The following is a 228,687-nucleotide window of genomic DNA, read 5'->3' on the forward strand; positions in this document are numbered from 1 at the left end:
TCGTGGTCGACGGCGGGGCCGAGAAAGTGCGCGAGCCGCGCGAACCCGACGAGAACCCGCCACCGACGCGGGCGTCGGCGGACGAGATCGCAAGCGTCGTTGGCAGCGCGAGCGCCAAAACGATGGCAATCGTCTTCACGAGACTGCGGGACCATTGCGAGAAATTCATGTGCGTTTCCCAAATCCCCGGCATGGGGACGTGATCCTAAGATGGGCAGCCTTCTACAAAAGTGAAGCCGGTTCCGGAACCCCCTCCTGCGGCCCTCGGTCGCGGGGACGTGGCAAAACCCCATGTTTGCCGAGGGCCTGGTCAAATACTGGCGAAGCTGCGGTCGCGCGTTACCGGCGATCTTTCAGCGAGAAAGGGCCGGCGCGCCGTCCCGCCTTCATCCCTGCTTCGTCATCGTCTCCTTCACCGCCGCCACGAGCTGGCTCAGGGTGAACGGCTTGGGCAGGAAGTCGAACTGCTGGCCCTCGGGCAGGCTCTTCTCGAAGGCATCCTCGGCGTAGCCGGAGACGAAGATGAATCTGATGTCGGGGTTCCTCTCCCGCATTGCCTTGAGCAGCGTCGGGCCATCCATTTCAGGCATCACGACGTCGGAGACAACGAGATCGATCCCGCCGCTCTGCTCTTCGAGCACCTCCATCGCCTCGACGCCGTTCTCGGCCTCGACCACGGTGTAACCGCGCGAGCGCAGGCCGCGAGCGTTCAGCGCGCGAAGACCCTCTTCATCCTCGACCAAGAGGATCGTGCCCTGCCCCGTGAGGTCGGTGCGGGGCTTCGCATCCACCGTCGCAGGCGCGGCCTCTTTCGGGGCGCCATGCGTCGCGCTCGGCACCGCGGGAAGCTCGACCTGCACGTCAGGCTCGGCGTGGTGGCGCGGCAGGAAGATGTAGAAGGAGGTGCCCTGCCCCGGCTCGGAATCGACGTAGATGAAGCCGCCGGTCTGCTTGACGATGCCGTAGACGGTGGAGAGGCCCAATCCGGTGCCCTTGCCGACTTCCTTCGTGGAGAAGAACGGCTCAAAGATCTTGTCCCTGATATCGGCGGGGATGCCGGTGCCGGTGTCGGCGACCTCGATTCGCACATAATCCGCCGCCGGCATGCCCTTGTAGGCGAGCTTGCCGGCCTCGTCGGTGGCGACATTGGCGGTGCGGATGATCAGCTTGCCGCCGTCCGGCATGGCATCGCGCGCATTCACCGCCAGGTTGACGATGACCTGCTCGAACTGGGAGACGTCGACCTTGACCGGCCAGAGATCACGGCCGTGGATCAGGTCGAGCTTGACCTTCTCGCCGATCAGCCGGCGCAGCAGCATGGTGAGATCAGACAGCGCGTCGCCGAGATCGAGCACCTGCGGCCGCAGCGTCTGGCGCCGGGAGAACGCGAGCAACTGCCGCACCAGCGTCGCAGCACGCGTCGCGTTCTGCTTGATCTGCATGATGTCCTGGAACGACGGGTCGGTCGGCTTGTGCGCGTTCAGCAGGAAGTCGTTCGCCATCATGATGGCGGAAAGCACGTTGTTGAAGTCGTGAGCGATGCCGCCGGCGAGCTGGCCGACCGTCTCCATCTTCTGCGACTGGTTGATCTGGTTCTCCAGCGCGCGCCGCTCGGTGGTTTCGAGCATGTGCACGATCGCGGCTTCCGCGTCGTTCTCGGCCGCATCGACAGGCGTGACGAAGAACTGGCCCCAGCGCTCCTTGCTTCCTTCCAGCGCCACCTCGACCGGGGCGATGTCGGCCTTGCCCTCGGCGGCCTGGTTGATGGCGGCGATCACCAGATGGCGGTCGCGCGCATTGATGGCGCGGAAGATCGACTTGCTGGCGCTGTCCAACCCGAGACCCTGCGCGAGCTTGGCGTAGCGCGCATTCGCCCGCACGACGTTACCAGCGCGATCGACCGTGGCGATCGCCATCGGCGTATGGTCGAAGAAGCGCATGAACCGCACTTCGGCGGCGCGATCCGGGTCGCTCCGCTCATCGCGGGCCCGGCTGATGACGAGCGTGCGCGACGGTCCAGGCGCGCCGTCGGCGCCGAAGGCGAGCTTGTGATAGAGCCGCACCGGCATGGTCTTGCCGGTGCGCATGCGCAGATCGATGTCGAAGACTTCGGTCTTCACCTCGCCCGGCACCGCCACGATGGCACTCAGCAGCGAAGCGCCGTCGCCCGACACGATGTCGGCGAGCCTCAAGCCGCCCGAGCCGATCTCGGCGAGATCGTAGTCGAGCCAGTTCGCCAGCGTCGCGTTGACGTAAGCGAGCTCGCCGGCAGGATTGACCGAGAAGAAGCCGCACGGCGCATGATCGAGATATTCGATCGCGTGTTGGAGCTCCTGGAACACATCCTCCTGGCGCTCGCGGTCGCGAGTGATGTCTGCAATCGACCATACCGCATATTTGGCCTCGCGCTTTCCGGTGCCGAGCGGACGCACCCGCATGCGCAGCCAGCGGCCCTGGCTGCCGTCCTGGCCGGAAATGCGAACCTCTTCCTGCTGGCGCTTGCCTTCGCGCGCCGCCTTGAGCAGGCGGAACACCGCTTCGGAGACGTCGGGATTACCGATGAAGACGCGCTCGACCGGCCGGACGTCCTGAGGACCGGCCGCGCCCGTCAGCGTCAGGTAGGCCGCATTGGAATAGACCACATGGCCGCGCGGATCGGTCACCGCGAGGCCGTCGAAGGCGTAATCGGAGATGCGGCCGATGATGGGATCATCGAGATTGCGGTCGGCGAAGCGGATGATCCCGGCGGCAAAGGCAAACAAATTGAACAGGCCGATCATCGCCAGCACGGCGAGGATGCCGAGGATGTAGGGCTGCGCCTGCGCGCGCCCCAGCGTCATCAGCCCGACGGCGACCGCAACGAGGCCGGTGGCCACCAGAAGCACCAGCGCAATGCTGCCCGAGCGCGGCGACGGCTCATGCGCCGCAACGGGCTCGCGTGACAGGTCGTGGTCGGTCTCGGCGGTCATTTCACGCTAGTGCAGCCTATCGTCAGAGAATCAACGTGCCACGGGGCACGTGGGGTCCTCCCTGCCTGAATCGGACCCGCGGACGCAAGGGCGGCAGGAGCGAAACGTACCCTGATTCCCAGTTTACAGCCATTTCCGGTACTTTTCGGGGGTTTTATTGCCGCGCCGCGCTGAAACCGCGCTTCATCCGCATGACGTAGCCGATGACTTCGGCGACCGCATGGTAATGCTCCATTGGAATCTCCTGGTCGATCTCGACGGTGGCGTAAAGCGCGCGGGCCAGTGGCACGTTCTCGACGATCGGGATATCGTGCTCGCGCGCGATCTCCCGGATCTTGAAAGCCAGGTTGTCGACGCCCTTGGCGACGCAGATCGGCGCCGACATGCCGCGCTCGTAGGCCAGTGCCACCGAATAGTGGGTCGGGTTGGTGACGATCACCGAGGCCTTGGGAACCGCCGCCATCATGCGCTTCTTGGAGCGCTGCTGCCGCAATTGCCGAAGCTTGCCCTTGATGTGCGGGTCACCTTCCGACTGCTTGAACTCTTCCTTGATCTCCTGAAGCGACATCTTCTGTCGCTGGAACCAGCTGCGATACTGGAAGAAATAGTCGCCGATCGCGATGATCGCGAGGGCGGCGACCACGGCGCCGAGCAGATGGACGGTCATGCCGGTGGTGGCGCCCAGCATGGCCATCGGATCCAGCTTGACCATCGCCTCCGTGCGGTGCCGCTCTGGCCACAGGATCGTGGTCATGACGGTGCCGAGCACGACGATCTTGCCGATGCCCTTGAGAAAATTGACCCCGGCCTGCTTGCCGAAGATGCGCTTGAAGCCGGCCGCCGGCGAGAGTTTGCTGAGTTTGGGGGTGAGGGATTCGGCCGACCACACCAAGCGGTGCTGGAGCATGTTGCCGGCAATGGCCGCGATCACCAGCATCAACAGCGGCACGCCGACCGCAGCCAACACCGCGACCTCGATCTGCTGCATCAGCGCAAGCAGGTTTCCCGGATCAGTTTTGATCATCCAGGAATTGGCCAGCAGATTGCGCATCGGCGTCAGCAGCCCGCTGCCGACCGAGCCGGAGAAGGTCGAGACCACGAGCGTGCCGCCCGCGATCATGAACCAGGTGTTGATCTCCTGGCTTTTCGCAACGTCGCCGCGTTCGAGCGCCTGGTCGAGACGCTTTTGCGTCGGGTCTTCTGTTTGACTTTCCGGATCGTTGTCTTCTGCCATCGATCCCTCTTATTTCAACGGGAGCATCTGGTGCATGACACCGATGAAGTAGTCGAGATAGGTGCCCATCATCGCCGTGAGCACCACCGCCAGCACCATGAAGCCCGCGAAGATCGATAGCGGCACGCCGACGAAATAAACCTGCATCTGCGGCATCAGCCGCGCCAGAACGCCGAGACCGATATTGAAGACGAGGCCGAACACCAGAAACGGCCCGGAAAGCTGCAGGCCGAGCAGGAACGCTGCGGAAAAGGCCCGCGTGGCGAGCGCGGCGACGTCACCACTCGAGACGGTCTCGCCCGGCGCGAAGATGGCGTAGCTGTCGTTCAGCGCCGCGATCACCAGATGATGGCTGTCGGTGGCGAACAACAACGTCACGCCCAGCATGGTCAGGAAATTGCCGACCAGAACGCCCTGCTGTCCCTGAGTCGGATCGACCGAGGTGACGAAGCCGAGCCCCATCTGCTGCGCGATCACGGCGCCGGCGACCTGCAGCGCCGACAGTGTCACGCGCGCGGTCGCGCCAAGCACGATGCCGATTACGATCTCATGCAACATCAACACCAGCATAGACGCGAGCGAGCCCATGTCGACTTGATAGGCATTGCGATGCAGCGGCAGGATGATCAGCGTGAGTAGAAGCGCGATCGACAGCTTCACCCGCGTCGGGATGTTGGTCTCGCCCAGCCCCGGCAGCAGCATCACCATCGCACCGACCCGGGCGAAGGCGAGCATGAAGGCCGCGGCAAGCGCCGGCAACAGCGAGACGTCGATGCGCATGACCGGCGCATTGTGCCTCAGCCGCCGATGATTCGCGACGAGATCCGCAGCATGTGGGAATGAAGTGCGTCAGCCATGAACGGCAGCGCCAGCAGCATTGTGGCAAAAATGGCCAAGATCTTCGGCACGTAGACCAGCGTCTGTTCCTGGATCTGCGTCAGCGCCTGGAACAGCGACACGATCACGCCGACCACGAGCCCGACCACCATCAGCGGTGAGGATACGATCACGATCGTCCAGATCGCGTCGCGGGCGACGTCGAGGGTCTCAGGTCCGGTCATTTCAAATTTCCGCTGCTGGTTGTCTTGACGGCTTGAAAGAAGCGAATGGTGAGTAGCGAATGGCGAATGGGGGCCGCTCGCCATTCGCCACTCGCCCCCGAGATCAAATCGGCATCTTCATGATGTCTTCATACGCCGCGATCACACGGTCGCGGACCGAGACCAGCGTGGACACCGCAACATCGGTATCGGCAACCGCCGTCACCACGTCCATCACGTTGGCCTTGCCGTTGGCCATCGCCACCGTCTGCGCGTCCGATCTGCGGCCCGACTCCATGACGCTGCCGACGGCGTCTTTCAGCAGCGCAGCAAAGGATTGCCCGTTCGGTTCGCTGCCCTTGCCGGCGGCGGTGTTTTCCAGCACGCGCGCAAGGTTGGCATAGGCATTGGCCGCGATTGTCGGTGTTGCCATGGCTTAGAGGTCCTGTTCAGCTCTTGAGGATGTCGAGCGTGCGCTGGATCATCCGGCGCGTCGCACTGATGATGTTGACATTGGCCTCGTAGGACCGCTGCGCATCGCGCATGTCGGTCATCTCGACCACCGAATTCACGTTCGGGTATTTGACGTTGCCGGTGGCATCGGCCGCCGGATTGCTCGGCTCATACTTGACGCGGAAGGCGGACTGGTCGGGCCTGATCTTGCCGAGCGTGACGACCTGCGCGTCGAGCGTGCGGTCGAGCGCCGACGAGAACGTCGGTACCTTGCGCCGATAGGGATCGCCGCCTGAGGTCGCCGAGGTCGAGTCCGCGTTCGCGATGTTCTCGGAGATCACCCGCATCCGCCCGGCCTGCGCCCGCAACCCGGAGGTTGCGATCGCCATGGAACGGGCAAAGTCGCTGCTGTCATTCGCCATGATACGGCTCCTCTAGCTCTAGCCCTTGCCGATCGCGGTCTTCAGGAGATGCAGGCTCTTCGAATAGAGCGAGGTCACCGCCGCGTAATCCATCTGGTTGTTGGCGGACTTCATCATCTCCTCTTCGAGATTGACGGCATTGCCCGCAGGGCGGGTCTCGAAACCCGCATTCTTGTTCTGGTCGAAGCTGGAGACCGCACCGGACGGCGTCATATGGGAGGCGCTGGTGACCGTCATCGCCAGGGTCCCCATCGAACCCGTGGCGGCGCCGGTCTTGTCGAATTTCGGCTCGACCAGGTCGCGCGGCCGGAAATTGGGGGTGTCGGAGTTGGAGACGTTCTCGGACAGGACGCGCTGGCGTTCCTGGTGCCACTGCATCTTGGTGCGAAGCGCCGACAGCACCGGGAGATCGTTGATGGACATCGTTGCGGCTCCTTCCGCCCCTTGCAGCCCCGTGCTCCGGGGCTAGGCAGAATTTGCCGCGTGTATGGTTAACAGGTGGTTAAGGCATGGCCGGATCCGTGTCTCGGGCCGGGACATAGATCGCGTTCCCCCGTGATTCGGCCCATTCCAAAAACCGTATTAACCCAGCCGTTTGGCCGCCCCTCCGTAGAGGCCAAGAAGTCATTTTGGATCGAGCGATTCATAGGCTATTAAGAGTTGGGGACGGCAAAACTTGCCGTGGGACATTAAGAGATCGCAGTTTTGGGGCATCGCAAGCTGGTGGCCGGCACCGCCGACCATAGGCACGCGAGAAGCGCCATTTACCGGGGACAGGTATGAACGGTAGCCCTATCACCTTCATCGTCGCGTTCATCGTCGTGCTGGCGTTGATCGGCGTCGTCTTTTGGCTGCTCCGCCGATTCGCCTCGACCCGGCTCGGCGCCAACACCCAGCGCGGCAGGATGCCCCGGCTCGCCGTGATCGACGCCGCCGCGCTCGATGGCCGCCGGCGCCTGGTCCTGGTCCGCCGTGACAATGTCGAGCATCTCCTGATGATCGGTGGCCCGACCGACATCGTCGTTGAGCCGAACATCGTCCGTGCCGCAGCCGGCCGCGATCAGATTCCGCCGCGTTCCAGCGCCGCCGAGCCGCCGCGCCTCGCCCCGATCCCGGACGCCGGCGGTTGGGCCGACGAAGTGCCGCGGCCCGAAGTGCTCGACCATCCCGAGCCGCAAATGCCCGAGCCGCCGCCGCGGCCGGCACGCCCCTCGTTCGCCGACGAGCTCCGCCGCCCGGCCGCCCTGGCCGAGCGCCGCAGTGAGCCGCAGCTCGGCGGCTTCTCACCTGAACCGACGCCGCCGCGGACCGAGCGTGAGACCCGTCCCGAGCCGATGCCGCCGCGCATTGCGCGCAGCGAGGCGCCGTTGATGCCGCGTCCCCCGCGCCAGAATGAGCCGGCGAAGATATCACCGGTGCGCGCCGAGCGCGCCCCGGCGCCGCCGCCTCCGCCCATCCCGCAGGCCCCGCCAGGACCACAAGTTGCTCCGCCCGTTCCGCCTCCGGCCGCTGCTACGGCCGCGCCGTCCAGCGCCGAACAGAATCTCGCCGAGATGGCCCAGCGCCTCGAGGCGGCGCTCCGTCGTCCAGGCGGCGAGACCATCGCGCCGCCGGTCGCGCCGGACCCGCCCGTCCCACCTCGCGCAGCACGCGTCGAGCCGTCGTCCCCTCCGCCGCCGGCGAGACCAGCTGCGGAGAAGACCAGCTTTGAAAATCTCGAAGACGAGATGGCCTCGCTGCTCGGCCGTCCGAAGCCATCTTCGTGAGGCTGCCGTCCTTCCCGCGTAGAGTGTTCTTTGTTTCTGTCCTGATCGCCGCGGCCTTGCTCGCAAGCCATGCGCATGCGCAGGACATCAGCATCAATCTCGGCGGCGGCGGTGCTGGCGGCGGCGGCGTCACCGAGCGCGCGATCCAGCTGATCGCCCTGCTCACGGTGCTGTCGATCGCGCCGTCGATCCTGATCATGATGACCTCGTTCACGCGCATCGTGGTCGTGCTGTCGCTGCTGCGCACCGCAATGGGCACTGCGACTGCGCCGCCCAACTCGGTGATCCTGGCCCTGGCGATGTTCCTCACCTTCTTCGTGATGGGACCGGTGCTGCAAAAATCCTACGACGACGGCATCCGTCCGCTCGTCGCCAACCAGATCAGCGTCGAAGATGCGCTCCAGCGCGCCTCCGTTCCCTTGCGCGGCTTCATGCAGAAGAACGTGCGCGAGAAGGATCTGAAGCTGTTTCTGGACCTCTCCGGCGAGCCGCCGCCGGCTACCCCCGACGAACTCGCGCTGCGGATCCTCGTTCCCGCCTTCATGATCTCCGAGCTGAAACGCGCCTTCGAGATCGGCTTCCTGTTGTTCCTGCCCTTCCTGATCATCGACCTCGTCGTCGCCTCGGTGCTGATGTCGATGGGCATGATGATGCTGCCGCCCGCGACGATCTCGCTGCCGTTCAAGCTGATCTTCTTCGTGCTGGTCGATGGCTGGTCGCTGGTGGCGGGGAGTTTGGTGCAGAGTTACGGGGGGTAGTTGGGCCTCCGCCCTACCCCTCGACCTCATACTGCTTGCTGAGGTGATCACCGATCTGCACCAGCATGGCGACGCTCTCGGGGAAACCGGGCTTGTCCCGTGTCGCCTGGTCGGCGTCAGCGCGGAACTCCCAGCTGTCCCCGTCGCGGACGATCGAGATCGTCAAGCCCTCGGGTCCGTCGGCATGGGCCTTCAACTCGGCCCGCGCCATGGCGATGAGTTCGGCTTCGGTCTTGGCAGGCTTGGTCATGTCAACGCTCTCCCGGCATGAAGGCAGAGAGTGCCGCCTCGTCGGGCAACTGTCGAGAGGTCAGGAGTAGCAGGAGTCCTAAAGCACGAGGGCGCCTTGGGGTTTGCTTGAGCATGATCTTTTCGGCAAAAGCGCTACGCACTTTTCCGGATCATGCTCTACCGCGTCATCTTGATCTGCCGCACGACGGGAATCGTCGGCAGCGAGCCGGTGTGCTCGGTGTCGTCCTTGGCCTGCGGCGAGGCCGGGGCCCGGGCGGTGGCGTCGGGAAAGCGCTGCTTCATCTCGCGCAGGAAGCCGTCGAGGGTGTCGACGCTTGCCGCGAGCTTTGCAATCTCGTCGAATTCGGCACTGGAGGCGGCAGCCGGCTTGCTGGCGATATCGAAGGCGAGCCGGTCGGCGCTCTCGCTCATCAAGGGAGCGTATTTCTCGCGAAAGCGCGACAATCCGATCGAATCGTCGGCGAGCGCATAGCCGACCGCGGCGCGGATGATGTCGCTCTTCTCCACCGCGTTGAGCGGCTTGAAGTCGCGGAAGCGTTCGCCATAGTACAGCTCGATCTGCTCGGCGGACTCGCGCCAGCGCCGCGCCGCCCAGAAGATGTCGGACCGCAGCCGCAGCACCTCACGCCCCGAGACGTTGGAGACGATGTCGAGCGCGAGGTCATGGCGGCCGACGTCGCTCTGGGCCCGGGCCTCCAGCAGCAGGCGCTGCTGCCGCAACTCGCCGGCGAGATCGCTGATGCGGCTCGCGCGCAGCGCGGTGATCGCCATGTCCGGCTTACGGTTGGCGAGATAGATCATGGCGAGGCGCGCGGCGACCTGGGCACGCGCAGCGCCTTCAAGACGATGATCGACCTGGTATTGCAGGAGCTCGGCGGCCTGATCGAGCAGATCGATCGAGGCGAGACGATCGGCCAGACGGCGGATCAGCTCGTCACCGCGGCGGCCGATCGGCGTCAGTTCACGGAATTCATAGAACATCCCGAGTGCTTCGATCGGCGGCAGCTCGTCGCCCTTGGGACCCAAGAATATCTGCGTGAACAGATCCGACGCCAGGTCCTGCGCCTGACGCGAGGCTTCCGCGTTCGGCTGCAGCTTGGTCGCGGTGCGCGCGGCTGTCAACGCGTCGCGATAGCGCCCGGCATCGGCATACAACTGCGACAGCATCTGCAGCGTCTTGACCTCGATCGCGTCGCCGCGCCAGGTCATGGACAACGTCTCGAGCTCGCGCAGCGCATCTTCCTTGCGGATCTCGTTGCGCTTCTGCAGGAGCGCGACCTGGAGCTGCTTGGCTTCGGCCGCGGCCTGGCGATCGGTGGATTCGACAGCGACGTTGTAATCGTCGAGCGCGTCCTTGTCGTGGCCGAGCGCCTCAGCGAGCCTGCCGCGCAGCACGGCAAAGCCGGGCGCGGCCTCCGGCGACACACCGACCACCTCGATCTCGCCACGACGCTTCGAGGCGCCGGCGTAGTCCTTCACCTCGAGCGAGGCACGCATCGCATCCATCGTCACGATGCGCTGGATGTCGAGCGGCAGCGAGGCAATGGCAAATTCGACGTTCTTGAATTTCTCGCGCGCGTCCGCCCATTTGCCCTGCCGCGCATAGGCGAGCGCCTTCCAGAGCTGGGAATCGTGGCTGTTGCCGATCACGGGATTGGCGAGATCCTTCAGGCCCTGTGCCGGTCGCCCGATCAGGATGCTCGAGATCGCGTGCATGATCAGCGCCCCGCTCTCCTCCTTGTTGAGAGGATCGCTCAGCATCAACTCGGTCACGGAGTTGGCTTCGTGATACATCGCGCGCGACATGTAGAACTGCGCGAGATCGAGCCGCGGCAGCGAACGCTGCGCCGGATCGACGGCCGAGATCGCCGTGATCAGTTCGCTCTGGCGCGTCCAGAAATCTTCCGACTGGCCCTTGCGCCAGCCTTCGGGATTGAAGATCGGCCGCACCGCAGTCGGTGCCCGCTCGGCCGAGACGTCGACCGGCGACAGCGTCAGTCCGCCCTTCTTGCCGAGAATGACCTTGTCCAATCCGACCTCGACGCCGACCTCGTCGGAATTCGGCCGGATCGCGATGCCGTGCGCGGATTCCAGCAGCGAGAGATCCACGAGATCCTGCCGCTTGATGAAGCCACGGACCGGCCGCCGAGCGGTGACGACATAGAGCACGTCGCCGGCGTCAGGATCGGTGAGCTTGTGTAGCAGGCCGGGATTCGCAAAGGGAATGGCGATGTTGGCGAGCGCGGGATCGGTGATGTTGCGCGACATCATCAGCGGCAGCGGCGTCGCCTGGATCTTGTCGGCGAGCGTGAGCAGCCAATTGGTCTGCTTGCCGACCTCCTCGCTGGTCAGCGAATAGACCAGCGGACGGGTGAGACGGATGCGCACCGCTTGGCCCTTTTCGAGCGGCATGCGACTGACCTCGCCGATCATCGCACCACCTTTGCTGCGGATCGCGTCGACATCAACGGGCTTTTGCGAATCGAACACCAGCCACACCGTGTCGCCGCGGCGGAACGCGGCAGCTGGCGTCGCGACAGAAAGCGGGAACGTCACAAGCAGTCCGTCGCTGTCACGCCGCGCATCGACGCTGGCCGTCACGGGCGGCGGTGCAGCCTCTGCAGGCTTGGCTTCGGCTTTCACGGGCTCTTTGGGCGCATCCTTGATCGGCTCCTTGGCCGCTTCCTCCGGGACCATCGCCTTGGCGACTTCCTTGGGCGCCGCGGCAACCGCAGGCATCGCCGGCATCGCAACTTTCGGTGCTTCCTTGGATACCTCCTTCGGCCCTTCCGCGTGCGGAGCTTCGGTCACCGGTGCCGTCATCGCCGGTGCCGGCTTCGGCGCCTCAGCGGCCGGCATCGCGGCGGGTGCCTCCGACTTGAGCTCGGCCTTGATCTCAACCTTGGCTTCTCGCGCGATCGCCTCCGAGGTCGGTGGCGCGATCTCCTTCGGCTTTGCAGCCGCCGGCTTTTCCGCGGCCGGTCCATGACCGCTCGCTTCCACCTGCGCGATGGCGGCCTCGGGCGTCGCGGCCGTCTTGCCCTTGTCGGGCTGGAAGGCGATGTCGACCACGTAGTTCTTGTCGTCGCGGAAGGAGTGCACGTCGGAATCGCCGATCAGCGCGATTTCGACGCTGGTCTGGTCGATATCGCCCTTCTGCTTGATCGAGGCGACGTTCGGCGGCGCCGCGACGACAGCATCGGCGAGGTCGAAGTTGAGATTGGCGTTGAAGGCGAGCGTGAGCTTCTGCTCGTTCAGAACGGAGGAGACGCCGACGCCGTCCGGCATCTCGAACACGAAGCGCACGAAGGTCGGCTGGACCGATGCGCGCACGCGGATCGGTGGACGCTTCTTGCTCTCGGCCGCCGCGCGTTGGGCGCGCAGCGCGCGCTCTGCGACGCGGGCGCGCTCGGCGAGTTCCTTGACCACGTCCATCGGCAGGCTCGGCGGCGGCCCCTTCCAGCCTTCCGGCAGCAGGTCGATGAAGGTGCGCTCGCCCGCATTCATGGTGTTGACGGTGACGCGACGCGCCAGCGACAGACGGATCGCGCTGCCGTCAGGATCGCGACGGGCAGAGTTGACGTAATCGGGCGCGCCTTCCGGCACGCGCTCGACGGGCACGTCGACAGGGCGGTCGAAACGGATGATGAGAATCGACCCCGCGGTCGTGACCTCGGAGGGAACGTCCTCACCGAGCTTGATCACGAGGCGGGCAAAGCCGCCGCTCGCTGAAAAGCTCGCCTCGCCGCGGACCGCATCGCCGGCCCGGGCGGCGGGCGCGCCGAGGCCGATCAGGAGGCAGGCTGCCAGCGCCGGCGCGTTGCGGACATGGCGCGACAGCCCCAGCGCCAGAGCGCGGGCTCGCGACACAAATCCAGCGGCAGCCTCTCGCGCCATTGGCGGCATTTCTTCCGGTTCGACGGTCCACGCCGGCACTGGTGCCGGCCCATGCCTTCGAATGTAGGTTTTCGCAATTAAGGACTTCTTAAGTATGAGCCCTCAATTCGGCTTTTGCGTCGGCTTGCCGTCGATCTTCGGGAGATCGCCGGCGGAAGCAGCCTGATCCCCGCCCCCGTTGGCTCGGCGCGCCATCTCGACCGTCAGCCGCTCGGCGGCTTCCGACGACATCAGTCCCAGAATGTCGGACATCTTGCGCGGGGCGATCGCCGAGGCGATCTCGATCAGCACGCTCATCTCGAGCCGGTCGAACACCCGCGCGGCGTCCTTGGGCTTCATGCCCTCATACATGGTCACGAGGCCCTTCAGGCGCTGGGCCTCGGCGGCCCTCTGTTCGGCCTGGGTCGCCGTGATGCGGGACTCCACCGCCTTCATCTCCTCGACCTTGCCTTCGATGCGCTTCTCGGCCGATTTCAACAGGCTCTCGCGGATGTCGATCTCGCGCTGGCGGGCCTCAATCTCCTGACGGCGCGACTGCAAGCGTTCCAGGATCGCGCGCTCCGAGGCCGAAACCTGCGGCTGGGCCTCGTCCATCTTCACCGGGGTGCCCTCGGGCTTGGTCTCGGGCGCAGCCGGCTTCGGTGCTTCCTTCGGCGCGCCATGCGTCGAGCCGGTGATGTCGGGGTCGTCTCGCCCGGTCGGAAAGTTCAGGTTCTCCTGCGCCCAGGACTTCTTCATCGAGTTCGGCTGGTAGTCGAAGACATAGCCGCCATTGATCACGAGCCCCGCCACTTTCAGCACGGCGAGACCTGCGACCGCAACCAGGACGACCGGAATGACGCGGATGTTACGAAAGGACTTCATACCCTGACTTTATGCGGCGAGACCGTTGGACCTTCGGCGCTCGGAGAAGGCTTCGGCAGCAGCTGCAACCGCCTTGGCCGCAGACGGCTTGGTGGCGGGGGCGGCTGCGGCTTCGGGATTCGTCACGGGGCGCGCCGCGATCGCGATCTTGGAGAGCCGGCGCACCACGTTGTCGGCTTCGCCAAGCTGCTTGTAGAGCTGGTCGGACATGTGCGTGGCGGCGGCCAGCTGGCTGCCGAGATTCTCGTTGACGTCGCGCACCGCCAGCTTGAGCCCGCCGATCGCGCGCTCGGCGATCTCGGTCGCGGTGATTAGCTCGCCGATCACGGCCTTCAGCGAATGCTCGTCCGCCTTCAGCCGCGTCAGCCGCTTGTTGAGCAGCATGCAATAACCGATCGTGAGCATGAGCAGGATAGCCACCAGCGTCTCGATCGCCATTCCCAGGAAGTGGTTCATGGGGCCTCCATCAGCTTGTTCTGTTCGTCCACCTTCTCGAACATCGCAAGCGTCGTACTTGGCTTGCGCAAGGGTTTCGTCACGCGGATCGCGACCCGGTCGCCGACCCGACCCATCCGCCCCTCGGTCAGGGTGACGTCGCCGCAGCGCACGGTCACGTTGGCGTCGGCGCGCATGTCCAGCGGCAGCGTGTCTCCGACCTTGAGCCGCATCAGCTGCTTGAGCGGGATGTCGGCTTCGTAGAGCACGGCATCGACCGCGATCTCGGCCTGGTTGATCTCGGTTGCGAAATGGCCTTCCCAGATCGGGTCGCGGCCGAACTTCTCGCCCATGAACATCTGGAGCAGCACGCCCCGGATCGGTTCGATGGTCGCGTAGGGAAGCAGCAGCTCGATATTGCCACCGCGATCTTCCATGTCGATGCGCAGGCGCACAAGGATCGCGGCGTTAGCGGGACGGCTGATCGCTGCAAAGCGCGGATTGGTCTCGAGCCGGTCGATGGTAAAGGTCACTGGCGACAGCGGCCGGAACGCCTGCTCGGCATCGGCCAGCACCACTTCGACCAGGCGCTTGACCAACTCGGTCTCGATCGTGGTGTAGGGCCGGCCTTCGATGCGAAGCTGGCTCGAGCCGCGGCGACCACCGAGCAGCACGTCGATCATCGAGTAGATCAGGTTGGAATCGACCGTCGCCATGCCGAAGTTTTCCCACTCCTCGGCCTTGAACACCGAGAGCACGGCAGGCAGCGGGATCGAGTTCATGTAATCGCCGAAGCGCACCGAGGTGATGCGGTCGAGCGAGACTTCGACGTTGTCGGAGGTGAAATTGCGCAAGGACGTCGTCAACAACCGCACCAGGCGGTCGAAGACGATTTCGAGCATCGGCAGACGCTCATAGGAGACCATCGCCGAATCGATGATCGCGCGGATGCCGGAATGATCGTCGAGGGTGACGTCGCCGACGGTAAAGCCGAGAAGATTGTCGATCTCCTCCTGCGAGAGAACGCGCTCGCCGGAGTTCTTGCCGTTGCCGAGATCGCGGCTGCCGTCCTCGACCATGGCTGCCCATTGCAGGGCCATGGTCTCCGAAAGTTCGTTTTCAGCAGCAGCCTTCGCGGCCTCCGCGGGATCCTCGGAATCGAGCGACGCCTCCCATTGGGCGGCAATCGCATCCTGGTCCATCTGTTCGGTGCCGGCCATGACGCTAGCCCGTACCCTTCCGCAGCGTCGTCACTGGAGCACGACTTCCTTGAACAGCACCGCGCTGACCTGGATCGGCGCGACCGCGGCGTTGACCCGCTTGGTCAGCTCTTCCTTGAGACGGAAGACGCCGGCGGAGCCGTTGAGGTCGGAGGAACGAAGCTCGCGCACATAGGTCTGGAAGATGTCGGTGACCCGCGGCATCGACGGCTTGATCGCCTCGATCTGCTTCTCTTCCTTCAGCTCGAGCACGATCTTGAGCTTGAGATATTGCACGCGCTCGCCCGGCGCGCCGGCGAGGTTGACCATCATGTCGGGCACCTCGACGAAGGCCGGCGGCTTCGGCGGGGGCGCGGCCTCGGCATGATGCTCCTCGTCGCCGTGACGGAAGAACAGGAACCAGGTCGCAGCGCCGCCGCCGAGCAGGACCAGCGCGGCAACGACGATCAGGATCAGCTTGAACTTGCTCTTGGGGGCAGCGGCTTCCGCACCTTCGGCGGCTGCGCCGCCTTCCGCTTCACTCTCTGCCATGGTCGTCCGGGCTCGCTGATCTCATAGAGGGCGAGAGAGCAAAGCCTCCTGGCAGACAGTGACGCGATACGAATGTCCCGGCGCAAAGCGCTCCTCTTCGCTGCAAACGCTACGGTAATAATGGTTAACGGAACCTTTCGATTGGGCCCCTGCTAGGAAAAATCTGCCGGGCAAACATGGCTAACAGAACCTTTCTGCCCCATGCCGGGAGCCCCGAAAAAATCACCAACCCATTGTAATCACACATCATTTCAAATTGGCACGACTTTCGCTCAGAGAGGGCCGAGACCGAACGGTTTGGGAGAACCAGACGGGCTCTTTCACGGGATCGGCCAAGGCGCTTGGGAGAGCGAAATGGCCGGGCTCACTCGAGGGGAGATTGACCGATGCAGAACGCGCTTCTGATCGGCTTGTCACGGCAGATGACGTTGGAACGGCAGATGGATGTCATCGCCAACAACGTCGCCAACGTGAACACCAACGGCTTCAAGGCTGACCATTCGCTGTTCGAGGAGTTTCTCCGCTCGAACGCTCATGAGGACAATTTCGTCGGCTCCGACCGCCGGGTCTCCTATGTGCAGGACCGCGGCACCTATCGCGACGTCGGCCAGGGGACCGATGGAGGCCACCAACAACCCGCTCGACATGGCGATCAGCGGCAACGCCTTCTTCGCCGTGCAGGCCAACGGCGCCGAGCTCTACACCCGCGACGGCAAATTCGCGCTCAGCAGCACCGGCCAGCTCATGACCTCCGACGGCAATCTCGTGCTCGGCACCGCCGGCCCGATCGTTTTCCAGCCGACCGACCACGACATCAACGTCGCCCCGGACGGCACCGTGACGGTGCTGGAGGGCACCGCCAAGACGGACTCGATCCGCGGCAAGATCCGCATGGTGAGTTTCGACGATCCGGCCAAGCTCACCAAGCTCGGCGCCAATCTGTACGACGTCGGCTCCGCCAACCAGCAGCCCGACGCCAAGTCCACCCTGCAGCAGGGCTACATCGAGAAGTCGAACGTGAATTCGGTCGGCGAGATGAGCCGCATGGTCGAGGTGATGCGCAGCTACACGGCGATCGCCAACCTGCTCCAGCAGCAGAGCGACCTCCACAAATCGGCAATCGAAAAGCTCGCCGACGTTCCGGCCTGATTGAGGGAGAACTGACATGCAGGCGCTTCACACCGCAGCGACCGGAATGGCGGCACAGGAACTGAACGTTCAGGTGATCTCCAACAACATCGCCAACCTGCGCACCACCGGCTTCAAGAAGCAGACCGCGGCGTTCCAGGACCTGATCTACGAACACATCCGTCGCGTCGGCGCGCAGGCTTCGGACCAGGGCACCATCCTGCCCGTCGGCGTCGACATCGGCGGGGGCGTCAAGACCGTCGGCACGCCGCGCAGCATGACCCAGGGCACGCTGTCGCAAACCGGCAACGATCTCGACCTCGCGATCTCGGGCGAAGGCTTCTTCAAGATCCTGATGCCTGACGGCACCTTCCAGTACACACGCGACGGCACGTTCCAGATGGACAATCAGGGCCGGGTCGTCACCGCGGGAGGTAACCCGGTGCAGCCGACCATCACGATCCCGAACAACGCCTCGGGCATCACCGTCAACGAGCAGGGCCAGGTGACCGTGACGCTGCCGGGCTCGTCGACCAACACCATTCTCGGCCAGATCGGCGTGACCCGTTTCATCAACAAGGCGGGCCTGCAGCCGGTCGGCAGCAACCAGTTCGTCGAGACGACGTCGTCGGGCACGCCTCAGGACGGCACCGCGAACTCCGAAGGCTACGGCAAGATCACCCAGGGCAGCCTCGAACAGGCCAATGTCGACGTCGTCTCGGAGATGAGCGACCTGATCGCCGCGCAGCGCGCCTACGAGATGAACGCAAAGGTGATCAGCGCCGCCGACCAGATGATGCAATCGACCACGGCGCTGTTCCGCTGAGGTGATGAACATGATCCGCACCGCGCTTCTCACCCTCTCCGCGCTGTTCGTGCTGGCGCTGCCGGCGCAGGCTGCCGACGACGGCATCGCAACGCCGACGCTGCGCGCCAGCGTCACCGTGACGTCGGACGTGGTCCGGGTCGGCGATCTCATCGACAATGCCGGTTCGGCCGCGCAGATCCCCGTCTATCGCTCGCCCGATCTCGGCACCACCGGCGCGCTGCCCGTCGCCCAGGTCCTGAGCGTGCTGCGCGCCAAGCAGGTGATCGGCGTGATGACCGGCGACATCACGGAAGTCCAGGTCACCCGGCTCGCCCGCACCCTTGCCAGCAAGGATCTCGAAAACGCAGTCGCCTCCGCACTCGAGCGCCGTTTCGGCCTTGGCGACGCCGCCAACATCACGGTCACCTTCGACCGTGGCATGTCCGACATGCGGCTCGATGCCACCAACACCGGCGCGCTCCAGGCGGTTGCGACCCGCTACGATGCCCGCAGCGGCCGCTTCGACATCTCCTTCGAGGTCGGGAACGAGGGTACGGTCCCGACCAAGCTGCACTTCACCGGCACCGCGATCGAGACGGTTGAGGTTGCCGTTCTGACCCGCGACATCGACCGCAGCGAGATGCTGAAATCCTCCGACGTCGCGCAAGAGCGCCGGCCGAAGGCCGAAGTGACCGGCGAGCCCGCGCTGCGCGAACGCGCCGTCGGCATGCAGCTGCGCCGGCCGATGCGCGCCGGCATGCCGATCCGCGTTGCCGACCTCGCCAAGCCCGAATTCGTGTCGCGCGACCAGAGCGTCACCGTCATCTACCAGGTCCCCGGGATCTATCTCACCACGCGCGGCAAGGCGATGGAGGGCGGTGCCGAGGGCGACACCGTGAGTGTCCTCAATCCGCAGACCAAGCGGACGCTGACCGGCGTCGTCACCGGCCGCGGCCAGGTCACCGTGCAGGGCGCCAGCCAGTCCGCGCCGATGCCGGCCGCGGTCGAGCAGACCTCCTCGCTCAAGCGCGACGAAGCGCCCGCCCCGGTCGACACCGAGGCCCTCGTCCGCAACCTGGTCCAGGCGCCTTCGTCGCCGGGCCAGATTGCACAAGCCCAGATTCCGCAAGCTCGCGTCTCGCAAGCACAGGCAAAGTAAGAGTTAGTCATGTCCGCTTTCAGTTCGGCTTACCGCCTTCGTCGCATCGCGATCTCTGCCCTGCTGCTGACAGCCAGCGCGCTGGGCGGCTGCTCCTCGATCGACCGCTTGTCGCAGATCGGCGAGCAACCGAAATTGTCGGCGATCGACAATCCGACGACGCAGCCCGGCTACAAGCCGGTGCAGATGCCGATGCCGAAGCCGGAAGTCGCCTCCTACAACCCGAACTCGCTGTGGCGTAACGGCAGCCGCGCCTTCTTCAAGGATCAGCGCGCCACCCATGTCGGCGACCTCCTGACGGTGACCGTGAACATCACCGACAAGGCCAATATCGAGAACGAGACCCAGCGCAGCCGGTCCAACAAGGAAGATTCGGGCATCACCGATTTCATCGGCGCGAAAACGCTCGGCGCGCAGGCGCAGAAGGTGCTGCCCGGCCGTATCCTGACTGCCGACTCCACCGCCTCCAGCGATGGCAAGGGCTCGGTCAACCGCACGGAAGCGTTGCAGACCAACGTCGCGGCCGTCGTGACCCAGGTGCTGCCGAACGGCAATCTCGTGGTCGAAGGCAAGCAGGAGATCCGCGTCAACTACGAGATCCGCGAGCTCGTGGTCGCCGGCATCGTCCGCCCCGAAGACATCCAGAGCGACAACACCATCGATTCCAGCAAGATCGCCCAGGCCCGCATCGCCTACGGCGGCCGCGGCCAGATCACGGACGTGCAGCAGCCCCGCTACGGCCAGCAAGTCATGGACGTGCTGCTGCCCTTCTAGCCTTCTCTAGGAGCTCCCACATCGTGTTCGCGAACCTAGGCGCGAACGACGATGTACTACGCGGCCCTCGCTAGCTCCCCTGGCGAGGGCCGCATGTATTTGGCCTGACGTGTCGCTGTGGCTCCGAGGCAGCTCCGTGCAATCGTATCGACGCTGCCGCGAGTAAGACCACCGCGATCCAATCAGGCGCGCGCGCGCGCGAATTAGTGAACATCGACAGCAATGACGGTGGAGAGAGCGCTACGTAAACGCCGCCTCCGCCACGCCCAGGCCGTCCAGCTCCATCCGCACCTTGTCGCCGGCTTTCAGCCACAGCGTCTTCACCAGGCTGCCCGTCAGCACGAGCTGTCCCGCGTGCAAGCCCTTGCCTTCGGCGGCGAGGTGGTTGGCGAGCCAGGCGAGGGCGTTGTGGGGGTGGCCGAGCACGTCAGCGCCAGTGCCGTGGCTGACCTCCTCTCCGTTGACGATGGCGCGGCCCTTGACCGCTTTCAGGTCCGGTACCGACGAGCGCGGAACCGAGGCGCCCAGCACACAGCCGGCGGCGAAGAAATCATCCGCGATCAGCGTCGGCGCGCCCATCGTCTCCCACTTCACGTAGCGGTCGTCCACGATCTCGATGGCGGGATGGTAGCTTTCAACGGCTTCGCCGACCCATTCGGCGGTGAACGGCGCCTCGCCGGCGGCGAGGTTGCGCTTTAGCCGCACCGCGATCTCGCATTCGACACCGACACGGACATAGTCGGCGACCGCGAGCTCCACGCCGCTGTCGTGCACACCCTTCTGGAACACACCCCCGCCGCAGGGGTGCGGAATGCCGATATACTCCTGCATGACCTGGCTGGTGCAGCCGATCTTGTAGCCGACCAGCGGCCCGACATGAGGCAGCAGGAGATCATGCAGCGCACGCTGGACCTGATAGCCCGCGGCCTCATCAGCAGGCGGAACTTCGAGCGCCGCGAGCGGCGCATGGTTGCGGCGCGCCAGCGCGATCGCCTTTGCGGCTTCAAGAATTTTGTCCATCGGCGCCGCCTCCCACGCGACCACAAGCATGGCCGGCACTTCAGCATCCCCGCCGGAGCCTGACAAGCGCCGGAGGCATGCGCCCATGCGGGTGGATTGCGCGCTGACGGATGCGGCCGACGGCCTCTTATCCGCCTTAAGGAAATATTGAGCTGGTCCAGGCTTCATGGGGATGCGCGTTGCAGCCTCGCACGAGGCCGGATTGCAGCGAGGCTTGATGCAGCTTGATCAGAGTCTCAGCATGCGAGTCGATCTCCTTGATGCGACTCGCAAAACCTCCCGCACCTGAAGCGAAGGCTATGTCTCATGTGAATTCACGTGAGCTTGCAGCAATGGACTCTAGCCCATTGATCGCGATTCGCTTTTCGCCATCGCGTACCCGTCAAGCACGCCGCGGCAAGCGATAGGCACAGCGCAGATTACGGCGCGAAACGGCGCGCCTTGCGTCCAAAAACGAAGAGCCGCATCACTGCGGCCCGGACTCTATTCGTCGCGATAGACCTTCTCGCGTTTCTCGTGGCGCTCCTGCGCTTCCACCGAGAGCGTCGCGATGGGCCGGGCTTCGAGCCGCTTCAGAGAGATCGGCTCGCCGGTGTCCTCGCAATAGCCGTAGGTATTGTCCTCGATGCGCTGGAGCGCGGCGTCGATCTTGGCGATCAACTTGCGCTGGCGGTCGCGGGCGCGGAGTTCGATAGCACGGTCGGTTTCCGACGATGCCCGATCGGCAAGATCGGGGTGGTTCACGTTCTCCTCCTGCAGAGCCTGCAGGGTGAGCTTGGACTCTTTCAGGATCTCATCCTTCCAGGCGAGGAGCTTCAAACGGAAGTACTCCTTCTGCCGGTCGTTCATGAAAGGCTCTTTTTCGGTCGGTCGGTAGTTTTTCAACTTTTCCAAGGGCGGCCTATCTATTTAAGCAACGACTCGCAACGAAACGGGTCCGTTGAGCCGGGGCTTATATAGCTACCCCTTGTGACAGACAATATTTCCTTAATGGCGCAGTTACCGCCCCCAAGCCCTTGCACAGGAACGTTTATCCGCAAATACCCGGGGGGCGGCCAAAAGCCTAGTAGCCCACCGTGAAACGCTGCCGCAGATGCGCCGGCTTCTCGATCTCGTCGGCAAGCGCGATGGCGTAATCGGCGAAGCTGATCCAGCTCTTCCCGTTCGCATCTGCGAGAAGCTGGTCGGTGCCGAGCCGGAACTGGCCCGTGCGGGCCCCCTCGACGAACAATGCGGATGGCGAGATGAAGGTCCAGTTCAGATCGTTTTCCTGCCGCAACAGGTCGAGGAAGACGCCGCCAGCTTCCGCCTCGGCCTTGTACTGGGCCGGAAAACCCGGGGTTGTGACCAGTTTGACACCGGGAGCGACCTCCAGACTGCCAGCGCCGCCAACGACCAGATAGCGGCCAACTTTCGAATCCTTGGCCGCGCGGATCAGCTTGTGCGGGTCGCTCGCCAGGAAGTGGACGGAGCTCACCGCAACGTCATGCCCGGTCCAGAGTTTGGCGAGACCGACCTGGTCGAGCACGTCGCCCTTGGTCGGCGTGACGTTTGGCAGTGCCGCAATCTTCTCGGGGTTCCGGGCGATGGCGGTAACCGCATGGCCGCGGCGGGACAGTTCCTTGGTGATTTCCGAACCGGCCCGGCCCGAGGCGCCGGCAACTGCGATTTTCATGGAAGGCTCCTTTGCTTCTAATAGTAACCACTGGTGACTAGATATCGCAAAGAATGCTGGTGTTAAGAGAGCACTTTGTGCTTACCTGCTTACGCGGGAGTAACCGAAGCCGAGCCAGGCGAGCGCAAGGAACCGAGATGAAACCCAATGTCTATGCCGCCGAGTGCCCGACACGCCAAATCCTCGATCGCGTCGGCGACAAATGGGCCGTGCTGATCCTGTTGCTGCTGCGCGAGGAGCCGATGCGCTTCAATCGGTTGCGCCGCACGATCGAAGGTATCTCGCAGAAGATGCTGAGCCAGGTTCTCAAGTCGCTCGAACGCGACGGCCTGCTCAAGCGCCGCGCCATCGCGACCGTGCCGGTGACGGTTGAATATTCGATCACGCAACTCGGCGTGACACTCGCCGCCGCGGTAGATCCATTGCGCGACTGGGCCGAGGAGAATTTGAAAGACGTGCTCGCCGCCCAGCGCCGCTACGACGCGCAGCAGCAGGAGGAAGCGGCGTAAAAGGTGAGGCAGACCGCTAGAGGACCCGTCATCCTGAGAGGTGCGAGTGGCGCGATGCAAAGCATCGCGCCGGGAGCCTCGAAGGATGAACGGCCGAGATACAGCCGGGCCGTCGCCCTTCGAGGCTTGCCCTGCTTTGCAGGGCGCGCACCTCAGCGTGACGGATAACGACTACGCCTGCCCGGCCTTCGCCAGTTCGACCTCGACGCGCAGCTCGATCTCGGACAGCACGGAATCGAGACCGGGATCGCCGGAGGACGATTTCAGGTTTGCCGCCGCATCGCGCAGCCGCATCACCGTCGAGGCGTCGAGATTGCCGGACAACAGTCCCATCTTGAGATCGTCGAGCACGTCGAGCGCGGTCTTGCCGCGGGCGACCGAGCGCTTGCGGCGCTCGATGGGATCTTCCTCGATGCCTTGCAGCGCGAGCAGCCCGTCGATGTTGGCGGTGGCCTTCGGTGCGGCGGCGCTGCGTGCCTCCTGCGCCGACGAGGTATCGGGCAGCACGAAGGTGCCGGAGCTCGTTCGCCTGGCCTGGCTGGCCGGAGTCCCAAGCGTGGTGCCATTCGGTCCGTAGATGCGCATCGGAGCAATCCGGGTGATCGATGCGCCACATTCGCCGCTTTATGGTTAACGGGGCGTAAACGGCCCGGCAATATCTGCCGACAGGCGGCAGTTTCGCTCCTCAGGGCGAACGGCGGCTAGCCTCGATCTAAAGAGATTTATTCAACCTTTTCAATCGCCTAGTCCCTCTGCTCCGGGTTGGCACAGTGCTCGCAGGGAAAGCGCCGGACCAGCTCGTCATGGGAGTGTCTGGCAGGTCCGAGGTGTGAGGAGGCTCTTTGAGGAGCCTTGGGGAGCAGAGGATGCCAGGCGTTCGTTGGGTGAGGATTTTTGGGCTGGCCTGTGCCGCGCTGTCAGCGCTGGCCATTTCGGCCGCGTCCGCAAACGCGACCTCGCGCATCAAGGATCTCGCCAATATCGAAGGTGTGCGGCAGAACCAGCTCATCGGCTATGGCCTCGTAGTCGGCCTCAACGGCACCGGCGACACCCTCAACAACATCCCCTTCACCAAGCAGTCGCTGCAGGCGATGCTCGAGCGCATGGGCGTCAACATCCGCGGCGCCACCATCCGCACCGGCAACGTCGCCGCCGTGATGGTCACAGGCAACCTGCCGGCCTTCGCGACGCAAGGCACGCGCATGGACGTCACCGTATCAGCGCTCGGCGATGCCAAGGATTTGCGCGGCGGCACCCTGCTCGTCACCCCCCTGCTCGGCGCCGACGGCAACGTCTATTCGGTCGCGCAGGGCTCACTCGCGATCTCCGGTTTCAATGCCGAGGGCGAAGCGGCGAAGATCGTGCGCGGAGTTCCGACCGTGGGCCGCATCGCCAACGGCGCCATCATCGAGCGCGAGATCGAGTTTGCGCTGAACCGCCTGCCGAACGTGCGGCTCGCGCTGCGCAACGCGGACTTCACCACCGCCAAGCGCATTGCGGCTGCGATCAACGACTATCTCGGCGTCAAGAGCGCCGAGCCGATCGATCCCTCGACCGTGCAGCTGACGATCCCGCCGGAGTTCAAAGGCAACGTGGTCGCTTTCCTGACCGAGATCGAGCAGCTCCAGGTCGATCCTGACCTCGCCGCCAAGATCATCATCGACGAACGTTCGGGTATCATCGTGATGGGCCGCGACGTTCGCGTCGCCACAGTCGCGGTCGCGCAGGGCAATCTCACGGTCACGATCTCCGAGAGCCCGCAGGTGAGCCAGCCCAACCCGCTGTCACGGGGCCGCACCGTGGTCACGCCGCGCTCCAGCGTCGGCGTCACGGAGGACGGCAAGAAGTTCGCCGTGGTCAAGGACGGCGTCTCGCTTCAGCAACTCGTCGACGGCCTCAACGGCCTCGGCATCGGCCCGCGCGACCTCATCAGCATCCTCCAGGCGATCAAGGCCGCCGGTGCGATCGAAGCCGACATCGAGGTGATGTGATGCAGACGGGCATGCTCAACAGCACACGCGTCACCGCCGCCCTCTCCTCGAATCCGGCCTTCTCGGTCGAAAGCCGCAACGGCCGGCCCGACTTCGAACTCGCTGCCGCGCTTCAGAAGGTTTCGCCGCAGCAGCAAGCCAAGGCACAGAAGACCGCCACCGACTTCGAGGGCATGTTCCTCAACAGCATGTTCGCGCAGATGACTTCGGGCCTGAAGGGCGAAGGCCCGTTCGGGGATACGCCGGGCACCGGCGTGTGGCGCTCGATGCTGACCGAGCAATATTCCAAGAACTTCGCCAGCGCCGGGGGTGTCGGTATTTCCCGCGACGTGTACCGCACCCTGATCATGCAGCAGGCCAAAACCACTCTTCGCACGGCATAGGGTCAAACGAGATGAACCACTTCAACGCGTCACGTCAGCCGATGCCCGCACAGCGCCCGAACGACGCGCAGGGCAACGCCGAGGCGCGCAAGCTCGCCGAAGACCTGATGGATGCGATGAACGCCCTGCTCGGCTTGATCGAACGCGAGACCGAACTGGTCCGCGCCGGCAAGGTCCGCGAGGCGATGACGATGGAAGGCAAGAAGCAGGAGCTGTCGCGGCGCTACGTCGGGGCCGTCAGCCAGTTGAAGGCCAACCAGGACAGGCTGGCGAAATCCGCGCCCGAGCTGCTCTCGACACTGCACCGCCACCACGACGCTTTCCGTGCCATGCTTCAGGTCAACCTCACCGTGCTCGCGACCGCGCATGCGGTTTCCGAAAGCGTCGTGCGCGGCGTCAACGCCGAGATCCAGAAGCGCAACGTGCCGAATACCTATACTGCTGCGGGACGCCGCGCGACGCCCGGCCCGCGTCACATCACGCCGCTCGCGGTCAGTCGCACGCTCTGAGCGCGCACACGGAACTGTCTCCAATTTTACGAAAAACCGCACGCCCAAAGCGTTGCGCGGTTAGGTACGTTTCCTTACTGGATGTTCAATCCTGGTGTTCCATGGTTGCGTATTGAGAGGGGTTGGGATTTGACTCACATAAGGCAACCAGGAGGCTGCCATGAGTACAGATTTCAGCATCAGGCCGGTGGGGATACCGGCCCCCGTACAGATCGTAACGACGTCGAATTCGGCGGCGAACGATGCCGTACAAACCGATTTGCCGGTGAGCCAGACGGTCGCCGCAGGCGATACGACCGCGCCTGCGCGCAATGATCTTCAAAGCAGCAATGAGAACATTTCGCGGCAGGTCGTGTTCGACCAGGCGGCTGCATCCATGGTCTTCCAGGTCGTCAATGAAAAGACGGATGCGGTGGTGAACCAGTTCCCCGACGAGGCGATGCTGCGCCGGCGCGCCTATTTCCACGCAATTGATTTGAAATCGGAACCCAACCGTCCGCTCAATACGGACCTCAGCGCCTGACGATCAGGTACCGAGCGTGGCCTGCGCGGTGTCGAGATAGGTCGAGCCGGTCGCGGGATCGGTGACGACGTTCTTGATCTGCGCCTTTCCGACATTGGTCAGCGTGAACTTCGTGTTGCCGAATCGGAACGAGTTGTCCTTGATCAGCACCTGCTGATACTGCGACGTGCCGTTGCTCTGGTAGCGGATCTGCGCCCGAAATCCGTTGACCTGCGAGATGTTGAGCGAGAACTTCTTGCCGTCGGAATAGGTGCCGCTCCAGCTCCCCTGATAGAGCGTCGGGTCGACCGCCACATACCTTGTCTTGCTCGGCGCAGATACGCTTGCCGACTTGTACGCGCTCGACAGGATGCTCATGACGTCGGCCATGGCTGCGCTCCGCTCAGGGACGGCCGGACAGACCGGCAGCGATGTTGCGGTTGATCTCGATCAGCGGGCGGAAATGATCGAACTGCGGGCTCATCTGCAGCGCCGCGGTCTGGCTCAGCACGAACACGCTGATATTGGCGATCTTCTGCCGGACCTCGAGCGGCTGCGGATTGTTCTCGCGCATGGCTTCGCTGAGGAAGATGGTCCAGAGCTTGCGATTGAACATCAGCGCCTGTGTGGTCTGCTCGCTGAACGGATCGGCGGCGTTGATCGCGTCCTGGAGCTTGTTCGCGGCCTTCAACAAGGTCTGCGCCTCAACGTCGCGAGGAGATGCGGTGGTCGTTGCGACACGCGCGTAGGCCGAGGCAGCGGAATTCGACATCAATCACACCTTGGAATCTTCCTAGCCCGTTGAACGGACTTAAGGATTTCTTTCCCAACCCTATGCAGCGCCGCTTAAGATTTGCTTACATGTGCGCCTGGAAGCTCTCCGGATTATTACGGGTCACTTCCTGAGCGCGATGATAGAAGCGCAAGACGCAAGCTGTAAACCTGCACTGCATCATGCCCAGCGATCGCAGCTAATCCAGTCTTAGCGAACTCCCTCAAAACAACGGCGGGGCGTGGCCCCGCCGCGACTCATCGGCCGGCGATCTCGCGGCGAAATTACTTGAGCAGCTGCAGCACGCTCTGCTGCGACTGGTTCGCCAGCGACAGCGCGGAGACCGCGATCGACTGACGGGTCGACAACGCCTGGCTGTTGGCCGCTTCCTCGTTGGTGTCGGCCAGCGTCAGGTTGGACGAGCCGGTTTGCAGCACGTTGATCAGGTTCTTCGAGAAGTCCTGACGCACCTGCACGATCGACAGATTGGAGCCGAGCGCCGAGCCTTCCGAGCGCAGCGTGCTGGAGGCGGCGTTCAGGCTCGCGAGCACCTTGTTGGTCGCGCCATTGTCGATGAAGTCGACGCCGTTGACGAGGTTGCTGAGGCCGAGACCCGCCGCGTTGAACACCACGCCGTTGATGTTGAGCGTCGAGCTGCCGGTCTCGTTGAAGATGAGCTTCAGCGTATCGCCATTGAGCAGGTTGACGCCGTTGAAGGAGGAGTCCTGCGAGGTCGTATCGATCTGCGCCAGAATGTTGTTGAATTGGCCGACGAGACTTGAACGCGCCGTCTGCGCGACCGGATCCTGGATCGGCGGCTGTGCGGTCGTGAACGTGAGCGAGCTCGTGATGGTACCGCCGACCGCACCGCCGGCGATCGTGGAACCCAGCGTCGAGGACGCGTATTCGTTGACAGTGGAAACCGTAAGCACGCCATTGGCGTCGATGGTTGCCGTCAAGTGGTTCGCCTGAAGCTGCGCGTTGAGCTGGTCGAGCGTCTTGACCGTGCCGTTGGTGCCGTCACCGAACGTGACGTTGACCGGCGTTCCGCCGTTGAACGAGGTGAAGGTCAGGGTCTTGCCGCTGATGCCGCCAACGCCGCTCTGGCGGGCCGCGGTGAAAGCCGACGCGGTGCCGGTGTTGCCGGCCAGTCCGAGCGCGGCCAACGAATTCCCTGTGCCCGTGATCGATAGATCAGCATTGATGCCGGTCGACAGCTTGAGCTGGCCGGAGGTATTAATCGACGAAGCGCTCTGCCCCGACGCGGTCGCAAGCGTACCACCGCCACTGCCGTTCAGTGTGAAGGTCTGCACGCCGGTCGCGAAGTCGATCGCCTTCAGCACATCGGCGATCGTGCCGGTCTGTAGATAGACCGTCGAGTTGCCGTTGCCGTCGGTCTCGACGTGACCGCTGACGCCGAAGCCGCTCGGAACGGCCGGAGCATTCGTCGAACCCGGAACCGGTGCGTTCTTGAAGGTGATGACGTGCCCGTCGACATTGAGCGTCGAGCCGTCCTGGATCAGCGAACCGAGGGAGCCGGGAGCGGTCGCGCGCGCGATATTCAGCGTCGCGTTGCCGCCACCCGTTGCAGTGGTGAGGCCCAAGGCGTTGAGGAAGTCGGCCTTGCCCGTGATGGACACGTCGGCGCCCGTCGAGGTCTCGATCGTCGCGATACCGCTGGCAAGAGACGAAGGCGTCGCGCCGGAGGCTACGCCGATGGTCGCAACACCGCTGTTGTTGATCGAAGCGGTCTTCACGCCGCTGGCGAGGTCGATCGCACTCAGCAGGTCATTGACCTTCGCAACCGGTGCACCCGTCGTGCCGAGATAGACGGTCGAATTGCCGTTGCCGTCAGTGAGAATCGTGCCGCCGGCGTTGACGCCCGATCCGGCCGGAATGGCCGTGCCGGCCGGAGCGGAGCCGGCGCGGAAGGTAATCGTGTGGCCGTTGACGGTCATCGTATCGCCGTCCGAGGGAGACGAGGCGACGAGGTTTGAAGCACCGCCGACGCCGATCAGGGTCGCAGTGCCGGCCAGCAACGTCGAGTTGTCGGAAGCCTTCACCGCAGATGCGGCGGGGGTGACGTAGCTGCCCTGGGCGGCGCTGCCCAGCAAGGTCGTCGCCAGAGCAGCCGTCGTACCACCGGCCGTGCCGTCGAAGAGAACATTGCTGGACGCCGTTGCGCTGCCATAGCTCGTGGTGCCGCGCAGGTCCGCAGGCGTCGCGCCGGGGATCGTGGTCGAAATGTTCGACTTTGTCGAGTAGCCAACCGTGGTCTGGAGCGCTTGATTGGCGATCGATTTCGCGCTGTCGATCAGCTTCTGCAGCGAAGTGATGCCGGTGTTCGCCGCCTGGAGCACCTGCACACCGTTATTGATGCCGTCGAGCAGGTTGCTGATGTCGCTCGCCCGGTTGTCCAACCCCTGCGCCGTGAAGAAATTCGTCGGATTGTCCAGCGCCGAGTTGACCTTCTTGCCGGTCGAAAGGCGCGACTGGGTGGTGGCGAGGAGGTCGGCCGTTGATTGCAGCGACAACAGGTTCTGGCGAACTGACGCCGAGAGAACGATGTTGGACATTGGCGGTCTTCCTTTTGAACCGGATACGAATCGGGCTCGCCGATCTGAAAGCGGGCTTTGGTCGAGTTTTAGGGTCTGTCCTTTAAAGTATGGTTAACGGCGACTTAAGGGATAGGGTTAATGCCGGGTTAGCGCCCTGCCCGCCAATTGGAGGCAACAAAAAGCGGCGGGACCGAAGCCCCGCCGCTCTCTTTTATGTTGTAATTTCAGTTGCTTACTAGCGGAGCAGCTGGAGCACGCTCTGCTGCGAGGTGTTGGCCAGTGACAGCGCGGACACCGCGATCGACTGGCGGGTCGACAGCGCCTGGCTGTTGGCCGCCTCCTCGTTGGTGTCGGCCAGCGTCAGGTTGGATGAACCGGTCTGCAGCACGTTGATCAGGTTCTTGTTGAAGTCCTGGCGCACCTGCACCACGGAGAGGTTCGAACCGAGGGTCGACGCTTCCGACCGCAGTGTGCTCGATGCCGCGTTCAGGCTGGTGAGCACCTTGTTGGTCGCGGAGTTGTCGATGAAGTCGGTGCCCTGCACCAGGCCAGCCAAACCCAGACCCTTCGAGTTGAAGGTCACGCCGGTGATGTTCAGGCTCGACTTGCCGGTCTCGTCGAACACCAGCTTGAGCTGATCGCCATTGAGCAGGTTTACGCCGTTGAAGGACGAGTCGACCGAGGTCGTGTCGATCTGCGACATGATGTTGTTGTACTGCGCAACCAGGTTCGAACGAGTGGCCTGAGCAACCGGATCGACGGTCGGAGTGGTCGCATTGGTCCACGTCAGGGCTGTGGTAATCGTGCCGCCGATCGCACCACCGGCAACAGCCGAGCCGATTGTCGAAGACGCATAGTCGTTGGTCACGGACACCGTGAGCAGGCCGTTGGCGTCGATCGTGGCGGTCAGGTTGTTGGCTTGAAGCTGCGTGTTGAGCTGATCGAGCGTCTTGACCGTGCCGCCGGTGCCGTCGCCGAAGGTGACATTGACCGCCGTACCGCCGTTGAAGGAGGCGAAGGTCAAGGTTTTGCCGGAGATGCTGCCGGGTGCGGCGGCACGGCTCGCGGTGAACGCTGTGCCGGTGCCGGTCGAACCGGTGAGACCGAGCGAGGACAGTGCGTTGCCAGAACCGGTGATCGACAGATCCGAGTTCGCACCGGTCGAGATGTGCAGCGCGCCGGCGACGATCGAGGAGTTCGTCGCGCCCGCGGTGGTCTGCAAGGTCGCCGTGCCCGAGGTGGTGGACTTGATCGTCTGCACGCCGGTGGCGAGGTCGATCGCGGTCAGCACGTCGGACACCTTGCCCGCCTGCAGATACACCGTCGAGTTGCCGTTGCCGTCGGTGACCACGTTGCTGCCGGTGCCGGCAATGCTGGAGCCGGTCGGAACGTTGGCCGCCGCAGGCACCACCGCGTTCTTGAACGTGATGGTCTTGCCGTTGACGTTCAGCGTCGAACCATCCGAGATCAGCGAGCCGAGGCTGCCCGAGGCGGTCGTTCGGGTTGCGGTGACCGTGGCGTTGCCCGAGCCGGTCGCACTGGTCAATCCCAGGGCACCCAGCAGGTCAGCCTTGCCGACGACATTCAGATCGCCGCCCGTCGAGGTCTCGAGCGTGATCTTACCGCCGGTGATCGAGGACGCAGTGTTGCCCGTCGGGGTCGAGAGAGCGGCAGTACCGGCGGTCGTGTTCACCACAGCGTTCTGCACGCCGCTCGCGAGGTCGATGGCGTTCAGAACGTCGCCCACTGTCGCGGTGGAGTTGGACGCACCGGAGCCCAGATAGACGATCGAGTTGCCATTGCCGTCGGTGGCGATGTTGCCGGTTTGGCCGTAACCGGCCGGCAGGGTGTTGGTCGACCCCGTAACACTCGGAAGGTCGCCGGACTTGAAGGTGATCGAGTGACCGTTGACCGTGAAGCTCGTGCCGTCCGTAAACTGCGTGGCTCCGATCAGTGACAGACCCGCGTTGGCTGGCGTGCCGCCGCCGGTGCCGTACAGCAGGGTGCCGGTGGTGATGGCCGTTGCCGTGGTCTGGTTGTCCTTCACCTGGCTGCCGGTCGTCGCGCCGATGGTGCCGCCGAGCGTGGTGCTGCCCGCAGCCGCCGTCGTGCCACCGGCGGTGCCGGAGAACAGCACGTTCGAGAGCGCGGTCGCGCTGGAATAAGTGGTCGTGCCGCGCAGATCTGCCGCGGTTGCGCCCGCGATCGTGGTCGAGACGTTCGACTTGGACGAATAGCCGACCGTGGTCTGCAGCGCCTGATTGGCGATCGACTTTGCGCTGTCGAGCAGCTTCGACAGCGAGGTGATGCCGGTGTTGGCGGCCTGAAGCACCTGCACACCGTTGGCGATGCCATCGAGCAGGTTGTTGATGTCGCTGGCGCGGTTGTCGAGCGACTGGGCCGTGAAGAAGTTGGTGGGGTTGTCGAGCGCCGAGTTCACCTTCTTGCCGGTCGACAGACGGGACTGGGTGGTGGCGAGCAGGTCGGCGGTGGACTGGAGAGACAGCAGGTTCTGACGAACCGACGCAGAGAGAACGATACCGGACATAACTCTTACCCTTCTGGTTTACGCGTCTTCGTTCGATCGCTTCGGATCGAGTGACGCGCACAGCCTGCGCGGACATGGCTAACAAAGGGTGAAATCCAATCTCGAACCGTAAGCGCCGATTCACCATAAGGCGGCGGAAGTCCTTTTCACGCGATGATGATCCATTTGAAATCTCTCGGCTTTCTCTCGCGTTTGCTCCCCGTTAACCATAACCAGCGGTTACTTTTTGGCAGCTGCAAAAGCGCGTTTCGATTGCATGCGCACAAAGAAAACGGCGGGACCGAAGCCCCGCCGTCGATTTTCTTTCGTGATGTCAGCCGCTATTAGCGGAGCAGCTGGAGCACGCTCTGCTGCGACTGGTTGGCCAGCGACAGTGCGGAGACCGCAATCGACTGGCGGGTCGACAGCGCCTGGCTGTTGGCGGCTTCGACATTGGTGTCGGCCAGCGTCAGGTTGGACGAACCGGTCTGCAGCACGTTGATCAGGTTCTTGTTGAAGTCCTGACGCACCTGCACGACGGAGAGGTTCGAACCAAGGGTTGAAGCTTCAGAACGCAGCGTGCTCGACGCCGTGTTCAGGTTAGCCAGCACCTTGTTGGAGGCTGAGTTGTCGATGAAGTCGGTGCCCTGCACCAGCGAGGCCAGACCCAGACCCTTCGAGTTGAAGGTCACGCCGGTGATGTTCAGGCTCGACTTGCCGGTCTCGTCGAACACCAGCTTGAGCTGATCGCCATTGAGCAGGTTCACGCCGTTGAAGGACGCGTCCTGTGAAGTCGTGTCGATCTGCTGCAAGATGTTGTTGTACTGGGACACCAGGTTGGTACGGGTGGCCTGGGCAACCGCGTCAGCAACCGGCGCGGAGGCGTTCGACCAAGTCAGCGACGTCGTAACCGTACCGCCAATCGTACCACCGGCGGAGGCAGAGCCGATCGTCGAGGACGCATAGTCGTTGGTCGCGGACACCGTGAGCAGGCCGTTGGCGTCGATCGTGGCGGTCAGGTTGTTGGCCTGAAGCTGCGTGTTGAGCTGATCGAGCGTCTTGACCGTGCCGCCGGTGCCGTCGCCGAAGGTGACGTTGACCGCCGTACCGCCGTTGAAGGAGGTGAAGGTCAAGGTCTTGCCGGAGATACCGCCGGCTCCAGCGGTGCGGCTCGCGGTGAACGCTGTGCCGGTGCCGGTCGAACCGGTGAGACCGAGCGAGGACAGTGCGTTGCCCGCACCGGTGATCGACAGATCCGAGTTCGCACCGGTCGAGATGTGCAGCGCGCCGGCGACGATCGAGGAGTTCGTCGCGCCCGCGGTGGTCTGCAAGGTCGCCGTGCCCGAGGTGGTGGACTTGATCGTCTGCACGCCGGTGGCGAGGTCGATCGCGGTCAGCACGTCGGACACCTTGCCCGCCTGCAGATACACCGTCGAGTTGCCGTTGCCGTCAGTGACCACGTTGCTGCCGGTGCCGGCAATGCTGGAGCCGGTCGGAACGTTGGCCGCCGCAGGCACCACCGCGTTCTTGAACGTGATGGTCTTGCCGTTGACGTTCAGCGTCGAACCATCCGAGATCAGCGAGCCGAGGCTGCCCGAGGCGGTCGTTCGGGTCGCGGTGACCGTGGCGTTGCCCGAGCCGGTCGCACTGGTCAATCCGAGGGCACCCAGCAGGTCAGCCTTGCCGACGACATTCAGATCGCCGCCCGTCGAGGTCTCGAGCGTGATCTTACCGCCGGTGATCGAGGACGCAGTGTTGCCCGTCGGGGTCGAGAGAGCGGCAGTACCGGCGGTCGTGTTCACCACAGCGTTCTGCACGCCGCTCGCGAGGTCGATGGCGTTCAGAACGTCGCCCACTGTCGCGGTGGAGTTGGACGCACCGGAGCCCAGATAGACGATCGAGTTGCCATTGCCGTCGGTGGCGATGTTGCCGGTTTGGCCGTAACCGGCCGGCAGGGTGTTGGTCGACCCCGTAACACTCGGAAGGTCGCCGGACTTGAAGGTGATCGAGTGACCGTTGACCGTGAAGCTCGTGCCGTCCGTGAACTGCGTGGCTCCGATCAGTGACAGACCCGCGTTGGCTGGCGTGCCGCCGCCGGTGCCGTACAGCAGGGTGCCGGTGGTGATGGCCGTTGCCGTGGTCTGGTTGTCCTTCACCTGGCTGCCGGTCGTCGCGCCGATGGTGCCGCCGAGCGTGGTGCTGCCCGCAGCCGCCGTCGCGCCGCCGGCGGCGCCGGAGAACAGCACGTTGGTCAGCGCAGTCGCGCTGGTGTAGGTCGTCGTGCCGCGCAGGTCGGACGCGGTCGCACCCGCGATCGTGGTCGAGACGTTCGACTTGGTCGAATAGCCGACCGTGGTCTGCAGCGCCTGATTGGCGATCGACTTTGCGGAGTCGATCAGCTTCGACAGCGAGGTGATGCCGGTGTTGGCGGCCTGAAGCACCTGCACACCGTTGCCAATGCCATCGAGCAGGTTGTTGATGTCGCTGGCGCGGTTGTCGAGCGACTGGGCCGTGAAGAAGTTGGTGGGGTTATCGAGCGCCGAGTTCACCTTGTTGCCGGTGGCCAGATGGTTCTGGGTGGTGGCGAGCAGGTCAGCGGTGGACTGGAGGGAGAGCAGGTTCTGGCGAACCGAGGCGGAGAGAACGATACCGGACATACTGTTACCTTTCTGGTAGCTACGCGTCCTGTCTGACCGACATTGATCAAACGACCGGCGGACGGTGCCTTCGAGCCTCTAACAATCCGTGAAATGAAACCGGTGGTTTGTCCGAGTCGACCTGCCGAATGCTCGCAGAACGTGCGACGACGGCATCAAAGAGCAGTAGACACCATTGAAATATTTGATGTTTCTGCCGCCGCCCAAATCGTTCACGACCCGTTAACTATGTTGCGCAAGGATTGGCTCCAGATCAGAGCTGATCGCCCTCGCCATCCGAGCCGCCGATCGGTCGTTAAGAACGAGTTGATGGAGAACAGGCATGGCTCTCAAGGTCGAGCTCAAACCGCACGAACGCATCATCGTCGGTAACTGCGTGATAACCAACACCGACCAGCGCGCCCGCCTTCTGATCGACGGCGAGAACGTGCCGATCCTGCGCGAGCGCGACATCCTCACCCCGGAGACCGCCGATACGCCTGCCAAGCTCGTCTATCTGGCGGTCCAGTTGATGTACATCTCGCCGGATCCGCAGACCCAGCACGGTACCTATTTCAACCTGGTACGCGACATCGTCACCGCGGTGCCGAGCTCCTGGTCGATCATCGAGGGCATCAACAACAACATCATGAGCGGCGATCTCTACCGCGCGCTGAAAGAAGCCCGCAAGCTGATCGCCTACGAAGAGAAGCTGCGGGACCAATACAAGGCCACGCATCCCGAGGCTGACGTGAGCTCTGCCGCCTGATCGCAAACCGCCTCAACGACGACGGCCCCGGCTCATCTCCGGGGCCGTTGTCGTTTCAGCCCAGCGCTGTCATTGCGCGGCGAGCGGCGGCGCCTCGACCTCGATCAATCCGCCTGTTCGCTGCGCGCCGAACCTGATCACGGCCGCCACCAGCGCGTCGATATCGATCTCCGCGGTGCGATGATTGACGATCGCGGCGCGGATCGCGAACTTGCCATCCAGCGTCGTGCTCGACGGCGCCGCGATGCCGGACTCCTGGATATCGGCGACGATCTCGCGATTGACCGCGTCCTCGGCGCGGTAGCGGAAGCAGACGATGTTGAGATTGACGGGCGCGAGCAGCTCGAGCCGGGGCTCGGCGAGCACACGCGCTTCCAGATATTTCGCGAGCGCGCAGCTTCGCGCAATCACCGCGCCCAGCCTGTCTGTGCCGAACGTCTTCAGCGTGAACCAAGTCTTCAACGCGCGGAAGCCGCGCGACAGATCGGGACCGAGATCGCACGGCCATACCGCGCCGGCCGCAAGCCCCCTCGCCTCGCGACCGAGATAGGCCGCCGGTTGCGCAAAGGCCGCCCTGTGACTTTCGCCGTCGCGCACCAGCAGAAAGCCGGCGTCATAAGGCACCTGCCCCCATTTGTGGAAGTCGAGCGCAATCGAGTCCGCAAGCTCGATGCCCTCGAGCATCGGCGCGAGCTCGGGCGAGAGGATCGCGAGTGCGCCGAAGGCACCGTCGACGTGAAACCAGATCCCCTCCTCACGACACAGCTCTGCAACCGCCTTGAGATCGTCGATCGCACCGATGTCGACGGTGCCGGCAGATGCGGTGACCAGGAACGGCTTGAGGCCGACATTGCGATCGACGGCGATCTGCGCGCGCAGCGCGGCGATGTCGATGCGATGATCGGCGTCGACATCGATCTTGCGGAGTGCATCGGTGCCAAATCCTGCAATGTCCATCGCGCGGGAGATGCAGCCATGCGCAGCCTTCGACGCATAGGCCGTGAGCAGCGCGCCATCGTTGCCGATGCCGTGCTGCCGTGCCGGCGCGCCGAGCGCGCTCGTGCGCGCCACCAGCACGGCCATCAGATTGGCCATCGACGTACCCGTGACGAAGATACCGCTCGCACCTTGCGGAAAGCCGAACAGGCCGCGCATCCACGCGACGATCTGGCGCTCGACTTCGATCGGCATGTGATCGCGCCCGCCGAGATTGGCGTTGAGGCCGGCCGCAAGCATTTCCGCAACCATGCCGACGGCGGTGCCGCCACCATGCACCCAGCCCATGAAGCCGGGATGAACATTGCCGGTCGCGTAAGGCGCAACGTGCTCGGAGAATTCGCGATAGACCTCCGCGAGATCGCTTGCCTCGCGCGGCAGGTCGGTTCTCACAGCGGCGCGAACCGCGTCGGGGATGGGTTGCCAGACCGGACGCCCGCGGACATTGGCGATGCCGTCGATCGCTTCGTCCAGCATGCGATGCGCCAGCGCGCGAAACTCGCTCCAGTCCTGCGGATCGAGCGATCCGTTCGCGACGCCGGTCAGCGTGTTGCGGATGATCTCGTTCATGCTGCGCTCACGGCGCCGGCCTTGTCAGTCGGCTTGGCATGCCGCGACAGCATCGCGGTGAATGCGGTAAAGATCTTGCGCATCTGCGGCGGCTTGTAGGGAAACACAAGTGGCGAATCCATGTTGTGGACGACCGCGGTGTTGTCGGCTTCGAACACCAGAAGCTCGCCGCTCTGGTTCTCGGCGCAATCGACGATGAAATAATCGAGCCCGACGCGCCGGCTCATTTCGTCGAGCGCGCCTTTGTGGCGTACCGCGAAGGAGTTGTCGAAATCCTGCATGAAGATCGCTTCTTCGGCGCGCTTCTTTTCACTGAACGCCATGTAGGCGTTGAGATACCAGATGTCCCAGCGATCGGCGATCGCCATATGACAGGCATAGGGCTTGCCGTCGACCATGGCGAGCCGGATCTTGCGATAGAGGCCGTCGGGACCCGCATAGTCGACGAAACGTGCGACGAAAAAATCCTGCTCCTCCCGCGCGGCAAGATAGGCCGCGAGCGCCGCCGCATCGTCGAGCTTCGCAAGTCCGACGCCGGCATGGGTGCCGCGCGGCCGCGCGATCATCGGAAAGTGCAACTCGCCCGTGATCTCGTTGCAGGCGATCCGCCCCTCCGAGAGAGCAGTCAATTGCCCGCGGGTGGCGTGGGCGGTGACGGGAATGTCGAGACCCGGGATATCAGCCAACAGCCGAAACAGCTTGTCGCGATCGAGATTGCCGATCCGTTCCGGGCGATTGAGCAGCGGTCGCGGCCAGCGCGGCGCAGCCTTTTCGATCAGCGCAAGCGGTTCGCGGCATTCCTCGGAATCGGACGCAACCACGATGGCAACGTCATGATCGGGTAGCGTATCCGGCAGTCCGCTTGTCTTGGTCACATAGAGCGTCAACAGCTCGACATCGGAGCCTTCGAGCAGGAATTCGATCGGCGTGTTGCCGCCCATGTCGATGTCGGCCGCCAGCGCAAGCAGGCGCAGGCCCGGCTTCGGCGCGCTGGACGGCGTACGAAACAACTGATGGAAGGAGAGCACCTCGGACTGGATCAGGAGCCCGGCCTCCTTCTCGCCCTGAAGCTGGGCAATCAGCGACAGATCGAGCCCCTCGCCCGCCTGCGCCGTCCCCTCCGCGATCCGCGCCAGCAGATGCGCGCGCAAGGGGTGCAGATCGACGCCCTCGAAGGCCTGGCGCGTCAGATGCGCAAAGCCGATACGATCGGCATAATCAGGCGCGGCAAGCGGATGCAACATCTCACACCTCAACAAGGCTATGCCGGCACGGCGGCGGTACGGTCGAGCAGCAGCTCGATCTTCACCAGGGCATGGGCGATGCGATCGAGAATGTGCTGCACATTGCGTTGCGCCTGCGCGCCGTCGGGCGACCAGGCGTCGGTTAGGAGCCGCGCACCGACGCATAGCCGCAGAGCAGCCCGCGGAACGCCATCGGGTTGCTCCAACCGCACCGGCTGGCCGAGGAGATAGCGCTGCGCTGCCACCTGCCGGTCGGCCGCGCTGCCGCCGATGGCATCATTCATATCGCGCTCCAACGCACGGTGAACAGCGCTGGTGTCGGCGATGGATACCGGCTTGCCATCGCGCAACGGCGTGAACGGAAAGATCGAACGCTGCGCAAATTCTTCATCATCCGGATCGGCGGTGTCAGCGGGCGCCGGGATGGCGAGCAGCGACGGCGATAACGCGATCATCCTCTCGATGCCGGACGCAAGCGCGGCGAGCGTCCTGGTGCGGAACGCGCCGGGCACGGCATAGTGGCTGCCGATCTCGGCGAGCGCCGCTTCCCAGCGCAGCCATTGGCCGAAATTCGGACGACGCTCGAAGCGCGAGCGTAGCGCCCTCCAGGCGATCGGCCAGTCGCAACGGCCCGCATAGTCGAGGAAACCAGGCGCGATCGCTTCGATCCGGTCGAGCGCCCGGGACAGTCCCTTCGGCATCAGCAGCGCGCCGCTGAAGGCGGGGCCACCAAAGAATTTCGAGCCCGTGATCAGCACCATGTAACCGCGATCGAGACAGGACCGCAGCCGCCGACGGCCGAGCCGCGCCTGACAGGCATCGACGACCACCTGAACCTTGCGCGGCCAGCGCTGCGCGATCTCATCGAGACAGGCGGCGCTCGGCGCGCGCCAGCCGAGCTTTGACGAATCCATGATGTGCAACAGAACGCGCCGGCCTTGCTTCAGGCTGCTCTCGATGGCACGCATGACTTCCGCATCCGCGTCAATACGCATCGAACGGCCGGAGGCTGCATCGAGCAGCGGGATCGCGATGCTGTCGCCGGCGAGGCCCGCGATCGCAGCGTCCTTGCGCACGATGATGCCGCTCGCCGTCATCGTGCTGAAGTGGTGCCCGCGCGCGCTATGAACGGTGCCAGTGCCGGTCTGGTCGGCGCCAACCACGATCGTTACCGGCGCCGCACCGAGCACCGCGCGCGCGAGGAACAAGGCATGAAGCTGAGAGTCCGTGCCCGACGCCGAGAACACCACGTCAACGCTCGACTGCAGCTGAAAATGGCCGCGCAGCTCGTCGCGCATATCCTCGCAGCGCCGATCGAAGGCGACCTCGACTTCGTCGAACAACGATTTGTGCACCAGCTCCTCGCGTGCCAGCGCGGCGCGGTCATAGGCCGCCTGCGAGATCGGCGATGCCGTCGACGAGGCGAAATTCCAGATCGCGGGTTCGGGCGACGCCGCGCAGCCATAGGCATTGACGCGGTCATGGGGGTCGAGCGCCAGTCGCCGATCTCCGCCGGAGACGAGCAAGGTATCCAGCGGAGTGAAGAGGTCGCGCAGGCGATAGCGCGAGCCGCGCTCGGACGCGCGGTCGATATCGGGGGGGCGGGACGCGCCGATGCTCATCCCGACTGACTCACGCCGCGTCGGCCGCCGCCCCGGGGGCTGGCGCAAATTGCGAGGCGATATCGCCATGGAATACCGACGGCCCGACATGATCGAGCGAGCTCTGGATATCGGCCCAGATCACGCCGCCGATATCGGTCCAGCGCTTGCAGAACGCGAAGTCCTCGGAGAGATACGTGCCGGTCGCAGGATCGATCATGCACTCGAACAGCGCGAACCGGTTCTGGCTCGCGGCGAGCGAGTCATGGGAATGCTCGCGGAAGAATTGCAGATTGGCGTAATCGGGATGGCGGCACATCACCTCCAGCGCCTGGCGGCGGATCATCAGGAAACCCGTCCCGGCATAACGCACGCGGGTAAAGCCGTTGACCACCACGATGCGATCAGGATCCTCGATCTCGAGCACGTAGTCGAGCGAGGCCGCCGTCACGTCGGTGCGGCCGGCGTGGATCGCTCTCTTCGCCTTGTCCCAATTGACCCGCTTGATCGGATAGCAGCCGGCGACGACATCGGCGCCGGATTCGATCAGCCGGAACACCTGCTCGGGCCTGAAGCCGATGTCGGCATCGATGAACAGGAAATGCGTCGCATCGGGGTCGTCCAGGAACATCGCGACCAGATTGGCCCGTGCGCGCGTGATCAGCGCATCGCCGTCACGCAGCAGCACCTTGAGCCCGAGATTGGACATGCCGTGCACGGCGCGCTGGAGCGCGAAGATGGAGCTCGCGTAAATGCTCGACACCTGGCCGCCGAAGCAGGGCGTAGCCACCACCAATTGCATCTTGTCCGACATTGACGGCTCCGCGCCCCGCTTAAATCCTCTCCAAGAGGTAAACAGGCATGGTTAATGGCGCCTTAATGCGCCGCTACAGGTACTTGACCAGCGAGAGCTGCGCGAGATTGGCGGTAGTTTGGTAGGACGCCTGCAGCGCGTTCTGAAGCGACAGGATTTCGCTCGCGACCTGATCGGGCGATGCGGACTCCGCCTGGTCGACGATGGTCTGCAGCTGCGCTTTGGCCTGGGTCTGGCGCGTGGTCGCGTCCTTCATGGTGTTCTGGGCCATCGCGATGTCGGTCTGGATGTCCTCGATCTTCTGCTGGCCCTGCTGCGGCGTCAGCGCCTGCGTGGTGCGCAGGCTCAGGGCTGCGACCGCCCCACCCGAATATTGCCCGGTCGGCGAGGTCGAGAACGTGCCGTACACGGCGATCGCCTGCAATTGCTTGCGGATCGCGTCCTCGTCGGCCTGCGCGCCATATTGTACCGTGACCGAATCGTCGACCCGTGCCACCGCGGTCGAGCGCGCCGAGCCCGGCCCGTCATTGCCGGTGTACCATTTCACCGTTGTGGCCGAGCCGTTCACCAGCGTCGTCGCCGAGCTCGCCGGCGATGAGCCCACGCGCAACGGCGGTTGCGTCGCGGCGATCGGCGACGACGCGAAGCCCAGCGCGCCGAGCGCTGCGGTCGCGCCCGCCGTCGACCCGGAGATGCTCAAGGTCGCGGCATTGTCGGTGTTGATGGTGATCGAGCCGCCATGGATTGCCGATGGCTTCGAGGTGCCCGTGATCTGGTCGATCTTGCTCATCAGGGTCTGGATGCTGTCGGTGACGTTGAGCTGGTTGCCGGTCGCGCCTGAGGCAACGAAGCTCACCGTGGTGCCGTTGATGGTGATGCTGTCGCCGGCCGAGAAGCCCGGCGAGATCGAGTCGGAGGGCGCCGTGCCCGAGAGCGCGGTGGTGCCGCTGATCGGTGCCGCAGGGCTTGCCTGGTTGTTCTTGGCAGCGCCGATCGCCGAGCTGTCGGTGTTGAAGAAATTGTCGCCGGCGGTCACGGCCGATGCCGCCACCAGCGACGTGTTGGCGAGCTTCGTGATGGCGGTGTTCAGCGCGGTGTTGAAGTTGGTCGCCGTGGTGACCGGGTTGGGCGCAACCGGCGGAACGGCCGAGGGATTACCGGTGTCGACCGCAAAGCTGCCGACCGGCACCGGCGTTGCGGTGCTCGCGGTCAGGTCGACCTGCTCGGTCGAACCATCAGGCAGCGAGAACTGCACACTGATCTTGTCGCCGTTGCTGGGAGGCGTGGCGCCGAAATTGACCGAGAACGACACCGGCGAGCCGCTCGGACCTGTGACCGTTGCGCCCGTCAGGTTCGAGGAGACCGCTGAGATCTTCAACCCGAACGGCGATGCCGGGCTGTCCTCCGCCACCTGCACCGAGGTGGTGGTCGGTTGCGACTGCACCAGCCGCCCCATGCCGTTGGCGCCGAGATCAGCGGCCTGGCGTTCCGCCATCACCGTCTTCAGGCCCGCCTGCGTCGTGGTGCCGTTGATGATGTCGCCGGCATTGGCGACCGATTGGGTATCGTAGGCGGTGCCGGAGAACAGATAGCGGTTGCCTGACTGCGTGTTGAGCACGCCGACCATCGAGCCGAACTGCGCGGCGGCGGTGTTCTGCGCCACCGTCTGGCCGTTGACGTTGAGATCCTGCGAGCTGGTGGCCGAGCCCGTCTGCACCGTGTTGCGGATCGTCGTCAGCGACTGCAGCGCCGTGTTGGCGAGGTTGATGTTGACGTTGACGTTGGTGATCGTGTCGGTATAGGCGGCGATGTTCGAAAGCTGCGCGCGCGAGGCGATCGCAAAGCCCTCGTTGGTGCCCATGCCGGAGTAGTTCTGCGACAGCTTGCCGGTCGAGAGCTGCGTCGACAGGTCGGTGAGCTGCTGGTTGATGTTGCGGATCTGTGCGCCGAGGACCGACGAGCCGTAATTGATGCTGCTGATCGACATGTTTCAGAGCCCTACTGACTACCCTTGAGCCTGGATCAACGTATTCATCATGCTCTGCACCACCGACATCACGTGAGCGTTGGCGGCATAGGCATTCTGAAGCTGGATCAGGTTCGACATCTCCGAGTCCAGATTGACGCTGGAGGTCGAGTTGAACTTGGCCTGCAGCGTCGATACGACGACGCTCTGGCCCTGCTGGAGCGCGGTCGCCTGGGTCGAGGCGTTGGCCTGGACGCTCAGGAACTGCTGCAGGTAATTCGAGATGCTGCCGGTGAACGGCTGGCTCGCGGAGCCGAGACCGGTCTGCGGCGAATAGGAATAAGTCGTGGTGGTAAGCTGCGAGTAGAGATAGTCCGATCGTGTCGTATCGCCCGTGGGCGTCACCGGCGAGGTGCTGTAGATCGACAGCCTGGTGGGGTCGGCGGTGAGCTGCGTGTTCACGGCGATCCGGCCGGCAAGGCCGGTCATCTGCGAGCCGGATCCCGTGATCGCGCCGGTATAGAGTGCCTGGCCGCCGTCGGTGAACAGCGGCAGTTGCGGACCGCCCGAGGTCAGCGACGAGACCGTCTTGCTGCTCGACGCCGCTGTGACCTTGGCAAGGCCGGAATTGTCATCGGTGACGCGCAGCGTCGTCGCACTCGCAGGCGACGGCGCCGGGGAAAACGACAGATGCGAGCCCGGGAGCGCGCCGTTGAGCGCCGCTGCTATGGCGCCCATGCCGCCTGAAAAATTGATGCCGATCTGCACCGGATTGGCATTGGTGCCGTTCGGCAGCGGCAACGCCGTCGGATCGGTCACGTTCACCAGGGTAACCTGGCGCTGGGTGTTGGTGGAGTCGGTATAGGTGATGTTGACGGTGTTGCCGGGCTGCGCGCCGGCGAGATCGATATCGAAGCCGGCGGGCGGTCCGGCGACGGTGGTTCCCGCCGTGGTCTTGTCCGACAGCGCGCTCGACATCGTCGCGGCGAGCTGGTCGATCTGGTTCTGCGCCTGCACCAGCGTCTGGTCGCGCAGCTTCAGGTCGGCCGCGATCTGGCCGGAGGAGACGACATTGTTGCCGGCGACGTCGATGGACGAGCCGTTCGGCAGCTTGATGGTGAGCGCGGCGACCCCGGACTTGGCCGGGTCGACGTTGTAGAGCGACGTCGCCGACAGCGCGCCGACAGATGCGAACGAGAATTGCGAGGCGAGCCCCGCGCCGACCAGCTGGATGCCTGTGGTGGTGTAGATGTTGGCCTGGTTCGACCCGTCGGTGGTGACGCGGACATCGACATATTTCGAGAGCGAGTTGATCGCCTGGTCGCGCTGGTCCATCAGCGTCGCCGCGGACGGGTCGGTCGGCGCGAGGCCCTGAAGCTTGGTATTGATGTCGGCGATCTGGTTCAGCGCGGCATTGGCGGCTTGGGACGAGGTGCCGAGATCCTGCTCGACGTTCGAGCGCAGAGACTGGATGCCCTTGGTGGTGACGTTGAGCTGCGTTGCCAGTGACTGCGCCGCACCGAGCGCGACGGTCTGCGCCGACGAGGAGCCGGCATTGGTAGAAAGCGCCTGCAGCGAAGAGGTGAAGTTGTTCAGCGCGTTTTCGAGCGTGCCGCTGTTGCCGGGCGTGCCGTAGACACTCTGAAGCTGCTTCAGAATGTTGGCCATCTGATCGGCGTAGCCGCTGCCGCCGGTCTCGGTGCGCAGCTGGTTCTGCACATAGCTGTCGATGTCGCGGCTGACGCCCGTCGTCTTCGCCGTCGAGCCGAAGTCACCGGTGGTGACTTCGATCTGGTTCGGCGTCTGGGCGACGTAACCCGGCGTCTGCGAGTTTGCGACGTTCGACGACACGATCGAGAGCGCAGCCTGGTTGGCGCGCAGACCGCTCATCGCACTGGCAAGGGCTGAACTCAAACCCATCTTACTTGCCGCCTTCGGTTACGTTGCGCGCCGATCAGCGCAACACGTTCAGAAGATCCTGGACCATCGAATTCGCCGTCGTGATCACCTTGGTGTTGGCCGAATAGGCCTGCTGGGTCACGATCAGCTTGGTGAACTCGTCGGCGATGTCGGTGTTGGATCCTTCCAGCGACGAACCGCTGATGGTGCCCGAAGCACCGGCGATCGCCGGTCCCGACTGGTCGGTCACGGCATAGGCACCGCCGTCCATCGCCTTGAGGTAGTTGGTGCCGTTGAAGTGCGACAGCGTCACCTGGGCGAGATCGAGGTTCTGGCCGTTGGAGAAGGTACCGACCACGAGACCGTTGTTGCTGACGGCGACCGAACGGAGCTGACCGGCGGCGTAGCCGTTCTGCGTGATCGTGTTGATCGTCACCGCGCCGCTGGTGCTGGCATATTGCGTCAGTGCGCCCGAAGAGATGTTGAGGGCAACCGAGCCAAGCGATTGTCCGCCGACGGTGACGTTGCTCAGCGTGATGCCGGAACCGGCTGGCGAGGTGAGCGAGCCGTCAGCGGCAAAGGTGAAGGACTGGCCCGCATTCACCCAACCGACCGCCGAGCCCGTAGCATTCGGGTCGGTCTGGTAGAACAAGTTCCAGGTGTCGGTATGCCCTCCGCCAGGCAGCGAGGCGCTGTCGGTCTTGGCCCAGCGCAATTGCAGATTCACCGGTGTACCGGCCGCGTTGTAGGCTGTCACCGCGCCGCCACTGATCGACTCCTTGGTGAAGGTCGCAATGTCGTTGCCCTGCACGCCGCCCGTACCGGTAGTGCCGCCGCCGCCGCGGTTCTTCTGGACCGTCGAGGAGAAGCCGAGCGCGGCGAAGGCGCCGGTGTTGTTGCTGGTCACCGTCAGGGTGGGATTGGTGATGCCGGTTTGCAGCGTGATCACTCCGTTAGAGATCGAGGAGTTCGTAGAGGTTGCCGCGCCGCTCAGAGCGTCAATCTTGTTGAGCAGCGTTGAGACGGAATCGCTGACGCTGATCTGGTTCGGGTTGGCGATGGGCGGGGCCGTGGAGACGAAAGTCAGCGGCTGATTGTCCACCATGATGGTATCGTTGGCGACAAAACCGGTTGAGAGGACTTCCGAGCCTCCAGGCGTCGCAGCGCCGCCCAACAAGGTTGCGCCGGTGATCGCGGGCGTGGACAGCACGTTGCCGCCGCGAGTCACACTGCTGATGCCGAGCAAACCGGCCGCAGCGCCGGTGACCGTAATATCTTGCGTGGTGTTCGTTGTGATCTGGATGTTACCGGCCGACGTCATCGACGCCGCGGCGGGCACGCCGCCGGCGCCGGCCACGATCGCGTTCAGGATGTCGGACATCTTTGAGCCGGTGGGCGAGAGCAGACCGATCGTCGTCGTGTTGCCCAAGGTCGAGGAGCCGGAAACGGTGTTATCGAACTTGATCGTCTGGCTTCCGACGATCATCTGCGTGCCGGCCAGACTGCTCAGGAGCGTCGTGTTCAGATGCGGGGTGGTGGCCGAATCGAGCGACGTGGCGCTGGTGGCCGCGGCTGAAGAGCTGTCCAGCAGGGCCGCCGAGCCGGTTGCAGTGGTTGCGGTATAGGCTGAGCGGAGATTGCCGGTGGCAGCCGAACCCGGAACTCCCACGCTGACAAAGGGCGGCTGCGGCGTGCCGAAGATCAGCGGATTGGCTCCGAAATCGGACGGGTTGAGGCCGCCTGCTGCGAGCAGAGACCCACTCACCGCCGTCTGGCTCGCCACCGTGTTAGGCACGGACGGCAGGTTCGCCGCATATTGGATGGCGGTCGTCGCCTGCGCCGGAACGAAGTTGTTCTGGAATTGCAGCACCGTCGGGACGCTGCCGGTCGGGTTGCCTGTCTTCGAGTCAACCGCGACGCCCATCAGATAATAGCCGGCGCCGTTGACGAGGTTGCCGTTGGAATTGATCTGGAAGTCGCCGCGACGGGTGTAATAGTTGACGCCGTCGAACACGGGCACGTTGTCGACGACGCCGGTGGCCTTCTGCACCGAGAAGAAACCGTCGCCCGTGATCGCCATGTTGGTGGCGACGGAGGAGGACGAGATCGTGCCCTGGGTGGTGATGGTCGCCTGCGCGTGCGCGGTGACGCCGCCGGCAACCTGCTTGCTCGGCACGGAGGCGTCGGGAATGAGATCCTCGAAGCTGGTCCCGATGCCCTTGTAACCGGTGGTCGACGAGTTCGCGATGTTGCCCGAGATGTTCTGAAGCGCGTAGGACTGCGCCTGCAGGCCACCCACCGAGGTGTTCATTGCATCGAAGATACCCATAACTTTGTCTCCAAATCCGATCTCGGCGGCCGGCAGACCAATGGCCGCAGTCGGAGGAGACGTCGCAAGGCCTATGCCAATGCGGGTATTCTCATGAAATCAACGACTTAAATAGATATGCCCCGATCCGATGACCGGGGCATAATTGCCGGACCGGCAACAATTGCCGGGAACAAACCTCAGGTCGCCGACGGCGTCGCGGGGTGGAAGACCAGCCCGAAACCGTCGATGCAATAGCGCAATCCCGTCGGCTTCGGACCGTCATCGAAGACGTGACCGAGATGGCCGCCGCAGCGGCGGCAGTGCACCTCGGTGCGCACCATGCCGAAGGTGCGGTCCTCGGTCTTGCCGACATTGCCCTCGATCGGCTGGTAGAAGCTCGGCCAGCCCGTGCCGCTCTCGAACTTGGTCTCGGACGCAAACAGCGGCAGGTCGCAGCCGGCGCAGGCGAAGATGCCCTTGCGATGCTCGTTCAGCAGCGGGCTGGAGCCGGGCCGCTCGGTGCCCTCCTTCCGAAGGATCTCATATTGCTGCGGCGTCAATTGCGCACGCCACTCGGCGTCGGTCTTCTCGATCTCGAATTTTTGCGCGGCTTTCTCCCCAGCCTGCGCCGGCGTTGCTCTCAGCCAGCGGAAGGCCGAAAGGCCAAACAGGCCGGCGACGGTCGTTAGCAGGATGCGGCGGTCAAACATCTCATTCTCCGTGCGCAGGGAGTCCATGCCCTGAGATACGGGCCCTAACGGCCGATGTTACACGTCCAGGCGGAATTTTTCGCGCCCTTATTGCGAGACGCCCTGCTCCTGGGCAACCGGTTCCGCTACCTCCCGCGCAGCCGGCTGCGGCGCCGGCGGGGCCACACGCGGCCGAACCCCTGAGGGTTGACGGCGCGGACCGATGCCAGCAGCCCGGTTGGCCTCAGCGAGCCTGGCCTCGCGTTTCCGGTCCTTTACCCGTGCCCGCTCGCGATAGCGCGCAAGCGACCCCGCGGCAGCGGAACTCGCCCTGCCCCATAGGCCGACCAATTGGCCGGCAACCCGCCCGGCGCTGCCGCCGGCCCAGACCAGTTCGAATGGCGAAAACAGTTTCCATCGGTCGTCGCCCGACAGGATGCCGCGCGCGATCAGCTGCCCGGACATGGCTGAAATGTTCATGCCCTGGCGGCCGAACCCGCTCGCCACCCACAGACCTTTGCGCAATTCTCCGATCTGCGGCATGCCGTGCACGGTCTGCCCGGTGGCGCCGCCGAACGTTTCTGATATCTCGACGTTGCCGAGCTCAGGGAAGATCGACCGGATCCGTCGCTTGACGCTGCCCGCAAAGCGCTGCGGCCGCACGGCCCAGGTCGTCTCCGGGCTCTCCCACATCAGGCGGTCACCGTCGACGATGCGAAAATGATCGATGCCATCGGAATCCATCACCGATCCCTTGAAGCCGATGATCTCGTGCACGCGATCGCCGAGCGGCGCGGTGATGCCGGCATAGCGCCAGACCGGCAGCAGCGTCTCCGACAGCCGCCGCAACGGCGCGCCGAGATGAATGTTGCCGGCGAGCACGATCTGGCTGGCACGCAGCCGTGCCGAGGGCGTCACGATGCGCTTGCGGATACCGGAATGATCGATGCTGACGACGGGCGTATCCTCGAAGATGCGCGCACCCGCGCGCCGCGCCAGCGCGGCGAGGCCGTGGACATATCTGCGGCCGTCGACCTGGAACGCTTTGGGGTAGTGGACGCCGTGGAAATAACGATCGGTCTTGAGCGCCGCGCGAACGCGATCGACCTGCCAGCCCTCGGCCTCGGTGTCGAAATCCTCATTCAGCATCTGCAGCCGGCTGATCAGCCGATCGCCGGCATCGACGTTGGAGACCTCGAGCACGCCGTCGGTGAGGCCGATATCAGGCATGTTTTCTTCGCTGGCATTGGCGCGCACGAACTCGGCGCCCTGCTTGGAGAGCATCCACAATTCGATGGCGTCCTCGAAGCCGATGCGCTCGATCAGCTCGGTGAGCGGCAGCGCAAAACCGGGCATCACCGTGCCGAGCTGGTTGCCGGAGGCGTTCCAGCCGATATGGCGGCCTTCGAGCACCGCGACGCTAGCCCCGAGCCGGGCCGCCTCAAGCGCGATGGAAAGGCCCGCGAGCCCTGCCCCGATAATGCAGATATCGGCGTCAAGATCGAAGGACAGCCGGACACGCTCGCGAAAGCCGGCTTCTTCCTGGGACACGCTTGTGAAAGTCTCGCTCATAGCGTTTCTTAAGATACCAATCGGGCGCTTGTCACCTTGTCCTCAACGGGCGCCTGTACATTATTCAAGATGTGGAACGATTCGAGAATGCCATGCGCCGTTTGATGCTGCTGCGTCACGCCAAGACCGAGACGGACGCGCCGAGCGGCCGCGACCAGGACCGCCGGCTCGACGATCGGGGCCAGCGGGATGCCGCCGAGATGGGCGACTGGATCGCTGCCCATCAGCCAGTCCCCGAGATGGTGCTGGTGTCGCATGCGGTCCGCGCCCGGCAAACCTGGGACATCGCCTGGGAGGCAATGAAGGACCGCGTCGCAGCGCCTGAGGTCGAGATAATGCCGGAACTCTACGGCGCGGACCCCGCGCGGATTCTCGAAACCGTTCGCACCGCAACCGTCCCGGCCAACCCAAGGCAATTGCTGCTGGTCGGGCATAATCCAGGCATGCACGAGGCTGCCCTGATGCTGATGGGCGGCGGCGATCCGGCAGCCGCCAAGTCGCTCGCCGACAATCTGCCCACCGCGGGGCTTGCGATCCTGGACTTTGCCGTCAAGGATTGGAGTGACGTGGCCTACCGCCGCGGCAAACTGGTGCTGTTCGTCAGCCCCAAGTTGCTTCGACTGGGGTGAGACGCGCTGGCGCCTTCTCCATGTTGATCCAGCTTGGTCATTAGGGAGGCGCAGATGTTCAAGTCCATCCTCGTACCCATCGACCTCGCCGACACCGATCTGGCAAAGCCTGCGATCGCGACCGCGACGACGCTGTCGCAGAACTGGAACGGATCGATCCGGCTGCTCAACGTGCTGCCCATGACGCCCGTGATGCTGGCGGAATACGTCCCGGCCGATTTCGACGAGCAGCAGCGCCAGACCTCGGAAGAGGCACTCGCCATCGTCGCGCGCGAATCCGGCATCGACGCCTCCCATATCTCCAGCGTCGTTCGCCAGGGCGGCATCTATCACGAGATCCTGGAGGAAGCCGCGCAGATGAAGGCCGATCTGATCGTCATGACCTCGCACCGGCCTGCGATGCGCACCTATTTCCTCGGATCGAACGCCGGGCACGTGGTGCGTTACGCGAAATGCTCGGTGCTCGTGGTGCGGCACTAAGCTCGGAGCAATGTCGTGAGGCAGTGGTGGCGGAGATGGACCTACGGGGTCCCGCTCGCCGCAAGCCCGACCGGTCCGAGAACGATCGAGCGTGTGGAGGTTTGTGGGGTCAGGTCGCGTTGGCCTGATGCTGACAATGCTGGTCCGAGACCTCGCCACCCCGTCATTGCGAGTTTAGCACCGGCCGAAGGCCGACGCGCGCTTGATGTAACGGCTGCGCAGCAGCGTCAGAACGCTGCAGCGCATCCGGGACTCAGGCAAGGCGCCTCACAGATACCGCGTCAGTTCGGCTTTGAACTGGCCGTAGACGGCGTCTTCGATCTGGCTGCGGTTGATCCCGATGTCGCGCAAGGCGCGGTCGTCGAGTTCGCTCAGCGTCTTGATGGCGGTGCGGCGCTCAAGGCTGTCGAACAGCGCGTAGGCGGCGTTGACGAGCCTGGCAAAAAATCCGCTCGACGAGGATGGGCGTAAACTCCGCCCGGCAGTTTGCGAGATCATGGTCATGTTTCTTCTCCGGCCTGAAGTCCCGCGCGGCGATGCAGATGCCGTTGGCGCAAACGCTTGAGCGCTTGCACCTTCTTTGCCGTCGGATTGCTCTCGCTCTCCCCGGCTAATCGCGGACCTTGATGGAACTTAAATGCTCCGGTACATTACTCGGAGCAAGAAAAACATTGCTCTCGGTGCAATAATGTCCAAGTTCGAGTACGTGAAGCTTGCGGATGCCATTGCCGCAGATATCTCTAACGGCACGTTAAGGGCCGGCGACCGGCTGCCGCCGCAGCGCAATTTTGCCTATGATCGCGGCATCGCGGTCTCGACCGCGAGCCGGGTCTATACGGAGCTGTTGCGCCGGGGCCTGGTGGTCGGCGAAGTCGGACGCGGCACCTTCATCTCCGGCGACATCAGGCGCGAAGTCGAGAGCATCGCCGAGCCGCGCGATGCGCGCATCGATTTCGAGGTCAATTATCCGCTGCTGCCGCAGCAATGGGCGATGATCGCCAAGAGCCTCGCCGGACTGGAGCGCGTCGACGCCCTGGAATCCGTGCTGCGCGCCTCGACCAGCACCGGCACGAAGAGCGCCCGCAATGCCGCCGCGGCCTATCTCGCGCGCAAGGATTTTGCGCCGCAGGCCGAGCAGATCGTGTTCACCGCCAACGGCAAGCAATCGCTCGCGGCCGCGCTCGCAGCTCTGGTTCCGACCGGCGGCCGCTGCGGCGTCGAAGCCCTCACCTACCCTTACATCAAGAGCATAGCCGCTCGGCTCGGCATCACGCTGGTGCCGATCCCGATGGACGAACATGGCGCGCGGCCCGACGCGATCCAGAAGGCGCACCGCGAAGCGCATCTGTCGGCGCTGTATCTCCAGCCCATCATCCAGAACCCGCTCGGCGTCACCATGAACGCGACGCGGCGCGCCGACATCATGCGGGTCGCCGAGAAGCTCGATCTCACCATCATCGAGGACACCGTCTACGGCTTCCTCGCAGACGACACTCCGCTCGCAGCGCTCGGGCCGGACCGCTGCATCGTGCTCGACAGCCTTTCCAAGAAAGTGGCGCCGGGGCTTGCGCTCGGTATCCTCGTTGCGCCGCCTCATTTGCGCGAAAGCGTGATGAGCGCGGTGCGCACGGGCGGCTGGATCGCCTCGGGCCACGCGCTCGCATCCGGCCAGCGGTTGATGGCCGACGGCACCGTTGCCGAGTTGACGCGGCTGAAGCGCATCGACGCCGCGCGGCGCCAGCAGACCGCGGCACGGCTGCTCGCCGGCTACCAGGTCGCCGCCGACACGCGCTCCTATCATCTCTGGCTGACGCTGCCGCCGCACTGGCGTTCGCAGACATTCGTTGCCGCGGCAGCCCGGCGCGGCATCGCGCTGACCCCATCCTCGACCTTCGCGGTCGCGCATGGCCACGCCCCGAACGCGGTGCGCCTGGCGCTCGCCCCGCCCTCCTTCGAGCAGCTCGATTCCGGCCTGCGCACGATCGTGTCGCTGCTCGGCACCAAGGAGGAGGATTTCGACTCGACGGAATAACGCGCGGGAAGCGCTCAGCGCTCCGGCCATTCCGCGATGAATCCCCTCGCCTTGTACGGCTCAATCTTGTCCCATTCGTGCAGGATACGACGGCGAAACTCAGGGTCGGTGTGCCAAAGCGCGCGCGGTGTCGTAAAGCTATCGACGGTGAGCAGCAGTTTCGTCACCTCCGGCCAGTGCCGGTGCAGCGTCATCGGATAACGCCGCGCCGTCCAGGTGTTGCCGAGGCAGATCACGCTGCGGATGTTGCGCAGTCCCAGCGCCGCATCGATGATGGGCAGCGAGAAGATCACGTTCTCACCGGTGTTCGTGGCGCGATGCTCCTCGAGGGTCCGGTCCGCCGGAATGCCCGCAGCGACCATCGCCGCCTTGATGATGGTGCACTCGGATTGCTCCGAGCCTGAGGTGACACCGCCGCTGACAATCGACCAGCGGAAATACCCGTCACGCCACAGTTGGGCGGCGGTCTCGACGCGAAGCGCGACGTCCTCGCGGGTGCCGAACACGAACAGCAAATCGGCCGGCCGAAGCGGCGTATCGACGAGATGGGTGCGGTTGATCCCGGCGATCTCGTCCGCCGTCGGCAGGCGCATGCTGCGATTCCCAGATGTCATCGCACCACGATGCGGGACCGGCGCGCGGCTGCGAAGTCAATTTTCATTGCGGCGGATTGCAAGCCCTAAGGCAGCAGGGAGCGAGGCAGTTGGTCGAAGCTGTAGGCACGCGGCCTGTTGCGTTGCACGAAGCCCCCAACCTGCCAGGCGAACAGCGCGGCAAAGCCGAGGATGAACAGCACGCCGGCGAATTCGCCGATCAAGAGCGCGCGGATCAACAGTCCGGTCATCGCCACGGCCAGCAGCGCCAGGAATGCCAACACCGCCACGTAGGTCTTGACGCCGAGACCGGCGGTAAGCTCGGCGCGGCTGCCGGCCTTCGCCAACCGCGCGTGAAGCTCGACGAGAAAATCGCGAAACCCGCTGTCCTGCGGCGCCATCAGCGCCGCGGTCTGCCAGCTCGTCGACAGGATCGCAATGCGACCGCCTCCGACGCGGCTGATATCGGCGCGAAAGCGGTGCTGCTGCATCGAGACCGGGCGGAACGACAGCCTGATTGCACTGATCTCGTCATAGCGCCAGAGGCCGGAGCGCCCGGCGATGCGCCACGACAATCCCTCGTCGGTCAGCTCGAAGCGATGCGCCGAACCGATCAGCGACGCCTTGTAGGCATAGCTCGTGACCGCCCCGCCATACCCGTCCGACACCTGCATCGCTCAATCCCGTCCGCGATCCGCTTGCGCAATCGCCCTCCGCCATCCTACAAGCGAGGCATGGCTGAGACGATCTATTTTCCGCGCCGCCTGATTCTCGGGGCCGCCGTCATCGCGGGCGTGCTGCTCGCGCTCGCGGTGCACATGCTGGGTGCACGCTACGGGCTCGACCTCGGCGGGCTCTGGCGCGCCGACACGCATGAGTTCATGCCGACCGGTGCTGCGATCGCCTGGTGGCTGATCGCATCTGTCGGATTCTCCGGCGGCTATTTCACGGCGACATTGATGCAAAGCGCCGTCTCCGGCCAAATTCCGCAGAGGATGCGGCAATTCCTGATCGCGGTCGGCGTGCTCCTGCTTGCCGGCGCCGGACAGGCCGCCGCGGCGCCGAGCCCGCTTCCGACCATTTCGGGCGTGCTTGCCGGTCTCGCGGCGCTGTGTCTCGGCGCGGTGATGGCGTTCTGTGGCGCGCATTTCGCGCTACGCCGCGGCTAGCTCCTCAGGCCGACGCGCGCAGCAGCGGCCGTTTCAGCATCATCGCGATATCGGAGGCCGGCCGCGGCTTGCTGAACAGGAAGCCCTGCGCCTGGGTACAGCCTTCCCGCCGAAGCAGCTCCAGCTGCGCGTCATTCTCGACACCCTCCGCCGTGGTGACGATGCCGAGGCTGCGGCCCAGGCCGGTCACGGCGCGGATGATCGCCACCGAATCCTCGCGCGTGGCGAGCTCGGACACGAAAGAACGATCGATCTTGATCTTGTCGAAGGGGAAGCTGCGCAGATAGCTCAGCGAGGAATAGCCGGTGCCGAAATCGTCGAGCGAGATCCGCACGCCCATGGCGCGCAGGTCGTGCAAGGTGGTCAGCGTCGCCTCGCTGTTCTGCAGCAGCACGGATTCGGTGATCTCGAGCTCGAGCCTGTTCGCCGCGAGCCCTGATTTCTCCAGCGCCTCCGTCACGGATGCGATCAGGTTCGGGTTCCGGAACTGCACGGGCGACAGATTGACGGCGACGCCGACGTCGTCAGGCCAGGTCGCGGCATCGGCGCAGGCGCCGTGCAACACGAGTTCACCGAGCTGGACGATAAGGCCGGTCTCCTCGGCAAGCGGAATGAAGCTGACAGGCGAGATCAGGCCGCGCTGCGGATGGTTCCAGCGCAGCAATGCCTCGAACGAGACGACACGATCGCTGGCGACGTCGCGAATCGGCTGGTAATAGGGCTGGAACTCGTCGCGCTGGAGCGCAGCCCGCATATCCATTTCGAGCAGGCGCCGCGCCTGCGCGCGCGCATCCATGCCTGTCTCGAAGAAACGATAGGTGCCGCGGCCGTCGGCCTTGGCGCGGTACAGCGCCAGGTCGGCGTTCTTCAAGAGCTCATCAGGATTGCTGCCGTCCTGCGGCGACAGCGAAATGCCGATCGAGACGCCGATCACGATCTGATGGTCGTCGATCTCGTAAGGCGCGGAGATCACCTCGACGAGGCGGCGGGCAAGCGCCCGCGCGGCAGCCTCTTCGGAGCGACCGATCTGGACCACGGCGAACTCGTCGCCGCCGAGGCGGGCCACGGTGTCGTGCTCGCCGACGGTCGCCTTCAGCCTGCGGCCGACCTCCTTCAGCAGCGCATCGCCGATCGGGTGACCAAGCGAGTCGTTGATGTCCTTGAAATGATCGAGGTCGAGGCAGAGCACCGCGAGCTGGTCGTTCGAACCCGCCCGGCGCAAGCCCTGTTCGAGCTGCTCGTGGAACAGCACGCGGTTCGGCAGGTTGGTCAGCGCATCGTGGCGCGCCATGTGCGAGATCTTGGCCTGCGCCTCCAGCCATTCCGTGATGTCCTCGAAGGTGGCGACCCAGCCGCCACCCTGCATCGGCTGGTTGACGACACGGATCGAGCGGTCGAACCGGCGAACGACGTCCGTCGTCGTGCGCCCCTGCCGGGCATCGGCGACGAGGCGCGCGAAGAATTGCTCGGGATCGCCATTCCACTGCCCTTTCGCCGCTTCCTCGCGGAGAATGTCGCGCAGAACACGGCCGGTGAGCTGCATGTCGGAGCGGCCAAGCATCGCCGCATAGCGTTCGTTGAACAGGATGATCTTGCCTTCCGCATCGAACATGCACAGTCCCTGCGACATGTTCTCGAGCGCGGTGTCGAGCACGACCTGCTGGCGCCCGATCTCGCCCTTGGAGCGACGGTCGAGCACGGCGGCCGCGAGCGCGATAACGATAATGGCGACGGCCGCGCTGGCGGTCAGGATGGACAACGAGGCCGGCGGGATCGAAAGACCGCTGATCGCAAGCGTCGGATCGGGCGTCAACTGCAGTGCGCCCATCGCGGTGAAATGGTGCGAGACGATGGCAACCGTCATCAGGACCGTGGCGGCAAGCGCGTTGGACAGATTATCGCCTCGTCCCGCGACGAACAGGGCACTCGATCCAAAGACGACGCCGAGCAGGATCGATACCGCGACGGTTCCCGCAGTCCAACTGATATGGGCAGGAATCTCGAACGCCATCATTCCGGTGTAATGCATGGCAGCGACACCGCCGCCAACGACAGCCCCGCCAAGCGCGACCAAAGCTCCGCGCCTGGTCGAAACCGAAATGCTGAGACCGATGAAGGTGACCGCGATCGCAAAGATAAGCGAGAGGATCGTCACGGGAATGTTGTAGGCACCACCGGCGCCCGGCCCATAGGCCTGCATCGCGATGAAATGGGTTGCCCAGATGCCGCAGCCAGCGACGACGGCGTCGAGGGTGATCCACACGAGGCGAGCACCGCCGTTCGCCGCACGCGCCCGGTGAAACAGGCTGATTGCCGCCGCGCTCGCGAGCAGGCAGACCGCGCCGCCGAGTGCGACCAGACGCCAATCATGCTGGTCCGTGAGACAAAACAGAACTTGATACATTGCCGGCCCCTATCCTGCCGGGCACTAGAACCAGCAGAAATGGACAGTCGGTAACCGGCCGTGCGCCGGTTACCGGAATGGTGAACGGGGAGTGTGTCTGACCGCTCACATTGGCCGTGCAGGCACCCTCGCGCCCAGGCCGATCACGGCCGCCGCGATCAGAAGGACCGCCGCCGAGATGATGAGCGATTGGTGAAGGCCGCTCATGAAGGCGCCGTCGGAGGTGAGCAGCGAGCCGAACAGCGCGACCCCGAGCACGCTGCCGGTCTGCCGGGTCGCGTTGAGGACCCCGGCTGCGATACCGGAGCGCGCTTTCTCGACACTTCCGAGCAAGGTCGAGGTTAGCGGCGGCACCAAAAGGCCAAGCCCGCCGCTGATCGCGATCATCTGGGCAAAGATCGCCCAATAGCTCGTCCCGGCCTCGATCCAGACCATGCCGAGGCAGCCGAGCGCGGAGATCGAGGCACCGACGACGATGGTCGGGCACGGGCCGATGCGCTCGGCAATGCGCGGCGCCAGCAGATTGACCGGCAGCACCGCGCCCATCATCGGCACGAAGGCAAGTCCGGTCCACCACGCCGACAAGCCGTTGATCCGTTGGAAGTAGAGGCTCAGCACAAAGATCAGGCCGTAGATCGCGATATTGACGAGGAGACCGACGATCGTGGTCAGGGCAAACAGCCGGTGACCGAACAAGGACAGCGGCAGCATCGGCTGCGCCGTGCGGCTCTCGCGCCAGACGAACAGCGCCGCGAGGACGGCCGAGCCTACGAATGCCGCGATCACCGCGGGATGTGCCCATCCAAGCGCACCGGCTTCGATGATCGCACCAGCCAACGACCCGAGCGCACCGATCGCAGTGAGTTGGCCAGGCAGATCGATCTCCCGCGAGCGCGCCCGCGTCGTGTCGGTCGCATATCGCCAGCTCAGCCACAGGCCGGCGAGGCCAATCGGCAGATTGACCAGGAAGATGGCGCGCCAGCCGACCAGCGTGATCAGCGCGCCGCCGACGAAGGGACCTGCAGTCAGCGCCAGGCTTGCGCCGGCGGCCCAGACCGCGACCGCACGTCCGCGCGCACGATCATCCGCATAGGCGTGGTTCAGCAGCGCCAGCGAATTCGGCACCAGGATTGCCGCTGCCAACCCCTGAACCAGCCGTGCACAGATCAGCACAACGGCGTTGGGAGACAGCGCACAAGCCAGCGAGGCCGCGGTGAAGATCGCAAACCCGGCCATGAAGATGCGCTTGGCACCGATCCGGTCGCCGAGTGCGCCGGCGGTCAGGATGAAGGCAGCAAAGGCGATGGTGTAGGCGCTGACCACCCATTGCAACTCGGCGACGCCACCACCGAGCGACTTGCCCATCGCGTCGAGTGCGGTGTTGACGATGGTGACGTCGAGCTGCACCACACCATAGCCGAGGCTCATTGCAGTGAGTGTCAGAGCGGACGATGCTTGCGCACCTCGCCTGCTCCACGCTTTCGGAAAGGAATCCATCTGAAGAAATTCTGCCGACATGATCCACCTCGTGTTTGGAGGGGGAACGCCACCGTTAGGCCTTCGTTGCGTGACAACGCTTCGGTTCTGATCGAAACGTCGCCGCGAAGTCGATTGTAATCAGCCCCGGAAACTCGCGACGCTCTGCCCGCGATGCAGGTCCGCTCGGCGCAGAGGCATGGGAACAACGTCAGATTGCTTCGTGTTGAGCCGCCTGTCTGCTCGTCGAGGCAGCGACAGTCATGGAGCCGACAGTCATGGAGCCGACAGTCATGGCAAGAGTCTCGGTTCCCTCGGTTGCAGGATCACAGTTCGGCAAGACCGCAACCGTCATTGCTGTCTCCTGCCTGATCGGCGCACTGTTCGCCGGCAGCACGGTCGCAACCCCGCTCTACGTCATCTACAAACAACAGCTGGGTTTCTCGCAGATCACGTTGACCCTGATCTACGCCGTCTACGTCGTCGGAAACCTGACGGCACTCATGATCCTACGTCGTCGGAAACCTGACGGCACTCATGATCTTCGGCCGGATGTCCGATCAGGTCGGCCGGCGGCGCTGTCGAGCCGCGCCGCGATGCTGTGGTCGATCGGCCTGATGCTGCCGAGCCTAGCCCTGCTCGTCACCGCACAATTCGCAGAATCACTCGGCGTCATGATCGCGGCGACCGCGATCTGCGGCGTAGCAGCGGGCCTCGGTTATCGCGGCAGCCTTCAGGTGGTGAACCAGATCGCACCGGATGACCGCCGCGCCGAAGTGGTCTCGGCCTATTTCATCTGCTGCTTTCTCGGCAACGCGCTTCCGGTGATCGGTATCGGCGTCCTCGCGACCCTGATCAGCTCGACTGTGGCGAGCCTGGTCTTCGCCGTGACCATTGCGATGTTCGCGCTGGTCGCGCTGGTGTTCGGCCTGAAATACCAGGCCGGCTAGGCGCAGCCGAAAAAAGCGACGCCGTGCGGAATGCACGGCGTCTCCAGGCGGAAGCTATCTCGCTGTTAGCTCGCTGCCCTCAGGTTCACCTTGCTCTCGGCCAGCGATGTCAATTTCTTGTCCGTCGCCTTCTCTTCCTCGAGTGTCTTGGCGAGCACCGCGGCGCAGTCGGTGCGGCCGAGCTGCTTGGCCCAGGCGATCAGGCTGCCATAGCGAACGATCTCGTAATGTTCGGCGGCCTGCGCCGCATTGATCAGGGCCGCATCGAGCACCGCCTTGTCGGCGACGTCGCCCGCGGTTTCATCAGCCTCCTCGATGATGCCGTCGATGGCCGGACAATCGACCGCCTTCAGTTGGGCGCCGTGCATCTTGAATACTTCCTCGAGCCGCGTGACGTGCTGCTTGGTTTCTTCAAGGTGCGTCAAAAAGCCCTGCTTCAGCTGCGGATCCGTCGCCTTATCTGCCATTTTCGGCAGCGCCTTGGTGAGCTGTTGCTCGGCGTAATAGATATCCTGTAGCTGATGCACGAACAGGTCGTTCATGGTCTTGATGTCTTTTGTGAACAGTCCCATCGTTCTGATCCTCGCGGGTCTCGGGAACACGACGGGCACAGGCTTGCACGAAAGCCGCTTGCTTCGCCGTGTTCGGTTGCTGATGGGGCGCTAACCTGTCGACGGCGCCGTCGTTCCAAAGGAAACCCTCAGCCTTTTGCGCCGGAACAATGCTTGCAGCGGGGGGATGTGAAAACCATCTGAACATACCGACGCGCGATCGAAGCCTGACGCTCGACTCATATGCTTAACGTGCGCCCCATGTGAACCAGATATGACAAAACGAGCCGCTTCCGTGCGGATCCCGTCCTTGTCAAGGGCTGCACAAGTCTCTGTTTTTGCCTTAAATGAGCTACATCATGCCTAGCGATCGACGCCCAGTTCGGGCAGTGATCGCAACCGACCGTCCAATGTCTGGCCCGGTCGGCCTTGCCCCCTGCCGGGAGGATGAATGCACGGACTGCTGCCCGCGCTGAAACGCGGCTTCACGAGATGGATCGGCTGGCGACGGCTGGGCATTGCCGCGAGCGTGATGATCATCGCCTTCGCGGTCACCACGCTCGTGCGAACGCTCCATGGGATCGATCGGAACGCCATCCTCACGGGGCTTGCCGATATCCCTCGTGGCAATATCGGCCTGGCTGCGCTCTGCGTGTTCTTGGCGTTCTGTACGCTGACCTTCTACGATTTTTTTGCGCTGCGAACGATAGGCAAGAAACACGTGCCCTATCGCATCGCAGCACTCTCCAGCTTCACGTCCTATTCGATCGGCCACAACATCGGCGCCACCGTGTTCACGGGCGGTGCGATCCGTTTCCGGATTTATTCGGATTACGGGCTGAACGCGATCGACGTCGCAAAAATCTGCTTCCTCTCCGGCCTGACCTTCTGGCTCGGTAACATCTTCGTGCTCTCGATCGGCATGTCGATCCATCCGGATGCAGCTTCCTACATGGATCAGCTGCCATCGTCGATCAATCGTCTGATCGCGATCGGCGGCCTCGCCTCGATCGGCGCCTATCTGGTCTGGCTTTGCATGGGCGAGAAGCGCCGCGAGCTCGGCCAGAAGGGCTGGAAGGTGGTGCTGCCGTCGGCGCCGCTGACGCTGGTGCAGATCCTGATCGGCGTGGTCGACCTCGGATTTTGCGCGTTGGCGATGTACCTGTTGGTTCCGGCCAATCCGCCGATCGACTTCCTGTCCCTCGCCGTGGTGTTCATCCTGGCGACGCTCCTGGGCTTCGCCAGCCATGCCCCCGGCTCGATCGGCGTGTTCGACGCCGCCATGCTGGTGGCGTTGCCCGAATTCGGGCGCGAGCAGCTGCTGGCGACGCTGCTGGTCTTCCGCATCCTCTATTTCGTGATCCCGTTTGGTCTCGCCATCTCCATCATGGGCACCCGCGAGCTCTGGATGAATGTGGTCCGGCCCTGGCAGGAGCGCCGTCGGCTGGCGGAAGCCTGCGCGCAGGCCAATCTGCCCAAGGAGGTGACGCCGATGGAGCGCGAGCGGCTGGTGCGTCAGGCCAGCAAGCGTTAAGGCCGGCCGACGCTTACGTTCCGGGAGCTCTGCAGACAAGAGGTTGCAGGCGGCGCAGCGATCTCTCTTATTTCCGCCTCAACTTTGCCGTTGAAGACGCGGGCCATGATCCCTGTTTCCCTTCGTACTTTTCTTCTAGCCGCCCTGCTGCTGGCCGGGTCCCTCGCCGTTTTGCCGCCCCAACGCGCAGTCGCGCAGGATGCCGGGGCCATGCAGATCAATTGGGAGGTCCGCAACCGCTTCCGCCTGTTCCGCGAGGAGCGCGATTTCCTGTTGCATGTCGAGAATGCGCGTAACCGCAGCATCCTCGCCGCCGAGCAGTCTCTCGAGCTGCAGAGCGAGGGCCGCGGCTGGGCCCGGAACATGGTCAACCGCCTCTGCATCGACCTGCAGGGCCGGGTTAACCAGCCCTGTACCCGCGACAACGTCAAAGAGAACTACCTCACGCCGATCGACCACCCCATCACCGTACGCCTGGCCGGCGCGGTGCCGGTCGGGGCCACTTGCGCCTGGTCGTTCGACGACGGCGACGGGCCGCAGACCTCGACTTTCGACTGCGCCGAGCCGGTCAATCTGCGAGTCCGCTACGGCAAGCAGACGGTCGCGACCGTCGACGTTTCCTCCGGCTCCGATCCGACCCAGCGCATCCAGACCGAGATCCAGGTCCGCGACATCCTTATCGCCGGCCTTGGCGACAGCATCGCCTCCGGCGAAGGCAATCCGGACCGACCGCTGGCGCTATCCGACGAGGGTTTCTGCTTCCGCTCCTATCTCGGGACCGCTGGCACACAATATTACCGGCCGAGCCGCGCCGGCTTCAAGGGCGGCCGCGCCTGCGAGGCACCGGACACGCTCGGCAACTGGCAACGTTTCGGCGCGCTGTGGTTCAACTCGCCCTGCCACCGCTCTCTCTACAGCTATCAGGCCCGCACGGCGCTCGCGCTCGCGGTGCGCTACACCCATATCGCCGTGACCTATCTGCCGCTCGCCTGCACCGGCGCCAGCATCAGCGACGGGCTGCTCGGCTCGCAGCGCGCCCGCGAATGCCCGCCCGGCAAGAGCGGCGTCTGCAACACCAGCGTGAATGCCCAGGTCGCCGAGCTGCGCGAAGCGCTGACCGCGGCGAAGAAGCGGCAGCCGGATCGCAATCTCGATCTCGTGCTGCTCTCGATCGGGGCCAATGACGTCTACTTTTCCGGCCTCGTCGCCGACGTCATCGTCGAGACCGCGACCGAGCGCGCGCTGTTCCGCCGCTCCGGCGTGATGGCGAGCGTCGACGAATCCCGCGACGCGCTACAACGCGAGCTGCCGCAGAATTTCGTCAAGCTGCGCGAGGCGCTGAAACCGCTGGTCGGCGGCGATCTCTCGCACGTGGTCTACGTCTCCTACGCCAACCCGGCCCTTGCCGACGGCGGCGTGCCCTGCCGCGGCGGCCGCGCCGGTTTCGACATCCATCCCGCCTTCAACGCCGACCCACAGCGCCTCGCCCGCGTCTCGACTTTCGTCGACACCGAGTTCCTGCCGCAACTGAAGGGGCTGGCCACCTGCACGCGGGGCGCGCTGTGCCGTGATCCCGAGGCCGACCGTATGACCTTCGTCGATGCGCACCAGTCCGCATTCGCCGATCACGGATTTTGTGCTCACTCCGGCAACGATCCCGAGTTCGACCGCACTTGCTTTGCCGAGAACGGAGAGAGCTTCAACCCTGACATCGTCAGCGCGGCGAGCCAGCCGATGCTGTGCGGCCGCGGCGCGTCGGAGTACCGCGCCTATCTGCCGCGCGCACGCTGGATTCGCGACGCCAACGACAGCTATTTCGCGGCGATGACCTATCCGCAGGGGTTGCCGGCGGCGAGCCAGCCGACCGACATCCACGACGCGACCTGGGGCGTGCTCTCGGCCGTCTATGGCGGCGCCGTGCATCCGAGTGCCGAAGGCCATGCCGCGATGGCGGATGCCACTCTCCCGGCCGCAAGCTCCGTGCTGGGGCTGGACGCCGTGCCGCCCGGCTTCACGCGCAGCCTCTTGGCTCCGCTCCTGCCGGGCGCGCAGAAGTAGGAAACCGGAAACAGCGCACTGTCGCCGCTCGCTGGAATTTGATGGCACTACCGTGAATTGAGTCCATTCCATTCAGGGCAGGTTCAGCCGCACCGCGCATGATATGCCCGCGTCATGGGACGGGACCTATCGTGGATAGCAGAAGCGCATATCGTCGGCTGCAATGGTCGCGCATCGCGGCGCTCGTGGCGTTAGCCACAGGCCTGACACCGAACATCTCGCGTGCCGACGATCTCAATCCGCACGATCTCGCTCTGCTCGATCGGCTGAGCTTCGGTGTCAGCACCTCGAGTGCCGCACACATGCAGGGGATGGGTGCGGAACGCTGGCTGCAGGAGCAATTGCACCCGGCCGGCAACCCTCCCTTGCCCGACGCGGCCAAGGCGCAGATCGAGGCGATGCCCGACGTCCACAGCTTCCCGTTCGACATTGCGGTCGCCTTCGAGCAGCAGTCCAAGAGCGCCAGCCAGGTCATCGACCCCGAGCAGAAGAAAGCCGCGCAGCAGGTGTTCCAGCAGGCGATGAACGATCGCGCCAAGCAGGCGGCGGCGCGCACCATCCTGCGCGCGCTCTACGCGCCCGACCAGCTGCGCGAGCGCATGGTCTGGTTCTGGTTCAATCATTTCAACGTCCACCAGTACAAATCGAATCTGCGCGTGCTGGTCGGCGACTACGTCGATCATGCCCTTCGTCCCAACTCGCTGGGCAAGTTTCACGACCTGCTCGCGGCGACCGTTCGTCATCCCGCGATGCTGCGCTATCTCGACAATGCCGACAACGCGGCGGGCCATCTGAACGAGAACTACGCCCGCGAGATCATGGAGCTGCACACCATGGGCGTCGGCTCCGGCTACACCCAGGCCGACGTGGAAGCGCTGGCGAAGATCCTCACGGGCGTCGGCATCGACATCAAGCCGGAAGACCCGAAGCTCAAGCCGGAATTGCAATCCCAGCTCGTGCGCGAGGGCGCCTTCGAGTTCAACCCGTCCCGTCACGATTACAGCGACAAGGCCTTCCTCGGTCACACCATCAAGGGCCGTGGGCTCGCCGAGGTCGACGAGGCCATTGACATCCTGGTCCACCATCCCGCGACCGCAAATCATGTATCGCGCAAGATCGCGACCTATTTCGTCTCCGACAATCCGCCGGAAGCGCTGGTACAGCGGATGGCGCAGACCTTCAAATCCACTGGCGGCGACATTGCCGCGATACTCGCCACGATGGTCCATTCACCCGAATTCGAGGCCGCGCTGAAGCCGGGCACGCGCTTCAAGGATCCCGTGCAATACGTGCTCTCGGCGGTCCGTCTCGCCTATGACGACCGGGTCATATTGAACACGGCGCCGATCCAGGGCTGGATCAATCGCCTCGGCGAAGGCCTGTTCAACCACGAGACGCCGGACGGCTACCCGCTGACCTCGGCGTCGTGGAACGGCCCCGGTCAGATGATGGTTCGCTTCGAGATCGCACGCCAGATCGGATCCGGATCGTCCGGCCTGTTCAAATCCGACGGGCCGAATCCGGTCGAGTTGCCCGCGTTCCCGCAACTGCAGAACGCGCTCTACTTCAACGGCCTTCGCAACACTCTCGGCCCCGCAACGCTGGCATCGCTCGACAGGGCGATCTCACCGCAGGACTGGAACACGCTGTTCCTGTCGTCACCGGAATTCATGCACTGAGCACGGGAGATTGCCATGAACCGTCGCGAGCTGATCAAGACCTTTGCCGCCCTCGCTCCGCTCACCGTGGCAGGCCGCGTCTGGGCAGCGCCCGCGACCGATGCCCGCATGCTGGTCGTGTTCTTGCGCGGCGCCTATGACGCGGCGAATGTCGTCGTGCCGGTTTCGAGTGATTTCTACCGTGTCTCGCGACCAACGCTCGCCATCGCCAGGCCCGATGTCGGCAACCCCAACGCGGCGCTGGTGCTCGACGCCGATTGGGGACTGCATCCGGCCCTGCGCGACAGCATCTATCCGCTCTGGGCCAGGCGCGAGATCGCCTTCATTCCGTTCGCCGGGACCAGCGACGATCTGACCCGGAGCCATTTCGAGACCCAGGACACGATCGAACTCGGCCAGTCCGCGGGGGGGACGCGCGACTATCGTTCCGGCTTCATGAGCCGGCTCGCAGGCGAGCTGACGCGGGTCAAGCCGATTGCGTTCACCGACCAGCTTCCGCTCATCTTCCGAGGCAAGTCGCAGGTGCCGAACACTGGCATCAGCAACGTCGGCAAGCCCGGCGTCGACGATCGTCAGGCCGATCTGATCAAGAAGATGTACGTCCAGTCCAACCTGGCGGCCTCGGTGTCGGAGGGTTTTCGCGTACGCGACGACGTCTATCGCTCGGTCTCCGAAGAGATGAATGCCGCCAACCGCGGCGCCGTCTCGCCGCGCGGTTTCGAATTATCGGCACGGCGCATCGGCCGATTGATGCGCGAGCAGTTCAATCTTGGTTTCGTCGACGTTGGCGGCTGGGACACGCATGTCAACCAGGGCTCCGCCAACGGCTATCTCGCCGACCGGCTCGGCGAGCTCGGACGCGCCCTCGTCGGCTTCTCCGAGGAGGTCGGGCCGACGGCGTGGCGCGATACGGTGGTGGTCGTCATCTCCGAATTCGGCCGCACCTTCCGGGAAAACGGGGACCGCGGCACCGATCACGGTCATGGCAGCGTCTATTGGGTGCTCGGTGGCGGCATCAACGGCGGCCGCATTCTCGGCGAGCAGGTCAAGGTCGAGCAGCCGCATCTGTTCCAGAACCGCGACTATCCGGTTCTGACCGACTATCGCGCGCTGTTTGCAGATCTGTTCGGCCACGTCTTCGGTCTCGGCAACGACAGCATCCAGCGCATCTTCACCGGCGTGCACCCGACGAACCTGGCATTGGTATAGCCAGCCCGGACGAGACCCATTCGGCGTGCTCGCACCCGGACGGCCACCGGCCTGCCGTTCCATCAATTTAAAAACGGCATCAATCGATACTCCCTTGAACTTGGACACTTTCCCGCGCGCGCCTCTAGGAGTCGCCGTGAGGAAACATTTCAAGGTCCAAGGAGGCGCACGATGAGCGCAGTGGTGTCCGCGACGGACGTGAGGAGGTCTCGCGTCAGGCTGTTCATCGTGACCATGCTGTTCCTGGTCACGACCGTCAATTACGCCGACCGCGCCACGCTCTCGATCGCCGGCTCCGCGCTGTCCAAGGAGCTCCGTCTCGATCCCGTCGCCATGGGCTGGATCTTCTCGGCGTTCGGCTGGTCCTATGTCGTCGCGCAGGTACCAGGCGGCTGGCTGCTCGACCGTTACGGCTCACGCCTCGTCTATGCCTTCAGCATCATCGTCTGGTCCCTGTTCACGATGATGCAGGGCTGGATCGGCTTCCTCAGCGCCGGCGCTGCCGTCGTCGTGCTGTTTGCGCTTCGGCTTCTCGTCGGCGTCGCGGAAGCGCCGTCCTTCCCTGCCAACGCCCGCATTGTCGCGGCCTGGTTTCCCGGCAACGAGCGCGGCACCGCATCGGCCTTCTTCAATTCGGGGCAATATTTCGCCACCGTGATCTTCGCACCGCTGATGGGCTGGATCGCCCATGACTACGGCTGGCGCTACGTGTTCTCAGTGATGGGCGGGCTCGGCATCATCATGGGCCTCGTCTGGATCAAGACCGTCTACGGTCCGAAGGAGCATCCCTCGATCAACGAGGCCGAGTTCGATTACATCAAGGAAGGTGGCGCGCTGGTCGATCTCGATGCGCCCAAGAACGATCTGAAGGACGCGCGTGCGGCGAACTCCGGCCCGAAATGGGACCATATCCGCCAATTGCTCTCCAATCGCATGATGATCGGCGTCTATCTCGGCCAGTACTGCATCAACACGCTGACTTACTTCTTCCTGACCTGGTTTCCGGTGTACCTGGTCAAGGAGCGCGGCCTGTCGATCCTGCAGGCCGGCTTCGTGGCGACACTGCCGGCGCTCTGCGGCTTCATCGGCGGCGTGCTCGGCGGGGTCATTTCCGACGCCATCCTGCGCAAGTCCGGTTCGCTGACCATGGCGCGCAAGATCCCGATCGTCGGAGGAATGCTGCTGTCGATGTCGATCATCGCCTGCAACTATGTCGACGGCCAGGCGCTGGTGGTCGGCTTCATGGCGCTCGCCTTCTTCGGCAAGGGCATCGGCGCGCTCGGCTGGGCTGTGGTCTCCGACACCTCGCCCAAGGAGGCCGGCGGCGTCTCCGGCGGCCTGTTCAACTCCTTCGGCAACCTCTCCTCCATCACCACGCCCATCGTGATCGGCTACATCGTGGCCGCGACCGGCTCGTTCAACGGGGCTCTGGTGTTCGTCGGCATCAACGCGCTGGTGGCTGCGGTCGCCTATCTCGTGGTCGTCGGCAAGATCGAGCGGGTGGTGCTCAAACGCTCCTCCTGAGCGCTCCGAGTCATCGGAGTGGGTCAGGCAACTCAACGGCGGCTCTAAAAGGCCGCCGTCTTTGTTTTGGGGATGATCGATGCTAGAAGTGCTGGGGAAACGCCTTATTCATCTAAGACATGTATCGATGTTCGACCTCAACCAGCTCCGCTGTTTCGTCACGGTGGCGGAAGAACTGCATTTCGGCCGCGCCGCCGCGCGGCTGAACATGACTCAGCCGCCGCTGTCGCGGCAAATCCAGGTGCTCGAGCACATCATCGACGCGCCGCTGCTGGAGCGCACCAGCCGCTCGGTGCGCCTGACCCCGGCCGGCCGCAGCTTCCTCCCCGAGGCCCGCCGCATCCTGAAGCTTGCGGAAAGCGCCTCGCAGGTTGCCCGCCGCATCGCGCTCGGCAAGACCGGCTCGCTCAAGATCGGCTTTACCGCGGCCGCCGCCTACGGCTTCCTGCCCGAACTGGTCGCGGCCTGCCGTGCCAAGCTGCCGGAGGTCGATTTCTCGCTGAAGGAAATGGTCTCCGGCGACCAGTTCGAGGCGCTGACCTCGGGCCAGATCGACGCCGGCCTGCTGCGGCCGCCGATCGCGCGGCCCGAGGTTGCCAGCCGCCGCGTCGTCGCCGAGCCCCTGCTCGCCGCGATCCCGAAGAAGCATCCGCTGGCCAATGCCGACAGCATCACGATCAAGGATTTCGACGGCCAGCCCTTCGTGATGTATTCGCCCTATGAGAGCCGCTATTTCCACGATCTGCTGGTGGCGCTGTTCACCCGCGCCGACATCCTGCCGCGCTACGTCCAGCACCTCAGCCAGATCCACTCGATCCTCGCGATGGTGCGCGCCGGCCTTGGCCTCGCCATCGTGCCGGCCGCCGCCGCCGGGCTGAAAATCTCCGATGTCCGGCTGCGTCCCCTGAAGCTGCGCACCCGCGTTCCGGTCGAGCTCTTCATGGTGTGGCGCCGCGACGACGAGAATCCGCTGCTGTCCGCGCTGGTCAAAATCGCGAGCGAATTGTCCTCCGCGGACGTCATGGAAGATTGATGCTGAATCCGTATCAGTTGATATAGGCTTTGGCTTGGACGCGCATCGAACCGTCTCCTAAACACCAGCGCATGGACGCGCGGATTTCACTTGCGTCCCCGACAACACGAGAGCAGGGAGCAGCGCCCGTGAGCAAGATGACCCCGCAGGAAATGGCCCAGAAGATCGGTTCCGGCCTCCTGTCCTTCCCCGTCACGCCGTTCAAGGCAGACTATTCGTTCGACGAAGCGACCTACCGCGCCAACATGGATTGGCTGTGCGGCTATGACGTTGCAGGCCTGTTCGCCGCCGGCGGCACCGGCGAGTTCTTCTCGCTGACCCCGACCGAAGTGCCCGCCGTCGTCAAGGTCGCCGTCGACGAGACCAAGGGCCGCGTGCCCGTGCTCGCCGGCACCGGCTATGGCACTGCCATCGCCCGCGAGATCGCAATCGGCGCGGAAAAGGCCGGCGCCGACGGCCTGCTGCTGCTGCCGCCTTATCTGACCCATTCCGAGCAGGAAGGCCTTGCCGCCCACGTCGAGGCCGTCTGCGCCTCCGTGAAGATCGGCGTCATCGTCTATAACCGCGACAATGCCATCCTCCAGCCCGACACGCTCGCCCGCCTCGCCGAGCGCTGCCCGAACCTCGTCGGCTACAAGGACGGCATCGGCGACATCGAGCTGATGACGCGCGTTTACACCAAGCTCGGCGACCGCCTCACTTATGTCGGCGGCCTGCCGACCGCCGAGACCTTCGCGCTGCCCTATCTCGACATGGGCGTGACGACGTACTCGTCGGCCGTATTCAACTTCGTGCCTGAGTTCGCCACCAAGTTCTACGCCGCGGTGCGCAGCCGCGATCACGCGACCATCCGCGCCGGCTTGAAGAATTTCATCCTGCCGCTGATCGAGATCCGCAACCGCAAGAAGGGCTATGCGGTCTCGATCATCAAGGCCGGCATGAAGGTGATCGGCCGCGATTCCGGCCCGGTCCGCTCGCCGCTGACCGATCTCACCGAGCAGGAGATGGCGGAACTGGCCGCGCTGGTGAGGAACCTGCCTGCCGCAGGATCGACACAACAGGCCGCAGAATAAATCGAGGATGCAGGGAGGAGCGTGCAATGGCCCAGAGTGAGATCTCCGGGGTGCCGATCCCCGGCGCGCCGGTCGTCACAACGATGCAGGTGATCCCGGTCGCAGGCCGCGACGGCATGCTCCTCAATTTGAGCGGGGCGCATGCACCGTTCTTCACCCGTAACATCGTCATCCTCACCGACAATGCCGGCCACACCGGCGTCGGCGAGGTGCCAGGCGGGCAGAAGATCTGGCAGACGCTGCAGGACGCCAGGGATCTCGTGATCGGCAAGACCGTCGGCGCGATGAACAACATCCTCGCCGACGTCAGGACGACCTTTGCCGACCGGGATGTCGGCGGCCGCGGCAAGCAGACCTTCGATCTGCGCGTGATGATCCACGCCGTCACTGCGATCGAATCCGCCCTGCTCGATCTGCTCGGCCAGCATCTCAATCTGCCGGTCGCAGCGCTCCTCGGCGAAGGCCAGCAGCGCAAGAGCGTCGAGACGCTCGGCTATCTCTTCTTCGTCGGTGACCGGAACAAGTCCAAGCTCGACTACGTCAAGGGCGAGACCGGCAAGCCCGACTGGTTCAACCTTCGCCATCAGGAGGCAATGACGCCGGAGGCGGTGGTACGGCTGGCGGAAGCCACGCAGGACCATTACGGCTTTGCCGATTTCAAGCTCAAGGGCGGCGTGCTCCGCGGCGAGCAGGAGATCGAGGCGGTCACGGCCATCGCCAGGCGCTTCCCCAATGCCCGCGTCACACTGGATCCGAACGGCGCCTGGTCGCTCGATGAGGCCATCGGCCTCTGCAAGAACATGCACGGCATCCTCGCCTATGCCGAGGATCCCTGCGGCGCCGAGGCCGGCTTCTCCGGTCGGGAGATCATGGCCGAGTTCCGCCGCGCCACCGGCCTTCCCACTGCGACCAACATGATCGCGACCGACTGGCGTCAGCTCAGCCATGCGCTGCGGCTCGGTGCGGTGGACATTCCGCTCGCCGACCCCCATTTCTGGACCATGCAAGGCTCAGTGCGCGTTGCCCAGACCTGCCGTGACAACGGCTTGACTTGGGGCTCGCACTCCAACAACCATTTCGACATCTCGCTCGCGATGTTCACCCATGTCGGCGCGGCCGCCCCCGGCAAGGTCACTGCGATCGACACCCACTGGATCTGGCAGGATGGCCAGGCACTGACGAAGGAGCCGCTCCGGATCAAGGGCGGCAGGATCGCGGTCCCGGATCGTCCGGGCCTCGGCATCGAGATCGACCGTGCGGCCATCGAGGCCGCGCATGAACTCTACAAGCAGCATGGACTCGGCGCCCGAGATGATGCCATGGCCATGCAGGACCTGATCCCCGGCTGGACGTTTGACGACAAGCGGCCCTGCCTCGTGCGTTAAATAACTCTGGAGGAAGAGATGACTGCGATCCTGAAAAACTTCATCGGCGGTGAATGGGTCGACGGCTCCGGCGTCACCAAGAACATCAACCCCTCCAACACCAACGACCTCGTCGGCGAATATGCCAAGGCCGACAAGGCGCAGACCGAGAAGGCGATCGCGGCAGCGAAAGCCGCCTTCCCCGCCTGGGCGCAGTCGACGCCGCAAGCGCGCTACGATGCACTGAACAAGATCTCCACCGAAATCCTCGCCCGCAAGGAAGAGCTCGGCCGCCTGCTCGCCCGCGAGGAAGGCAAGACGCTGCCCGAGGGTATCGGCGAGGTCGCCCGCGCCGGCCAGATCTTCGCGTTCTTCGCCGGCGAAGCCCTTCGTCTGATCGGCGAGAAGGGCGCGTCCGTCCGTCCCGGCATCGACGTCGAGCTCACGCGAGAGCCGGTCGGCGTCATCGGCATGATCACGCCCTGGAATTTTCCGATCGCCATCCCGGCCTGGAAGATTGCGCCCGCGCTCTGCTACGGCAACACGGTGGTGTTCAAGCCGGCCGAGTTGGTGCCCGGCTCGGGACACGCGCTCGCCGAGATCATCACCCGCTCAGGCCTTCCGGCCGGCGTGTTCAACCTCGTGGTCGGCTCCGGCTCCGTGGTCGGCCAGACCCTGCTCGATCATCCCGATGTGGCCGCGATCTCCTTCACCGGCTCGGTGCAAACCGGCCGCAAGATCGCGCAGGCCTGCGTGCTCTCCAACCCGATGAAGAAATTCCAGCTGGAGATGGGCGGCAAGAATCCGCTGGTCGTGCTCGATGACGCCGACCTGAAGACCGCTGTCGAAGTCGCCGTCAACGGCGCCTACTTCTCGACCGGTCAGCGCTGCACGGCATCGTCTCGGCTGATCGTCACCGAAGGCATCCATGACCGCTTCGTTGCCGCGGTGGCCGAGCGCCTGAACAGCCTCTCGGTGGACGACGCGCTCAAGGCCGGCGTGCATATCGGCCCCGTGGTCGACCAGAGCCAGCTGGACCAGGACCTGCGCTACATCAAGATCGGTCAGGACGAGGGCGCCAAGCTCGCCTTCGGCGGCGAGCTGCTCAAGCGCGACAACCCCGGCCACTACCTGCAACCGGCGCTGTTCACCGAAGCCAACAACAACATGCGCATCGCGCGCGAGGAGATATTCGGGCCCGTCGCCGCCGTCATCCGCGCCAAGAACTACGAGGAAGCGCTGGCGATCTCCAACGACACCGAGTTCGGCCTCGCCTCCGGCATCTGCACATCAAGCCTGAAATACGCCTCGCACTACAAGCGCAACAGCGAGTCCGGCATGGTGATGGTCAATCTGCCCACCGCCGGCGTCGACTATCACGTGCCGTTCGGCGGCCGGAAGGGCTCGAGCTACGGCGCCCGCGAGCAGGGCTCCTACGCACGCGAGTTCTATACGACGGTGAAGACCGCCTATACCTATCCGGGTTGACGGGCCACGATCGCAGGGTGGGTTGGCGCAGCGGCTGCGCAAAGCGCGGTCCGCCGGCGTAACCAACCTCTTCTGCTTCCGCGGACAGAGACCTTGGTGGGTTACGCCCTGCGATTGCGCTCCGCGCAATCGCAGGGCTAACCACCCTACACTTTGGAGTCCTCCATGGACCAGGACGTCGCAGCGAAAGAGCAGCCCCGCTACATCAAGCTCAACGAGCGCGACAATGTCGCGATCGTCGTCAATGATTTCGGGCTCCCTGCCGGCTCCCGCTTTGCGTGCGGGCTGACGCTGCGTGCCTTTGTGCCGCAAGGGCACAAGACCGCTCTGGTCGACATCGCGCAGGACGCGCCGATCATCCGCTACGGTGAGGTGATCGGCTACGCGCTCTCGCCGATTCTGGCCGGTGAGTGGGTGGATGAGGCGCGCATCCGCATGCCTGAGGCCCCTGCCCTCGACAAGCTCGAAATCTCCACCGCCGTTCCCGCACCGCTGCCGCCGCTCGAAGGTTTCACCTTCGAGGGCTTTCGCAATCCGGACGGATCCGTCGGCACCAAGAACATCCTCGGCATCTCCTCCTCGGTGCAATGCGTCAAGGGCACGATGGAATATGCGGTGAAGCGCATCCGCGCCGAGCTGCTGCCGAACTATCCGAACGTCGACGACGTCGTGCCATTGACGCATGCTTATGGCTGCGGCGTCGCCATCACCGCGCCCGATGCCGTCGTGCCGATCCGCACGCTGCAAAACCTCGCGCTCAATCCGAATTTCGGCGGCGAGATTCTGGTCATCAGCTTGGGATGTGAAAAACTCGCGCCCGAACGGCTGGTGCCGGAGGGCGTCAGCGATGCCATCGTCCGCATGCAGGACGAAGCCTTCGACGGATTTGGCGCGATCGTCGATGCCATCATGACGCAAGCCGAGGCGCGCCTGAAGATCCTCGACAAACGCACCCGCGAGACCTGCCCCGCGTCCGATCTCGTGGTCGGCCTGCAATGCGGCGGCAGCGACGCTTTCTCGGGCGTCACTGCGAACCCCGCGCTCGGCTTCGCCGCCGACCTCTTGGTGCGCGCCGGCGCCACCGTGATGTTCTCGGAAGTGACGGAGGTGCGCGACGCCATCCAGCTCCTCACCCGCCGCGCCATCAACGAAGACGTCGGCCGGGCGCTGGTGCGCGAGATGGCCTGGTACGATTCATATCTCGCCCGTGGCGGCGCCGATCGCAGCGCCAACACAACCCCCGGCAACAAGAAGGGCGGCCTCGCCAACATCGTCGAAAAATCTCTCGGCTCGATCGTCAAATCAGGCTCATCAGCGATCACCGGCGTGCTCTCGCCCGGCCAGAAGGCGACGCAGAAGGGCATGCTGTTCGCGGCAACGCCGGCGTCAGACTTCATCTGCGGCACGCTCCAGCTCGCCTCCGGCATGACCTTGCAGGTGTTCACCACCGGCCGCGGCACGCCCTATGGCTTGGCGGCCGCGCCCGTGATCAAGGTCGCAACCCGCACCGAGCTGGCGCGCCGCTGGAAGGATTTGATCGATTTCGACGCAGGCGGCATCGCCACCGGCGCAAAGACCATCGAGGAAACCGGCTGGGACCTCTTCCGCCTGATCCTCGAGGTTGCCTCCGGCCGCACCAAGCCGTGGTCGGATCGCTGGGGCATCCACAACGACCTCACGCTGTTCAATCCGGCGCCGGTGACCTGAGCGCCCGACACCGCGTCCGTCCAGGGCGAACAGGTGCCTCGAAGGCTCGGCCGGGCGGCCTACTTCTTCGCCGCTGGCGCCATCATCATCGCGCCGCCCTTCTTGACCGCGGGTGCGGCCTTCGGCGCGGGCGCGGCGGCCTGCGCGGGGAGATATTTGGCGATGATCGCGGGATCGACCTCGGCCATGCTGGAATCCGGCAGGCGCTGCCAGGTCTCGTCCTTGCCGAACAGAGAGATGCCGAGGAAGCCGCGCATGGTCAGGACCTGACCGTCCGGACTCACCGTCATCTTGGCCTTCCAGATGTTGCCGTCGCGCGGATTGACGACGTTGCCGCCTTCATATTTCAACCCGTCACGCTTCATGTCGCGGATGAAAGAGAGCCCGAGCACCGGCTGATTCTTGCGATCGTCCGTGCACTTCGCGCAAACCTCGCTCGGATTGTCGCCGGGGCGGGGAAACGTCTTGGCAATCACGCCTTCGAAAATGCCGTTATGATCGATGAAGAGGAACCAGCCCACGGGCTTGCCGTCCTCGACCTTCTGCCACAAGCCCGCAGCGGTCGGCTGTTGTGCGGCAGCCTTTCCTGTTGCGCCGAGCGACAGCACGAGACCCAGCGTAAGCAGCGAGAGCAGCCGAAAGCTGGAAACGAGATTCCGCATTATGATCACCTTGCTAAGCCGCCACTGCAATGGCCGCAGACTACGGCGATTTCGCGAACGGTTCCAGCACCAGAAACATGGGACGCTCGGCCCCGTTCGCGCCGCGGTCAGTTGACACCGAGTTTCTTTTGCAGGCTCGAGGATGAGGTCGTGTACTGGAACACGAGCCGCTTCTCCGGATAGACGTAGCGGTGGGCTTTTTGCGACATCAGCGCGCCTTCGTGGAAGCCGCACAGGATCAGCTTGATCTTGCCCGGATAGGTGTTGATGTCGCCGATGGCGAAGATGCCCGGCACGTTGGTTTCGAATGCCGACGTCTCGACCGGCACCAGATTGTTCTCGAGCGCAATGCCCCAATTCGCGACCGGACCGAGCTTCATGGTCAGGCCGAAGAACGGCAGCATGGCGTCGCAGGCAATATCGCTGACGGCATTGTCGTTGCCCTTGACGGTGGCGCCGGTCAGCTTGCCGTCGGCGCCGGAGAGCGCGGTGACCTGACCGAGCCGCAGATCCATCTTGCCGTCGGCGACCAGCGCGCGCATCTGCTCGACGCTGTGAGGGGCAGCGCGAAAATCGTCACGACGGTGCAAGAGCGTGATGCGCTTGGCGACCGGATGCAGATTGAGCGTCCAGTCGAGCGCGGAATCGCCGCCGCCGACGATCAGCACGTTCTTGTCGCGGAACGTTTCCATCTTGCGCACGGCGTAGTGCACCGAGGTGCCTTCATAGGCTTCGATACCCGGCACCGGCGGACGCTTGGGCTGGAACGAGCCGCCGCCGGCCGCGATCACCACGACCTTGCATTCGAACACCTTGCCCGCGTCGGTGGTGCAGCGAAACAGGGGATCGCCGATCTTTTCGACGGTCTCGACCATCTCGCCGAGATGGAAGGTCGGATGGAACGGCTTGATCTGCTCCATCAGCGCGTCGGTGAGGCCTTGCCCCGATACCTGCGGAATGCCGGGAATGTCGTAGATCGGCTTTTCCGGATAGAGCTCGGCGCACTGGCCGCCGACCTTGTCGAGGATGTCGATGAAGTGCGCCTTCATGTCGAGAAGGCCAAGCTCGAAGGCGGCGAACAGACCGCAAGGGCCGGCGCCAATAATCAGCACGTCGGTTTTGATCACGTCGCTCATGTCGTCTCTTTATCGGTCATTATCGGTTGGACGGCGCCCGGCGGGCCGAGGTGACCCTGCCTGTCTAGCCAACGGGAATGGATCAGGGAAGGCATAAAAGCGGGAGCGCCCCGCAAGCACACCCACTTGCCGGGTCAAAATAACTGGGCTGTAACGAGGCTGGATATGACGGAGATCATCAGGTGAACGCACCAAGCCGCCTCGATACGACGCCACGCCTCGAGGACTTCCCGTTTCGCCTCAGCGACAACGTCCGCTTCGGCGATCTCGACCCGAACCAGCACGTCAACAACGCGGTCTATGCCACCTATTTCGAGACCGGCCGCGTCACGCTGATGAAGAGTCCGGAGTACGGGCTGACACCGCCGGGCCTCGCCTGGATCATGGTGCGGCTCGACATCCATTTCCGCGCCGAGCTGCACTGGCCGAACACGATCGAGCTCGGCCTCGGCGTGGTGAAGCTCGGGCGCACGTCGGTGACCTTCGAGCAGGTCGTGTTTTCGGAAGGGAAGTGCATCGCTTCGGCGACCTCGGTCGGCGTCTTGCTCGACGAGGCGACGCGCCGGCCAGCACCGCTGACTGCGGAAGTGGTCGAGAAATTCAGGCCCTGGCACAAGCGCGGCATCGAGGTCGCGCCGCCGCGCACTTGAGCAGCAAGGATCAGGCCTGACGTTCCGGCGTGCCCACCACGAGCCCGTCGAGCTCGTCGGAGACCTTGATCTGGCATGACAGGCGCGAGTTCGGGCGCACGTCGAAGCCGAAGTCGAGCATGTCCTCTTCCATCGGCGTCGGGCTGCCGACCTTCTCGCGCCAGGCTTCGTCGACATAGACATGGCAGGTCGCGCAGGCGCAGGCGCCGCCGCACTCGGCCTCGATGCCGGGAATGCTGTTACGGATGGCGGCTTCCATCACGGTCGCGCCGTTCTCGATTTCCACCGTGCGGGTTTCGCCCTTGTGGTCGACAAAGTGAATTTTGGCCATTGTGCTCGTGCTGCCGCGATCTGGGGAAAAGGAGGTTCGGGTTGTCCTATAACGGGTCGATCCGGACCGCGCCATAGCGTTTTCAAGCGAAGTGGATACCGGTTCGCGGGCGGAAAACGCGTCGAAACACAAGACGGGTGTGTGCGCAGCCCGGACCGGCTCCGGCGAGATCCGGCTCAGTGCTTGAGCATCGCGGCAATAGCCGCGCGAACCTCGGCGACCGCCTCTTTCAGCGCGGCGAGGGCGTGGGGCTGGTTCTGGCCGATCCGGATCGCGGTCTCCAGGCTGGCGGCCGCATCGGCGACCGCAAAGGCGCCGATCCCGCGTGCCGAGCCCTTGAGCTTGTGCGCAAGCGCCCCGGTCTCGGCCGGCAACGCCGTCATCGCGGCGATCAGGCGGACCGCCTGCTCTGCGAACATTGCAAGCACTTCCTGCTCGAGCTCGGAATCGCCCAGCGTCATGCGCGAGAGATGGTCGAGATCGAGAGGGCTGTCGAAGGGCGCAAGCGGCGGCGAGGGCATCCAGTCCATCCCTTGCAGTTCAGGCATCATGGCGCAGGCCCCGGCATCGCGCGATAGTCCGCCGGTCCGGCGGTTCCGACCACCGAAGCATGGAAATGGTTAACGAAGCGTTTCGGCCGATTTACGCAAAACCGCCCGTTTAATGACGAAAAGTTGCCGCAATCGGCTGAGTCCGGTGGAGAATTTCATTTAGGGCTAAGGCGTTACGGCCTTTTCCTGTTAACGATGATTAAGAATGTCTTAATCGCGGGCATTTCATTCGCGACGCTCTGCCAATAGGATGTTGCGGAAATTGGCGGACAAGCCGTCCGGGTGGGGACGGCTTGGAGATCCGCCCAAGCGGCATGATCCGGTCTGTGGGCTTGCGTAGCGCGCAGGGCTCGCGGGGGAACGCGTAAAAGTAACGAGGGCTTGGACTGAACATGGCCAATACTCCCAAAAAGGTCAAAGACCCCACAGAAGTTGCGCTTTCTGCGATCCAGGAAGCCCTCAACATCAGCGACACGGCTGCCGATACCAGCCGCAACGCCGCGATGCGCAACGAAACGGCGCCGCCGGTCCCACCGCCCGCGCCCCCCGTGTTCGACGGCGAGCCCGCCTTCGAGCCGCGGCCTGCCGCCAACGAGCGCGCCGTGTTCGATCCGATCGAGGAACCGCGCACCTCGCGCCGCGCCGCCAACGACGACCGCGCGACCATCGGCCAGCTGCTCCAATCGCTGCAAACGGGCCGCCCCGCGCGCAACATCTACACCGGCGCGACCATCTTCACCGTGATCTGGCTCGCCGCCTGTGCCGCCCTGACGGTCGGCTTCCTGCCCTCGATCCGGGCCGCCATGGGCGAGAGCGGCGGCGTGCTGGCGATCGCCGGCCTCGTCACCATGTTCTTCGCGCCGATCATGCTGTTCTACTTCCTCGCCAGCCTGGTCTGGCGCGGCCAGCAGATGAGCCAGGTCGCGCAGGCGATGGCGCAGGTTGCGATCCGCTTCTCCGAGCCGGAAGGTTCGGCGTCGGATTCCATGGTCACGGTCGGCCAGGCCATCCGCCGCGAGGTCGCGGCAATGGGCGACGGCATCGAGCGCGCCATCGCGCGCGCAGGCGAACTCGAAACACTCGTCGCAAACGAGGTCGCCGCGCTCGAACGCGCCTATTCCGACAACGAGGTCCGCATCCGCGCCCTGCTCCAGGACATCGCGCATCAGCGCGACAACCTGGTCGGCCAGGCCGAGCAGGTCCGCAGCGCCATTTCCGGCGTGCAGATCGACCTTCGTCACGACATCGCGCTGATCTCGGACGCGATCGCCTCTCGCGTCGACGAGGTCGCGAAATCCATCACCGGCGCGCTGGAAGAGCGCGGCGCTCACATCACGGGCGCCCTGAGCCACGCCGGCGACAACATGATCCTCGCGCTGGGCGAGCGCGGCGGCGACCTGCTCGACCGGCTCGAGGAAGCCAGCGCCGAGACCACGCGCGCGGTGCTCGACGCCAGCGAGCGACTGACCACCAGCCTCAACTTCAAGACCGGCCACGTCCACGACGAGTTCGTCGACCTCGCCGACCGCGTCCACGAGATGCTGAACGAACGCATCGACCGCATCACCGGCGAGTTCGAGCAGCGTTCCGCCGCGATCGTCGACGGCATCTCCGAGCGCACCGAGCAGGTGCACGACAGCCTGAAGAACTCGTCGGACTCGCTGCTGCTCGAGCTCGAGCTGCGCTCCAACGACATCTCCGCCAAGATCGACGACGCCGGCAACCGCCTCGCCGGCCAGATCATGACCTCGGGCGACAAGGCGAGCGAGGCGCTCGACGCCACCGTCAACACGCTGGTCGCCAAGGTCGTCAGCCAGACCGAGACCGCGCACGATTCGCTGTCGCTGCAGATGAGCGCGTTCGACGAGCTGGTGAAGAACCAGGGGTCCGAGCTGGTCGAGAAGTTCGCCCGCGATTCCGGCACCCTGGGTGCCCTGATCACGCGCCACATCTCCGAATTCGACCGCACCGTGAAGACCTTCGGCGGCGAGATCGTCGAGCGCTTGGGCCAGCGCACCCAGGACATCCACGAGTCGCTGAAGACCTATGTCGATAATTTCGACACTCGCTTCACCTCGAACGGCGGCGCCATCACGGCCGTGCTCGACGAGCGCCTGGTGCAGTTCGAGACCACGATCGGCGAACGCGTCGCCAATCTGGACGCCTCGCTGAATGACAAGATCGCCAGCCTCGACGGCACCATCGAAGGCCACATCAAGACGTTCGACCAGCAGCTCGGCGGGCGCGTCGGCGCGCTCGAGCAGTCGTTCGACGCGCGTGCGAAGTCGGTAACCGAAACCATCGACGAACGCCTCAACACGCTCTCGACGTCGCTGACCGATGGTGCGGCCCAGGCGATCCAGTCGGTTGATACGCGCTTGACGCATCTCACGACGACGCTCACCGGCGGCGCGGCGCAGGCGCTCGAATCCATCGATGGCCGCCTCACCCACCTCACGACGACGCTGACCGAGGGCGCCTCGCAGACGATCCAGGCAATCGATACGCGCCTGACGCATCTGACGACGACGTTCAACAGCGGTGCATCGCAGGCGCTGGAGTCCGTGGACAGCCGCCTCAGCTATCTGACGAGCGCCTTGACCAGCGGCGCCTCGCAGGCGGTGCAGTCGATCGACACCCGCCTCACCCTGCTTACCTCGACGCTCACGGACGGCACGGCGCAGGCGATCGAGGCAGTCGACCGCCGCATCACCAGCGTCGCCGACCTCATCGACGGCCGCAGCATGCACCTGACCGACACGGTCACGGCGCGCTTCCAGGACATCCAGCAGGCGATCGAAACCAAGGTCGGTTCGGTCGCGAGCGACATCGACGTCCGCGTGGCGCAGTTCGAGGACCTGCTCGGCTCGCGTGTCGAGGCCGTCGCCGGCCGCATCGAAAGCAGCGGCCGCCAGGCCAGCGAGGACATGATGTCCCGGGCCGAGATGATCTCGACCGCGATCCGCTCGCATGTCGAAGACGCCGAGCGTTCGCTCACCAATCTCGTGGTCAACACCAGCGAGACGATCCAGACCGGTGCGCGCACCGCGCAACAGTCGCTCATGACCGTCTCCTCCGACGTCAACGCCCAGCTCAAGATGACCTCCGCCGAGGTCGAGCGCGCGCTGACCGCCGTCGGCACGGGAGCCGCGAACTCGATCCTGACCAGCGCCCGCGAAGCGCAGTCGTCCCTCGTCGCCGCCTCGGGCGATGCCGCCAACCAGATCAAGGGGCTCGCGGCCGACGTCGAGCGCACTCTGTCCGCGGCCGGCTCGGCCACCGCGGCCTCGATCCTGGCCGGCGCCCGCGAGGTGCAGACCACGCTCGTCACCGCCTCCTCGGATGCGGCCAACCACGTCAAGACGCTCACCGCCGACGTGCAGCGCTCGCTGTCGATGGCCGGCACCTCCACGGCGGAAGCGATCACGGCCGGCGCCCGCGACGCGCAGGGCATGCTGATCACGGCCTCGACCGAGACCGCCAACCAGATCAAGGCGTTGTCCTCCGACGTGCAGCGCTCGCTCTCGATGGCCGGCACCTCGACCGCCGAGACCATCATGACGGGCGCGCGCGAGGCCCAGAGCACGCTCGTCGCCGGATCTGCGGATGCGGCAAACCAGGTCAAGGCTCTTACCGCCGACGTGCAGCGGTCGCTCTCCATGGCTGGCACATCGACAGCAGAGAGCATCCTGGGCGGCGCCCGCGAGGCGCAGAGCACCCTGGTCAACGCGTCCGCGGAGGCGGCGAGCCAGGTCAAGTCGCTCGCGGCCGAAGTGCACCGCTCGCTTTCGCAGGTCGGCCAGACCACGGCCGAGACGATCACGGCCAGCGCCCGCGACGCCCAGAGCACCCTGCTCGCGGTTTCGGCGGAACAGACCGGCCAGGTCCGCTCGCTCGCAGCCGAAATGCAGCGCGCGCTGGCGACCGCCGGCGGAGCCACCATCGAGGCGCTCACCAGCGGCGTGCGCGAGGCCCAGGGCACGCTCATCACCGCCTCGACCGACGCGGCGAGCCAGATCAAGTCGCTGACGACGGACATCGAGCGTACCCTGACCTCGGTCGGCGCCGACACCGCCTCCACCATTCTCAACAGCGCACGCGAGGCCCAGACCTCGCTGACCTCGACCTCGGCGGACGCCGCAAGCCAGATCCGCATGATCTCGACCGAGATCGAGCGCGCGCTGAGCACGGCCACGGCGAATGCGACCAACGACATCCAGACCAGCGCGCTCAACGCCCAGAACGCCCTGATCTCCGCCTCCAACGAGGCGAGCTCGCGGGTCAAGTCGAGCTCGGCCGACGTCGAGCGCTCGGTGCTCGCCGCCACTTCCAGCTTCGGCCAGGCCATGACCGGCAAGACGGACGAGATCGTCACCTATGTGCAGCAGCAGGCCGACCGCCTCTCGAACATGATCGACGCCAAGCGCGGCTCGCTCGTCGACGCGATCGGCTCGAAGACCAGCCAGCTCACGCTCGACATCGACCGCGTCACCTCCGACGCGCTGAAGTCGATCGAGACGCGCGGCCAGGCCTTCTCGCAGACCATGATGGGCAACGGCAACGAAGTCGCCCGCACCATCAACGCGGCGAGCGAGATCGCGACCGGCGCGGTCAGCAAGTCGCTCAAGGACCTCGAGTCGGCCTCGCGCGCGGCGATCGACCAGTCGCGTCAGGTCTCGATCGCGGCCGTCACCGAGATGCAGGAGACCAGCAAGATCCTGCGCACCGACACGGTCGCGCTGTTCGAGCGCCTGCGCGAAGGCAACATCCTGCTCCAGGAGGTGCTGACCGGTGCGCACGACAACCTGAACTCGCTCGAGCGGGCGCTGGTGACGCGCGTTGCCGACTTCGTGTCGGCGATGAACGACGTCACCTCGCGCAACGGTGCTGCGACGCAGAACCTCGAAGACCAGCTCAACGTGTTCAACAGCAAGACCACCCGGGCGCTGCAGGATCTCGGCGAGCTGTCGACCCAGTTCGACGCACACGGCAAGGCGCTGGTCGATGCCGCTCAGGTCGTCGAGCAGAGCAACAAGAACACCACCGCCTCGCTTGCCGAACGCAAGGCGGCGTTGGAATCGCTCGTCACCACCATCGACCTGCGGACCGCCGATCTCGACCAGCGCCTGTCGCGCTTCACCGGGCTGCTCGACGAGTCGCTCGCTGCAGCCGAAGAGCGTGCGCGCGACATCGCCCGCGTGGTCGCCGAGACCGCCGGCGCAGGTTCGGCCGCGATCACCCGCCAGTTCGAGGCAGTGCGGGCCGCCTCCGAAGAGGAGCACCGGCAGACCCTCGACGCCATGCACGACATCTACCGCCAAACCACCGACGAGGCGGATGCGATGTTCAAGCAGTCGACCGAGAAGTTCAGCAACCTCGTCTCCAGCATGAAGCAGATGGCCTTGGAGATGCACAACGAGCTCGAGGCCACCCGCAACGAACTGCGCCGCGGCGTGCTCGAAATGCCACAGGAGGCCGCCGAGAGCACCGCGCAGATGCGCAAGGTGATCGTCGACCAGATCGAGGCGCTCGCCGAGCTCAACCGCATCGTGGCCCAGCACGGCCGCGGCCTCGACGTCACCACGACGGGCCGTGCGTCCGTCGCCGTCCAGCGGCAGGAAGAGCCGGTGATGGCGACTGCAGCTCGCGGCACCGAGACCCGCATGCGCGACACCGGCAGTGCCTCGACGCTGCCGCCGCCGGACCTCGGCATGCCCGCCGCCTCGCGCCGCGCCGAGGCTCCGCCGGTCGCCCCCGGCGGCAACGACCAGGGCCGCGACGGCTGGCTGTCGGACCTGTTGAACCGCACCGATGCCAACCCCCCTGCTCCGGCCGGCCGTGAGGCTCCGCGCGTCCGCCAGGCTGCGCCTGCTCCGCTGCCGCAGGCCGCGCAGAGCAGCGGCAATCCGCTGGAATCGCTGTCGCTCGACATCGGCCGGCTGATGGACCGCAATCTCGCCGCCGAGATGTGGGACCGCTACCAGCGCGGCGAGAACAAGGCCTTCACCAAGCGCCTGTACACGCCCGCCGGCCAGAAGGCCTTCGACGAGGTCGCCCGCAAGTACCGCGCCGATCGCAACTTCAAGGGCACGGTGGACCGCTACATCAGCGAGTTCGAACGCCTGCTCGACGAAGTCGCCAGCGATGGCCGTGGCCCGCAGGAGCTGCGCAGCCACCTGACCTCGGAGACGGGTCTGGTCTACACCCTGCTCGCGCATGCGGCGGGACGGTTGGGGTAAGACGCGACCCCCAGCGAATAGCGAATGCAAACGGAGGCCTCACGGCCTCCGTTTTCGTTTCAGCTCGTCATTGCAAGGCGAGCAAAGAACCCGGATTGGGGTCCATGGCCCGAGGTCCGCCGATGAAACTCTACTGCCGCCTGCCACTCGCGGCCGGCGCCGGCTTCGCCGGTTCGGCCGGCGGCGGCGCCGGTTGTGCGCTGCTGTTGCTGGCGCCGAACAGCACGCGGGTCGGGTTGCGGTCGAAATTGTTCACGGCGCGGCTGATGTCGCCGAGGGTGCGACGGCCGTCGGTCATCAGCGCGCCGGAGCGCTTGTCGAAATCCTCGGCGAGCTCGCGGATCGATTTGACCGTCAGGAACAGCTCGCCGCCATCCTTGCCGCCGGCAAGGGTGTTGAGGCCGAGCATGAGGTTGTCGGCCTTGAGCATCACACCGTCGGCCTTGAGAATCACGCCGTCGACCTTGGCCATCACGCCGTCGATCTTCTCGGAGTTGCGCGCGAGCGAGTTGGTGAAGGTCTCCAGATTTTTCAGCGAGTTCTTCACCGACTCCTGATTGTCGGCAACGATCTTGTTGATGTTCTGCAGCGTGCCGCGGATCGCCTCGGTGACGTCCTGGAGCTTGTTCGGATCGGCCGTCAGCGTCGGAATGCCGTCCTCGTCGAGCGGCGGCGGCGGTGCGGCTTCCTCGCCGCCCTTGAGCGAGATCGCGGCGACGCCGGTCAGGCCCTGGAATTCGAGGCCGACCAGAGTGTCCTTGCGCAGCGGCGTGTTGTTCTCGATCATGGCGAGCGCGACGACCCGCCGCGGATTGTCGAGCTTCACCGAGACCACCTCGCCGACCCGGATACCGTTGAAGTTGACGCTGCCGCCGTTGCGCAGGCCCGCGGCCGGTCCCTCGAACACGACGCGGAAGGGCATCCGCTGCTTGGTGGTGTGCAGCGACTGGAACCACAGCACGAAGCCGATCGCAGCTGCGATCACCGCCAGCGTGAAGGATCCGATCAATACGTAGTTCGCCCGCGTTTCCATCAGGTGCTCCGGCTACTCAACTCATTACCGCGCGGGCGCGCTTGCCATGGAAATATTGCCTCAGCCAGGGATGCTGCGAGGCCTGCATGTCGGCAATCGACCCTGCCGCAATGATCTTGCCGTTCCCCAGGACGGCGATGCGGTCGCAAGCTGTGTAAAGGCTGTCGAGGTCGTGGGTTACCATGAAAACCGTCAGTCCCAAAGTCCGCTGCAACGTCCTGACCAGCTCGTCGAAGTCGCCGGCACCGATCGGATCCAGGCCCGAGGTCGGCTCGTCGAGAAAGACGAGATCGGGATCGAGCGACAACGCGCGGGCCAGCGCGACACGTTTGATCATGCCGCCTGAGAGCTCCGACGGAAAACGCTCGGCCACTTCGGGCTTGAGACCGACCATGGCGAGCTTGGCCATGGTGATCTCGTCCATCAGCCGCTGCGACACCCGCAGATATTCGCGCATCGGAAACTGGATGTTCTGCCGCACGGTGAGCGAGGAGAACAGCGCGCCCTGCTGGAACAGCACGCCCCAGCGCCGCTCGACGTTGCGGCGCTGCGACGTATTGGAGGAATCCAGATCGACGCCGAACACTTCGATCGAGCCTGCGACCTTCGGCACCAGGCCGATGATCGTGCGGGTCAGCACCGACTTGCCGGCGCCTGAAGGACCGACAAAGCCCAAAATCTCGCCGCGCTTGACGTCGAGGTCGAGACCATCGAGCACACGTGTCGCGCCGAACTGCACGGTGATGTCGCGAACGCGGATGATGGGGTTCTGAATTTCGTTTTGAGTTTCTTGCGCCATCATCACATCCCGATCGAGGCGAAGAAGATCGCGAACACGCCGTCCATGACGATGACGAAGAAGATGCCCTTCACCACGGACGCCGTGGTGTGCTGTCCGAGCGACTCCGCGCTGCCTTGCACCGCAAGTCCCTCGACGCAGGCGACGATGCCGATCACCGCGGCCATCACGGGCGCCTTCACCATGCCGACGATGAAATGGTCGATCGAGATGGCATCGCGCAGGCGCAGCAGGAACGCTTCGGGATCGACGCCGCCATAGAGCCAGGCGACGAGGCCGCCGCCATAGAGCGCGGCCATGGCGCCGAGGAAGGCGAGGATCGGCAGCGCCAGCACCAGCGCCAGCATGCGCGGCAGCACCAGCACCTCGATCGGGTCGAAGCCCATGGTGCGCAGCGCGTCGATCTCCTCACGCATCTTCATCGAGCCGAGCTCGGCAGTGTAGGCACTGCCCGAGCGGCCCGCGACCATGATCGCGACCAGGAGCACGCCGATCTCGCGCAAGACCAGCACCCCGAGCATGTCGACGACGAAGATGTCGGCGCCGAAGCGGCGGAAATGGAAGATGCCCTGCTGGGCGATGATGCAGCCGATCAGGAAGGTGATCAGCACGATGATCGGCACCGCGCGCCAGCAAACCTGCTCCAGATGGTGCACGGTCGAGGTCAGGCGGAACGAGCGCGGATGGATCAGCACATGTGCGCCCGCCGCGAGCACCGCACCCAGCATGTCGACCAGGCTCGCGATGGTGCCGCCAAGGCCCGCGACGCCGCGGCCGATCTGTTCCAGCATGCCGGTGATGGTGATCGCGGAGGTTTCGACCACCGGGGTCGCCCGGACCCGGCGCACCTCGTCGACGAGGCTCGCATAGTTCGCGGACAGCCCGGCGATCTGGGCCTCGACGGCGCCTTTGGTCAGGCTGCGGCGCAGCCGCTCGATCAGCCAGGCGCCGAACGTGTCGAGCTTGGCGACCTCGGAGACGTCGATGAAAATGCTTTGCGGGCCGCCGGCAAGTTTCTCGGCGTCGGCCACCATCCGCTCCAGGACCGGCGCGAAGCTCGCGGTCCAGGTTCCGGTGGCGCAGAGGGCCAGCGCGTTGCCTTTGGCAATCCGTTCCAGCTTCGGATCGCCGCTCAAGGTATCCGCTCCCATACCAGGGCGGAGGAAATCAGATCGTTGCGCACGCGCCCTTACCCAGAAAAGGTATCCCCAACTGGTTAATGTTAGTTGTTAGAGGTAACCAGCAGGTTCAGTTTTCGCCAGAGTTCAAAATGACTTCCAGCAAAGTTCCCGTCCTCGCCGCGCGAATCGAGCGGTTTCCCATCGCCGGCAGTTTCACGATCAGCCGGGGCGCCAAGACGGAAGCGGTCACCGTCGTGGCCGAAGTGAGGCAAAATGGCCTGACCGGCCGCGGCGAATGCGTGCCTTATCCCCGCTACGGCGAGACGCCCGAGGCGACCCTGGCCGCGATCCAGGCCATGCAGGCGGCCGTGGCGGATGGGCTGACGCGGCAGGCCCTCCAGGCCGCCATGCCGCCCGGAGCCGCTCGCAACGCGCTGGATTGCGCCCTGATCGACCTCGAGGCCAAGGCATCAGGCCGGCGGGCCTGGAGCCTGCTGGACCGCCCCGTGCCCGGGGAGCGCACCACCGCCTATACAATCTCGCTGGGCACGCCCGAGGCCATGGCTGCGGCGACCGCCAAGGCTGCACACCGGCCGCTCCTCAAGATCAAGCTCGGCGGCGACGGCGATCCACGGCGAATCACCGCGGTGCGCATGGCAGCGCCCGAGTCCGAACTGATCGTCGATGCCAACGAGGCCTGGACCGAGGCCAATCTGGAAGCCAACCTCGCCGCCTGTGCCGCTGTCGGCGTCACCCTGGTGGAGCAGCCGCTGCCGGCGGGGAAGGACGATGCGCTGGCGCGGATCAAGCGACCGCTCACCGTCTGTGCGGACGAGAGCGTCCACGACCGCAAGTCCCTTGCACCGCTGCGTGCGCGCTACGACGCCGTGAACATCAAGCTCGACAAGACCGGCGGCCTCACCGAGGCGCTAGCCATGGCCGATGCCGCGCAGGCGCTCGGCTTCGAGATCATGATCGGCTGCATGGTCGCGACCTCGCTGTCGATGGCGCCCGCCATGCTGGTGACGCCGCAGGCACGCTTCGTCGATCTCGATGGTCCCTTGCTACTGGCGCGCGATCGCGATCATGGACTGCGTTATGACGAGAGCCTGGTCTATCCGCCGGACGCTTCGCTCTGGGGCTGAGCGATCAGCCGGTGCCGCGCCGACCAGATCACGAGCGCGCCGGCGGCGGCCATCGCGGCCATGACGTAATACAGGCCATCGCCGATGCGGGCATAGATCGCGCCTGACGCGATCGACGTCGTTGCGCTCAACAATCCGCTGCATGCGGCGTAATAGCCTTGTCCGCGCGCGATCTGATGCGACGGCACGCGCTGCACCAGCAGATTCATGGTGCCGACGATGGTCATGCCGAACGTGAGGCCATGACCGAGCTGGGCGATCGCGAGCAGTGCGAGCGGCGGCTCGTTCGCGGTCACGATCCAGCGCAGCACGGCGCTCAAGCCCCCGATCGCCATCAGCGATGACGGATGAAGCGAGAAGCGCGGCGACAGCGCGAACACGATGATCTCGGCGATCACGCCCAGCGTCCACAATCCCGCGATCGTCAGCCCGCTCAAGCCGTGGAGTTGCCAGTTGATGGCGGAGAACGTGTAGTAGGCGACGTGGCTGCCCTGGATCAGCGCAGCTGATGCGATCACCGCCCACAAGCCGCCATCGCGCAGCAGCGCATTATCGGCTTGCGTCCCGGTCGTCTTGCGCCTGGCATCGTCGAGCGGTTGCAGCAGCAGGCCGACCAGGACCGTGACGACGGCCCACGCAACGATGATCCAGATCAGATCGCGCGCCGCGATGATGTCGACGAGATAACCGCAGGCGAGCGCCGCGGCCGCAAACGCCGCCGAGCCCCACAGCCTCAGGGGACCGTAGTCGAGCCCGTAACGCGCAACGCCCCGCAGCGCATAGGCATCGGTGAGCGGCGTCGTCGGCGTCCACATCATGCAGGTGAGTGCGTAGATCACGAACAGCTCCAACGGCTGCTGCTGCAAGCCGACGGCAGCAAAGCCGATTGCCGTCCCCAGCACCGAGATCATCATGCCGCCGCGAATGGCATGCCGCTTTTCGGCAATGGCGGTGACCTGCGGCAACGTGGTGAAGCGCGTGAGCGCCGGCAGCGCATTGATGAGGCCGATCCAGGAGGCGTCGATGCCGATCGCCTTGAGCCAGAGCGGGAAGAACGGCAGATGCGTCCCTGATACCGCGAACACTGCCGAATAGAACAGCGCGAGCCGCACGGCGAATCGCCGCTTGACCGAGGCTGCGATGGGGATTTGTGATTCGGGTAGCATCAAACCAATTGCGATTCGGTCGATATCGTGGTGATCGTTACAGTAACGCGCAGTGATTTGCGCGACGAGATTGACATGGCCTCTGAAGCATTCGCCCTTTCGCCTATGTCTGCCCGCGCGGCCGAGCCGAACGAGCAGGATTACGACGCGATCCGCGAAGCCTTCATGGAGACCGCGCGCGGACGCTGGTTCCTCGGCGAATACGCCAAGCGCAACCGCAACGCCGACACGCGCATGGTGCTCGATGCGGTCGCGAAAATCGAGGAAACCCTTGCGGCACAGCGACAACCCGTCGTGGTGGACCGCCTGCCCGAAGCCCTGGCCGCGATCCGCCGCGCGGTCGAGGACGCCGAAAGCGCCGCCGGCAAGGCGTTCGATCCTGCCGCGATCGAAGCCGGCCTCGCACCTGTCACGCGCGGCGTGCGCATCATCAAGGAGATCTCCTGGCGCTGGCGCGAGATCGGCGCCGATGGGCGAATCTGCGACCTGATTGATTCTCAGCTCGCCTCGATCGAGGCGGCCTGCGCCCAGGTGTCGGCGATCGACCCGCGCGGCGACCTCAAGGCTGCCTTCGATCTGCTCAAGGACCGGATCGAGCAGACCGAAGCAGATGGCGTCGCGGTGCCGCAGGCCGCGGCGCGACCTGCGCCCGCCCAGTCCACAGCGCCGGTGGCAGAAGCCCCAATTGTCGAGGCGCCGGCTGCGATGGCGCGTGAAGCGCCCGTGGCTTTTACGGAGGCGCCACAGGAGATCGCACCCGAGCCCGAGGCCGCCGCCGACCTAAGCGGCGCCGCCGGGGAGACGATGGACGTCGCCGGCGCGCCCGAGATCGCCGAAAGCCACACCGTCGCGGAAGAGAGTCTTGCTGCGCTCGAGGACAGCCTCGCCGATCCCGTGGGCGTCGCCGGGGTCACCGACGAATTCCCGCTCGATGCTGCCGCGGAAGCCGAGGACGAAGCCATCCTCGAGGCGATCGCGCTGGAGATGGCCGCGCCCGATCCGGAGTTCGACGCGATCGCCGAGCCCATGGAGGTGGGAGCAGCCGTTCCCGAGCCGATGATTGCGGAGGTCGCGGAGCCGGTCGCCATGGAGGCGCCCACCGCGCCACACGTTGAGGAGCCGGTCGCCGAGCAGCCGGTCACCGACGCCCCGATCGCGATGGAATCGCTCGCGCGCCTCACCGAGGCCATCGCGGAAGCCGCCGCCGAAATGATGGAGCAGCCGGCGCCCGCGATGGCGGCCGTGGCTACCTTCGCCGCAGCGCCGTCCGCGAGCCTGCCGATGCCGTCCCCCCTTCCCGAGCCCTCGCTCGGCGCCACCATCCTCGCCAGCGGCATCGTGCAAAAGCCCCGCCCGGCCGCAAACGATGCGTTGGCGCCGATCCGCCGCATGACCCAGGCCGAGAAGATCGCGTTCTTCTCGTAAGGGGGACGCGCTCTCCGCCGAAGCAATCCAGAGTCTTTCCGCGGAGGGATTCTGGATTGCTTCGCTGCGCTCGCATGACGGAGTGTGAGGGAACAGATTTGGAGCGCACCGGAGCGTCGGCACTCATCCCGCTGGTGTTCTGTGCCGAGCTGGCAAGCCGCCGGAAGATCGATCTCTACGCGGAGAACGACAGGGCGATCCAGCGCCTCGCCGAATTGATCATTTGCGCGGTTCAAAACCAGCAAAGTTTCAGCATGCTGACTCACGATCCACAGCAGCTCTTCCCGTGGACCTTTCAGGGAGATCTCGCCTGGATGGAGCCGTACTACGCCCGCTTTCACGATCCGCGCCTGCTGCCCATCCTCAATGCCAGGAGGCCCCTGACCAATCCACGTCTCGACGGCAACGTCACGGCAAGTTGGGGGCCTGCGCTTCCAAACTGAATGAAGATGCCGGCTCCGGAGTGTGATTCAGATCACGCAGCGCGCCATCGTGATTGCGATCACGGACCAGGATTCGAACGCGACCTAGCTTCCTCGCAACCAATCTCGCATCGAGATCAGCCCCGAGGGAGCACACCCCATGTTCCGCATGACATCCGCCCTGATGACGGCTGGCCTGCTGGGAAGCCTGTTCGGCTTCGCCTGCGGCCCGGCTTCCGCGCAAGTCGCCCCTGTCGAACCCGCCCCGACCACGCTGCAAGGCCCGGAACAGCGCGTGGCGCTGGTGATCGGCAATTCGAACTACCAGAACGCGCCGCAGCTCGCCAATCCCGACAATGACGCGCAGTCGATGGCGCAATTCCTCAACTCGGCCGGCTTCGAGGTGATCTCGGCCACCGACCTCGGCCAGAGCGACATGCTGCGCGTCGTGCAGGATTTCTCGGCCAAGGTGTCCGCGCGCGGCCCGAACACGGTGGCGATGGTCTATTACGCCGGTCATGGCGTGCAGCTTGCCGGCGAGAACTACCTCGTCCCCGTCGACGCGAAGGTGTCGAAGCCAACCGAGCTCGTCAACGACTCGGTCCGCCTGGTCGACGTCATGTCAACGCTCGAGACGATCCCGAGCCGGATGCGTATCGTCATCCTCGATGCCTGCCGCAACAACCCGTTCCCCGGCGTCAACGACGCCGGCCGGGGCCTTGCCATCGTTGACGCGCCGAACGGCTCGATCGTCGGCTATTCGACTGCGCCGGGCGCCGAGGCGCTCGACGGCACCAATGGCCACAGCCCCTACACGCAGGCCTTCCTGAACATCGCGCGCGAGCCCAACGTGCCGATCGAGCAGTTGTTCAAGCGCGTGCGCCTGGCGGTCAACCAGACCACCAGCGGCGCGCAAGTGCCCTGGGAGAGTTCCTCGCTCACCTCCGACTTCACCTTTTTCGGCGACACGGCCGTCGCCGCCAACCGCGCGCCGGTGCATGCGCCTGTCGTGCAGATGGCATCCAACCTGCCGAGCCGCACGGCGCGCCAGGCCTATGACTATGTGCTGTCGGAGGGCAAGCCTGAATACTATCAGGAGTTCGTCGCGATGTATCCGCACGACCCGCTGTGCGATCACATCCGCTGGCTGCTTGCGAACCTCTTGCTCACGCAGGCCTGGCACCAGGCGGTGCTGGCGAACTCGCCGCTCGGCTACAAGGCCTTCTACGACAGCTACGGCAACAGCCCCTACGCGCAAGTCGCGCTGAAGCTCGAGGCACAGCCGAAGCTGATTCCCCTGATGCAGGCGACGAAATTCCTCGCCCCGCAGAACATTGCCCCGACGCTCAAGATCGGCAATCTCGGCCGGCCCAAATACATGCCGCTGATCCAGCAGGGCAATGGCGCGCAGACCAACGTGAACCTGCCTGTCGTGCAGAAGCCGGTCGAGGGCAACCTCGGCAAGATCGTCACCCTGCCCGCACCGCCCAACACGGCAGCAAACAACAACAGCATCGGCAAGATCGTGACGCTGCCGGTGACCAACACCAATACCGGCGCGGCGGGCAAGGTCGTGAGCATGCCAGTGACGATCGGCAAGGCCGGCACGACGGTCGGCGCGAAGCCCGCGAACGTCCCGACGCAGAACAACCCGATCCATATCAACAACGGCGTCAGGCTCAACAACAACCCGGTGAACAAGGTGCAGGTGCAGAACACCCGCCCGCAGCTCAACGCGACCAACCGGATCGTGGGCGGCGGCAACAATGTCCGTCAATCGATGAACCAGTCAAACATGAACGGCGGCAACAACCACCGCGGCTTCATGCACTGATGCCACGAAAAAGGTGCGCTCCCTCTCCCGCTTGCGGGGAGGGCCGGGGTGGGGTGTCTCCACAATGGGACAATCCCCAAGAGGAGACATCCCCCACCCGGCGCTTCGCGCCGACCTGCCCCGCTAGCGGGAGAGGTTGCACCGCGCAAGCGGCAAGCTCGAACTCAACACGTACAAAGGGGCAGAGCGGAAACGCTCTGCCCCTCGTTTGTCTCACGAAATTGGGAAAATCACGCCACCAGCTCGGCAAACAGATCCGCATCGACATTGCCGCCGGAGAGCACGATGACGACGTTCTTCCCGGCGACATCGAGACGCCCCGCGAGCAGCGCGGCGAGGCCCACGGCGCCCCCGGGTTCAACCACGAGCTTCAGCTCGCGATAGGCAAAGGCGACCGCCGCGCCGACCTCCTTGTCGGACGCCGTCACGCCGCGCGCGAGCAGCTTGCTGTTGATCGCAAACGTCAACTCACCGGGGATCAAGGCCATCAGCGCGTCGCAGATGGTGCGGCCCGCGGGCGGATGCGGCTCGCGATGGCCTGCGGTCAGCGACAGGCCGTGATCGTCGAACGCCTCGGGCTCGGCCACCACGATCTCGGCTTGCGGATAGCGTGCCTTCACCGCCGTGGCGACGCCCGCGATCAGGCCGCCGCCGGAGGCCGGTGCCACCACGACATCGGGCGCAAGGCCGAGCGCAGCCATGTCTTCCGCGATCTCGCGGCCGGCGGTGCCCTGGCCAGCGATCACGAACGGATCGTCATAGGGCCGGACCAGCGTCGCGCCGCGCTTCTCGGCGATGCCGCGCGAGATCGCCTCGCGGTCGTCGCGGTCGCGATCGTACAGCACGACTTCGGCGCCATAGGATTTGGTGCGCTCGCGCTTCGACAGCGGCGCGTCCGCCGGCATCACGATGGTCGCCTGCATGTCCAGGATCTTGGCCGCCGCCGCCACGCCCTGGGCGTGGTTGCCGGAGGAGAACGCGACGACGCCCCCCGGGCGCTTGTCCTGCGGGATCGAGAACACCTTGTTGAAGGCGCCGCGGAATTTGAAGGAGCCGGTGCGCTGGAGCATCTCCGGCTTCAGGAAAACTTTTGCACCCACGCGCTCGTTGAGCACGGGCAAGGACAACAACGGGGTGCGGACGGCGAAGGGCGCGAGCACGCGCGCTGCGGCGTCGATATCGGCGGGGCCGACCGGAAGGGGCTGTTCGGACATGGCGTGATTTTATCGCGGCGGACGAGCCGCGGGCAAGACACCTCCGGGCGAGGATCCTCTGCGCTCAGGCGACGAACCGCGGCCGTTCCGCTCCAGCCCGGCCAGGCAGCACGGCGCCAACGGCGCGGATGCGCTCGACAAAAGCCCGCGCCGAGGCCTCCCAGGTATAGGCGGCGGCGAATTCGACGCAGGCCTGCCTGGAGATGTCGAGCGCCGCAAGGCAGGCGTCACGCAGATCATCCTCCAGCGCGCCGACAGGTGCATCGCCGATGACGTCGCGGGGCCCCTTCACCGGGAACGCCGCGACCGGCAGTCCGCTCGCGAGCGCCTCGAGCAGGACCAGGCCGAACGTGTCGGTCTTGCTCGGAAACACGAAGACATCGGCCGCCGCATAGATGTCGGCCAGCTCCTCCCCGTGCTTTTCGCCCAGGAAAATTGCATCGGGATAGGCCTCTTCCAGCGCGTTGCGCGCCGGGCCGTCGCCGACGATGACCTTGGTGCCGGGCAGATCGAGATCGAGGAACGCCTCGAGATTCTTCTCCACCGCGACGCGGCCGACCGAAAGGAAGACGGGGGCCGGCAGGCAAAGATCGATGGCGCGGGGGTGGAACAGATGCGTATCGACGCCGCGTGGCCACAGCACGACATTGTCGAAACCGCGCTCGCCGAGTTCGCGGGCCAGCGCTGGCGTCGCCGCCATCACGGCCCGGCTCGGGCCGTGGAAGCGGCGCAGCGCCCGCCAGATCAGCGAGCCCGGAACCGGCACGCGGGCGCGGACATATTCGGGGAAGCGGGTGTGGAAGCTGGTCGTGAACGGCAGCTTGCGCTGGCGGCAATAGCGGCGGACCATCACGCCGATCGGTCCTTCCGTCGCGATGTGGATGCTGTCGGGCCGGGCTTCCTCGATCAGCTTCGCAATGCGCGCCGGGCGCGGCATCGCCAGCCGCACGTCGCGATAGCTCGGCATCGCAAAGGTGCGGAACGATTGCGGCGTCAGGAACGTGAACTCGACGCCAAGACCTTCGACTTGAAGCGCCTTCGCGGCGTCAGCGAGCTTGGTCAGCGTCCGAACCACACCGTTGACTTGCGGGTGCCAGGCGTCGGTCGCGACCAGGATGCGCATCAGGCAGCTCTCATCAAGCAGCTCTGGCTGCCACCTGCGGCACTTCCGCCGGCTTCTGCAGGTGATCCGCCCAGGTGATGATCTCGAAACGGCCGTCGTCGTGCTCGACCAGCGCAGTGCAGCTCTCGACCCAGTCGCCGCAGTTCATGTAGCGGATGCCGTTCTCGTCGCGGATCACGGCGTAGTGGATGTGGCCGCAGATCACGCCATCGGCGTCGTGGCGCCGTGCTTCGGCGGCGAGCGCCTGCTCGAACGCGCCGATATAGTTGACCGCGTTCTTGACCTTCTGCTTGGCCCATTGCGACAGCGACCAATAGGGCACCTTGAACATGCGGCGGAAGAAGTTGACGAAGCGATTCATCTGGATCGCGAAGTCGTAGGCCTTGTCGCCGAGATGGGCGAGCCAGCGCGCGTTCTGCACCACGAGGTCGAAGATGTCGCCGTGGATGACGAGATATCGCTTGCCGTCCACGCCGGTGTGGACGGTGTTCTCGACGACGTCGATGCCGCCGAAATGCGTGCCGTAATAGTTGCGCAGGAACTCGTCGTGATTGCCGGGCACGTAGACGACCTTGGCACCCTTGCGCGCCTTGCGCAGCAGCTTCTGGACGAGGTCGTTATGCGATTGCGGCCAATGCCAGCTCGATTTCAATGCCCAGCCATCCACGATGTCGCCGACGAGATAGATCGTGTCGGCATCGTGGTAACGCAGGAAGTCCAGCAGAAGATCGGCTTGAGAGCCGCGGGCTCCGAGATGGACGTCGGAGATGAACAACGTGCGAAAGCGCCGCTCCGGGCTTTCGTCACTCACATCGTAACTTCCCATGCGACAGCCTGTAACAATGTCCCGTGACAGGGGGATGACGATTGAACCTTTGAGGCACCCTCGGATACGAATCGGACCTTGCCTCGCCCTCCCCGCGAATATCAGCCGCATGCGACAAACAGGCGACATGGCCCGCGATGGGGCCCCGCAAAATGCCGGGAAGCCATGGTCCCGCCGGGTGCTTGCGAGCCGCGAAATCAGCGTCAGTAAAATCGGTGGAAATGATGGATCGGCCCGTGGCCGTGACCGACGCTGAAGCGGTCGGCAGAAGCGATCGCCGCGCTGATCCAGCTCTTGGCATTGCGCACGGCCGTTTCGAGATCTTCGCCCTTGGCAAGACCTGCCGCAACCGCTGAGGATAGCGAGCAGCCGGTGCCGTGCGTGTTGCGGGTCGTGATGCGCGGTGCAGCAAGCGCGATCATGGCGGTGGCGCTGATCAGATAGTCGGTGCTCTCCGCTCCCTCGCCGTGCCCGCCCTTGATCAGGACGGCGCGGCAGCCGAGGCCAAGCAGGCGACGCCCCTGGCTTTCGACATCGCTCTCCCTTCGCGCGACCGGCTCGTCCAGCAGCGCAGCCGCCTCCGGCAGATTGGGCGTGATCACCGACGCGAGCGGCATCAGTTTCGTGCGCAACGCTTCGACGGCCTCCGCGGCAAGCAAGCGATCGCCCGAACTTGCGACCATCACGGGATCGAGCACGACATGGCGCGGCCTCCAGTACGACAGCGCTGAGGCGATCGCATCGATGCTGCCTGCCTGCGCCACCATGCCGATCTTGACGGCGCCGACGTCAAGATCGGAGAACACCGCATCGATCTGCGCGGTGAGGAAATCAGCGGGCACCGGGTGAATGCCGGTGACGCCTTTGGTGTTTTGCGCGGTCAACGCGGTGATTGCGGAGGTGCCGTAGACGCCGAGTGCGGCAAAGGTCTTCAGGTCGGCCTGGATGCCGGCGCCGCCGCTCGAATCGGAACCGGCGATGGTGAGCGCCACTGATGTCGTCATCGCGGGACACGCTTGCTTGAACAAAACTCGGCCATCGCCTGTCCTAGCGCCCTCCCACAGCCCCAGCAAGCCGCCGAATCTCGCGGCGCCGATGACCTCGTGGCACTTGTCGCGACCGCTGGCGGCTTGCTAAATCGGGCCGGTTTTGGCCTATTGGCCGGGAACAGGCCTTCGGAGTGACTGCTATGGTTCCTTTTTTCGTCCAGATCAAATGCAAGCTCGGCCAGTCCTATACGGTGGCCAACGCGCTCGCCGAAGCCGAGATCGCCTCCGAGATCTACTCCACGGCAGGCCAATACGATCTGCTGGTGAAGTTCTATGTCGACAAAGACACCGACATCGGCCACTTCGTGAACGAGAAGGTGCAGGTGCTGCCGGGCATCCAGGACACCCTCACCATCATCACCTTCAAGGCGTTCGGCGCCAGCTAGCCGCCACCTTCCCTGCGCTTGGGCGGCGTCGGGCCATCGACGGGCGGCAGCGACTTCAGATAGGCGGCCATCGCCGCGCGGTCCTCAGGCTTGAGCTGCGCGAGGTTCTTGATCACCGGCCGCATCGAGCCCGATGCGCTGTCGCCCTCGGGCATGTCGCCGGTCTCGAGGAAGTCGGCGATGTCGCTCTCACTCCAGCTGCCCAAGCCCTTCTGAGTGATGTTCGGCACCCAGCCCTCGCCTTCGGGATTGGGGCCGCCGGCGAAGCGCTGCGAGCCGATGACGCCGCCGAGAACATTGCGCGGGCTGTGGCACTCGGCGCAATGGCCAAAGCCGTTGACGAGATAGGCGCCGCGATTCCATTGCGCTGAACGTGCCGGATCTGGCACGAACGGCCTGACATCCATGAACAGCCATTTCCAGATGCCGACATTGCGGCGGATGTTGAACGGAAACGGCAGATCATGGTCGCGCACCCGGCCCGAGACCTGCGGCAGCGTCTTCAGGTAAGCGAAGAGATCGCGGACGTCGTTAATATCAGCGATGTGGTAGGACGTGTAGGGAAACGCCGGATAGTAGTGTGTGCCCTCTGGCGAAATGCCGCGTGTCACCGCATTGACGAAATCGGCCTCGCTCCAGCGTCCGATGCCGTCATTGGGATCGGGCGAAATGTTCGGGACATAGAACGTGCCGAACGGCGAGCCGAGCGCCAGGCCGCCACCGAGCCGCAGACGATCCGGCTGGTTGGGCACGGCATGGCAGGACGAGCAGCCCCCGGCGTTGAACAGCTCCTGCCCGTTGGCGAGATCGGGCCCGCGCGTCGGCGCCGGCAAGGCCAGCGCAGTCGGCGCGGTCAGCCACCAATAAGCGGCAACAGCTGCAACGGTCGTGACGAGAATGACATAAATTGTTCGTCGCAGCATTGCGGATCCCATCGTGCTCCGGCGAATTTACGGATCAACCCGCAGCCGCTCCAGCCACGAATAATTTAGATGGTTCGATCGGAATCCGGGAATAAACTTGCAATCGCACTGTTTGCAGGTTGACCGCAATCAGGCGTCAACAGGGAGAGACCCATGAACAAAGCCCTTTTTGCCACGCTGGCACTCGGAGCCGCCGTCGCATTCGCAGGCTCGGCCAGCGCGGAGAAATTGAAGGCGACGCTGGACGGCAAGTCCGAAGTCCCCGCCAATGCCAGCGCCGGTACCGGCACGGCTGACATCGACTATGACGCCGCCAGCAAGAAGCTCTCCTGGAAGCTGACCTATTCCGGGCTCTCCGGCCCCGCCACCGCCGCTCATTTCCACGGTCCGGCCGAGCCTGGCAAGAACGCCGGCGTCATGGTGCCGATCCCCGGCGCCGCGAACAGCCCGGTCGAAGGCTCGGCGACGCTGACCGACGCGCAGGCCTCCGATCTCCTCGCCGGCAAGCTCTATGTCAACGTCCACACGGCGGCAAATCCGGGCGGCGAAATCCGCGGCCAGGTGACCAAGTAAGTTCATAGCAATCGCATCGGCGAGGGCCGGGCGCGAGCAGCGCTCGGCCCCTTCTATTCTGAATCTGCCGTAGCTCAGGCCGCGCTCAATGCGTGCTCGAGGTCGGCGATCAGGTCGGATGGATTTTCGATGCCGATCGACAGCCGGATGGTGCAATCGAGCACGCCGATCTTGTGCCTGATATCGGCGGGGACACCGGAATGGGTCATCGTCGCCGGGAGGCTGGCGAGCGACTCCGTTCCGCCAAGGCTCACGGCGAGCTTGAAGATCTGCAAGCCGTTGAGGAATTTCTCCGCCGCCGCCTGGCCGCCGACGATGTCGAACGAGAATGTCGATCCCGCCCCCAGGCATTGCCGTGCGAACACGCGCCCCGAGGGTGAGTCCTCCTCGTGGTGACCGAGATAATGGACCTTCGCCACCTTGGCGTGACCGCGTAGATAATCCGCGACGAGGCGCGCGTTGCTGTTGGCCTTCTCCATGCGCAGGCTCAAGGTCTCGAGCGAGCGGTTGATCATCCAGCAGGAATGCGGATCGAGCTGGGTGCCGATGGCGCCGCGCAGCGCCTTGACGCCCTTCATCACCGCCTTGGTGCCGAGCGCGGCGCCGGCGATCAGGTCGGAGTGCCCGCCGACATATTTGGTCAGCGAGTACAGCGAGATGTCGGCGCCGTGCTCGATCGGCCGCTGAAACACCGGGCCGAGCAGCGTGTTGTCGCAGGCGATGATCGGCGTCTGGCCCTGGGCCTTGCCGATGGCATCGGCGACGCGGCGCATCAGCGCGATGTCGACGAGGCCGTTGGTCGGGTTGGCGGGGGTCTCGACCAAAATCATCGAGACCCGGCCCTTGCGCATCGCCTCCTCCGCGGCGCTATTGACCGTCGCTTCGTCGATGCCATCGGCAAAGCCGACCGCGCCGATCGAGAACCGCGACAGCGTGTTCGTCAGCAGCGTCTCGGTGCCACCATAAAGCGGCTGTGAATGCAGGATGACGTCGCCGGGCCGCACGAACGCCAGAATCGTGGTCGAGATCGCCGCCATGCCTGAGGAGAACAGCGCGCAGCCCTCGGTGCGCTCGTAGACTGCGAGCCTGTCCTCGACGATCTCGCTGTTGGGATGGTTGAAGCGCGAATAGACCAGGCCGGCGCCCATGCCCGCCGGCGGCTCGCGCCGGCCGGCGACGTAGTCGAAGAAGTCCTGGCCGTCCTCGGCGGTCTTGAACACGAAGGTCGAGGTCAGGAACACCGGCGGCTTGATGGCGCCTTCCGACAGCTGCGGATCGTAGCCATAGGTCAGCATCAGCGTTTCCGGATGCAGCATATGGTTGCCAATATGGGTTTTCGACGGGAACGGTTTTGCCATGGCCTGTCTCGCTGTTGACTGCGATCGCCGCCCGCGCGTCGGAGCTCCGAACCTGAGGCATCGACGCCGCTCGGCGCAAGCAAACATAACCATTCTGACGACGATCCGTCAGACCATGGAGGAGAATTAGCTGATGGAATCAGAAAGGCATGATGCCCGTAGACGGAGTAACGGGCTGTGCCGCCCTACTTCAGCTTCACCCGGTACGTCTCGTGGCAATCATTGCAACGGTCGTTCATCGCGGTGTAGGCGGCCTTCAGGCTCGCCACATCGTGGATCTTGCCCTTGACGTCGGCGATCGCCTTCTGCACCGGCGGGATCTTAGAATCGAAATCGGCCTTGTTCTGCCAGACTTTCGGCGACGATCCATAGGTCGCGTTCACGACGGCCTGCTTGGGATTCACCTCGAAAGTCTTGGCGATCTTGGCGACGTCGGCCTCCAGATTGGCGATCGCCTCGTCGGCGGCCTTCTGGTTGTAGGGAATCTCGCCCTTCGCCATCTTGAGGATGACGCCGTACATGCTCTTGGCCTGCGAGCGCATCAGATTGTCCTGCTGCACGGCAATCTCCTGCTGCGCCATCACGGCGCCTGCCCCCAGAACAAGGGTGCCCACGACAATCAACGTTCGTTTCATCGGCTCGTGACTCCGGCTCGCAAGTCGGTTTTGGGGGATGCTCATGAGGATAGAACCCGGCCGCGGGCCGTTAATTCCCGCGGGCGATGCGCCGCCTCACAGCCTGTGGCGGCGATGGTGCTCGTTGATCGCGATCCATACCCGCTCGGGCGTCGCCGGCATGTCGATATGATCGATCTTGTACTCGCGCCAGAGACCGTCAACGATCGCGTTGACGACGGCCGGACAGGAGCCGATCGCGCCGGCCTCGCCCGCACCCTTCACGCCCATTGGGTTGGTCGTGCAGGGAATGTTGTTGGTCTCGAACACGAAGGACGGACCATCAGCGGCGCGCGGCAGGGCGTAGTCCATGTAGGTGGCGGTGATGAGCTGGCCGTCGGTCGCGCCATAGACCACCTGCTCCATCAGCGCCTGGCCGATGCCTTGCATGGCGCCGCCATGCACCTGGCCCGCCAGCAGCAGCGGATTGAGCGTCTTGCCGAAATCGTCGACGATCACGTAATTGACGATTCTGATGATGCCGGTCGCCGGATCGATCTCGACCTCGGCGACATGCGTGCCGTTGGGATAGGTGCCGTCGGCGCTGGCAAAGGTCGCGCTGGCGTTCAGCTTGGATGGATCCGCGCCGGGACGCTTGGCGAGATCGGCGAACGAGATCGAACGGTCGGTGCCGGCAATGCGCACGAGGCCGTCTGATATCTCGAGGTCGCCGGCGCTGGCTTCCAGCGCCTGCGCCGCGATCTCTTTCAGCTTCTGGCCGAGCTCACGCGTGGCGCGCTCGACGCTCACCCCGCCCGACGGGATCGAGGCCGAGCCGCCGGTGCCAAGACCGGTGGCGATCATTGCGGTGTCGCCCTGGTGGACGTGTACACGCTCGGGCGCAACGCCGAACTGCTCGGCCACGATCTGCGCATAGGCAGTCTGGTGGCCCTGCCCGCTCGACTGCGTGCCGATCAGGACGGTGATGTCACCATTGGGGTCCATCCGCACATTGGCGGTTTCCTCTCCCATGGTGCCGCAAACCTCGACGTAGCTTGCTAGGCCAATGCCGCGGATCAGACCGTTTTTCTTGGCCGCCTTGGCGCGCTTCGAAAACTCCTTCCAGTCGGCGATCTCCATCGCGCGCTTGAGATGCGCGGCGAAATCGCCGGAATCATAGACCTTGCCGGTCGCCGTCTTGTAGGGGAGCGCCTTCGGCGGAATGAAGTTCTTGCGGCGGATGGCGTCCGGCGTCATCTCCAGTTTTCGCGCGCACGCGTCGACCAGGCGCTCGATGACGTAAGCCGCCTCCGGCCGGCCCGCGCCGCGATAGGCATCGACGGGCACGCTGTTGGTGAAGATGGTGCGCACCCGGCAGTGGAAGTTCTGGATGTCGTAGAGGCCCGGCAGCATGCCGGCGCCGCCATGCGGAATGTAGGGCCCGAAGGTCGACAGATACGCGCCCATGTCGCCCATCAGGTCGCAATCCATCGCGAGGAATTTTCCGTCTTCGGCCAGCGCCATCTTCGCGGTGGTGACGTTGTCGCGGCCCTGCGCGTCGCCCATGAAATGCTCTGAGCGGTCGGCCGACCACTTCACCGCCTTCTTCAGCTTGCGCGCCGCGACCGCCATCAGGGCGTATTCGCGATACGGAAACAGCTTCGTGCCGAAACCGCCGCCGACGTCGGGGCAGATCACCCGCATCTTGTCTGTCGGGATGTTCAGCACGTTCTGGCACAGGATGTCGCGCAGCCGATGGCTGCCCTGGCTGCCGACGGTCAGCGTCAGATGATCGGCCTTGGCATCGTATTCGCAGACCGCCGCGCGCGTCTCCATGAAGCTCGCGACCACGCGCGGATTGACGATGGAGATTTCGGCCACCGCATGCGCCCTGGCGAACGCAGCCTCAGTCGCCTTCTTGTCGCCGATCGAGACGTCGAACAGCACATTGCCCGGCTTGTCCGGCCAGACCTGCGGCGCGCCCGTCTTGACGGCGTTGACGACGCCGGTGACGGCCGGCAGCGGGCTCCATTTGACGTCGATCGCCTCGATGGCGTCGCGGCCCTGGTCGATGGTCTCGGCGACGACGAAGGCGACGGAATCGCCGACATGGCGCACCTCGTCCTTGGCCAGGATCGGGTACGGCGGTCCGGTGAACGGATCGGTCTCGAGATTGAACAGGCAGGGCAGATTGCCGAGATCGGCGACCTCGGCGGCGGTCAGAATCAGCGCGACACCAGGAAGCGAGCGGGCGCGGCTCGCGTCGATGGTGAACCTGGCATGGGCATGCGGCGAGCGCAGCACCAGGCAGCGCAGCGCGGCCTGCGGCGCGTAATCGTCGGTATAGCGGCCCTTGCCGCGGATCAGCGCGTCGTCCTCCTTGCGGAGCACGCTTTGGCCAACGCCGAACTTGATGGGGGCTGCCATTCTATCTTCCCGTTTCTCATGGTTGTTTTGGCGGCATATTGCCGTGGAAAAACTGGCAAGGCAAACGGGTTTAGGCAGGCGGGACCCGCGAAAAAATGCCCAGGACCTCGAGCGTCGCAGCCGGCGCGGTCATTTCCCTGTGAAGATCGATGATTGGTCGGATGCGCTCGCGCCGGCGAGCCGGATGGCGCCGAGCACGCAGGGCCGGGCACGCCTGAGAACAAGCGGCCGGGCTGACCGCCGCTTGGTCTCAGAATGCGCGTCCAAATCTCGCGGCTGATCATCTACATCCCACTGCCATTCCAGAAATAGCGCGTGCTGTCCCTCAAATTATCGATCACGCGCTGGGGCGAGAGGTAGTCAACCTCGCTGCGCGTCAGACCGATGTCCATCAGCTCCCTGTCACTCAAATCCTGCAAACCGAGGTGCCGGCCCCGGCGCCGCTCCCAAATCGCAAGCCAGGCCCGCTTGAGCAGGCTGAAGACGCTTCGCGTCGGTAGTTGGGCAGCATTCTTTTCGGACAGGGCGTCGTCCAGCGCCGCAGCGGACGCCTCGAGGCGCGCCGCCAACGCCGCGTCGACTGCGCTCTTGGCCGACACGATGGAAAGGTTGAGGCCGCGCCTTGCGGCCGCGCCCTCAAGTCCGGGTGAAATATCCGTTAGTTGTGGTGGCATCGTACGCTCCTGCTGTTGTGCCGGCAGGGAGCGTGGCCAAACAAAAGGCCCCGTCCGATGCCGGCGGGGCCTGGTGGAAAAGATGTCGTCGTCGAGATGCTAGCGCACGACTCCTTCCACGGCCCAGCCGAAGCCGGTCATGTTCCAGAAGTTCATTTTGCGCGAGCATTTAATCATGCGCTGCCAGTAGCACGGCAACCGCGCAAAATCAAGAGATGCATCGGAGCCAAGCACTCCTTTGAGGCGAGTCGCAACAGGTGTTCGCGAGCACCCAAAATGGCGTTGCAGGGACCGGTCAAGGCAAGCCTCTTTTCCGCGGCCGCACGCCGCGGAAAAGAGATCGCCAGCCGACGAGACGGCCGCTCTTGCGCAGGAGCTCAGCTGAGATCATGAAGGATCGCTATTCAGAAATGGCGACACCTGAGCCTCCGAACTCGGCAGGAAAATCCTTCAGTTTCGGGAGGCCGTCCCTGATCGGCAACACCGTCTCGGAATAGTTGACGTGCACGCCCGGCGCGAACTTCAGCGTCGGCAATGTGGCTGCGTACACGTCGACGAGCCCGAGCGGCGGATGGTCGCACATGAGATGTCCGCCGCAGCGCTTGCAGTATTGCCGATGGCTCAGCTCCGATTGTGCGTAGGTGGCGACGTGTTCGGCGCCTTTGGTCACTCGCACGTTCTGCGGCTTCCACAATGTGAATGCGTTCACCGGGGCGGCCGACCAGGAGCGGCACGACGAGCAATGGCAATATCCCATTGCCTCCGGTGCTCCCTCCGCTTCGATTTCAACCGCGCCACAAAAGCACTTGCCGCTGAAAATCGTCATGATGTCGATCTCCTTGATCCGATCGGTTGGACGTCCGAAGCTTCGGCCCTGTTTCGCGAACCTTGTCTGGATTTCAGCGAGGCCCGCTTCATAGACCCCGAGCAACGCATCACTGGCGGCCTTCTCCTGCCCTCGCTCGGGAGTATAGCCGTTCCAGGTCACGGTGGAAGAGCCATTGGCTTTCGCGGTCACCTTGATCGTTGCGGTGTGGTTCGAGACGGGAAGAGGGCTCGTCAGAAACTTGTAGGAGTAGCTGTACTCGGCTTCAGTCCGAGCAACTTGCGTCTCGACGAAAGCGGCCATCCCGTCCTTCGTGACGAGAATGCGCGTCGATGGCGCCTTGCCGTCCTCGATGCACTGACCCACCGCGGGCAGCCAATCCTTGATCGCGCAGAACGGCCCGATCAGCGACCAACCGTCCCGGGCCGGCGCTTTGCCATTCGCTCGCGACTAGCCGCGCACCAGCGAGACCAGCCAACTACGGCCGAACAGCACGAGGATGGCGAGGGCATAGACGATCGTGCCCCCGATGGCGAGCAGCACCAGCGTCACCTCATCGTGGAAGCGCATCGCGCCGAGCGACGCCCCGCTGACGCGCGCGATCAGCCAAAAGGCGGCGGCGAGCACGATCCCGGTCAGCAGGAATTTGCCGAGCGACATCAGCCAGGCGCGATCGAGCACGAGAAAGCCGCGCCGCACGGCGAAGAACAGCACCAGCAGCAGATTGGTCCAGACGCCGACGGCGGTTGCCAGCGCGAGGCCGATCTGGGCGAGCGAGCCCATCAAGGCAACTTTCAGAGCGACGTTGACGGCGATGCCGGTCAGCGACGCGCGAACCGGCGTCGCGGTATCCTTGCGGGCATAGAAGGTCGCGACCGCGCTGCGGATCAGCACGAAGGGGATCAGGCCGATGGCGTAGGCCGCGAGCGTGCCCCCGGCGGCAACCGCATCGGCCTTGGAGAACGCGCCGCGGGCGAACAGCGCGCGCATGATCTCGTCGGGCACGGTGAGGAAGGCGGCCACGAAGGGGATCGAGAACAGCAGCGTGAAATCGAAGGCGCGGCGCTGCGCCTTCATCGCGCCGTCATGGTCGTTGGCGGTGATCCGTTTCGACATCTCCGGGAGCAGCACCGTGCCGATGGCGATGCCGATCACGCCGATCGGCAATTGATTGAGACGGTCGGCATAATATAGCGCCGACAGTGCGCCCGCGGGCAGGAAGGTCGCGATGATGGTGTCGGCGAACAATGCGACCTGCGTGCCCATCGAGCCCAGCGTCGCCGGCCCGAGCGCCCCAAAGAAAGCGCGGACATCCTCGTCGAGCTTGAGCGGCGCAAAGCGCGGCAGGCCGCCATGACGCGCGAGATCGCCGGCGAGCAGGAAATACTGCAGGAAGCCCGAGATCAGCACGCCCCAGGCCGCGGCGTGGCCCGCGGTCGGAAACCAGGCGGCAAGCGCCAGCGTCATCATCATCGCGGCGTTGAGGAAGATCGACGCGGCAGCCGCGCTGGCAAAGCGCTGCATCACGTTGAGCATGCCGCCGTAGAGCGTCACCAGCGTGATCAGCAGCAGATAGGGAAAGGTGATCCGGGTCAGCTCGATCGCGAGCTTGCGCTGCTCGGCATCCTCACTAAAGCCCGGCGCCAAAATGCTCATGGCCTGCGGCATGAACAACCACGCGACGATCAGCAGCACCACTTGGGAGGCCAGCAGCAGCGTGAAGATGCGATCGGCGAACAGCCGTGCCGCCCCCTCCCCGCGCTCGCCATGGACGTGGGCATAGGCCGGCACCCAGGCGGCGTTGAAGGCACCCTCGGCAAAGATCGCGCGGAAATGATTGGGCAGCCGCAGCGCCACGAAAAAGGCATCGGCCACCGGACCCGCGCCGAGGATGGCCGCGAGCATGATGTCGCGGGCAAATCCCGTCAGCCGCGAGAGCAGCGTGTAACCACCAACGGTGAAGATGCGTCCGAGCATGCGTCTGTTTTAGAGCATGGCGCGATTAGGTCTAGGTGCCACCACGGCGGAGGTTTGCTCCCTCCCCCGCTTGCGGGGGAGGGTTGGGGAGAGGGTGTCTCGGCGACGAAGATTCCCCCAGAGGAGAGAACCCTCACCCGGATCGCTTGCGGGATCCGACCTCTCCGCAAGCGGGAGAGGCGAACCAAACTCACCCCGCGAGCGCGCCGCGGACGGCGGCGATGACCCGCTCCTGATCGGCTTCGGTCAAATAAGCGTGCATCGGCAGGCTGATGACGTCCTGCGACAGGGTCTCGCAAATAGGCAGGCCACCCTCGGCGATTGGATATTGCTTGTAGGCGGACTGCTGATGCATCGACTTGCCGTAATAGACCGCGGTCGGCACGCCCTGGGCCTTCAGCGCCGCGGCGAAGCCGTCGCGGTCGGTGCCTTTGGGCAAGCGGATCGTGTACTGCGCCCAGACCGAGGTATTGCCGGGGCTGAGGCGCGGCACCGTGACCACGTTGGACAGACCGCGTGCGTAACGCTCCGCGACCTTGTTGCGGGCGGCGATCTCGTCGTCGAAAATCTTCAGCTTCTCGATCAGGATCGCGGCCTGCATGGTGTCGAGCCGGCCGGTCAGGCCGAGGCGGACATTGTCGTATTTGTCGACGCCCTGCCCGTGCACGCGGATGCTGCGCAGCGTCGCTGCGAGCTCGTCGTCATCGGTCAGAATCGCACCGCCGTCGCCGAAGCAACCGAGCGGCTTTGCGGGAAAGAAGCTGGTCGTGGTGGCGAGCCCGAAGGTGCCGAGCTTGCGACCCTTGTAGCTGGCGCCGAAACCTTGCGCGGCGTCATCGATGATGAACAGGCCTTCGTCCGCAGCGATCTCGGCGATGGCATCGTGGTCGGCGGGCTGGCCGAACAGATCGACCGGAATCACCGCGACCGGCTTCAATCCGGCCTTGCGCGCGGCCGCAATGCCGCGCCTGAGCGATTCCGGGCTCATGTTGAAGGTCGTCTCGTCGACGTCGACATACACAGGCGTCGCGCCGGTGCGTGCCGCCGGCGATGCAGTCGCAATGAAGGTGAAGGAGGGACACAGCACGGCATCGCCTGGCCCGACATTTTTCGCCATCAGCACCATCAGAAGCGCATCGGTGCCGTTGGAGCAGCTGACGACATGCTTGGCGCCGCAATAGGCCGCAAGCTGCTTTTCAAGCTCGAAAACCTCGGGGCCATTGACGAACTGGCAATGGTCCATCACGCGCTTGACGGCTGCATCGAGCGAGGCGCCGAGCCGGACGCGCTGCGAGGCGACGTCGATGAAGGGAATGGGTTCGGAACGAAGATGCTGGTTCATGGCGCCTTCTTCAATGATCGACATGGAAAGGGTTTTAGCCGGCGACGCGGCGCGGCGCCTTGCTGGCGGGCGATGTGGCCGCGGGCCGTGAGGGCGCCTCGAGGCATTGCGTCGCGATCTCGAGGCTGGCGACGCCCTCGTCGCCGGTGACCGCCGGAGTCTCGCCGTTACGCACGGCCTTGAGGAAGGCGATCAGCTCGGCCCGCAGCGGCTCGTCATGGCCGACCGGCAGGTGCCGCATCGAATAGCTGCCGTCGGGCTTGAAGCCGAAGCATTCGGTGACCTGGCGCGTCAGGAGATCGCCCATCACGTATTTGCCGCGGGTCGCGACCGTGACGCTGCGCGCCTTGAACGGCGTCAGCCAGTTGGTGTTGATGTGCGCGAGCACACCGCTGGCGGTGCGGAATTGCAGCAGCGCGATGTCCTCGCGTTCGGCGACCGCGCTCGACAGCTGCGGCTGCACGTCGACGATGTCGGATTCGGTGAACCAGCGGATCAGGTCGATGTCGTGCACGGCCAGATCAATGACGACGCCGACATTGGACATGCGCGGGGGGAACGGACCGACGCGCGTGATCGCGATCGAGAGAATGTCCTCGCCCGCGATCGCCTGCTTCACGGCGGCGACCGCCGGATTGAAGCGCTCGACATGGCCGACCATGAGCGTGACGCCGGCCTTTTGCGCGGCGGCGACGATGTCGCGGCCCTCTTCCACCGTCGAGGCGATCGGCTTCTCGACCAGCACGTGGATATTTTTGGCGATACAGGCGAGCGCGACCTCGTGGTGCAGATGGGTCGGCGCCGCGATGGTGACGGCTTCGACGCCCTCGGCAAGGAGCTGGTCGAGCGTCTCAAAGCTGTTGCATCCGGCAAGCTCGGTCGCGCGCGCGCGATGAGCCGGCGAAGGATCGACCACGCCGACCAGGCTGACGCCGGGCAGGCCGCTCAGCACGCGCGCGTGGTTGCTGCCCATCACGCCGGCGCCGATCACACCGACGCGCAAGCCGGCCCTTGCCGGCTGTGATCCCATGGAACTCATCTGATCGAACCCCGATTCAACGCAAATCCCCGGGCGCTTCTAGCACGGGTGCCACAGATGTGGCGAATGTCGGCCTGACTGACCGGACACGATTTGATTCAAAAAATTACACGTTCTCCGGGCCTTAGCCGCCAGAAGCGGGTTTTTGGAGCCCGGATCGCGTGATTCGGAGTTTGCTGGTTACGACCTTTGATAGTCGTCTTCAATCCGGATGATGTCGTCTTCCCCGAGATAGGATCCGGTCTGGACCTCGATCAGTTCCAGCATGATCTTGCCGGGGTTCTCCATCCGGTGCACCGCGCCCATCGGGATGTAGATGGATTCGTTCTCGTGCACGGTCTTCACGATCTCGTTCACGGTGACACGCGCAGCACCTCGGACCACGATCCAGTGCTCGGCACGGTGGTGGTGCTTCTGCAACGACAATCGCCCGCCGGGTTTCACCACGATGCGCTTGACCTGGTGGCGCTCGCCATTGTCGACCGACTGGTAGCTGCCCCAGGGGCGATGCACCTTCAGATGCTCCTCGGTGACCTTGGGCGCGACCGCCTTCAGCTTGGTCACGAGACGCTTCAGGCCGTCGGCATCCTGCTGGCGCGAGACCAGAACCGCATCCGCGGTCGCGACCACGACGAGATCGTCGACGCCTTCGAGCGCGACCAGCGCGTGATCGGTCGTGACGTTGCAGTTGCGCGAATTCTCGAACACGGCGGCGCCGTGCGCCGCATTGCCTTGCGCGTCCTTGTCGGACAATTCCCACACCGCGCGCCAGGAGCCGACGTCGGACCAACCGCAGGACACCGGCACGACAGCCGCGCGCGAAGTCTTTTCCATCACGGCGTAGTCGATCGAGATCGCCTTGGCCGCGCCGAACGCCTCAGGCTCCAGCGTGACGAAGCCGAGATCGCGCCCCGCGCTGGTCACCGCATTGGACACCGCCTCCACGCTCGCCGCGTCCACCCTGCGATATTCGTCGAGCAGCAAGGCGGCCGGAAACATGAAGTTGCCGCTGTTCCAGAGATAGCCCGAATTGACGTAATCCGCGGCCTTCACCGCATCCGGCTTCTCGACGAAGCGCGCCACGGCGTGAACCTCGCCTGATATCACCTCGCCCGGGCTGATATAGCCGTATTCCGTCGCCGGCCGCTCCGGCTTGACGCCGAAGGTGACGATGCGTTCCTTGCTCGCGGCCGCGAGGCCTTCGCGGCAGGCCGCGACGAAGGCGGCGTTGTCCCGGACCACGTGGTCTGCGGCGAGCGCGAGCACGATCGCTTCACTCCTGCGGGCTTGCGCAAACGCCGCGCCAGCGCCGATCGCAGGACCGGAGTCGCGGCGCATCGGCTCGAGGATCACGTCGGCCTCGATACCGATCTCGGCGAGTTGCTCCAACACCATGAAGCGGTAGGCGGCGTTGGTGATGACGACAGGGCGGTCGAACAGCGCGGCGTCGGAGACGCGCAAGAGCGTGTCCTGGAAGGTCGAGCGCGACCCGAACAGCGGCAGGAACTGCTTCGGGCGCACCTCACGCGAAGCCGGCCACAACCGCGTGCCGGCGCCGCCGCACATGATCAGGGGGATAATGCGTTTGTCCATCTTCGTTTCAAACCTTGTAGTGGTCGCGGTACCAGGTGACAAAATTGTGGACCCCGCGCTCGATCGGCGTTGACGGTGCAAAGCCGGTGTCGCGCATCAAATCCTCGACATCCGCGAACGTTTCCACCACATCTCCAGCCTGCATCGGCAGCAATTCTTTGATCGCCGTCCGACCCAGCTCCCGCTCCAGAAGCTCGACGACATGCATCAGCTCTTCGGGGCGGTGATTTCCGACATTGTAGACTTTAGACGGCGCATTTGCGGCAGCCGGATCGTCCACAGGAACGAGATCGATCAGTTTGGATACGACACGGGTGACGTCGTCGATATAGGTGAAGTCGCGGCGCATCCTGCCATGGTTGAAAAGCCGGATCGGCTTGCCAGCCATGATGGCGTTTACGAACAGAAACATGGCCATATCAGGCCGTCCCCAGGGACCGTAGATGGTAAAAAACCGCAAGCCCGTCACCGGCAGCCGGTACAGATGGCTGTAGGACTGCGCCATCACCTCGTTCGCCTTCTTGCTCGCGGCGTAGAAGCTGACGGGATGATCGGTCCGGTCCCGCTCGGAAAATGGCAGTTTCGTGTTGGCGCCATAAACGGACGATGACGAGGCGTAGACGAGATGACGACAGCCGTTGTTGCGGCAGCCTTCGAGCACGTTGAGAAAGCCCTGCAGATTGGATTCGAGGTAACTCTGCGGATGCTCGATCGAATAGCGCACGCCGGCCTGGGCGGCGAGATGCACGACCTCCGCAAAGCGATGCCGTGCAAACAGCGCCGCCATCGTCTCGCGGTCGGCGAGATCAGCCTGCACGAAGGAGAAGCGGGACTCGTTCCCGAGCAGCCCCAGACGCGCCCGTTTCAACGCTGGATCGTAATAGCCGTTCAGATTGTCGAGGCCGACCACCGCCCGCCCCTCCGCCAGCAGCTGGCGGGCAACATGAAAGCCGATGAAACCGGCCGCCCCCGTGACCAAAATCGCCTGATCCGTCATCCTGTTCCCAAGCGATCACCAAGCCCAACCCGCCCCGGCCAGTTTAGCCGGTATCGAGGGGGCGCAATAGCCCTCAGACGTTCACAACCGCTTCCATGGGCGCCCTTTCATCAGCGCCCTTTTCATCAGCGCCCATCTTCATCAGCGCTATTGCAAGATCGGCGCCAAAACCATACCAAAGCGGCCGAATTCGGCGCCCGGCGTCGGGTGAACTTCAACCTACGCCAACCCAGTTCAATGCGGGCGAGATGCGCAGAATCCTGCTGTCGACGGCTAAAATCCTGATCTCTGCGGCGCTGCTCTATCTGGCGCTGCGCAAGGTCGACCTGACCGAGCTGGTCTCGCGTTTCACGGCCACCAGCCTGTTCTGGATCGGCGTGGCGATCGCGGTGGCGTTCCTGCAGATCTTCGTCGGCGTGTTGCGGTGGCGCGAGGTCAGCGCCGCATGCGGAGCGCCGCTCGAGCTCGGCCGCGCCATGCGCTATAACGTGATCGGTTCCTTCTTCAACCAGACCCTGCCGTCCGCGATCGGTGGCGACGCGGTCCGGCTGTGGCTGGTCGCGCGTGCCGGCGCCGGGTGGCGCGCGGCGACCTATTCGATCTTCGTCGATCGCGCGATCGGCCTCGTCGCGCTCGCCGTCCTGATCGTCGCAAGCCTGCCCTGGAGCTATCAGCTCATCACCGATTCCAGCGGCCGCTCGGCGCTGCTGCTCGTCGACTTCGCTGCACTCGCGGGCGGCATCGGCTTCTTGATCTTCGGCGCGCTGAAGTGGCGGTGGCTGAAGACGTGGTGGGCCACTCACCACCTCCACGCCTGCGCCGTGATCGCCAACCGCGTGATCTTCAATCCCGGGCGTGGACCGATGCTCGCAATCCTGTCGCTGCTGGTTCACGTGCTCGCGGTCGTCATCGCCTGGTGCGTGGTGAAGTCGATCGATGCGCCCGTCAGCTTCGCGCAGGTCTTCCTGCTGGTGCCGCCCGTGATGCTGATCACGCTGATGCCGATCTCGATCGCCGGCTGGGGCGTGCGCGAGGCGAGCATGGGCCTGGCCTTCGGCTTCGCCGGGTTGGCCGCAAACGAAGGCGTCAACGTCTCCCTGCTATTCGGCGCGGTTTTCTTCATCGTCGGGGCCGTCGGCGGCCTGGTCTGGATCCTCAGCGCGGAGAAGGCCGCACAGGGCTCGGCGCAGCTCGGGGTCCCGGAGTGAACGCGCTTCCAATCGCGCCGTCGCTGCTTGCCGTCGCGATCGCCGCGCTGATCTCGGCGCTCATCACCTGGATCAGCCGCCCCCTGCTGCAGCGCTACGCATTGGCGCGGCCGAATGCGCGCTCCTCGCATCGTATCCCCACCCCGCAAGGCGCGGGCATCGCGGTGATCGCGGCGACGCTCGTCGTCGCTTCCGGATGGGCGGTATGGGCGAACGTTGCCATCCCGCCGGCGCTGGTGATTGCAACTATCATCATCGCGCTGGTCGGGTTCGCCGACGACATAGTCTCGCTGCCGGTGCTGGTGCGGCTCGTGCTGCAGGCCGCTTGCGTCGGCGCTGTCGTGTTCAGCGCGCCTGACGCAGCGCGCATCGTGCCTGCCCTGCCGCTGGCGCTGGAGCGCGGCCTGATCGTGCTCGCCGGTGTCTGGTTCGTGAACCTCGTCAACTTCATGGACGGGCTGGACCTGATGACGGTCGCCGAAATGGTGCCAATCAGCGCCGCACTGTTGCTGCTCGGACTGCTCGGGGACTTGTCCTGGCCGGCCGTACTGCTCGCAGCGGCACTCTGCGGCGCAATGCTCGGCTTTGCGCCGTTCAACAAACCGGTCGCAAAAGTCTTTCTCGGCGATGTCGGCAGCCTGCCGATCGGCCTTCTGCTCGGCTGGTGCCTGCTTGAGCTTGCCTGGCAGGGACAACCGGCCGCGGCGCTGCTGCTGCCGGCCTACTACCTCGCGGATTCCACCATCACGCTGTTCCGCCGGATCGCACGGCGCGAACAATTCTGGTCGGCGCACCGCTCGCACTTCTACCAGCGCGCGACCGACAACGGCTTCAGCGTCCCGCGCGTGATCGGCGAGGCGTTCGTGCTCAATCTCTTGCTGGCGGCGCTGGCCATCCTCAGCGTTCACGCCGGCTCGACGACGGTCACGCTGCTCGCCCTGCTCGCCGGCGCGATCGCCGTCGCTGTCGTGCTGCGGCGGTTCTCCCGCCCTCAGGCGTCCTGAGCCGCCAGCGCCAGCTGCAAGCCCTCGTCGAGCGACACCGCTGGCTGCCATCCCGTTGCGATCGCCTTGGAGACGTCGAGCTCGAGCGAGCCGATCAGACTGTCATGCGTTTCCTGCCGACCGAGCATGACGAGCAGGGAGCTCAGCAGCTTCGGCGACATCCCGAACAAACGGGGACTCTTGCCGGACGCCCTCGCCAGACGCTCGACAAATTCCGGCGTCGAGACCTGCTCCCGGTCGGCCACCAGGAATATCTCGAAATTGCTCGCGTGGTCGCCTTGCGCGAGCCGGCGCTGGATGAAGGACGAGAGGTTCTGCACGGCCAGGAAGGCACGATGGTTGTGGATCGCGGCAAAGGGCAGCGGCAGTCCCAAATTCACCGCGCGGGACAGCAACGCGAAATTGCCCTTGGCACCCGCGCCGTAGACCAGCGGCGGCCTGATCACCGAGATCTTCATGTTGCTGTCGCGCGCCAGCGTCCTCAAGCCCGCCTCGGCCGCGGCCTTGGACATGCCATAGAGGCCGCGCGGCGTCAGGATGTCGTCCTCGCTGAACGGGGCCCGGCCCTCGTTGCTCCGGCCATGGACGAGAACGGTGCTGATGAAGATGAAGTGGCGCACGCCCGCCATCGCGGCGGAGCGTGCCAGGTGCAGCGTGCCGGCGATGTTGACATTGCGGTAGAGCTGGACCGCGTGCTCCTCGTACTTGTGATGCACGCGGGCGGCGAGGTGAACGACGGCATCGACGCCGTCCAGCGCGGCCGTCCAATCGGTATTGGGGCCGATCGATTTGATCACGACCTCGTTGTCCATGCCCCCCGGCCTGCGGACCGCGCGGCGGACCGACCAACCTTCGCCCGCGAGCGTCGGCGCAACGTGGCGGCCGACGAAGCCGCTCGCCCCCGTTACCAACACGACCGGTTTTCGCGCGCTCATGGTTGCTCCGAAAGAACAGGGTTGCGCAACAGCTCGTTGATCACGCCCGCATAGGCATTCATCGCAACGCTGCGATCGAACCTCGCGGCCGCCTTCACCGCCCGCGCGGCCATGGCGTCGTCATCGGAACGGGACGCCGCCCGGATCGCTTCTGCGAGCTGATCGGCCCGGCCCGGTGTCACCACCCAGCCGAGCCCGCTCTCGACCACCGTCAGGGCGGCCTCGGCCTCAGGCTCCGAAACCAGCACGACCGGGCGGCCGACCGCCAGCAGATTATAGAAACGGCTGGGCACCGACACCCCCGCCACGTCCTTCCGGTAGGGAATAATCCAGAGGTCGGCCGCAGCCAGGAATGCCTCGAGCTCCGCATCCTCGACCCGCGCCACGAAGGCGACGTTGGGCAGGTTGGCTTCGGCCTGCAATTGCTTCAGCCGCTCGAAGCCGATGCCCCAGCCGGAGAGCAGGAAGCCGATATCCGGTTCATCCCTCAGCAGGCGCGCCGCCTCGAACACGATGTCGGGATCATGGGTGAAGCCGAGATTGCCTGATAGCCCGACGATGAAGCGCGCCGTAAGCCGCTCGCGGAACGGATTGTCCGATGTCACCGGCCGCGCCGCGGGCACGAGCGTCGCCCAGTTCGGGATGAAGCGGATCTTGCTCCGCGTCATGCCGGAATAGCCGAGCAGCGGCGCTTCCGCATCGCGGCCGATGGTGATGACGGCATTGAGCGCGCGGAACATCAGGCCGTTGGCGGCGCGCATCGCGCCCGTCACGATCGAGTGCGGCTTCAACAGGCCGGCCATCACCAGCACGTCGGGAAAGAGGTCGTGCAGGATCAGCGCCGAGCGCGCGCCTTTGAGCCACGCAGCCGCCGCGACCACATAAGGCAGCATGAACGGCGCGGTGACCGTGAGGACGACGTCGCCACGCCGCAACTGCCGCAACAGCGCGATGAAGATGCGCAGCACGAACAGCAGCTCGGACAGGCCGCGCCGGACCAGCGCCGCCTTCCCCGCCATCCGGTTCTTGACGGTGATGACGCGCGGCTTGCCCGGGCCGGTCTGTGAGCCCGGCAGCGCGCCGGGCGAGCCCGAGAGCACGACCACATCGTGCTCGATGACAAGGCGGCAGGCGATCTCGGCCATGATGGCCGCGGTCGTGCTCGGATCCGGCGGATAGTGCTGACTCGCGACGACGATCTTGCCAGCGATCTTGTCTTGCGGCTGCATCGTCAGGCCGCGGTCGACCCGAATTCGGGGACCGCATCCTTCAGGATGGTCTTGATCGTCGCCCGATCGTCGCGTGCGATCGCCTGGTCGAGCGCCGCGATCCACTTGCGCAGGGTCTGCATCGGCGGCTCGTTCGGCTGTGCGGCCATGATGCCGGCGACACCGATCTCGCGGGTCGGCTCTTCGGAGGCGAACAGGATCTCGTGCAGGCGCTCGCCCGGCCGCATGCCGGTGAACACGATCTCGATGTCGTAGCCGGGCTGCAGGCCGGAGAGACGTATCATGCGTTCGGCGAGATCGACGATCTTCACCGGCTGCCCCATGTTGAGGACGTAGACCGACACGTCCGCGCGCGCTGTGCCGAGCGCATGCGTTGCCGCGGTGATGACGAGATCGCAGGCCTCGCGGATGGTCATGAAGTAGCGGACCATGTCGGGATGGGTCACCGTCACCGGGCCGCCGGCCTCGATCTGGGCCTTGAACTTCGGCACCACCGAGCCGTTCGAGGCCAGCACATTGCCGAACCGGACCGAGATCAGGCGCATCGGCGGCTTGGCGCCGCCGCCCGTCGCAAGATCATGGTCGAGCGCCTGGCAGTACATTTCGGCAAAACGCTTGGTGAGGCCGAGCATCGACACCGGCTCGATCGCCTTGTCGGTCGAGATCATCACCATGGCTTCGGCGCCGGCGGCAAGCGCCGCGTCGGCCACGTTGATCGAGCCGAAGATGTTGGTCTTGACACCCTCGCTCCAGTCCCGCTCGAGGATCGGCACGTGCTTCAGCGCGGCCGCGTGGAACACGATATCAGGCTTGAACTCGGCCATCAGGCGCATGACGCGCTCGCGATCGCGAATGTCGGCGATCCGCCCTTCGATCGTGGCCCCCGCGTCCTGCGCAGCGAGTGCCTCGGTGACCGCGTAGAGCGCCGGCTCCGAATTCTCCAGGATCAGCAGGCGCGCGGCGCCGAAGGCGACCACGCGCTCGCAGATCTCCGAGCCGATCGATCCGCCGCCACCGGTGACGATCACGGCCTTGCCCCGGATCAAGCCCTCGAGGCGCGCATAGTCGATCTTTTCGCTGGGCCGCAGCAGCAGATCCTCGACCGCGACCGCGGTCAGCCGCGGCGCGTCGCCGCTCTCCAGCGAGGGCATGCGGTTGACGATCACACCCAGTTTGCGCGCGCGCATCAGGATCGATTCCGGATGGGCCTCCGGCTCGAACGCCGACGGCGTCATCACCACGCGCGCGATCGGCTTGCTGCGCTTGGCGAAGTCGGCGACGATGTCCTCGATGTCGTCAATGTCGCCCAGCACCGGCACGTTGCGGATGAACTGGCCGCGATCGGAACCCGACGGCGACAGCACGCCGACCGGCCAGATTCGCTTGATGGCGCCACTCTCGATGCCGCGCAGAAGCACCTCGGCATCGGCCGCGCGGCCGATCAGCAGCGTCGGCGCGGCATCCTGGGTGCGGGCATGGCGCCGCACCCGCGTGTAGCGGAAATAGCGGTAGGCCATACGCAACGCGCTGAGAGAGGTGATCTCCAGGAACCAGTAGAGGACGATCGTCACCTTGCCGAGGAAAAAGGCGCCGCGAACGTTGGGAGCGACGAAGACGTAGTCGAGCACCAGCAGCGCAACCGTCAGCACGCTCGCGACGCGGATGATGTTCAGCGCGTCGGGCAGCGATATGAACCGCCATTTCGTCGTGGTCAGGTTGAAGATGAAGAACACGACCACGCTGAAGGCGAGGAAATAGGGCAGGATCTGAAACAGCAGCGGCAAACGGTCGTAGAAACCCTCGCCGCCCTCGAAACGCAGGTAGAAAGCCGCAAACAGCGCCGCCGTGGTCGCCAGCAGGTCGTGGAGTGCAATCAGAAAATTGCGCAATGTGAGATGCGAAAGACGCGTCATCCGACGACCGATGAATATCCCGATGGGTGCAACCTGACCGCGCTGATAGCCCATCTCGGCAAGACTTTCTAGCAACAAGAGTTGCCAGTCGGAGGTTGCCGGCCGCGCGACCGTTCAGGAACCGGCTTGCCCCACCTTCGCCGCCTTTCCTTGTGCCCGGATCACCATGCCGCCGGCGACCCCGACGCCGATGACGTACATCCAGCCCTCGTGGAAATCGAACAGATGGGAGTTGAACAGCGAGGTGAAGATGTTCTGCACCACGACCAGCAGCCCGATCCAATAGGCCAGTCCGTCGCCGCGGAACAACAACAAATGCAGGATCCAGATCGCGTAGAGAACGACGATGCCGATGACGCCCCATTGCACGGCGACGTTCAGCGTCTGGTTATGCGGATTCCCGATCACCTCGGCGGACGCCAGGTATTGGCCGCTCGGGGTTGCGACCTGCTCGAACAGGCCGCGCGTCGAACCGGTCCCGTGCCCCTTGATCGGGGCCTCCGCGAAGAAGCCGAGGGATTTTCGCCAGAATTCGAGCCTCAGGCCAATCGAGGTCGGCTCGCCCTTCTCCTTGTAGCGGGTGTAGTCGCTGACAAAGGTGTCAGCGGTCCTGCGCAATTGCGGCGAGGCCTGCCAGGCGACCGCCGCCCCGGCGACCAGGGCGATCGAGATCAGCGCGATGCTGCGCCACCTCAAATGAAGCAGCGCGAACACGCCGAACATGATCGGAATGGTGACCAGCGCGGTGCGCGATACCACCACGAAGGCCATGTTGACGAAGAAGCTCAGGGCCAGTGCGGTCAGCAATCCGGCAAGCCAGTGGCGCTTCTGGCGCAGCAGCAGCACGATCGGATAAGCGAGCGCGACCGCGCAAAGCGTGAATTCCTGGCTCTGGTCGATGTAGTTCTTGACGAAGATGCCGCGCTCGAGTTGGTCGTGCCGGAGCGTCAAATCGGGATAGAAGGCGACCAGCCACGACATCACCGACAGCAGGGCACAGGAGACCAGGAAGGCGATGAAGATCCAGCGCCCGCGCGGCGAACGCTCGAAATGATAGAGCAGCACCGGCAGCACCAGCAGCTTGACCGTCGGATTGAGCGCATAGAGACGCGCCCCCCACGCCGCGTCCGACCACAGCGTTCCCACCAGCGCCAGCAGAACCAGCGCGATCGGCGCCGCGCAGATCGGGCGTGTCAGCGATCGCAGGAATGCCGTCCAGTCGAGAAACGGCACCAGGCAGACCAGGAACAGCACGTTGAAGATCGCCGTGAGCGACGTCGACCACGGCAGCGAGACCACCGTCAGAATCGCGAACAGGTCGGCCGTCTCGCTCCACGCTGCCGGACTGCGGAGACGCCGCCACAGCATCGGGGCGGTCGTTTTTTCCGTCAGCGCGATCACTTGGCGCCTCCCCGCGCACGATGCACCAGCGCGGTGGTGCTGAAACCCTGGAGGATGTCGACCAGCACGACGGTTCCGCCGGCGGCCTCGACGACCTCGTGGCCGACCACCTGCTCGCGGGTGTAGTCGCCGCCCTTCACCAGCACGCTTGGTGCGATCCGCCTGATCAGGTCGATCGGCGTGTCCTGTTCGAAGATGACCACGAGATCGACCGCTTCGAGCGCCGCCAGCACCTCTGCACGCGCGCGCTCGTCTTGCACCGGACGCTCCTCGCCCTTGAGCCGCCGCACCGAGGCGTCGCTGTTCAGCCCCACGATCAGGCGGTCGCAGGCGGCGCGCGCCGCGGTCAGCACCTTGACGTGGCCGGGATGCAGGATGTCGAAGCAGCCGTTGGTGAAGCCGACGCGCAGCCCCTGCCCCTTCCATTCGGCGAGCCGGGCGTCCAGCGTGTCGGGCGCGCTCACCACCTTCTCCTCGGCTGCGAGCGTGGCATGCGGCAGGATCTTTCGCCGCAGTTCGTCGGCGCTCACGCTGGCGGTGCCCTGCTTGCCGACCGCGACCGCAGCGGCCGCGCTCGCCACGCGCAGCGCCGTGTCCCAGTCCGCCTCCGCCGCGAGCGAAACCGCGAGCGCGGCGGCCACGGTGTCCCCGGCGCCGGACACGTCGCGCACCTTCACCGGGAAAGCCGGCACGTGAACGGCCTCGTTGCTGCGCGGGACCAACGTCATGCCGTGCTCGCCCTGGGTCACCAGGATCGCCTCGCAATCGGCAAGCCGCATCACGTCCTCGCTGGCATCGACGATGCTCTGCGGCGTGTCGGCGCGGCTGCGGGTGGCCTCCGAGAATTCCTTGCGGTTGGGCGTGAGCAGTGTGGCGCCGCGATAGATCGCCCAGTTCAGGCTCTTGGGATCGACGATCACGCGCTTGCCGAGATTGCGCGCGGCGTCGATGGTGTGGCGGATCACGCGTGCGGTGAGCACGCCCTTGGCATAGTCTGAGAGCAGCACGATATCGGCGCGGGCGATCTGCGGCAGGATCGCTTCGATCAGCCTGGTCTCGACCTCTTCGGAGGCGGCGACCGCCTGCTCCCAATCCGCGCGCAGCATATGCGTGGAAAAATGCTCGGAGACGAAACGGACTTTTCGCGTGGTCGGCCGCGACGGATCGCGCACCAGCGCGCTTTCGATGCCGGCATGGTCTGCCAGCGCGGCGGCGAGCCGCTTGCCGGCCTCATCCTCGCCGACGAGGCCGACGAAGATGCAGCGCGCGCCAAGCGCAGCGACGTTGCGCGCGACATTGCCGGCGCCGCCGATGTGGATCTCGCTGCGCTGGGCCGCGATGACGGGTGTCGGCGCTTCCGGCGAGATCCGCGACACCTCGCCGTAGACGAACTCGTCCAGCATGATGTCGCCGATGCAGAGCACCGTGCGGCGCGCAATATCGTGCGCCAGGGCATCAAAATCGAGGATGGGCGTCGGCATGGTGATGGGCCTCAGCGGAAACGGTCGGGCCGGTCGAGATAATCCCCGACATAGGCCTTCACCGCGTCTTCGAGCGGGGTGAAGCCGCCGTTATAGCCGGCACGGCAGAGCCGATCGACCTTGCTCTCGGTGAAATACTGATAGCTGCCGCGAATCTGCTCGGGCATGTCGATATAGTCGATGTTCGGCCGGGTCCCGAGCGCGGCGTAGGTCGCGAGCATCAGATCCCTGAAGCTGCGCGCCTTGCCGGTGCCGACGTTGAACAGCCCCGACACCGCAGGCGTCGCGAGCAGCCACATGATGACGCGCACGACATCGTCGACATAGATGAAATCGCGGCGCTGATCGCCGTCGGCGATGCCGTCGCGATGCGACTTGAACAGCTGCACGACGCGGCCCGCCTTGACGTCATCGAAGCGGCGCGCCAGCACGCTCATCATCGTGCCCTTGTGGTATTCGTTCGGACCGAACACGTTGAAGAATTTCAGTCCGGCCCATTGCGGCGGCATCGAAGCGCCGTTCGCGACGCGCTCGGCGACCGCGAGATCGAACAGCTGCTTGCTCCAGCCGTAGAGATTCATCGGCCGCAGCCTCTTCAGCGCCGGTAGCGATGCATCATCGTCAAAACCCTCGGCGCCGTCGCCATAGGTCGCCGCCGACGAGGCGTAGATCAGCGGCACCTTGTTCGCCGTACACCAGTCGAGCAGGCGCGTCGAAAAGCGAAAATTGGTCTCTATCACGAGATCGCCGTCGGTCGCGGTGGTCTCGGAAATCGCCCCGAGATGGATCACGGCATCGAGCTTGCGGCCCTTCAACCATCCTGGCAGTTCCGCCGGCGGAACGATATCCACAAGCTGGCGCTTGGCGAGATTGCGCCATTTGCCGTCGCTGCCCAAGAGGTCGCAGACCACGACATCGCTGCGCCCCGCCAGGTTCAGCGCGGCGACGACATTCGATCCGATAAAACCGGCCCCGCCGGTCACCAGCAACATTCCAACATCCCTGCCTGATTTTGACGGCCCGATACCTGCCGTAGCGCATCATCCGCCAAAGTGTAAGCATTTTGGGCAGACGCTTTGGACTCGCTTCTGCCGGCTTTACCTGCCGGCCCGGAGCGGCTAACCGAACCACCACAGCAAGAGCGTTTGCGGCCCCATTAACTGATGAATATTGATTCGCAATTTGGCAGGAACGACGAGCGGAGCGACACCCGCCCGATTCTCATCGTCCCCTATATGTGGATCGGCGATTTCGTCCGGAATCACACCGTGGTCCGGGTGCTGAAAGAGCGCTGGCCGAACCGGCCGGTCGATCTGCTCACCACGACGCTTTGCGCCCCTCTGGTCGACTACATGCCCGGCGTGCGCCAAGGCATCGTTTGGGACCTGCCCCGCAGTCGCCTGGCGGTACGCCGCCAGTTCGGCCTGGCAAAGCTCCTGCGCGAGCGGAACTACGGCACGGCCCTGGTGCTGCCCCGCACCTGGAAGGCAGCCATTGCGCCGACGCTGGCCGGTATTCCCGAAAGGGTCGGCTGGGTCGGCGAGATCAGGTTCGGGCTGATCAACCAATGGCGCTGGGGCGAGAGCAAGCTTCCCCGTTTCATCGACGAGAATGCCGCGCTCGCCCTGCCGGACGGCGCCCCGTTGCCGCCGGAATGGCCGGTGCCGCAATTGCGGGTCTCGCCCGAGGAGATCGCCCGCTGGCGCCAGGCCAACGGCCTCAGCGCGGGCGCCGCCGTCGCGCTCGCCCCCGGCTCCGTCGGGGTCTCCAAACGCTGGACCTACTATCCGGAGGCCGCCCGGTTGCTGATCGAGCGCGGACTGGAGGTCTGGGTGGTCGGCGGCCCCGCGGAAAAAGGCCTCGCGCAGGAAATCGTCGCGGCGGGAGGCCCCGGGGCCGCTGGCGGCCCAGGGGTGCGGGACCTCACCGGCAATGATTTGCGCAACGGCGTGCTGGCCATGGCCGCGGCCGGCGTCGCGATCTCGAACGACTCAGGCCTGATGCACATCGCGGCCGCGCTGGGCACGCCCACCATGGGCATCTTCGGCCCGACCAGCCCCTACCTCTGGGCTCCCCTCAACGGCCTCGCCGCAACCGTGGTGCAGGACAAGAGCGTGCTCTCGTGCCAGCCCTGCCAGAGCACGATCTGCAAAATGAACGACCACAGGTGTATGCGGGACATCGCGGCCGAAGAGGTGGCGGCGATTGCGGAGAGGGTGCTGGCTGAGGTGGCGGGCTGACCAGGACGCGGACTCATCAGGGCGGAGCCACAGCCTGCTGAAGACCTGCAAGGCCGCGATGTCGTCCGCAGTTGTTCCGTTCGCGACCGGCTTCCTTGAACCTATGCGGCCGCCACTGCTTCGATCTCAATCAGCAAGCTCTCCAAATAGAGGTGCGAAACCTCGACCAGGGTGACCGCGGGTGCGACGGCCGGCGTCACCGAGTTGAAGAAGCGATCGCGTGCCCGCCTGTAGTCCGCCAACCTGTCCATGTCGCGGACGAAGACCGTCAGCTTCACCAAATTCGAGGCGGCGCAACCAGCGCTCTCCAGCGCAGCCGAGAGATTGCGGAATGCCTGCTCAGCCTGTGCCTCTATGTCGTCACCTCCAACAATCGCGCCGGTAGCGTCAACACCGGCCTGTCCGGCAATGAAGATCAGACGGCCGCCGCGCACGTCGACCACGTGGGAGTAGCCAGGCGGCCGTTCGAGAGCGGGCGGGTTCAGGTAGCGAACAACGGCGGCGTCGGTTGGCATGAGGCAGCTCCATTCATTGACTGCACAAACTATGTCTCATGATCCCCGGGCACGTCTTTGCGAATTAGGCTATGAGAGGGCCAGATCGCGCAATAAATCGCCCCACAGGATCGAAGAAGTGAGCACCTATGCCAAATCCAGAGCTGGACGAGATCGATCGCCGCATTATTGCCGAACTGCAGGCGGATGCGCGACTGACCAACATTGAGTTGGCTAACCGCGTCGGACTTTCCGCGTCTCCGTGCCTGCGCCGGGTGCGACGATTGGCTGACGAAGGTGTCATCGCCGGATATCGCGCCGTGCTACATCGCAACCGCGTCGGTCTTGGCCTCACGGTCTTCCTCGCCGTGAAGATCGATCGCCACGCCAACGATCGTGCCCTCGACTTCGAGCACGCCGTAACCGCTATGCCCGAGGTGGTCGGATGCCATCTCGTGGCAGGCGAGGCTGACTATGTCTTGGAAGTCGTGGTGCCCGACATGGAGCGCTATCAGCAATTTCTTGTCGGCAAACTTCTGGAGTTGCCAATCGTTCGCGACGCGCGCAGCAACATCGCCATTCAATCCCTCAAAGCTGATGCGCCTCTTCCGCTCGGGCACTTCGGTCCTGACGGCCAGTGAATGTCGGCTGTGATCCCAACCGCAACGAAATGTCCGTCGACCGGAATGGCTCAAAGTGGCCCACAGGCGAAGTCCGGCGATGTCCGGTTTTGCGCCGCTACTGGAGTGTGAGCAGACATCCCCCAGCCGTGCCCCGTTTATGAGTAGGCGACCTCGTTCAGGTCAAAAAAGAACCTTCGTCACCGAAAGGAAAATCCGCGCAGAACGGATCGGCGGCTTTTGCAGGGGTCGTGCCCAACCCAACTTATGTTGGATACACGCATCGGAAGAATTGGCATTCTCTCACCTTCGGGGGAAAAGCCAATGGACGAAGACTTCATCAAGGAACGCGCTCAAGACATTCGCGAGCTTGCGGCGAAGGCGGACCCGTTCACCCGAAAGCGCCTGCTCGATCTTGCCGACACTTACGAGCGCAGGCTTCGCCCGGCGCCGCATGCCGCGCCAAGACTTGCAGCTCGGCATTCGCAGACGCAGATCAAGCACTAGGCATGCCCGAGGGGAAGGAGCGCGAGAGCGCCAGCGGAAGCTCGTCCGCTATTCTTGGAAGATGCCAATCTACACCTGTTTTGCCCGACGGAACAAGCGAAATTCGCAAAATCCGCATTCCGGCCGCACGCGCCCGACAAGCCATTGGTTTTGCTTGCACCGGCTACTGTGCATGGGGTTGTTTTCACGCTTGGGAAAAGCGGCTCAAAGCAACGGCCGATAGACCTCGCCAATCCGGGCGGCTTCGGCATCGAGACTGAACTTCGCCAGCACCCGCGCCCGCCCGCGCTCGCCCATCGCGGTCGCGGCAGCCACGTCACGCATCAGCGGTTCGAGCGCGGCGACCAGCGCATCGGCGTCGCCGGTCGGGATCAGTACGCCGCTTAACCCATCCTCGACCACGAGCTCGGCAGCACCGGCACGCGCGGCGACCAGCGCGCTGCCTGAAGCCATCGCCTCGATCAGCGTCAGGCCGAATCCTTCGTTGCGCGAGGTGAAGGCGTAGATCGTCAGCCGCTGATACCAGCGCTGCACGTCTTCGATCGCAAGCTCGCCGGTGATGACGATGCGCGATTGCAGGCCAGCCGCTTCGATGCGCTTCTTCAGGTCGTTCGCAAAGGGCGTCTGTTCGGCCGTGACCTGGCCGACGATCACGGCCGTGAATTCGGGATGGCGCGGCAAGAGGCGGCACATCGCCTCGACGAACACATCGGTGCCCTTCTGCGCGCGCACGCGGCCGAAACAGCCGATGGCGTAACGGCCGGGCAAGCCGCTTTCCGCGAAGGCGGCTGCGCGATCCGACGGCGGCGCATAGACGTCGGTGTCGACGCCATGCGGGATCACCGTCGCTTCGACTTTGAGGAACGAGGCCGAGACGTCCGATGTCGCGATGATCGCGTCCATGCGGCGGATCAGCCAGCGCGTGATCCAGGTGTGACGCCGCTGCCCTGCCGAGGTGAAGACCAGTTTCAGCGGCCAGCCCAGGGTCCGCAGCAGGACGCCCGCGATCATCTCGTTGTTGCGGCGCGCATGCCAGATCAACGGCATCTTGCGCCCCCATAGTTTCAGGAGATCGGCGACGCTCAATCGCGCAATCCCCTCCGGAGCGTCCGAGCCAAACCAGGCCGAGCGATAGAGTTTCGCCAGCCGCGGCGCCACCATCCGGTTGGTCGCGGTGACCCCGGAATAGCGCCTGTGCAGATTTGGCACGATCACTTGCAGATCGGCCGGGAAATTTGCCACGTCATGCTCCGTTCGGTGAGCCCCTATACGCAACATTAAGCATAGTGACCAGTTCAGCGGCGCCGAAACCCCCTCTTCACCGCGCAAACGTTAACTTGGCACGTTGATCGAGGACGGGTGAGATCATGACTGTGCTAGTCACCGGCGGCGCCGGCTATATCGGAAGTCACACGGTCCTGACGCTGGCGGAAGCCGGCGAGGACGTCGTCGTGATCGACGATCTCTCCACGGGTTTCTCCGCGTATCTGCCCGAAGGCGTGCCGCTGTTCATCGGCGATGCCGGCGACGAGAACCTGCTCGAAGGCGTGATCGCCCAGCACGACATCGAGAGCATCATCCATTTTGCGGGCTCCGTGGTCGTGCCGGATTCGATGCGCGATCCGCTCGGCTACTACCACAACAATTTCACGACCGCGCGCAACCTGCTCAACGTCGCCGTCAAGCGCGGCATCGGCCGCTTCATCTTCTCCTCGACCGCTGCCGTCTATGGCAACCCGGACCAGGTGCCGGTGCCCGAGCACGCGCCCACCCGGCCGCTCTCGCCCTATGGTTCGTCCAAGCTGATGACCGAGATCATGCTGCACGACGTCGCCGCCGCCTACGGCATGCAGTACGTGGCGCTGCGCTATTTCAACGTCGCAGGCGCCGACCCGCAGGCGCGTATAGGCCTCGCCACCGTCGGCGCCACGCATCTGCTCAAGATCGCAGTGGAGGCCGCGACCGGCCAGCGCGCCAAGATCGACGTCTTCGGCACCGACTATCCGACCCCGGATGGCAGCTGCATTCGCGACTTCATCCACGTCACGGACCTGTCACAGGCGCATCGCTCGGCGCTGGCTTATCTGCGCGATGGCGGCGCCTCGACCACGCTGAATTGCGGCTATGGCCGCGGCTATTCCGTGCTCGAAACCATCGATGCCGTCCGCAGGGTGTCCGGTCGCAGCTTCGCCGTGCAATACGCCCCGCGCCGGCCCGGCGACATCATGACCATGGTCGCCGACACCAGCCGCATCCGCGGCCTGCTCGACTGGAAGCCGCAATACGAGGATCTGGAGACCATCGCCGCCCACGCCCTGGCCTGGGAGGACAAGCTGTTCCGCGAGCGCCACGGCGAGCTCCGCCGCGCCGCCTCGGCCTAGAATCCGTCCGGGCGCAAGCCCTTAATTGGGCTTGAAAACCGCAGCTTTAGCGGGCACAGAGGCCCTTCGATCCCTGACGCGCGGGCAGGCTTTTCGCCTTGGCCGTCAATGGACCCCGGATGGCCCAGTTTCCAAAGAAAATCACCGACGATCCCTATGCGGCAGCGATTCTGATTCGCCGCCTGATCCTGGAACAGGGAGTCGTCTACTGGCGGCGCTACCTCGTTGCCTTTGCGCTGATGGCGGCTGCCGCAGGCTCAACCGCCGGCGCGACCTACGTGCTCGGCCAGGTCATCAACCAGGCCTATGTCGACAAGAACATCCCGGGAATCGCGATGTTCTCCGGCATCACGGTGATCCTGCTCTTCATCAAGGGCGTGGCGACCTACGGCCACATGGTGATCATGACCAAGATCAGCAACGCCATCCTCGCCACCAACCAGCGCCAGCTGTTCGCCAAGCTGATGCGCGAGAGCGTCGGCTTCTTTTCCGAGCGGCATTCGTCCGAATTTCTGGCGCGACTGACTGCTGGTGCGAAATCCATCACCGACGTCCTCAATATGCTGGTCAACGCCGTCGGGCGCGACCTCATGATGCTGCTCGCCATGATCGGCGTCATGGTGTGGCAGGATCCGCTGATGTCGCTGATCGGCCTCGTCGCGGTGCCGCCGGCGATGCTGGTGCTGCGCAAGCTGGTCAAGCGCATCAAGGGTCTCGCCCACAATCAGTTCACCGGCACCGCCGACATCCTGGAGACGATGCAGGAGTCTCTCCAGGGTATCCGCACGGTGAAGGCGTTCACGCTCGAAGACACCATGCAGAGCCGCATCGACGAGAACATCGCGATCGTCGAGCGCAACGCCAACAAGATGGCCCGCGTCGCCAACCGCTCCAACCCGCTGATGGAAATGCTCGGCGGCTTCGCCGTTGCCGGCTGCCTGCTCTATGGCGGCTACAGCGTTGTCGCGCTCAACGCCACGCCCGGCGCGTTCTTCTCCTTCATGACCGCCTTCCTGATGGCGACAGAGCCGGCCAAGCGGCTGGCGCGGCTCAACATCGATCTCAACAGCCAGCTGGTCGGCGCGCGTATGCTGCTCGAAGTGGTCGACAGCCCGGCGAGCGAGCATTCCGACGACGACAAGCCCGCACTGAAGCTGTCCGACGCGCGGATCGAGTTCCGCGACGTCAGCTTCGCCTACCGCACCAACGAGACCGTGCTCAACCGCATGAGCTTCGTTGCCGAACCCGGCAAGGTCACGGCGCTGGTCGGCCCCTCCGGCGGCGGCAAGTCGACCGTGCTGGCGCTGCTCTTGCGCTTCTACGAGCTGACGCAAGGCGACATCGTGATCGACGGCCAGTCGATCGGCACGATCTCGCGCAAATCGCTCCGGGCGCAGACCGCCTATGTCGGCCAGGACGTCTATCTGTTCCGCGACACCATCCGCAACAACATCGCGTTCGGCAAGCCGGGCGCGAGCGAGGACGAGATCATCGAGGCGGCGAAGGCCGCTTGCGCGCATGATTTCATCCTGGGCTTCCCGCTCGGCTACGACACGCCGGTCGGTGAGCACGGCACGCAGCTCTCCGGCGGGCAGCGCCAGCGAATTGCGGTCGCCCGCGCGCTGATCAAGAACGCACCGATCATCCTGCTGGACGAAGCCACCGCCGCGCTCGACTCGGAGTCCGAGCGGCAGGTGCAGGAGGCGATCGAGCATCTCTGCCAGAACCGCACCACCCTCGTGATCGCGCACCGCCTGCACACCATCATGCACGCCGACGCGATCGTGGTGGTCGAGGGCGGCGAGATTGTCGAGCAGGGTCGGCATGACGAGTTGCTGCGCCGCGGAGGCCGCTACGCGTCGTTCTTCCGCCTGCAGCATTACGATGCCGGCGCGCTGGCGCCGATCAGCGCAACCGCATAGAATTCCCTCCACCCCAAGAGCAGCGAGACTTCTTCATGAACGCCGCCTCCTACGTCATCCCGCTTCCCCCTCAGGCTTCGCTCCCCGTCGTCGGCGAGACCGGCCGTTATCCGGTGCGCCGCATCTGGTGCGTCGGTCGCAATTATCTCGAACATATCCGCGAGATGGGCAATGACGAGCGCGCGCCGCCGTTCTTCTTCGCCAAGCACGCCGACATGCTGGTGCCTGACGGCGCGACCATTCCCTATCCGCCGCTGACCAAGGATCTGCATCATGAGGTCGAGCTGATCGTGGCTATGAAGAGCGGCGGGCTGAACATCCCCGCCGACAAGGCGCTCGACCACGTCTACGGCTATGCCGTCGGCATCGACCTGACCCGCCGCGACCTCCAGATCGCCTCGCGCAAGAAGGAGCGTCCCTGGGAGGTCGGCAAGTCGTTCGACGGCTCCGCGCCGTGCTCCGCGGTGCAGCCGGCTTCGAAGATCGGCCATCCCGCCAAGGGCAAGATCTGGCTCACGGTCAACGGCAAGGAAGCTCAGAAAGGCGATCTGACCGAGCTGATCTGGAACGTGCCCGAGATCATCTGGCAGCTCTCGCAACAGGTGAAGCTTGCCGCCGGAGACATCATCATGACGGGCACGCCGGCTGGGGTGTCGCAGCTCCAGCCCGGCGACAAGCTCGAATGCGGCGTCGACGGCGTCGGCACGCTGAAGGTCTCGATCGGGCAGCCGGAGTAAGGCTGATCTCGATATCACGGGAAAGGCAGAGCCCCGGACATCGCGTCCGGGGCTTTTGTGCTCTCAAGTTCGCCGCTCGTGCGCGCCCGCTGCGTTGATGTCCTTCCCGGTGTAATCGGTCATCATCGCAGTCGCGACCAGCGTCATGACTGCGCAAATCGCGATGTAGACGGCAATGGCGGTCGCCGACTGGAACTTGCCGAACAGCCAGGTGGCGATCAGCGGCGCGGGACCGCCGGCGATCACCGATGCGAGTTGATAGCCGAGCGAGGAGCCGCTGTAGCGCAGGCGTCCGGTAAAGCTCTCGGCGATCAAGGCGGCTTGCGGCCCGTACTGCATGTCGTGCGGAATCAGCGACAGAATGATTGCCAGGAAGATGATGCTCAGCGATCCGGTATTGAGCATCGCGAAATAGATGAAGCCGAAGATGCCCGTCGCGGCAGCGCCGAGCATATACATGTTCTTGCGGCCGATCTGATCGGAGATGTGCCCGCACAGCGGGATCGAGACGAACGACAGCACCGACGCCGACAGCACCGCGGTCAGCAGGAAGTCGCGTGAAACGTGCAGGGTACCGATGCCATAGGAGAACACGAAGGCGGTGAAGATGTAGAACGGCGCCTGCTCGGACATGCGGGCGAAGGCCGACAGAAGAATTTCCTTCGGGTATTCCCGGATGACGGTCAGCATCGGCGTGCGGTCGACCTGACGTTCAGCCACGAGCTTCGAGAATACAGGCGTTTCGAGAATGCCGAGCCGGATGTAGAGGCCGACACCGACCAGGATGATGCTGAGCGCAAACGGAATGCGCCAGCCCCACGCCAGGAACTGATCGCCCGCCATCTGGCTGAACGCCAGCACGGCGAGATTGGCCAGGAACAGGCCGCAGGGCACGCCGAATTGCGGCCATGATGCGACCAATCCCCGGGAATGGTCGTTGCGGGCCCACTCCATCGACATCAGCACCGAGCCACCCCACTCGCCGCCGACGCCGACGCCCTGAATGAATCGCAGCACGGTCAGGATCACCGCGCCCCAGATGCCGATGCTGGCATAGGTCGGCACCACGGCCACTGCGGCGGTCGCCAGTCCCATCAGGAGCAGCGTCGCGATCAGCGTCGATTTACGTCCGATGCGGTCGCCATAGTGCCCAAAGATTGCCGCGCCGATTGGGCGCGCGACGAAGCCGACCGCATAGATCGCAAACGCCTCTAGCGTGCCAACCCAGGGATCGGAGTGCGGAAAGAACAGCTTTGCGAAAACCAGACCCGTGACGGTGCTATAGAGAAAAAAATCGTACCACTCGATCGCAGTCCCGATCGTGGAGGCGATCACGGCGCGACGAAGCTGGAGCTGATGCTCGGATGCAGTGAGTCGGGTGGCGTCGAAGCCGAGTGTTGCCATGGGAATGTTCTCCCGGACAGGCCCCCGGTTGCGCGTTTCATCGGTTATTCGTTGCGGAACCAACGATATCGGGTTCCAAGGGTTCCAGCCGGGGCGGAATGAGCAGCTAACACTTTAGTCGGCCGATAAATCCGGCAATGGCTGCTGTACTACCGGGCCTTCACCGCCCGATTGGCGTAGCTCGCCTGCGGCACACCGCGGTTGAGCGACATGTGCGAGTGCACGCACAGCCAACCAACGGCATTCCTCCAAAAGATCATGGTCGCCCGGCCCGGGCGGGGAAATACGCTGCCGTCGGGATGATAGCCAGTGCTCGTCCAGGGCGCGATCACTGTCGCCATCGCGCCGTCAGGCGATGCCAGAACCGAGATCTGATCAAGCACGAAGCGGAAGTCGGTCGTCTTGGGCCAGACGTTGTCCCATTGCGTGGTGACCCATTGGTCCAGGCCCGGGATGACGTCATTATGCGTACCGAAGGCCAGCACATCCGGATGGAAGAGTGGCCGCGCCGAAGCATAGTCGACCTCGCGGACATAGCGAGCAAAGACATCCAACCACTCGCGGAAGAATTGGACAATCTCGGTGTTCGCAATTGGCAACGGGCCCATTGCCTGCTCCAGGTTTGGCGGCTAAATCGCGGCGACCTTGTTGCCATGGACCGACGCGTGCAGCAAGATTCGGTCGCACAGACTGCATCAAAACACGACACGGATGTCTCGGATGTCGTGCCGCGGTTTATCCGGTCCTTCCGGCCATTTTTGAAGGACGAGTAGAGGCCCCAATCGTTGTTCTTGGCGGCCGCCGATAAAACCTCCGTCGAACAGGCCAACGGCTTCGTCGCGGATGGTCTCCCAATTCTGGCTGAGCGGCTTGAGCTCGGGAAACTGCTCGACCGGGATCACCGGCCCGACCGTCGAGACCAAGTAGATTCGATTGCGCGTGTTCGGTCACGCCCGGGACAGTGCCTGGAGACCCTTGAAAGTCAGGCGCTTGGGGTCCGTAACGCCGGCGAGATAGAGTTGGCGAATAAAGGCGATGACGGCGTCGCGGTCGCAATCGGTCAGCGCGACGACGGCGTCGACCGCAATCTTCTGGGCTTCCATTGGGCTCACCTCGGCCTTGCGAGTAACCCGGCCAAAACAGGCTAGGACACATCCGTTAATCAGGCGTTAACCGTTCCGCGAGGATGCCCGATTCCGCCCGGTGGCCGTATACGCAAAAACAGCGCTGCATTCCTGAGCCGATGGTGCTCGGGCGCATCCACGAGGTTGTCCCGCACTCGGCTGAACAGCAACGCGCGACTTGGAGCCACGCCACGACAAGCTTTGCGTTGCTCCAGGCGGCCGCCGCCTGCGGCTTCTGCGGGATTTACGCGGCAGACCGGCGGCGACTATCTCGTCTTGTTCGCCCCGGTGGCGGCGCCGTGGTGCTGGCGCTCGCGATCGACATTGGCCTCGCCCTCATTGTCCCGCGCAGATCCCGAGCGCCATGACGCCAGGCGCGCGGTGCTATCTGGGCCCGGGATTCATCATGTTCTGAGCAACCGATTTCAGCAACTCGGCTTGCTTCAGGACCAACTCACATTGCTTTCGCGCATGCGTGCTCGACAGCTCGACCAACTCCGCCAGCGTTCTCGCCCGGCCCAATTCCCGCGCATACTCCAAGGTCGCACCCGCATTGATTTTCATCAGTTCGAGCACGACCAGACGACACTCAGCTGCCGTTCCAATCGCCTCGATGAGGTGACTTTCCGTGGCGCCGGTTGCGTTGGCATCCGATGTCGTGCCGTCAAGCCGCGGCTTTGCGAGGTCCTTTGCGAGGTTCTTGGCGAAATCCAGCGCAGCGTGAGCACCAGTTTTCATGCCGTCCAGAGCGCGGGCCTGGCACTCCTTGGCCAAGTCCACGATGAGATCAGTGCTGGTGCTGTCCGGAGGTTCCGATCTTGCAGCGATAACGCTGGCCGCTTCTTGTGCCGGAACAGGCATCGGAGGCGCGATCTGCGGCGCATCTTGAACGGTTGCGGTGACCGAGCCCGGCGCCATCGCCAAGCCCTCGTCGACGGCGCGGCTCACTTCGGCCGCCAGTTCCAGCAGTGAGCGACGCCCGGTGCGTGCAATGTCAGCAGGCTGTCTTGAGCGCGGCTTGCCCATGATCATTCGACTCCACGGTAAGACGCTCCGAGATCCACCCCCATAGCGCCACAATTTCCTCCGAGGCTTTTCCCTCCGGCGCGAACTCGGTCACGCCCAGCCCAGCCCCGAGCGCATCCTGGTGGTCGTTACGCTGCCCGATGAAAGGAAGCGCAAGCACGCCGAGCGAGTTGAGCGACGCGGCAGCTTCGCTCAGCCGAGACCCCCGTGTGGGCGTTTGATTGAGGACGAAGGCAAACCGGCGATCGAGCCTGCGAATAGCGATTAGCGTAGGTATTGCGGCTTCGATATCGGCCGGACTCGGACGCGCCGGGATGAGACAAAGATCGGCACAGGCGATGGCGCGCGTCGCCAAAACGTTGTTCGTGGCAGCGGTGTCGATGATTGCGAGCCAAATCCCGTCAGCCTGCAGACGAGATATCACCGGCTCGATTTCGGCGGCATCCGCAACGCGCTCGACGCGAGGATAGGGATTCTCGCGGCGTTCTCTCCATTTCGAGATCGTACCTTGCGCGTCCGCCTCGATGAGAGCGACGCGCTCAGAGCGCCGCATCGCTGCCATCGCCAGGCCAACGGACAGGGTGCTCTTACCGCTTCCGCCTTTTTGCGTGACCACAGCAAGGACGTGCATGTCGCGCGCTCTCCCTAAGACGGCAACGAACCGGAACTCATGCGTTGTCGGAAATAAATTGCATTGCGACGCAGCAACACTACCGGAGGTCGCGATTCGTCTCAAGAGATCGCGAGGCCTCGCCGGTAACATGCGGAGCGGGATCAGGAATACTGCATCACGCCGTCGTCGATTCGGCCGAAGCGCAAGGAAACGATGTCGAGGGCGTAGTTCTGGTACAGCCGCCACGGCTGCTTGGAGCCCTGCTTGGGCATCTTCGCGACCGAACGCTGCACATAGCCCGAGGTAAAATCGAGCGACGGCTGCGCGGTAATATCCGGGTCGGCATTGTGCGGCATGCACTGGCGGAAATTATGCCGGTCCATGTAGTTGATGAGCCGGCAGACATATTCGCAGGTGAGATCGCATTTCAGCGTCCAGGAGGCGTTCGTGTAGCCGAAGGCGGACGCGATGTTCGGCACGTCGGCATACATCATGCCCTTGTAGGTCAGTGTGTTGGCGAAATCGACGGCGCGGCCGTCGACGCTCACCTCGAGGCCGCCGACGACCTGAAGCACCAGGCCCGTCGCCGTCACGATGATGTCGGCGCGGAGTTCGCTGCCGTCCTTCAGACGGATGCCGTCGTGCGTAAAAGTGTCGATCTCGCAGGTGACGACGGTGGCGCGCTTTTCTCTGATCGCCTTGAAGAGGTCGCCGTCGGGCACGAGACAGAGCCGCTGGTCCCAGGGATTGTAGCGCGGCGTGAAATGCGTGGCGATGTCGTAATCCGGCCCGAGCGCAGCGCGCACCCCGCCGAGGATCAGGTTCTTCACCTTGTCCGGTCGCCGCCGGCTGAGCTGGAAGAAGAACATCCCCCACAAGACGTTGCGCCAGCGGATCACATGATAGGCAAGCCGCGTCGGCAGGTTGCGGCGCAATTTGTTGGCGATCGGATCCTGCGCGGGGCGCGACACGACGTAGGTGGGCGAACGCTGGAGCATGGTGACCTGTGCGGCTTTCTTGGCGAGCTCCGGCACCAGGGTCACCGCGGTCGCACCCGAGCCGATCACGACAACGCGCTTTCCGGCGTAGTCGATATCCTCCGTCCATTTCTGCGGATGCACGATGCGGCCGGCGAAATCCGCAACGCCCGCAAACTCCGGTGTGTAACCTGCCTCGTATTTATAGTAGCCCGCACACATGAACAGGAAATTGCAGGTGAAGCGCACAAGCTCCATCGCTCCCTCGCCTGCCGTGCGCTCGACCTCCACGGTCCATCGCGCCTCAGCCGTGGACCATGCCGCACGCTTGACGCGATGACGGAAGCGAACGTGCTTCTCGATGCCGTTCTCCACTGCCGTCTCGCGGACATAATTCAGGATCTGCGGTCCGTCGGCGATCGCCTTCGGATCGGTCCACGGCTTGAAGGAATAGCCGAGCGTGAACATGTCGCTGTCGGAGCGGATGCCGGGATAGCGAAACAGGTCCCACGTGCCGCCGATGCAGTCGCGCCCCTCCAGGATGACGTAGCTCTTGCCCGGGCACCTGGTCTGGAGATGATAGCCCGCGCCGATGCCTGATAGCCCGGCACCGACGATGAGCACGTCGAAATGTTCTAGCTGCATGGTTTCCTCCGCCGGACGTGGATTGTCAGACCATCGCTGACGCCCGTCAATCGGCAATCGGCCGCCGGCACCACCGGGGGCAGCGCCCGTCGTCTCCAGCCCACAAACAGAAAAGCCCCGGATCGCTCCGGGGCTTCTGATGTCTTGAGGCGATCGGCTCAGTAGCGATAGTGATCGCTCTTGTACGGCCCTTCCTGCTTGACGCCGATGTAGTCCGCCTGGTCCTTGCGCAGCTCGGTCAGCTTGACGCCGATCTTGGCGAGATGCAGGCGCGCGACCTTCTCGTCGAGCGTCTTCGGCAGCACATAGACTTCCTTCTTGTACTTGCCGTCCTTGTTGTTGGCGAACAGCTCGATCTGCGCCAGCGTCTGGTTGGTGAAGGAGGCCGACATCACGAAGGACGGATGGCCCATCGCATTGCCGAGGTTCACCAGACGCCCCTCCGACAGCAGGATGATGCGGTGCTTGTCGGGGAATTCGATCTCGTCGACCTGAGGCTTGATGTTGGTCCACTTCAGATTGCGCAGGGACGCGATCTGGATCTCGTTGTCGAAGTGACCGATGTTGCAGACGATGGCGCGATCCTTCATCGCGCGCATGTGCTCGATGGTGATGATGTCCTTGTTGCCGGTCGCGGTGACGAAGATGTCGGCGCGGGGCGCGGCATCTTCCATGGTCGTGACCTCATAGCCCTCCATCGAAGCCTGCAGCGCGCAGATCGGATCGACTTCTGACACCATGACGCGACAGCCGGCCTGGCGCAGCGAAGCCGCCGAGCCCTTGCCGACGTCGCCGAAGCCCGCGACCATCGCGACCTTGCCCGACATCATCACGTCGGTGCCGCGGCGGATGCCGTCGACCAGCGATTCACGGCAGCCATAGAGATTGTCGAACTTCGACTTGGTCACGCTGTCGTTGACGTTGATCGCCGGCCACAGCAGCGTGCCGGCTTTCTGCATGTCATAAAGCCGATGCACGCCCGTGGTGGTCTCTTCGGAAACGCCCTTGATGCTCTCGGCGATTCCCGCGAAGTAGCCCTTCGGCTTTTCCTTGAGCTGCTTCTTCAGCAGCGCGAAGAAGACTTCCTCTTCTTCCGAGCCCGGCTTGTCGAGGAACGCCGTGTCGCCCTTCTCGGCGCGCAGACCGAGATGGACGTACATGGTGGCGTCGCCGCCGTCGTCGAGGATCATGTTCGGGTGACCGCCGCCGTGCCAGTCGAACAGCTTGGCGGTGTAGTCCCAGTAATCCTTCAGCGTCTCACCCTTGACGGCGAACACCGGAATGCCGGCGGCCGCGATCGCGGCAGCAGCGTGGTCCTGTGTCGAATAGATGTTGCATGAGACCCAGCGGATGTCGGCGCCGAGCGCTGCCAGCGTCTCGATCAGCACGCCGGTCTGAATGGTCATGTGCAGGGAGCCTGCGATGCGCGCCCCCTTCAGCGGCTGCTTCGGGCCGTACTCCTCGCGGGTGGCCATCAGGCCGGGCATCTCGGTCTCGGCGAGCGAGAGTTCCTTGCGGCCGAAATCGGCGAGCGAAATGTCCTTGACGATGTAATCGGTAAAGCCGGGCTTCGCGTTCATTGCGAGTGTCCTGTTGTTGTATTGGTCATTCCGGGCGCCTCGACGAGGCGAACTATGGTGCGCAGTTGCGCACCTGAGATTCTCGATTTGATGGAGGGAATCCCGGGTTCGTTTGCCTGTCGCGAGCGAACCCGGGAGGACGCACAAAATCAGACAGCGCGCTTGAGCGCTTCGACGAGATCGGTCTTCTCCCAGGAGAAGCCGCCCTCGTTGTCGGGCGTGCGGCCGAAATGGCCATAAGCCGACGTGCGCGCGTAGATCGGGCGGTTGAGATCGAGATGGCTGCGGATGCCGCGCGGGGTGAGGTCCATCGCCTTCGCGGCGGCCTTCTCGAGCTGATCCTCGGACACTTTACCGGTGCCGTGGGTGTCGATGTAGATCGACAGGGGACGCGCCACGCCGATGGCATAAGCCAGCTGCAGCGTGCAGCGGTCGGCGAGACCAGCCGCGACGATGTTCTTGGCGACGTAACGCGCAGCATAGGCCGCCGAACGGTCGACCTTGGTCGGATCCTTGCCGGAGAACGCGCCGCCGCCGTGCGGAGCCGCGCCACCGTAAGTGTCGACGATGATCTTGCGGCCGGTCAGACCGGAGTCGCCGTCGGGGCCGCCGATGAAGAACTTGCCGGTCGGGTTGATGTGCCAGATGGTCTTCGGCGTGATCCAGTCCTTCGGCAGCGCCTCCCGCACATAGGGCTCGACGATGTCGCGGATCTGCTTGGACGACATGTCCTCGACCAGATGCTGGTGCGACACCACGATCTCGCGCACGCCCACGGGCTTGCCGTTCTCGTACTGCACGGTGACCTGGCTCTTGGAATCAGGACCGAGCACCTTCTCCTTGCCGGAGTGACGGGCTTCCGAGATGAGGCGGAGGATCTTGTGGGCGTAGAAGATCGGCGCCGGCATCAGATCGGGCGTCTCATTGGTGGCGTAACCGAACATGATGCCCTGGTCGCCAGCGCCCTCCTCCTTGACCTCGCCCGGCTGGAGCGCGTCGACGCCCTGGGCAATGTCGGCTGACTGCGGATGCAGCAGGATCTCGATGTCGGCCTTTTCCCAGTGGAAGCCGTCCTGCTCGTAGCCGATGTCCTTGATGGCGTCGCGCACGACGCTCTCGATCTGCTCATTGCTGACCGACTTCGGGCCACGGGTCTCGCCCGCGATCACGACCTTGTTGGTGGTCGCGAGCGTCTCGCAGGCGGCGCGGATCTGCCACGGGTCAATGCCGGCTTTCGGCCCTTCGCGGTAGAACAGGTCGACGATTTCGTCGGAAATCCGGTCGCAGACCTTGTCCGGATGGCCTTCGGACACGGACTCGCTGGTGAAGAGATAGGACGCGCGCATCAGTAACCCCTTGTCCCGCCGCTCTCGGCGGTTCGTTTGCGATGTTTACCGTTGGATTATGTCAATCACGCCGGCGCGAGATGACGTAGGATTCGTCGAGAAACCAGAGCCCGTTGTACTTTCGCAGCACATCCCTGGCGGCATCCAGAGTGCGGCCGTTTTGAGTCATATCTGTCAACCGGTCGTCCTCAATCTGAGCGACATACACCGCCGCATTCCACGCTGCAAAGGCTGTCGAGGTTCCGATAGTACCCGTTACCTCGTTGGGCAGCGCTTCCATATCATACCTGAAGATCGAACGGTTATCCGCGTAGGCATTAAAATTTAAGTCGCGGCCCAACGACCCAAGCTCATACTTAACGGCGCGCAATAGCTCATGGCGGCTGACCGAGAAAGGATTTTCTCCGGGCCAGATCGCCTGGATCATTTCCATTCCTGGATCGTGACCATGGGAGTGAATACCGATCAGGCGGCCACCCGGCCGCAAGGCCTTGGCCAGTGGTGCAATGATCCGCTTGGCCCGGAAATTGACTGATGAAAGAGCCCGGTATGGCTGCGATGCGATCACCAGGTCGAAATTGGCCTCGGTCTGGCCCGGCCGCGGAATCGTCGAATCGAGCAAAAACCTGTGGTCGTCGCGGTAGAGCACGAGCACGACCGGCCGCTCATAGAGCGGCATGGCCGTGCGCGGGCTGATGGCTGCGCGCCAGTTCTGCTCCAGGAATGGCCTGAGCTCGGCGATCTGCTGCTCGAATTCGCCTGACGACGCGCCGCGCAGCGGGACCTCGTGCCAGACGGTGGCAGCTGCTGCTGCCGGCGACGCCGGCGTCAGCCACGGCGCCTCCGAGTAGAACATGTTTGTGAAGACGAAAACCGATGCCGGATGCTCGAAAATGCGGTCCGGGACCTTCTCCAGCGTCAGGCGCAGATCCTCGAGACTGAGCTCCTTGCCGGCGACATAGAACGGCATGTGCGGGTAACGCTGATGCGTGGCGCGCAGCACCCGCGCCAGCACCGTGCCGTCTCCGACGCCCGCGTCGAAAATGCGCAGCGCCGGCGGGCGCGGGTGGATGGTGGATAGCTCGAGTGCCACCCGGTCTGCGATCACCCGCTTCTCGCTGCAGGTGTGGACGAACAGCAGGTATTTCTGCCGGTTCTCGAAGAAGCGGAAATTGCCGCGTGGATCGCGCTTTTCCGGGGGTACCTGCAGTCCCCGCGGCGGCGGCATGCCGCCCGTCATGGAGGCCGCCATATAGGCCTGGATCCGCTCCAGCGTATCGATCGTGATGCGCTTGCCCTCGCGCAGCCGGTGCACGAGCTTCCCATCGTTCACCGCACGCCGGCCAAACGTCGATTCCGCCATGTCCGCCTTGCGGCAGAACTCGGTGATTTGGCTGAGGATTTCGTCGTTTTTCATGGATGGGACAAGAGTGGGCAGAAAAGTTGGGACCCGCTTCCTAGCAGCTTCTGCCCACTCAGGGAATACCGTTGGCTGCTTCACCCCAGATCCTACGACGCGGGCGTGAACCCCAGTGGGTCACCGGGCAACAAACATGCACTTCTCCTCGGGAATCACCGCCCATGCGCCGCCAGCTCATCGCGCTCGCCTTGCTCGCCGCACCCCTTTGGTCCGCACCTGCATCAGCTCAGTCGCGCGGCCAGTTGGGCCCGCTCTGCACCACCGAGACCACGCCAGCCGACCAGATGGTCGACGCCTGCAGCAAAATCATCGCGCTGAAGGTTTTCAAGGGCGCGCAGCTCGCGACCGTCTATTTCTGGCGCGCCGTAGCCTGGAACAAGAAAGGCGACTACGCCAAGGTCATTGCCGACACCACGGAAGCGATCCGGCTTCAGCCGGGCCAGGCGGTCTACAATCTCAGGGGCTCGGCCTATTACGACAAGGGCGACTACGACATCGCGATCGCGGATTTCGACGATGCGCTGAAGATCGGGCCGCCAAGCGGCATCATCTTCCACAACCGCGGTAATGCCTGGCGCGGCAAAGGCGACTACGCCAAGGCGATCGCCGATTACGATATGTCGATCAAATCAGATCCGAGATCGGCGTTCTCGTTCCAGAACCGTGGCATCGCAAAGGAGGCGCTCGGCGACCTCGACGGAGCGCTCACCGACATCAACCAGGCGATCCGGCTCGATCCGACGCTGCCGCAGCCGCTGATCAACCGTACCGCGATCTGGCGCGCCAGAGGCGATCTCGATCGCGCCATTGCCGACGGCAGCGCTGCGATCCGGCTCGCCAAGGACAAGCCGCCGGTCAACGTCATGACGCCGCCGAACAGCGTGCTGATCTCCGCCTATACAAATCGCGCCCTGGCCTACGAAGCCAAGGGCGACTACGCGCACGCAAAAGACGACTACAACGCCACGCTTGCGATCGTGGCCTCCGATGCCGGCAGCAAGGCCAACCAGGCCACCGCAAGAGTGAGGCTGTCGCTGGTGACGGACGCCGCCGCGCCGATCCCGCAGGAGGCGCCCTCGCCGACGGCGGCTCCTCCTCCACAGCTGACGGAGGCAACGCCTCCACTCTCGCCTGCGTCCTCGCCTTCGCCTGCCGCTCGCGGCATCCGCATGGCACTTGTCATCGGCAACGGCGCCTACGCCCATGTGAAGGCGTTGCCCAATCCGCCCAACGACGCACGCGCCGTTGCGAAAAGCCTGCGCGACGTCGGCTTCACCGTCTCGGAGGGCATCGACCTCGACCGCGCAGCGATGCAGAAGAAGACGCGCGATTTCTTGCGTGAGGCGTCGCGGGCGCAAGTAGCCCTGGTCTATTATGCCGGCCACGGCGTGCAGGTCGATGCCCGCAACTATCTCATTCCCGTCGACGTCGAGCTGAAGCCCGGCACGAGCATGACGGATGCGATGATCGACATGGACACGATCCTGGCCGGCCTCGACGACCAGGTCCGCACCAACATCCTGATCTTCGATGCCTGCCGTAACAATCCAATGGCGCAGCAGACGGCAAGCGGCAACAGCCGCGGCCTCGAAGCCGCACCTGGCCTTGCCGCGCCGTCGAGCCTCGGCTCCGGCGCGACGTTAGGGGCCGGCACGCTGATCGCATTCGCAACGGCGCCAGGCCAGGTGGCGCTCGACGGCGAAGGCGCGAATTCACCGTTCTCCGCGGCGCTCTCCCGCCATCTCGGCACGCCCGGCCTCGAAGTCCAGCAGATGCTGACGCGGGTGCGGGCGGAGGTGGTGTCGACCACGAAGAGCAAGCAGGTGCCGTGGTCGAATTCGTCGCTGCTGGGAGAGGTCTATCTGGCGGAGAAGTGAGCGTGCACCTCGCGTCCAATTGCCGAGTCAGGGCAAGCAAGGAGGCACCAGCAATTCGGCGCGATACCGGTCGAGAGCCGCCTGAACGCTTTCTTAGCCATTGGTAGCGGGCAGGAACTTTCACAAAAGGCATCTGTTCTCACCGGGAACAAGAGTCTTTTGTCCATGCGCAACATCCGCTGGATTGCCATTATCCCGTTCCTCGCGCTGATTGTCGGCCCGTTCTTCGTCAACCGGGTGGATCCGCTGATCCTCGGCCTGCCGTTCCTGCTGGCCTGGATCGTGCTGTGGATCCTGATCACGTCAGTCATCATGGCCGTGATCTACGCCGCTGATCCGGCCAACCGGGGGGATGAGACGTGAACGGTGCGCTACCCTTCATCGCCGCCGCCGCGCTGTTGGCGCTCGCGCTGGGCTTTCTCGCCCGTCGCGGCAAGAACATGAACCTGGAAGAGTGGACCGTTGGCGGGCGCGGCTTCGGCGCGATTTTCGTGTTCCTGCTGCTCGCCGGAGAGATCTACACCACCTTCACCTTCCTCGGGGGCAGCGGCTACGCCTATGGCAAGGGTGCGCCAGCCTATTACATTCTCGCTTATGGCACGCTGGCCTACGTGCTGTCCTATTTCATGCTGCCGCCGATCTGGCGCTATGCCAAGGAGCACCGGCTCTACTCCCAGTCGGACTTCTTCGTGCGCAAATATGATAGCCCGACTCTGGGTGTCATCGTCGCAATCGTCGATATCGTGGCGCTGATCCCCTACCTTGTTCTTCAGTTCAAGGGGCTCGGTATCATCGTCGAGGTCGCCGGCTATGGGGCGATCTCCTCCACCGTCGCGATCTGGACCGGCGCAATAGTCGTGGCAGCCTATGTGATGGTCTCGGGCGTGCACGGATCGGCCTGGACTGCCGTCGCCAAAGATCTCTTGATCCTCGTCGTCGTCATCTTCCTCGGGATTTACCTGCCCCATCACTACTACGGCGGGCTCGCGTCGATGTTCTCGGCGATCGAGCAGGCGAAGCCTGGATTCGCCGTGCTGCCGCCGCACGGTGAAAGCCTGTGGTGGTTCTCCTCGACCGTGCTGCTCACGGCGCTTGGGTTCTACATGTGGCCGCACAGCTTCGGCTCGATCTATACGGCGAGGAGCGCCAGGGTCATTCGCAAGAACGCGATCGTGCTGCCGCTATATCAGCTCATCCTGTTGTTCGTGTTCTTCGTCGGCTTCGCAGCGATCCTTCAGGTTCCGGGGCTCACTGGCCCGAACATCGATTTGGCGCTGTTCAAGCTCTCGGTGAAGACATTCGACCCCTGGTTTGTCGGGGTGATCGGTGCGACCGGTGTGCTAACTGCGCTGGTACCTGGATCGATGATCCTGATGACTGCAGCGACCTTGATCGCCAACAATCTTTACCGCGCCCTCGACCCGTCGGCTGACGATCGAAGAGTGTCTCTGCTCGCAAAACTGCTGGTGCCGGTGGTGGCGCTGGTTGCTGTGTTCTTCACATTGAAGGGCGGAGAGACCATCGTGGCGTTGCTGCTGATGGGGTACAGCCTGGTCACCCAGCTGTTTCCATCGCTGGTGCTCAGCCTCGCGCAACGCAACGCCGCGACGCGAGAAGGCGCGATGGCGGGCATTATCGCCGGCGTTGCCACGGTCGCCGTCGTCAGCTTGACTGGCGTGAACTTCCACAAGCTGCCGTGGCTGCCGCCGGAGATCCAGGACCTCAACATCGGCATTGTCGCGCTGATCGTGAATTTCATCGTGCTGATCGTGGTGAGCGCCATGACCCGACATGCCGCCGAGCCCGCGCGCGCTGCCGCGGAATAACACGACGCCGCAGCCTACCGACTAATGGTGGAGAATGACAGCCGTTAGCGGTCGCGCCAAATTGTGCTGCCGCACGGCAATAGAGAGCAAAGCGGGCGTCGTTCACGTCACGCCGCATGCCCCGGCTTTCGCGGGGCATGACGGCAGCACGAGGCAGCTTAATTGCCCCAAACTTCCTTCGCTATCTCGACCGCGAGGCTTAGCTTGGCCCACTGCTCTTCCTCGGAGAGGATATTGCCCTCTTCCGTGGAGGCAAAGCCGCACTGTGGCGACAGCGCGAGCTGCTCCAGCGGCGCGAACTTGGAAGCCTCTTCGAGACGACGCTTGATGTCGTCCTTCTTCTCGAGCTCGCCGAACTTCGAGGTGATGACGCCGACCACGACGACCTTGTTGCCCCTGGGCAGGAAGCGCAGCGGCTCGAAGCCGCCGGCGCGGTCGCTGTCGTATTCGAGGAAGTAGCCGTCGTAATTGGTGCCCGCGAGCATGGTCTCTGCCACCGGCTCATAGCCGCCCGAGGAAATCCAGGTCGAACGGAAATTGCCGCGGCAGACATGCGTGGTCACCACCATGTCGGCAGGTTTCTCGGCCAGCGCGTAGTTGATGATACGGGCGTAGATCTGCTGGAGACCGTCCGGATTGTCGCCGCGCTCGCGGGCCTTCTGCAACTCGTCGGGCGAGCAGAGATATGCCCATACGGTGTCGTCGAACTGCAGATAGCGGCACCCGGCGTCGTAGAACGCCTTGACCGCCTTGCGGTAGGTCTTGCCGAGGTCTTCATAAAAGGCGTCGAGATCCGGATAGACATCCTTGGAGATCGACTTGCGGCCGCCACGGAAGTGCAGCACCGCCGGCGACGGGATCGTCATCTTGGCGGTGACGTGGGCCTGGTCGGCGACCTTCTTCAAGAAGCGGAAGTGGTCGAGCATCGGGTGATCGTCGGGGAAATCGAGCTTGTCGATCACCCGCACCGCGTCGTGACGGGTCTGCACGCCCGCGAACTGGATGCCCGTGTCGGGGTGGAATAGCTCGCAGCCGGTGAGCTTGGCCAGGAAGTCGAAATGCCACCAGGAGCGGCGGAATTCGCCGTCGGTCGCGAGCTTCAGGCCCACCGAGGCCTGCTTGTGCACGACCTTCTCGATCTCCATGTCCTCGATCTTGCGCAGATCCTCGGCCGAGATCTCGCCCTTCTCAAGCCGACTGCGGGCTTCCTTGATCTTGGCGGGACGCAGGAGGCTGCCGACTTCGTCGGCGCGGAAGGGGGCTTTGGTTCGCAGCATTTCTTAACTCCCAAGATGCTTCTTAATGGGCCGCCGCTCCTGCAACGCCGAGATGGCGCTCCAGGACCGACGGGTCGGTTTTCAGCGCGGCGCTCGGGCCGTCGTGGACGATCGTTCCGCGCTCCAATATCACAACACGGTCGGCGAGCCCCAGAATCTTTTGCGCGTTCTGCTCGACGATGATCGAGCAAATGCCGCCCGCGCGGGTGATGGCCCCGATTGCCTTCAGAAGCTCCTCGACGATGATGGGGGCGAGGCCCTCGGTCGGCTCGTCCAGCAGCAGGACCTTCGGATTGAGGGTGAGCGCGCGGCCGATCGCCAGCATCTGCTGCTCGCCGCCGGAGAGCTGGTTGCCGAAATTGCTGCGGCGTTCCTTCAGCCGAGGGAACATCTCATAGACCTTTTCGACGGTCCAGGGACCGGGCTGCGCCACCGCGGTCATGTTCTCTTCCACCGTCAGCGACCGGAAAATGTTGCGCTCCTGCGGCACCCAGCCGATTCCGGCACGCGCCCGCTGGTCGGGCCGCAAGCTCGTGACGTCAGTGCCGGCGAGCGTGACCGAGCCGGAGAAACGGCGGGTGACGCCGACGACGGAGTTGATCAGCGTGGTCTTGCCGGTGCCGTTGCGTCCCAGCAGCGCCAGTACCTGTCCTTCGGCAAGGCGCAAGGACATGTTGGGCAGCACCACGGCCTCTCCGTAGCCGGCACGCAGGGACTCGATCGCGAGCAAGTCAGACATTGACTGCCTCCTCGCCGAGATAGACCGCCTTCACTTGCGGATCACGCGCGACCTGGTCGGGCGGCCCCTCCGTCAGCAGGGCGCCGGAGACCAGTACCGAAATGCGGTCGGCAAACGAGAACACGAGATCCATGTCGTGCTCGATCAGCAACACGGTGACGTCGCGCGGCAGGCTGCCCACCACCGCGAGAATGTCGTGCCGCTCGCTCTCGGGTACGCCGGCGGCGGGCTCGTCCAGCAGCAGCACGCGCGGCTTGGCGGCAATGGCGACCGCGATCTCGAGCAGGCGCTGCTTGCCGTAGGGCAACGTCACGGTCTGCTCGTTCATGACGTCGAGCAGGTGGAAGCGCGCCAGGAGGTCGGCGATCTCGCCGTTGACGTCGCTGCGCGTCCCCATCCGCCGCCACCAGTCGCCGCCGTGGCCGAGGCGTTCGGAAACGGCGAGGCCGATGGTCTCGAGCGGGGTCAAATCAGCATAGAGCTGATTGATCTGGAAGGTGCGGGACAGACCGCGCAGCACGCGCCTGTGCACAGGCAGATCGGTGATGTCCTCGCCTTCGAGCAGGATGCGGCCGGAATTCGGCTTGAGCACGCCGGTGAGCTGGTTGATGACGGTGGTCTTGCCGGCGCCGTTCGGTCCGATCAGTGCATGGCGGGCGCCCTGCTCGATCCTGAGCGACAAGTCCCGGGTGACGCGCAGGCCGCCAAAGGTCTTTTCAAGATTTCGGGTTTCGAGCGCAATCGTCATGCGTCGCTCTCCGGCACGGTCACGATCGCCTTGCGGCCCCCAATCTGCTTGATCAGGAGGTTAGGAAGGTACAACGCGCCATAATGCAGGCGCTGGCGACCGACCAGCACGATCACGACCAGCACGACGCCGATCCAGAATTGCCAATATTGCGGAGTGATGGTGGAGAACACTTCCTGAAGGATGCGGAAGATCACCGCGCCGATCAGCCCGCCGTAGAGATAGCCGGTGCCGCCGATGACGAGCACCAGCATCAGATCGGCAGAGCGCTCGAAGGCGAACACGTCGAGCGAGGCGATGGCCGTGGTCTGGGTGAAGAGCGCGCCCGCGATGCCGGCATAGAACGCGGCCAGCGTATAGATCGCGATCAGGCGGCGGTTGACGGGGATGCCGATGGCGGCGGCACGCAGTGGATTGTTCTTGATCGCGCGCAGCGACAGGCCGAACGGCGAGTGCACAATGCGGCGGGCGAGCAGGAACAGCACGAACAGCACAGCCAGCGAATAGAAGAAGCCGGCCTTGCCGAACATGTCGAACGGGATCTGGCCGAGGATCGGCTGCATGTCGATGCCCTGCAGACCATCGGTGCCGCCGGTGATGTTCGAGAACCGTTCAGCGAGCGCCTCCAGCAGCAGCGCGATGCCGAGCGTCACCATCAGGCGGGTCAGGTCGACGCCGCGGATCACCAGGAAGCTGGCCGCGAACCCGAGCACCGTTGCGGCGAGGCCCGCCGCGATCAGCGCCAGCACAGGCTCATTGATGATGCCGTGCAACGCCAGCAATCCCGCCGCATAGGCGCCGACGCCGAAGAAGGCGGCGTGGCCGAGCGAAACGATGCCGGCATAGCCGAGGATGAGATCGAGCGACATCGCAAACAGCGCCAGCCGCAGGATGTCGGTCATGATCAGATAGCGCGAGGGAAACAGAAAGCCGCAGGCGAGCACGACAAGCCAGAAGGCCGCCTCGCCATAGTGCCAGCGCGCCTGCCGCTGGGCGTGGAAAGCGACGTCGGACGAAGCGCTCATCGGCGGACTCAACGCGCGGCCGCGCGGCCGAACAGGCCGTTCGGGCGCCAGATCAGGATCACGATCATCATGGTGTAGATCACGAAGGGCCCCATCTTGGGAACGTAATATTTGCCGGCGACGTCGCCGATGCCGAGCAGGAGCGAGGCCAAAAATGGTCCAGTGATCGAGGAAGAGCCGCCGACCGTGACCACGATCAGGAAGTAGATCATGAACTTCAGCGGGAAATACGGATCGAGGCCGAGGATTTCGGCGCTGAGCGCGCCGCCGAGGCCTGCAAGGCCGCAGCCGAAAGCAAAGGTGAAGGCGAACACCTGCGGCACGTTGATGCCGAGGCCGCTCGCGGCACGGGGATCATCGACCGCGGCGCGAAGGCGGCTGCCGAAGCGGGTCTTGGCCAGCACCATCTGGAGGCCGACGGTGAGCAGGCCGCAGATCACGATGATCATCAGCCTGTAGCGGCCGATGCCGACGCCGAACACGTCGAACTGCCCCTGCAGCGCGGCCGGCAGGTTGATGAACACGCGCGATGAACCCTGGATGTAGTCCACGGCCGCGACCGACATGAACGTCAAGCCGATGGTGAACAGCACCTGGTCGAGATGGCTGCGCGCATAGAGGTGCCGGTAGAGCGTGCGCTCGAGCACGATGCCGATCGCCGCGGCCGAGACGAAGGCAAGCGGCAAGGCCGCGAAGAAGGGCCAGCCGTGCTGATTCACCAGCAGCATGCAGACATACCCCCCGGCCATGGCGAAGGCGCCGTGGGCGAGATTGACGAAGTTCATCAGGCCGAGCGTGACCGCAAGCCCGCAAGCGAGCACGAACAGCAGCATGCCGTAGGCAACGCCATCGAACAGGTTGGTGAGGATCGAGGTCATCGGTCGTCGAATATCATCTCAAGTGTGGCCTGTTGCCGTCCTGCACCCCCTCCCCGCTGGCCGCGCAGAGGGCGCTTCAACAACGAAGACTCCCCAGAGGAGGAAGCCCTTACCCGGCGCTTCGCGCCGACCTCTCCCGCAAGCGGGAGAGGTTGGAAGAGCGCGTCACTTCTTGGTCTTGCCGAGATCCTTGACGGCTTCGAAGGTCTGGAACTCGACATTGTAGAGTTCGCCGTCGACCTTCTCGACCTTGCGGATGTAGACGTTCTGGATGATGTCGCGCGTCTCCGGATCGATCGAGATCGGACCGCGCGGGCTCTCCCACTTCTGACCCTTCATGGCTTCGACAAGCTTGGTGCCATCCGTGTCGCCATTGGTCTTTTTCAGCGCCGCGTAGATCAGGTGAATGCCGTCATAGCCGCTCACCGCCATGAAGCCCGGACGGCTGCCGAACGCCTTCTTGTAGGCGGCGACGAAGTCCTTGTTCAGCTGCGAGGGATGCGCGGCCGAGTAGATATGCGCGGTCACGGTGCCGAGCACGGCATCGCCCATGTTGTTGAGCAGGTCGTCGTCGGTGACGTCGCCGGGGCCAATCACCTTGATGCCGGCCTTGTCGAGGCCACGCTCGGCATATTGCTTCATGAAGTTGCCGCCCTGGCCCGCCGGCACGAACACGAAGATCGCGTCAGGCTTGGCATCCTTCATGCGCTGCAGGAACGGCGCGAAGTCGGGGTTGGCAAGCGGCGTCTTGACCTCTTCGACCACTTCGCCGCCACCGGCGGTGAAATGCTCCTTGAAGAAGTTGAGCGCGTCGTTGCCCGGCGCGTAGTCCGAGGTCAGCGTCGCCACCTTCTTGATGCCGTTCTTCACCGCCCAGTCGCCGATGATGGTCGAGGACTGCGCCAGCGTGAAGCTCGTGCGAACGATATAGGGGGAGCGCTCGGTGATGATGGAGGTACCGGCCGCCATTACGACTTCCGGAATCTTGGCCTGCGTCGCGAGGGGCGCGGCGGCGAGCGCCGCCGGCGTCACGCCGAAACCGCCGATGAAATTGACCTTGTCGTTGACGATCAGTTCCTGCGCCGCGGTCTTGGTCTTGTCCGGGATCGCCGCGTCGTCCTTGACGATGATCTCGATCTTCTTGCCGGCGACGGTGTCGCCGTTCTGCTGCATGTAGAGCTTGATCGCGTTCTCGATCTGCTTGCCGGTCGAGGCCTGACCCCCGGTCATCGGCAGGATCATGCCGACCTTGACAGTGTCTTCCGCCTTGGCCGGCGCGACGGCCGCCAGGCTCGCGATGGCGGCCGCTGCTGCGGTCCGTGAGAAAATCCTGCGTTCGAACATCAGATGTCCCTCCCCTTTTTCTTTCGCCTTGAACCGAGTGCCCGGCTCTTGCCTCACCCTAGCTAACAACCAAGCCATGTAGCGCGGCCACATGGCGTCCTCTGCAACCCCGCTGTCAATCGGACGTTCGGCGACCATTCGGCGCAAGCGCGTGACTGGACCGACGACAGCAGAGGGGGAGATGATCTGCGGTATTGAATTACCGTATCTTATTCTCTCTCAGAGGTTTGTACGCTTGTACAAATAAAATGGACCTGTCAACGAAAAACCAACTAGATGCGCGCCCCAGCCGATCGCGACCCTGTTGGCATCCTAAGAATCCCCATCGCGATGTGGATGGAGTTTCCAGCCTCTCACTTGCAGAATTTGAACACGCGAGACGCTTGGCCGCTCCGGCGTCCGAGATACCCACGTCTCCAATCTCCGAGGCTGAATACGCAATGTATACTAGAATCTATTCAATCGTCGCCTCAAGGACAAAAATATCCTATTATAATACCTCGGTTGTATACACCTGAATCGCTCCTCGAAATTGGCCCATTTTACCACTTGAAGGGAGTCCCGCCGCGGGGCTCTGTCCCGCGTCTCATCACCTGCGCCCGACCGCGCACTCTAGAAAATGCTCATGCGCTTCCGTCTGTTTTCGATAGCTGCCGCAGTCGTCCTGCTGGCCCTGAGCCTTGCGGGCTGCGGCACCGTCAACGAGAAGCTCTCGGCCGGCATGGGCGACTACGTCCCGCAATGGGCCGGCGGCCTGCCGGCGGACGCCCCGCCGCGCCCGGGCACGCCGCAATACGATGCCTACATGAAGGAACGCGAGCGCAAGCGGCTGATGCCTGCGGCGGATCGCGAGAAGGAAGAGCAGGCGCAGAAGGGCGCGACGGGCACCACTTCGAGCGATGCGGTACGCTGAGCGGGGCGAATGGCGATAGGCAGTGGCGAGCATGCCCCCTTTTCAGTTCGCCACTCACAATTCGCTAATCCACGAACACCACAGTCTTGCGGCCGTTGAGGATGACGCGGTCGTCGAGGTGATAGCGGATCGCACGCGCCAGCACTCGGCGCTCGATGTCGCGACCCTTGCGGACGAGGTCTTCCGGCGTATCGCGGTGGCTGATGCGCTCGACGTCCTGGTCGATGATCGGGCCCTCGTCGAGATCGCGGGTCACGTAATGGGCTGTCGCGCCGATCAGCTTCACGCCGCGCTCATGAGCCTGGTGATAGGGCTTTGCGCCCTTGAAGCCCGGCAGGAACGAGTGATGGATGTTGATGCAACGGCCGGACAGATTGGCCGACAGATCATCCGACAGGATCTGCATGTAGCGAGCGAGCACGACGAGATCGGTCCCGGTGCTGGTGACGAGATCGAGGATCTGCGCCTCCTGCTCGCGCTTGGTCTCCTTGGTGACAGGCAGATAATGGAACGGGATACCGCCGAAATCGAGCCCTTCATAGACCTCGCGCGGGTGGTTGGAGACGATCGCGGCCAAGGTCATCGGCAATTCGCCGGTGCGCCAGCGATAGAGGATGTCGACCAGGCAGTGGTCGGACTTCGACACCAGCAGCATCACCTTGCGATGCGCGGCACGGTCACGCATCTGCCACTCCATGCCGAAGCGTTCGGCGATCGCAGCGAAGCCGGTCTGCAGCGCGGACAGTTCCACTGCGAGATCGGCCGCGGTGAACACCACGCGCATGAAGAACTTCCCGGTCTCGATGTCGTCGAACTGTTGGGCATCGAGAATGTTCTGTCCGGAATTCGCCAGGAAGGTCGACACCGCCGAGACGATGCCGGGACGATCCGGACAGGACAGGGTCAGAACGTATTGATGATCGGTCATGACTTTTGAAGAAACCGCTCGTGATGACGATTTGGGCAGGCTTCGCGGAACGACCCGCGATTTGCGCCCTGCTCTAGCACCAGGGCGACCCTTGCGCCAATCCCGACGACGGAGTCAGGATGAATCGACGATTGCAATTTGTTTGACTGACCGGAGCACGCCCATGGCCGACCGTTTGAGCGGCACCCGCATCCTGATCCTGGAAAGCCGCGAGGAGGCGCAGTTCTCAAAGCTCCTGGCCGAGCAAGGCGCCGAGGTCGTGCAATGTCCGATGTTCACCATCCAGGATGCGCCGGACCCGGCTCCGGTCGACGCCTGGATTCGCCGCGCCATCGATAAGCCATTCGACGACCTCGTGCTGATGACCGGCGAAGGCCTGCGGCGGATCATGAAGCTCGCCCGCGCGCGCGCCCTCGACCAGGCCCTGATCGCGGCGCTCGCCAAGTCGCGGAAATTCACCCGCGGCCCGAAACCGGGCAAGGCGCTGCGCGAAATCGGTCTCGATGCGCAGCAGACCACGGAGAAGCCGACCACCGAAGGCGTGATCGAGATGCTGGGCAAGCTCGATCTAAACGCGCATCGCCTCGGCCTGCAGCTTTATCCCGACAAGGACCACAGCGCGCTGACCGGCGCGCTGGCCGCGCAAGGTGCAGAGGTCGATACCGTGTTGCCTTATGCCTATGACGCCCAGGCTGCGGACGCCAACATCATCACGGCCATCGACGAGATGGCGGAAGGGCGGATCGATTGCATCGCTCTGACCAATCTCGGCCAGGTCCGCCGCCTGATCGATGCCGCGAAGGCGGGTGGCAGGGAGGCGAAGTTGCGCACGGGCTTGGAGCGGACGCTGATCGCGTCGGTGGGACCCGCAGTTTCGGGCGAACTCGCCGCGCACGGCCTGCGCACGGACGTCTCGCCGGTGGAAGACCACTATTTCATGCGCCCGTTGATCTCGGCGATAGCGGCAGCGCTCGCGAAGAAGCAGGTCGAGGGGACCTAAGTGCCCTACCCGCGCGTGACGCGATACACGCTGGCGTTTCCTTCAACGCCGCGGAGAGGGCGCATCAAACACCGCGATTGCGTGCCCGGAAAGGAGATCGGTCACTCCCGGCGCGGAATACAGCGCTTCCGAGATACAAATCTCGCCGGCATCCGCCAGCGACTGCACACGCGCAGCAACATTCACGGTCTGACCGAAATAATCGAGATTGTCGTTCAGGGTAACGGCGATGGAAGGGCCGCAATGGGCGCCAATCTTCAGAATGATGCTGGGATCGCCATGCTCTGCGTTGTGGCGTTCGATTTCGCCCAACATGTGGAGCGCCGCCGCAACCGCGTCCGTTGGACGAGAGAAAACCGCCATGACCGCGTCCCCGATCGTCTTGACGACGGCCCCGCAATGCTCCTGGATGGTCGCGCCGAGCAAGGCAAAATGTTCCCGGACCAGCGCATAGGCGTTGAGATCGCCGAACCGCTCGTACATGGCGGTCGAACCCTTGAGATCGGTGAACAGCAACGTCACCTGCCGGATACCCAGTCCCTCTCTTTCGTCCACGCGTTCTGATCTGAACAGCCGGCGAAACGTCTGCCTGGCAAGCAACATCCCGCCGGACATGTAGGGATCGAAATCAAGCGGCGGCTTGGTCGCTTGAGCCAGAACCTCAGGCGGCCAATTGATCAGCAGCAAGGAGCCTCGCATCGCTCCGGAGTTCTCGGTCTCGACAGTGACGAGTCCCGGCGGGACCGCGGCCAGCGAAGACGAAAAGCGCTGCCCATCGTATCCAATTCGCAGGATTGTCGGCGTGGGTGCCGGCTCGCCAGCCACCGCAACGACGAACGCAGCCTGGGTTTGGATATTGACCCCCGCCAGAGCACCGGGACCGAGCTCGCAGCGAATGGTCGTGGTTGAGTCCGGCGGCAAGAATGAAAGGCCACGAACGAACGCATGCAAATGGTCGAGAAAGCGGATTTGCTGGCCCGGTATCCGCGCGTCGTTCAGAAATCGAAGCTTCCAATGGAAATCCTCGACCGAAAGGGATTCGGGATCATGGAACGGAAGCCGCCGCAGTTGCGGCGACACGGTAAACGTGACCTCGATGAAGTCGTCGAGATCGGTTTCGCCTGTGACGTCGCACAAGCCACAGACATAGTGGGTCTTGAGCGTCCGCAAGGCACCGAAGCTATCGAGCACCATGCCGGATTGGGGACAAACAACGTCCCACCTCATCTCGAACAACCCGCTTCTCGTTGCGTAGAGAAACAGGTCGATGCTTTCCGGCTCCGCTACGGCGCGGTCGCGCGCGAATGCCAGAGGATTGACGCGGTAGAGCGATAAATCGTCACCGCTCCGGATCAGCGTTTCGAATTTGGAGATCACGCGGGGGCTCCAGGGCCGGGCCTGCTCGATCTCGGTCATCTTGCTTTCGAGGAGCCGTTCCTGAATCTGGGTCATTGCACGCCCGGGTCTTTGCCTTCGTCACGCAAACGCCTGGTCGCGGCTGCACCTCGAGCGCGAAGGCTCATGCCCTCTGCGGCCAAGGGCAGCGCGCCAAGCAGCCGTCGACACCTAGCCCGCGACCTGCGCGGCAGCCGACATCAACTCCTGCGGGTTCGGCATCCCGAACATGCGCTGGCCGCCTTCGGGCACTTCAGTAAAGCTCCAGCGTACGACCCCTTCCCGATCGAGCAGGAATTGGCCGAACAACTGGCCGTGGCCGGCAGCCAGCATGCGCTGATCAGCCTCCGTTATTTCGTAGCCGTCCTTGTTGTTGAGGATGTCAGACGCCGCAACCGGATTCATCGGCTCCGGCAATTCGCCCGGCAGATCCATCCGCATGCCCATCACGACGTTCATGCCCACCTTGTGCGGCCATTCAGTCTCGCTCTCGGTAAACTCGAGATTGGGCAGTCCGAACGCGCGGTGCGAGACCCGCTCGGGATCGGACGCAGCGAGCAGATTGGGCAATGGATGATATCTGAAGTAGAGCCGTGCGCGCTCGATCGGCGTGTTGACGACAGTGAGACTTTCAACGCCCTTGTCGCGCAGGGCCGTGTCGAGCTGCGCCTGTGCCGCGATGTGGCGGCGGCAGAACGGGCAATGCAGGCCTCGAAACAGGCCGACTAATATCGGACTTTGCCCGCGGAAATCGTCAAGCGCGATTTTTCCTTCGCGCGTAATTGCGTCCAGCACGATGTTGGGTGCGCGATCGCCTGGTTGAAGCGGTCCATCGAAACGACGTTCTGACATGGCTGAACTCCCTCACATGACCTAGTCAAGAAATGGCAGTACAATCAGTCCGGCGGGATCGAGCCCGTGCCTGGTGCAGACATCATCGGCCAGCGCGAAATAGCGCTCGGCTTCGGGCATGTCGCCGCGATCAAGATTCAGTGTCGCAAGACCATCATAGCATGGAAAGAGCTGCTGCGGCTCGCCGGTTTCGCTCGCGACCTGGATCGCCTCATTGTAGCACCGGGCAGCCTGATCGGGCCGGAAGTGGCACTGATGGATTTGCCCGAGTACGATCAGAGGTACGGGGAGATGCTCGCGCTGATCGAGCGCCCGGTCGATCTCGATCGCCTTTTCGGCGGCGGGCACACCTTCGTCGGTGCATCTATCCGTGAAGGTGCAACAAGCGACGGCAAAATTGGCAAGAAGGCGCGCCTGGAACCCGAGATCGCCAATGCGATGCGCGACATCGAGCCCACGTCGACAAACCTTGATGGCCTGGGCCGGGTCGACAATCGTGTAGAGCACCGCGAGATTGGTGTAGCCGCGGCAGGCCACGTTGAGAAGGCCGGCGGCCTCGGCTGCTGCGACACTTTGCTCCACCTCGCGCACCGCATCCTGGTGTCGTCCAAGCCGCGCCAGCGCAACCGCCTTGGTGTTGAGGGCCTCGGCAACGGCGCGCGCGGCCTCGAGTGCGCCCTGTTCGTCCGCGGCCGCTGGCGCGGATCGGGCGTAGCCAAGTGCCTCGTCCGCCCATCTCGCGGCGGCCACATGATCGCCCATCCGAAAGGCGAGACGGCCGCGCTCCTGGGAGAGGTGTGCCCATTCGATGGGCGCTTCTGTTCCGCCAAGGCGTTCAGCCGCCGCGGCGTAATGCGACTCTGCCTTGATCCGCTTGCCGGCGTCCCACAACAGTCGGCCAAGCTTGCGAAGAATGCGCGCTTCGCCGACGCGATCCGCTGCAGCGCGGTTCCCTTCCAGCGCTCTCTGATAGTGCTCCTCGGCCGTGCTGCGACGACCGGTCGCGCCACAGAGATCCGCGATCCGCTCGTACAGGACAATCCGCTCCGGATCGCATTCGCCGTTGGTCAACAGCACTGACAAGGCCTGTTGATAGAGACGGATGGCATCGTCATTGGCGTAGGTTGCACGTGCTCGATCGCCGGCGGCGCGCAGATAACGCGCGCCCTTTGGCTTGCGCGCGCTGAGGCTGAAGTGATGTCCGAGCAGAATGAGGTCCTCGAGCCGCTCGGGCTCGTCGCCGTAGAGCTGCTCCAGCGCGGCACCAATGCGTCCATGAAGCTCGATCCGCCGCTGCAACAACAGGTTTTGATAGATCACGTCCTGAAGCATCGTCTGCGTGAAACGGTAGCACCGCAGCGAAATCGAATTGGCGCCCGCGACTTCCTCGACAATCTCGGCGTCGCACAGAAGCTCTACTCCCATTTCGACCTTCGCCTGCCCTGTCGCTACTGCCTCGAGCAGGGTCGCATCGAAGCGCGGGCCGATCACCGCAGCCTCCTGCGCCAGCCGCCGCACCTCATGCGGCAGCCGATCGAGCCGCGCCAACAACAGTGCCTGGATGCTCGCCGGGATATCGGCGGCGGCTTCATCCGACTTGATCCGCCACTGCGAACCGTCGCGTTCCAGCGCGCCGGCTTCGATGAGACCGCGGATGATCTCCTCGAGGAAAAGCGGATTGCCGCTCGCGCGCTCCAGGATGCGGCCAAACAGATTTCCCGGCGGCTCCCGCCAACCATGGCTGAAAAAAGCCGCGAGCAGCTTTTGTCCGTCGGCATCACCGAGCGGAGGCAATCGGATGGTTGTGTGGCTGATCCGGCCCGAACTGAACTGATCCAGCTCCAGCATTGGCCGATGCGTAAACAACAGCATCAGCCGCGTGCGCTCCAACCGGTCCATCAGGAACCGGAGCGCTTCGAGCGACACGGCATCGGCCCAGTGCAGATCCTCGACAATGATCAGAAGCGGCGACAAGGCCAGACGCCGTTCGAAGACGGTCCGGATCGCAAAGAATATCTGCCGCCGGAGCTGTTCGGGCTCGACATGCCGCAATACGACGTCCGCACCGCCGAGACCGAGAACATGGACATAGAGCGGCATCAATCGCTCTGCTTCCGCAGGCGCAAGGCCAAGCTCGGACAGAGCTTCGGCGAGCCGCGCCTCAGCCTCGGCGGCACTGGCCTTCTGCGCGATGCCGTAGGCGCTGCGGAGCACGGCAGCGAGGGTACCGTAGGATTGCTCGCCGAGCGGCGAGCAGACGGCCTGCCGGATCGCCACAGCCTCGAAGCGCTGTTCGTCGCGAATACGAGCGACGAACTCGTTCACGAGGCGCGTTTTGCCGATGCCCGCTTCGCCGACCAGCCGCACCAGTTGCGCCGCCCCGCCGCAGGCGCGATCGAGGCTGCCGATCACGCGGGCAAGCTCGGCATCGCGGCCGATCAAGGGCGCACTGAGACCCAGCGTGTCCAGGCCTCGTGCCGCGCGCGGCATCTCGAGCAGCCCCTTGAGACGATGGACGAGGACGCTGCCCATCTTGCCCTTGAGCGAGACCTCGCCGAGCGATTCATACGCAAATGCATGCCGGGTCAGGCGGTAGGTCAACGGCCCGACCAGCACCTGGTCCGGCGGCGCCATCGACTGTAATCGCTGAGCGGTATTCACGGTGTCCCCGGTCACCGAGTAGGATTTGGCAACGCCCACACCCAATCCACCCGCAACCACATGCCCGGTATTGATCCCGACATGGAGCAGCAGCTGTGAACCGGCGAACGCCCTCACCCGTTCGCTGAGCCGCTCCGTCCGTTTGATCATGTCGATGGCAGCCCGGACCGCCCGCTCCGGATCGTCCTCGTGCGCGGCCGGCGCACCGAACAGCGCCAACAGCGCATCGCCGATGAACTTGTCCACAAAGCCGCCGAAGTCTTGCACGGCCGCCGTCAGTTCCGCGAACAATTCGTTCTGAAGCGTCTGCATGACCTCGGGGTCGAGGCGTTCGCTCATCGCAGTGAAGCCGCTAAGGTCGGCAAACAGCACGGTGATGGTGCGGCGATTGGCTTCGCTGTCGATCCTGTCCGGCTGCGTTCGAAAGTGCTGTTCAGGGTCCGTTGTCGGCGCCAGCGGCGGTGAGGACGCCCTGATCGGCGCCATCGGCCGGTTCGCCCCCGCCTGGCCCCCCGATTGAAGGGCCTCGCTGACGACGGCGCCACATTTCGGGCAATACGCGAAATCCGGTGCGCAGTCATAGCCGCAGCCGGGGCATGCTTTCGGCTGCTTCGTGCCGCACTTCGGGCAGAAGGCAAAGCCGCTCTGAACCTCAGAACCGCAACCCGCGCACGCCATGCCCAAGACCTTTCGTGGCCCGAGACCGGACCAGCATGGGCTTGACGCGCCAGAAGAGCAAGCGCGCGTCCGGTGTAACCCCTCCCCGGCCCGGGCTCAGCGGGCAGCAATGCTGCGGCTGCACTGGCAACTGATGGATCGCCGCGGCGCGCCAACCCGCACGCAAGCCGCCGCATATCGGCATGCGACAGCGTCAATTGACACGAGCACCATCACCGCTACGTTGCCGAACAGAAGAACAAATAACAAGGGCCGGGAATCGTCGTGAAACCCGTCAACGCATCTTGAGCATACCCCCGAGACCTTCCGCGCTCGCGCCGTTCCGCATCCGCAACTACCGTTTCCAATGGCCCTCGGACCTGCTCACCTCCTGGGCGTTCGAGATCGAGACTCTGGTGCTCGGCTGGTACATCCTGGTCCAGACAGGCTCGGTGCTGCTGCTCACCATTCTCGCGTCGCTGCAATATATCGGGACGCTGATCGCTCCGGTGCTCGGGATGGTCGGCGATCGCATGGGTCACCGCGATCTTCTCGTCGTGCTGCGCCTCGCCTATACGGTGCTCGCCTCGACCATCATGGTGCTGGCGCTGACCGGTCACCTGGCGCCGCTCAAGGTGATGATCATCGTGACGATCATGGGCCTGATCCGCTCCTCGGATCTCGGCCTTCGCAGCGCGCTTCTCGCCGACATCATGCCGGCCGAGCTGCTGGTGGGTGCGATCAGCCTGTCACGCACGACCCAGGACAGCGCGCGCATCGCCGGGGCGCTCACGGGAGCCGGACTGTTCGCGACTTTCGGCATCGGCAAGGTCTATATGGTGATCGCCTGCCTTTATTTTGTGGCCGCTGGTCTGATGCTGTGCCTGGCCCGACCGGCGAAGTCCGCCGAGCATCGTGCGGTCGAGGCTCATTCGGGCTCGCGGCTGCTGCGCGATCTCAAGGAAGGCATCGTGTATTCCTGGAACGGGCCGGCCATGCTGGCCGCGCTTTGCGTCGCGTTCCTTGTCAATCTCACCGCGTTCCCGCTGACGAACGGCTTGCTGCCCTACATCGCACGCGACATCTTTCATACCGACCAGACCGGTCTCGGCTATCTCTCGGCGAGCTTCGCCTTGGGTTCGCTGATTGGCTCCGTCACGCTCAGTCTGGTCAGCGGCCTGCGCATCGCCCGGCTCCTGATCGGCGCCACGCTGGCCTGGTACACGCTGCTGCTGGTGTTCGTCGAAATCAGGGCCATGCCGGTCGCGATGGCTTGCCTCGTGCTGGCGGGCGTCGCCCAGAGCATATCGATGATTTCTGCCGCCGTGATTCTGATGCGGACGGCCAGCGCGCATCTGCGCGGTCGTGTGATGGGGGTGCGGATGATGGTGATCTACGGCTTGCCGATCGGATTGCTCGCGGCCGGCAGCCTGATCGACATCATCGGCTATTCCGCGACGGGGTCGCTCTACGCCGCCGCCGGCTTCATCGCAATGCTGGCCATCGCCGTCCGCTGGCGCGCCGACCTCTGGCCGGTGCACGCCCCCGCCAATGCACGCTAGTCGCCATATCCGCGCAGCCGCTCGACGTTGAGGATGGTGACGCCGCCGTACTCCAGCCGCAGCAGCCCCTCCTTCTCCAGCCGGTTCAGCGCGCGATTGGCGTTCTGCCTGGACATGCCGGAGAGCGCCCCGATCTCCTCCTGGGTGATCTCCAGATGTGCGGTCGATTCCGGATAGAGGATCGGATTGAACAGCGAGGCGATGCTCCGGGCAAGCCGGGAGGTCGCATCGAGCGTGCGGTTGACCTCGAGCATGCCGATGAACTGGCCGAGCCGCTCGTTGAGCTGGCGCACCAGGAAGCGGTTGAAGCCGACGCTGTTCTCGAACAGCCACATGAAGGCCGGGCGCTCCATCAAGGCGACACGGCTGACGCGCAGCGCGACCACGTCGTAGCGGCGCGGCTCGTTCTTGAGCACGCTCCCCTCGCCGAACCAGGCGCCCGCGGTCAGCCCCGCAAGGCTGGTCTCCTTGCCGTCGCGTGAAACGCCGCCCATGCGGGCCAAGCCGCTTACCATACCGGCCCAATACTCGAATTTATCCCCGCGCATGAACACGGTCTCGCCGGTGCCGTAGGATCGCTCCGTAATGCCGGCGCGGGCCACCTCGATCTCCGCCGGCGTCAGTTCGCGCGACCAGGCGGCGACGCGCTTCAGTTGATCCTCTGAAATCATGATCGAGAGGCCAGCCGCACCGTTTCGTCACTCCATCCATTATTGCATTGCAGCATGATCGCCCCGGCCCACTATCGGACGAAAGATGGGCCGCGGCCGCCCAGAAAAACTTTGTCGCAGAATTGTCAGGCCGGAGACATTTCAAAATAGCGCTTTCCCCTATTGAGAGCCACTTCGGGTGATGCGGCTTTTGATCCCAACGGGGACGAAAGTGGCGCGGCTCCGGCCGGGACCATGTGCTGCATGGCCTCGCCGGCACGGCCGTACTAGGATCGCCCGGGAGGAACGGACGAAGAGCGCCCCTGAATGCGCCATCACCGGAGGGATTTGCTTGGTGGCTACCAGTCTCGAAGTGCGCGGCGTGTCCTTGCGATTCGGCGGCGTTCGCGCGCTGACCGACATCAGCTTCGCCATCAACGAGGGCGAGCTGTTCTCGATCATCGGCCCCAACGGTGCCGGCAAGACCTCGATCGTCAACTGTATTTCCGGCCGCTACAAGCCGACCGAAGGTCAGCTGTTCTATAAGGGCCGGGACATCACGGGCCTGACGCCGAATGCGCGTCCCAAGCTCGGCATCGGCCGCACCTTCCAGAACCTGGCGCTGTTCCACCACATGAGCGTGCTCGACAACATCATGGTCGGCCGCCATCACCTGCTGAACAACAACTTCCTCACGGGCTCGCTGTACTGGCTCACCGGCGCACGCAAGGAAGAACTCGTGCACCGCCGCAAGGTCGAGGAAATCATCGACTTCCTCGATCTCCAGTCGGTGCGCAAAGCGCAAGCCGGCACCCTCTCCTACGGCCTGCGCAAGCGCGTCGAACTCGCCCGCGCCATGGCGCTGGAGCCGCGCCTCATCCTGCTCGACGAGCCGATGGCCGGCATGAATTTCGAAGAGAAGGAGGACATGGCCCGCTACATCGTCGACCTCAACGAGGAGTTCGGCATGACCGTCGTCATGATCGAGCACGACATGGGCGTGGTGATGGACATCTCCCACCGCGTCATGGTGCTGGATTTTGGACGCAAGATCGCCGATGGCGATCCCGCCGCCGTGCTCGCCGATCCCCACGTCCGACGCGCTTATCTCGGCGAAGAGGACGAGGCGCTGGTCGATCCTGACGACGCCCCGCCGGCGCAGGAGACCGCGGCATGATGGATTATGGAGGGCGCATCGCGAAGGCCGACACCTATCCGAAGATGCTCCGGCTCAACGCAAGGGAGCACGGCAACGAGATCGCGTTGCGCGAAAAGGATCTCGGCCTCTGGCGTCCCTTCACCTGGAACGAATACCAGACCCGTGTGCGCGAGTTCGCGCTCGGCCTGATCGAGCTCGGCCTTGGCCGCGGCGACGTCGTCGGCATCATCGGCGACAACAGGCCGGACTGGGTTGCTGCGGAAATCGCGACCCACGCGATTGGTGGATTGAGCCTCGGGCTCTACCGCGACGTGCTGGACGAAGAGGCCTCCTATCTTCTCAATTACGGCGAAGCCCAGCTCGTCTTCGCCGAGGACGAGGAGCAGGTCGACAAGCTGCTGGCGCTGGCCGAGCGCGTGCCCGATCTGAAGCACATCATCTATTCCGATCCGCGCGGCATGCGGAAATACGACGACCCCAGGCTGATGCCGGCGGAGACCCTCGCCGAGCTCGGCCGCGCCCGCGCCGCCCGCGAGCCGGAGCTCTACGACCGCCTCGTCGACGCAACCAAGGGCGAGGACGTGGCGATCCTCTGCACCACGTCGGGCACCACCTCGCATCCGAAGCTTGCGATGCTCGCCGCCGGCCGCGTGCTCGGCCATTGCGCGACCTACCTCGCTTTCGACCCCAAAGGCCCTGATGACGAGTACGTCTCGGTGCTGCCGCTGCCGTGGATCATGGAGCAGGTCTACGTCCTCGGCAAAGGCCTGCTCTGCCGGATGAAGATCAACTTCGTCGAAGAGCCCGATACGATGATGAACGATCTGCGCGAAATCGCGCCGACCTTCGTGCTCTTTGCCCCACGCGTCTGGGAGTCGATCGCCGCCGATGTCCGCGCCAAGGTGATGGACGCAACGCCGTTCAAGCAGCGCCTGTTCGACATCGGCATGAAGTCGGGGCTTGCTGCGCTCGACCAAGCCAGGCGCTCCGGCTTTGCCGATGCGGTCCTGTTCCGCGCGCTGCGCGACCGTCTCGGCTTCACCCGCCTGCGCTCGGCCGCCACCGGCGGTGCCGCGCTCGGGCCTGACACCTTCAAGTTCTTTCAGGCCATGGGCGTGCCGTTGCGCACGCTCTACGGCCAGACCGAGCTGCTGGGCGCCTACACGCTGCATCCCGAGGGCAAGGTCGATCCTGATACGACAGGCGTGCCGATGGCCGACAGCGTCGAGATCCGCATCGACAATGCCGACGTCCACGGCGTCGGCGAGATCGTGGTGCGGCATCCCAACATGTTCCTCGGCTATTACAAGAACCCGGAGGCGAGCGTCGCCGATATCAGGGACGGCTGGATGCTGTCGGGCGACGCCGGCTATTTCAACGTCAACCGCCAGCTCGTCGTCATCGACCGCATCAAGGATCTCGCCGAGACCTCGCGCGGCGAGCGCTTCTCGCCGCAGTTCATCGAGAACAAGCTGAAATTCTCGCCCTATATCGCCGAAGCCGTGGTTCTCGGCGCGGGCCGCGACGCGCTCGCGGCGATGATCTGCATCCGCTACTCCATCATCTCGAAATGGGCGGAGAAGAACCGGCTCTCGTTCACGACCTATAGCGACCTCGCCTCGCGACCCGAGGTCTACAAGCTGCTCCAGAAAGAGGTCGAGACCGTCAACGCCACGCTGCCGCCGGCCCAACGCATCTCGCGCTTCCTGCTGCTCTACAAGGAGTTGGATGCCGACGACGGCGAGCTCACCCGCACACGAAAAGTGCGCCGCGGCGTCATCAACGAGAAGTACGAAGCCATCATCGACGCGATCTACCGCGGCGCCTCCGACATCCCCGTCGACACCGTGATCCGCTTCCAGGACGGCACCACACAGCGGGTACGCACCACGCTGCGCGTGGTGGATCTTGGCGGGGGCGGGCACATGGCGGAGGCGGCGGAGTGATGACGCTTTCATCCGAGAATGCTGCTGCCCTTCGCCTCTCCCCGCCTGCGGCAGCCGTATCTCATATGCACTCCGTCATGACGAGCGAAGCGAAGCAATCCAGACCGTCTCCGCGGAAAGATGCTGGATTGCTTCGCTCCGCTCGCAATGACGCTGTGGGTGCGTCAGGAAACCATACATGAACACCGCCTTCCTCGTTCAGCTCCTGGTCAACGGTCTCGTCGTCGGCACGCTCTATGGCGTGGTCGCGATGTCGTTCGTGTTGATCTACAAGGCGACGCAGGTCGTCAATTTCGCGCAAGGGGAATTGCTGCTGGTCGGCGCCTGGGTGTGCTGGGCGCTGCTGGCGAAGTACCAGGTGCCGTTCTGGATCGGCATGCCGATGACGCTGGTGTTCATGTTCGTGTTCGGCATCGCGATCCAGGTCCTGATCCTCAGGCCGATGATCGGCGAGCCCATCATTTCCGTCATCATGGTGACGATCGGCCTCTCCACCGTGCTGCAGGCGACGCTGAAATGGATGTTCGGCGTCAACCCGCAGCCCTTCCCGCGGGTGTTCGAGAGCCAATCGGTCGGCCTGTTCGGGCTGCAGATCCAGACCGTTTACGTCATGAGCCTGGTCGTGTCGGTCGCAATGATGATCGGCATGGCCTGGTTCTTCCGAGCCTCGAAATACGGCCTCGCGATGCGCGCGACCGCGTTCAACCAGCAGGTGGCGCAGTCGCTCGGCATTTCCGTCAAAAGCGTGTTCGCGATGGCCTGGGCGATCTCGGCGACAGTGTCAGCGGTCGCAGGCGTCGTCGTCGCAGTGGTCAACGGCGTATCCTCGGGCCTTGCCGCCTACGGCATCAAGGTGTTTCCCGCGGCAATTCTCGGCGGACTCGATTCGGTCGGCGGCGCCGTGCTCGGCGGCATCATCATCGGCCTGCTCGAGAACGTCGCGCAATATGTCGACAGCGAATACCTGCACTGGGGCAATCTCTACGAGATCGCGCCGTTCTACGTCCTCATCATCGTGCTGATGATCAAGCCCTACGGCCTGTTCGGCACCCACGACATCGAGCGGATCTGATCCATGGCCGGCCCTGCCCTCATTCCCGCTGGTGATTTCCGCACCTCCTACGCGGCCGACACCACGATCTTCCCGACCAGGACCAGCCGCAACTTTGCGATTCTGGGCGTGCTGCTGCTCTGCCTCGTGCCGCAATTCCTCGGCGGATACTGGCTCAGCATGCTGATCCAGATCGGCATCTTCTCCATCGCAGCGCTGGGGCTGAACATCCTGGTCGGATTCACCGGGCAGATCTCGATCGGCCACGCCGCCTTCTTCCTGCTCGGCGCGTTCACGTCCGCCTACATATCCAACAATGCGCCGATCCCGGTGTTCTTCGCGATCCCACTCGCCGGCGTGGTCACCGCGCTGGTGGGACTGATCTTCGGCATTCCCGCGGCGCGGCTGAAGGGCCTCTATCTCGTCATCGCGACGCTTGCGGCGCAATACATCCTGCTCGACTTCTTCTCTCGCGCCGAGTGGTTTTCGGGCGGCTCGGTGCCGGCAAGCGCCGAGCCGTTCTCGATCTTCGGCTACACATTGCGCGGCGACCGGCAATATTTCTACGTCGTGCTGGCCTATGTGCTGGCAAGCTACATCCTCGTCACCAATCTGATGCGAACGCGCGACGGCCGCGCGCTGGTGGCGATACGCGACCATTATCTCTCCGCCGAGATCATGGGCATCAACCTGACCAAGTACCGTACGCTGTCGTTCGGCCTCGCCGCTTTTTTCGCCGGCATCGCCGGCGCGCTCTATGCGCACTACCAGCTCGTGGTGTCGCAGGAGGGTTTCGGCATCGAGCGCTCGATCCTGTTCCTGGCCATGATCATCATCGGAGGCACCGGATCGATCATGGGCACGCTGATGGGCACCACCTTCGTGGTGCTTCTGCCTGAGACGATGGAGTTGATCAGCCTTTATCTGAAGGGCGGAGCGATCGACAAGGCGCTGTCACTCAACAACAACATCACCTTCCTGCGCGAGATCGCGATCGGTGTGATCATCATCGTGTTCCTGATGTTCGAGCCTGACGGCCTCGCGCATCGCTGGCGGCAGATCAAGGCATACTGGAAACTCTACCCGTTCTCGCATTGAGCTCGGGCAACGCTCTAACCAACGAATAACAGGAGGAGGCAACCAATGAAGACGAAATCCCTTTTGAGCACCGCATCGCTCGCGCTGGTGATCGCGGCTTTTTCGGCCAGCGCGCAGGCGCAGATCGCGATCGGCCATCTCGCCGATTATTCCGGCGGCACCTCCGACGTCGGTACGCCCTATGGCCAGGCGGTCGCCGACACCTTTGCCTGGGTCAACAAGAACGGCGGCGTCGGCGGCAAGCAGCTCACCGTCGACACCAACGATTACGGCTACCAGGTGCCGAAGGCGATCGCGCTCTACAAGAAGTGGTCGGCACCGGACAGCAAGGTCGCCGCGATCATGGGCTGGGGCACCGCGGACACCGAAGCGCTGACCGGCTTCCTCGCCCAGGACAAGATTCCAGACCTCTCCGGCTCCTACGCCGCCGCTCTCACCGATCCCGAAGGCACCAGCGGCAAGGCCAAGCCCGCTCCTTACAATTTCTTCTACGGCCCGAGCTATTCGGATTCGCTCCGCGCGATGCTGATCTGGGCGGCCGAGGACTGGAAGGCCAAGGGCAAATCAGGCAAGCCGAAATTCGTGCACATGGGCGCCAATCACCCCTACCCGAACGCGCCGAAGGCCGCCGGCGAAGCCATGGCGCAGGAGCTCGGCTTCGAGGTGCTGCCGCCGCTGGTGTTCGCGCTGGCGCCGGGTGACTACAGCGCACAGTGCCTGAGCTTGAAATCCTCGGGCGCCAACTACGCCTATCTCGGCAACACTGCGGCCTCCAACATCTCGGTGATGAAAGCGTGCAAGACCGCCGGCGTCGAGATCCAGTTCCTCGGCAATGTCTGGGGCATGGACGAGAACGCCGCCAAGACTGCCGGAGATGCCGCCAATGGCGTGATCTTCCCGCTGCGCACCGCGGTGAGCTGGGGCGGCGATGCGCCCGGCATGAAGACGGTGATGGAGATCTCCAAGATGTCCGACCCGTCAGGCAAGGTTTATCGTCCTGTCCATTACATCGCCGCCGTCTGCTCGGCGCTGTACATGAAAGAGGCGCTCGACTGGGCTGCCAAGAACGGCGGCGCCACCGGCGAGAACGTCGCGAAGGGCTTTTACCAGAAGAAGGACTGGGTCCCGGCAGGCATGGAAGGCGTCTGCAATCCCTCGACCTGGACCGACAAGGACCATCGCGGCACGCTGAAGGTCGATCTCTATCGCACCAGCATCACAGGCGCGACCGACGGCGATCTCAACGACCTCATGGCCAAGGGCACGATCAAGCTCGAGAAGGTCAAGACGGTCGAGCTGCCGCGCAAGGCAGAGCTGCTGGGCTGGTGAGCGCAGCTTTCACCACACCCACAACTGTGATCCCCCGCGAAGGCGGGGGATCCAGTACGCCGCGGCCCTCGGGGAACGTCAGGCGTCTCTGGAATACCGGGTCGCCCGGTCAAGCCGGGCGACGACAGCGGAGTAATTAAGCATGACCGAAACCGCAGAAGCCGCTCGTCCCTCCCCAAGTGTCGTCCCGGCGCCGCCCCTCCTTGCCGTGCGCAACATCGAGGTCGTCTATGACGACGTCATCCTGGTGCTGCGCGGTCTCAGCCTCGACGTGCCCAAGGGCGCGATCGTGGCGCTGCTGGGCGCCAACGGTGCCGGCAAGTCGACGACGCTGAAGGCGATCTCGGGGCTCCTCAAGACCGAGGACGGCGAGGTCACGCGCGGCGAGATCCTGTTCGAGGGCGAGCCGATCGCCGGAATCGATCCCGACAAGATCGTCCGCCGCGGCATCTTCCAGGTGATGGAGGGTCGGCGCATCGTCGCCGACATGACGTCGCTGGAAAACCTCAAGCTCGGCGCTTTCACCCGTAGCGATCGCGCGATCGACGCCGATCTCGACATGGTCTTCAACTATTTCCCGCGCCTGAAGGAGCGCACGGGCCTCGCCGGCTATCTCTCGGGTGGCGAGCAACAAATGCTCGCGATCGGTCGCGCACTGATGGCGCGTCCGAAGATGATCCTGATGGACGAGCCGTCGATGGGCCTGTCGCCGCTGCTGGTGAAAGAGGTGTTCGCGATCATCCAGAAGATCAACCGCGAGCTCGGCGTCACCATCCTGCTGGTCGAGCAGAACGCGCGCGCCGCGCTGTCGGTGGCGAGCCACGGCTACATCATGGAGCAGGGCAAGGTCGTGCTCGACGGCACCGCCGACGAGCTGCGCGACAACGAGGACGTCAAGGAATTCTATCTCGGCGGCGCCGGCGACCAGCGCAAGAGTTTCAAGAACCTCAAGAGTTTCAAGCGGCGCAAAAGGTGGCTTTAACAAAGCGTTTTCAAGCGAAGCGGGAACCGGTTCGCGTGAAGAAAACGCGTCAAAACACAAGCGTCTTATTCAAGCACCTGCTCCGCTTCCGCGACCGCGCAGAGAACATGATAGAACGACGACGCAGGAATGGTGTCGATCAGCGATGTGCCGTCGCTGTCGAACTGGTCGTACCAGCCGCCTCGCACGGGATGGCTGAGGTAATGCCGTTCGAGCCGCACCAGCGCCGCACGCGCTTCCTCAGCCGCACCTGCCTCGCCGGACTCGGCCTGCGCCATCCAGGCCTTCGCGATCTCGGTCTGCGGCCACAGCCGGCGCGTCGAGCGGCGGATGTTGCCGGCGTCGTCGCCCTCGTCGACGAGACAGCCGGTGGCCGCGTCGCGATAGCGCTGCGCGGTCGCGAGCAGCTCGGCGCGCCGCTGGGCGGTGGGACAGCCCGTGATGCGTTCAAATCCCTTCAGCAGCCAGACCCATTCCGCCTGATGGCCGGCCTCGACGCTGACAGGCTCGATTTTGGACCAGTCCTCCTCGAAATATTCCCCGAGCGCACATGTCCGCTTGTCGTAGAGATTGGCGAGGAACAGCGCGAAAAACTCGCCGGCTCTGTTCTGGAACGACAAATCGTGGGTCGCGTCGAAACACGCGATCATCGCCTCGAACAAATGCATCTGCGGGTTCTGCCGGCGCGGCAGCGACAGCGGCAGGCCTTCATGGACGCCCCCATGGGGCGAGCGCAGATGGCCGTCGAGAAAGGCGAGCAGCGCATCGATCTCGGCGCGAATTTGCGCGTCCTGGTCGAGCGAGTAGACCGTGGCGAGCGCAAACAGGATGAACGCATGGTCGTACGCATCGCGCCGCGCATCCAGCACCGAGCCATCAGGCGTCAGCCGGTGCACATAGCCGGGCTTGCCGTCCGGCGCTTTCGCTTTGGCCAGCATGTGCTCGAGCCCCTTCAGCGCAATGGCGCGACCTTGCGGATACCAGCCCATCTGCGCCGCCTTGGCGTAGCAATAGATTTGCCGCGCCTGCACGAACACGCGCCGGGGCGCAGCCACGTCGGCCGTACCGTCGCGGTGCAGCCGGTCGATGAAGCCGCCTGTCGCCTGGTCCCAGCCGACGGTCGACCACAGCGGGATCGCATCCTCGATCATGCGGCGCTTCAGGCGCGCGACGACGCCCGCCGTCTCGTCCGCTGGAATGATGCTTTCGTCCGCCATCGCGTCCTCTCCACGCCCTGCCAAAGGCCGTCTGATACCCATGCAGGGGGCGGCGCGCAACGGATGCCAACCCGGAAAGACCCGCCATGACCGCTTATTACGACGCCCTCGAGACGCGCGATCATGCGGCGCGCGAGGCCGACCTGTTCGCCCGCCTGCCGGACGCGCTGCGCGGCGCCATGGCCGCGCCGGCCCATGCCGAGCGGCTCAAGGGCATCGATCCCGCCTCGGTGACCTCGAGGGCCGCGCTGGCGGCCCTGCCGGTGCTGCACAAGTCGGAACTGCCCGCCCTGCACAAGGCCTCCCAGCCCTTCGGCGGCTTGGTGGCGGCGGCGCCGGGGTCGTTCGCCCGGCTATTCACTTCGCCGGGGCCGATCTTCGAGCCGGAGGGACGGCAGGCCGATCCCTGGCGCGGCGCACGGGCGCTGTTCGCGGCCGGGTTCCGCACCGAGGACATCGTGCTCAACACCTTCAGCTACCACCTGACGCCCGGCGGGTTCATTTTTGACTCGTCGGCACGCGCGCTCGGCTGCGCCGTGATCCCTGCCGGTCCGGGCAATACCGAGCAGCAATTCGAGCTGATCGAGGCCTATCGTCCGGTCGGCTATAGCGGCACGCCCGACTTCCTGAAGATCCTGCTCGACGCCGCGACGACCGCGGGCCGCGACGTTTCCTCGATCAAGCGGGCACTGGTCTCGGGCGCGGCGTTCCCGCCCTCGCTCCAGGCCGAGATCAAGGCGCGGGGCATCGACGCCTACCAGGCCTTCGGCACCGCCGATCTCGGCCTTATCGCGTTTGAGACCGCGGCGCGCGACGGCATGGTCGTGAACGAGGACCTGATCATGGAGATCGTCAAGCCCGGCACCGGTGATCCCGTGACGCCGGGCGACGTCGGCGAGATCGTGGTGACCTCGCTCGATCCGCACCATCCCTGGATCCGGCTGGCGCTAGGCGACCTCACTGCAGAGCTAGCGGGCCCAAGCAAATGCGGCCGGACCAATATGCGCATCAAGGGCTGGATGGGCCGCGCCGACCAGACCACCAAGGTCAAGGGCATGTTCATCCGCCCCGAGCAAGTGGCCGAGATTGGCAAGCGCCATCCCGCGCTGGGGCGGCTGCGGCTCGTCGTCGTCCGCCAGGGCGAGGCCGACGCGATGACGCTGAAGGCGGAATGCGCCGAGTCAAGCGATGCTCTGCGGGAGGAAATTGCCGCCACCTTGCGCGCGGTGACGAAGCTCGGCGGCGGCGTCGAGCTGGTCAGCCCGGGCGCGCTGCCGAACGACGGCAAGGTGATCGCAGACGAGCGCTAAAAGCACCCCAACCCCAATTCCCAGCTAACAGGGAATTCTGCAGGGAAAACTCGGCGGCGGAGCCTCGCTCGGCGTTGAAGCGCGCCAGCAAGTGCCTGGAAAACACGGCAGTTGGGCACTGAAGCGCCGAAACGGTATCAGGGAAATGTTCGGAGCCGATCAGGGAAGGCGATGCTCCCGAACAGGGACCGTGAAGCGCGGAGAAGCGTATCAACCCATCGCGGATGCCGAGATTTGAGCAGCTCAGAAAGATGTTCGAGCTACCCCAGCCCTACCTCCCAATGGCTGATTCCAAGACCCCACGGCGGCCTATCTCGATAGTCTTTATTACCACGCACCGCCAAAGACGTCCGGTAATCGATGTGGACGTGTTTTGGCTACCAGCGATCGGATGCACTTTTGCCGCCACGGCGCTAGAGATCGTAACGAGGACCGTAGCGCTACGGATTGAACGTTAAACGCCTGAGCCTCACGTCTGATCTTTGGGGGCCCTATTAGCATCCAGAGGGACAACATGCCCCATCTCGAACTACAATGGGACAAACGCAATAAGCGACGCTCGATTGCCGATGCCCTCAACGTTCTGCACCAGCACGCTGCTTTCGACGGGGCGCGGACCGTAAAAATCCGGATCGGCGGCTTGCGACTTCCCTCACAAGATATCGTCGGCTTGGTCGGCGTTTGTGCCGAGAACGCGGCGGCGGAGACAGCTTTAACCGTCACGCTCCCCACCTGCAAGAAAGTTTGGGCCCGACGTCTCGGCCGCGAGGACCTCGAAGAGTTCGACATCTTTCAACTCGACGGAGCGACCGTCCATGGCAATGGCAATGTCGAGCTTGTCGATGGGACGCGGCTTCGCGCGGTCGAGGTGGTCCCCGCCTTGCTGCCCTATAACGTGACCGATCTCGACTGGCGTATTCTACATCATACCATCGCGATCATGAAGGCCGAGCAGGAGTGCTACACGTACCCGATCCGCTTTGCGCAGCCCACCGATGCGCTCGATTGCAGCAAAATGCCGGCCCTCAGAGGGAAGGTCCCGCCGCGAAAGGAGATACTGCGGTACATTGCGAAGCAAGATCCTGCGCTTAAACTCCCGTCCAGGCAAAAGATAGACGACACATTGCGCAAGTTCGGTATGCTGTAGCCAGTCACCGCGTCGAATGCGGCGCCTCGGATCGGTTGCAGCTGCTTCAGGCGCTTTGTTGCCACAATTCCATTGGCATCACACTTGATGCAAACGTCCGAAAGATGCTGAATATCGGAAGCTCCTTCTACAACAAGGAGCTTCGACATGACGCTCGATCGAACAAAGGCCACCCGCAAACCACGGCCTAACACACCCACGGCGCTTTCCGATTCCCTTAAACGAACTAAGCACCTCGAACGTTTCATTGAAGGCCATTCGGAGGGTGCCAAGGCAAGCTCTCGCTTGTCCCCGGCTGTTCAGCGCGAATTAGAGCTGCTGCCACCCCTGTCCCTCAAGCGCGCGAAAAAGAACGCGCGAACGCACTCCAAGAAGCAGATCCAACAAGTCGCAAGCTCGATCCTGCGCTATGGGTGGACCTATCCCATCCTGGCCGACGAGGATCGGCGCATCATCGCCGGGCACGCCCGCTGGGAGGCGGCTAAGCAGCTTTCCATCAAGGACGTCCCCGTCCTGGTGATGCGCGGCCTCAGCGAAGCTGAAAAGCGAGCGCTGGCGCTTGCCGACAACAAGATTCCGGCGAATGCAGGCTGGGATCGCAAGCTGCTCGCAGAGGAACTAGGTGAGCTCGCCTCTCTGCTCCCCGAGTGCAACCTCAGCCTCGAGATTACCGGTTTTGAGCCGGCTGAAATCGACGGGCTGATGGCCGATTTCGGCGAGGCGGAGCAGGATTCAGCTGACGCATCCTGCACGCTCGGCGAGCAGCCCGTCAGCCGCAGGGGCGAGCTGTGGCAGGCTGGTTCGCATCGCCTGCTGTGTGGCGATGCCGGCGATCCGAGCGATTGGTTGACCCTCATGGGATCTGAGCGGGCCAGCATGCTGATCGCTGATCCCCCGTACAATCTGCAAATTTCCGCGACGCTGGGTCGCGGCAACATCAAGCACCGCGAGTTTGCGGTCGCGTCCGGTGAACTGTCGCCGGCCGCGTTCACCGCTTTTCTCACCGGTTGGATGCGGTGCGCCGTCCAATTCTCCAAGGACGCGTCATTGCACTACATCTTCATGGATTGGCGACACCTTGGCGAGATGCACGGCGCCGGGCACGCCGTCTTTGGCCCGCTGCAGAATTTGGTGGTCTGGAACAAAACGAATGGCGGCCAAGGCAGCTTCTATCGCTCGCAGCATGAGCTGATCTTCGTCTATAAGAACGGCGATGCCCCCCATCGCAACAACATCGAGCTTGGCCGCCATGGCCGCAACCGCTCGAATGTCTGGACCTATGCCGGGGTCAACGCCTTCCGCCAAGGCCGCCTCGACGAACTGGCAATTCATCCCACCGTTAAACCGGTCGCCTTGATTGCCGACGCAATCAAGGACTGCACGCAGCGCGGCGATCTCGTCCTCGATCCATTTTTGGGCTCGGGCACCACCCTGCTGGCGGCGGAGTGCGTCGGCCGCCGCGCCTATGGCATGGAGATCGATCCGCTCTACGTCGATGCCGCGCTACGCCGCTGGCAAAATATTACCAAGCGAGATGCCACCCTGGTCGCGACTGGTCAGACCTTCGATGAGGTCACTGCAGAGCGCACGACGACATCGTCGGAGCGCCGCGCATGAGCCGCACGCAACGCGGGCCAGTTCACGCGCGCAGAAAACGAAGCGACGTCGGTTACGGCCGCCCGCCCCCCGAGCATCAGTTCAAGCCGGGTCAATCCGGCAACAAGCGCGGTCGGCCCAAAGGCTCGAAGAACGAAGCGACCGTCCTCGACGAACTTTTCAATCGGAAAGTCGATGTCCGCCAGGGCGGCAGACTGCGAAAACTCACCTTGCTGGAAGCCATCTGCTTGCGATGTGCCGAAGATGCGCTGAAGGGGAATCTGAAAGCGGCCGCCTTCCTGCTCAACCGACGCCAGCAACTCGGTTTATCATCCGAGCAGCCAGCCAGCGATGTCATCGATATGGATGATCGTAAAGTCCTGGACTCTTTTGTCCAGCAACTGCGCGAGCAACTTAACGAACGAGGAGAGTCGGAGTGACCAACCATGACATTGCAATCATTGATGCTATTCTACGCAATGACTTTGTCAGCTTTCTCTATCGCTGCTTTCTTCATCTCAATCCCGGCACGAAGTTCTTACCGAATTGGCATATTCGAGCGATCGCCTACCAACTTGAGCGGATTCGTCGCGGCGAGATCACCCGTTTGATCATCAACATGCCGCCGCGTTATCTCAAGTCTATCACCGCGTCGGTGGCGTTTCCCCTCTTCCTACTCGGCCATGAGCCCTGGCGACGCATCATCACAATCAGCTATGCCGACGACCTCTCTGCCAAGCATGCAAGTGACTTTCGATCTATTGCGCACGCCCGTTTTTACCAGCGTGCGTTTCCGCGTATGCGTATTGCGCGTAGCACGGAAGGAGAGGTTCTCACGACCAAGCGCGGCTTCCGCAAGGCGACTTCGGTGTCGGGAACGCTGACCGGATTGGGAGGTGACCTCATCATCATCGATGATCCGCAGAAGCCCATCGACGCCCAATCGGAGACGCGCAGGAACACCGTCAACCAGTGGGTGACCAATACGTTGATGTCCCGGCTCGACAACAAGCAGACCAGTGCGGTGATCCTGGTGATGCAGCGCGTTCATCTCGACGATCTGTCCGGCTTTCTGGCCAGCTCATCCGACGAGTGGGAGGTGCTCAGTCTGCCCGCCATCGCCGAGACCGACGCCGCGGTCTCGATCGGTCCCAATCAATTCCATTTCAGAACCTCAGGTGAGGCGCTGCATCCGGTTCATGAATCGCTTGAGACCCTGCACAAGCTGCGGCAGACGCTCGGGCCCGATGTATTCTCGGCGCAATATCAACAAGCTCCGGTGCCGGTCGGCGGCGCAATGATCAAGCGCGATTGGTTACGTTATTATGACGCAGCGCCGCCTTTTGAATTTGGAAGCAGGATCATTCAGAGCTGGGATACTGCGGCCAAGAACGGCGCGCAAAATGACTGGTCTGTGTGTACGACGTGGCAGGTCGCGGACGGGAATTATTACCTGCTGGATCTGGTGCGCGGTCGGTTCGAGTATCCCGTCCTCCGCGACACCGCACTCGAGCTCGCCAAGCGTTTCAGGCCGCATGAGATCCTGATCGAAGATGCCTCCACCGGAATTGCTCTGGCACAGGAGCTCAGCAACGAGACTGACTGCTTCGTCAATCCCGTCAAGATCGAGCACGACAAGATCGGCCGCCTCTATGTCCAGCAGGGCAAATTTGCCGCCGGACGCGTCTGGTTTCCAAGGAACGCCCCTTTCCTCGCCGAGCTCGAGATGGAGCTGTTGACCTTTCCGCAAGGCCGTCACGATGATCAGGTCGACAGCATCAGTCAGGCGCTTGGATATGACGACAATGGTTACGATCACACCCTGAGTTGGCTCTGATGGGGCGTCATGTCGTAAGGCGAGCCTCTCCAACACCCAATCACGCAGCCCGAGCCGCACGATGTCGAACCGAGCTCGCGACCGGTCCAGACATGAACGTCAGAGCGCTCGTCGGGAACGACGCGCCCTTCGGCGAATGACAAATGAAGAAGAATGGCTCGAACTGCTTGGTCGCGTCCATCCGGCGGATATCGGCGACCGCCCGTTCGTTGATCAGGCATCCGCCAGCACGCTCTGGCCAAGAAGCTCGGTCGACGCAATCGTTCATCGTCAAACACGAACGCCGCGAACGGCGGATCGATGTTGTGGAATTTGTCGCGATCGCCCAAGCGCTGGGCGTTGATCCCGTGAAGCTGTTCTGGGAATTTCTGTCGGCTCGCGGTTGGTCACCGACGCAGCTCCGGCGCTAAGCCCATCAGCCTCGGTGATCGGGCGAGGAGCTTTGCCGCAGCCATCGGGCCGGTGCGAATGAATTTCCAGAACGAAGCCATCTGACCTTGCCTCACTCGCGCGCGAAGCTGAACAAGCGAAGCGTCCGCTTCTGCTGCACCAAAGCAGCCCGGTCGTAGCGCTCTAGCCCTTGAAGCCCCTTTAGATCTGCCGGCAACGGGCCGGTCACAATCGCGGCCAACATCGCCTGCCGCAGGCTGCGGATCCGCAGCAGCGCGAGCTTGGATCGCGCAAGCGCCATCGCCGCATCGGGTGAGACCTGATGCCCAAGCCCGGAAGCAATCGCGACAGCAAGATTCGCCGCCTCGGCAGGATCATCGATAGCGCTGCGCGCCAGCCCATGACGCAGCGCGTTTTGGCTGGATTTGGCTTTTCCACCTGCCGTTTTCGGACCGGTGCTACGCTCGGCGTTGCTGCGATTGGCTTTGATTTGTCGAATGGACGCCATCTTCGAGCCCCTGACTGGCATTGGTCGCGCCATCCCGAAAGCTCACTCCAACATCCTGATAGATCAAGAGTTTTAGGCTCCAAGGAATAGCAAAATCACTGCAGAAAAGACTGGCATTCCCGTGCAAAAGGAGCGTTACTAATCCGACCGGGCCGTTGGCCCCGGTATCTCTCCTCGCCGGTGCGGGGCTTTTGTTGGTGCGGCGGCAGGCCGCATCAACCTTAAGGAGATACCGATGGCCACGATCTCAGCTGACGGCGCCGAGGCGCCGCGTTCCGTTGTCAAATTCATCCCCAGCGACCGCCGCGCCTTTGTCGGCGGCTCGGATGCACGCATCATCATGGGCGATGATCAGGAGAGTCTCACGCGCCTGTGGCGCGAAAAGCGCGGCGAAATCGTGCCGCAAGATTTTTCGGAAAACCTGGTGGTCCAGCTCGGCACCGTCACCGAGGAGCTGAACCGGACCTGGTACCAGCGCTGCACCGGGCAGGTCATCATCGACGTTCAGAAGCGAGTGCGGCATCCCGTGCACAGCTGGATGGCGGCAACGCTGGACGGCGTGGTCGCGCAGACCGGTGCGGTGTTCGAGGCCAAGTTCATGCTGCCTTGGGCCTTTACCGAAGAGGCGGCGGCCGACAAGCACATGGCGCAGCTGCAACACAACATGTGGGTGGTCGCGTCACGTTCCGCCGCGCTCTCCATCATCACCGGCGGCGGCAAATGGGTCGAGATCACCGTGCATGCCGACCCGCTGTACCAGCACCTGCTGCTCACCGCCGAAAAGAAGTTCTGGCGCTGCGTCCAGAGCGGCGAGCCGCCGGCCCTGTTTGGGGTTGAGACGCCACGACCACGATTGGCCGCCGTCAAGGTGATCGACATGACCTCCTCCAATCTTTGGGCCGATTGTGCCGCCATCTACTTGCGCACCCGCGCCGCCCATGGCGAGCACGAGCTGGTCAAGCTCGAGCTCAAAAAGCTGATGCCCGAAGACGCCAAGGAAGCGATCGGCCACGGCGTTCGCGCCAAGCGCGCCAAATCCGGCGCGATCAGCTTCGATCCGGTTCAGATGGAGGCCGTCCATGCACCAGGCCAGTGAACATATCGGTGCGATCGCAGCCGCGCTGGCGCGCGCGCAGGCCGAATTGACCAACCCGGAAAAGACCCTCACCGCTCAGATCCGCTCGCCGTTCCTGCGCGACGACGACCGGACATTCCACTACGCCTCGCTCGCGGCGGGCCTCGACATCGTGCGCAAAACGTTGAGCCGGCACGAGATCGCCATCATCCAAACCACCCGGACCGACGTCACGACGGGCACCATCCACCTCACCACCCTGCTCGCCCATGCCTCCGGCGAATGGATCTCCTCGGATTGGCCGGTCTGTGCAGCGAAGGATGTCGAGGCGCCGCACCGCATGGGCGCGGCGCTGACCTATGCCCGCCGTTACGCTTTGTTCGCGCTGGTCGGGATTGCCGGCGAGGACGATCTGGACGCGCCGGATACGGTTGCCGGTCCACCGGGCGCAGCGCCGCCGAACCTCAAGCCCTCACCTAGCAAGCGCGTCCTCCACCGCGCGCAGCTGCTCCGGCCGGGCGAGTCCGCCGCGCTCCGCGAGCAGCTGTTGCGGCAGCTCGAAGCTCTGTCCGCCGGCACCGACCTGCTCGGCTGGGCCAAGGCCAGCCTCCCGCTCAAGAACACCCTGCAGGAACCGGACGCCCGCCGCGTCGAGGCCGCCTATCAAGTCAGGCTGGAGGCTGCCACCCGCCCGGCGGCGGCCACCGGCAGCCCGCCCCTCTCGGCGCGAGAGCACAACGTGCCAGAACATGCATCGGCTGCGGACACCGAAGCCGCGCTGCAGTCATCGTTGCCAGCCAACGAGGCACGGCTGGCCTACCCTAAGGAGCCGCCGCGCCAGCGCAGCAAGGTCCACCGGCTGTTTGTGCGTGGCCAGCCCTGTCTGGTCTGCCAACAGACGCCGTCCGATCCGCACCACCTCAAATTCGCCCAGCCCAGATCCTTGGGCCGCAAGGTCAGCGACGAGTTCACGGTCCCACTATGCCGCACTCATCACCACGAGCTGCACCGTCAAGGCAACGAGCGCGCGTGGTGGGCCAATCTGCAGATCTCTCCCCTGCCCATCGCGCAGGAGCTGTGGGCGGCAAGTCCCGTCCACGATCCAACCAACGCCAGACTCGCCAGCGCGGCTCTGCAAGCACATCTTGGTTCGGAGGTTTCGCCGTGATGAACAGGCCATTTCCACCCTCGTACCAGGTTACCGCGATCGCGCTGCCGGTCGAGTTCGAGGCCTTGGCGCCGCCGCCTTTGCTGCTGCCGGGTGAGAGTCTCGAGCATTACAAGGCGCTGCGGCAGGCGATCTTTGCCGACCTCGCGCCGCGATCGGCGATCGAATGGCTCCTCGCCATCGACGTCGCCGAATTGTCGTGGGAGATCCAACGCTACCGGCTGCTGCGCCACAAACTGCTTGAGACCTACCGCGAAAAAGCAATTGAGGCGACCTTACGACGTATCGACGTGGCTGGAATCGTCCCCGAATGCCAAGCCGAGGCCGAGTACTACACGCTGCAAAACGCTCTGAGCTGGCGGATCGATCCAATTGCGACAACCGAAATCGAGACGCGTCTTGCTGCTTACGGCTTCGATCAGCAGGCCATCAGCACCGAGGTCTACGTGCAGGCGCGCGAGGTCCTGGTGCTGTTCGAAGGTCTGCTTAACGCCGCACAAACCAAGCGCATGCTGCTGCTTCGCGAGATCAGGAACCAGCGATTCCTAAGTGGACCGATCAGCCGATCACGCCTCTGAAGGCGACCGAGCTAAATCGCCGAGGCGACTGACACCAGAGCATTTAAGCCCCTGGAAGATGCGGCTACTCTGTTTGGCCGCTGATTGCGGGGGAGTTTCCGGTGACGAAAAGCTGTGCCCTCACAAGCCATGCCAGCGCCGCCGAGCACACAGCAGAAAGGAAAGCGGCCCAAACCACGAGCGGCCGCGCGCGGCGCACGCAGGTACAGAAATGCGCCAGCCCAGCCGGATGCTGTAGCTTGCTTGCCTACTCCCCCAGATATCCTAAGGAGAAATGCACGCGAGCAACGAAAAACCCCGGCCAGGGCCGGGGCTTTAATCCTTGATCGCGAGATCAGATCAATACTTCGCGACGACGGGGCCCGTCCAATTGAAGCGGTAGACCAGCGAGGTCGAGATCGTCTGGTTCCAGCTGTTGGCGCGGATGCTGTTGCCAACGGGAAGGTTGGTACCGTCGAACAGCTCGTCAGAGGTCTTGGCGTTATAGAAGGCCGAACGATACTCGGTCTTCATGAACCAGCCAGGCGAAGAGATGCCGAAGAAATTCAGGCTGTTCTCGACACCACCGCCAACGAACCAGCCGTTGCGGTTGTAACCATTGAGATGGATACCGGCGGGAACGCCAGCCAAGTCGGTGAAGTTCGTGCTGCCGAAGTGGGCGCCGGAATAGCCACCGTTGACGTAGGTGAGAACGTTCGGAGCAACCAGCCAGCCTAGACGCACACCTGCGGCCCAGGAGTCTTCCAGCTTCTGCCGGCCGGTGATGCCAATGGTCGGATCCTGGATGGTAGCACGGATGCTGCCGAACTGACCGTCAGCGAAGAAGCCCGCAACCCAGGTGCCGCTGAACTGCCAGTCATAGCCGAGGCCAACGGTGCCGAACCAGCCCGAGCCACCCTGACGCTGATCGATCGTCAGCGGAATCGCACCGACAGTGGTCTGGACGTGCTGGTCGGCATTCGAGAGACCACCGCCGCCGCCACCGAAGATGTAGAAGCCGGTCCAGCTTGCGACGGGAGCCGCCATCGGTGCCTTCACATAGGGGCGGGCCGCAAGGTCGGCCGCCGAAGCCGAACCGGTCATCGCCGCAACCGCGGTCAGAGCGAGCAAAAGCTTCTTCATCACTAAAATCCCCAAGCAGAGTGCGTCGATGTCTTGGACAATCTACCTGGACGAGCCAAAAATGCTGTAACCAAAGGGCCACAGCGACGGGCAATCGAAGAGCCATGCTGACTAGCAACAAGGCAATTCTGGCTGAACTATTCCGCGACAACCCAGCGGCAATAGCGAGCTATCTGACTGAAAAGATGAGTGAAAACGACCTTGATGCCGCGCGGACGGGTCTCAGCCTCGTTATGCAGGCTCAAAACGTGCAGATGTTAGCGCGCGACGCCGGCTTAAGGCGAGATACCCTTTATAGAACCTTCGGTGGTCGAATCGACCCTCAGCTCAGCCGAATCTTGAAGCTCTACGACGCGCTGAACGTCGAGGCCGGGGTGGTGCCGGCAATTCCTTCTGAGGGGTTGAGCCGACCCAGCTCGATGTTAGCGGAGTCATCCAATTCATTCGCCCAGCAACTAACCAAAGCCTTAGCCGGCAATCGCTTCAACGAAGCAGTCCTTGCATTGAGGGAAGTCGTCTTATCTCAGAATGTCTCGGCTTTGGCGCGGGCCTCGGGAATTCAGCGCAGGACGATCTACAAGACGTTCGGCGGGACCGTCGATCCGCAGCTCAGTCGTATTTTGAAGCTTTTCACAGCGATGCAACTTCGGTTCGTCATCGTGCCGCTTCCACCGAGTTCGAGGCCACCCCGACCCAAACTTGGTCGATCGTCAAAAACATCTAGCTCCCTCTGAGCCGTGAATTCGCCCGGTAGCATTGCGAAAATGGCGCAGCAATCTGTGCGCGCTCCGCAACCACCTGTGCCTAGGCCGACTACTAGGGTTGCCCAGGCTAGGCGTAATCTAATGGACAGCCCGCCGACGGTGACGGCGCATTTGAGCTGCTGCCGGTTTGATGGACGCCAAGTTAGGCTAATCCCACCGTGCGCTCGAACTCAACCGGGCTTCGCAGCTGTGGCGGCTCTGTGATACCGCGAAAGGAAGCGCGTGCCGCCAGCGCGCAGCGCTCATAGCGCTCAAGCCCGCCGAGTCTCCTTGCGACCTCCGCCTTCGGTTAGTCCCATAGATCGGCCAACATCGCCTGGCGGATCCGTCGCACCCGCCATAGCTCGCCTTGGTCAAGCGCAAGAGCCGGGCCGCTTCGGGACTGCACTCATTCGGTGACGATGACGAGCGCGTTGGTGCGAGTCGGAAAACGCATCCTCGCAATAGCTGTTGCCGGGCAGCTCGCCTTAGCCTGCATTCCGATGGGATCGAAAGCCCTGACCTTCGTACCCACGTCTAGAAGGCCGATGACCAGCGGGATCGACAACCGCGGCAACCCTGCGGGCGAACTCAACGATGATAATGCCCGTGCCCAGATTTATCAGATCCGATCCGAGCCGATGGTGAAGCCCACCGGCTTTCGCGAATATGACGCGCGCTGGCTGTTCCAGAAGGAAATCAACCTGATGGGCGTGCAGGCGCTCGGCATGGGGCTGGGCGCGCTGATCGCCGAACTCGGTGTCCCTCGAGAGATCGTCACCGGCCATGATTTCCGCGGCTATTCTGCCTCGATCAAATATGCGCTGATTTCCGGCCTGATGGCTGCGGGCTGCAAGGTCCATGACATCGGGCTTGCGGTGACGCCGATGGCCTATTTCGCGCAATTCGATCTCGACGTGCCTGCTGTCGCGATGGTGACCGCCTCGCACAATGACAACGGCTGGACCGGCGTGAAGATGGGCGCCAATCGCCCGCTGACCTTCGGCCCCGACGAGATGACGCGGCTAAAGGAGATCGTGCTGAACGCCGAGTTCAAGAATCGGGACGGTGGCTCCTACCAGTTCCACGAGAATTATCCGGCGCGCTATATCGCCGACCTCACCAATCGTCCGAAGCTCAAGCGCAAGCTGAAGGTGGTCGCGGCCTGCGGCAACGGCACGGCAGGCGCGTTCGCGCCGCAGGTGCTGGAGGCGATCGGCTGCGAGGTGATCCCGCTCGACACCGAGCTCGACCACACCTTCCCGAAATACAATCCCAATCCCGAGGACATGGAGATGCTGCACGCGATCCGCGACGCCGTGCTGCATCACAAGGCTGATGTCGGCCTCGGCTTCGACGGTGATGGCGATCGCTGCGGCGTGGTCGACAACACCGGCGAGGAGATCTTTGCCGACAAGGTCGGCGTGATGCTGGCGCGTGACATGTCGGCGATTCACAAGGACGCGCAGTTCATCGTCGACGTCAAGTCGACCGGACTGTTCGTCACCGATCCAGTGCTGCAGAAGCAAGGCGCAAAGACCGCCTATTGGAAGACCGGCCATTCCTACATGAAGCGCCGCACCAACGAGACCGGCGCGCTCGCGGGCTTCGAGAAATCAGGCCATTTCTTCTTCAACCAGCCCTATGGCCGCGGCTATGACGACGGTCTCGTTTCGGCAATCGCGATCTGCGACATGCTCGATCGCGCGCCCGGCAAGTCGATGGCCGACCTCAAGAACGCACTGCCAAAAACGTGGTCGTCCCCGACCATGTCGCCGCATTGCGCCGACGAGGTGAAGTATGGCGTCATCGACAAGGTTGTGAAGCACTTCGAGGGTTTGCTGGCGAAGGGCGCCAAGATCGGGGATCAGGCGATCCGCGATCTCGTCACCGTCAACGGCGTGCGTGTCACCGTCGAGGACGGCAGCTGGGGCCTGGTGCGGGCGTCCTCGAACAAGCCCGAGCTCGTGGTCGTGGTCGAGAGCCCGGTCTCCGAGCAGCGCATGCACGACATGTTCGAGATGGTGAACAGCGTGCTGCGCACTCATCCCGAAGTTGGCGAGTACAATCAGAAGATCTAGCGACTACCGTAGCAACGTGGCCGTCGCACACACAGCGGTCGTAACCGCCTTCTCAGCCGCAAGCGGCTTAATTTCGCTTGTAGTCGTCTTCAATCCGGATGATGTCGTCTTCCCCGAGATAGGAGCCGGTCTGGACCTCGATCAGCTCCAGCATTATCTTGCCCGGGTTCTCCATCCGGTGCACCGCGCCCATCGGGATATAAATCGATTCGTTCTCGTGCACGGTCTTCACGCTCTCGTTCACGGTGACACGCGCAGCACCTCGAACCACGATCCAGTGCTCGGCCCGGTGGTGGTGCTTCTGCAGCGACAATCGTCCGCCCGGCTTCACCACGATGCGCTTGACCTGGTGGCGCTCGCCATTGTCGACCGACTGGTAGCTGCCCCAGGGGCGATGCACTTTCAGATGCTCCTCGGTGACCTTGGGCGCGACCGCCTTCAGCTTGGTCACGAGACGCTTCAGGCCGTTGGCATCCTGCTGGCGGGAGACCAGAACCGCATCCGCGGTCGCGACCACGACGAGATCGTCGACGCCTTCGAGCGCGACCAGCGCGTGGTCGGTCGTGACGTTGCAGTTGCGCGAATCCTCGAACACGGCGGTGCCGTGCGCCGCATTGCCTTGCACGTCCTTGTCGGACAATTCCCACACCGCGCGCCAGGAGCCGACGTCGGACCAACCGCAGGATACCGGCACGACAGCCGCGCGCGAGGTCTTTTCCATCACAGCGTAGTCGATCGAGATCGCCTTGGCCGCGCCGAACGCCTCAGGCTCCAGCGTGACGAAGCCGAGATCACGCCCCGCGCTGGTCACCGCATTGGACACCGCCTCCACGCTCGCCGCGTCCACCTTGCGATATTCGTCGAGCAGCAAGGCGGCAGGAAACATGAAGTTGCCGCTGTTCCAGAGATAGCCCGAATTGACGTAATCCGCGGCCTTCACCGCATCCGGCTTCTCGACGAAGCGTGCGACGGCGTGAACCTCGCCTGATATCACCTCGCCCGGGCTGATATAGCCGTATTCCGTCGCCGGCCGCTCCGGCTTGACGCCGAAGGTGACGATGCGCTCCTTGCTCGCGGCCGCGAGGCCTTCGCGGCAGGCCGCGACGAAGGCGGCGTTGTCCCGGACCACGTGGTCGGCGGCGAGCGCGAGCACGATCGCTTCACTCCTGCGTGCTTGCGCAAACGCCGCGCCAGCGCCGATCGCAGGACCGGAATCGCGGCGCATCGGCTCGAGGATCACGTCGGCTTCGATACCGATCTCGGCGAGCTGTTCCAGCACCATGAAGCGGCAGGCGGCGTTGGTGATGACAACAGGGCGGTCGAACAGCGCCGCGTCGGAGACGCGCAAGAGCGTGTCCTGGAAGGTCGAGCGCGACCCGAACAGCGGCAGGAACTGCTTCGGGCGCACCTCGCGTGAAGCCGGCCACAACCGCGTGCCGGCCCCACCGCACATGATCAGGGGGATAATTGTTTGAGACATGTGCGAGCGACTCATGAGAAAGACCATACACGATGAGACCTTCGAAGCAACAAAGCGACCCCATATTCGCGATCCTCGTTGAACGGGCGAAATCGGCGTCGCACTGGAGAACGGAAATGTGGCGCGCCCCCTCCAAGACGCCGCCGCTCGGTTAGGGCGTGAAATTCGCGATTCGAGGCGACGAGGACGTCGGCCCTCGGACTCGCGGATGTCCGCTCGACCTCATCGCCGTGCCGACAGGCACGGTCGACTTCGTCACCCCCACGGTGAAGCCGGAGAGCGACTGCGCGATCTATTTCGCAGCGGCGTAGAGGTAACAGAGATCGGATGACCCTCGCGGCGCGACGGCGTACCGCGATGAACACGGCATCGGCATCCGGCTTCGACAGATCCGTCGTGAAATCGAGCCACTTCGCCCGAACGTTGGTCGCGGCCAACCCGTCGAGACCGGGCTCGTTCGCGGCGGTGAAGCGCTGCCATCTTCTGTCGTCCTTGTCGACGCAGGTGAGGTCGTGACCGTCGGGCGGACTGGCGCCACTCACCCGAACTGCTTGCCGCCGGCGCCGCAGGTCCGGGAATCCTGGCGGCGAAATCGGTTGGATCGGCTCCCAAACGGCCCGCGCGCTAGCCCGTCGTGGCGTGCCGGCTATGCCGGGACCGTTGGTGGCGGCGTGGATGAAATTCCAGAACGTAGCCGAGCGGCCCAACATCAATCTCTCGTCGCGCTCAGTGATCGGAGCGCTCGCTTCTGTTGCGTGAGAGCGGCCCGCTCGTAGCGCTCAAGACCTTTGAGGCTTTTTACGCCGGCCAAACTCGGGCGGCCAGCATGTCCTGCCGCAAGCTGCGGATGCGTAACAGCGCGAGCTTGGGCCGTGCGAGCGCCATCATAACGTCCGGCGCGCCGGATGCGCGAGCTCCGACGCGATCACGAGGGCGAGATGTTTGGCTGCGCCCAGGTCGCTGGTCCCACTCCGCGCCAGCCCATGGCGCAGCGCATTTGGCTGGACCGGCCCTTTCCAACCGCCGTTGTCGGGCCGGTGCTACGAGTGGCGTTGCTGCGATTGGCTTCGATTTGTCGACGTGACACCATTTCAGGGGTCTCTGGCTATCGCTCGTCGCGGCACCGAAAGATCACCAGCACCCTGTAAATTCAAGGTTTTTTTCAGCACAAAAGAGCAAGAATCTTGCTGCAGAAAGGACTGGTATTCCTGCGCGATCGGAGCGTTTCTGATTCGAACGGGCGCACAAGCAGCGCCGGTATTCACCTCGCAGCTGCGGGGCTTGCGGCAGTGCAGCCAGCGGCTGCACGCGCCAAACACGGAGGAAGTGGCTTTTGTTGAAACCGACGGCGCTGAAGCGCCACACCAGATCATCAAGTTCAACCCACACCACCGGCGGCATTTCATCGGCGGCTCGGACGCGCGCATCGTCATGGGCGATGATGAAGAGAGATTGCTGAAGCTTTGGCGGGAGAAGCGCAGCGAGGTCGCTCCCGACGATCTCTCGGACAATTTGACCGTCCAACTCGGGACCGTCACCGAGGTCCTGAGCCGGGCTTGGTACCAACGATCAACGGGACGGATCGTCAAAGACATCCCGTCATCCCGTCCACAGATGGATGGCAGCCACCCTCGATGGCGTCGTCGAACAGACGGGCGCGGTGTTCGAAGCCAAGTTCATGCTGCCGTGGGCCTTCACTGAAGAAGCCGTCGCCGAAAAACATATGGCTCAACTGCAGCACAACGTGTGGGTCGTGGCGTCTCGCTCATCGGTGCTCTCGACTCATCACCGGCGGCGGCAAGTGGGTCGCGATCCAGATCCACGCCGACCCGCTGTACCAGCACCTGCTGCTGACCGCCGAAAGAAAGTTCTGGCGCTGCGTCCAGAGCGGCGAGCCACCGGTCCTGTTCAACGTCGAGGCTCCGCGGCCGCGGCTCGCAGCGATCAAGGTGGTCGACATGACCGCGTCCAATCTGTGGGCCAAGTGTGCGGCGAGCTATCTGCGGACCCGCGCGGCCCATGGCGAGCACGAGCGGGCCTAGGCCGAGCTCAAGAAGCTGATGCCCGAGGACGCCAAGGAAGCGATCGGCCATGGCCTTCGCGCCAAGCGCGCCAAATCCGGCGCGGACAGCTTCTATCGGATTGAGGTGGAGGGCGTCCATGCACCAGGCCAGTAAACACATCGGCGCGATCGCGGCGGCTCTAGCCAAAGCGCAGGCCGAATTGACCAATCCGGAAAAAACTCTCACCGCTCAGATCCGCTCGCCATTTCTGCGCGACGACGACCGGACGTTCCACTACGCCTCGCTCGCCGCGGGCCTCGAGTGCGCAAAACGTTGAGCCGGCACGAGATCGCCATCATCCAAACCACCCGGACCGAGGTCACGACGGACCACATCCACCTCACCACCCTGCTCGCACATGCCTCCGGCGAATCGATCTCGTCGGACTGGCCGGTCTGTGCAATCAAGGATGTCGAGGCCCCGCATCGCATGGGAGCGGCGTTGACCTATGCGCGGCGCTATGCCCTGTTCGCGCTGGTCGGCATGTCGGCGAGGACGATCTGGACGCACCGGATACGTTCGCCGGTCCGCCCGTCGCGGCGCCGCCGAACCTCAAGACCACGCCAGGCAAGGGCGTTCTCAACCGTGCGGCGGTGCTGCGGCCGGGCGAATCCGCCGCCCTCCGCGAGCAGCTGTTGCGCCAGCTCGACGCTGTATCGGCCGGCACCGATCTGCTCGGCTGGGCCAGGGCCAGCCTTCCCCGTAAGAACACCCTGCAGGAGCCGGACGCCCGCCGCGTCGAGGCTGCCTATCAGGCCAAGCTCGAGGCTGCCGCGGTCCCTGTGATTGACCAAGCGCCGCCTTTGGAGCACAGCTCGCCAGGACAACCATCGGGTGCCGACAGCGAAACCGTGCGGCAGCCATCACCCGCAGCGCAAGAGGCGGGGCGGGCCATCCCAAGGAGCCGCCCCGCAGGCGCAGCAAGGTCACCTCGCATTTGTCCGCGAGCAGCCCTGCCTCGTCTGTCAGCGAACCCCGTGCGATGCCTATCATCTGAAATTCGCCCAACCGCGGGCGCTCGGCCGCAATGTCAGTGATGAATTCGCCGTGCCATTGTGCCGCGCGCATCACGAAGAGCTGCATCGGCACGGCAATGAGCGCGCTTGGTGGGCAAACCTGCAGATCGGGCCGTTGTTGGTTGCGCAGGACCTGTGGGCAGCAAGCCCGGTCCGCGATCTGACCGCCGTCAACACCGCGTCTCTTGCTGCAAACCTTGGTTCGGAGGCCGCCACATGAACGGCCTGCTCCAAACCATGTGTGGGCTGACCGTCACGGTGCTGCCGGTCGAGTTTGAGGCATTGGCCCCGCCGCCTTTGCTGCTTTCCGGCGAACACCTCGACCATTACCAGGCGCTCCGGCAGCGGATCTTCGCGGATCTTGCGCCGCGGTCCGCCATCGAGTGGCTGCTCGCAATTGACGTTGCCGAACTGTCTTGGGAAATCCAACGCTATCGGATGTTACGGCACAAGCTGCTCGAGGCCTATCGCCAACAGGCGATCGAGGCAGGGCTCTGGCGCCGACATGGTCGGGATCGCGCCCGAGTTCGAAGCGTTACCGGCTGCTTGGCTACACGCCGAAACGGAACTATGAATCCTCGATTCGCGTCCGTTTTGGGCCGAGCAAAGGGCAAAGCTCGTCGAACGCGCCGCGGCCGCGATCCAAGCGGCTGAAGGACGCATCAGTCCGGGCGGCTGGAGCAATTGCCTACGCGTGAATAACTTGTCATTCGGTCAGGGCTGCTCGTTGGACACCCGGCGAGAAACCAAGCCATGCACCACTCTAGAGTATCGAGCGCGAGGCGTGTCTTCCCGAGGGCTGGATAGCCGCCATCCGATTGTCCGACCACAACAAGGCCGTGTTTCGATTACGTGCTTTTCCGGACCGACGGCAAAGTGAAACGCACGATTCGCTTTTCCGAAGCAGCGCGGGCGCGACGGGGAATTCTGCGCTTCAAAACGGCCAATGGTCTCGTCCAAGCGATCACCCGGCAGCTTAGCAAAAAGCCCGCGCCTCCTCAGCCACGCCAGGGCCGCGGAGCAAGCGGCCGAAAGCAAAGCAGTCAAACACCAGGACCGTCCGCGGGCGGCGCTAATTGAGCGCAGGTACAGGAAAGCTCCGAAAAGCTTGCCGTAGTTCCTTCGGAAATCTCCATTGAGCCTAGCAAGTGCGGCAATTCAGATAATGCTTTGAATTCATCAGTCATGCTTGGCTCGTCGCTTCAGGAGTGGGACCAGCACCCGATGAACCACTGTTTTGCCCGACGATGCAAGTTCCATTTCGGCTTTGCCGATGGACGCGATCGGCAAAATGAGAAAGAGGACATTACAGTTAAGGCTCACCGTCTCATGCTCCGATCGGCCAGCGAGGGATTGCATCGGTGCAATCGACACGGTTCCATTGCACCATCAAAGTAAGCAGGAAAAGACCATGCTAAAGCTCATCGCAATATGTACCTGCCTCGGCGCCCTTGTGTTCCTGCTCGCGCTCGTCTGGCCGACCATGCTTGCCCTCCGGTCCGAACTCGCGCAGAACAGGTCCGCGTAGGCTGGGCATCTAAGCTCCGGGCAGCTGGCTGCCAATCGCCGCGTGATAGTTTGGATGCTACTACCCTCCACCTCGCTCAAGAGGTGCGCCGCATGCAATCTTTATCTACTGTCGTTCGCGGCGCCGCGAGACCAATCTGTGAGGAGCGGCGCGATAAACGCCTCGAGGTTCGAACCGTCAAATAGATAACCAGCAATCCCAGCTGCTTGGGCCGCATCAAGATCGCTCTGTTTGTCACCCACCATGAAGCTCTCGCCGACGTCCACCGAATAGCGCTCGAGCAACGCTTTGATCATACCGGGTTGTGGCTTGCGGCAAGTGCAAGCGAGCCTGTATCGCGCAATTAGGCCCTCGGGATGATGTGGGCAATATTCGAACGCATCGATATGGGCTCCGATCTTAGCGAGCTCGCGCGACATCCATTCATGCAGGTTGTGAACGTGTTGTTCCTCGAAAAACCCTCTGGCGATTCCCGATTGGTTGGTCACGACAAACGCCATATACCCGGCATCATTGACTGCCTTGACGGCTTGACGGGCTCCTTTCACCCAGCGGATCTTATCCGGATCAAAAGCATAACCGTCCTCCTCATTGAGGACACCGTCGCGGTCAAAGAATACTGCGGGACGCATCTAATCCGCTGGCCCAAATTGCATGAAACGCACTCGACATCTTCGGCCAATCCCCGGTTAATTTCAACATGCCACGCGGTTAAGGCGCGATCGTGCTCTGCCAACGCGCGTTGGGGACCGCTTTTTGCTGCTCCTCCGGCGATTGCCCGACGGTCAGAGCCGCCATCCGAGGACCTCAAGTTGAACCAAACGCGCGCTCGGCCGCGAGCTCAGCGAGAGTTTAGGGTTCCCGTGTGCGATAGCAATGAACGGGCGTCGTGGACAAACGCGCCGTGCGGAGGTGTAGGATTGGGGGGTGCCAGCGCGCCGTATGAGCCGGCCTGAGCTCTGGATGATCTGCGCGGGAGGTCAATTATGGCGGCGCTGAATTCCTAAGACGACGTTTGTGTAAGCAGGTCATTTACGAAACCCCTCGGTGCACCGATCCTAAGGAGCTAGGGACAGGAAAAGCGCGGATCGTAAATCGCAACTTTGGCCACGACCCGATCTTTTCGGATCTTAAATACTCCTCGTTCGTAAGCGTCGTTCTTAGGCCACGGCTTTGAGGGCTTGAGCGCGGTAAGCCCAGGGCAGTAGCTGGTCGATGTCCCGGTTTGGATGACCATTGACGATGCCGGTGAGCGCGTCGGTCAGGTAAGCAAGCGGATCGACGCCATTCAGCTTACAGGTTTCGACCAAGGAGGCGATGATCGCCCAGTGCTCGGCACCGCCGTCGGAGCCTGCGAAGAGCGCGTTCTTCCGGTTGAGCGTGATCGGACGGATCGAACGTTCGACGGCGTTGTTGTCGAGCTCTATACGGCCATCATCGATGAAGCGCGTCAGACCCTCCCAGCGTGAGAGCGCATAACGGATGGCGTCGGCCAGCTTGCCCTTTTGACTGATCAAGGCGAGCTGTGCGCGCAGCCAGCGTTCGAAGGCTTCCGCCACCGGCCGGCTCTTATGCTGCCGGACGAGGCAGCGCTCCTCGGCGCTACGGCCACGGATGTCCTTCTCGATCGCGTAGAACTCGGCGATATGCCGAAGCGCCTCGTTTGCGATGGGCGCGGGACCGGGTGTGGCAAGTTCGTAGAAGTTCCGTCGCATGTGCGACCAGCAGAATGCAAGTTGGACGTCGCCACGTTCGGTGAGCTTGCCATAGCCGGCATAGCCATCGACCTGCAGGATCCCCTTGAAGCCTGCAAGATGGGCGATCGGTCGGTCGGCTTTACGGTCGGGCGCATAGACGTAGGCAACGCCCGGCGGATCAGCGCCGCCCCATGGCCGGTCGTCCGCCGCATAAGTCCAGAGCTGACCGGTCTTGGTACGTCCGCGGCCGGGATCGAGCACCGGCATCGTCGTCTCGTCCGCGAACAGCTTTGGCCGTTGCCTGAGCTTGATAAGGAGACGGTCATGCAGCGGACGCAGGTGGAAGACAGCTTGTCCTACCCAGTCCGCCAGCGTCGAACGATCAAGCTCAATGCCCTGCCGGGCGTAAATCTGCGCCTGCCGGTAGAGCGGCAGGTGATCGGCATATTTGGAGACCAGCACCTGGGCGACGGTAGCCTCGGTCGGCAATCCGCCCTCGATCAGCCTAGCCGGGGCTGGCGCCTGCATGACGCCATCCTCGCAGGCCCGGCAGGCGTATTTGGGCCGCCGGGTCACGAGGATCCGGAACTGCGCCGGGACCAGGTCCAGCCGCTCGCTTCTGTCCTCACCGATACGGTGCAACTCGCCTTGGCAGCAGGGACAGGTCTTGTTCTCGATGTCGACGATGACCTCGATCCGCGGCAGGTGCGCCGGCAACGCGCCACGGTTGGCGCGGCGCTTGCGAGCTCGCGCATCGCGGCCTTCAGGTGCACTGACGTTCTGTGCCGTCTCGCCGTACGCGGCGACTTGCTCGACGTCTTCCAGGCCCAGCAGCATCTGATCTTCGGGTAGCGTCTCCGCCCGCCGGCCAAACCGGTGACGCTGCATTTCCTTGATGATCTGACGCAGCCGTTCGCTCTCGCACCGCTCGGCAAGCAGCATCGCTTTCAGCGTCTCGAGATCGTCAGGCAGGGCGTCGCTCACACCCAAATCAGAGCATATTCGCCGCCATCTTGCGACGCGTTCGGCGCTCCCGATTCATTTCGCCGCAGCGCTGCCAACAGTTATCCGGGCTGCGCTGGCGGCGCCGTCTCCCGTGCCTCGTGCACAAGCCGCCAGTCCAGTCCTTCCAGCAGCGCCAACAATTGCGCCGCTGACAGGCGCATCACAGCGCTTACCCTCGTTCGCGGCTACGACCATCCTCTTCAAGGTTTGAGGGTCTCGGATTGACCCGAGGTCACGGAGCCAGCGACGATGGCGCCAATGATGTCTCGACAGCTTCACCAAACGCGCCTGTTAATTCTGTCTTAGCCAGAATCAGAACTGATGCCCAATAGGGGAACCGGGGATGAGCGGACTTTCGATCTATCTGGTGTTTATCACAGCAGGTTTGATCGCTGCTCCGCGGCGCGTGTCATGGCTCGCCGTGCTCGTGGCGATCACAGTTTCAGCCTATTGGGTAAAGCGCGATATTGAGGTCCGTCCGCCGATCTGTGAGTCCCGAAAGCGGCGGTTGAGGCACCCCCCGCCACAACAAATGACTAAATCGGGTTGCGGCCTTGTTGGGCCGCCGGTTCACGCTGGCGAGCTATCACATCGTCTTCGAACGCAAAGCCTTCAGGCTCGTTTTTCTATTGAGCAACGGTTGACCTCTCTATTTTGTTTTGGATGTCCTTGAGCCGTTCATGAACGTCCTTGATTTGACTGGCGAGCGGACCGGACTGAACTGCGATTTCGACGTTGTTCACCCGCTGATTGATTGCAACCAGTAGCCTGTAGGTTTGGTCCCGATCCGCCGCAGCTTCTGCCATCTTCTTGCGCTCGATTGCCTGCAACTCGACCACAGCATCCCTGCTCTCCTGACCGAGCTGCATTCGCTGGACCTCAGAGAGGCCAATTCCAATCAAATTGAATATGAGCAGAGCCATCAAGATGGCCCGGTTCGAAATTGATGTGATTCCTATATTCGACATGATGTCGAGCTCCCAAGCTTGTCTTTCTCGCGCTCAATCGTCGTTTGTGTTCGATCGATCATAGACCATTCTCAGCTCGCGGCGAGATCAGATTCGTCGCCCGGCCGGTCTAGGAAGCTATCCGAACATACTGAGCACGCGTTTTGCCGGGTCCAAAACCAAGAGTTGCAGCGATATAGGAGACGGCACAGGTGAAGAGAGTCAATGCTAGCGGAGAGACGTGCGGATTCCGACGAAGTCGCCTGGGGACTTATCGCCCCGAACGCAGCCACGCTTCGAGCGACCTGTTTCAATCGGGTAGGTGATTTTCGACTTGAGCGCACTTGGCCTGTTTTTTCAGCAGATCATTAGAGGGCTCGACAGCAAGGGCATTCTATACCCGCGACGCGCAGTAGCCCGCGCGTGTTCCGAGCGACCAGTAATGTCGATACTTTCACTCCCGCTGGCGGCGCTTCGATGGCGCGCGCCACGCCATCAACGCCACACGTCGACGCACGCGGACGGCCGGCCGCTCAAGATCACCTTCGGCGAGATGAGCGCGATGGGTTTGCGCGGCGTCCTGGTCTATTGCCACTGCGGCCATCACGTTTCGCTCGATGCGGATCGCTGGTTGTCCGACCTCGAGCCGCGCTCGTCTATCAGGCGTGCGGCAGCCGTGGTGCGGACGCGCGGCCAGACTTCGAACGCGGTGACTCGCGACGCGCAATCATGGGTCACCAAGGGGTGGATAGAGCCGTAGAGGCCGCCGACTGAGGCGGCCTTACTACATCAGCATTGAAAAGATGACTGCAAGAGGATCACGGCCGATGTCCGGCCCCCGATCATGGGAGACACCCGTAAAATTTCCAGGTGATAGACCCGCCGGCATGCGCACCCGTAAATTTCCGAACCCTGATCAGCGATCTCCTGAGGTGGCTGGTCGGCCAACATTAACTTGGCAGCTAGTTACCGATCTGCCATTATGACCTCAAATTGTGATTGGTAGGGCGCCGTGTTTCGATTGGCTGAAAAGTTCCCGTCTTGGGTATGTTGGGCGCTTATCGTCAGCGTCGGCATTTACTGTTTTGTTCATTTGCCGATGTAACTGTCGATTTAGAGGTTTCGCCACGGCGGAGTTGCGATCCGGGATGGAATCGAAGGCGCTGCCGTTTGGATCTACCTTTCAGTGTTCCTTTTCCTTGCGCCAACCAATCGAGACGCGCGCAATCTCGTTCCGAGGGCGGCAGAAGTGCTTGAGCGAGTTACTGCGACAAATAGGCTTCGTAGGCGCGCTTCAGGCCATCGTGAAGCGACGTCGTCGCGCGCCAGCCGAGCTTGTCGAGGCGACTGATATCGAGCAGCTTGCGCGGTGTGCCGTCAGGGCGGGAAGTATCGAAGGAGATGTCGCCGCGATAGCCGACGATCCCGGCGACGACGCGGGCGAACTCGGCGATGGCGATGTCCTCGCCGGTGCCGACGTTGATTAGCTCCGCGCCGGAATAGGTCTTCATCAGGTGCACGCAGGCATCCGCCATGTCGTCGACATAGAGGAACTCGCGCCGCGGCGTGCCGGTGCCCCAGACCACGACGCTCTTCGCGCCCGACAGCTTCGCTTCGTGAAAGCGGCGGATCAGGGCGGCGACGACGTGGCTCAATTCAGGATGATAATTGTCCCCGGGACCATAGAGGTTGGTCGGCATCACGCTGATGAAGTCGCTGCCATACTGGCTGCGATAGGCCTCTGCCATCTTGATGCCCGCGATCTTCGCAATGGCATAAGGCTCGTTGGTCGGCTCGAGCGGGCCGGTCAGCACGCTGTCCTCGCGCAGGGGCTGCGGTGCGAGCTTCGGATAGATGCAGGACGAGCCGAGGAACATCAGTTTCTCGGCGCCGTTTTGATGCGCGGCCTGGATCACGTTCGCGGCGATCGCGATGTTGTCGTAGATGAATTCGGCGCGCATCGTGTTGTTGGCGACGATGCCGCCGACCTTGGCCGCGGCGAGGAAGATCACCTGCGGCCGCACGCGCGCGAACCAGTCGAACACGGCGGCCTGGTTGCAGAGATCGACTTCGCGCCGGTCGACGGTCACGACGTTCACATTCTCCCGCGCCAGCCGGCGCACGATCGCGCTGCCGACCATGCCACGATGACCGGCGACGTAGACGCTCTTGCCGGTCAGCTCAAACGGCACGCTTGCCATTTGCGACCTCCCGCTTGGCATCAGCCAGATCGCTCGCCATCATCTCCTCGACCAGCTGCGCGAAGGTCCGCGTCGGCTTCCAGCCAAGCACCTGCCGCGCCTTGCTGGAATCGCCGATGAGGAGATCGACCTCGGTGGGGCGGAAATAGGTCGGATCGATCTTCACCACGACCTTGCCGCTGATGGCATCGATCCCGGTCTCGTCGACGCCTGCGCCGCGCCATTCGATGCGGCGGCCGACTTGCGCAAAGGACGACTCCACCATCTCGCGCACCGAGTGCATCTCGCCGGTGGCCAGCACGAAATCGTCAGGCTTGTCCGCCTGCAGGATCATGTGCATGCCTTCGACGTAATCCTTGGCATGGCCCCAGTCGCGCTTGGCCTCGAGATTGCCGAGATAGAGCGTCTCCTCCAATCCGACTTCGATGCGCGCGACGGCGCGGGTGATCTTGCGAGTCACGAAGGTCTCGCCGCGGATCGGGCTCTCATGGTTGAACAGGATGCCGTTCGAGGCAAACATGCCATAGGCCTCGCGGTAGTTCACCGTGATCCAGTAGCCGTAGAGTTTGGCCACGCCGTAAGGCGAGCGCGGGTAGAACGGCGTGGTCTCCTTCTGCGGGATCTCCTGCACGAGACCGTAGAGCTCGGAGGTCGAGGCCTGGTAGAACCGCGTCTCCTTCTCCATACCGAGGATGCGGATCGCTTCCAAGAGGCGCAGCACGCCAATGGCGTCCGCATTGGCGGTATATTCCGGGCTCTCGAAGCTGACCCCGACGTGGCTTTGCGCGGCGAGATTGTAGATCTCCGTCGGTCGGATCTGCTGCACGAGGCGGATCAGATTGGTGGAGTCCGTCATGTCGCCGTAATGCATTAGGAACGGCACATCGCCGAGATGCGGGTCTTGGTAAAGATGATCAACGCGCGCGGTGTTGAAGGACGACGAGCGCCGCTTGATGCCGTGCACGGTATAGCCTAACGACAGCAAATACTCGGCGAGATAGGCCCCGTCCTGACCCGTCACCCCGGTGATTAAAGCGACCCGTTTGGTCATGGCCTACCTTGTTCCCGCGCGCATTTGAGATAAAAGCAGGCGCGACAAGGCGCCAGCGAAGCATGTTCACGTACGTCTTCTTGGACAGATCACCATTCGCACGTCAACCCCCCGGCCTCGGCGTCTGTCAAGCGACTGCAAGCTGATTGGAAACAGTGACCTGGCCAACCGACGGGACAGTGGCCAGGTGGTCGCAGATTTACCCCGACTTTCCCACTGGGCCTCCACGCGAACTCAGTTCCTCAACCTGGCATGGAGACACAGTTCTTCGCCCGCGCCTAGAGGATTGCGCGAACCGGCCTCCGGTTCTGCCGCCTGAACGCTCGGCCGAGCTGCGGGACGGCTCCTGGGCGCGCTTGCGCGTGAGGAAGGCGAAGGACTGCTGGTCTGGGTCAAGGCCAGCCTCCCCCGCAGGAATACCCTTCTGGAAGCGTACGCACGCATTCTGGAGGGCGCCTATCAAAACAGGCTGCAGGAAACCGCACTTGCGGAGCTTGATTCAGCAAACCAGGAGGCCTCATTAGGGACGGCTGCAAGGCCGTCCGCAGCAATATCCGACGGGGTTCATGCAACGGCAGGTCCCTCCTCCGAAGAGCACATCGGTCTCGCCTTCCGAAGGAGCCTCCGCGCAGGCGGAGCAAGGAGCACCTTGCCTTCATCCGCTGGCCAGGGTGTCTCGTGTGCCAAAAGACCCCTGCCGACGCGCTCATCTGAAGTTCGCCCAGCCACGGACAGTGGGAGAAGGTCAGCGATGAATTCACAGTGCCGCTCTGCCGATCCCATCATCAACCTCTTTACCGGCACTGCAACGCGCGAGCTTGGTGGACAAACTTGCAGATTGATCCGCTGCCGATCGCACGGGAGCTTTGGGAGGCGATCCAAATGGCGGAAGGCGCAACACTTGCCGCATCTCCACAACACCCGCTGTCTGGGATACAACGTCAATGAATGACCCTATGAAACGACCGCATCCGCAAGCGCACTCTGTCGTGCCGCCCCAGTATTCAGCGCTCTGCCTTCCGCGGCAGCTTCTGCCCGGGGAGAGCATCGAACACTATCTCAAAGCCATCGAAATGACGCTTCGTCGCATCGATGTTACAGGTATCGCTCCTCACCTCCGAGACATCGCCGAACACTACACCGTCAAGAATTCTCTCGATTGGCAGCTCGACCCGTCTGCCGCGAAGCACGTCTCCAGACCTACGGGTTTGATGAACACGCGGTCAACACTGAAGTCTACGTTCAAGTCCGGAAAATCCTCGCCCTGTTTGAAGCATTGCTGAACGGCGCACAATTGCGGCGCATCTTTCTCTTGAAAGAGCTCGCTACTTTCGTAGAGCTCGATCTGATTGCAACACTCTTATGAACCTGGCATCCGGGCGACTCGCGTCCGGCCAGAAGAAAGCAGGTAGAGCAGCAACATAAAAATTGACGGCGAACAGGCAAGGGCTCTGGGCAGAAACGTCCGCAAGGAATTCGCTGTCCCACTCCACTGTTCACATCATCAAAACCTAGTCGCATCGCGCGGCCCATTGCAGAACTGGAAGCGCCGCCAGCAAACGCACCACCGGAAAAGTCACTCCGGACCCGAGAGCGCGCCCGTCCCGCTGGACGTTGACACCGTTCGGAAATGGCTAAAACAAGCGGCGGAATACTTACCGGGAAAGTAATGTTGTCGAATCTCTGGGACAAACATACCAGAGCAGAAACAGAGCTGCGCCGCCATAGCTAACTAGGATTGTTGAGAGAGGCACGTTCATGAAGACGGTGGGCAAGATGGCGCTGGAGGTCAATATGAAAGACGGCCGCAATCCCGCCGATGCTCCATTCAAAAGTGTGAGAACCAATCCGCACATAAACGCGGTGGCCGGAGCGAAAAGGAGACCAACAGACGCCACTCCCTCCGTAGCGAAAAGGGAGCCGTTAAGGTTTCCGAGGTGATACTCATTAGCCAAAATCACCCCGAGCTGCTCCTGGTAAGGACAATCAGAAAATTTTAAAACAGAGATCTGACAGAAATACGTGAGGGCGTGTTTCGAGAAGAAATCATTGTAAATGTCCAAAATGCTCGAGGGGATCGCCAGCATCCGGAAGTTCACGGTTCCAAAGACCGTGAGCGCATATCTATCAAGCGAGAGAAAGAACAATACGCCCGTACTTATGGGTATAAGGAGCGAAAGGATCACGGCCGTCCGGGGCTTAAAAGACGCTGTGAGTGCTGTCATGAAAAGCAACCATGCTGGGGTAAGCAAGGTCATTTTATTGAGACTTATCGGATAAAATAGACAGGCAAGCAGCAAACAAGCTGCAGCCTTCCATCGCGCCCTCCTTTCTACGAAGCATGCAAACGCAAATGGCAAAAGCGTCGTCGACGTGCAAAGAATGAAATAATTTAGCCAAGCTGGATGTGTTATGTCTTGCCGCGCGCTGTACATTCCCTCAAGCCCGACGAGTCTAAACCCCTGAGTTGCTCCGATCCCGATAACGGCGAGGGCCAAAAACATGATGGCTATCGGGAGTCTATTGAATGCGCGTGTGGAAAGTCGATAAACCTGTGGAAGTGGCGCGTTGATCAATACGGAAGGTACTGCCAAAGCAAGAAAGGACGCTACCGCGGAAAAGCGTGCCAGGACGAGATCGTATTCAAATCTGGAGAAATAGCTCAGCCAGATGTACCCGATCAGCAGGCTATAAAGATAGAACGATACAAAGTACCCGAAACTGAATTGGCTAGAGCCAAAGAAGAATGACATGAACGCCAGCAAGCTTACTGTAAGTGCAGCTTGGAGCGCGCTCTGCTCGTCAAACAAGATGTGGAAGCTCGGATACCATTTCGAAACGAAGACCAGTGAAATGCAGCAAATGGCGGTATAGCACAGAACAAGCGCTGCAAGACCGCTTTCGGACTTCCCGGAAGCCGAGCGAATGATGGCATCACTGCTGCACACGTCCTAAGGCCCTCTTGAAAAACTTACCGGTAGTTGTTTCGGTTAACGTTCCCAGCTTTTCCGAGGGGCGCCGCCGGCCGCCTGAAGCAGGCCCACGGCAGCAAAGGCAACCAGCACAGAAATAACGAACGCGAGCGCAATCACCCTCAGGAGACGGGACGAGTTCGGCGTGGGCGTCACCGTTGTATACATGACCGACGAATTTCGGGTCAGCTCTACCTCAAGATGCGCTTGCAGCTCCGCGTTCGCCGAATTATCTCTGTCGGTCTCCAAGAAGGAGTTTTGTGCGACGAGGTTCGAGCGTTCTTTCCTTGCGCTATCAGTCAGGTTATTCAAACTAATTCTCTGATCGCGCATCTCGCGGATCTTCAGCTCGCTTCCGAAATCCTGATTGGCCGATTGATAGGCTTTGGAAATATCAAGTCCAAGATTTTCGCTCTGAGTCATGAGATCGTTGACGACGCTTTCGAGTCTCTGAACAACTTTTTCATTCACCGCGATCTGCTGGGTTAGATTCTGCGTTCTTTCGGCCGCCCGACGATTCGCCTCATGTGCTTGTTGGCGCCTCGCTTCCACCAAGGGCGACGTGTCAGCGATTATCGCCTTAGCTATCGCGTCCTGATACTTAAGCGCAATGCCTTCGGCGCTGCCGTCGACCGTGCTAGATATGAGTATGCCTGTGCCGAATCCATTGTAACTGGATGCGAGTAGCGCAGTTAACGCAGTCTGAGATAGCGCGCCGTTGCTTTGCAAACTTTCCACCGCAGGGCCGGAGAAGAAGGTGGCCGCGCGTCGTGCGAGCTCATCGGCAGACTCGAGCGCCTCTCGCTTCCCGTTTGCGAAAGTGCTTCCAATTTGCACTGCGGTCCTAACTAGAACCTGCTGCCTTGTCGCATTGAGGACGCCGTACGCAAGCCCCGTAAAGGTGACCAAAAAAACGATCAACAGAGTGCGCCAGCGCAGCAACGCAATTTTTAGAAGATCAGCGGGATTCATTGGGATCACGTTACCATCCGGACAGTCATTAGCAGCGGCCGCAACCTGTCACATAAGAGGATCGCAGCCAACACATTTACATAGATCCTTGATCTCAGACCCCTTTTTTGTATAGAGGCTTCTCTTCGAATAGTCCTTTTGGTTGAGAAGGGAGGCGGGCGCGCGGGTCTAGCACGTTTGAGGTATGCAGTTTTAGTTTCGCCGAGAAGACAAGTCGTTCGGTGTTCCCATGATCCTGTCTAACATCGATGTCCATCGCGGGCAGGCCGAGAATCTGGCGTTCTTGACCTGCCACTGAGTATTTCCTCCAGAAGGAGCTAGAGTCCGCCCCGAAGAAGGACGGACAGATGAAGCGAGCACGGTTCGGCTATCGCCGCCTGTTCGTCCTGCTGCGGCGGGAGGGCGAGCCATCGGGGATCAACCGGATCTACCGGCTTTATCGCGAGGAAGGGCTCACCGTCCGCAAGCGGCGGGCTCGCCGCAAGGCCGTGGGGAGCCGGGCCCCGATCCTAGTCGAGGCCAAGCCAAATGCCCGCTGGTCGCTGGACTTCGTCCACGACCAGTTCGCCAATGGCCGACGCTTCCGCATCCTCAACATCGTCACCAAGGAATGCCTGGGCGCTATTCCGGACACGTCGATCTCGGGGCGGCGCGTGGCCCGCGAACTCACGGCAATCGTCGAGCGACGCCGCAAGCCAGGAATGATCGTGTCCGACCATGGCACCGAGTTCACCTGCAACGCCATGCTGGCTTGGTGCAAGGACGCAGCCATCGATTGGCACTTCATCGCACCGGGAAAGCCCATGCAGAATGGCTTCGTCGAGAGTTTCAACGGCCGGATGCGCGATGAGCTACTCAACGAGACTCTGTTCTTCGATCTCGATGATGCCCGCGCCAAAATCGCCAATTGGGTCGCCGACTACAATCTCCAGCGTCCCCACTCGTCGCTGAAATACCTGACCCCCGCGGCCTACGCCGCCCACCTCACCGCAACGGACGATCGGCTGCGCAACCCCGACCAGCTCCGCCGATCGTCGGTTGCTCCACGCGCGCCACTTGGCGTACAAACCCCCGAGACTCTAACTCCTGCTGGATGAAAATTCAGTGGCGGGTCAGTTCGATCCCAGGCAGTCATTACCTACAGGGTTTCGCCAACCCAGTTTTGGAGACTCGCGATATCAATAAAGAGCAAGGAGAGCGCGTGCCAATCCTTGATAAACTTAGAGGAACTGGGTCCTCCGATAGCCGGTCTGGAAACTAGAACACTTCGGAAATGGTAGTTGAAGTTTCAGAACAAAGTGGGGCCGCCAAGGGCCAGCCTCAGGCCCTCATCCATACTGAGAGGAGCGTTCCATCCGATCGATCGAGCTGCCGAAGTATCGATCTCCATTGAACCCAAGAGACTGTCACGCAGTTCCGGTTTGGCGATCTTGACTGCTAATTCCAGGAATTTGAATGGAACGGGCAGCAGAATGGGCGACTTGTTCATGGCGTTTCCCATTCGCCCAATAAACGCCGAAATTGATAACTGTTCAGCGTCTGCGAGAAGGTACGTTTTGTACGGGCTATGTGGCTCGAGCTCGATCAACGCCGAAATAAAGGACGCGAGGTTCTGAACACTGACAAAAGATCTTCGGTTGTTGACAAGGCCAAGGGGAAGTGGAATTCTAAATCTGATCGCCTTAACCAATTGGCGGAAGTTGCCGACTGCCTCGCGTCCATATACGAGGGGGGGGCGGACAATAGACACGCTCATTCGGGTTTCTGCCGCGAGCGGTCGAAGACCCAATTCAGCCTCAGCCTTGGACTGGCCGTAAACACCACGGGGGCAGAATTGATCGTTCTCAGTGAATGGAGCTCGACCGTCGGTGCAGCTTCCGTTCACAAGGATGGTGCTCAGGAAAACAAATTTTCGCACGTTCGCGCGGGCGGCATTCCGCGCCAAATGCAGAGTACCTTCTGTATTTACTGCTTTGTATAACTCTGCGGCGTGCTCCTCGTTCGGATGGTGGACCCGGGCCGCCAAGTGGACGACGGCCTCTACTCCAGCCATAGCGGTTTCCCAATTGGTTGTAGGTCCGATCGAACCGACCGCTATGTCGTTCTCCAGCGCCGGGCTAGTACGGACTGCACGGCGAACGAGATATCCCCGCGTTTCAAGAACCGGCACCAAGCTGCGCCCAATAAACCCATTTGCGCCCGTTACGAGTACAATCTGCTTTTTCATTGTTTCTAATTAAGTTGTAGTTCCGCTGCATCCCACAGCTCATCTACTACTCTCATGTATGCAGCTAACGCGGACTCTTTGCTGAACTTCCGCGCTAGCTCAACCGCGCGCTCTCCGATCAAATTATCATCGGATCTCCAAGCTGTGAGAATTGCGGTAGCCAATGAAGGTGCGTCTTCAGGCGCAACTACCAGCCCCACCTTGTTCTCCAGGAGAGTTAACGCCGCCTCAGTTTCGGGCTCCGAAACTAAAATAACTGGCCGTCCGATGGCTAGTAGATTGTAGAACCGACTCGGCACGGACATACCCGCAACATGCTTTCGGTAGGGAATCACCCAAATATCAGCAGCGGCAAGGAGCTCCTCCAATTGAGCATCTTCGACCCGCTCCAGTAGGGTGATGTTCGGTAGATTCGCTTCCGCCTGGAGGAGCCGTAATTGTTCGAAACCAGCCCCCCAACCCGAGAGCAAAAAGTGGATTTTTGATTCCTTCAGCAGTAACCGGGCAGCCTCGAACACAATTTTCGGATCATGGGTGAAGCCCAAGTTGCCGGACAATCCCACGACAAACCGAGTCGAAATTGGGCTCCGAAAAACGTTCTCGGCGGTAATGGGCCGGTGGCGCGGATGTAGAGTACACCAATTAGGAATCAGCTTTATCTTGCTTTGCATCATTGTGGGATAGCGCATCAGAGGACGCTCTGCATCACGTCCGATCGTGACTACTGCGCTCACTAAGCGGAACAGCAGTTTATTGGCACTCCGGATCGCCATGACAACCAAAGAATTCGGCTTGATAATGCCGGCCGCAATAAGAACCTCAGGGAATAGATCGTGCATAATGATTATCGACCGGGCGCGCTTCAGCCACGCTGCCGCGACGACTGCATAAGGCAAAACAAAAGGAGCCGTTACACTGATCACGACATCTCCTGCACGTAACTGCTGCGCCAGAGCGAAAAACATGCGGCACGCGAACAGGAATTCATTGACTCCTCGCCGGATCAGCGCGGACTTCGGCGACATTCGATTATCTATGCTGATTACGACGGGGTGGCCGAACCCTGATGGCGAGCACGTCGAGTTCGAACCACTACCCGAAAGCACCCGCACCTCATGCTTGATCGCCAAAGCAGATGCAATCTCACACATTATTGCGGCTGTTGTGCTTTGGTCCGGCGGATAGTGCTGCGTCGCCAAAACGATTTTCTTCGTGAGTGTCATCGATCCCAAGCCAGCATTCTTGGCAACGATCGAACTCGGCTGAGCTCGATCATCGCCCTCGGAAACTAATTCAACCATGAAAACAAAGCTTTCGGCGAATTAGCAGCTTGACCGATTCGGGACGAGCCCATGGCGTAAGATGACAACGTCGAAAGCGGCCCTTTATCAAGTTTTTGGTCGTTGCGCGGAGTGGCCCTTAGTATCCAAATCGATCGGCCAGAGCTCTCCGACTTGCTTGATCCCTTCGTCACGTCCATTCTGGAAACCAGCCCAGTAGCAGTATGAACCCACAAGGCCCAGACACGCAGTTATCAGAACGTAGATCATGGCCAGAGTTCCACAGCTTAGCTCGGTTCATGCCGGTCGTTTGTAGCAGCCGGTTGAACTCCGTCGCAAGAAGTAACTCAAGATCCTTCAAGGGCGCTTTAAGTGATTGAACTTGCTGGTCAGCGCGCTGAGGCTCTACTGTGCATTCACGGCGGGTTATATTCGCTCACCTGTCGTTTGAGTTCTTCTAGGCTTCTCAGAGGGTCTTCAGGCAAAACTCGATCACTACCAGCAGCAAGGCGACGAAGCACTTCAGCGTCGATTTCTGGTGAGTGGTGAGCAATATCCAAATAGTTATCAAGATTGTGGGTAATAGTCTTCGCTGTACGAAAATCATATAGCACGACATTCGGCAATTGCGTCAATCGTTGAGCGATGTAGGCATCAAGCTGGTAAGTTAGTTCAAGCGTCGCTGAAGAAAACTCTCTCATGGCAACGAAATGTAGGATCGAATAGGGAGTGAAGTAGAGCCTGAATTGCGTGTTTGGGTTGGCTTCAATTAACGCGACCGCGTCCGATTCAAAATTGCGCACCATTATGCCGTAGTCATAGCCCACTGAAATTTCCTTTGGGTGCTCCTTGTAGTGGGCAAACGAAGCCAATGCATTGCGCGAATTATAAGTGCCACGAATATTGAAATAAGATGGAAGTGTATTGATGTCGTCCGCAATATCGTTATTAAATTTCAGCACCTGAATCCAAGTAAGCGGAAGCACCAATCTTTCCAACACTCTTGTGGCACGCGCTGCAATTCCGAGGGACTCGCGGGCCATGCTGAGGCTAAATAGATAGCTCAAAAGTCCCTTGAGATTACGCCTGTAATAATCCGTGGGCATGTATTGATCGATGTCCGGTCCGTTACGGAATATCCAGTCATCCAACTGCCAGATGACTAGCTTTGGCTTCTTCGCCAACGCCGCTTTCAGCACAAAGCTTTGTTCCTTCGACGTCGATCCTGACATAGCCAACTTGACCGCTCGCACGCCCAACGTTCTGCTAATTTCGCTCGCCCGGTAGTGAACGGCCAAAGATGTGCCCATAAAAACAGCGTCGAACTCCTGACTCTCGATAAGCCCGGCCGCCTGCATCCTATCGTCACTTGAGTACATCGCCGGAAAGATACGCGCTCGGTGAAATAGTTGGAGCGGATCAACAGCAAAGTTAAGACACGCAACTAGGCCGGCGACCATTGCAGTTGCGCAGAGAAATCGCCTCAAATTGCTAGCGGCTACGCTCATCAAAACCTGAAATAGATAAATTCACTGTGCTGCTGAATTCCGAGAATACCAAATGCGAGCGCAGCGGCAGTAGCATAAAGGGGTAGTCGTCCGATAGGCTTGCCCAGCAACTTCGCTCCGACGGTTCGATTTTCGTGGTCATAGGCCATGATCTGCTGCGTGTTAGGAGCGAACAAGGCCAGCACGGCGTATATCGCGACGAACAGCGCGTGGGCCATTTCTATGCGGCTAAAGGCAATAGTGCCGGTATCGGCCATTTTCGACAGTACATGGAGCGCGGTCGCTAGGTCCGGGGCGCGGAAGAAAACCCACGCGATGACGACGGCCAGGAATGTCAAGATTAAGCTTGCACCATCGGCAAGAAGCGCCAAGCGTGGCGGCGCCTTAGGACCAAAATTGCTCCAGGCGTGATTAATGCAGAGATAGACGCCGTGCAGCGCGCCCCAGACGACGAAGGTCCACGCCGCGCCATGCCAGAGGCCGCCCAGCAGCATGGTAATCAAGAGATTGACGTAACGCAGGACGCGCCCGTGGCGGTTGCCGCCGAGTGGGACGTAAAGATAGTCGCGCAGGAACCGGGACAACGTCATATGCCAGCGCCGCCAGAAATCGATGATGGACGTGGCCTTGTAGGGCGAGTTGAAATTCAGCGGCAGGAAGATGCCGAACATCAGCGACAGGCCGATCGCCATATCGGAATAGCCGGAGAAATCGAAGTAAAGCTGGAAGGTGTAGGCCAAGACGCCGATCCAGGCCTGGGCAAAGGTCGGCGCGCCGGGAGCGAACGCCTGCGCGACCAGCGGCTGAATGCCGTCGGCGAGGCACGTCTTCTTGAACAGGCCAATGGCAAAGATTATCAGCCCGCACAGGATCAGATGCAGGTCCGCGCGCTTGGTCTCGGCGCGCTCGAACTGCGGGATCATGTCCTTGTGGTGCAGGATCGGTCCCGCAATCAGGTGCGGGAAATAGGTGACGAACAGCGCATAATGCGGCAGGGCGTAGCGGGCGACCTGCCCGCCATAGGCATCGACCAGAAAAGCGATTTGGGTGAAAGTGTAGAAGGAAATTCCGACCGGCAGCACGACATCGACGACGACGTGGGCCGAGAACAGCACGTTGAGATTGGCGGCGAAAAATCCCGCATATTTGAAGACGCCGAGCACCAATAGATCGCCGGCGACGCCCACCGTGAGTACGGCAAAGCGCTGCGCGGGACGCAGTTTGATTGCGATCAGGAGATAACCAACGGTGTAATTGAAGGCGATCGAGGCCAATAGCAACGGCACGAACTGCCAACCGCCAATCGCATAAAAAGCCAACGAGCCCAGCGCCAGCCAGACCACAGGTGCCAAATTACGGCTGCGGCCCAGGGCAAAATACCCTAGCCAAACGACCGGAAGGAACAGGAAGATGAAGGAATAGGAATTGAAAAGCATCGGACGATTCTCAGGCGCGGCAGAAAAAGCCAAAGCACAGAAGTTGTTAGACCACAACTTCCCAACAACCTGCGTGAACTGTAAACAGCGGCGTCGTTACATTTCGAAATGACGTTATTACATCAGGTGTCAACGGACAGGTTGGCGCAACTGGAACGAATAGCTCTGGCTTCGTTGGGTGCTGACACCGACCCGTCGCGTAACCTGCCCAAATTTTGCGATGGTAGCTTCGCCGGCCAACAAGTTGCGCCGCCGGCCGCCTTCTCCAAGAAACCCTTGCTTGTGAACACTGCCACCAAGCCGCTAACGTTGCTGCCTGGCGGCTCGCCGCGACAACTTAGGACACCAATCTAATAGGCTGGCGATGCAGCTTTTCACACCGACGACGCGCAGTAGGTGACGTCGTTCGGAGCCACTAGTAGTTTGAGGGTCAGGGTCATACACGACAATGCCGCGATACCGTTGTCGGTATGGTGGTGCCAAGAGCCTCGGGCGGAAAACCGTTTCACACATTTCCGGATCATGCCTAGCCCTCAAACTTGCGGATCAGAGCGACGACATAGTCCTGCTGTTCGCGGGTGATCTCGGCGAACATCGGCAGCGACAAGATCAAGTGCTGGTTGCGAGAGGCGTTTGGAAACTGCTCCGACTTGTGCTCGTAGCGGCCGTAGGCCGGCAGCAACGGCAACGCCGTCGGGTAGTTGATTGCCGTCTGCACGCCGTTCAAGTTGAGGTAGGTCGCCAGCGCGTCGCGCTTCGGATGCTTGACGGTGTAGAGATGATAGACATGCGTACGGCCGGACGCGACCTGCGGCACGTCGAGATTCTCGATCTGCTTCAGGCCGGCGTCATAGATCGCAGCGGCCTTTTGTCGGGCTTCGGTCCAGGCCGCCAGATGCGGCAGCTTGGCCGAGAGAATCGCCGCCTGCATGCCGTCCAGGCGGCTGTTGATGCCCTCGATGTCGTGCTTGTGCTTCACCAAGCCGCCATGACGGGCGAGCTTGGTCATGTGCTGGGCCAGGGCGGAGTCGTTCGTGACCACCGCGCCGGCGTCGCCCATCGCGCCGAGATTTTTGCCCGGGTAGAACGAATAGGTCGCGGCCGCGCCGAACGTGCCAATGAGTTGGCCCTTGTAACGCGCCAGGTGAGCCTGCGCGCAGTCCTCAATCACCCACAATTTGTACTTCCGCGCGATCGCCATGATTGCGTCCATGTCGGCTGGCTGGCCGTACAGATGCACCGGAATGATGCCGACGGTGCGGGGCGTGATCGCCCGCTCGATCGCGACCGGATCGATCGTGAAGGTGGCATCGTCGGTATCGCAGAACACGACCTTGGCGCCGGAATGAGTGATCATCGCGGATGTCGAGATCCAGGAATGCGCCGTCGTGATCACTTCGTCGCCCGGCTTCACCCCGAGCGCGACCATTGCTAGGTAGAGCGCGTCCGTGCCGTTCGCGCAGGAAATGCAATGCTTCGCGTCGGCGGCCTTGGCGAACTCCGCCTCGAACGCGTCAACGAACGGCCCGCGAATGAAGGCGCTGTCGCGGATGACGGCCGCGATTGCGCCGTCAATCTCGGACTTCAGGTTCTGGTACTGAAGGTGCAGATCGGCGAATGGTACTCGCATCAAGCCTCCTTGCGCAGCGCCATGCGGCGCGCGGGATTGCCGGCATAGGTGCCGGGCTCGGTGATATCTTTCGTAACGACCGCGCCTGCCCCGATCACGACATCACTCGCGATCCGGACCGGCAGGATGGTCGCGTTAGAGCCGATCGAAACGCGGTCTCCGATGACGGTCGTGCGCCACAGCTCCTTGCGTCCACGGGCCGGGCCGCCCGTTGCGAACGTATCGTTGACGAACATCACGCCGTGACCCACGAAGCAGTCGTCGCCAATGGTCACGAGCTCGCAGATGAAGGCGTGCGACTGCACGCGGGTGTGCGCCCCGATCGCCACGTCCTTCTGGATCTCGGTGAAGGGTCCGATGAAGCAGCCGTCGCCGATGACGCAACCGTAGAGGTTGCAGGGCTCGACCAGCTTAACCCCGGCGCCGAATCTGACGTCCTCGCGTACGCCGACCCGATGTACTTCCGGCATATTCATACGGTCAGCCCGAGTCGGCTCCTGCGCGGTTCGAAACGAAGCGCGACCTCGTTGCCGGTTTCGATCGATTCGTAAAGCGCCGAAATCAGTTCCAGGCTCTTTCGGCCCTGGAGACCGTCGACCAGTGCGGCGCGCTCGTGCAGCAGGCAATCTACCACGTGCTCGTAATAGGCCTGATGGCCAAATCCGTAGACGTTCGGCGGATTGACCGAAAACTTCTCGACGACCTCCTTGTCGCTCGGAAGCTCGTCGACGAAGCGCCAGTGCCTGATTTGGTTGACGGCGAAGCCGGCGATCTCGACCGCGCCCTTTTCGCCGAGGATCGAGAGCGAGCCTTCGAGATCCTTCGGACGAACCGCCGTCGTCGCCTCGATGATGCCCAGCGCGCCGTTGCGGAATTTCAGCGTTGCAACTGCGGTATCCTCGGTTTCGATGTTCACGAGCGCCGTCGTGGCGCGGGCGTGCACGCTGACGACGTCGCCGAAGAACCACTCCAGCATGTCGATGTGGTGGCTCGCCTGGTTCGTGAGCACGCCGCCGTCATAGGCCCAAGTGCCGCGCCAGGCGTCCTGGTCGTAATAGAGCTGGTCACGGCACCACCGCACCCGGACCGTTCCGAGCACTAGCTTGCCGAAGCGACCGGCGTCGAGAGCCTCGCGGGCCTTGACCACCGGCACGTTGAAGCGGTTTTGCTTGACCACGAACAGCTTCACGCCGGCCTGGTCGCAGGCCCGGATCATTTCGTCGGCATCCTGGAGCCGAAGCGCCATTGGCTTTTCGACGACCACGTGCTTACCCGCCTTCGCACAGGCGATCGCATGCTGGGGATGCATGCCGCTCGGTGTCAGCACGGTGACGACGTCGATGTCCTTCCTGGCAAGGAACGTCTCGATGTCGTAGTCTGCGGGTATTCCGAATTTCGTCGCAACAGCGTCGGCGCGCTCGCGGACCGGATCGCAAACCGAGACCAGCTTGGCATTTTCGATCTGATTGGAGCCAAGCAGATCCGAGTGCCGTTTGGAGATACGTCCGCAACCGAGCAAGCCGAATCTGAGCATGAAACCTTCTCCCTGATCACGCAGGCCGAGATCTGGACGTCTATCCACCCGTCGCAGCATAGACGTCTATACGCAAAAGCTCTTTTAGATCAAGCCAATTGGGACCCCTCTGGCGGGGTGACAACCCGACCGATTTCTCCGAGGTCGATTGCTTCAACCTGTCACCCGTCCTGGGCCTGCCACTCAAGTCTGAAATGAGAACCGCGAGCCTCGGGGGGCGCGAAAACTCCAAGAATGGACTTGGACAGTCATTTCGCCTAACAGTCAGCGAACCAGTCCAAAGACTGAGAGATTTCAAGCTAAGTTCAACGGCATGACCGACAAAGCTACTACCACGATTCTGGAAACACTTCAGTCGTTTCGCGTCACTTGCCTATCTGTCGCGGGGATCGCCTTCGTTCTCTTGGCCGCGGCTATATTCATTTTTGTCCAGCCCCGTTCGCTCATTCGGTCCGCAATCGAGATCGGAACCTTCTCCGTTAATGGAAGGGAGGAGCCGATCGAATCGCCGGAACTGCTCGCAAAGCGCATACCGGCGGTCTATGTGCCGGCCGCCCTTGGGGCACTGGCCAAGAACAGCGCGCAACTATCGACGCTGGGCGCACTCCAGAATTCGTCGGCCGACAGCATCGGCCAGACCGTGACCATCCAGACCAACGTCGATCCCGCCGCTGCCGAAGAAGCGAAAGCGTTCCATCAGAAGGTCATCGATCAGATCGTGGAAGAGGAAGCGCAGCGACCTCGTGCGCGAAGCCGCGGCCTTGCGGACGGCGCTGCTTAAGCGGATCAGCGATGGAGTGGATCGACAGATTGTTGACTACGGGAAGATGCTCGACCGGAGCTCGGGAACCTGAACGCATCACTGTTTGCCATCGAGGGCATCGCATCCGTTGGGCCCCTTGCGGCGCCGGTCGCGGCGGCGGCCTACGGGCTCGTCATCTCTCTCGGAAACCGGGCCTCGGCCGACCTGCCTCCGAGATTCGTCATTCTGTCGGGGGGATTGTTGAGCCAGGTGCTCCTGAACGTACAATTGGCCACGAACCTGCTGTCAAACGGGGCCCTGATCATCTTCATTCTCTGGTACTTTACGCCGAGGCCGGCTTTCGCCGCCCAGTCGGACCGAGCGAAGGCTCCGGCGCCTGCACGTTGAGAAAACCAATGCTAATCGTCGAGGTGTCGCATGCATAACGTTCTAATCACTGGAGGGGCCGGGTTCATCGGCCAAAATCTGGTGCATGCGTGGCGGGCGGCTCGCCCGGACGACCGGCTGGTCGTCATGGATGCGATGACATATGCGGCCAACATCCGCAGCCTCGAACCGCTGATCGCGAACGGCGGCATCGTCTTCGTCAAGGGCGACATCAGGGATGCGGGTCTGGTGCGCGCACAGTTTGACGAGCACAAGTTCGATCGCGTGCTGCATCTGGCCGCGGAATCCCACGTCGACCGTTCCATCGTCGATCCCGAGGCGTTCCTCCAGACCAACGTGCTCGGCACGTTCACCCTGCTCAAGGCGGCCCTCGATGCCTGGCGCGCCCCCGACACGATGCGGCATGCGCGCTTCCTCCACATCTCGACCGACGAGGTCTATGGATCGCTCGAATCGACCGCCCCGCCCTTCTCTGAGTCCACGCCCTATCGTCCGAATTCGCCCTATGCCGCCAGCAAGGCGGCCAGTGACCATCTCGTCCGCTCCTTCGTGATGACTTACGGGCTACCCGCGCTGATCACCAATTGCTCGAACAATTACGGTCCATATCAGCACCCGGAAAAACTGATTCCCCTGATGATCATCCATGCGCTGGAGGGCAAGCCGCTGCCGATCTACGGGGATGGGTCGAACATTCGCGACTGGCTGCACGTGTCCGAGCACTGTCGGGCGCTGATGACGGTCGTCGAGCGGGGATCTCTGGGCGAGACTTACAATGTCGGCGGCGGCAGCGAGCGGAACAATCGCGATGTCGTCGGCACGATCTGCGATCTGATCGACCGCGCGTTTGCCGGAAGTCCGGCGCTGGCCCCGCGCTTTCCGTCATGCCCGGCGGCGACTAACCAATCCTGCCGCTCGCTGATCCGATATGTCACGGACCGGCCCGGCCACGACCACCGCTACGCCATAGATGCGCGCAAGCTCGCAAACGAACTCGGCGAAAGCTGCAGCATCACCTTCGAGGCCGGCCTTGATCAGACCGTCCACTGGTACCTCGACCACCAGAGCTGGTGGGACGAGATCGTAAGCGGCGGCTACAAGGCTTGGCTCGACAAGAATTACAGCTTCCGGATCGCGGTCTAGCGGATGCGCATTTTGATACTCAACGCCGACTACCCGCGCTTCCTGGCGTGGCTGTACCGGCGCGACCCTGCCTTGTCCGAGGCCTCCTACGTGGACCAGATGTCGGCGAGGAACGCGACCCTGTTCGGCGTCGCCGATTTCTACTCGCGCAACTTCGCCGAACTCGGCCATACTGCGGCGGAGATCCACGTCAACAATTCCTATCTGCAATCGGCCTGGGCACGCGAACGCGGCATGGCCATCGAGGCATCTGCCGAAATCGCGTCCAGCAAGGTACTGCGGCTCCCCGGCTGGCTGCAGCGGGCGGCGGTGCCCTTCAAGCCGTTGCTGCGTCCACTGGCGCGGCGCGTGGGCCTCAGCCCGCGCCTCGACTCACAGAGCGAACGCATCCTGCTCGCGCAGATCGAGGACTTCCGCCCCGATCTCATTCTCAATCAGGACGCCTTCCACGTCGACGCGCGGCTGATTCACCGCATCAAGGCGTTGTGCAACCCATTTATCGTGGGACAGGTCGGGATCCAGCCGTCCCCCGGCGACGACTGGGCCGCGTACGATCTGATGATTTCGCAATTGCCGACGACGGTGGAGTGGTTCCGCAAACGCGGCAGTCGCGCCGAGGTCAACCATCTGGCCTTCGACCCGGTCGTGCTGGAACGCCTTCCGGCACCGGTCGAGGCTTCCGTCGACGTGTCATTCGTCGGAACGATTTCCGATGATCACCGCCAGCGGATCACGCTGCTCGAGGCCGTGGCGCGACACTATGATCTCAAATTGTGGGGCACGTTGCCGCGAACACTTGCTGCATCCTCGCCCTTGCACGCCTGCTTCCAGGGCGAGGTCTGGGGCGCCGACATGTATCAGGTGTTGCGGCGATCGAAGATCACGTTGAATTCGCACATCGACCTCGCCGGCCGGGAGGCCGGGAACATGCGCTTGTTCGAGGCGACCGGCATGGGGACATTCCTGCTTACCGACTTCAAGGACAACCTCCATACCCTGTTCGAACCCGATCGCGAGGTCGCAACATGGCGCACCATCGATGGCTGCCTGAAGACCATCGAACGATATCTCTGTGATCCCGCGGGCCGCGCTGCGATCGCGCAGGCGGGACAGGCAAAGACCTTGCGGGAGCACACCTATCGCCGCCGGACCCGCGAGATACTCGGCTTCCTCAGCCAAACCGGGACATCGCTATGAATCTTCGCCGTGCTGTCCGATTTCTCGGCAAGAAAGTCGTGAATGCGACTCCCATTCTGCGCCGGCACATTTTGACCTCGACCGACTATCGCGTCCTCGGCAGCCGCGACGAGGCTCGCCGCCTCCAGGCCTTGTCAGGCGGATGGTTGCAGGCGCGAACCGTGCAACGGCAAGAGAGTGCCTATCGAAGCTTGATCGCAGACATGCGGCACGGCGAGCCGCGCCTGGATTTCACCGTGGCTGCCCAAGCCGTCGCTGCCGTCGGATTGAACAATCCGCGGCTGCTCGAGGTCGGCTGCGGAAGCGGTTACTATTCGGAAGTCTTCAGCACTCTGGTGAGTGGAGGCGTCCAATATACCGGGCTGGACTATTCCGGCGCCATGATCGCGCGGGCGCGCGCGAACTATCCGGCGGAATCCTTCGAGGTTGGTGACGCCACCCGGCTGACCTACGGCGATGCGAGCTTCGATATCGCGTTCAATGGCGTGTCATTGATGCATATCCTCGACTACGAAGCTGCGATCCGCGAAGCTGCGCGGGTCGCGCCGTATTGCATCCTACACACCGTGCCCGTCTTCGCCTCCGATGAGGCCCCGACGGTGTTCCTACAGAAATACGCCTATGGCGCACCCGTCGTAGAGATCATCTTCTCCAAGAAGGAGCTCATGGCCTGGTGCGAGCAGGCCGGCATGAGCCTGAAATCGACCTGGAGGTCGATCCCCTACGACGTCGTCAAAGTGACCGGACGCCATTCGATCATGGAGACCTATCTGTTCGCGAAGGTCTGACAACGCTACAGCGGCGCCACGATCGTCTTGACGAACGGGCTCATCACATTGTCCATCAAGGCGAGTTCCTTGATCTGGCTCAGGCTCGCCCAGCAGAACATCGTCATTTCCGTTTCGATGACACTTTCATCGTCGAGGAAGGCGATGATGTTCTCATTCGACTTCCTCCAGAACCGGCCACCCTCTTCATTGTGCTCCGCGCGGTAGACGAAGCGCACGCCCTTCTCCGCGGCCAGCACTTCGACCATCGGAGGCCGCTTTCCGGCATGCGCCCGGCGGATGTTAGACCAAGTGCTCTGGATCGTCGGCGAGAACTGGATGATGCCGATGTTTCCGGGCTCCGGCTTGCCGCACAACAGGAACTGGACGCCGTCGGCCGGGGTCTCGCGCGTCAGAAGCGCGAGGATTCCGCCCTCGGGCTGATTATAGATCGGCTGATCCCAGGAGGCCACTTCACGCAGCTCCCCGCTTTGGACCCTCACGCCCTCGACACTGAAGAACTGCCCGCTTTGGTGCCGCACATTGCCGTTGTCGTCGCGTGACCAGCCGCGCACGTCGTTAAGGCCGATCAACTCGGCCTTAAAGGTGATCGCGTTGCGCCGCTGCTCGCGCCATGCAAGGAGCGACGCGGGATCCTTGGGCTCGATCTTGCGCGATTCGACCAACCGCTGGCGTAACCAATCCAGATGTGTGCGCTCGGCCATTACAGCACGTCCCGTAACACATCGATCACGGTATCGACTTCCTCATCCTTCAGGTGCGGATACATCGGCAGCGAAAAAATTCGCTGCGCTTTGCGCTCCGCCACCGGGAACTGGCCTTCGCGGTAACCGAGGTCGGCGCTGCCGCGCATGATGTGAATCGGCCAGCGATACGAAACGTTGCAATTGATGTCGCGCTTGGCAAGCCGCTCGAGCACGCCATCGCGATCGCTCGAGTGCTCGACCACATAGACGTAATAGGTGTGCCGGCTATGCGCGTTCTCGGCCGGCAGCCGCAGACCGGTGTCCTTGAGCCCGCGGTCATAGCGGCCGGCAATCTCGCGACGCCGGTCGATCCAGCCATTCACCAGCGGAAGTTTCAGCGCGAGGATGGCGGCCTGAACCTCGTCGAGGCGCGAATTGTAGCCGTGCCGCTCCGAATAATACTGGGTCTCCATGCCGTAGAAGCGCAAGCTGCGGGCGAGCTTCAGCGCCGCCTCGTCATTGCTCAGCACCATGCCGCCGTCACCATAGGCGCCAAGCACCTTGGTTGGGTAGAACGAGAAGGACGAGGCATGGCCGACGCTACCGGCCTGGCTATTCTTGTACAGCGCGCCTTGCGCCTGGGCACAGTCCTCCATCACCTTCAGGCCGTGCTTCTCTGCGAGCCTCATCAGCGGTTCGAGGTCGACGCACTGGCCGTAGAGATGGACGGGAATGATCGCCTTCGTGCGCGGGGTGATCGCCGCCTCTACCTGCGCGACATCCATCAGGAAGTCGTCGTCGCGCACGTCGACGAAGACAGGCTTTGCGCCGAGCGTTCGGATCGCCGAGACAGTCGGAACCGCGGTGTTGGGCACGGTGATGACCTCGTCGCCCGCCTTCACGCCGAGCGACGCGAGCGCGATGTAGATCGCATCAGTTCCACTGTTGACACCGACGCCGCCGGCGACCCCGAGGTAGGAGGCCATCTCGCGTTCGAACTTGATCCCCTCCTGGCCGAGGACCAGCCGACCCGAGCTGAACACGCGATCGACCGTCTTCAGGATCTCGTCACGAAGCTCGTCATATTCCCGAAGGTAGTCCCAAACGTTGATCGGCATTTCCTCTTCGTTCCTTCGTGTGCGATGGAGTGGTGTGGCTAGGCAAGCGCGGCGGCGATCTGGTCGCGGCAGTCGGCGTCCATCAGTAAGTCGCGATAAAATACCTCATGATCGCCGCCGTCGATAGCCGCCGTCACCAAAGCCAGGAAATTGGCGAATGTGTCGGCGGGTTCGATCACCTCGACGCTCTCGGCATTGCGCACGCGCTGGCGCAATTCCAGGCGAAAATCGGCGGGCGGACTGAACAGGCGCTCGACCAGAATCGAGGCCGAACGCGCGACTACTAACAGGCGGTTCTGGTATTCACCCTCGAAACTGTAGTGGCCTGAGAACACACCGCCGCTGGCGAGCCGGGCTTGCACCGAGAAGCCCATGTCCACGCCAGTCTGGGGATGCCGGCCGCCGCCAATCGCGGTCAGATGGGACGCCGGGCCGCCGCCCAGGATGCGGATCGTAGCCGCGGCATAGGGCCCCATGTCCAGGAGGCACCCGCCGCCTAGTTCGGCATGATTGCGGAAGTTGTCGGTGGGAAGCGGGGGGATAATGAACTGCGCAGCCACCTGCGTCAGCGGGCCATTGGCCGCGACGAGCCTAGCGATGTGTGTGAACAGAGGATGATGACCGAACACCGTCGCTTCCGCGACGACGCGCCCTGCGGCCCGCGCCGCGGCGACCGCACGCTGGCTGGCCTCCGACGTGATGAGCGCCGGCTTGTCGACGACGACATGCTTGCCTGCCGCCAATGCCGCCATCAGCCAGTGCTCATGCATGGCGTTGGGGAGCGACAGGTACACGATGTTGGCATTGGCCTCGCGCAAGGCCTCCTCGTAGTCGGTGAAAAAGCGTCCCGCCTTCGGCCAGTCAGCCGGTCGGGGCCGGCTCTTGCTCGCAATCGCGACCTCCGTGATGGCGGACACCTTTGCGGCAGCCGGCATTACGCGCCGTTCCGCTATGGATGAATAACCGAGGATCAGCAACCGCATCTGGCTTCTCGGGGTTAGAGCTAGCGGGCCGGCTCACGCGGCGCGGCTATGGCGCGGCGTGTGACCACGTCGAGGCCCCTGAGCACCACAGTCCTCACCCTCCGGAACATGTTGAGGAGATGATCGATGCGGCTGCCCACAGCCCATTTGCGCACGATTTCGCTGCAGTCGTCGGCCAGCAGTGGTGCGACGTCCGCTTCCGCTGCGGCGAGAGCGGCCACGTAGGGCTGATAGACTTGCCAGCGCATGATGGAGGGAAACGGCGCGTGAAAGACACGGTGGCTGTTGAAATAGTATCTTCCCACGCGCTTAACACCGTGGAAGTGAAAGAACAACAACCTGTACTGCCCGTCGATCCAGAGCGAACTGTCGCGCCACTCCAACCGCCGTTCGGCCAGATTCCAGGGTGCCAGATTGGCGCCCAGATTCGCGATGATCCGGACTTTTGGAAACAGACCCGGCAACTGGTCAAGATAACGCTGGTCGGCGAAGCGGTCGCCGTCCACATAGTCGTAGCACCACTCGATACAGCGCTCGCGCCACCAGCGGAGCGCCGCGATCCCCTCTTCGCAATTGCGGACGCTGACCCAGCCGACGTTGTAGACCCCAAACCTCTGCATATTGGAGAGGCGCTTGGTGAAGTGATGCGGGATGATGCCGAATGAAGCGTCCTTCATCTCGTCAAAGATCGGCTCGGGCGGCGCGAAGAAGAACAGGTCGCTGTCGAGGTAGGTGACCCACTCGGCATCCGGCTCGTGGGTAAGCACGTACAGTTTCCAGGCCGGCGAGCAGGTGAAGTAGTACTCGATCGTACTGCGGGTGGGTTTAGTGGCGGCGACTTCGGGATCGGCCACTTCGAAATCGCCAAGCCGGCACGGAACCAGATTCGGCAGACCGAGCGCGATCAACGCGCGGTAGCACGGCTCGCTCAAGCACAGCACCCAGAGCCGCGAGCCGGGTACATGTTGTTGGAGCGAGTGAAAAAGCGCCAATCCGCGCGCAATGTAGTTGTGGTCAAAGTAGGTGCAGTAGACGCGCTTCGCCATGATGCCTTGCCGGTGAGCAGGAGGGGCGCGGCGCACCGAAGTGCGGTGCCGTCCCCCTCCCTTCCTATCCCAGAGGTAGGGGCCTAGCAATGCAGCCAAGACCTCAGCCTAAAATACTGGAACAATTAACGATTTTCCTTTCCAGGTACGGTCTCGGTGTCGGCGCGATGGACCTGACCTTTGAGTTGGCTGCGGCGCGTGCTAACGGACCACCCTAAGTAGGCGTGAAGACTGACATAGAGTGCGAGCACATGAAACGCAAAGGAATCATTCTGGCTGGTGGTCGGGGAACCCGGCTCTATCCGTTGACGCTTGCGACGTCGAAGCAATTGCTGCCGATCTACGACAAGCCGTTGGTCTATTATCCGTTAACCACCTTGATGCTGGCCGGAATCCGCGAGCTGCTGATTATCACCACTCCGGAAGAGATAGACCAGTTCAAGCGGCTTCTCGGTGACGGACGGCAGTGGGGCATCGAGCTGTCCTTTGCCATCCAGGATCATCCCGGCGGGATCGCGGAGGCGTTCCTGATTGGCCGCGAGTTCCTAGCCGGCAGTCCCTGTGCGCTGATCCTCGGCGACAACATCTTCTATGGTGACAATCTGCGCGCCCTGATGCGCGACTCTGCCAAGCAGAAACGCGGCGCAACCGTGTTCGCCTGCTGGGTCGACGATCCCGAACGCTACGGCGTGATCGAGTTCGACGCAGCGCACCGTCCGGTGGGAATCGTCGAGAAGCCGAAGGCACCAAAGTCGAACTATGCCGTGACGGGCCTCTATTTCTACGATGAGCGCGTCGTCGATGTCGCGCGCGAAATCAAGCCTTCGGAGCGCGGGGAACTCGAAATCACCGACGTCAACCAGTGGTATCTCGAGCGCGGCGAACTGTATGCCGAGCGTTTTGGCCGCGGCTATGCTTGGCTTGACGCGGGCACACACGAATCCCTGCTGGAAGCGTCACAATTCATCCACATTGTGGAGAAGCGCCAGGGATTGAAGATCGCCTGCCCCGAGGAGATCGCATTTGCCCAGGGCTTCATCGACGCCGAGCAATTGCTGCGGCTGGCCGAGCCGATGAAGAACACCGCCTACGGGCAATATCTGATCCGCCAGGCGCGTGTCTAGCCGCAGCGCGAGATTGTGCCGCAAGCGCCGCATCGAAGGCCGGCCCCCTTACGCGCACGTCCGGGACACATTGATGCCGAAAGACGGTTGCAGCGTCGGTATTGGTGAGGTAGACGCCCAATGTTTGGAGAAGATTCTATGCGCAGGCCGCTCGTTTCGCTAGTGAAGGGCATCAATTTGGTCGTGAGGAAGGTTTCAGCCTTCACTCATTTCCTTCAGTTTGCCCTCCAATGGGGCTTCCACCCGCGTCCGGAATGGTTTGATCATTATCTCGATCAGCACTGGCAGTTTTCGTCCAAGAACAATGGCCTTTGGGTGGAGCGCGGCGTATTCTCGCGAATGGTACTGAAACCACGCTCTAGAATGTTGGAAATTTGCTGCGGTGATGGTTTCAACGCGCGGCACTTCTATTCCTCCAAAGCGTCGTCAATACTCGCCCTCGATTTCGACAAGGACGCCATTCCGCATGCAAAGCGGTATAATTCGGCACCCAACATCACCTTTATCCAGAAAGACATTCGCGAAGGCTTGCCGCCAGGCCCATTCGACAACATCGTTTGGGACGCCGCCATCGAGCACTTCACCGAAGCAGAGATCGACAAGCTGTTGCGCGAAATCGTCAGCCTGCTCGGCTCGGATGGTATCCTGAGTGGATACACTCTTACGGAAGCGGCGGACGGAAGGAAAAGCAACGAGCTCCACGAGTACGAGTTCAAGGACAAGGAAGATTTGCGGCGTTTCTTTATTCCGCACTTCAAAAACGTGAAGGTTTGGGAAACGATTTATCCAACCCGGCACAACCTTTATTTTGTAGCTTCGCAGAGCCCCATCGACGTCTTTGAATAGGTGACCTATAGCTTGATGGCATTAGGTTCTATATCCTGAATTTTTTGAGGTAGTTGGCGCATTAATCGGGTGTGAAGGGTCGAGTGACTGGTTGCGGCGCAGACCGCTCAACGTTCCGCGGCAGCCTTTCTGAGCAGGTGCTTGAACTTGGCCAAGACCTGTTCGGTCGGGTTCAGGTCAGCCGGGTATTTTGGCAGGAAGAAGAGCTTGGCGCCGACTGAGCGAAAGAGTTGGCGGACTGCTTCGCTCCTGTGGTTACCGAGATTATCCGACACAACGATATCGCCGCGTCGCAGGACGGGCAGCAGAACCTTCTTGCCGGCCGGGGCCTAAAGGTCGATTACCACCCGGTCTGGAACTGCGTACATGCCGAGAAGCTCAGCTTAAAAGAAGCGTGGCGGCTGGCGAACGCGATCGGCCAAAATCGCACGGCGGCGAGCCCAGTGGGCAAAGTATCAAGATCACGTCGAAGCTGAGAGGCTGGTCTTCTTCGACGAGACCTGGACGCGGACCGATATAGACCCTTGCGGGGCGGGTGCAGACTTCACGCCAAGGTTCCCGACGCCGCTGGAAGACCATGACCTTCCTGGCTGCATTGCGCGATGACTGGATCTATGCGCCGTGGCTCATCGAGAGGCTGCGCGAGCTTTCTGGCAACGAGCCCGCGTATGGTGAAATCGCCGTCCTTGATCCGCTGCGACAGCCAGACCGCATGCTCGCCCGAAATCGCCGTCGGCTTGTAGCCACCGATCTAACTCGGCTCGACGCTGCCGATCCCCCGCTTCATCCAGCCAATCGCAGTGCTGATTGCCACCCAAATAGGTGTGTGTGTGCTTGATAGGGACATGCCGCACTCAATTGCCCCGACGAACCGCTTGCGAATATTTCAGCAAGTACGGTTTGCCCATCCATGCTGATCTCCTTTCAGCCAAAACGGTGAATCAGAAACAAGCTGATTTGAGATCCTAATCGCTCAGTCTAAACTCATCCCGCTTTAGGGCTGGCTTGGGACGCCGACCCGCCTTCAACGTACGGATGCGACATTACGCGAACGCGATCTAGCGGGGGAGCGCAGCTTTCAGCCTTTGGCGAATGCCTTCGATCGACAGCGGGATGGCAACCAAACTGGCAACAAACAGCCAAAGTACGCATTCGAGAATGAAGCGAGTCCAGCCCGTGGAAGGCAGCGCCGATCGTATTGCTATTCCGACGCCCCACCCCGACATGATGATTGTGCTTGCTATGACCGCCAGGAATAGGGCGTGCCGGAGCGGGTGTTGCAGGGTCTCGCGCATGATGACCAGCGTTAGCAGGCAGAATTGGATCCCCACATCGCTTGCTACAATCGCGATTGCCGCGCCCAGCGGCCCGAGCGGAGGAACGAGGAGCAGAGACAAGGCGAGAAAGACCGCCAGCTGCACCCCCTTGGTGCGCAACAGCAGGCTTGCGCGGTTGCTGTAGTTGGCGTAGCTCGACGCGACGACCGCGGGTGCGACCGCGGCCGCGCCGCTCAGCAGCATGATCGTGAGCAGCGGGTCGTAGGGTATGTTGCCGTGCGTCCAGATCGAAAAAAAATCCTGCCAGAACGGCAATAGTCCGGACACCACAGCGCTCGCTAGCACGGTGACGAACATAGAGCCACGCGCATACAGGTCGCGCAACCGCTCTACGTCACCGACGGCATGGTCGTGTCCGAGTTCGGCGGCGAGTGGCAGCGCAGTCTGCAAGCAGAGGGCCCGCAACAGTCCCGCCACGACCCGCGTCAGTCCCCATTGCGCCACCGCGACGCGGTCGAACACCAGAGCGCTGACCAGCATCACCGGAAGATTCTGTAGCGTGAGTTCCGTTGCCGCAGCGAGCCCGAAGGGAGCCGCCTTTCGAAACTGTCCGATGATCCAGCGCGGGGAATTGTCGGACCTCGCACCTCGCAAGAAGGGGAACAGCCGCGGCGCGTCAACTGCCAGAAGATAGACGGTAATCAGCACCTGGGCGGCGACATAAGCGAGCGTAACGGCTAGGAGGCTCCCGATCGAAACGATCGCGATTAATTGGCCGATCTGTCCGGCGGCAATAGCCCAACCCTGGAACCAGGCGGCGCGACCGTATAATCCGCGCGCGCGATACAAGGCGGCGACTACCCCGACCGGGAGAGTCAGCGACGTGCCCGTGGCCATCACTACGAAGGCCGCGTCGAAGTCCGCGATGGCCCGAAATTTGAAAACCGTCGAGGGCGAAACCAGTTGTGCGCAACCGAGAATGATGAGGGCGATAATGCCCGCAACGCCGAGATAGATCCGCAGCAGCCCGCCATAGAAGCTCCCCGTTCGCCCGTCGCAGTCGGCGCTGGACTTGAACGCTAGAAAGCGATTGATCGTACGAAATTGCAGCCCGCAGTCGGCGATCAGGATCAGATTGCCGATTGCATAGATCACAAGCCAGGCGGCGAGGACCTCGCTGCTCCAGAAATGCAGGAAGACCGGGATGAGGAGGACTTGTTGCGTCACGCCCAGAACCAGCTGGACCAGATTTGCCGACCAGCCTTGAACAAGGCGGCGAACCCGGCTATGACGCCCGGAGTCGACCGACCCTAAGTTTCTGCTTGCATTGGCTTTGTTCTTCAAGGCCATCTCTCTCCACGAGACGAGCTAGCAGCCTCGCGGATGGATGTCGATATGATTTCCGTCGAGACCTCGTAGCGGTCGACATGGATTGGTGAGGAATGGGATCCGAGTTCATACCCTTTAATCGGCCGCATCTGACTGGAAGCGAACTTCGCTATATCGAGCAGGCGCAGCGGAATTTCCACCTGTCTGGAGATGGCACGTTCACGAAACGCTGCCACGAGTGGCTTGAGCGGAATACCGGATCTTCCAGGGCACTGCTCACGCACTCCTGCACGTCCGCCCTCGACCTTGCCGCGTTGCTGCTCGACCTCGAAAGCGGCGACGAAGTCATCGTGCCCTCCTTCACTTTCGTCTCGACCGCGAACGCATTCGTGCTTCGCGGTGCGGTACCTGTGTTTGTCGATGTTCGCGAGGACACGCTCAACCTCGACGAGCGGCAGATCGAGGCCGCGATCACGTCGCGGACGCGCGCGATCGCCCCGGTGCATTACGCCGGCGTCAGCTGCAACATGGACCCGATCCTGGCGATCGCCGAGCGTCACAACCTGAGCATCGTCGAGGATGCCGCCCAGAGCATCATGGCCGACTACAAGGGACGCGCGCTCGGGGCGATCGGACGCATCGGCAGCTTCAGCTTCCACGAGACCAAGAACATCATGTCCGGCGAAGGCGGGTGCATCCTGGTCAACGATCCCGAGCTCGCCACCAAGGCCGAGATCATGCGCGAGAAAGGAACCGACCGCAGCCGGTTCTTCCGCGGCGAGGTCGACAAGTACAACTGGCAGGATGTTGGCTCATCCTTCCTGCCGAACGAGATCACCGCGGCGTTCCTCTGGGCCCAGCTCGAGCAGGCCGAGCGGATCACGGCCGAGCGGCTGACGATCTGGAATCGGTACCACGGCATGCTCGCCGGACTGGAGCAGCAGGGCGTGCTTCGCCGGCCCATCGTGCCAGGCGACTGCCGCCAGAACGGGCACATGTATTACGTCCTGCTGTCCCCGGAGATCGACCGCGGCGCTGTTCTCGCCACGCTCAAGGAGCGCGGAGTTCACGCAGTATTCCACTATGTACCGCTTCACTCGTCGCCGGCAGGGCGGCGATTTGGCCGCGCTGCCGGCGAGCTCAAGACTACGACTTCGGTATCGGAGCGGCTGATCAGGCTACCGTTCTGGATCGGCTTGAGCGAATCGCAGCAGCAGCGGGTCTGCGACACCCTGCGGGACGTTCTCCTGCGCTGACCCGGAAAGCATAGCCGTCGTTGCTACGGCCTCACCGTCCTGGCCTGCTCGCACGCATCAGCAGCCGCTTTGAGGTCTCGCACCGGCTTGTAAAGGCGCTGCTCGAATTTGGCCGGCGCGAACGCCCGGACCGCCTGGACCGCTCCGACGTCCTTGTAGTCGCGCGAGACGTCGATTCCGAAGGGGCTGAGCACGTCCAGCGGAAATGAATCGGGCGAGCCGGGCTCCGTCAGCAGCCAGGACGCGACGAGCCGTGCGCAGCCGACATCTGCCAACGCAGCTTTCAGAAAAGTGCTGCTCCCCGGATATCCGGCACTTAACCAAGCGGCGCCCGGGGCCGTCCCTCCAAAAGCATAGACGGCGCCGGGACTGACGCCGCTTAAATCGATCACCGGGCTGCCCGGCGCAAATCCGTTGTCGGCCGCAATGATCCTGAGATTACGGACATAGGCCGCCGTCTCTGCACTCACCAGCAGTATCTGATTGCCGCTGCCGAATTCGGTCGCCGTAGTCTGCATTCGCAAAGGCGCCATCTGGCGATAGGGATGTTGTGCCGAAGCAAACACAATTTCCATCGTTGCAAGTAAGGCCGCCGCAAGGACGGGTGTCAGACGCCACCGGGCGAGAGCCCCTTCTGGCGCGGCGGGCGCGGCCTTGAGTACGACTGCAGCCAACAGCCAAAAAAATCCGACGCGCGCGCCCTGTTGCCAATAATTGTTGTTGGTTCCCAGCGCGTACACGTACGGCAGCACGACGAAGAATACGGTCGTCGCAAGGATCTCACGCGAACGCAGCGCACCTCGCCACGTCGAAAAGAACAGTGCGGCGACGGCGGTGGCAAACAGGATCGCGCAGAACATCAGCGGCTGAAATGGTTCGTACGAGATCGTCGGGTTCATCCACCCGAGACACACAGAAACCACGACTGCCGAAGCGATCGCGGCGATGATTGCGGAGGCGAACCTCAGCGCCGGCTTCGCACTGGCGGTAAGCACGACCATGACGAAGGCCAGGACCAGGAGTCGCTGAAAATTGACGTGCTGCTCCTGGCTCAAGGTGAAGTCATCCAGGTGAAACAGATTCCCGAGGGACTGGCCGGCCGCCATCAAAGTGCTGAGCTCGAGGCCCCGCTCGATGCGAGCGACAAACCCGCTCACAGAGCCATCGATGGCCAGCGCCACGAAGATCAGGATCAATAGCGCGGTTAGAACAGAGGCGAGCAATCCGCGAATCGAGAATCTGCCGATAGCAATCGTGTATGCGAGTACGACGGCGCCCAGCAGAGCCGCCCCGGGCGGCTTCGCAAGAAACGCCAACGCACCTCCCGTACCGATGACGAACCATCCGCCGAGTCTCAGCCGCGGCGAAGGGCCGCCACTCAAGATCGCTCCGATGGCGGTGACCATCAAGGATGTGAACGCAAGGGAGTTGTAGTTCGGCGTCGGCAGCCACAGGTCAAGGAAGGCCAGCGCGCCGCTCGCCGTCACGAACGCCGGGGTGAACAGTCCCCTCACCGGCAAATTCGATCCCGTCTCGGACCGGCCTGCGCGCAACGTGTGAAGCGTGGTGAGGGCCAGGAGGAAGGCACAGAGAAATATGCTCAAGACGTTCGCTTGCCGGAGCAACGCGACGTTGTGGCCGAGCAGCCGGTACAAAGGATGGTAGACGAATCCAAACTGGGTGATCGACGCGGGGTACGCGTGCGGGCCTGCAATCCAGTTCAGGTAAAAGCCTTCGTCGGTGAATTCGAACCCGTGCCGGCACAGCAGCAGCACCCAGATCAGAAGACAGATGCTCGCCGCTAGCGATGCCCAGGAAGCTGCGGCTTCGAATCTCTCCGCCAAGCGCGCACTTCGCATGTTTCCGATTACGGTCGATGATTTGTGATCGTCAGGCAAAGACAAATCCGAAGGCGCGGCCAGCCAGGCCCGGAGGCTGTAGCGGATTTGATGGGAGTACGCTAGCTGGCCGGCGCCGTCCGCCCGGCTGCCCGTCTTCAAGCAGCTCTCAGAGGCCGTCGGATTGGCCGTTTTTGGGCGTAGAACGTGGCACGAAATGAGCGAACGACGTATCGCTGGCGGTCGGCATCGTCGGCCTGCCACCGGCATCCGCGGGCGGGCCCGCGGGAGCGGCAGCGTCCGGCCGTTGGAGCGCCAGCACCTCGCTGCGCTCGCCCTGCTTGAGCGTCACCTCGCGGGGCTGGACCGAGGTTAGCGACCAGCCGCCGAGCGATTCGCCCAACCGCAGGCGCACCACCTTCTGATCGGTACGGTTCACGAGGATCGCGATGGCGTCGCCCTCACCCACGACGGCCTCGACCAGTAGCAGCGGGGGCGGCGCGGCGTCACGTGAGACTCTTCGACCGGGGATGCGGCAACCGCGCGCGGCGGCGGCCGGCGCGTGGCCGAGAAGATCGGGCGTTCCTGGGTCACGGCCAGCACCGAGAGCGGCACCGACCAGAGCGGATTGCCGCGGGGAGCCGGCTTGGTTGCAGCCTGCGTCGGCCGCGGAATCGGCCTCACCGTGCCGACATCAATGCTCTCGGCGGGGCCGCCCGCGGCGTCGTCGGACAGGATGTTTACGCACGAGCAGATGGCAGCTAGGGCTTCTGCAATGCCAAGGACTACGCATAACACAGCCAATCCCGTCGGTCTCAGCCGCCCCGACATCGAAGTTCCCCCTGCCACCAGCCCACCAGCGGCCGCGCGCGCCAGCGCGGCAAGCCTTCCGCAGCAAACAAGTTCCGATGCGCCTCGCCTTCAACCCGCACCTGAGGTCTGCGCAGAACCCGCCTTGCCGTCCGACATGTTGCAATGCGTGAAAATGTTGCCCAATGGTCACGCCCGCTGAAATTGCAAGGGAAATGGGCAGGAACCCCGCGCAAATGGACCTCCGTTCATTGCGGGTCGTCGCGACGCATGGTGCGGGCCCGGCCTTGCCGCGTGCTCCAGTTGCATAATTCCGACGATTTATTTTGGCGATTTGAGAAAATCCGATGGCTGGACCGACAATGGCGCGTGAAATGATCGATTACAGGCTGCGCTCCGTCGTCCGTCACTCCCTGGCGACCCTGCTCGCGACCACGGCGCTCGGCAGTCGTCGCCGCGCACGCCCTCGACGGCTCCTGGGTCGGCAGTTCGTCCTATGAGTGGACAGACGGCACCAATTGGAGCTCAACTCCGAGCGTACGGGTCGACACGGCGACCTTCTGGACGACGGGCCCTACACGTCACCAGCAGCGGCCTCGTCGCGCCGGCCTACACGATCACCACCAGCGACGTCTTCCTGGTGAACGGCGCTGGCATCTTCAACAATTCGACCAACGCGCAGACCTTCGACGTCGGCTCCAGCATGGTGTTCCAGAATTCGAGCACCGCGAGCGGCGGCAGCAACTTCTTGACGTACAGCGTCAGCGGCGGCGCGATGATCTTCAAGGGCACCAGCACCGCCGGAACCGCCAAAATCACCAACAACGGCGACATCGAGTTCAACAACAGCGGCAATGCGGGGACCGCGACTATCGTCAACAACGCGGTGATCATTTCAACGACACCAGTTCGGCGAATGGGTCCAACATCACGAGCACCGCGACCGGTTTCGTGACATTCAACACCTCGTCCACCGCGGGCACGGCGACGATATCCAACAGCGGCGCGCTGATCTTCAGCAACTCCGCCACCGCTGGCAGCTCCCTCATCATTACCCAGACTGGCGGCACCACGAGCTTCACCGAGGCGGCAGCGCGCGCTTCATCACCAATGCCGGCGGCACGGTCGACATCTCGGGTCTCTCCAGCGCGGGCATCACGGCGGGCTCGATCGAAGGCGCCGGCAATTACGTCCTCGGCGCCAAGACACTCACCACCGGCAGCCTCAACACCTCGACCCAGGTCGACGGCGTGATCTCCGGCACCGACGGCGGATTGACCAAGATCGGCACCGGCACGCTGACCCTGACCGGCACCAACACCTATACGGGCGCGACGACGATCTCGTCCGGAACCCTGGCGCTGACCGGCTTCGGCAGCATCGCGTCGTCCAGCGTCGTGACGGTGAACGGGACGTTCGACATCTCCGCATCCTCGGTTGTGTTCAACTCCATTACGACGCCTCACCGGCAATTCCACCGGCGTCGTCAACATGGGCGGCACGGTCTGTTCGTCGCCAACGGCTCGACCGAATTCGCCGGCGTGATTCAGGGCAGCGGCGGATTTGAGGCCGGTGGCGGAACGAAGACCCTTTGCGGCGTCAATACCTACTCCAACACGACGCAGATTGATGCGGCGCGACGGCGCTGAGGGGCAGCGGTTCGATTGCGAGTTCGGCGAGCGTCACGTTCTCGCCCGGGGCAGGCGGAACGTTCGACATATCGCAAACGACTTCCGGCACGTCGGTGAATGCACTGTTGTCGCTCACTTCAGGCGGCATCGTCGTACTGGGCTCGAAGACACTGACGATCACCAGCGGCAGGTTCTTCGGCGGTGCGATGCAGGATGGCGGCATTGCCGGCGGTACCGGCGGCAGCATCGTGATCCCCAACAGCGCCACGCAGCAACTCTAAGGTAACAGCACCTAGACCGGCACCACGACCATCGCGAGAAGCGTCGCTCGGCCTGATCAATTTCGGCGGCAGCGATGGCAGCGAAGCGGAAACGCGGTGATGCGGTGGCTCAGGCCGGAGATGTCGAAGATGCCGTTGGCAATGACATTGCTCGAGGTCGCGAGGCGCTCAATGCCAACGGCGAACTGGTCTCCGGTGACATCGCCGCGCCGGCGCCGGGCGACGTGGCGCTGCGGATGGAGCGGCTCGGTCTGGTGCTGGTCGACAACGTCACGCCGGTGGAGGGCGGTGCGGCGGGGGGCTAGCTGAGCCTGTTCAACAGGCCGACGCCGGAAGACGTCACAATCCTCACCCGCGACTCGAGCTGCTGTTGCGCAGCGCCGGCATCAATGAAGCGCTGGAGCTGCTCGCTGCCGATCCGGATTTCGAACGATTGCGGCCAATCGTTGCCGACATCCGCGCGCGCGTGGTTTCCGGCGAGAGCTAGATTGGCGCCTATGTTGCCAATGCCGTGTTGCGAAAGAGGCCGCTGCGCGGGACCACCTTCCTGCCATTCGGGCTGTTCCTGCCGCCGTTGATCTGGCTCGGATGGCTCAGCGAGCCCTAATATCTGAACTGGCTCGGCGGCTGGCTTAAGCCCGGCGCGCCCACGCGGAATCGCCGTTGCGGCGCAGGCGTGACGCACCTCTCGCCTACGGTGCATGGGGTTGTTTTCGGCTTTTTTGCCGGAGAGGGTCTTGCGGCACGATCCGCGCGGCTCAGTGCTCGCGGCTCAGCGCCCATTCCAGCGCCCTCAAGCGCGCATGGGCGACCTTCCCACGTGGTGACGGCGTCCGCCGCCGCGACCTCCCGCCACCGCGGGCCGGGGGCAATTGCCATCACCGATTCATTTTACTATGACGGAGCGATCGATGGACATGTAAAATTGGCCCGCCCATCGGCTGTGATGGGCGGTTGGCCAAGAAAACGACTGTTCCTGCAATCAATGAATACGAACGTTTCGACTGCTTCGCCGATCAGCCCGAGAGCGCTCGACCGCGAAGCGTCGTCCATCCGGCACCTGCTGATCGCCGCCTCGATCGCGATCGCCTGGATGATCTTGCTTTGCTCGATCTTCGATCCGAAATGGG

196 protein-coding genes and 9 pseudogenes (2 of these 205 cut by a window edge) are annotated in these 228,687 nt (G+C 63.4%); 83 read left to right on the plus strand and 122 right to left on the minus strand.

Annotation, left to right across the window (positions count from 1 at the left end):
• From ACVIIW_RS32925 to flgB, 8 genes are all read right to left on the minus strand, one after another.
• Positions 1-193: the beginning of a Tim44 domain-containing protein gene (locus tag ACVIIW_RS32925; RefSeq protein WP_456704506.1), read on the minus strand. Its footprint begins 794 nt before the window's first position; 193 of the gene's 987 nt are visible here — the first part of the coding sequence; the start codon lies at positions 191-193; its stop codon lies off the left edge, out of view.
• 193 nt (positions 194-386) lie between these two features.
• Positions 387-2,969, minus strand: coding sequence for a cell cycle histidine kinase CckA (gene cckA / locus ACVIIW_RS32930; protein ID WP_456704507.1), 2,583 nt, complete (start codon positions 2,967-2,969; stop codon positions 387-389).
• A gap of 154 nt (positions 2,970-3,123) precedes the next feature.
• On the minus strand, positions 3,124-4,203 hold the full coding sequence (gene flhB, locus ACVIIW_RS32935; RefSeq protein WP_456704508.1) for a flagellar biosynthesis protein FlhB: 1,080 nt from the start codon (positions 4,201-4,203) through the stop codon (positions 3,124-3,126).
• Positions 4,204-4,212: 9 nt separating this feature from the next.
• Positions 4,213-4,983 (minus strand): flagellar biosynthetic protein FliR, encoded by a 771-nt coding sequence (gene fliR, locus ACVIIW_RS32940; RefSeq protein WP_456704509.1) that lies wholly within the window; start codon positions 4,981-4,983, stop codon positions 4,213-4,215.
• A gap of 17 nt (positions 4,984-5,000) precedes the next feature.
• On the minus strand, positions 5,001-5,264 hold the full coding sequence (gene fliQ, locus ACVIIW_RS32945) for a flagellar biosynthesis protein FliQ (RefSeq protein ID WP_027534765.1): 264 nt from the start codon (positions 5,262-5,264) through the stop codon (positions 5,001-5,003).
• 103 nt (positions 5,265-5,367) lie between these two features.
• Complete coding sequence (fliE, locus tag ACVIIW_RS32950; RefSeq protein WP_456704510.1) at positions 5,368-5,676, minus strand: flagellar hook-basal body complex protein FliE; 309 nt, start codon at positions 5,674-5,676, stop codon at positions 5,368-5,370.
• Positions 5,677-5,692: 16 nt separating this feature from the next.
• Positions 5,693-6,118: a flagellar basal body rod protein FlgC gene (gene flgC, locus ACVIIW_RS32955; RefSeq protein ID WP_456704511.1), complete on the minus strand. Its 426-nt coding sequence runs from the start codon at positions 6,116-6,118 to the stop codon at positions 5,693-5,695.
• Positions 6,119-6,136: 18 nt separating this feature from the next.
• Positions 6,137-6,541 carry a flagellar basal body rod protein FlgB gene (flgB, locus tag ACVIIW_RS32960; protein ID WP_456704512.1) on the minus strand — a complete coding sequence of 135 codons (405 nt, stop codon included), beginning with the start codon at positions 6,539-6,541 and terminating at the stop codon, positions 6,137-6,139.
• A gap of 356 nt (positions 6,542-6,897) precedes the next feature.
• Here flgB and ACVIIW_RS32965 point away from each other — a divergent pair, with 356 nt between their 5' ends.
• Positions 6,898-7,884 carry a flagellar biosynthetic protein FliO gene (locus ACVIIW_RS32965; RefSeq protein WP_456704513.1) on the plus strand — a complete coding sequence of 329 codons (987 nt, stop codon included), beginning with the start codon at positions 6,898-6,900 and terminating at the stop codon, positions 7,882-7,884.
• The gene (gene fliP / locus ACVIIW_RS32970) at positions 7,881-8,642 is read left to right on the plus strand and encodes a flagellar type III secretion system pore protein FliP (protein WP_456704514.1); all 762 of its coding nucleotides are present in this window, start codon (positions 7,881-7,883) and stop codon (positions 8,640-8,642) included. Before ACVIIW_RS32965 ends, fliP begins: the two co-directional genes overlap by 4 nt.
• A 13-nt stretch (positions 8,643-8,655) precedes the next feature.
• Here the strand turns inward: fliP and ACVIIW_RS32975 are convergent, their stop codons facing one another.
• The 6 genes from ACVIIW_RS32975 to fliL form a co-directional block, all read right to left on the minus strand.
• Complete coding sequence (locus ACVIIW_RS32975; protein WP_456704515.1) at positions 8,656-8,892, minus strand: hypothetical protein; 237 nt, start codon at positions 8,890-8,892, stop codon at positions 8,656-8,658.
• Positions 8,893-9,050: 158 nt separating this feature from the next.
• Positions 9,051-12,791 (minus strand): tetratricopeptide repeat protein, encoded by a 3,741-nt coding sequence (locus ACVIIW_RS32980; protein ID WP_456704516.1) that lies wholly within the window; start codon positions 12,789-12,791, stop codon positions 9,051-9,053.
• A 102-nt stretch (positions 12,792-12,893) separates the two neighbouring features.
• Entirely contained in the window at positions 12,894-13,655 is a 762-nt protein-coding gene (locus ACVIIW_RS32985) for a MotE family protein (protein ID WP_456704517.1), read from the minus strand.
• A 9-nt stretch (positions 13,656-13,664) separates the two neighbouring features.
• Complete coding sequence (locus ACVIIW_RS32990) at positions 13,665-14,111, minus strand: DUF6468 domain-containing protein (protein WP_456704518.1); 447 nt, start codon at positions 14,109-14,111, stop codon at positions 13,665-13,667.
• On the minus strand, positions 14,108-15,310 hold the full coding sequence (gene fliM / locus ACVIIW_RS32995) for a flagellar motor switch protein FliM (protein ID WP_456704519.1): 1,203 nt from the start codon (positions 15,308-15,310) through the stop codon (positions 14,108-14,110). The genes ACVIIW_RS32990 and fliM overlap by 4 nt, the downstream gene beginning before the upstream one ends.
• Positions 15,311-15,340: 30 nt before the next feature.
• Complete coding sequence (gene fliL / locus ACVIIW_RS33000; protein ID WP_456704520.1) at positions 15,341-15,841, minus strand: flagellar basal body-associated protein FliL; 501 nt, start codon at positions 15,839-15,841, stop codon at positions 15,341-15,343.
• Between the two features lie 386 nt (positions 15,842-16,227).
• Between fliL and flgF the strand changes: the two are divergent.
• The 4 genes and pseudogenes from flgF (at position 16,228) to flgH (ending at position 19,710) form a co-directional block, all read left to right on the plus strand.
• Positions 16,228-16,990 (plus strand): annotated as a pseudogene (flgF, locus tag ACVIIW_RS33005) (flagellar basal-body rod protein FlgF).
• A 16-nt stretch (positions 16,991-17,006) separates the two neighbouring features.
• The gene (flgG, locus tag ACVIIW_RS33010) at positions 17,007-17,795 is read left to right on the plus strand and encodes a flagellar basal-body rod protein FlgG (RefSeq protein WP_092228140.1); all 789 of its coding nucleotides are present in this window, start codon (positions 17,007-17,009) and stop codon (positions 17,793-17,795) included.
• A gap of 10 nt (positions 17,796-17,805) precedes the next feature.
• Positions 17,806-18,936 carry a flagellar basal body P-ring formation chaperone FlgA gene (gene flgA / locus ACVIIW_RS33015; RefSeq protein ID WP_456704521.1) on the plus strand — a complete coding sequence of 377 codons (1,131 nt, stop codon included), beginning with the start codon at positions 17,806-17,808 and terminating at the stop codon, positions 18,934-18,936.
• A 9-nt stretch (positions 18,937-18,945) separates the two neighbouring features.
• Positions 18,946-19,710 (plus strand): flagellar basal body L-ring protein FlgH, encoded by a 765-nt coding sequence (gene flgH, locus ACVIIW_RS33020; protein ID WP_456704522.1) that lies wholly within the window; start codon positions 18,946-18,948, stop codon positions 19,708-19,710.
• Between the two features lie 240 nt (positions 19,711-19,950).
• Here the strand turns inward: flgH and ACVIIW_RS33025 are convergent, their stop codons facing one another.
• The 3 genes from ACVIIW_RS33025 to ACVIIW_RS33035 all read right to left on the minus strand — a co-directional run bounded on the left by ACVIIW_RS33025 (position 19,951) and on the right by ACVIIW_RS33035 (position 22,405).
• Positions 19,951-20,730: a 2-keto-4-pentenoate hydratase gene (locus tag ACVIIW_RS33025; RefSeq protein ID WP_456704523.1), complete on the minus strand. Its 780-nt coding sequence runs from the start codon at positions 20,728-20,730 to the stop codon at positions 19,951-19,953.
• A 483-nt stretch (positions 20,731-21,213) separates the two neighbouring features.
• Positions 21,214-21,579 carry an RNA polymerase-binding protein DksA gene (gene dksA / locus ACVIIW_RS33030; RefSeq protein WP_008554760.1) on the minus strand — a complete coding sequence of 122 codons (366 nt, stop codon included), beginning with the start codon at positions 21,577-21,579 and terminating at the stop codon, positions 21,214-21,216.
• 214 nt (positions 21,580-21,793) lie between these two features.
• Positions 21,794-22,405 carry an NAD(P)-dependent oxidoreductase gene (locus ACVIIW_RS33035; RefSeq protein ID WP_456704524.1) on the minus strand — a complete coding sequence of 204 codons (612 nt, stop codon included), beginning with the start codon at positions 22,403-22,405 and terminating at the stop codon, positions 21,794-21,796.
• Between the two features lie 137 nt (positions 22,406-22,542).
• On the opposite strand from ACVIIW_RS33035, the gene ACVIIW_RS33040 reads away from it, so the two are divergent.
• Positions 22,543-22,914, plus strand: a complete 372-nt coding sequence (locus tag ACVIIW_RS33040) for a winged helix-turn-helix transcriptional regulator (protein WP_456704525.1) — start codon at positions 22,543-22,545, stop codon at positions 22,912-22,914.
• 171 nt (positions 22,915-23,085) lie between these two features.
• Here ACVIIW_RS33040 and ACVIIW_RS33045 read toward each other — a convergent pair whose 3' ends face one another.
• Entirely contained in the window at positions 23,086-23,499 is a 414-nt protein-coding gene (locus tag ACVIIW_RS33045; RefSeq protein WP_456704526.1) for a flagellar assembly protein FliX, read from the minus strand.
• A 281-nt stretch (positions 23,500-23,780) separates the two neighbouring features.
• On the opposite strand from ACVIIW_RS33045, the gene ACVIIW_RS33050 reads away from it, so the two are divergent.
• The 4 genes from ACVIIW_RS33050 (at position 23,781) to ACVIIW_RS33065 (ending at position 26,320) form a co-directional block, all read left to right on the plus strand.
• Positions 23,781-24,905: a flagellar basal body P-ring protein FlgI gene (locus ACVIIW_RS33050; RefSeq protein ID WP_456704527.1), complete on the plus strand. Its 1,125-nt coding sequence runs from the start codon at positions 23,781-23,783 to the stop codon at positions 24,903-24,905.
• The gene (gene flgJ / locus ACVIIW_RS33055) at positions 24,905-25,288 is read left to right on the plus strand and encodes a flagellar assembly peptidoglycan hydrolase FlgJ (protein WP_456704528.1); all 384 of its coding nucleotides are present in this window, start codon (positions 24,905-24,907) and stop codon (positions 25,286-25,288) included. Before ACVIIW_RS33050 ends, flgJ begins: the two co-directional genes overlap by 1 nt.
• Before the next feature lie 11 nt (positions 25,289-25,299).
• Entirely contained in the window at positions 25,300-25,797 is a 498-nt protein-coding gene (locus ACVIIW_RS33060) for a hypothetical protein (protein ID WP_456704529.1), read from the plus strand.
• 160 nt (positions 25,798-25,957) lie between these two features.
• Entirely contained in the window at positions 25,958-26,320 is a 363-nt protein-coding gene (locus ACVIIW_RS33065) for a hypothetical protein (protein WP_456704530.1), read from the plus strand.
• 3 nt (positions 26,321-26,323) lie between these two features.
• Here the strand turns inward: ACVIIW_RS33065 and ACVIIW_RS33070 are convergent, their stop codons facing one another.
• The 5 genes from ACVIIW_RS33070 to ACVIIW_RS33090 form a co-directional block, all read right to left on the minus strand.
• A complete protein-coding gene (locus tag ACVIIW_RS33070) occupies positions 26,324-26,689 on the minus strand; it encodes a hypothetical protein (RefSeq protein ID WP_456704531.1) in 366 nt (121 codons plus the stop codon).
• 13 nt (positions 26,690-26,702) lie between these two features.
• Positions 26,703-27,071 carry a flagellar biosynthesis regulator FlaF gene (flaF, locus tag ACVIIW_RS33075; protein WP_092228151.1) on the minus strand — a complete coding sequence of 123 codons (369 nt, stop codon included), beginning with the start codon at positions 27,069-27,071 and terminating at the stop codon, positions 26,703-26,705.
• Positions 27,072-27,355: 284 nt separating this feature from the next.
• Positions 27,356-29,647, minus strand: coding sequence for a DUF1522 domain-containing protein (locus ACVIIW_RS33080; RefSeq protein WP_456704532.1), 2,292 nt, complete (start codon positions 29,645-29,647; stop codon positions 27,356-27,358).
• Between the two features lie 217 nt (positions 29,648-29,864).
• A complete protein-coding gene (locus tag ACVIIW_RS33085) occupies positions 29,865-32,177 on the minus strand; it encodes a DUF1522 domain-containing protein (RefSeq protein ID WP_456704533.1) in 2,313 nt (770 codons plus the stop codon).
• Positions 32,178-32,500: 323 nt separating this feature from the next.
• The gene (locus tag ACVIIW_RS33090; RefSeq protein ID WP_456704534.1) at positions 32,501-34,813 is read right to left on the minus strand and encodes a DUF1522 domain-containing protein; all 2,313 of its coding nucleotides are present in this window, start codon (positions 34,811-34,813) and stop codon (positions 32,501-32,503) included.
• Positions 34,814-35,135: 322 nt separating this feature from the next.
• On the opposite strand from ACVIIW_RS33090, the gene flbT reads away from it, so the two are divergent.
• Positions 35,136-35,561, plus strand: a complete 426-nt coding sequence (gene flbT / locus ACVIIW_RS33095; protein WP_456704535.1) for a flagellar biosynthesis repressor FlbT — start codon at positions 35,136-35,138, stop codon at positions 35,559-35,561.
• Between the two features lie 69 nt (positions 35,562-35,630).
• Here flbT and ACVIIW_RS33100 read toward each other — a convergent pair whose 3' ends face one another.
• The 9 genes from ACVIIW_RS33100 to ACVIIW_RS33140 form a co-directional block, all read right to left on the minus strand.
• Positions 35,631-37,127: a pyridoxal phosphate-dependent decarboxylase family protein gene (locus ACVIIW_RS33100; RefSeq protein WP_456704536.1), complete on the minus strand. Its 1,497-nt coding sequence runs from the start codon at positions 37,125-37,127 to the stop codon at positions 35,631-35,633.
• Complete coding sequence (locus ACVIIW_RS33105; RefSeq protein WP_456704537.1) at positions 37,124-38,371, minus strand: hypothetical protein; 1,248 nt, start codon at positions 38,369-38,371, stop codon at positions 37,124-37,126. Before ACVIIW_RS33105 ends, ACVIIW_RS33100 begins: the two co-directional genes overlap by 4 nt.
• A 17-nt stretch (positions 38,372-38,388) precedes the next feature.
• On the minus strand, positions 38,389-39,993 hold the full coding sequence (locus ACVIIW_RS33110) for a hypothetical protein (RefSeq protein WP_456704538.1): 1,605 nt from the start codon (positions 39,991-39,993) through the stop codon (positions 38,389-38,391).
• A gap of 10 nt (positions 39,994-40,003) precedes the next feature.
• A complete protein-coding gene (locus ACVIIW_RS33115) occupies positions 40,004-40,786 on the minus strand; it encodes a hypothetical protein (protein ID WP_456704539.1) in 783 nt (260 codons plus the stop codon).
• 73 nt (positions 40,787-40,859) lie between these two features.
• Complete coding sequence (locus ACVIIW_RS33120; RefSeq protein ID WP_456704540.1) at positions 40,860-42,773, minus strand: flagellar protein; 1,914 nt, start codon at positions 42,771-42,773, stop codon at positions 40,860-40,862.
• 18 nt (positions 42,774-42,791) lie between these two features.
• A complete protein-coding gene (flgK, locus tag ACVIIW_RS33125) occupies positions 42,792-44,672 on the minus strand; it encodes a flagellar hook-associated protein FlgK (RefSeq protein WP_456704541.1) in 1,881 nt (626 codons plus the stop codon).
• 34 nt (positions 44,673-44,706) lie between these two features.
• On the minus strand, positions 44,707-46,980 hold the full coding sequence (locus ACVIIW_RS33130; RefSeq protein ID WP_456704542.1) for a flagellar hook-basal body complex protein: 2,274 nt from the start codon (positions 46,978-46,980) through the stop codon (positions 44,707-44,709).
• A 179-nt stretch (positions 46,981-47,159) separates the two neighbouring features.
• On the minus strand, positions 47,160-47,672 hold the full coding sequence (msrB, locus tag ACVIIW_RS33135; RefSeq protein WP_456704543.1) for a peptide-methionine (R)-S-oxide reductase MsrB: 513 nt from the start codon (positions 47,670-47,672) through the stop codon (positions 47,160-47,162).
• An 87-nt stretch (positions 47,673-47,759) separates the two neighbouring features.
• Positions 47,760-49,223 (minus strand): NAD(P)/FAD-dependent oxidoreductase, encoded by a 1,464-nt coding sequence (locus ACVIIW_RS33140; RefSeq protein WP_456704544.1) that lies wholly within the window; start codon positions 49,221-49,223, stop codon positions 47,760-47,762.
• Between the two features lie 92 nt (positions 49,224-49,315).
• Between ACVIIW_RS33140 and ACVIIW_RS33145 the strand changes: the two genes are divergently transcribed.
• Positions 49,316-49,852, plus strand: a complete 537-nt coding sequence (locus tag ACVIIW_RS33145; RefSeq protein WP_456704545.1) for a SixA phosphatase family protein — start codon at positions 49,316-49,318, stop codon at positions 49,850-49,852.
• Between the two features lie 54 nt (positions 49,853-49,906).
• Entirely contained in the window at positions 49,907-50,332 is a 426-nt protein-coding gene (locus tag ACVIIW_RS33150; RefSeq protein WP_092228165.1) for a universal stress protein, read from the plus strand.
• Positions 50,333-50,599: 267 nt separating this feature from the next.
• Here the strand turns inward: ACVIIW_RS33150 and ACVIIW_RS33155 are convergent, their stop codons facing one another.
• Positions 50,600-50,836 (minus strand): DUF1127 domain-containing protein, encoded by a 237-nt coding sequence (locus ACVIIW_RS33155; protein ID WP_456704546.1) that lies wholly within the window; start codon positions 50,834-50,836, stop codon positions 50,600-50,602.
• 184 nt (positions 50,837-51,020) lie between these two features.
• Between ACVIIW_RS33155 and ACVIIW_RS33160 the strand changes: the two genes are divergently transcribed.
• Positions 51,021-52,364 (plus strand): aminotransferase-like domain-containing protein, encoded by a 1,344-nt coding sequence (locus ACVIIW_RS33160; protein ID WP_456704547.1) that lies wholly within the window; start codon positions 51,021-51,023, stop codon positions 52,362-52,364.
• Positions 52,365-52,378: 14 nt separating this feature from the next.
• On the opposite strand, the gene ACVIIW_RS33165 is transcribed toward ACVIIW_RS33160, so the two are convergent.
• Together ACVIIW_RS33165 and ACVIIW_RS33170 are read right to left on the minus strand one after the other, a co-directional pair.
• Positions 52,379-52,957 (minus strand): YdcF family protein, encoded by a 579-nt coding sequence (locus ACVIIW_RS33165; protein WP_456704548.1) that lies wholly within the window; start codon positions 52,955-52,957, stop codon positions 52,379-52,381.
• 86 nt (positions 52,958-53,043) lie between these two features.
• Complete coding sequence (locus tag ACVIIW_RS33170; protein WP_456704549.1) at positions 53,044-53,631, minus strand: hypothetical protein; 588 nt, start codon at positions 53,629-53,631, stop codon at positions 53,044-53,046.
• Positions 53,632-53,691: 60 nt separating this feature from the next.
• Between ACVIIW_RS33170 and ACVIIW_RS33175 the strand changes: the two genes are divergently transcribed.
• On the plus strand, positions 53,692-54,126 hold the full coding sequence (locus ACVIIW_RS33175; protein WP_456704550.1) for a hypothetical protein: 435 nt from the start codon (positions 53,692-53,694) through the stop codon (positions 54,124-54,126).
• 4 nt (positions 54,127-54,130) lie between these two features.
• Here the strand turns inward: ACVIIW_RS33175 and ACVIIW_RS33180 are convergent, their stop codons facing one another.
• Complete coding sequence (locus tag ACVIIW_RS33180; protein ID WP_456704551.1) at positions 54,131-56,530, minus strand: bifunctional diguanylate cyclase/phosphodiesterase; 2,400 nt, start codon at positions 56,528-56,530, stop codon at positions 54,131-54,133.
• Between the two features lie 105 nt (positions 56,531-56,635).
• Complete coding sequence (locus ACVIIW_RS33185) at positions 56,636-58,027, minus strand: MFS transporter (protein ID WP_456705330.1); 1,392 nt, start codon at positions 58,025-58,027, stop codon at positions 56,636-56,638.
• A 272-nt stretch (positions 58,028-58,299) separates the two neighbouring features.
• Between ACVIIW_RS33185 and ACVIIW_RS33190 the strand changes: the two genes are divergently transcribed.
• Positions 58,300-58,956, plus strand: coding sequence for an MFS transporter (locus tag ACVIIW_RS33190; RefSeq protein WP_456704552.1), 657 nt, complete (start codon positions 58,300-58,302; stop codon positions 58,954-58,956).
• Positions 58,957-59,021: 65 nt separating this feature from the next.
• On the opposite strand, the gene ACVIIW_RS33195 is transcribed toward ACVIIW_RS33190, so the two are convergent.
• Positions 59,022-59,528 carry a YciE/YciF ferroxidase family protein gene (locus ACVIIW_RS33195; protein WP_456704553.1) on the minus strand — a complete coding sequence of 169 codons (507 nt, stop codon included), beginning with the start codon at positions 59,526-59,528 and terminating at the stop codon, positions 59,022-59,024.
• A gap of 430 nt (positions 59,529-59,958) precedes the next feature.
• Here ACVIIW_RS33195 and ACVIIW_RS33200 point away from each other — a divergent pair, with 430 nt between their 5' ends.
• The 10 genes from ACVIIW_RS33200 (at position 59,959) to garD (ending at position 74,176) form a co-directional block, all read left to right on the plus strand.
• Positions 59,959-61,041, plus strand: a complete 1,083-nt coding sequence (locus ACVIIW_RS33200; RefSeq protein WP_456704554.1) for a lysylphosphatidylglycerol synthase transmembrane domain-containing protein — start codon at positions 59,959-59,961, stop codon at positions 61,039-61,041.
• Positions 61,042-61,146: 105 nt separating this feature from the next.
• Positions 61,147-63,099 (plus strand): hypothetical protein, encoded by a 1,953-nt coding sequence (locus ACVIIW_RS33205; protein WP_456704555.1) that lies wholly within the window; start codon positions 61,147-61,149, stop codon positions 63,097-63,099.
• Between the two features lie 98 nt (positions 63,100-63,197).
• Positions 63,198-64,778, plus strand: coding sequence for a DUF1800 domain-containing protein (locus tag ACVIIW_RS33210; RefSeq protein WP_456704556.1), 1,581 nt, complete (start codon positions 63,198-63,200; stop codon positions 64,776-64,778).
• A gap of 15 nt (positions 64,779-64,793) precedes the next feature.
• On the plus strand, positions 64,794-65,987 hold the full coding sequence (locus ACVIIW_RS33215; protein ID WP_456704557.1) for a DUF1501 domain-containing protein: 1,194 nt from the start codon (positions 64,794-64,796) through the stop codon (positions 65,985-65,987).
• Positions 65,988-66,158: 171 nt separating this feature from the next.
• The gene (locus tag ACVIIW_RS33220; RefSeq protein ID WP_456704558.1) at positions 66,159-67,511 is read left to right on the plus strand and encodes an MFS transporter; all 1,353 of its coding nucleotides are present in this window, start codon (positions 66,159-66,161) and stop codon (positions 67,509-67,511) included.
• A 127-nt stretch (positions 67,512-67,638) separates the two neighbouring features.
• On the plus strand, positions 67,639-68,544 hold the full coding sequence (locus ACVIIW_RS33225) for a LysR substrate-binding domain-containing protein (protein ID WP_456704559.1): 906 nt from the start codon (positions 67,639-67,641) through the stop codon (positions 68,542-68,544).
• 128 nt (positions 68,545-68,672) lie between these two features.
• A complete protein-coding gene (gene kdgD / locus ACVIIW_RS33230) occupies positions 68,673-69,617 on the plus strand; it encodes a 5-dehydro-4-deoxyglucarate dehydratase (protein WP_456704560.1) in 945 nt (314 codons plus the stop codon).
• A gap of 26 nt (positions 69,618-69,643) precedes the next feature.
• A complete protein-coding gene (gene gudD / locus ACVIIW_RS33235) occupies positions 69,644-71,002 on the plus strand; it encodes a glucarate dehydratase (RefSeq protein WP_456704561.1) in 1,359 nt (452 codons plus the stop codon).
• A gap of 18 nt (positions 71,003-71,020) precedes the next feature.
• Positions 71,021-72,469 carry an aldehyde dehydrogenase family protein gene (locus ACVIIW_RS33240; protein ID WP_456704562.1) on the plus strand — a complete coding sequence of 483 codons (1,449 nt, stop codon included), beginning with the start codon at positions 71,021-71,023 and terminating at the stop codon, positions 72,467-72,469.
• Positions 72,470-72,634: 165 nt separating this feature from the next.
• Positions 72,635-74,176 (plus strand): galactarate dehydratase, encoded by a 1,542-nt coding sequence (gene garD / locus ACVIIW_RS33245; RefSeq protein ID WP_456704563.1) that lies wholly within the window; start codon positions 72,635-72,637, stop codon positions 74,174-74,176.
• Positions 74,177-74,235: 59 nt separating this feature from the next.
• Here garD and ACVIIW_RS33250 read toward each other — a convergent pair whose 3' ends face one another.
• Together ACVIIW_RS33250 and ACVIIW_RS33255 are read right to left on the minus strand one after the other, a co-directional pair.
• Positions 74,236-74,838, minus strand: a complete 603-nt coding sequence (locus tag ACVIIW_RS33250) for a DUF2147 domain-containing protein (protein WP_456704564.1) — start codon at positions 74,836-74,838, stop codon at positions 74,236-74,238.
• A gap of 107 nt (positions 74,839-74,945) precedes the next feature.
• The gene (locus ACVIIW_RS33255; protein WP_456704565.1) at positions 74,946-75,974 is read right to left on the minus strand and encodes an NAD(P)/FAD-dependent oxidoreductase; all 1,029 of its coding nucleotides are present in this window, start codon (positions 75,972-75,974) and stop codon (positions 74,946-74,948) included.
• 182 nt (positions 75,975-76,156) lie between these two features.
• Here ACVIIW_RS33255 and ACVIIW_RS33260 point away from each other — a divergent pair, with 182 nt between their 5' ends.
• Positions 76,157-76,624: an acyl-CoA thioesterase gene (locus ACVIIW_RS33260; protein ID WP_456704566.1), complete on the plus strand. Its 468-nt coding sequence runs from the start codon at positions 76,157-76,159 to the stop codon at positions 76,622-76,624.
• A 10-nt stretch (positions 76,625-76,634) separates the two neighbouring features.
• Here the strand turns inward: ACVIIW_RS33260 and ACVIIW_RS33265 are convergent, their stop codons facing one another.
• Positions 76,635-76,955, minus strand: a complete 321-nt coding sequence (locus ACVIIW_RS33265) for a 2Fe-2S iron-sulfur cluster-binding protein (RefSeq protein ID WP_092228188.1) — start codon at positions 76,953-76,955, stop codon at positions 76,635-76,637.
• A gap of 176 nt (positions 76,956-77,131) precedes the next feature.
• Positions 77,132-77,506, minus strand: coding sequence for an Hpt domain-containing protein (locus tag ACVIIW_RS33270; RefSeq protein WP_456704567.1), 375 nt, complete (start codon positions 77,504-77,506; stop codon positions 77,132-77,134).
• Between the two features lie 392 nt (positions 77,507-77,898).
• Between ACVIIW_RS33270 and ACVIIW_RS33275 the strand changes: the two genes are divergently transcribed.
• Entirely contained in the window at positions 77,899-83,745 is a 5,847-nt protein-coding gene (locus tag ACVIIW_RS33275) for an apolipoprotein A-IV repeat region-like domain-containing protein (RefSeq protein WP_456704568.1), read from the plus strand.
• 130 nt (positions 83,746-83,875) lie between these two features.
• Here the strand turns inward: ACVIIW_RS33275 and ACVIIW_RS33280 are convergent, their stop codons facing one another.
• From ACVIIW_RS33280 to ACVIIW_RS33290, 3 genes are read right to left on the minus strand one after another with little or no spacing between them, the layout of a single operon-like run.
• Positions 83,876-84,778 carry an MlaD family protein gene (locus tag ACVIIW_RS33280; protein ID WP_456704569.1) on the minus strand — a complete coding sequence of 301 codons (903 nt, stop codon included), beginning with the start codon at positions 84,776-84,778 and terminating at the stop codon, positions 83,876-83,878.
• A gap of 16 nt (positions 84,779-84,794) precedes the next feature.
• Complete coding sequence (locus ACVIIW_RS33285; protein WP_456704570.1) at positions 84,795-85,577, minus strand: ABC transporter ATP-binding protein; 783 nt, start codon at positions 85,575-85,577, stop codon at positions 84,795-84,797.
• Between the two features lie 2 nt (positions 85,578-85,579).
• Entirely contained in the window at positions 85,580-86,713 is a 1,134-nt protein-coding gene (locus ACVIIW_RS33290; protein ID WP_456704571.1) for an MlaE family ABC transporter permease, read from the minus strand.
• Positions 86,714-86,847: 134 nt separating this feature from the next.
• Here ACVIIW_RS33290 and dgcA point away from each other — a divergent pair, with 134 nt between their 5' ends.
• Positions 86,848-87,843 (plus strand): N-acetyl-D-Glu racemase DgcA, encoded by a 996-nt coding sequence (dgcA, locus tag ACVIIW_RS33295; RefSeq protein WP_456704572.1) that lies wholly within the window; start codon positions 86,848-86,850, stop codon positions 87,841-87,843.
• Here dgcA and ACVIIW_RS33300 read toward each other — a convergent pair.
• Entirely contained in the window at positions 87,813-89,009 is a 1,197-nt protein-coding gene (locus ACVIIW_RS33300) for an MFS transporter (protein ID WP_456704573.1), read from the minus strand. The two genes, dgcA and ACVIIW_RS33300, sit on opposite strands and share 31 nt — an antisense overlap.
• A gap of 75 nt (positions 89,010-89,084) precedes the next feature.
• On the opposite strand from ACVIIW_RS33300, the gene ACVIIW_RS33305 reads away from it, so the two are divergent.
• The 3 genes from ACVIIW_RS33305 (at position 89,085) to ACVIIW_RS33315 (ending at position 92,690) form a co-directional block, all read left to right on the plus strand.
• Positions 89,085-90,434, plus strand: a complete 1,350-nt coding sequence (locus ACVIIW_RS33305; RefSeq protein ID WP_456704574.1) for a hypothetical protein — start codon at positions 89,085-89,087, stop codon at positions 90,432-90,434.
• A gap of 98 nt (positions 90,435-90,532) precedes the next feature.
• Entirely contained in the window at positions 90,533-90,877 is a 345-nt protein-coding gene (locus ACVIIW_RS33310; protein WP_456704575.1) for an alginate lyase family protein, read from the plus strand.
• 139 nt (positions 90,878-91,016) lie between these two features.
• Positions 91,017-92,690: a caspase family protein gene (locus ACVIIW_RS33315; RefSeq protein ID WP_456704576.1), complete on the plus strand. Its 1,674-nt coding sequence runs from the start codon at positions 91,017-91,019 to the stop codon at positions 92,688-92,690.
• 230 nt (positions 92,691-92,920) lie between these two features.
• On the opposite strand, the gene ACVIIW_RS33320 is transcribed toward ACVIIW_RS33315, so the two are convergent.
• The 4 genes from ACVIIW_RS33320 to thiD form a co-directional block, all read right to left on the minus strand.
• The gene (locus ACVIIW_RS33320; RefSeq protein ID WP_456704577.1) at positions 92,921-93,904 is read right to left on the minus strand and encodes a threonine/serine dehydratase; all 984 of its coding nucleotides are present in this window, start codon (positions 93,902-93,904) and stop codon (positions 92,921-92,923) included.
• Positions 93,905-93,968: 64 nt separating this feature from the next.
• Positions 93,969-95,027, minus strand: a complete 1,059-nt coding sequence (locus ACVIIW_RS33325) for a glycosyltransferase family 4 protein (protein ID WP_456704578.1) — start codon at positions 95,025-95,027, stop codon at positions 93,969-93,971.
• 13 nt (positions 95,028-95,040) lie between these two features.
• Complete coding sequence (locus ACVIIW_RS33330) at positions 95,041-95,853, minus strand: UDP-2,3-diacylglucosamine diphosphatase (protein ID WP_092239754.1); 813 nt, start codon at positions 95,851-95,853, stop codon at positions 95,041-95,043.
• Between the two features lie 203 nt (positions 95,854-96,056).
• Complete coding sequence (gene thiD / locus ACVIIW_RS33335) at positions 96,057-96,857, minus strand: bifunctional hydroxymethylpyrimidine kinase/phosphomethylpyrimidine kinase (protein ID WP_456704579.1); 801 nt, start codon at positions 96,855-96,857, stop codon at positions 96,057-96,059.
• 185 nt (positions 96,858-97,042) lie between these two features.
• Between thiD and ACVIIW_RS33340 the strand changes: the two genes are divergently transcribed.
• Positions 97,043-97,288: an Lrp/AsnC ligand binding domain-containing protein gene (locus tag ACVIIW_RS33340; RefSeq protein WP_018317369.1), complete on the plus strand. Its 246-nt coding sequence runs from the start codon at positions 97,043-97,045 to the stop codon at positions 97,286-97,288.
• Here the strand turns inward: ACVIIW_RS33340 and ACVIIW_RS33345 are convergent.
• Entirely contained in the window at positions 97,285-98,211 is a 927-nt protein-coding gene (locus tag ACVIIW_RS33345; RefSeq protein WP_456704580.1) for a c-type cytochrome, read from the minus strand. The genes ACVIIW_RS33340 and ACVIIW_RS33345 overlap by 4 nt on opposite strands.
• A gap of 153 nt (positions 98,212-98,364) precedes the next feature.
• On the opposite strand from ACVIIW_RS33345, the gene ACVIIW_RS33350 reads away from it, so the two are divergent.
• On the plus strand, positions 98,365-98,784 hold the full coding sequence (locus tag ACVIIW_RS33350) for a CHRD domain-containing protein (protein ID WP_456704581.1): 420 nt from the start codon (positions 98,365-98,367) through the stop codon (positions 98,782-98,784).
• Between the two features lie 74 nt (positions 98,785-98,858).
• Here the strand turns inward: ACVIIW_RS33350 and ACVIIW_RS33355 are convergent, their stop codons facing one another.
• From ACVIIW_RS33355 to ACVIIW_RS33405, 11 genes and pseudogenes are all read right to left on the minus strand, one after another.
• Entirely contained in the window at positions 98,859-100,142 is a 1,284-nt protein-coding gene (locus ACVIIW_RS33355; RefSeq protein ID WP_456704582.1) for a cystathionine gamma-synthase family protein, read from the minus strand.
• A 185-nt stretch (positions 100,143-100,327) separates the two neighbouring features.
• Positions 100,328-100,777 (minus strand): c-type cytochrome, encoded by a 450-nt coding sequence (locus ACVIIW_RS33360; RefSeq protein WP_456704583.1) that lies wholly within the window; start codon positions 100,775-100,777, stop codon positions 100,328-100,330.
• A 96-nt stretch (positions 100,778-100,873) separates the two neighbouring features.
• Positions 100,874-103,183: a xanthine dehydrogenase family protein molybdopterin-binding subunit gene (locus ACVIIW_RS33365; protein ID WP_456704584.1), complete on the minus strand. Its 2,310-nt coding sequence runs from the start codon at positions 103,181-103,183 to the stop codon at positions 100,874-100,876.
• Between the two features lie 284 nt (positions 103,184-103,467).
• Positions 103,468-103,857: a DUF1127 domain-containing protein gene (locus ACVIIW_RS33370; protein ID WP_456704585.1), complete on the minus strand. Its 390-nt coding sequence runs from the start codon at positions 103,855-103,857 to the stop codon at positions 103,468-103,470.
• Between the two features lie 400 nt (positions 103,858-104,257).
• Positions 104,258-104,683, minus strand: coding sequence for a GFA family protein (locus ACVIIW_RS33375; RefSeq protein WP_456705331.1), 426 nt, complete (start codon positions 104,681-104,683; stop codon positions 104,258-104,260).
• Between the two features lie 69 nt (positions 104,684-104,752).
• Positions 104,753-105,103, minus strand: a pseudogene (locus tag ACVIIW_RS33380) (SRPBCC family protein); the annotation flags it as partial.
• Between the two features lie 30 nt (positions 105,104-105,133).
• Positions 105,134-106,660, minus strand: a complete 1,527-nt coding sequence (gene murJ / locus ACVIIW_RS33385) for a murein biosynthesis integral membrane protein MurJ (RefSeq protein WP_456704586.1) — start codon at positions 106,658-106,660, stop codon at positions 105,134-105,136.
• A 190-nt stretch (positions 106,661-106,850) separates the two neighbouring features.
• Positions 106,851-108,002, minus strand: a complete 1,152-nt coding sequence (locus ACVIIW_RS33390) for a DegT/DnrJ/EryC1/StrS family aminotransferase (RefSeq protein WP_456704587.1) — start codon at positions 108,000-108,002, stop codon at positions 106,851-106,853.
• A gap of 34 nt (positions 108,003-108,036) precedes the next feature.
• On the minus strand, positions 108,037-109,041 hold the full coding sequence (locus tag ACVIIW_RS33395; RefSeq protein WP_456704588.1) for a Gfo/Idh/MocA family oxidoreductase: 1,005 nt from the start codon (positions 109,039-109,041) through the stop codon (positions 108,037-108,039).
• A 180-nt stretch (positions 109,042-109,221) separates the two neighbouring features.
• On the minus strand, positions 109,222-110,634 hold the full coding sequence (locus tag ACVIIW_RS33400) for a mannose-1-phosphate guanylyltransferase/mannose-6-phosphate isomerase (RefSeq protein ID WP_456704589.1): 1,413 nt from the start codon (positions 110,632-110,634) through the stop codon (positions 109,222-109,224).
• 7 nt (positions 110,635-110,641) lie between these two features.
• A complete protein-coding gene (locus ACVIIW_RS33405) occupies positions 110,642-111,631 on the minus strand; it encodes an NAD-dependent epimerase (RefSeq protein WP_456704590.1) in 990 nt (329 codons plus the stop codon).
• A gap of 248 nt (positions 111,632-111,879) precedes the next feature.
• Here ACVIIW_RS33405 and ACVIIW_RS33410 point away from each other — a divergent pair, with 248 nt between their 5' ends.
• Both ACVIIW_RS33410 and ACVIIW_RS33415 read left to right on the plus strand, forming a co-directional pair.
• Positions 111,880-112,839: a lysylphosphatidylglycerol synthase transmembrane domain-containing protein gene (locus ACVIIW_RS33410; protein ID WP_456704591.1), complete on the plus strand. Its 960-nt coding sequence runs from the start codon at positions 111,880-111,882 to the stop codon at positions 112,837-112,839.
• On the plus strand, positions 112,836-113,843 hold the full coding sequence (locus ACVIIW_RS33415; protein ID WP_456704592.1) for an MraY family glycosyltransferase: 1,008 nt from the start codon (positions 112,836-112,838) through the stop codon (positions 113,841-113,843). The genes ACVIIW_RS33410 and ACVIIW_RS33415 overlap by 4 nt, the downstream gene beginning before the upstream one ends.
• On the opposite strand, the gene ACVIIW_RS33420 is transcribed toward ACVIIW_RS33415, so the two are convergent.
• From ACVIIW_RS33420 to rfaD, 6 genes are all read right to left on the minus strand, one after another.
• Positions 113,831-114,778, minus strand: coding sequence for an NAD-dependent epimerase/dehydratase family protein (locus tag ACVIIW_RS33420; protein ID WP_456704593.1), 948 nt, complete (start codon positions 114,776-114,778; stop codon positions 113,831-113,833). The two genes, ACVIIW_RS33415 and ACVIIW_RS33420, sit on opposite strands and share 13 nt — an antisense overlap.
• A complete protein-coding gene (locus ACVIIW_RS33425) occupies positions 114,775-116,007 on the minus strand; it encodes a glycosyltransferase family 4 protein (RefSeq protein ID WP_456704594.1) in 1,233 nt (410 codons plus the stop codon). The genes ACVIIW_RS33420 and ACVIIW_RS33425 overlap by 4 nt, the downstream gene beginning before the upstream one ends.
• A 2-nt stretch (positions 116,008-116,009) precedes the next feature.
• Positions 116,010-117,920: an SDR family NAD(P)-dependent oxidoreductase gene (locus ACVIIW_RS33430; RefSeq protein WP_456704595.1), complete on the minus strand. Its 1,911-nt coding sequence runs from the start codon at positions 117,918-117,920 to the stop codon at positions 116,010-116,012.
• Between the two features lie 114 nt (positions 117,921-118,034).
• Positions 118,035-119,288 (minus strand): O-antigen ligase family protein, encoded by a 1,254-nt coding sequence (locus ACVIIW_RS33435; RefSeq protein ID WP_456705332.1) that lies wholly within the window; start codon positions 119,286-119,288, stop codon positions 118,035-118,037.
• A gap of 29 nt (positions 119,289-119,317) precedes the next feature.
• Entirely contained in the window at positions 119,318-120,802 is a 1,485-nt protein-coding gene (gene rfaE1 / locus ACVIIW_RS33440) for a D-glycero-beta-D-manno-heptose-7-phosphate kinase (protein ID WP_456704596.1), read from the minus strand.
• Positions 120,803-120,813: 11 nt separating this feature from the next.
• The gene (gene rfaD, locus ACVIIW_RS33445; protein ID WP_456704597.1) at positions 120,814-121,794 is read right to left on the minus strand and encodes an ADP-glyceromanno-heptose 6-epimerase; all 981 of its coding nucleotides are present in this window, start codon (positions 121,792-121,794) and stop codon (positions 120,814-120,816) included.
• Between the two features lie 171 nt (positions 121,795-121,965).
• On the opposite strand from rfaD, the gene waaF reads away from it, so the two are divergent.
• Positions 121,966-123,042, plus strand: coding sequence for a lipopolysaccharide heptosyltransferase II (waaF, locus tag ACVIIW_RS33450; protein WP_456704598.1), 1,077 nt, complete (start codon positions 121,966-121,968; stop codon positions 123,040-123,042).
• Between the two features lie 101 nt (positions 123,043-123,143).
• Here the strand turns inward: waaF and ACVIIW_RS33455 are convergent, their stop codons facing one another.
• A complete protein-coding gene (locus tag ACVIIW_RS33455; RefSeq protein ID WP_456704599.1) occupies positions 123,144-123,557 on the minus strand; it encodes a RidA family protein in 414 nt (137 codons plus the stop codon).
• A gap of 128 nt (positions 123,558-123,685) precedes the next feature.
• Between ACVIIW_RS33455 and ACVIIW_RS33460 the strand changes: the two genes are divergently transcribed.
• Positions 123,686-124,177 (plus strand): Lrp/AsnC family transcriptional regulator, encoded by a 492-nt coding sequence (locus ACVIIW_RS33460; protein ID WP_456704600.1) that lies wholly within the window; start codon positions 123,686-123,688, stop codon positions 124,175-124,177.
• A gap of 303 nt (positions 124,178-124,480) precedes the next feature.
• Positions 124,481-124,663, plus strand: a complete 183-nt coding sequence (locus ACVIIW_RS33465) for a hypothetical protein (RefSeq protein WP_456704601.1) — start codon at positions 124,481-124,483, stop codon at positions 124,661-124,663.
• Positions 124,664-124,867: 204 nt separating this feature from the next.
• Here ACVIIW_RS33465 and ACVIIW_RS33470 read toward each other — a convergent pair whose 3' ends face one another.
• The gene (locus ACVIIW_RS33470) at positions 124,868-125,905 is read right to left on the minus strand and encodes a glycosyltransferase family 4 protein (protein WP_456704602.1); all 1,038 of its coding nucleotides are present in this window, start codon (positions 125,903-125,905) and stop codon (positions 124,868-124,870) included.
• Between the two features lie 125 nt (positions 125,906-126,030).
• Here ACVIIW_RS33470 and galE point away from each other — a divergent pair, with 125 nt between their 5' ends.
• The 3 genes from galE (at position 126,031) to ACVIIW_RS33485 (ending at position 129,703) form a co-directional block, all read left to right on the plus strand.
• Positions 126,031-127,044 (plus strand): UDP-glucose 4-epimerase GalE, encoded by a 1,014-nt coding sequence (gene galE, locus ACVIIW_RS33475; RefSeq protein ID WP_456704603.1) that lies wholly within the window; start codon positions 126,031-126,033, stop codon positions 127,042-127,044.
• Between the two features lie 119 nt (positions 127,045-127,163).
• On the plus strand, positions 127,164-128,966 hold the full coding sequence (locus ACVIIW_RS33480) for an ABC transporter ATP-binding protein (RefSeq protein ID WP_456704604.1): 1,803 nt from the start codon (positions 127,164-127,166) through the stop codon (positions 128,964-128,966).
• A gap of 35 nt (positions 128,967-129,001) precedes the next feature.
• Positions 129,002-129,703, plus strand: a complete 702-nt coding sequence (locus ACVIIW_RS33485; protein ID WP_456704605.1) for a fumarylacetoacetate hydrolase family protein — start codon at positions 129,002-129,004, stop codon at positions 129,701-129,703.
• Between the two features lie 63 nt (positions 129,704-129,766).
• Here ACVIIW_RS33485 and ACVIIW_RS33490 read toward each other — a convergent pair whose 3' ends face one another.
• From ACVIIW_RS33490 to ACVIIW_RS33535, 10 genes and pseudogenes are all read right to left on the minus strand, one after another.
• Positions 129,767-131,107 carry an MFS transporter gene (locus ACVIIW_RS33490; RefSeq protein ID WP_456704606.1) on the minus strand — a complete coding sequence of 447 codons (1,341 nt, stop codon included), beginning with the start codon at positions 131,105-131,107 and terminating at the stop codon, positions 129,767-129,769.
• A 149-nt stretch (positions 131,108-131,256) separates the two neighbouring features.
• Positions 131,257-131,715, minus strand: a complete 459-nt coding sequence (locus ACVIIW_RS33495; protein WP_456704607.1) for a YybH family protein — start codon at positions 131,713-131,715, stop codon at positions 131,257-131,259.
• Positions 131,716-131,852: 137 nt separating this feature from the next.
• Positions 131,853-132,012 (minus strand): annotated as a pseudogene (locus tag ACVIIW_RS33500) (lipid A hydroxylase LpxO); the annotation flags it as partial.
• Positions 132,013-132,054: 42 nt separating this feature from the next.
• A complete protein-coding gene (locus ACVIIW_RS33505) occupies positions 132,055-132,210 on the minus strand; it encodes a hypothetical protein (RefSeq protein WP_177243599.1) in 156 nt (51 codons plus the stop codon).
• 405 nt (positions 132,211-132,615) lie between these two features.
• Positions 132,616-133,263, minus strand: a complete 648-nt coding sequence (locus ACVIIW_RS33510) for a phasin family protein (protein ID WP_456704608.1) — start codon at positions 133,261-133,263, stop codon at positions 132,616-132,618.
• Positions 133,226-133,888, minus strand: coding sequence for a nucleotide-binding protein (locus ACVIIW_RS33515; protein WP_456704609.1), 663 nt, complete (start codon positions 133,886-133,888; stop codon positions 133,226-133,228). Before ACVIIW_RS33515 ends, ACVIIW_RS33510 begins: the two co-directional genes overlap by 38 nt.
• 143 nt (positions 133,889-134,031) lie before the next feature.
• Complete coding sequence (locus ACVIIW_RS33520; RefSeq protein WP_456704610.1) at positions 134,032-135,492, minus strand: flavin-containing monooxygenase; 1,461 nt, start codon at positions 135,490-135,492, stop codon at positions 134,032-134,034.
• Positions 135,493-135,650: 158 nt separating this feature from the next.
• Positions 135,651-137,072 carry an adenosylhomocysteinase gene (gene ahcY, locus ACVIIW_RS33525; protein ID WP_456704611.1) on the minus strand — a complete coding sequence of 474 codons (1,422 nt, stop codon included), beginning with the start codon at positions 137,070-137,072 and terminating at the stop codon, positions 135,651-135,653.
• Between the two features lie 149 nt (positions 137,073-137,221).
• Complete coding sequence (gene metK / locus ACVIIW_RS33530; protein WP_456704612.1) at positions 137,222-138,418, minus strand: methionine adenosyltransferase; 1,197 nt, start codon at positions 138,416-138,418, stop codon at positions 137,222-137,224.
• A 61-nt stretch (positions 138,419-138,479) separates the two neighbouring features.
• Entirely contained in the window at positions 138,480-139,835 is a 1,356-nt protein-coding gene (locus tag ACVIIW_RS33535; RefSeq protein WP_456704613.1) for a hypothetical protein, read from the minus strand.
• 164 nt (positions 139,836-139,999) lie between these two features.
• Between ACVIIW_RS33535 and ACVIIW_RS33540 the strand changes: the two genes are divergently transcribed.
• From ACVIIW_RS33540 to ACVIIW_RS33550, 3 genes are all read left to right on the plus strand, one after another.
• Positions 140,000-141,715 carry a caspase family protein gene (locus ACVIIW_RS33540; RefSeq protein ID WP_456704614.1) on the plus strand — a complete coding sequence of 572 codons (1,716 nt, stop codon included), beginning with the start codon at positions 140,000-140,002 and terminating at the stop codon, positions 141,713-141,715.
• Between the two features lie 165 nt (positions 141,716-141,880).
• Entirely contained in the window at positions 141,881-142,078 is a 198-nt protein-coding gene (locus tag ACVIIW_RS33545; protein ID WP_456704615.1) for a DUF3311 domain-containing protein, read from the plus strand.
• The gene (locus ACVIIW_RS33550) at positions 142,075-143,541 is read left to right on the plus strand and encodes a sodium:solute symporter family protein (RefSeq protein WP_456704616.1); all 1,467 of its coding nucleotides are present in this window, start codon (positions 142,075-142,077) and stop codon (positions 143,539-143,541) included. Before ACVIIW_RS33545 ends, ACVIIW_RS33550 begins: the two co-directional genes overlap by 4 nt.
• 158 nt (positions 143,542-143,699) lie before the next feature.
• On the opposite strand, the gene ACVIIW_RS33555 is transcribed toward ACVIIW_RS33550, so the two are convergent.
• The 6 genes from ACVIIW_RS33555 to ACVIIW_RS33580 form a co-directional block, all read right to left on the minus strand.
• A complete protein-coding gene (locus ACVIIW_RS33555) occupies positions 143,700-144,818 on the minus strand; it encodes a cobalamin-independent methionine synthase II family protein (RefSeq protein WP_456704617.1) in 1,119 nt (372 codons plus the stop codon).
• Positions 144,819-144,840: 22 nt separating this feature from the next.
• A complete protein-coding gene (locus ACVIIW_RS33560; protein WP_456704618.1) occupies positions 144,841-145,557 on the minus strand; it encodes an ABC transporter ATP-binding protein in 717 nt (238 codons plus the stop codon).
• Positions 145,550-146,305 (minus strand): ABC transporter ATP-binding protein, encoded by a 756-nt coding sequence (locus tag ACVIIW_RS33565; protein WP_456704619.1) that lies wholly within the window; start codon positions 146,303-146,305, stop codon positions 145,550-145,552. The genes ACVIIW_RS33560 and ACVIIW_RS33565 overlap by 8 nt, the downstream gene beginning before the upstream one ends.
• A complete protein-coding gene (locus ACVIIW_RS33570; RefSeq protein ID WP_456704620.1) occupies positions 146,302-147,330 on the minus strand; it encodes a branched-chain amino acid ABC transporter permease in 1,029 nt (342 codons plus the stop codon). The genes ACVIIW_RS33565 and ACVIIW_RS33570 overlap by 4 nt, the downstream gene beginning before the upstream one ends.
• Before the next feature lie 8 nt (positions 147,331-147,338).
• Entirely contained in the window at positions 147,339-148,208 is an 870-nt protein-coding gene (locus ACVIIW_RS33575) for a branched-chain amino acid ABC transporter permease (RefSeq protein WP_456704621.1), read from the minus strand.
• 165 nt (positions 148,209-148,373) lie between these two features.
• Positions 148,374-149,552 carry an ABC transporter substrate-binding protein gene (locus tag ACVIIW_RS33580; RefSeq protein WP_456704622.1) on the minus strand — a complete coding sequence of 393 codons (1,179 nt, stop codon included), beginning with the start codon at positions 149,550-149,552 and terminating at the stop codon, positions 148,374-148,376.
• Positions 149,553-150,171: 619 nt separating this feature from the next.
• Between ACVIIW_RS33580 and ACVIIW_RS33585 the strand changes: the two genes are divergently transcribed.
• The gene (locus ACVIIW_RS33585) at positions 150,172-150,465 is read left to right on the plus strand and encodes a hypothetical protein (RefSeq protein WP_456704623.1); all 294 of its coding nucleotides are present in this window, start codon (positions 150,172-150,174) and stop codon (positions 150,463-150,465) included.
• Positions 150,466-150,529: 64 nt separating this feature from the next.
• Here the strand turns inward: ACVIIW_RS33585 and purU are convergent, their stop codons facing one another.
• A complete protein-coding gene (purU, locus tag ACVIIW_RS33590) occupies positions 150,530-151,393 on the minus strand; it encodes a formyltetrahydrofolate deformylase (RefSeq protein ID WP_456704624.1) in 864 nt (287 codons plus the stop codon).
• A gap of 163 nt (positions 151,394-151,556) precedes the next feature.
• On the opposite strand from purU, the gene ACVIIW_RS33595 reads away from it, so the two are divergent.
• On the plus strand, positions 151,557-152,393 hold the full coding sequence (locus ACVIIW_RS33595; protein WP_456704625.1) for a uroporphyrinogen-III synthase: 837 nt from the start codon (positions 151,557-151,559) through the stop codon (positions 152,391-152,393).
• 5 nt (positions 152,394-152,398) lie between these two features.
• Here ACVIIW_RS33595 and ACVIIW_RS33600 read toward each other — a convergent pair.
• The 3 genes and pseudogenes from ACVIIW_RS33600 to ACVIIW_RS33610 all read right to left on the minus strand — a co-directional run bounded on the left by ACVIIW_RS33600 (position 152,399) and on the right by ACVIIW_RS33610 (position 157,979).
• A pseudogene (locus tag ACVIIW_RS33600) lies at positions 152,399-153,845 on the minus strand (DUF5939 domain-containing protein).
• A gap of 114 nt (positions 153,846-153,959) precedes the next feature.
• Positions 153,960-154,640, minus strand: a complete 681-nt coding sequence (locus ACVIIW_RS33605) for a peroxiredoxin-like family protein (protein WP_456704626.1) — start codon at positions 154,638-154,640, stop codon at positions 153,960-153,962.
• Between the two features lie 21 nt (positions 154,641-154,661).
• A complete protein-coding gene (locus ACVIIW_RS33610) occupies positions 154,662-157,979 on the minus strand; it encodes an adenylate/guanylate cyclase domain-containing protein (RefSeq protein ID WP_456704627.1) in 3,318 nt (1,105 codons plus the stop codon).
• Between the two features lie 284 nt (positions 157,980-158,263).
• Between ACVIIW_RS33610 and ACVIIW_RS33615 the strand changes: the two genes are divergently transcribed.
• Complete coding sequence (locus ACVIIW_RS33615; RefSeq protein ID WP_456704628.1) at positions 158,264-159,520, plus strand: MFS transporter; 1,257 nt, start codon at positions 158,264-158,266, stop codon at positions 159,518-159,520.
• Here ACVIIW_RS33615 and ACVIIW_RS33620 read toward each other — a convergent pair.
• Positions 159,517-160,191, minus strand: a complete 675-nt coding sequence (locus ACVIIW_RS33620) for a Crp/Fnr family transcriptional regulator (RefSeq protein ID WP_456704629.1) — start codon at positions 160,189-160,191, stop codon at positions 159,517-159,519. The genes ACVIIW_RS33615 and ACVIIW_RS33620 overlap by 4 nt on opposite strands.
• Before the next feature lie 334 nt (positions 160,192-160,525).
• On the opposite strand from ACVIIW_RS33620, the gene ACVIIW_RS33625 reads away from it, so the two are divergent.
• The 6 genes from ACVIIW_RS33625 (at position 160,526) to ACVIIW_RS33650 (ending at position 167,735) form a co-directional block, all read left to right on the plus strand.
• On the plus strand, positions 160,526-161,347 hold the full coding sequence (locus ACVIIW_RS33625; RefSeq protein ID WP_456704630.1) for an ABC transporter ATP-binding protein: 822 nt from the start codon (positions 160,526-160,528) through the stop codon (positions 161,345-161,347).
• Positions 161,344-163,275 (plus strand): AMP-binding protein, encoded by a 1,932-nt coding sequence (locus ACVIIW_RS33630; protein WP_456704631.1) that lies wholly within the window; start codon positions 161,344-161,346, stop codon positions 163,273-163,275. The genes ACVIIW_RS33625 and ACVIIW_RS33630 overlap by 4 nt, the downstream gene beginning before the upstream one ends.
• Before the next feature lie 178 nt (positions 163,276-163,453).
• Positions 163,454-164,347 (plus strand): branched-chain amino acid ABC transporter permease, encoded by an 894-nt coding sequence (locus ACVIIW_RS33635; protein WP_456704632.1) that lies wholly within the window; start codon positions 163,454-163,456, stop codon positions 164,345-164,347.
• A 3-nt stretch (positions 164,348-164,350) separates the two neighbouring features.
• Positions 164,351-165,424 (plus strand): branched-chain amino acid ABC transporter permease, encoded by a 1,074-nt coding sequence (locus tag ACVIIW_RS33640; RefSeq protein ID WP_456704633.1) that lies wholly within the window; start codon positions 164,351-164,353, stop codon positions 165,422-165,424.
• Between the two features lie 45 nt (positions 165,425-165,469).
• Entirely contained in the window at positions 165,470-166,753 is a 1,284-nt protein-coding gene (locus ACVIIW_RS33645; RefSeq protein WP_456704634.1) for an ABC transporter substrate-binding protein, read from the plus strand.
• Positions 166,754-166,895: 142 nt separating this feature from the next.
• Complete coding sequence (locus ACVIIW_RS33650) at positions 166,896-167,735, plus strand: ABC transporter ATP-binding protein (protein ID WP_456704635.1); 840 nt, start codon at positions 166,896-166,898, stop codon at positions 167,733-167,735.
• A gap of 65 nt (positions 167,736-167,800) precedes the next feature.
• On the opposite strand, the gene ACVIIW_RS33655 is transcribed toward ACVIIW_RS33650, so the two are convergent.
• Positions 167,801-168,952 (minus strand): AGE family epimerase/isomerase, encoded by a 1,152-nt coding sequence (locus ACVIIW_RS33655; RefSeq protein ID WP_456704636.1) that lies wholly within the window; start codon positions 168,950-168,952, stop codon positions 167,801-167,803.
• Positions 168,953-169,038: 86 nt separating this feature from the next.
• Here ACVIIW_RS33655 and ACVIIW_RS33660 point away from each other — a divergent pair, with 86 nt between their 5' ends.
• The 6 genes from ACVIIW_RS33660 to ACVIIW_RS33685 all read left to right on the plus strand — a co-directional run bounded on the left by ACVIIW_RS33660 (position 169,039) and on the right by ACVIIW_RS33685 (position 175,252).
• Entirely contained in the window at positions 169,039-170,262 is a 1,224-nt protein-coding gene (locus tag ACVIIW_RS33660; protein WP_456704637.1) for a phenylacetate--CoA ligase family protein, read from the plus strand.
• Between the two features lie 514 nt (positions 170,263-170,776).
• Positions 170,777-171,409, plus strand: a complete 633-nt coding sequence (locus tag ACVIIW_RS33665) for a hypothetical protein (protein ID WP_456704638.1) — start codon at positions 170,777-170,779, stop codon at positions 171,407-171,409.
• Between the two features lie 147 nt (positions 171,410-171,556).
• A complete protein-coding gene (locus ACVIIW_RS33670; RefSeq protein WP_456704639.1) occupies positions 171,557-173,026 on the plus strand; it encodes a site-specific DNA-methyltransferase in 1,470 nt (489 codons plus the stop codon).
• Entirely contained in the window at positions 173,023-173,445 is a 423-nt protein-coding gene (locus tag ACVIIW_RS33675; protein WP_456704640.1) for a DUF5681 domain-containing protein, read from the plus strand. Before ACVIIW_RS33670 ends, ACVIIW_RS33675 begins: the two co-directional genes overlap by 4 nt.
• On the plus strand, positions 173,442-174,842 hold the full coding sequence (gene terL, locus ACVIIW_RS33680; protein ID WP_456704641.1) for a phage terminase large subunit: 1,401 nt from the start codon (positions 173,442-173,444) through the stop codon (positions 174,840-174,842). The genes ACVIIW_RS33675 and terL overlap by 4 nt, the downstream gene beginning before the upstream one ends.
• 143 nt (positions 174,843-174,985) lie before the next feature.
• Positions 174,986-175,252, plus strand: a complete 267-nt coding sequence (locus tag ACVIIW_RS33685) for a helix-turn-helix domain-containing protein (protein WP_456704642.1) — start codon at positions 174,986-174,988, stop codon at positions 175,250-175,252.
• 92 nt (positions 175,253-175,344) lie between these two features.
• On the opposite strand, the gene ACVIIW_RS33690 is transcribed toward ACVIIW_RS33685, so the two are convergent.
• Complete coding sequence (locus ACVIIW_RS33690; protein ID WP_456704643.1) at positions 175,345-175,740, minus strand: hypothetical protein; 396 nt, start codon at positions 175,738-175,740, stop codon at positions 175,345-175,347.
• 235 nt (positions 175,741-175,975) lie between these two features.
• On the opposite strand from ACVIIW_RS33690, the gene ACVIIW_RS33695 reads away from it, so the two are divergent.
• The 3 genes from ACVIIW_RS33695 to ACVIIW_RS33705 all read left to right on the plus strand — a co-directional run bounded on the left by ACVIIW_RS33695 (position 175,976) and on the right by ACVIIW_RS33705 (position 178,561).
• Entirely contained in the window at positions 175,976-176,836 is an 861-nt protein-coding gene (locus tag ACVIIW_RS33695) for a YqaJ viral recombinase family protein (RefSeq protein WP_456704644.1), read from the plus strand.
• Positions 176,820-177,983, plus strand: coding sequence for an ERF family protein (locus ACVIIW_RS33700; protein WP_456704645.1), 1,164 nt, complete (start codon positions 176,820-176,822; stop codon positions 177,981-177,983). Before ACVIIW_RS33695 ends, ACVIIW_RS33700 begins: the two co-directional genes overlap by 17 nt.
• A 65-nt stretch (positions 177,984-178,048) precedes the next feature.
• Positions 178,049-178,561: a hypothetical protein gene (locus ACVIIW_RS33705; protein ID WP_456704646.1), complete on the plus strand. Its 513-nt coding sequence runs from the start codon at positions 178,049-178,051 to the stop codon at positions 178,559-178,561.
• Between the two features lie 339 nt (positions 178,562-178,900).
• Here ACVIIW_RS33705 and ACVIIW_RS33710 read toward each other — a convergent pair whose 3' ends face one another.
• On the minus strand, positions 178,901-179,683 hold the full coding sequence (locus tag ACVIIW_RS33710; protein ID WP_456704647.1) for an outer membrane protein: 783 nt from the start codon (positions 179,681-179,683) through the stop codon (positions 178,901-178,903).
• Between the two features lie 104 nt (positions 179,684-179,787).
• Between ACVIIW_RS33710 and ACVIIW_RS33715 the strand changes: the two genes are divergently transcribed.
• On the plus strand, positions 179,788-180,417 hold the full coding sequence (locus ACVIIW_RS33715; protein ID WP_456704648.1) for a helix-turn-helix domain-containing transcriptional regulator: 630 nt from the start codon (positions 179,788-179,790) through the stop codon (positions 180,415-180,417).
• Positions 180,418-180,872: 455 nt separating this feature from the next.
• Here the strand turns inward: ACVIIW_RS33715 and ACVIIW_RS33720 are convergent.
• Positions 180,873-180,991 (minus strand): annotated as a pseudogene (locus tag ACVIIW_RS33720) (UDP binding domain-containing protein); the annotation flags it as partial.
• 76 nt (positions 180,992-181,067) lie between these two features.
• On the opposite strand from ACVIIW_RS33720, the gene ACVIIW_RS33725 reads away from it, so the two are divergent.
• Positions 181,068-182,507, plus strand: a complete 1,440-nt coding sequence (locus ACVIIW_RS33725) for a phosphomannomutase/phosphoglucomutase (RefSeq protein WP_456704649.1) — start codon at positions 181,068-181,070, stop codon at positions 182,505-182,507.
• A gap of 67 nt (positions 182,508-182,574) precedes the next feature.
• On the opposite strand, the gene ACVIIW_RS33730 is transcribed toward ACVIIW_RS33725, so the two are convergent.
• Both ACVIIW_RS33730 and ACVIIW_RS33735 read right to left on the minus strand, forming a co-directional pair.
• Positions 182,575-183,987, minus strand: a complete 1,413-nt coding sequence (locus ACVIIW_RS33730; RefSeq protein WP_456704650.1) for a mannose-1-phosphate guanylyltransferase/mannose-6-phosphate isomerase — start codon at positions 183,985-183,987, stop codon at positions 182,575-182,577.
• A 161-nt stretch (positions 183,988-184,148) separates the two neighbouring features.
• A pseudogene (locus ACVIIW_RS33735) lies at positions 184,149-184,556 on the minus strand (UDP-glucose 6-dehydrogenase); the annotation flags it as partial.
• Between the two features lie 862 nt (positions 184,557-185,418).
• On the opposite strand from ACVIIW_RS33735, the pseudogene ACVIIW_RS33740 reads away from it, so the two are divergent.
• The 3 genes and pseudogenes from ACVIIW_RS33740 to ACVIIW_RS33750 all read left to right on the plus strand — a co-directional run bounded on the left by ACVIIW_RS33740 (position 185,419) and on the right by ACVIIW_RS33750 (position 187,720).
• Positions 185,419-186,164 (plus strand): annotated as a pseudogene (locus tag ACVIIW_RS33740) (YqaJ viral recombinase family protein).
• Positions 186,148-187,286 (plus strand): annotated as a pseudogene (locus tag ACVIIW_RS33745) (ERF family protein). Before ACVIIW_RS33740 ends, ACVIIW_RS33745 begins: the two co-directional pseudogenes overlap by 17 nt.
• On the plus strand, positions 187,283-187,720 hold the full coding sequence (locus ACVIIW_RS33750; protein ID WP_456704651.1) for a hypothetical protein: 438 nt from the start codon (positions 187,283-187,285) through the stop codon (positions 187,718-187,720). The pseudogene ACVIIW_RS33745 and the gene ACVIIW_RS33750 overlap by 4 nt, the downstream one beginning before the upstream one ends.
• A gap of 389 nt (positions 187,721-188,109) precedes the next feature.
• Here ACVIIW_RS33750 and ACVIIW_RS33755 read toward each other — a convergent pair whose 3' ends face one another.
• The 4 genes from ACVIIW_RS33755 to ACVIIW_RS33770 all read right to left on the minus strand — a co-directional run bounded on the left by ACVIIW_RS33755 (position 188,110) and on the right by ACVIIW_RS33770 (position 192,264).
• Positions 188,110-188,253, minus strand: a complete 144-nt coding sequence (locus ACVIIW_RS33755; protein WP_456704652.1) for a hypothetical protein — start codon at positions 188,251-188,253, stop codon at positions 188,110-188,112.
• A 442-nt stretch (positions 188,254-188,695) separates the two neighbouring features.
• Positions 188,696-189,226: a D-glycero-alpha-D-manno-heptose-1,7-bisphosphate 7-phosphatase gene (locus ACVIIW_RS33760; protein WP_456704653.1), complete on the minus strand. Its 531-nt coding sequence runs from the start codon at positions 189,224-189,226 to the stop codon at positions 188,696-188,698.
• Between the two features lie 528 nt (positions 189,227-189,754).
• On the minus strand, positions 189,755-191,233 hold the full coding sequence (gene tnpC / locus ACVIIW_RS33765) for an IS66 family transposase (protein ID WP_456704654.1): 1,479 nt from the start codon (positions 191,231-191,233) through the stop codon (positions 189,755-189,757).
• Positions 191,234-191,922: 689 nt separating this feature from the next.
• Positions 191,923-192,264: a hypothetical protein gene (locus tag ACVIIW_RS33770; RefSeq protein ID WP_456704655.1), complete on the minus strand. Its 342-nt coding sequence runs from the start codon at positions 192,262-192,264 to the stop codon at positions 191,923-191,925.
• A 421-nt stretch (positions 192,265-192,685) separates the two neighbouring features.
• On the opposite strand from ACVIIW_RS33770, the gene ACVIIW_RS33775 reads away from it, so the two are divergent.
• The gene (locus ACVIIW_RS33775; protein WP_456704656.1) at positions 192,686-193,003 is read left to right on the plus strand and encodes a hypothetical protein; all 318 of its coding nucleotides are present in this window, start codon (positions 192,686-192,688) and stop codon (positions 193,001-193,003) included.
• A 502-nt stretch (positions 193,004-193,505) separates the two neighbouring features.
• Here the strand turns inward: ACVIIW_RS33775 and fcl are convergent.
• Positions 193,506-194,444, minus strand: coding sequence for a GDP-L-fucose synthase (fcl, locus tag ACVIIW_RS33780; RefSeq protein WP_456704657.1), 939 nt, complete (start codon positions 194,442-194,444; stop codon positions 193,506-193,508).
• The gene (gene gmd / locus ACVIIW_RS33785) at positions 194,425-195,495 is read right to left on the minus strand and encodes a GDP-mannose 4,6-dehydratase (protein WP_456704658.1); all 1,071 of its coding nucleotides are present in this window, start codon (positions 195,493-195,495) and stop codon (positions 194,425-194,427) included. The genes fcl and gmd overlap by 20 nt, the downstream gene beginning before the upstream one ends.
• A 1,159-nt stretch (positions 195,496-196,654) precedes the next feature.
• Between gmd and ACVIIW_RS33790 the strand changes: the two genes are divergently transcribed.
• Positions 196,655-196,861 carry a hypothetical protein gene (locus tag ACVIIW_RS33790; RefSeq protein ID WP_456704659.1) on the plus strand — a complete coding sequence of 69 codons (207 nt, stop codon included), beginning with the start codon at positions 196,655-196,657 and terminating at the stop codon, positions 196,859-196,861.
• Between the two features lie 289 nt (positions 196,862-197,150).
• Here the strand turns inward: ACVIIW_RS33790 and ACVIIW_RS33795 are convergent, their stop codons facing one another.
• Entirely contained in the window at positions 197,151-198,443 is a 1,293-nt protein-coding gene (locus tag ACVIIW_RS33795) for a hypothetical protein (protein ID WP_456704660.1), read from the minus strand.
• A 42-nt stretch (positions 198,444-198,485) separates the two neighbouring features.
• Positions 198,486-199,439 (minus strand): hypothetical protein, encoded by a 954-nt coding sequence (locus ACVIIW_RS33800; RefSeq protein WP_456704661.1) that lies wholly within the window; start codon positions 199,437-199,439, stop codon positions 198,486-198,488.
• A gap of 350 nt (positions 199,440-199,789) precedes the next feature.
• Here ACVIIW_RS33800 and ACVIIW_RS33805 point away from each other — a divergent pair.
• Positions 199,790-200,536, plus strand: a pseudogene (locus ACVIIW_RS33805) (IS3 family transposase); the annotation flags it as partial.
• A 191-nt stretch (positions 200,537-200,727) separates the two neighbouring features.
• On the opposite strand, the gene ACVIIW_RS33810 reads toward ACVIIW_RS33805, so the two are convergent.
• The 7 genes from ACVIIW_RS33810 to ACVIIW_RS33840 all read right to left on the minus strand — a co-directional run bounded on the left by ACVIIW_RS33810 (position 200,728) and on the right by ACVIIW_RS33840 (position 209,054).
• Positions 200,728-201,666 carry an NAD-dependent epimerase/dehydratase family protein gene (locus ACVIIW_RS33810; protein WP_456704662.1) on the minus strand — a complete coding sequence of 313 codons (939 nt, stop codon included), beginning with the start codon at positions 201,664-201,666 and terminating at the stop codon, positions 200,728-200,730.
• A 5-nt stretch (positions 201,667-201,671) separates the two neighbouring features.
• A complete protein-coding gene (locus ACVIIW_RS33815) occupies positions 201,672-202,967 on the minus strand; it encodes a glycosyltransferase family 4 protein (RefSeq protein ID WP_456704663.1) in 1,296 nt (431 codons plus the stop codon).
• Positions 202,968-203,362: 395 nt separating this feature from the next.
• On the minus strand, positions 203,363-204,454 hold the full coding sequence (locus ACVIIW_RS33820) for a hypothetical protein (RefSeq protein WP_456704664.1): 1,092 nt from the start codon (positions 204,452-204,454) through the stop codon (positions 203,363-203,365).
• Positions 204,454-205,890, minus strand: a complete 1,437-nt coding sequence (locus ACVIIW_RS33825) for an MBOAT family O-acyltransferase (protein ID WP_456704665.1) — start codon at positions 205,888-205,890, stop codon at positions 204,454-204,456. The genes ACVIIW_RS33820 and ACVIIW_RS33825 overlap by 1 nt, the downstream gene beginning before the upstream one ends.
• Positions 205,891-206,416: 526 nt before the next feature.
• Positions 206,417-207,520: a DegT/DnrJ/EryC1/StrS family aminotransferase gene (locus ACVIIW_RS33830; protein ID WP_456704666.1), complete on the minus strand. Its 1,104-nt coding sequence runs from the start codon at positions 207,518-207,520 to the stop codon at positions 206,417-206,419.
• Positions 207,520-207,996: an acyltransferase gene (locus tag ACVIIW_RS33835; RefSeq protein WP_456704667.1), complete on the minus strand. Its 477-nt coding sequence runs from the start codon at positions 207,994-207,996 to the stop codon at positions 207,520-207,522. The genes ACVIIW_RS33830 and ACVIIW_RS33835 overlap by 1 nt, the downstream gene beginning before the upstream one ends.
• Positions 207,993-209,054: a Gfo/Idh/MocA family protein gene (locus ACVIIW_RS33840; RefSeq protein WP_456704668.1), complete on the minus strand. Its 1,062-nt coding sequence runs from the start codon at positions 209,052-209,054 to the stop codon at positions 207,993-207,995. Before ACVIIW_RS33840 ends, ACVIIW_RS33835 begins: the two co-directional genes overlap by 4 nt.
• A 313-nt stretch (positions 209,055-209,367) precedes the next feature.
• Here ACVIIW_RS33840 and ACVIIW_RS33845 point away from each other — a divergent pair, with 313 nt between their 5' ends.
• The 4 genes from ACVIIW_RS33845 to ACVIIW_RS33860 all read left to right on the plus strand — a co-directional run bounded on the left by ACVIIW_RS33845 (position 209,368) and on the right by ACVIIW_RS33860 (position 213,332).
• Complete coding sequence (locus tag ACVIIW_RS33845; RefSeq protein WP_456704669.1) at positions 209,368-209,835, plus strand: hypothetical protein; 468 nt, start codon at positions 209,368-209,370, stop codon at positions 209,833-209,835.
• Between the two features lie 399 nt (positions 209,836-210,234).
• On the plus strand, positions 210,235-211,347 hold the full coding sequence (gene rfbB / locus ACVIIW_RS33850) for a dTDP-glucose 4,6-dehydratase (protein WP_456704670.1): 1,113 nt from the start codon (positions 210,235-210,237) through the stop codon (positions 211,345-211,347).
• A gap of 3 nt (positions 211,348-211,350) precedes the next feature.
• Positions 211,351-212,544 (plus strand): CgeB family protein, encoded by a 1,194-nt coding sequence (locus tag ACVIIW_RS33855; protein WP_456704671.1) that lies wholly within the window; start codon positions 211,351-211,353, stop codon positions 212,542-212,544.
• Positions 212,541-213,332 carry a class I SAM-dependent methyltransferase gene (locus ACVIIW_RS33860; RefSeq protein ID WP_456704672.1) on the plus strand — a complete coding sequence of 264 codons (792 nt, stop codon included), beginning with the start codon at positions 212,541-212,543 and terminating at the stop codon, positions 213,330-213,332. Before ACVIIW_RS33855 ends, ACVIIW_RS33860 begins: the two co-directional genes overlap by 4 nt.
• 5 nt (positions 213,333-213,337) lie before the next feature.
• Here ACVIIW_RS33860 and ACVIIW_RS33865 read toward each other — a convergent pair whose 3' ends face one another.
• From ACVIIW_RS33865 to ACVIIW_RS33880, 4 genes are read right to left on the minus strand one after another with little or no spacing between them, the layout of a single operon-like run.
• Positions 213,338-214,036 carry an NDP-hexose 2,3-dehydratase family protein gene (locus tag ACVIIW_RS33865; protein WP_456704673.1) on the minus strand — a complete coding sequence of 233 codons (699 nt, stop codon included), beginning with the start codon at positions 214,034-214,036 and terminating at the stop codon, positions 213,338-213,340.
• Positions 214,036-215,136, minus strand: a complete 1,101-nt coding sequence (locus tag ACVIIW_RS33870) for a DegT/DnrJ/EryC1/StrS family aminotransferase (protein WP_456704674.1) — start codon at positions 215,134-215,136, stop codon at positions 214,036-214,038. Before ACVIIW_RS33870 ends, ACVIIW_RS33865 begins: the two co-directional genes overlap by 1 nt.
• Before the next feature lie 38 nt (positions 215,137-215,174).
• The gene (locus ACVIIW_RS33875) at positions 215,175-216,119 is read right to left on the minus strand and encodes a Gfo/Idh/MocA family protein (RefSeq protein WP_456704675.1); all 945 of its coding nucleotides are present in this window, start codon (positions 216,117-216,119) and stop codon (positions 215,175-215,177) included.
• 20 nt (positions 216,120-216,139) lie between these two features.
• Positions 216,140-217,165, minus strand: coding sequence for a hypothetical protein (locus tag ACVIIW_RS33880; RefSeq protein ID WP_456704676.1), 1,026 nt, complete (start codon positions 217,163-217,165; stop codon positions 216,140-216,142).
• A 251-nt stretch (positions 217,166-217,416) separates the two neighbouring features.
• On the opposite strand from ACVIIW_RS33880, the gene rfbA reads away from it, so the two are divergent.
• On the plus strand, positions 217,417-218,289 hold the full coding sequence (rfbA, locus tag ACVIIW_RS33885) for a glucose-1-phosphate thymidylyltransferase RfbA (protein ID WP_456704677.1): 873 nt from the start codon (positions 217,417-217,419) through the stop codon (positions 218,287-218,289).
• Between the two features lie 138 nt (positions 218,290-218,427).
• Complete coding sequence (locus ACVIIW_RS33890) at positions 218,428-219,135, plus strand: class I SAM-dependent methyltransferase (protein ID WP_456704678.1); 708 nt, start codon at positions 218,428-218,430, stop codon at positions 219,133-219,135.
• Between the two features lie 107 nt (positions 219,136-219,242).
• Here ACVIIW_RS33890 and ACVIIW_RS33895 read toward each other — a convergent pair whose 3' ends face one another.
• On the minus strand, positions 219,243-219,410 hold the full coding sequence (locus ACVIIW_RS33895) for a transposase (RefSeq protein ID WP_456704679.1): 168 nt from the start codon (positions 219,408-219,410) through the stop codon (positions 219,243-219,245).
• 783 nt (positions 219,411-220,193) lie between these two features.
• Positions 220,194-221,756: a hypothetical protein gene (locus ACVIIW_RS33900; RefSeq protein WP_456704680.1), complete on the minus strand. Its 1,563-nt coding sequence runs from the start codon at positions 221,754-221,756 to the stop codon at positions 220,194-220,196.
• Positions 221,757-221,854: 98 nt separating this feature from the next.
• Here ACVIIW_RS33900 and rffA point away from each other — a divergent pair, with 98 nt between their 5' ends.
• Positions 221,855-222,997, plus strand: coding sequence for a dTDP-4-amino-4,6-dideoxygalactose transaminase (gene rffA / locus ACVIIW_RS33905; RefSeq protein WP_456704681.1), 1,143 nt, complete (start codon positions 221,855-221,857; stop codon positions 222,995-222,997).
• Between the two features lie 23 nt (positions 222,998-223,020).
• Here the strand turns inward: rffA and ACVIIW_RS33910 are convergent, their stop codons facing one another.
• From ACVIIW_RS33910 to ACVIIW_RS33925, 4 genes are all read right to left on the minus strand, one after another.
• Entirely contained in the window at positions 223,021-224,997 is a 1,977-nt protein-coding gene (locus ACVIIW_RS33910) for a hypothetical protein (protein ID WP_456704682.1), read from the minus strand.
• Between the two features lie 7 nt (positions 224,998-225,004).
• Entirely contained in the window at positions 225,005-225,304 is a 300-nt protein-coding gene (locus tag ACVIIW_RS33915; protein ID WP_456704683.1) for a hypothetical protein, read from the minus strand.
• A 950-nt stretch (positions 225,305-226,254) separates the two neighbouring features.
• Positions 226,255-226,539, minus strand: coding sequence for a hypothetical protein (locus ACVIIW_RS33920; protein ID WP_456704684.1), 285 nt, complete (start codon positions 226,537-226,539; stop codon positions 226,255-226,257).
• Complete coding sequence (locus ACVIIW_RS33925; RefSeq protein ID WP_456704685.1) at positions 226,536-226,676, minus strand: hypothetical protein; 141 nt, start codon at positions 226,674-226,676, stop codon at positions 226,536-226,538. Before ACVIIW_RS33925 ends, ACVIIW_RS33920 begins: the two co-directional genes overlap by 4 nt.
• Before the next feature lie 219 nt (positions 226,677-226,895).
• On the opposite strand from ACVIIW_RS33925, the gene ACVIIW_RS33930 reads away from it, so the two are divergent.
• From ACVIIW_RS33930 to ACVIIW_RS33945, 4 genes are all read left to right on the plus strand, one after another.
• Positions 226,896-227,294: an autotransporter-associated beta strand repeat-containing protein gene (locus ACVIIW_RS33930; protein WP_456704686.1), complete on the plus strand. Its 399-nt coding sequence runs from the start codon at positions 226,896-226,898 to the stop codon at positions 227,292-227,294.
• 107 nt (positions 227,295-227,401) lie between these two features.
• On the plus strand, positions 227,402-227,557 hold the full coding sequence (locus tag ACVIIW_RS33935) for a hypothetical protein (protein ID WP_456704687.1): 156 nt from the start codon (positions 227,402-227,404) through the stop codon (positions 227,555-227,557).
• Between the two features lie 74 nt (positions 227,558-227,631).
• A complete protein-coding gene (locus tag ACVIIW_RS33940; protein WP_456704688.1) occupies positions 227,632-227,862 on the plus strand; it encodes a hypothetical protein in 231 nt (76 codons plus the stop codon).
• Positions 227,863-228,377: 515 nt separating this feature from the next.
• Positions 228,378-228,687, plus strand: the beginning of a protein-coding gene (locus tag ACVIIW_RS33945) for a hypothetical protein (protein ID WP_456704689.1). Its footprint extends 1,496 nt past the window's final position; only the first 310 of its 1,806 coding nucleotides appear in the window; its start codon is at positions 228,378-228,380; its stop codon lies off the right edge, out of view.

The sequence above is a fragment of the Bradyrhizobium sp. USDA 4449 genome, assembly GCF_054056275.1.

Excerpts from the sequence above, each read along its gene's own strand:
- ACVIIW_RS33050 (WP_456704527.1), top strand. The coding sequence starts at position 23,781 with ATGCCAGGCGTTCGTTGGGTGAGGATTTTTGGGCTGGCCTGTGCCGCG.
- ACVIIW_RS33890 (WP_456704678.1), top strand. The coding sequence starts at position 218,428 with ATGCGCAGGCCGCTCGTTTCGCTAGTGAAGGGCATCAATTTGGTCGTG.
- ACVIIW_RS32975 (WP_456704515.1), bottom strand. The coding sequence starts at position 8,892 with ATGACCAAGCCTGCCAAGACCGAAGCCGAACTCATCGCCATGGCGCGG.
- ACVIIW_RS33060 (WP_456704529.1), top strand. The coding sequence starts at position 25,300 with ATGAACCACTTCAACGCGTCACGTCAGCCGATGCCCGCACAGCGCCCG.
- ACVIIW_RS33430 (WP_456704595.1), bottom strand. The coding sequence starts at position 117,920 with ATGACGCGTCTTTCGCATCTCACATTGCGCAATTTTCTGATTGCACTC.
- ACVIIW_RS33375 (WP_456705331.1), bottom strand. The coding sequence starts at position 104,683 with ATGACGATTTTCAGCGGCAAGTGCTTTTGTGGCGCGGTTGAAATCGAA.
- ACVIIW_RS33210 (WP_456704556.1), top strand. The coding sequence starts at position 63,198 with ATGATATGCCCGCGTCATGGGACGGGACCTATCGTGGATAGCAGAAGC.
- ACVIIW_RS33700 (WP_456704645.1), top strand. The coding sequence starts at position 176,820 with ATGCACCAGGCCAGTGAACATATCGGTGCGATCGCAGCCGCGCTGGCG.
- ACVIIW_RS33110 (WP_456704538.1), bottom strand. The coding sequence starts at position 39,993 with ATGAGCATCGGCGCGTCCCGCCCCCCCGATATCGACCGCGCGTCCGAG.
- ACVIIW_RS33070 (WP_456704531.1), bottom strand. The coding sequence starts at position 26,689 with ATGGCCGACGTCATGAGCATCCTGTCGAGCGCGTACAAGTCGGCAAGC.
- ACVIIW_RS33040 (WP_456704525.1), top strand. The coding sequence starts at position 22,543 with ATGAAACCCAATGTCTATGCCGCCGAGTGCCCGACACGCCAAATCCTC.
- ACVIIW_RS33635 (WP_456704632.1), top strand. The coding sequence starts at position 163,454 with ATGAACACCGCCTTCCTCGTTCAGCTCCTGGTCAACGGTCTCGTCGTC.
- ACVIIW_RS33395 (WP_456704588.1), bottom strand. The coding sequence starts at position 109,041 with ATGAGTTCCATGGGATCACAGCCGGCAAGGGCCGGCTTGCGCGTCGGT.
- ACVIIW_RS33520 (WP_456704610.1), bottom strand. The coding sequence starts at position 135,492 with ATGCAGCTAGAACATTTCGACGTGCTCATCGTCGGTGCCGGGCTATCA.
- ACVIIW_RS33280 (WP_456704569.1), bottom strand. The coding sequence starts at position 84,778 with ATGGAAACGCGGGCGAACTACGTATTGATCGGATCCTTCACGCTGGCG.
- ACVIIW_RS33660 (WP_456704637.1), top strand. The coding sequence starts at position 169,039 with ATGACCGCTTATTACGACGCCCTCGAGACGCGCGATCATGCGGCGCGC.
- ACVIIW_RS33715 (WP_456704648.1), top strand. The coding sequence starts at position 179,788 with ATGCTGACTAGCAACAAGGCAATTCTGGCTGAACTATTCCGCGACAAC.
- fliQ (WP_027534765.1), bottom strand. The coding sequence starts at position 5,264 with ATGACCGGACCTGAGACCCTCGACGTCGCCCGCGACGCGATCTGGACG.
- fliM (WP_456704519.1), bottom strand. The coding sequence starts at position 15,310 with ATGGCCGGCACCGAACAGATGGACCAGGATGCGATTGCCGCCCAATGG.
- flgA (WP_456704521.1), top strand. The coding sequence starts at position 17,806 with ATGATCCGCACCGCGCTTCTCACCCTCTCCGCGCTGTTCGTGCTGGCG.
- ACVIIW_RS33115 (WP_456704539.1), bottom strand. The coding sequence starts at position 40,786 with ATGTCGGACAAGATGCAATTGGTGGTGGCTACGCCCTGCTTCGGCGGC.
- ACVIIW_RS33845 (WP_456704669.1), top strand. The coding sequence starts at position 209,368 with ATGACCGACAAAGCTACTACCACGATTCTGGAAACACTTCAGTCGTTT.
- ACVIIW_RS33315 (WP_456704576.1), top strand. The coding sequence starts at position 91,017 with ATGTTCCGCATGACATCCGCCCTGATGACGGCTGGCCTGCTGGGAAGC.
- ACVIIW_RS33100 (WP_456704536.1), bottom strand. The coding sequence starts at position 37,127 with ATGAACGAGATCATCCGCAACACGCTGACCGGCGTCGCGAACGGATCG.
- ACVIIW_RS33485 (WP_456704605.1), top strand. The coding sequence starts at position 129,002 with ATGAACGCCGCCTCCTACGTCATCCCGCTTCCCCCTCAGGCTTCGCTC.
- flgK (WP_456704541.1), bottom strand. The coding sequence starts at position 44,672 with ATGGGTTTGAGTTCAGCCCTTGCCAGTGCGATGAGCGGTCTGCGCGCC.
- ACVIIW_RS33870 (WP_456704674.1), bottom strand. The coding sequence starts at position 215,136 with ATGCCGATCAACGTTTGGGACTACCTTCGGGAATATGACGAGCTTCGT.
- ACVIIW_RS33250 (WP_456704564.1), bottom strand. The coding sequence starts at position 74,838 with ATGCGGAATCTCGTTTCCAGCTTTCGGCTGCTCTCGCTGCTTACGCTG.
- ACVIIW_RS33205 (WP_456704555.1), top strand. The coding sequence starts at position 61,147 with ATGATCCCTGTTTCCCTTCGTACTTTTCTTCTAGCCGCCCTGCTGCTG.
- ACVIIW_RS33490 (WP_456704606.1), bottom strand. The coding sequence starts at position 131,107 with ATGGCAACACTCGGCTTCGACGCCACCCGACTCACTGCATCCGAGCAT.
- galE (WP_456704603.1), top strand. The coding sequence starts at position 126,031 with ATGACTGTGCTAGTCACCGGCGGCGCCGGCTATATCGGAAGTCACACG.
- ACVIIW_RS33275 (WP_456704568.1), top strand. The coding sequence starts at position 77,899 with ATGGCCAATACTCCCAAAAAGGTCAAAGACCCCACAGAAGTTGCGCTT.
- flgB (WP_456704512.1), bottom strand. The coding sequence starts at position 6,541 with ATGTCCATCAACGATCTCCCGGTGCTGTCGGCGCTTCGCACCAAGATG.
- ACVIIW_RS33150 (WP_092228165.1), top strand. The coding sequence starts at position 49,907 with ATGTTCAAGTCCATCCTCGTACCCATCGACCTCGCCGACACCGATCTG.
- dgcA (WP_456704572.1), top strand. The coding sequence starts at position 86,848 with ATGACTTCCAGCAAAGTTCCCGTCCTCGCCGCGCGAATCGAGCGGTTT.
- flgJ (WP_456704528.1), top strand. The coding sequence starts at position 24,905 with ATGCAGACGGGCATGCTCAACAGCACACGCGTCACCGCCGCCCTCTCC.
- ACVIIW_RS33195 (WP_456704553.1), bottom strand. The coding sequence starts at position 59,528 with ATGGGACTGTTCACAAAAGACATCAAGACCATGAACGACCTGTTCGTG.
- ACVIIW_RS33025 (WP_456704523.1), bottom strand. The coding sequence starts at position 20,730 with ATGGACAAAATTCTTGAAGCCGCAAAGGCGATCGCGCTGGCGCGCCGC.
- rfaD (WP_456704597.1), bottom strand. The coding sequence starts at position 121,794 with ATGTTGCTGGTGACCGGCGGGGCCGGTTTTATCGGATCGAATGTCGTC.
- ACVIIW_RS33420 (WP_456704593.1), bottom strand. The coding sequence starts at position 114,778 with ATGAGCGCGCGAAAACCGGTCGTGTTGGTAACGGGGGCGAGCGGCTTC.
- ACVIIW_RS33090 (WP_456704534.1), bottom strand. The coding sequence starts at position 34,813 with ATGTCCGGTATCGTTCTCTCCGCCTCGGTTCGCCAGAACCTGCTCTCC.
- ACVIIW_RS33285 (WP_456704570.1), bottom strand. The coding sequence starts at position 85,577 with ATGGCGCAAGAAACTCAAAACGAAATTCAGAACCCCATCATCCGCGTT.
- ACVIIW_RS33265 (WP_092228188.1), bottom strand. The coding sequence starts at position 76,955 with ATGGCCAAAATTCACTTTGTCGACCACAAGGGCGAAACCCGCACGGTG.
- ACVIIW_RS33365 (WP_456704584.1), bottom strand. The coding sequence starts at position 103,183 with ATGGCAGCCCCCATCAAGTTCGGCGTTGGCCAAAGCGTGCTCCGCAAG.
- ACVIIW_RS33065 (WP_456704530.1), top strand. The coding sequence starts at position 25,958 with ATGAGTACAGATTTCAGCATCAGGCCGGTGGGGATACCGGCCCCCGTA.
- ACVIIW_RS33510 (WP_456704608.1), bottom strand. The coding sequence starts at position 133,263 with ATGATCATGGGCAAGCCGCGCTCAAGACAGCCTGCTGACATTGCACGC.
- rfbA (WP_456704677.1), top strand. The coding sequence starts at position 217,417 with ATGAAACGCAAAGGAATCATTCTGGCTGGTGGTCGGGGAACCCGGCTC.
- ACVIIW_RS33175 (WP_456704550.1), top strand. The coding sequence starts at position 53,692 with ATGGCTGAGACGATCTATTTTCCGCGCCGCCTGATTCTCGGGGCCGCC.
- ahcY (WP_456704611.1), bottom strand. The coding sequence starts at position 137,072 with ATGAACGCGAAGCCCGGCTTTACCGATTACATCGTCAAGGACATTTCG.
- ACVIIW_RS33240 (WP_456704562.1), top strand. The coding sequence starts at position 71,021 with ATGACTGCGATCCTGAAAAACTTCATCGGCGGTGAATGGGTCGACGGC.
- ACVIIW_RS33690 (WP_456704643.1), bottom strand. The coding sequence starts at position 175,740 with ATGGCGTCCATTCGACAAATCAAAGCCAATCGCAGCAACGCCGAGCGT.
- flgH (WP_456704522.1), top strand. The coding sequence starts at position 18,946 with ATGTCCGCTTTCAGTTCGGCTTACCGCCTTCGTCGCATCGCGATCTCT.
- ACVIIW_RS33425 (WP_456704594.1), bottom strand. The coding sequence starts at position 116,007 with ATGCAGCCGCAAGACAAGATCGCTGGCAAGATCGTCGTCGCGAGTCAG.
- ACVIIW_RS33770 (WP_456704655.1), bottom strand. The coding sequence starts at position 192,264 with ATGTCGAATATAGGAATCACATCAATTTCGAACCGGGCCATCTTGATG.
- ACVIIW_RS33695 (WP_456704644.1), top strand. The coding sequence starts at position 175,976 with ATGGCCACGATCTCAGCTGACGGCGCCGAGGCGCCGCGTTCCGTTGTC.
- ACVIIW_RS33405 (WP_456704590.1), bottom strand. The coding sequence starts at position 111,631 with ATGACGGATCAGGCGATTTTGGTCACGGGGGCGGCCGGTTTCATCGGC.
- ACVIIW_RS33085 (WP_456704533.1), bottom strand. The coding sequence starts at position 32,177 with ATGTCCGGTATCGTTCTCTCTGCGTCGGTTCGTCAGAACCTGCTGTCT.
- ACVIIW_RS33855 (WP_456704671.1), top strand. The coding sequence starts at position 211,351 with ATGCGCATTTTGATACTCAACGCCGACTACCCGCGCTTCCTGGCGTGG.
- ACVIIW_RS33140 (WP_456704544.1), bottom strand. The coding sequence starts at position 49,223 with ATGAGCGAGACTTTCACAAGCGTGTCCCAGGAAGAAGCCGGCTTTCGC.
- rfaE1 (WP_456704596.1), bottom strand. The coding sequence starts at position 120,802 with ATGCCGACGCCCATCCTCGATTTTGATGCCCTGGCGCACGATATTGCG.
- ACVIIW_RS33605 (WP_456704626.1), bottom strand. The coding sequence starts at position 154,640 with ATGTCAGAACGTCGTTTCGATGGACCGCTTCAACCAGGCGATCGCGCA.
- fcl (WP_456704657.1), bottom strand. The coding sequence starts at position 194,444 with ATGGCAAGCGTGCCGTTTGAGCTGACCGGCAAGAGCGTCTACGTCGCC.
- ACVIIW_RS33170 (WP_456704549.1), bottom strand. The coding sequence starts at position 53,631 with ATGCAGGTGTCGGACGGGTATGGCGGGGCGGTCACGAGCTATGCCTAC.
- rffA (WP_456704681.1), top strand. The coding sequence starts at position 221,855 with ATGGGATCCGAGTTCATACCCTTTAATCGGCCGCATCTGACTGGAAGC.
- ACVIIW_RS33145 (WP_456704545.1), top strand. The coding sequence starts at position 49,316 with ATGCGCCGTTTGATGCTGCTGCGTCACGCCAAGACCGAGACGGACGCG.
- ACVIIW_RS33840 (WP_456704668.1), bottom strand. The coding sequence starts at position 209,054 with ATGCTCAGATTCGGCTTGCTCGGTTGCGGACGTATCTCCAAACGGCAC.
- ACVIIW_RS33630 (WP_456704631.1), top strand. The coding sequence starts at position 161,344 with ATGATGGATTATGGAGGGCGCATCGCGAAGGCCGACACCTATCCGAAG.
- tnpC (WP_456704654.1), bottom strand. The coding sequence starts at position 191,233 with ATGCTGCTTGCCGAGCGGTGCGAGAGCGAACGGCTGCGTCAGATCATC.
- ACVIIW_RS33270 (WP_456704567.1), bottom strand. The coding sequence starts at position 77,506 with ATGATGCCTGAACTGCAAGGGATGGACTGGATGCCCTCGCCGCCGCTT.
- ACVIIW_RS33155 (WP_456704546.1), bottom strand. The coding sequence starts at position 50,836 with ATGACCATGATCTCGCAAACTGCCGGGCGGAGTTTACGCCCATCCTCG.
- msrB (WP_456704543.1), bottom strand. The coding sequence starts at position 47,672 with ATGTTTGACCGCCGCATCCTGCTAACGACCGTCGCCGGCCTGTTTGGC.
- ACVIIW_RS33535 (WP_456704613.1), bottom strand. The coding sequence starts at position 139,835 with ATGAAAAACGACGAAATCCTCAGCCAAATCACCGAGTTCTGCCGCAAG.
- fliE (WP_456704510.1), bottom strand. The coding sequence starts at position 5,676 with ATGGCAACACCGACAATCGCGGCCAATGCCTATGCCAACCTTGCGCGC.
- ACVIIW_RS33755 (WP_456704652.1), bottom strand. The coding sequence starts at position 188,253 with ATGACTGATGAATTCAAAGCATTATCTGAATTGCCGCACTTGCTAGGC.
- ACVIIW_RS33620 (WP_456704629.1), bottom strand. The coding sequence starts at position 160,191 with ATGATTTCAGAGGATCAACTGAAGCGCGTCGCCGCCTGGTCGCGCGAA.
- ACVIIW_RS33800 (WP_456704661.1), bottom strand. The coding sequence starts at position 199,439 with ATGAATCCCGCTGATCTTCTAAAAATTGCGTTGCTGCGCTGGCGCACT.
- metK (WP_456704612.1), bottom strand. The coding sequence starts at position 138,418 with ATGCGCGCGTCCTATCTCTTCACCAGCGAGTCCGTGTCCGAAGGCCAT.
- flhB (WP_456704508.1), bottom strand. The coding sequence starts at position 4,203 with ATGGCAGAAGACAACGATCCGGAAAGTCAAACAGAAGACCCGACGCAA.
- ACVIIW_RS33830 (WP_456704666.1), bottom strand. The coding sequence starts at position 207,520 with ATGCGAGTACCATTCGCCGATCTGCACCTTCAGTACCAGAACCTGAAG.
- cckA (WP_456704507.1), bottom strand. The coding sequence starts at position 2,969 with ATGACCGCCGAGACCGACCACGACCTGTCACGCGAGCCCGTTGCGGCG.
- gmd (WP_456704658.1), bottom strand. The coding sequence starts at position 195,495 with ATGACCAAACGGGTCGCTTTAATCACCGGGGTGACGGGTCAGGACGGG.
- ACVIIW_RS33185 (WP_456705330.1), bottom strand. The coding sequence starts at position 58,027 with ATGGATTCCTTTCCGAAAGCGTGGAGCAGGCGAGGTGCGCAAGCATCG.
- ACVIIW_RS33190 (WP_456704552.1), top strand. The coding sequence starts at position 58,300 with ATGGCAAGAGTCTCGGTTCCCTCGGTTGCAGGATCACAGTTCGGCAAG.
- waaF (WP_456704598.1), top strand. The coding sequence starts at position 121,966 with ATGAATATTGATTCGCAATTTGGCAGGAACGACGAGCGGAGCGACACC.
- ACVIIW_RS32965 (WP_456704513.1), top strand. The coding sequence starts at position 6,898 with ATGAACGGTAGCCCTATCACCTTCATCGTCGCGTTCATCGTCGTGCTG.
- ACVIIW_RS33920 (WP_456704684.1), bottom strand. The coding sequence starts at position 226,539 with ATGATCACCGCGTTGTTGACGATAGTCGCGGTCCCCGCATTGCCGCTG.
- ACVIIW_RS33685 (WP_456704642.1), top strand. The coding sequence starts at position 174,986 with ATGAAGAAGAATGGCTCGAACTGCTTGGTCGCGTCCATCCGGCGGATA.
- ACVIIW_RS33580 (WP_456704622.1), bottom strand. The coding sequence starts at position 149,552 with ATGTTCGAACGCAGGATTTTCTCACGGACCGCAGCAGCGGCCGCCATC.
- ACVIIW_RS33320 (WP_456704577.1), bottom strand. The coding sequence starts at position 93,904 with ATGTCCGAACAGCCCCTTCCGGTCGGCCCCGCCGATATCGACGCCGCA.
- flbT (WP_456704535.1), top strand. The coding sequence starts at position 35,136 with ATGGCTCTCAAGGTCGAGCTCAAACCGCACGAACGCATCATCGTCGGT.
- ACVIIW_RS33035 (WP_456704524.1), bottom strand. The coding sequence starts at position 22,405 with ATGAAAATCGCAGTTGCCGGCGCCTCGGGCCGGGCCGGTTCGGAAATC.
- ACVIIW_RS33645 (WP_456704634.1), top strand. The coding sequence starts at position 165,470 with ATGAAGACGAAATCCCTTTTGAGCACCGCATCGCTCGCGCTGGTGATC.
- ACVIIW_RS33105 (WP_456704537.1), bottom strand. The coding sequence starts at position 38,371 with ATGTTGCATCCGCTTGCCGCGCCTGATTATGCCGATCGTATCGGCTTT.
- ACVIIW_RS33865 (WP_456704673.1), bottom strand. The coding sequence starts at position 214,036 with ATGGCCGAGCGCACACATCTGGATTGGTTACGCCAGCGGTTGGTCGAA.
- ACVIIW_RS33725 (WP_456704649.1), top strand. The coding sequence starts at position 181,068 with ATGGTGAAGCCCACCGGCTTTCGCGAATATGACGCGCGCTGGCTGTTC.
- ACVIIW_RS33825 (WP_456704665.1), bottom strand. The coding sequence starts at position 205,890 with ATGCTTTTCAATTCCTATTCCTTCATCTTCCTGTTCCTTCCGGTCGTT.
- ACVIIW_RS33460 (WP_456704600.1), top strand. The coding sequence starts at position 123,686 with ATGCCAAATCCAGAGCTGGACGAGATCGATCGCCGCATTATTGCCGAA.
- ACVIIW_RS33465 (WP_456704601.1), top strand. The coding sequence starts at position 124,481 with ATGGACGAAGACTTCATCAAGGAACGCGCTCAAGACATTCGCGAGCTT.
- ACVIIW_RS33835 (WP_456704667.1), bottom strand. The coding sequence starts at position 207,996 with ATGAATATGCCGGAAGTACATCGGGTCGGCGTACGCGAGGACGTCAGA.
- ACVIIW_RS32980 (WP_456704516.1), bottom strand. The coding sequence starts at position 12,791 with ATGGCGCGAGAGGCTGCCGCTGGATTTGTGTCGCGAGCCCGCGCTCTG.
- ACVIIW_RS33165 (WP_456704548.1), bottom strand. The coding sequence starts at position 52,957 with ATGCGCCTGCCGACGGCGGACGAGATCGCCGGGATCAACCGCACCCAT.
- ACVIIW_RS33255 (WP_456704565.1), bottom strand. The coding sequence starts at position 75,974 with ATGAGCGACGTGATCAAAACCGACGTGCTGATTATTGGCGCCGGCCCT.
- ACVIIW_RS33640 (WP_456704633.1), top strand. The coding sequence starts at position 164,351 with ATGGCCGGCCCTGCCCTCATTCCCGCTGGTGATTTCCGCACCTCCTAC.
- fliL (WP_456704520.1), bottom strand. The coding sequence starts at position 15,841 with ATGGCAGAGAGTGAAGCGGAAGGCGGCGCAGCCGCCGAAGGTGCGGAA.
- ACVIIW_RS33200 (WP_456704554.1), top strand. The coding sequence starts at position 59,959 with ATGCACGGACTGCTGCCCGCGCTGAAACGCGGCTTCACGAGATGGATC.
- ACVIIW_RS33305 (WP_456704574.1), top strand. The coding sequence starts at position 89,085 with ATGGCCTCTGAAGCATTCGCCCTTTCGCCTATGTCTGCCCGCGCGGCC.
- ACVIIW_RS33875 (WP_456704675.1), bottom strand. The coding sequence starts at position 216,119 with ATGCGGTTGCTGATCCTCGGTTATTCATCCATAGCGGAACGGCGCGTA.
- ACVIIW_RS33540 (WP_456704614.1), top strand. The coding sequence starts at position 140,000 with ATGCGCCGCCAGCTCATCGCGCTCGCCTTGCTCGCCGCACCCCTTTGG.
- ACVIIW_RS33495 (WP_456704607.1), bottom strand. The coding sequence starts at position 131,715 with ATGGGCCCGTTGCCAATTGCGAACACCGAGATTGTCCAATTCTTCCGC.
- ACVIIW_RS33860 (WP_456704672.1), top strand. The coding sequence starts at position 212,541 with ATGAATCTTCGCCGTGCTGTCCGATTTCTCGGCAAGAAAGTCGTGAAT.
- ACVIIW_RS33220 (WP_456704558.1), top strand. The coding sequence starts at position 66,159 with ATGAGCGCAGTGGTGTCCGCGACGGACGTGAGGAGGTCTCGCGTCAGG.
- ACVIIW_RS33595 (WP_456704625.1), top strand. The coding sequence starts at position 151,557 with ATGGCCGACCGTTTGAGCGGCACCCGCATCCTGATCCTGGAAAGCCGC.
- ACVIIW_RS33575 (WP_456704621.1), bottom strand. The coding sequence starts at position 148,208 with ATGACCTCGATCCTCACCAACCTGTTCGATGGCGTTGCCTACGGCATG.
- ACVIIW_RS33730 (WP_456704650.1), bottom strand. The coding sequence starts at position 183,987 with ATGTCTCAAACAATTATCCCCCTGATCATGTGCGGTGGGGCCGGCACG.
- ACVIIW_RS33585 (WP_456704623.1), top strand. The coding sequence starts at position 150,172 with ATGCTCATGCGCTTCCGTCTGTTTTCGATAGCTGCCGCAGTCGTCCTG.
- ACVIIW_RS33610 (WP_456704627.1), bottom strand. The coding sequence starts at position 157,979 with ATGGCGTGCGCGGGTTGCGGTTCTGAGGTTCAGAGCGGCTTTGCCTTC.
- ACVIIW_RS33080 (WP_456704532.1), bottom strand. The coding sequence starts at position 29,647 with ATGTCCAACATCGTTCTCTCGGCGTCAGTTCGCCAGAACCTGTTGTCG.
- ACVIIW_RS33370 (WP_456704585.1), bottom strand. The coding sequence starts at position 103,857 with ATGCCACCACAACTAACGGATATTTCACCCGGACTTGAGGGCGCGGCC.
- ACVIIW_RS33340 (WP_018317369.1), top strand. The coding sequence starts at position 97,043 with ATGGTTCCTTTTTTCGTCCAGATCAAATGCAAGCTCGGCCAGTCCTAT.
- garD (WP_456704563.1), top strand. The coding sequence starts at position 72,635 with ATGGACCAGGACGTCGCAGCGAAAGAGCAGCCCCGCTACATCAAGCTC.
- ACVIIW_RS33345 (WP_456704580.1), bottom strand. The coding sequence starts at position 98,211 with ATGCTGCGACGAACAATTTATGTCATTCTCGTCACGACCGTTGCAGCT.
- ACVIIW_RS33710 (WP_456704647.1), bottom strand. The coding sequence starts at position 179,683 with ATGAAGAAGCTTTTGCTCGCTCTGACCGCGGTTGCGGCGATGACCGGT.
- ACVIIW_RS33325 (WP_456704578.1), bottom strand. The coding sequence starts at position 95,027 with ATGCGCATCCTGGTCGCGACCGACGCCTGGCACCCGCAAGTCAACGGT.
- ACVIIW_RS33665 (WP_456704638.1), top strand. The coding sequence starts at position 170,777 with ATGCCCCATCTCGAACTACAATGGGACAAACGCAATAAGCGACGCTCG.
- dksA (WP_008554760.1), bottom strand. The coding sequence starts at position 21,579 with ATGAACGACCGGCAGAAGGAGTACTTCCGTTTGAAGCTCCTCGCCTGG.
- ACVIIW_RS33330 (WP_092239754.1), bottom strand. The coding sequence starts at position 95,853 with ATGGGAAGTTACGATGTGAGTGACGAAAGCCCGGAGCGGCGCTTTCGC.
- ACVIIW_RS33225 (WP_456704559.1), top strand. The coding sequence starts at position 67,639 with ATGTTCGACCTCAACCAGCTCCGCTGTTTCGTCACGGTGGCGGAAGAA.
- ACVIIW_RS33160 (WP_456704547.1), top strand. The coding sequence starts at position 51,021 with ATGTCCAAGTTCGAGTACGTGAAGCTTGCGGATGCCATTGCCGCAGAT.
- ACVIIW_RS33940 (WP_456704688.1), top strand. The coding sequence starts at position 227,632 with ATGGCAGCGAAGCGGAAACGCGGTGATGCGGTGGCTCAGGCCGGAGAT.
- ACVIIW_RS33130 (WP_456704542.1), bottom strand. The coding sequence starts at position 46,980 with ATGGGTATCTTCGATGCAATGAACACCTCGGTGGGTGGCCTGCAGGCG.
- ACVIIW_RS33820 (WP_456704664.1), bottom strand. The coding sequence starts at position 204,454 with ATGAGCGTAGCCGCTAGCAATTTGAGGCGATTTCTCTGCGCAACTGCA.
- ACVIIW_RS33545 (WP_456704615.1), top strand. The coding sequence starts at position 141,881 with ATGCGCAACATCCGCTGGATTGCCATTATCCCGTTCCTCGCGCTGATT.
- ACVIIW_RS33120 (WP_456704540.1), bottom strand. The coding sequence starts at position 42,773 with ATGTCGATCAGCAGCATCAATTACGGCTCGTCGGTCCTCGGCGCACAG.
- ACVIIW_RS33455 (WP_456704599.1), bottom strand. The coding sequence starts at position 123,557 with ATGCCAACCGACGCCGCCGTTGTTCGCTACCTGAACCCGCCCGCTCTC.
- ACVIIW_RS33435 (WP_456705332.1), bottom strand. The coding sequence starts at position 119,288 with ATGCTGTGGCGGCGTCTCCGCAGTCCGGCAGCGTGGAGCGAGACGGCC.
- thiD (WP_456704579.1), bottom strand. The coding sequence starts at position 96,857 with ATGACGACATCAGTGGCGCTCACCATCGCCGGTTCCGATTCGAGCGGC.
- ACVIIW_RS33350 (WP_456704581.1), top strand. The coding sequence starts at position 98,365 with ATGAACAAAGCCCTTTTTGCCACGCTGGCACTCGGAGCCGCCGTCGCA.
- flaF (WP_092228151.1), bottom strand. The coding sequence starts at position 27,071 with ATGTCGAATTCCGCTGCCTCGGCCTACGCGCGTGTCGCAACGACCACC.
- ACVIIW_RS33515 (WP_456704609.1), bottom strand. The coding sequence starts at position 133,888 with ATGCACGTCCTTGCTGTGGTCACGCAAAAAGGCGGAAGCGGTAAGAGC.
- ACVIIW_RS33355 (WP_456704582.1), bottom strand. The coding sequence starts at position 100,142 with ATGGCAAAACCGTTCCCGTCGAAAACCCATATTGGCAACCATATGCTG.
- ACVIIW_RS32985 (WP_456704517.1), bottom strand. The coding sequence starts at position 13,655 with ATGAAGTCCTTTCGTAACATCCGCGTCATTCCGGTCGTCCTGGTTGCG.
- ACVIIW_RS33480 (WP_456704604.1), top strand. The coding sequence starts at position 127,164 with ATGGCCCAGTTTCCAAAGAAAATCACCGACGATCCCTATGCGGCAGCG.
- flgG (WP_092228140.1), top strand. The coding sequence starts at position 17,007 with ATGCAGGCGCTTCACACCGCAGCGACCGGAATGGCGGCACAGGAACTG.
- ACVIIW_RS32990 (WP_456704518.1), bottom strand. The coding sequence starts at position 14,111 with ATGAACCACTTCCTGGGAATGGCGATCGAGACGCTGGTGGCTATCCTG.
- ACVIIW_RS33390 (WP_456704587.1), bottom strand. The coding sequence starts at position 108,002 with ATGAACCAGCATCTTCGTTCCGAACCCATTCCCTTCATCGACGTCGCC.
- ACVIIW_RS33655 (WP_456704636.1), bottom strand. The coding sequence starts at position 168,952 with ATGGCGGACGAAAGCATCATTCCAGCGGACGAGACGGCGGGCGTCGTC.
- ACVIIW_RS33670 (WP_456704639.1), top strand. The coding sequence starts at position 171,557 with ATGACGCTCGATCGAACAAAGGCCACCCGCAAACCACGGCCTAACACA.
- purU (WP_456704624.1), bottom strand. The coding sequence starts at position 151,393 with ATGACCGATCATCAATACGTTCTGACCCTGTCCTGTCCGGATCGTCCC.
- fliR (WP_456704509.1), bottom strand. The coding sequence starts at position 4,983 with ATGCGCATCGACGTCTCGCTGTTGCCGGCGCTTGCCGCGGCCTTCATG.
- rfbB (WP_456704670.1), top strand. The coding sequence starts at position 210,235 with ATGCATAACGTTCTAATCACTGGAGGGGCCGGGTTCATCGGCCAAAAT.
- ACVIIW_RS33505 (WP_177243599.1), bottom strand. The coding sequence starts at position 132,210 with ATGGAAGCCCAGAAGATTGCGGTCGACGCCGTCGTCGCGCTGACCGAT.
- ACVIIW_RS33560 (WP_456704618.1), bottom strand. The coding sequence starts at position 145,557 with ATGTCTGACTTGCTCGCGATCGAGTCCCTGCGTGCCGGCTACGGAGAG.
- flgC (WP_456704511.1), bottom strand. The coding sequence starts at position 6,118 with ATGGCGAATGACAGCAGCGACTTTGCCCGTTCCATGGCGATCGCAACC.
- ACVIIW_RS33300 (WP_456704573.1), bottom strand. The coding sequence starts at position 89,009 with ATGCTACCCGAATCACAAATCCCCATCGCAGCCTCGGTCAAGCGGCGA.
- ACVIIW_RS33675 (WP_456704640.1), top strand. The coding sequence starts at position 173,023 with ATGAGCCGCACGCAACGCGGGCCAGTTCACGCGCGCAGAAAACGAAGC.
- ACVIIW_RS33760 (WP_456704653.1), bottom strand. The coding sequence starts at position 189,226 with ATGCGTCCCGCAGTATTCTTTGACCGCGACGGTGTCCTCAATGAGGAG.
- ACVIIW_RS33815 (WP_456704663.1), bottom strand. The coding sequence starts at position 202,967 with ATGGTTGAATTAGTTTCCGAGGGCGATGATCGAGCTCAGCCGAGTTCG.
- ACVIIW_RS33555 (WP_456704617.1), bottom strand. The coding sequence starts at position 144,818 with ATGCTGCGAACCAAAGCCCCCTTCCGCGCCGACGAAGTCGGCAGCCTC.
- ACVIIW_RS33215 (WP_456704557.1), top strand. The coding sequence starts at position 64,794 with ATGAACCGTCGCGAGCTGATCAAGACCTTTGCCGCCCTCGCTCCGCTC.
- ACVIIW_RS33750 (WP_456704651.1), top strand. The coding sequence starts at position 187,283 with ATGAACGGCCTGCTCCAAACCATGTGTGGGCTGACCGTCACGGTGCTG.
- ACVIIW_RS33810 (WP_456704662.1), bottom strand. The coding sequence starts at position 201,666 with ATGAAAAAGCAGATTGTACTCGTAACGGGCGCAAATGGGTTTATTGGG.
- ACVIIW_RS33775 (WP_456704656.1), top strand. The coding sequence starts at position 192,686 with ATGTCGATACTTTCACTCCCGCTGGCGGCGCTTCGATGGCGCGCGCCA.
- ACVIIW_RS33880 (WP_456704676.1), bottom strand. The coding sequence starts at position 217,165 with ATGGCGAAGCGCGTCTACTGCACCTACTTTGACCACAACTACATTGCG.
- murJ (WP_456704586.1), bottom strand. The coding sequence starts at position 106,660 with ATGCTCGGACGCATCTTCACCGTTGGTGGTTACACGCTGCTCTCGCGG.
- ACVIIW_RS33360 (WP_456704583.1), bottom strand. The coding sequence starts at position 100,777 with ATGAAACGAACGTTGATTGTCGTGGGCACCCTTGTTCTGGGGGCAGGC.
- ACVIIW_RS33570 (WP_456704620.1), bottom strand. The coding sequence starts at position 147,330 with ATGAGCGCTTCGTCCGACGTCGCTTTCCACGCCCAGCGGCAGGCGCGC.
- ACVIIW_RS33650 (WP_456704635.1), top strand. The coding sequence starts at position 166,896 with ATGACCGAAACCGCAGAAGCCGCTCGTCCCTCCCCAAGTGTCGTCCCG.
- ACVIIW_RS33045 (WP_456704526.1), bottom strand. The coding sequence starts at position 23,499 with ATGCGCATCTACGGACCGAATGGCACCACGCTTGGGACTCCGGCCAGC.
- gudD (WP_456704561.1), top strand. The coding sequence starts at position 69,644 with ATGGCCCAGAGTGAGATCTCCGGGGTGCCGATCCCCGGCGCGCCGGTC.
- ACVIIW_RS33565 (WP_456704619.1), bottom strand. The coding sequence starts at position 146,305 with ATGACGATTGCGCTCGAAACCCGAAATCTTGAAAAGACCTTTGGCGGC.
- ACVIIW_RS33400 (WP_456704589.1), bottom strand. The coding sequence starts at position 110,634 with ATGGACAAACGCATTATCCCCCTGATCATGTGCGGCGGCGCCGGCACG.
- ACVIIW_RS33410 (WP_456704591.1), top strand. The coding sequence starts at position 111,880 with ATGCGCAGAATCCTGCTGTCGACGGCTAAAATCCTGATCTCTGCGGCG.
- ACVIIW_RS33180 (WP_456704551.1), bottom strand. The coding sequence starts at position 56,530 with ATGTATCAAGTTCTGTTTTGTCTCACGGACCAGCATGATTGGCGTCTG.